At 64.1% G+C, this 172143-nt stretch carries 177 protein-coding genes and 2 pseudogenes; 76 read left to right on the top strand and 103 right to left on the bottom strand.

Features of this window, described 5'->3' with window-relative positions:
* Positions 1 to 110 precede the first annotated feature (110 nt).
* Positions 111 to 755 (top strand): hypothetical protein, encoded by a 645-nt coding sequence (locus B4F51_RS21365; RefSeq protein WP_296228700.1) that lies wholly within the window; start codon positions 111 to 113, stop codon positions 753 to 755.
* 237 nt (positions 756 to 992) lie between these two features.
* Here the strand turns inward: B4F51_RS21365 and B4F51_RS21360 are convergent, their stop codons facing one another.
* Together B4F51_RS21360 and B4F51_RS21355 are read right to left on the bottom strand one after the other, a co-directional pair.
* Positions 993 to 1316, bottom strand: coding sequence for a hypothetical protein (locus tag B4F51_RS21360; protein WP_296228699.1), 324 nt, complete (start codon positions 1314 to 1316; stop codon positions 993 to 995).
* A 25-nt stretch (positions 1317 to 1341) separates the two neighbouring features.
* Positions 1342 to 2343, bottom strand: coding sequence for a LysR family transcriptional regulator (locus tag B4F51_RS21355; protein WP_296228698.1), 1002 nt, complete (start codon positions 2341 to 2343; stop codon positions 1342 to 1344).
* A gap of 196 nt (positions 2344 to 2539) precedes the next feature.
* Between B4F51_RS21355 and B4F51_RS21350 the strand changes: the two genes are divergently transcribed.
* The 3 genes from B4F51_RS21350 to mmsB all read left to right on the top strand — a co-directional run bounded on the left by B4F51_RS21350 (position 2540) and on the right by mmsB (position 6279).
* The gene (locus B4F51_RS21350) at positions 2540 to 3721 is read left to right on the top strand and encodes an ABC transporter substrate-binding protein (RefSeq protein WP_296228702.1); all 1182 of its coding nucleotides are present in this window, start codon (positions 2540 to 2542) and stop codon (positions 3719 to 3721) included.
* A 106-nt stretch (positions 3722 to 3827) separates the two neighbouring features.
* Positions 3828 to 5327: a CoA-acylating methylmalonate-semialdehyde dehydrogenase gene (locus B4F51_RS21345; RefSeq protein ID WP_296228697.1), complete on the top strand. Its 1500-nt coding sequence runs from the start codon at positions 3828 to 3830 to the stop codon at positions 5325 to 5327.
* A 40-nt stretch (positions 5328 to 5367) separates the two neighbouring features.
* Positions 5368 to 6279, top strand: coding sequence for a 3-hydroxyisobutyrate dehydrogenase (gene mmsB, locus B4F51_RS21340; RefSeq protein WP_296228696.1), 912 nt, complete (start codon positions 5368 to 5370; stop codon positions 6277 to 6279).
* Here the strand turns inward: mmsB and B4F51_RS24680 are convergent.
* A pseudogene (locus tag B4F51_RS24680) lies at positions 6248 to 6634 on the bottom strand (hypothetical protein); the annotation flags it as partial. The gene mmsB and the pseudogene B4F51_RS24680 overlap by 32 nt on opposite strands.
* 81 nt (positions 6635 to 6715) lie before the next feature.
* Here B4F51_RS24680 and B4F51_RS21330 point away from each other — a divergent pair.
* The gene (locus B4F51_RS21330; protein WP_296228695.1) at positions 6716 to 7633 is read left to right on the top strand and encodes a LysR family transcriptional regulator; all 918 of its coding nucleotides are present in this window, start codon (positions 6716 to 6718) and stop codon (positions 7631 to 7633) included.
* A 10-nt stretch (positions 7634 to 7643) separates the two neighbouring features.
* Here B4F51_RS21330 and B4F51_RS21325 read toward each other — a convergent pair whose 3' ends face one another.
* Entirely contained in the window at positions 7644 to 8552 is a 909-nt protein-coding gene (locus B4F51_RS21325) for an alpha/beta fold hydrolase (protein WP_296228694.1), read from the bottom strand.
* 174 nt (positions 8553 to 8726) lie between these two features.
* Positions 8727 to 9824 (bottom strand): NAD(P)H-dependent flavin oxidoreductase, encoded by a 1098-nt coding sequence (locus B4F51_RS21320; RefSeq protein WP_296228693.1) that lies wholly within the window; start codon positions 9822 to 9824, stop codon positions 8727 to 8729.
* A gap of 148 nt (positions 9825 to 9972) precedes the next feature.
* Between B4F51_RS21320 and B4F51_RS21315 the strand changes: the two genes are divergently transcribed.
* Both B4F51_RS21315 and B4F51_RS21310 read left to right on the top strand, forming a co-directional pair.
* Positions 9973 to 10557: a CGNR zinc finger domain-containing protein gene (locus tag B4F51_RS21315; RefSeq protein ID WP_296228692.1), complete on the top strand. Its 585-nt coding sequence runs from the start codon at positions 9973 to 9975 to the stop codon at positions 10555 to 10557.
* A gap of 117 nt (positions 10558 to 10674) precedes the next feature.
* The gene (locus B4F51_RS21310) at positions 10675 to 11445 is read left to right on the top strand and encodes an SDR family NAD(P)-dependent oxidoreductase (RefSeq protein ID WP_296228691.1); all 771 of its coding nucleotides are present in this window, start codon (positions 10675 to 10677) and stop codon (positions 11443 to 11445) included.
* A gap of 326 nt (positions 11446 to 11771) precedes the next feature.
* Here the strand turns inward: B4F51_RS21310 and B4F51_RS21305 are convergent, their stop codons facing one another.
* From B4F51_RS21305 to B4F51_RS21285, 5 genes are all read right to left on the bottom strand, one after another.
* Entirely contained in the window at positions 11772 to 13208 is a 1437-nt protein-coding gene (locus tag B4F51_RS21305) for a M20/M25/M40 family metallo-hydrolase (RefSeq protein ID WP_296228690.1), read from the bottom strand.
* 144 nt (positions 13209 to 13352) lie between these two features.
* Positions 13353 to 14900: a methyl-accepting chemotaxis protein gene (locus tag B4F51_RS21300; RefSeq protein ID WP_296228689.1), complete on the bottom strand. Its 1548-nt coding sequence runs from the start codon at positions 14898 to 14900 to the stop codon at positions 13353 to 13355.
* Between the two features lie 141 nt (positions 14901 to 15041).
* Positions 15042 to 15539 carry a GNAT family N-acetyltransferase gene (locus B4F51_RS21295; RefSeq protein ID WP_296228688.1) on the bottom strand — a complete coding sequence of 166 codons (498 nt, stop codon included), beginning with the start codon at positions 15537 to 15539 and terminating at the stop codon, positions 15042 to 15044.
* Positions 15536 to 16942 carry an alkaline phosphatase family protein gene (locus B4F51_RS21290; RefSeq protein WP_296228687.1) on the bottom strand — a complete coding sequence of 469 codons (1407 nt, stop codon included), beginning with the start codon at positions 16940 to 16942 and terminating at the stop codon, positions 15536 to 15538. The genes B4F51_RS21295 and B4F51_RS21290 overlap by 4 nt, the downstream gene beginning before the upstream one ends.
* A 113-nt stretch (positions 16943 to 17055) precedes the next feature.
* Positions 17056 to 18330, bottom strand: a complete 1275-nt coding sequence (locus tag B4F51_RS21285) for an MFS transporter (RefSeq protein WP_296228686.1) — start codon at positions 18328 to 18330, stop codon at positions 17056 to 17058.
* Positions 18331 to 18419: 89 nt separating this feature from the next.
* On the opposite strand from B4F51_RS21285, the gene B4F51_RS21280 reads away from it, so the two are divergent.
* The 3 genes from B4F51_RS21280 (at position 18420) to B4F51_RS21270 (ending at position 20998) form a co-directional block, all read left to right on the top strand.
* Positions 18420 to 19382: a GlxA family transcriptional regulator gene (locus B4F51_RS21280; protein ID WP_296228685.1), complete on the top strand. Its 963-nt coding sequence runs from the start codon at positions 18420 to 18422 to the stop codon at positions 19380 to 19382.
* Between the two features lie 68 nt (positions 19383 to 19450).
* On the top strand, positions 19451 to 20116 hold the full coding sequence (locus tag B4F51_RS21275) for a glutathione S-transferase (RefSeq protein WP_296228684.1): 666 nt from the start codon (positions 19451 to 19453) through the stop codon (positions 20114 to 20116).
* Positions 20117 to 20137: 21 nt separating this feature from the next.
* On the top strand, positions 20138 to 20998 hold the full coding sequence (locus B4F51_RS21270) for a class I SAM-dependent methyltransferase (RefSeq protein WP_296228683.1): 861 nt from the start codon (positions 20138 to 20140) through the stop codon (positions 20996 to 20998).
* Between the two features lie 22 nt (positions 20999 to 21020).
* Here the strand turns inward: B4F51_RS21270 and B4F51_RS21265 are convergent, their stop codons facing one another.
* The 7 genes from B4F51_RS21265 to B4F51_RS21235 form a co-directional block, all read right to left on the bottom strand.
* Complete coding sequence (locus B4F51_RS21265; protein WP_296228682.1) at positions 21021 to 21362, bottom strand: hypothetical protein; 342 nt, start codon at positions 21360 to 21362, stop codon at positions 21021 to 21023.
* A gap of 202 nt (positions 21363 to 21564) precedes the next feature.
* Positions 21565 to 21933 (bottom strand): DUF2784 domain-containing protein, encoded by a 369-nt coding sequence (locus tag B4F51_RS21260; RefSeq protein ID WP_296228681.1) that lies wholly within the window; start codon positions 21931 to 21933, stop codon positions 21565 to 21567.
* Between the two features lie 84 nt (positions 21934 to 22017).
* Entirely contained in the window at positions 22018 to 22383 is a 366-nt protein-coding gene (locus tag B4F51_RS21255; protein ID WP_296228680.1) for a response regulator, read from the bottom strand.
* A gap of 20 nt (positions 22384 to 22403) precedes the next feature.
* Positions 22404 to 22937: a hypothetical protein gene (locus tag B4F51_RS21250; protein WP_296228679.1), complete on the bottom strand. Its 534-nt coding sequence runs from the start codon at positions 22935 to 22937 to the stop codon at positions 22404 to 22406.
* 11 nt (positions 22938 to 22948) lie between these two features.
* The gene (locus tag B4F51_RS21245; protein WP_296228678.1) at positions 22949 to 23665 is read right to left on the bottom strand and encodes a methyl-accepting chemotaxis protein; all 717 of its coding nucleotides are present in this window, start codon (positions 23663 to 23665) and stop codon (positions 22949 to 22951) included.
* The gene (locus B4F51_RS21240; RefSeq protein WP_296228677.1) at positions 23665 to 26052 is read right to left on the bottom strand and encodes a HAMP domain-containing protein; all 2388 of its coding nucleotides are present in this window, start codon (positions 26050 to 26052) and stop codon (positions 23665 to 23667) included. Before B4F51_RS21240 ends, B4F51_RS21245 begins: the two co-directional genes overlap by 1 nt.
* A gap of 440 nt (positions 26053 to 26492) precedes the next feature.
* Positions 26493 to 26888 (bottom strand): DUF1801 domain-containing protein, encoded by a 396-nt coding sequence (locus B4F51_RS21235; RefSeq protein ID WP_296228676.1) that lies wholly within the window; start codon positions 26886 to 26888, stop codon positions 26493 to 26495.
* A gap of 214 nt (positions 26889 to 27102) precedes the next feature.
* Here B4F51_RS21235 and B4F51_RS21230 point away from each other — a divergent pair, with 214 nt between their 5' ends.
* Complete coding sequence (locus tag B4F51_RS21230; protein ID WP_296228675.1) at positions 27103 to 27435, top strand: DUF2322 family protein; 333 nt, start codon at positions 27103 to 27105, stop codon at positions 27433 to 27435.
* Positions 27436 to 27450: 15 nt separating this feature from the next.
* On the opposite strand, the gene B4F51_RS21225 is transcribed toward B4F51_RS21230, so the two are convergent.
* A complete protein-coding gene (locus B4F51_RS21225) occupies positions 27451 to 28686 on the bottom strand; it encodes an NADH:flavin oxidoreductase/NADH oxidase family protein (protein WP_296228674.1) in 1236 nt (411 codons plus the stop codon).
* A gap of 76 nt (positions 28687 to 28762) precedes the next feature.
* Here B4F51_RS21225 and B4F51_RS21220 point away from each other — a divergent pair, with 76 nt between their 5' ends.
* From B4F51_RS21220 to B4F51_RS24675, 3 genes are all read left to right on the top strand, one after another.
* Complete coding sequence (locus tag B4F51_RS21220) at positions 28763 to 29206, top strand: MerR family transcriptional regulator (RefSeq protein WP_296228673.1); 444 nt, start codon at positions 28763 to 28765, stop codon at positions 29204 to 29206.
* 81 nt (positions 29207 to 29287) lie between these two features.
* Entirely contained in the window at positions 29288 to 34243 is a 4956-nt protein-coding gene (locus B4F51_RS21215; RefSeq protein WP_296228672.1) for an NAD-glutamate dehydrogenase, read from the top strand.
* 329 nt (positions 34244 to 34572) lie between these two features.
* Positions 34573 to 34806: a hypothetical protein gene (locus B4F51_RS24675; protein WP_414706802.1), complete on the top strand. Its 234-nt coding sequence runs from the start codon at positions 34573 to 34575 to the stop codon at positions 34804 to 34806.
* Positions 34807 to 35197: 391 nt separating this feature from the next.
* On the opposite strand, the gene B4F51_RS21205 is transcribed toward B4F51_RS24675, so the two are convergent.
* The 8 genes from B4F51_RS21205 to kbl form a co-directional block, all read right to left on the bottom strand.
* Positions 35198 to 36196 carry a poly-beta-1,6-N-acetyl-D-glucosamine biosynthesis protein PgaD gene (locus B4F51_RS21205; RefSeq protein WP_296228671.1) on the bottom strand — a complete coding sequence of 333 codons (999 nt, stop codon included), beginning with the start codon at positions 36194 to 36196 and terminating at the stop codon, positions 35198 to 35200.
* The gene (gene pgaC, locus B4F51_RS21200; RefSeq protein ID WP_296228670.1) at positions 36193 to 37470 is read right to left on the bottom strand and encodes a poly-beta-1,6-N-acetyl-D-glucosamine synthase; all 1278 of its coding nucleotides are present in this window, start codon (positions 37468 to 37470) and stop codon (positions 36193 to 36195) included. Before pgaC ends, B4F51_RS21205 begins: the two co-directional genes overlap by 4 nt.
* A gap of 1 nt (position 37471) precedes the next feature.
* Positions 37472 to 39664 carry a poly-beta-1,6-N-acetyl-D-glucosamine N-deacetylase PgaB gene (gene pgaB, locus B4F51_RS21195; RefSeq protein ID WP_296228669.1) on the bottom strand — a complete coding sequence of 731 codons (2193 nt, stop codon included), beginning with the start codon at positions 39662 to 39664 and terminating at the stop codon, positions 37472 to 37474.
* 14 nt (positions 39665 to 39678) lie between these two features.
* Positions 39679 to 42168: a poly-beta-1,6 N-acetyl-D-glucosamine export porin PgaA gene (gene pgaA / locus B4F51_RS21190; protein ID WP_296228668.1), complete on the bottom strand. Its 2490-nt coding sequence runs from the start codon at positions 42166 to 42168 to the stop codon at positions 39679 to 39681.
* Positions 42169 to 42241: 73 nt separating this feature from the next.
* Complete coding sequence (locus B4F51_RS21185; RefSeq protein ID WP_296228667.1) at positions 42242 to 43168, bottom strand: LuxR C-terminal-related transcriptional regulator; 927 nt, start codon at positions 43166 to 43168, stop codon at positions 42242 to 42244.
* A 585-nt stretch (positions 43169 to 43753) separates the two neighbouring features.
* Positions 43754 to 43999, bottom strand: coding sequence for a hypothetical protein (locus B4F51_RS21180; RefSeq protein WP_296228666.1), 246 nt, complete (start codon positions 43997 to 43999; stop codon positions 43754 to 43756).
* 102 nt (positions 44000 to 44101) lie between these two features.
* A complete protein-coding gene (locus tag B4F51_RS21175; RefSeq protein ID WP_296228665.1) occupies positions 44102 to 45100 on the bottom strand; it encodes an NAD-dependent epimerase/dehydratase family protein in 999 nt (332 codons plus the stop codon).
* Entirely contained in the window at positions 45100 to 46317 is a 1218-nt protein-coding gene (gene kbl / locus B4F51_RS21170) for a glycine C-acetyltransferase (RefSeq protein ID WP_296228664.1), read from the bottom strand. The genes B4F51_RS21175 and kbl overlap by 1 nt, the downstream gene beginning before the upstream one ends.
* A gap of 87 nt (positions 46318 to 46404) precedes the next feature.
* On the opposite strand from kbl, the gene B4F51_RS21165 reads away from it, so the two are divergent.
* Positions 46405 to 47001: a helix-turn-helix domain-containing protein gene (locus tag B4F51_RS21165; RefSeq protein ID WP_296228663.1), complete on the top strand. Its 597-nt coding sequence runs from the start codon at positions 46405 to 46407 to the stop codon at positions 46999 to 47001.
* 19 nt (positions 47002 to 47020) lie between these two features.
* Here B4F51_RS21165 and B4F51_RS21160 read toward each other — a convergent pair whose 3' ends face one another.
* Positions 47021 to 48376: an MATE family efflux transporter gene (locus B4F51_RS21160; RefSeq protein WP_296228662.1), complete on the bottom strand. Its 1356-nt coding sequence runs from the start codon at positions 48374 to 48376 to the stop codon at positions 47021 to 47023.
* 360 nt (positions 48377 to 48736) lie between these two features.
* On the opposite strand from B4F51_RS21160, the gene B4F51_RS21155 reads away from it, so the two are divergent.
* A complete protein-coding gene (locus B4F51_RS21155) occupies positions 48737 to 50386 on the top strand; it encodes an APC family permease (protein WP_296228661.1) in 1650 nt (549 codons plus the stop codon).
* A gap of 186 nt (positions 50387 to 50572) precedes the next feature.
* Here the strand turns inward: B4F51_RS21155 and B4F51_RS21150 are convergent, their stop codons facing one another.
* Together B4F51_RS21150 and B4F51_RS21145 are read right to left on the bottom strand one after the other, a co-directional pair.
* The gene (locus tag B4F51_RS21150; protein ID WP_296228660.1) at positions 50573 to 51328 is read right to left on the bottom strand and encodes a Clp protease N-terminal domain-containing protein; all 756 of its coding nucleotides are present in this window, start codon (positions 51326 to 51328) and stop codon (positions 50573 to 50575) included.
* A gap of 382 nt (positions 51329 to 51710) precedes the next feature.
* Complete coding sequence (locus B4F51_RS21145; RefSeq protein ID WP_296228659.1) at positions 51711 to 53429, bottom strand: HAMP domain-containing histidine kinase; 1719 nt, start codon at positions 53427 to 53429, stop codon at positions 51711 to 51713.
* A gap of 989 nt (positions 53430 to 54418) precedes the next feature.
* Between B4F51_RS21145 and B4F51_RS21140 the strand changes: the two genes are divergently transcribed.
* Positions 54419 to 55108: a response regulator transcription factor gene (locus tag B4F51_RS21140; protein ID WP_296228658.1), complete on the top strand. Its 690-nt coding sequence runs from the start codon at positions 54419 to 54421 to the stop codon at positions 55106 to 55108.
* A 130-nt stretch (positions 55109 to 55238) separates the two neighbouring features.
* Here B4F51_RS21140 and B4F51_RS21135 read toward each other — a convergent pair whose 3' ends face one another.
* Together B4F51_RS21135 and B4F51_RS21130 are read right to left on the bottom strand one after the other, a co-directional pair.
* On the bottom strand, positions 55239 to 55631 hold the full coding sequence (locus tag B4F51_RS21135) for a hypothetical protein (protein ID WP_296228657.1): 393 nt from the start codon (positions 55629 to 55631) through the stop codon (positions 55239 to 55241).
* Positions 55632 to 55647: 16 nt separating this feature from the next.
* On the bottom strand, positions 55648 to 57336 hold the full coding sequence (locus tag B4F51_RS21130; RefSeq protein WP_296228656.1) for a S10 family serine carboxypeptidase-like protein: 1689 nt from the start codon (positions 57334 to 57336) through the stop codon (positions 55648 to 55650).
* A gap of 433 nt (positions 57337 to 57769) precedes the next feature.
* Between B4F51_RS21130 and B4F51_RS21125 the strand changes: the two genes are divergently transcribed.
* Complete coding sequence (locus tag B4F51_RS21125) at positions 57770 to 58282, top strand: hypothetical protein (RefSeq protein WP_296228655.1); 513 nt, start codon at positions 57770 to 57772, stop codon at positions 58280 to 58282.
* Between the two features lie 249 nt (positions 58283 to 58531).
* Here the strand turns inward: B4F51_RS21125 and B4F51_RS21120 are convergent, their stop codons facing one another.
* The gene (locus B4F51_RS21120; protein WP_296228654.1) at positions 58532 to 59746 is read right to left on the bottom strand and encodes an aromatic amino acid transaminase; all 1215 of its coding nucleotides are present in this window, start codon (positions 59744 to 59746) and stop codon (positions 58532 to 58534) included.
* 42 nt (positions 59747 to 59788) lie between these two features.
* Entirely contained in the window at positions 59789 to 60715 is a 927-nt protein-coding gene (locus B4F51_RS21115; RefSeq protein WP_296228653.1) for a DMT family transporter, read from the bottom strand.
* Between the two features lie 119 nt (positions 60716 to 60834).
* On the opposite strand from B4F51_RS21115, the gene B4F51_RS21110 reads away from it, so the two are divergent.
* Positions 60835 to 61317 (top strand): Lrp/AsnC family transcriptional regulator, encoded by a 483-nt coding sequence (locus B4F51_RS21110; protein ID WP_296228652.1) that lies wholly within the window; start codon positions 60835 to 60837, stop codon positions 61315 to 61317.
* A gap of 128 nt (positions 61318 to 61445) precedes the next feature.
* On the opposite strand, the gene B4F51_RS21105 is transcribed toward B4F51_RS21110, so the two are convergent.
* Entirely contained in the window at positions 61446 to 62471 is a 1026-nt protein-coding gene (locus B4F51_RS21105) for a MerR family transcriptional regulator (RefSeq protein WP_296228651.1), read from the bottom strand.
* 247 nt (positions 62472 to 62718) lie between these two features.
* On the opposite strand from B4F51_RS21105, the gene B4F51_RS21100 reads away from it, so the two are divergent.
* Positions 62719 to 64503: an EAL domain-containing protein gene (locus tag B4F51_RS21100; RefSeq protein WP_414706804.1), complete on the top strand. Its 1785-nt coding sequence runs from the start codon at positions 62719 to 62721 to the stop codon at positions 64501 to 64503.
* A 10-nt stretch (positions 64504 to 64513) separates the two neighbouring features.
* On the opposite strand, the gene B4F51_RS21095 is transcribed toward B4F51_RS21100, so the two are convergent.
* The 7 genes from B4F51_RS21095 to B4F51_RS21065 all read right to left on the bottom strand — a co-directional run bounded on the left by B4F51_RS21095 (position 64514) and on the right by B4F51_RS21065 (position 72760).
* Positions 64514 to 65311 carry a thioesterase II family protein gene (locus B4F51_RS21095; protein ID WP_296228649.1) on the bottom strand — a complete coding sequence of 266 codons (798 nt, stop codon included), beginning with the start codon at positions 65309 to 65311 and terminating at the stop codon, positions 64514 to 64516.
* A 14-nt stretch (positions 65312 to 65325) separates the two neighbouring features.
* Positions 65326 to 68886, bottom strand: coding sequence for an indolepyruvate ferredoxin oxidoreductase family protein (locus B4F51_RS21090; RefSeq protein ID WP_296228648.1), 3561 nt, complete (start codon positions 68884 to 68886; stop codon positions 65326 to 65328).
* Positions 68887 to 68990: 104 nt separating this feature from the next.
* On the bottom strand, positions 68991 to 69965 hold the full coding sequence (locus B4F51_RS21085) for a 3-oxoacyl-ACP synthase III family protein (protein ID WP_296228647.1): 975 nt from the start codon (positions 69963 to 69965) through the stop codon (positions 68991 to 68993).
* A gap of 38 nt (positions 69966 to 70003) precedes the next feature.
* The gene (locus tag B4F51_RS21080; RefSeq protein WP_296228646.1) at positions 70004 to 71068 is read right to left on the bottom strand and encodes a 3-oxoacyl-ACP synthase III family protein; all 1065 of its coding nucleotides are present in this window, start codon (positions 71066 to 71068) and stop codon (positions 70004 to 70006) included.
* Positions 71069 to 71305 carry an acyl carrier protein gene (locus B4F51_RS21075; RefSeq protein WP_296228645.1) on the bottom strand — a complete coding sequence of 79 codons (237 nt, stop codon included), beginning with the start codon at positions 71303 to 71305 and terminating at the stop codon, positions 71069 to 71071. It abuts the gene before it with no gap.
* Between the two features lie 9 nt (positions 71306 to 71314).
* On the bottom strand, positions 71315 to 72037 hold the full coding sequence (locus B4F51_RS21070) for an HAD family hydrolase (protein WP_296228644.1): 723 nt from the start codon (positions 72035 to 72037) through the stop codon (positions 71315 to 71317).
* A gap of 15 nt (positions 72038 to 72052) precedes the next feature.
* A complete protein-coding gene (locus tag B4F51_RS21065; RefSeq protein ID WP_296228643.1) occupies positions 72053 to 72760 on the bottom strand; it encodes an AfsA-related hotdog domain-containing protein in 708 nt (235 codons plus the stop codon).
* Between the two features lie 501 nt (positions 72761 to 73261).
* Between B4F51_RS21065 and B4F51_RS21060 the strand changes: the two genes are divergently transcribed.
* From B4F51_RS21060 to B4F51_RS21035, 6 genes are all read left to right on the top strand, one after another.
* Complete coding sequence (locus B4F51_RS21060; protein WP_296228642.1) at positions 73262 to 73645, top strand: limonene-1,2-epoxide hydrolase family protein; 384 nt, start codon at positions 73262 to 73264, stop codon at positions 73643 to 73645.
* A gap of 80 nt (positions 73646 to 73725) precedes the next feature.
* Positions 73726 to 74547: a hypothetical protein gene (locus tag B4F51_RS21055; RefSeq protein WP_296228641.1), complete on the top strand. Its 822-nt coding sequence runs from the start codon at positions 73726 to 73728 to the stop codon at positions 74545 to 74547.
* Positions 74548 to 74613: 66 nt separating this feature from the next.
* Positions 74614 to 76161, top strand: coding sequence for an MFS transporter (locus B4F51_RS21050; RefSeq protein WP_296228640.1), 1548 nt, complete (start codon positions 74614 to 74616; stop codon positions 76159 to 76161).
* Positions 76161 to 76994, top strand: a complete 834-nt coding sequence (locus B4F51_RS21045) for an alpha/beta fold hydrolase (RefSeq protein ID WP_296228639.1) — start codon at positions 76161 to 76163, stop codon at positions 76992 to 76994. Before B4F51_RS21050 ends, B4F51_RS21045 begins: the two co-directional genes overlap by 1 nt.
* Before the next feature lie 32 nt (positions 76995 to 77026).
* On the top strand, positions 77027 to 78193 hold the full coding sequence (locus tag B4F51_RS21040; RefSeq protein WP_296228638.1) for an FAD-dependent oxidoreductase: 1167 nt from the start codon (positions 77027 to 77029) through the stop codon (positions 78191 to 78193).
* Between the two features lie 18 nt (positions 78194 to 78211).
* Entirely contained in the window at positions 78212 to 79354 is a 1143-nt protein-coding gene (locus B4F51_RS21035) for an acyltransferase family protein (protein WP_296228637.1), read from the top strand.
* 36 nt (positions 79355 to 79390) lie between these two features.
* On the opposite strand, the gene B4F51_RS21030 is transcribed toward B4F51_RS21035, so the two are convergent.
* On the bottom strand, positions 79391 to 80113 hold the full coding sequence (locus B4F51_RS21030) for an autoinducer binding domain-containing protein (protein WP_296228636.1): 723 nt from the start codon (positions 80111 to 80113) through the stop codon (positions 79391 to 79393).
* Between the two features lie 579 nt (positions 80114 to 80692).
* Between B4F51_RS21030 and B4F51_RS21025 the strand changes: the two genes are divergently transcribed.
* Both B4F51_RS21025 and B4F51_RS21020 read left to right on the top strand, forming a co-directional pair.
* The gene (locus B4F51_RS21025; protein WP_296228635.1) at positions 80693 to 81763 is read left to right on the top strand and encodes a type IV toxin-antitoxin system AbiEi family antitoxin; all 1071 of its coding nucleotides are present in this window, start codon (positions 80693 to 80695) and stop codon (positions 81761 to 81763) included.
* The gene (locus B4F51_RS21020; RefSeq protein ID WP_296228634.1) at positions 81744 to 82622 is read left to right on the top strand and encodes a nucleotidyl transferase AbiEii/AbiGii toxin family protein; all 879 of its coding nucleotides are present in this window, start codon (positions 81744 to 81746) and stop codon (positions 82620 to 82622) included. The genes B4F51_RS21025 and B4F51_RS21020 overlap by 20 nt, the downstream gene beginning before the upstream one ends.
* A gap of 7 nt (positions 82623 to 82629) precedes the next feature.
* Here the strand turns inward: B4F51_RS21020 and B4F51_RS21015 are convergent, their stop codons facing one another.
* Positions 82630 to 83790, bottom strand: a complete 1161-nt coding sequence (locus tag B4F51_RS21015) for an enolase C-terminal domain-like protein (RefSeq protein ID WP_296228633.1) — start codon at positions 83788 to 83790, stop codon at positions 82630 to 82632.
* A gap of 575 nt (positions 83791 to 84365) precedes the next feature.
* Here B4F51_RS21015 and B4F51_RS21010 point away from each other — a divergent pair.
* On the top strand, positions 84366 to 85790 hold the full coding sequence (locus B4F51_RS21010; RefSeq protein ID WP_296228632.1) for a discoidin domain-containing protein: 1425 nt from the start codon (positions 84366 to 84368) through the stop codon (positions 85788 to 85790).
* 72 nt (positions 85791 to 85862) lie between these two features.
* Here the strand turns inward: B4F51_RS21010 and B4F51_RS21005 are convergent, their stop codons facing one another.
* Positions 85863 to 86318 (bottom strand): hypothetical protein, encoded by a 456-nt coding sequence (locus B4F51_RS21005; RefSeq protein WP_296228631.1) that lies wholly within the window; start codon positions 86316 to 86318, stop codon positions 85863 to 85865.
* Positions 86319 to 86525: 207 nt separating this feature from the next.
* Complete coding sequence (locus tag B4F51_RS21000) at positions 86526 to 86720, bottom strand: GGDEF domain-containing protein (RefSeq protein WP_296228630.1); 195 nt, start codon at positions 86718 to 86720, stop codon at positions 86526 to 86528.
* 149 nt (positions 86721 to 86869) lie between these two features.
* On the opposite strand from B4F51_RS21000, the gene B4F51_RS20995 reads away from it, so the two are divergent.
* Positions 86870 to 87244, top strand: a complete 375-nt coding sequence (locus B4F51_RS20995) for a hypothetical protein (RefSeq protein ID WP_296228629.1) — start codon at positions 86870 to 86872, stop codon at positions 87242 to 87244.
* 24 nt (positions 87245 to 87268) lie between these two features.
* The gene (locus B4F51_RS20990) at positions 87269 to 88282 is read left to right on the top strand and encodes a 2-dehydropantoate 2-reductase (RefSeq protein ID WP_296228628.1); all 1014 of its coding nucleotides are present in this window, start codon (positions 87269 to 87271) and stop codon (positions 88280 to 88282) included.
* A gap of 12 nt (positions 88283 to 88294) precedes the next feature.
* Here the strand turns inward: B4F51_RS20990 and B4F51_RS20985 are convergent, their stop codons facing one another.
* From B4F51_RS20985 to B4F51_RS20970, 4 genes are read right to left on the bottom strand one after another with little or no spacing between them, the layout of a single operon-like run.
* Positions 88295 to 88480, bottom strand: a complete 186-nt coding sequence (locus B4F51_RS20985) for a helix-turn-helix domain-containing protein (RefSeq protein WP_296228627.1) — start codon at positions 88478 to 88480, stop codon at positions 88295 to 88297.
* Positions 88481 to 88505: 25 nt separating this feature from the next.
* Entirely contained in the window at positions 88506 to 88748 is a 243-nt protein-coding gene (locus B4F51_RS20980; RefSeq protein WP_296228626.1) for a hypothetical protein, read from the bottom strand.
* Complete coding sequence (locus tag B4F51_RS20975; RefSeq protein WP_296228625.1) at positions 88745 to 89134, bottom strand: 2OG-Fe(II) oxygenase; 390 nt, start codon at positions 89132 to 89134, stop codon at positions 88745 to 88747. The genes B4F51_RS20980 and B4F51_RS20975 overlap by 4 nt, the downstream gene beginning before the upstream one ends.
* A 54-nt stretch (positions 89135 to 89188) precedes the next feature.
* Positions 89189 to 89452, bottom strand: a complete 264-nt coding sequence (locus tag B4F51_RS20970) for a DUF2164 domain-containing protein (protein WP_296228624.1) — start codon at positions 89450 to 89452, stop codon at positions 89189 to 89191.
* Between the two features lie 192 nt (positions 89453 to 89644).
* Here B4F51_RS20970 and B4F51_RS20965 point away from each other — a divergent pair, with 192 nt between their 5' ends.
* A complete protein-coding gene (locus tag B4F51_RS20965) occupies positions 89645 to 90028 on the top strand; it encodes a VOC family protein (RefSeq protein WP_296228623.1) in 384 nt (127 codons plus the stop codon).
* Between the two features lie 3 nt (positions 90029 to 90031).
* On the opposite strand, the gene B4F51_RS20960 is transcribed toward B4F51_RS20965, so the two are convergent.
* The 8 genes from B4F51_RS20960 to B4F51_RS20925 form a co-directional block, all read right to left on the bottom strand.
* Positions 90032 to 90589 carry a dihydrofolate reductase family protein gene (locus tag B4F51_RS20960; protein WP_296228622.1) on the bottom strand — a complete coding sequence of 186 codons (558 nt, stop codon included), beginning with the start codon at positions 90587 to 90589 and terminating at the stop codon, positions 90032 to 90034.
* Positions 90590 to 90659: 70 nt separating this feature from the next.
* Entirely contained in the window at positions 90660 to 91634 is a 975-nt protein-coding gene (locus tag B4F51_RS20955; RefSeq protein WP_296228621.1) for a cysteine synthase A, read from the bottom strand.
* Positions 91635 to 91707: 73 nt separating this feature from the next.
* Entirely contained in the window at positions 91708 to 92880 is a 1173-nt protein-coding gene (locus B4F51_RS20950) for a GGDEF domain-containing protein (protein ID WP_296228620.1), read from the bottom strand.
* A gap of 260 nt (positions 92881 to 93140) precedes the next feature.
* A complete protein-coding gene (locus B4F51_RS20945) occupies positions 93141 to 93434 on the bottom strand; it encodes a GFA family protein (RefSeq protein WP_296228619.1) in 294 nt (97 codons plus the stop codon).
* Positions 93435 to 93510: 76 nt separating this feature from the next.
* The gene (locus B4F51_RS20940; RefSeq protein WP_296228618.1) at positions 93511 to 93861 is read right to left on the bottom strand and encodes a hypothetical protein; all 351 of its coding nucleotides are present in this window, start codon (positions 93859 to 93861) and stop codon (positions 93511 to 93513) included.
* Positions 93862 to 94006: 145 nt separating this feature from the next.
* Positions 94007 to 94570, bottom strand: a complete 564-nt coding sequence (locus B4F51_RS20935) for a TlpA disulfide reductase family protein (protein ID WP_296228617.1) — start codon at positions 94568 to 94570, stop codon at positions 94007 to 94009.
* On the bottom strand, positions 94560 to 95621 hold the full coding sequence (locus B4F51_RS20930; protein WP_296228616.1) for a transporter: 1062 nt from the start codon (positions 95619 to 95621) through the stop codon (positions 94560 to 94562). The genes B4F51_RS20935 and B4F51_RS20930 overlap by 11 nt, the downstream gene beginning before the upstream one ends.
* Before the next feature lie 129 nt (positions 95622 to 95750).
* Positions 95751 to 96116, bottom strand: coding sequence for a DUF2946 family protein (locus B4F51_RS20925; protein ID WP_296228615.1), 366 nt, complete (start codon positions 96114 to 96116; stop codon positions 95751 to 95753).
* A gap of 256 nt (positions 96117 to 96372) precedes the next feature.
* Between B4F51_RS20925 and B4F51_RS20920 the strand changes: the two genes are divergently transcribed.
* Positions 96373 to 96942 carry a chorismate mutase gene (locus B4F51_RS20920; RefSeq protein WP_296228614.1) on the top strand — a complete coding sequence of 190 codons (570 nt, stop codon included), beginning with the start codon at positions 96373 to 96375 and terminating at the stop codon, positions 96940 to 96942.
* A gap of 101 nt (positions 96943 to 97043) precedes the next feature.
* On the opposite strand, the gene B4F51_RS20915 is transcribed toward B4F51_RS20920, so the two are convergent.
* From B4F51_RS20915 to B4F51_RS20905, 3 genes are all read right to left on the bottom strand, one after another.
* On the bottom strand, positions 97044 to 98507 hold the full coding sequence (locus B4F51_RS20915; protein WP_296228613.1) for a DegQ family serine endoprotease: 1464 nt from the start codon (positions 98505 to 98507) through the stop codon (positions 97044 to 97046).
* 147 nt (positions 98508 to 98654) lie between these two features.
* Positions 98655 to 99971: an ATP-binding protein gene (locus B4F51_RS20910; RefSeq protein WP_296228612.1), complete on the bottom strand. Its 1317-nt coding sequence runs from the start codon at positions 99969 to 99971 to the stop codon at positions 98655 to 98657.
* Between the two features lie 3 nt (positions 99972 to 99974).
* Complete coding sequence (locus B4F51_RS20905) at positions 99975 to 100718, bottom strand: response regulator transcription factor (RefSeq protein ID WP_296228611.1); 744 nt, start codon at positions 100716 to 100718, stop codon at positions 99975 to 99977.
* A gap of 766 nt (positions 100719 to 101484) precedes the next feature.
* Between B4F51_RS20905 and B4F51_RS20900 the strand changes: the two genes are divergently transcribed.
* From B4F51_RS20900 to B4F51_RS20875, 6 genes are all read left to right on the top strand, one after another.
* Positions 101485 to 102246, top strand: a complete 762-nt coding sequence (locus B4F51_RS20900) for a hypothetical protein (RefSeq protein ID WP_296228610.1) — start codon at positions 101485 to 101487, stop codon at positions 102244 to 102246.
* Positions 102243 to 102755, top strand: coding sequence for a hypothetical protein (locus tag B4F51_RS20895; protein WP_296228609.1), 513 nt, complete (start codon positions 102243 to 102245; stop codon positions 102753 to 102755). Before B4F51_RS20900 ends, B4F51_RS20895 begins: the two co-directional genes overlap by 4 nt.
* Positions 102756 to 103136: 381 nt before the next feature.
* A complete protein-coding gene (locus tag B4F51_RS20890; protein ID WP_296228608.1) occupies positions 103137 to 103532 on the top strand; it encodes a helix-turn-helix domain-containing protein in 396 nt (131 codons plus the stop codon).
* Position 103533: 1 nt separating this feature from the next.
* Complete coding sequence (locus B4F51_RS20885; RefSeq protein WP_296228607.1) at positions 103534 to 103977, top strand: ImmA/IrrE family metallo-endopeptidase; 444 nt, start codon at positions 103534 to 103536, stop codon at positions 103975 to 103977.
* 183 nt (positions 103978 to 104160) lie between these two features.
* Positions 104161 to 104286, top strand: a complete 126-nt coding sequence (locus tag B4F51_RS20880; RefSeq protein WP_296228606.1) for a hypothetical protein — start codon at positions 104161 to 104163, stop codon at positions 104284 to 104286.
* 85 nt (positions 104287 to 104371) lie between these two features.
* Positions 104372 to 104707 (top strand): FxLYD domain-containing protein, encoded by a 336-nt coding sequence (locus B4F51_RS20875; protein ID WP_296228605.1) that lies wholly within the window; start codon positions 104372 to 104374, stop codon positions 104705 to 104707.
* Here B4F51_RS20875 and B4F51_RS20870 read toward each other — a convergent pair.
* Genes B4F51_RS20870 through B4F51_RS20855 form a run of 4 tightly spaced genes read right to left on the bottom strand, consistent with a single transcriptional unit; the run spans position 104694 to position 106278 of the window.
* Complete coding sequence (locus B4F51_RS20870) at positions 104694 to 105209, bottom strand: DUF2514 family protein (RefSeq protein WP_296228604.1); 516 nt, start codon at positions 105207 to 105209, stop codon at positions 104694 to 104696. The genes B4F51_RS20875 and B4F51_RS20870 overlap by 14 nt on opposite strands.
* Positions 105206 to 105472 (bottom strand): hypothetical protein, encoded by a 267-nt coding sequence (locus B4F51_RS20865; RefSeq protein WP_296228603.1) that lies wholly within the window; start codon positions 105470 to 105472, stop codon positions 105206 to 105208. The genes B4F51_RS20870 and B4F51_RS20865 overlap by 4 nt, the downstream gene beginning before the upstream one ends.
* Positions 105473 to 105474: 2 nt before the next feature.
* On the bottom strand, positions 105475 to 105786 hold the full coding sequence (locus B4F51_RS20860) for a hypothetical protein (RefSeq protein WP_296228602.1): 312 nt from the start codon (positions 105784 to 105786) through the stop codon (positions 105475 to 105477).
* Positions 105787 to 106278 (bottom strand): glycoside hydrolase family protein, encoded by a 492-nt coding sequence (locus B4F51_RS20855; RefSeq protein WP_296228601.1) that lies wholly within the window; start codon positions 106276 to 106278, stop codon positions 105787 to 105789.
* Between the two features lie 168 nt (positions 106279 to 106446).
* Between B4F51_RS20855 and B4F51_RS20850 the strand changes: the two genes are divergently transcribed.
* Positions 106447 to 106716 carry a hypothetical protein gene (locus B4F51_RS20850; protein WP_296228600.1) on the top strand — a complete coding sequence of 90 codons (270 nt, stop codon included), beginning with the start codon at positions 106447 to 106449 and terminating at the stop codon, positions 106714 to 106716.
* On the opposite strand, the gene B4F51_RS20845 is transcribed toward B4F51_RS20850, so the two are convergent.
* The 29 genes from B4F51_RS20845 to B4F51_RS20705 form a co-directional block, all read right to left on the bottom strand.
* A complete protein-coding gene (locus B4F51_RS20845) occupies positions 106717 to 107412 on the bottom strand; it encodes a hypothetical protein (RefSeq protein WP_296228599.1) in 696 nt (231 codons plus the stop codon). It lies immediately after the preceding gene.
* Between the two features lie 286 nt (positions 107413 to 107698).
* Positions 107699 to 110857 (bottom strand): host specificity protein J, encoded by a 3159-nt coding sequence (locus tag B4F51_RS20840; RefSeq protein WP_296228598.1) that lies wholly within the window; start codon positions 110855 to 110857, stop codon positions 107699 to 107701.
* Between the two features lie 75 nt (positions 110858 to 110932).
* On the bottom strand, positions 110933 to 111529 hold the full coding sequence (locus B4F51_RS20835; RefSeq protein WP_296228597.1) for a tail assembly protein: 597 nt from the start codon (positions 111527 to 111529) through the stop codon (positions 110933 to 110935).
* Positions 111530 to 111574: 45 nt separating this feature from the next.
* On the bottom strand, positions 111575 to 112009 hold the full coding sequence (locus B4F51_RS20830) for a hypothetical protein (RefSeq protein WP_296228596.1): 435 nt from the start codon (positions 112007 to 112009) through the stop codon (positions 111575 to 111577).
* A gap of 29 nt (positions 112010 to 112038) precedes the next feature.
* Positions 112039 to 112749, bottom strand: a complete 711-nt coding sequence (locus B4F51_RS20825) for a C40 family peptidase (RefSeq protein ID WP_296228595.1) — start codon at positions 112747 to 112749, stop codon at positions 112039 to 112041.
* A 1-nt stretch (position 112750) separates the two neighbouring features.
* On the bottom strand, positions 112751 to 113452 hold the full coding sequence (locus tag B4F51_RS20820; RefSeq protein ID WP_296228594.1) for a phage minor tail protein L: 702 nt from the start codon (positions 113450 to 113452) through the stop codon (positions 112751 to 112753).
* The gene (locus B4F51_RS20815) at positions 113449 to 114549 is read right to left on the bottom strand and encodes a hypothetical protein (RefSeq protein WP_296228593.1); all 1101 of its coding nucleotides are present in this window, start codon (positions 114547 to 114549) and stop codon (positions 113449 to 113451) included. The genes B4F51_RS20820 and B4F51_RS20815 overlap by 4 nt, the downstream gene beginning before the upstream one ends.
* Positions 114546 to 114887 carry a phage tail protein gene (locus tag B4F51_RS20810; protein ID WP_296228592.1) on the bottom strand — a complete coding sequence of 114 codons (342 nt, stop codon included), beginning with the start codon at positions 114885 to 114887 and terminating at the stop codon, positions 114546 to 114548. Before B4F51_RS20810 ends, B4F51_RS20815 begins: the two co-directional genes overlap by 4 nt.
* Positions 114888 to 114897: 10 nt before the next feature.
* The gene (locus B4F51_RS20805; RefSeq protein WP_296228591.1) at positions 114898 to 117822 is read right to left on the bottom strand and encodes a phage tail tape measure protein; all 2925 of its coding nucleotides are present in this window, start codon (positions 117820 to 117822) and stop codon (positions 114898 to 114900) included.
* 1 nt (position 117823) lies between these two features.
* Positions 117824 to 118108 carry a DUF1799 domain-containing protein gene (locus B4F51_RS20800; RefSeq protein ID WP_296228590.1) on the bottom strand — a complete coding sequence of 95 codons (285 nt, stop codon included), beginning with the start codon at positions 118106 to 118108 and terminating at the stop codon, positions 117824 to 117826.
* 23 nt (positions 118109 to 118131) lie between these two features.
* Positions 118132 to 118446 (bottom strand): phage tail assembly chaperone, encoded by a 315-nt coding sequence (locus B4F51_RS20795; protein WP_296228589.1) that lies wholly within the window; start codon positions 118444 to 118446, stop codon positions 118132 to 118134.
* Between the two features lie 4 nt (positions 118447 to 118450).
* A complete protein-coding gene (locus tag B4F51_RS20790) occupies positions 118451 to 119104 on the bottom strand; it encodes a phage tail protein (protein ID WP_296228588.1) in 654 nt (217 codons plus the stop codon).
* A gap of 66 nt (positions 119105 to 119170) precedes the next feature.
* Positions 119171 to 119524 (bottom strand): DUF3168 domain-containing protein, encoded by a 354-nt coding sequence (locus B4F51_RS20785; protein ID WP_296228587.1) that lies wholly within the window; start codon positions 119522 to 119524, stop codon positions 119171 to 119173.
* Entirely contained in the window at positions 119514 to 120014 is a 501-nt protein-coding gene (locus B4F51_RS20780; RefSeq protein WP_296228586.1) for an HK97 gp10 family phage protein, read from the bottom strand. The genes B4F51_RS20785 and B4F51_RS20780 overlap by 11 nt, the downstream gene beginning before the upstream one ends.
* Positions 120015 to 120016: 2 nt before the next feature.
* Positions 120017 to 120343 (bottom strand): phage head closure protein, encoded by a 327-nt coding sequence (locus tag B4F51_RS20775; protein WP_296228585.1) that lies wholly within the window; start codon positions 120341 to 120343, stop codon positions 120017 to 120019.
* A 3-nt stretch (positions 120344 to 120346) separates the two neighbouring features.
* Positions 120347 to 120901 carry a head-tail connector protein gene (locus B4F51_RS20770; protein WP_296228584.1) on the bottom strand — a complete coding sequence of 185 codons (555 nt, stop codon included), beginning with the start codon at positions 120899 to 120901 and terminating at the stop codon, positions 120347 to 120349.
* A gap of 3 nt (positions 120902 to 120904) precedes the next feature.
* Positions 120905 to 121261, bottom strand: a complete 357-nt coding sequence (locus tag B4F51_RS20765; RefSeq protein ID WP_296228582.1) for a hypothetical protein — start codon at positions 121259 to 121261, stop codon at positions 120905 to 120907.
* Between the two features lie 68 nt (positions 121262 to 121329).
* Positions 121330 to 122586, bottom strand: coding sequence for a phage major capsid protein (locus B4F51_RS20760; RefSeq protein ID WP_296228581.1), 1257 nt, complete (start codon positions 122584 to 122586; stop codon positions 121330 to 121332).
* Between the two features lie 66 nt (positions 122587 to 122652).
* Entirely contained in the window at positions 122653 to 123411 is a 759-nt protein-coding gene (locus B4F51_RS20755; RefSeq protein ID WP_296228580.1) for a head maturation protease, ClpP-related, read from the bottom strand.
* Complete coding sequence (locus B4F51_RS20750) at positions 123377 to 124690, bottom strand: phage portal protein (protein ID WP_296228579.1); 1314 nt, start codon at positions 124688 to 124690, stop codon at positions 123377 to 123379. The genes B4F51_RS20755 and B4F51_RS20750 overlap by 35 nt, the downstream gene beginning before the upstream one ends.
* Positions 124687 to 126342, bottom strand: a complete 1656-nt coding sequence (locus B4F51_RS20745) for a terminase large subunit (protein ID WP_296228578.1) — start codon at positions 126340 to 126342, stop codon at positions 124687 to 124689. The genes B4F51_RS20750 and B4F51_RS20745 overlap by 4 nt, the downstream gene beginning before the upstream one ends.
* Before the next feature lie 53 nt (positions 126343 to 126395).
* Entirely contained in the window at positions 126396 to 126929 is a 534-nt protein-coding gene (locus tag B4F51_RS20740) for a P27 family phage terminase small subunit (protein ID WP_296228577.1), read from the bottom strand.
* A 205-nt stretch (positions 126930 to 127134) separates the two neighbouring features.
* The gene (locus B4F51_RS20735) at positions 127135 to 127527 is read right to left on the bottom strand and encodes an HNH endonuclease (RefSeq protein WP_296228575.1); all 393 of its coding nucleotides are present in this window, start codon (positions 127525 to 127527) and stop codon (positions 127135 to 127137) included.
* 153 nt (positions 127528 to 127680) lie between these two features.
* Positions 127681 to 128103 carry a hypothetical protein gene (locus B4F51_RS20730; protein ID WP_296228574.1) on the bottom strand — a complete coding sequence of 141 codons (423 nt, stop codon included), beginning with the start codon at positions 128101 to 128103 and terminating at the stop codon, positions 127681 to 127683.
* Between the two features lie 297 nt (positions 128104 to 128400).
* On the bottom strand, positions 128401 to 129432 hold the full coding sequence (locus B4F51_RS20725; RefSeq protein WP_296228573.1) for a hypothetical protein: 1032 nt from the start codon (positions 129430 to 129432) through the stop codon (positions 128401 to 128403).
* Between the two features lie 199 nt (positions 129433 to 129631).
* Complete coding sequence (locus tag B4F51_RS20720) at positions 129632 to 129871, bottom strand: hypothetical protein (protein ID WP_296228572.1); 240 nt, start codon at positions 129869 to 129871, stop codon at positions 129632 to 129634.
* A 167-nt stretch (positions 129872 to 130038) separates the two neighbouring features.
* A complete protein-coding gene (locus B4F51_RS20715) occupies positions 130039 to 130422 on the bottom strand; it encodes a hypothetical protein (RefSeq protein ID WP_296228571.1) in 384 nt (127 codons plus the stop codon).
* 11 nt (positions 130423 to 130433) lie between these two features.
* The gene (locus B4F51_RS20710) at positions 130434 to 131072 is read right to left on the bottom strand and encodes a phage regulatory CII family protein (RefSeq protein WP_296228570.1); all 639 of its coding nucleotides are present in this window, start codon (positions 131070 to 131072) and stop codon (positions 130434 to 130436) included.
* Between the two features lie 148 nt (positions 131073 to 131220).
* Positions 131221 to 131391 carry a hypothetical protein gene (locus tag B4F51_RS20705; protein ID WP_296228569.1) on the bottom strand — a complete coding sequence of 57 codons (171 nt, stop codon included), beginning with the start codon at positions 131389 to 131391 and terminating at the stop codon, positions 131221 to 131223.
* A gap of 33 nt (positions 131392 to 131424) precedes the next feature.
* Here B4F51_RS20705 and B4F51_RS20700 point away from each other — a divergent pair, with 33 nt between their 5' ends.
* Positions 131425 to 131661: a hypothetical protein gene (locus tag B4F51_RS20700; protein ID WP_296228568.1), complete on the top strand. Its 237-nt coding sequence runs from the start codon at positions 131425 to 131427 to the stop codon at positions 131659 to 131661.
* Positions 131662 to 131968: 307 nt separating this feature from the next.
* On the opposite strand, the gene B4F51_RS20695 is transcribed toward B4F51_RS20700, so the two are convergent.
* A complete protein-coding gene (locus B4F51_RS20695) occupies positions 131969 to 132259 on the bottom strand; it encodes a hypothetical protein (protein ID WP_296228567.1) in 291 nt (96 codons plus the stop codon).
* Between B4F51_RS20695 and B4F51_RS20690 the strand changes: the two genes are divergently transcribed.
* The 14 genes from B4F51_RS20690 to B4F51_RS20625 all read left to right on the top strand — a co-directional run bounded on the left by B4F51_RS20690 (position 132258) and on the right by B4F51_RS20625 (position 139486).
* Complete coding sequence (locus tag B4F51_RS20690) at positions 132258 to 132737, top strand: hypothetical protein (protein WP_296228565.1); 480 nt, start codon at positions 132258 to 132260, stop codon at positions 132735 to 132737. The two genes, B4F51_RS20695 and B4F51_RS20690, sit on opposite strands and share 2 nt — an antisense overlap.
* Before the next feature lie 75 nt (positions 132738 to 132812).
* Complete coding sequence (locus B4F51_RS20685; protein WP_296228563.1) at positions 132813 to 133202, top strand: hypothetical protein; 390 nt, start codon at positions 132813 to 132815, stop codon at positions 133200 to 133202.
* Between the two features lie 42 nt (positions 133203 to 133244).
* Complete coding sequence (locus B4F51_RS20680; RefSeq protein ID WP_296228562.1) at positions 133245 to 133430, top strand: hypothetical protein; 186 nt, start codon at positions 133245 to 133247, stop codon at positions 133428 to 133430.
* Positions 133431 to 133438: 8 nt separating this feature from the next.
* Positions 133439 to 133891: a hypothetical protein gene (locus tag B4F51_RS20675; protein ID WP_296228560.1), complete on the top strand. Its 453-nt coding sequence runs from the start codon at positions 133439 to 133441 to the stop codon at positions 133889 to 133891.
* A complete protein-coding gene (locus B4F51_RS20670) occupies positions 133888 to 134031 on the top strand; it encodes a hypothetical protein (protein WP_296228558.1) in 144 nt (47 codons plus the stop codon). Before B4F51_RS20675 ends, B4F51_RS20670 begins: the two co-directional genes overlap by 4 nt.
* Positions 134028 to 134243 carry a hypothetical protein gene (locus B4F51_RS20665; protein WP_296228557.1) on the top strand — a complete coding sequence of 72 codons (216 nt, stop codon included), beginning with the start codon at positions 134028 to 134030 and terminating at the stop codon, positions 134241 to 134243. Before B4F51_RS20670 ends, B4F51_RS20665 begins: the two co-directional genes overlap by 4 nt.
* An 18-nt stretch (positions 134244 to 134261) precedes the next feature.
* Complete coding sequence (locus tag B4F51_RS20660; protein ID WP_296228556.1) at positions 134262 to 134813, top strand: deoxynucleotide monophosphate kinase; 552 nt, start codon at positions 134262 to 134264, stop codon at positions 134811 to 134813.
* Positions 134810 to 135049, top strand: coding sequence for a hypothetical protein (locus B4F51_RS20655; RefSeq protein WP_296228555.1), 240 nt, complete (start codon positions 134810 to 134812; stop codon positions 135047 to 135049). Before B4F51_RS20660 ends, B4F51_RS20655 begins: the two co-directional genes overlap by 4 nt.
* 24 nt (positions 135050 to 135073) lie before the next feature.
* Complete coding sequence (locus B4F51_RS20650) at positions 135074 to 135691, top strand: PRTRC system protein E (protein ID WP_296228554.1); 618 nt, start codon at positions 135074 to 135076, stop codon at positions 135689 to 135691.
* A gap of 12 nt (positions 135692 to 135703) precedes the next feature.
* Positions 135704 to 136108 (top strand): PRTRC system protein C, encoded by a 405-nt coding sequence (locus B4F51_RS20645; protein WP_296228553.1) that lies wholly within the window; start codon positions 135704 to 135706, stop codon positions 136106 to 136108.
* Complete coding sequence (locus B4F51_RS20640) at positions 136105 to 137151, top strand: PRTRC system protein F (protein WP_296228552.1); 1047 nt, start codon at positions 136105 to 136107, stop codon at positions 137149 to 137151. The genes B4F51_RS20645 and B4F51_RS20640 overlap by 4 nt, the downstream gene beginning before the upstream one ends.
* Before the next feature lie 7 nt (positions 137152 to 137158).
* Positions 137159 to 137887, top strand: a complete 729-nt coding sequence (locus B4F51_RS20635) for a PRTRC system protein B (protein ID WP_296228551.1) — start codon at positions 137159 to 137161, stop codon at positions 137885 to 137887.
* Positions 137888 to 137936: 49 nt separating this feature from the next.
* Positions 137937 to 138674, top strand: coding sequence for a PRTRC system protein A (locus B4F51_RS20630; protein WP_296228550.1), 738 nt, complete (start codon positions 137937 to 137939; stop codon positions 138672 to 138674).
* Positions 138671 to 139486 (top strand): PRTRC system ThiF family protein, encoded by an 816-nt coding sequence (locus B4F51_RS20625; RefSeq protein ID WP_296228549.1) that lies wholly within the window; start codon positions 138671 to 138673, stop codon positions 139484 to 139486. The genes B4F51_RS20630 and B4F51_RS20625 overlap by 4 nt, the downstream gene beginning before the upstream one ends.
* A 10-nt stretch (positions 139487 to 139496) precedes the next feature.
* Here the strand turns inward: B4F51_RS20625 and B4F51_RS20620 are convergent, their stop codons facing one another.
* The gene (locus B4F51_RS20620) at positions 139497 to 140108 is read right to left on the bottom strand and encodes a hypothetical protein (RefSeq protein WP_296228548.1); all 612 of its coding nucleotides are present in this window, start codon (positions 140106 to 140108) and stop codon (positions 139497 to 139499) included.
* Positions 140109 to 140168: 60 nt separating this feature from the next.
* Here B4F51_RS20620 and B4F51_RS20615 point away from each other — a divergent pair, with 60 nt between their 5' ends.
* Positions 140169 to 140387 carry a helix-turn-helix transcriptional regulator gene (locus tag B4F51_RS20615; protein WP_296228547.1) on the top strand — a complete coding sequence of 73 codons (219 nt, stop codon included), beginning with the start codon at positions 140169 to 140171 and terminating at the stop codon, positions 140385 to 140387.
* Here B4F51_RS20615 and B4F51_RS20610 read toward each other — a convergent pair.
* Entirely contained in the window at positions 140384 to 141664 is a 1281-nt protein-coding gene (locus tag B4F51_RS20610) for a tyrosine-type recombinase/integrase (RefSeq protein WP_296228546.1), read from the bottom strand. The genes B4F51_RS20615 and B4F51_RS20610 overlap by 4 nt on opposite strands.
* 773 nt (positions 141665 to 142437) lie before the next feature.
* On the opposite strand from B4F51_RS20610, the gene B4F51_RS20605 reads away from it, so the two are divergent.
* The 8 genes and pseudogenes from B4F51_RS20605 (at position 142438) to B4F51_RS20575 (ending at position 148594) form a co-directional block, all read left to right on the top strand.
* Positions 142438 to 143604, top strand: a complete 1167-nt coding sequence (locus B4F51_RS20605) for an ABC transporter substrate-binding protein (RefSeq protein WP_296228545.1) — start codon at positions 142438 to 142440, stop codon at positions 143602 to 143604.
* A gap of 97 nt (positions 143605 to 143701) precedes the next feature.
* A complete protein-coding gene (locus B4F51_RS20600) occupies positions 143702 to 144619 on the top strand; it encodes a branched-chain amino acid ABC transporter permease (protein ID WP_296228544.1) in 918 nt (305 codons plus the stop codon).
* Positions 144620 to 144623: 4 nt separating this feature from the next.
* Positions 144624 to 145643: a branched-chain amino acid ABC transporter permease gene (locus tag B4F51_RS20595; protein ID WP_296228543.1), complete on the top strand. Its 1020-nt coding sequence runs from the start codon at positions 144624 to 144626 to the stop codon at positions 145641 to 145643.
* 77 nt (positions 145644 to 145720) lie between these two features.
* Positions 145721 to 146167, top strand: a pseudogene (locus tag B4F51_RS24670) (ATP-binding cassette domain-containing protein); the annotation flags it as partial.
* A 6-nt stretch (positions 146168 to 146173) separates the two neighbouring features.
* On the top strand, positions 146174 to 146440 hold the full coding sequence (locus B4F51_RS24665; RefSeq protein WP_414706803.1) for a hypothetical protein: 267 nt from the start codon (positions 146174 to 146176) through the stop codon (positions 146438 to 146440).
* Between the two features lies 1 nt (position 146441).
* Positions 146442 to 147152, top strand: coding sequence for an ABC transporter ATP-binding protein (locus tag B4F51_RS20585; protein ID WP_296228541.1), 711 nt, complete (start codon positions 146442 to 146444; stop codon positions 147150 to 147152).
* The gene (locus B4F51_RS20580) at positions 147142 to 148026 is read left to right on the top strand and encodes an alpha/beta hydrolase (RefSeq protein WP_296228540.1); all 885 of its coding nucleotides are present in this window, start codon (positions 147142 to 147144) and stop codon (positions 148024 to 148026) included. The genes B4F51_RS20585 and B4F51_RS20580 overlap by 11 nt, the downstream gene beginning before the upstream one ends.
* Positions 148027 to 148063: 37 nt before the next feature.
* Positions 148064 to 148594 carry a MarR family winged helix-turn-helix transcriptional regulator gene (locus B4F51_RS20575; protein ID WP_296228539.1) on the top strand — a complete coding sequence of 177 codons (531 nt, stop codon included), beginning with the start codon at positions 148064 to 148066 and terminating at the stop codon, positions 148592 to 148594.
* A 45-nt stretch (positions 148595 to 148639) separates the two neighbouring features.
* Here the strand turns inward: B4F51_RS20575 and B4F51_RS20570 are convergent, their stop codons facing one another.
* Entirely contained in the window at positions 148640 to 150367 is a 1728-nt protein-coding gene (locus tag B4F51_RS20570; RefSeq protein WP_296228538.1) for a S53 family peptidase, read from the bottom strand.
* 319 nt (positions 150368 to 150686) lie between these two features.
* On the opposite strand from B4F51_RS20570, the gene B4F51_RS20565 reads away from it, so the two are divergent.
* Complete coding sequence (locus tag B4F51_RS20565; RefSeq protein ID WP_296228537.1) at positions 150687 to 151544, top strand: MurR/RpiR family transcriptional regulator; 858 nt, start codon at positions 150687 to 150689, stop codon at positions 151542 to 151544.
* Between the two features lie 22 nt (positions 151545 to 151566).
* Here the strand turns inward: B4F51_RS20565 and B4F51_RS20560 are convergent, their stop codons facing one another.
* Genes B4F51_RS20560 through zwf form a run of 3 tightly spaced genes read right to left on the bottom strand, consistent with a single transcriptional unit; the run spans position 151567 to position 154776 of the window.
* Positions 151567 to 152622, bottom strand: a complete 1056-nt coding sequence (locus B4F51_RS20560; protein WP_296228536.1) for a glucokinase — start codon at positions 152620 to 152622, stop codon at positions 151567 to 151569.
* Positions 152603 to 153307 carry a 6-phosphogluconolactonase gene (gene pgl, locus B4F51_RS20555; RefSeq protein WP_296228535.1) on the bottom strand — a complete coding sequence of 235 codons (705 nt, stop codon included), beginning with the start codon at positions 153305 to 153307 and terminating at the stop codon, positions 152603 to 152605. The genes B4F51_RS20560 and pgl overlap by 20 nt, the downstream gene beginning before the upstream one ends.
* Positions 153307 to 154776, bottom strand: a complete 1470-nt coding sequence (gene zwf, locus B4F51_RS20550) for a glucose-6-phosphate dehydrogenase (RefSeq protein ID WP_296228534.1) — start codon at positions 154774 to 154776, stop codon at positions 153307 to 153309. The genes pgl and zwf overlap by 1 nt, the downstream gene beginning before the upstream one ends.
* A 309-nt stretch (positions 154777 to 155085) precedes the next feature.
* Between zwf and edd the strand changes: the two genes are divergently transcribed.
* Positions 155086 to 156924 carry a phosphogluconate dehydratase gene (gene edd / locus B4F51_RS20545; RefSeq protein WP_296228533.1) on the top strand — a complete coding sequence of 613 codons (1839 nt, stop codon included), beginning with the start codon at positions 155086 to 155088 and terminating at the stop codon, positions 156922 to 156924.
* Between the two features lie 19 nt (positions 156925 to 156943).
* Here the strand turns inward: edd and B4F51_RS20540 are convergent, their stop codons facing one another.
* A complete protein-coding gene (locus tag B4F51_RS20540; RefSeq protein ID WP_296228532.1) occupies positions 156944 to 157399 on the bottom strand; it encodes a universal stress protein in 456 nt (151 codons plus the stop codon).
* Between the two features lie 137 nt (positions 157400 to 157536).
* Here B4F51_RS20540 and B4F51_RS20535 point away from each other — a divergent pair, with 137 nt between their 5' ends.
* From B4F51_RS20535 to B4F51_RS20505, 7 genes are all read left to right on the top strand, one after another.
* On the top strand, positions 157537 to 158004 hold the full coding sequence (locus B4F51_RS20535; protein ID WP_296228531.1) for a DUF3293 domain-containing protein: 468 nt from the start codon (positions 157537 to 157539) through the stop codon (positions 158002 to 158004).
* A gap of 100 nt (positions 158005 to 158104) precedes the next feature.
* A complete protein-coding gene (locus tag B4F51_RS20530; RefSeq protein ID WP_296228530.1) occupies positions 158105 to 158617 on the top strand; it encodes a hypothetical protein in 513 nt (170 codons plus the stop codon).
* Positions 158618 to 158851: 234 nt separating this feature from the next.
* Positions 158852 to 160009 carry a cytochrome c oxidase subunit II gene (locus B4F51_RS20525; protein ID WP_296228529.1) on the top strand — a complete coding sequence of 386 codons (1158 nt, stop codon included), beginning with the start codon at positions 158852 to 158854 and terminating at the stop codon, positions 160007 to 160009.
* Positions 160010 to 160021: 12 nt separating this feature from the next.
* Positions 160022 to 161788 carry a cytochrome c oxidase subunit I gene (gene ctaD, locus B4F51_RS20520; protein ID WP_296228528.1) on the top strand — a complete coding sequence of 589 codons (1767 nt, stop codon included), beginning with the start codon at positions 160022 to 160024 and terminating at the stop codon, positions 161786 to 161788.
* Complete coding sequence (locus tag B4F51_RS20515) at positions 161785 to 162393, top strand: cytochrome c oxidase subunit 3 (RefSeq protein ID WP_296228527.1); 609 nt, start codon at positions 161785 to 161787, stop codon at positions 162391 to 162393. Before ctaD ends, B4F51_RS20515 begins: the two co-directional genes overlap by 4 nt.
* Complete coding sequence (locus tag B4F51_RS20510; RefSeq protein ID WP_296228526.1) at positions 162390 to 163082, top strand: heme-copper oxidase subunit III family protein; 693 nt, start codon at positions 162390 to 162392, stop codon at positions 163080 to 163082. Before B4F51_RS20515 ends, B4F51_RS20510 begins: the two co-directional genes overlap by 4 nt.
* 8 nt (positions 163083 to 163090) lie before the next feature.
* A complete protein-coding gene (locus tag B4F51_RS20505) occupies positions 163091 to 163414 on the top strand; it encodes a cytochrome C oxidase subunit IV family protein (RefSeq protein WP_296228525.1) in 324 nt (107 codons plus the stop codon).
* A 3-nt stretch (positions 163415 to 163417) separates the two neighbouring features.
* Here the strand turns inward: B4F51_RS20505 and B4F51_RS20500 are convergent, their stop codons facing one another.
* Positions 163418 to 164653 carry a cystathionine gamma-synthase family protein gene (locus B4F51_RS20500; RefSeq protein WP_296228524.1) on the bottom strand — a complete coding sequence of 412 codons (1236 nt, stop codon included), beginning with the start codon at positions 164651 to 164653 and terminating at the stop codon, positions 163418 to 163420.
* Positions 164654 to 164958: 305 nt separating this feature from the next.
* Between B4F51_RS20500 and B4F51_RS20495 the strand changes: the two genes are divergently transcribed.
* From B4F51_RS20495 to B4F51_RS20485, 3 genes are read left to right on the top strand one after another with little or no spacing between them, the layout of a single operon-like run.
* Complete coding sequence (locus B4F51_RS20495; RefSeq protein WP_296228523.1) at positions 164959 to 168159, top strand: efflux RND transporter permease subunit; 3201 nt, start codon at positions 164959 to 164961, stop codon at positions 168157 to 168159.
* Positions 168152 to 169426, top strand: a complete 1275-nt coding sequence (locus B4F51_RS20490; protein WP_296228522.1) for an efflux RND transporter periplasmic adaptor subunit — start codon at positions 168152 to 168154, stop codon at positions 169424 to 169426. The genes B4F51_RS20495 and B4F51_RS20490 overlap by 8 nt, the downstream gene beginning before the upstream one ends.
* A complete protein-coding gene (locus B4F51_RS20485) occupies positions 169423 to 170880 on the top strand; it encodes an efflux transporter outer membrane subunit (protein ID WP_296228521.1) in 1458 nt (485 codons plus the stop codon). Before B4F51_RS20490 ends, B4F51_RS20485 begins: the two co-directional genes overlap by 4 nt.
* Here the strand turns inward: B4F51_RS20485 and B4F51_RS20480 are convergent.
* The gene (locus tag B4F51_RS20480) at positions 170877 to 171806 is read right to left on the bottom strand and encodes a hypothetical protein (protein ID WP_296228520.1); all 930 of its coding nucleotides are present in this window, start codon (positions 171804 to 171806) and stop codon (positions 170877 to 170879) included. The two genes, B4F51_RS20485 and B4F51_RS20480, sit on opposite strands and share 4 nt — an antisense overlap.
* Positions 171807 to 172143 lie beyond the last annotated feature (337 nt).

The raw sequence follows: 172143 nt of genomic DNA, 5'->3' as shown, positions 1-172143 counted from the left end.
TTGATTCCTGCAATTGCGGCAATGCTCTTCTGGCTGCAAAGCCTTGCCCTGCAAGGATTGGGAGAATTGTTCAGGGCCGACTCAGCAGCAGCTTGTGATCTCACAGAGGGATGAAAACGTCCTCTACAGCAAGATGCTGGCGGCCTACAAACACCATCAAGAGCCAAAGCAGTTCTAGCCGTGCCCAGATATTGGAGGCCTATCAGCGCCTGCTCGATCAATACTCCGTTGCCTGCCGGAGTTGGGTTCGTGTCGTCTATCCGGCGGGCTTGCAGGACGCCGCGCTTCAACCGCTTCCTGCGCCAACGGCAACCCCCACGCTGGCAGACGTGAACCGGCAGTACCAACGTGCGCTGGAGATGGATGTTGCGGTCTGGAATATCGGAGAGGCGGTCAATTGGGGATGGACATCCAAGATGTCGATACCGAAATACACCGGGCCTCTCCTGTTCATGCCGGTTGCGCCGCCGCTGCCGCCACTGCAAAACGTTGGTGACCCGGCGTACGCACGTTTGGTCGCCATGACCAAGAAGGTGGACGAGACGCAGAAGGCGGCCATCTTGCAGCAGCGAATCGAGACTGGCAAGCAACTGGCTGCCAGTCGCGCCTGGGCTGCTGAGAATGCTTCTGCCCATCGAAACGATTCAATCGATCCGCGGACAGGGCTGTCATATCCGGCGCCCCAACAACCGCAACCGGTTCAGCGTTGGTGCACCCAGTCGGGTGGGGGCGTCGTTGCGCGCGTGCCGTGCTGAACGTTCTCGGCAGTAGTTTGCTGCAATCGACATCCGCAACACGTTCAACGTTCAGAACGCCTCGAAAGACATCGCCCGGCTTGATCAGGATGAACACATAGGGCGTCAGGGCGCGGCGCAGCGCGCGCTGCAACTGCTCAACAAACACATCTACTGGGCAGACACCGCTACATCGGCATGCTCATCGTCCGGCAGGCGGACGATGGCCAAGGAGTCGGTCGTCATCTCGGCCGGCAGCTATCGGCACAAGCGCGCTCGCGCGCTGACTGATTCTGCGCGGGCGGCGGTGCAGATTTCGGATTTGATTGAGGCGGGAGTGTAGGACCGCCCATTGGGGGCTGCAATTTCGCAGGTAGGATGTTTCTTGTACCTTGCAATGTCCACAATGAGCTGTTCCCCGAGCTGCCTGGCGCTCAGCCCCGATCGCATCTTCTTGATCTCAACGACTGCTTCGATCTCCGGCAGAAGAAAATCAACCCTAGATGCTCCGCCTGCATAACTTGGCGTCCACTCCTCGGGGCGAACATCATCAAAAGGGATGCCATTCGTGGGCTTCCTCACGCTCACCCCATCCCTCGGCACGCACTCACACGTGTCGTAACTCGCCAGCCTTGCCCTGCAGCAGGGCCTGGTTGCGTTGTGCCGCGTCGCGCAGGTAATCCCACAGCGTGGTGATGCGCTTGAGCGTGCGCAGCTCTTCGTGGCAATAGATCCAGAAGCTGCGCTTGACCGCCACCTCGTCCACCAGCAGCGGTACGAGCCTCGGGTCTTGCGCGGCCATGAAGCAGGGCAGGATCGCCAGTGCCTCGCCTTGCAGCGCGGCTTGGTATTGCGCAATCACGCTCGTGCTGCGCAGCACGACGTCGCTGCCGGGCACGACGTCCTCCAGATAGCGCAGCTCCTTGCTGAACGTGAGTTCGTCTACGTAGCTGATGAAGCGCCGGCCCTTGAGGTCGCCGGGCCGGCTCACGGCACCATGGGTGGCGAGATACTCCGTCGTTGCGTAAAGCTGTAGCCGGTAGTCGCACAGCTTGCTGCACACGTAGGGGCCGCGCCGCGGGCGTTCGATGGTGATGGCCAGATCTGCCTCGCGCTTAGACAGGCTCACGAAGCGCGGCACGGGCAGGATGTCGAGCTGAATCAACGGATATTGCCGCTGGAAGCGCGACAGCAGCGGCGTGAGGAAGTACGTACCGAACGCCTCGGTCGAGCCGATGCGCACGTGCCCCGACAGCGTCTGCCCCCAACCGGCCACTTGCTCGCAGGCCGATTGCAGCGTGCCCTCCATCTGTTCAGCGTACACCTGGAGCTGCTGGCCTTCCGGCGTGAGCACAAAGCCCGCGTTGCGCGACTTGTCGAAGAGCAGCGTGCCGAGCGCCTGCTCGAGCGCGCGCACGCGGCGCGAGACTGTGGTGTGATCGACCCCAAGGCGCTGCGCCGCCACGCTCACCCGCTGCGTGCGGGCAACTTCGAGGAAGTACCGCAAGTCATCCCAGTCGGGGCGCGCTTCCGGCAAGCCACCGGGAGAGGCAGTGTGTGTGCCGGCCGGCCTCGCCGCATGCGCGGCCACGTTCCTGCGGCTCGCCATGACGTCGCCTCCTTTGTGTGTTTCTGCACATCATAAATGCAGATATTCACCATCTAAAGCAAATTCGCACAAATATACTCGCCCGAAGCCACGCAGAGATGGCAACGCAGGACAAGAAGAAACCTCAAGGAGACGAGCGATGAAGATCAAGCCATGGCTGCTTGCGCTGGGACTCGGCGCGAGCGTTTTCGCCAGCATGCCCGCAAGCTTTGCGCAACTGCCCGACCGGCCGGTGAAGGTCGGCGTGCTGACCGACATGTCGGGCCCGTATTCGGCAATGGGCGGCCCGGGCTCGGTGGCTGCCGCGCAGATGGCTATCGACGACTGCCTGGCGGCCGAGTGCAAGGGCATGAAGATCAGCCTGGTTTCGGCGGACAACCAGAACAAGGCTGACGTGGCCGCCAACAAGGCGCGCGAGTGGTTCGACCGTGACAACGTCGATGCGATTGCCGACCTGACCAACTCCGCCGCGGCCCTGGCCGTGCAGAAGCTGGCCATGGAGAAACAGCGCGTGGTGATGTTCTCTGGCCCGGCAACCACGCGCCTGACCAATGAAGACTGCTCGCCGACGGGCTTCCACTGGATGTTCGACACGTATTCGCAGTCGGCCGCCACGGCCCGCGCGATGGTCCAGGGCGGTGGCAAGTCGTGGTACTTCCTGACCGTCGACTATGCATTCGGCACTTCGCTGGAGAAAGACGCGGCCGACAACGTCAAGGCACTTGGCGGAACGGTCGCCGGCCAGTCGCGCCACCCGCTCAACGCGTCGGATTTCGCATCGTTCCTGCTGCAGGCGCAGGCCTCGAAGGCGCAAGTGGTGGCACTGGCCAACGGCGGGCAGGACACTGTCAACGCGCTCAAGGCCGCGCGCGAGTTCGGCATCATGCAGCGTGGCCAGAAGCTTGCCGCCCTGCTGGTGTTTCTGTCGGACGTGCACGCGCTCGGCCTGGAGACCGCGCAGGGGCTGATGTTCACCGACGGCTTCTATTGGGACTACGACGACGCCTCGCGCGCCTGGTCCACCCGCTTCCAGCAGAAATTCAGGGGCCTGAAGCCGACGATGGTGCAGGCTGGCGTGTATTCGAGCGTGCTGCATTACCTGCGCGCGGTGGCGGCGGCCAAGACCGTCGACGCGAAAACCGTCGCGCAGAAGATGCGTGAGCTGCCGATCCACGATCCGATCATGCGCAACGCCTCGATCCGCCCCGACGGCCGCGTGATTCACGACATGACGCTGTTCCGCGTCAAGTCGCCGGCTGAATCGAAGGGGCCGTGGGACTACTACACCCCCATCGCGACGGTGCCAGCCGCCGAAGCATTCCAGCCGATGTCGAAGTCGAGCTGCCCGCTGGTGAAGACGGCCACCGCGTCGCGCTGATTCAGCACGCGGTAGCGCAATGACGGGTGCCGCTGCGGCGGCACTGCGTTCCCTCTTTTTCCTCAATTTTTTTGTTATCCGATCCGGTTCTCCAGGAGAGCGTTTCATGTCCATTCCGACCCTTCCGCTGCTCATCGACGGCAAGCGGGTTGAATCGAAAACCACGCAATGGCGCGACGTCATCAACCCGGCCACGCAGGAAGTGGTCGCGCGCGTACCGTTTGCGACGGTCGAAGAACTGGGCGCGGCCATCGCCTCGTCCAAGGCTGCATACAAGGCGTGGCGCCACACCTCGCAGGCCGCGCGCATGCGCATCATGCTGCGTTTCCAGCAACTGCTGCGCGAGCACACGACCGAGCTGGCGGAGCTGATCACCCGCGAGCACGGCAAGACGCTGCCCGACGCGGAGGGCGAGGTGGGGCGCGGTCTGGAAGTGGTCGAGCATGCCTGCTCGATCGCCTCGCTGCAGCTTGGCGAGTATGCGCAGAACGCAGCCGGCGGCGTTGATGTCTACACGCTCATCGAGCCGCTTGGCGTGTGCGCTGGCATCACCGCGTTCAACTTCCCTGTGATGCTGCCGTGCTTCATGTTCCCGCTGGCGGTGGCATGCGGCAACACGTTCGTGCTCAAGCCCTCGGAGCAGGATCCGAGCGCATCGCTGCTGCTGGCGGAACTGGCGCTCGAAGCCGGCCTGCCGCCGGGCGTGCTCAACGTCGTGCATGGCGGGCCGGACATCGCCAATGGGCTGTGCGAACACCCGGACATCAAGGCCGTGTCGTTCATCGGCTCGACGCACGTCGGCACGCAGATCTACCGCCGAGCCTCGGAAGCCGGCAAGCGCTGCCAGGCCATGATGGGCGCTAAAAACCATTGCGTGATCCTGCCCGACGCCGATCGCGAACAGGCCATCAACCATCTGCTGGGCGCGGCCTTCGGCGCGGCGGGTCAGCGCTGTATGGCGACGTCTGTTGCGGTGCTGGTGGGCGAGGCGCGCGCATGGGCGCCCGAGATTGTCGAACGCGCGCGCAAGCTCAAGGTGGCCCCCGGCACGGACCGCACCGCCGACCTCGGCCCGGTCGTTTCAAAAAGCGCCCGCTCGCGCATCGAGCGTTTGATCGGCGCTGGCGTGGAAGAAGGCGCCAAGCTGCTGCTCGACGGCCGCGGCCATGCGGTGCCCCAGGCGCCTGAAGGCAACTTCGTCGGGCCGACGGTGTTCGACGGCGTGAGCGCCGACATGTCGATCTACCGTGAAGAAATCTTCGGGCCGGTGCTGTGCATGACGGGCGTCGATACGCTCGACGAGGCCATCGACTTCGTCAACGCCAATCCGAATGGCAACGGCGTCGCGTTGTTCACGCAGGATGGCGGCGCCGCGCGCCAGTTCCAGAACGAGATCGATGTCGGCCAGGTCGGCATCAACCTGCCGATTCCGGTGCCGGTGGCGTGGTTCAGCTTTACCGGCTCACGCGCGTCGAAACTGGGCGATCTTGGCCCCAACGGCAAGCAGGCGATCCTGTTCTGGACGCAGACCAAGACCGTGACCGCACGCTGGCAGGCGCGCGGCACGGGGCCGGCCGGCGTGAACACAACCATCACGCTGAAGTAACGCTGGCACCGCCGGCACGTCACCAACGCAGGAGACAACGATGTCGATACAGCAGATCGCCTTCATCGGGCTGGGCAACATGGGCGGCCCGATGGCGGCCAACCTCGTCAAGGCCGGACACACCGTGCGCGGCTTCGATCTGTCGGAGGCGGCACTGGAGCGACTGGCGGCGCAGGGCGGCCAGGCAGCCGGCTCGATCGCCGACGCCGTGCACGGGGCCGACGTGGTCATCACGATGCTGCCTGCGGGCGAGCATGTGCTGGCGGCTTACAGCGGGGCCGACGGCATCCTCGCACATGCCGCGCCGCACGCCGTGCTGATCGACAGCAGCACGGTGCCGCCGGACGTGCCGCGCCGGCTCGCGACGCTGGCGCGCCCCGGCACCCTGTTGCTCGACGCTCCGGTGTCCGGTGGCACGGCGGGCGCGGCGGCAGGCACGCTCACGTTCATGGTTGGCGGCGAGGCGGCGCTGGTCGAACGCATGCGGCCGCTGTTCGCAACGATGGGACGGGCCATTCATCACGGCGGGCCGCTGGGCGCCGGGCAAACACTCAAGCTGTGCAACAACATGCTGCTGGGCATCCTGATGGCAGGTACGAGCGAAGCGCTGCGGCTGGGCATCGCCAACGGGCTCGACCCAAAGGTGGTCTCGGCCGTCATGCAGCAAAGCTCCGGGCGCAACTGGACGCTTGAGGTCTACAACCCATGCCCCGGCGTGATGGAGACGGCCCCCGCCTCACGCGGCTACACCGGAGGCTTTGCCACCGACCTGATGGCCAAGGACCTGCGCCTGGCAGCCGCTGCCGCAACGGCGAGCGACGTGGCCACCCCGCTGGGCGATCTGGCACGGCGCATCTTCGAAGTGCATCGCGCCAACGGCCACGGGTCGCGGGACTTCTCGAGCGTTTTCGAGGACGCGGTCACACTGGAGCAGGCGCTGGCGGTCCGCTAACCGCAGAGAACGCGTCAACGGCAAAGCCCTGCCAATGACGGTTTTCTCGGACCAGCCTCCGTTGCTCGCGGGTGGAAATACTTGCCCAACGATGCGAGTTCCGTCGGTCGTCTGGATCGATCAGGGCGGCGGTTGGTGTATCGGCCATCGCCATATCGGCACGCCATCGACGCTCTGACAAGAGCTTGCGGATCACAGGCCACGTGACGTAGCTGTTGTCCTGCGCAACTGGATAGCGAATGTCGAAGCGCTTGAGCGTCGTTTGCACGTTGGCGGTCGACTTCTCGAGCAGGTATTCGGGCGTGTGGTCACCCACGACAACGAGCCCCAGGTCCCTGTACCTGTCGTGCCACTGCTATCACGCTCCAGCCATGCGACTGCTGCAATACGGTGTGCAGGTGTGCTTCAATGCGATTCGACCGCAACATCGCTCAACATGAAGCGCTTCGACGACCTGTACCTCTTCACTCGCGTGGTGGAAGCCGGTGGCTTTTCTGCCGCCGAGCGCGCCACGGGCATCCCCAAATCGCGGCTGAGCCGCCGCATTGCCGAGCTGGAATCGCAGCTCGGCACGCGCCTACTGCAACGCTCAAGCCATCGCGTGTCGGTCACACCGGTGGGTGAGGCGGTGTATCGGCATGCGCGTGACATGGCGGATGCCACAGCCGCCATCGAAGCCTTGGTGGGCGCCGCACGCAGCGAGCCCGCAGGTGTGCTGCGCGTGGGCACCTCACCGTTGCTGGCCGAAACGCTGCTGGCCGGATGGCTGGCCGAATTTGCCGATGCCCACCCGAAGCTGCGCATCGAGCTGGACCTCTCCAACACCTATGTCGACCTGATCGAGCAGCGCATCGACGTGGCCATCCGCGCGGCCACGGGGCCGCTGCCCTCGCGCGACGTGGTGGCGCGGCACCTGGCGGTATCGCCGCGCGTGCTGGTGGGCAGCCCGGCGCTGCTCTCACGCGCGGGTGCGCCCGCCACCCCTGCGGACCTCGAAGACCTGCCTTGCCTCGGCCAGGGCACCCTTGCACGCAGCCGCGACTGGGTCTTGCAGGATGCCCGCGGGCATCGGCTCGCCCTGCCCGTTCGCCCGCGCTTTGCCGCCGACAACATCATCGCCCTGCGCGAAGCCGCCGTCGCCGGGCTGGGCCTGGCCGTGCTGCCGCAGCACTGCTGTCACGCGGCGCTGGCCGACGGCCGATTGCGCACCGTGCTGCCGGGCTGGAAGCCCGAGCCGGCCGACCTGCATGCGCTGTATCCATCGCGCGCTGGCGTGCCGCCATCGGTGAAGGCGCTGGTGGCGTTCCTGCGGGAGCGCTTCGCCGAGGAACCCACCATGCGGCCTATCCCCTGAGGCCGGTCGCCTACCTCACCACGCGGCCGAGGAAGTCGAGCATGTGTGCGCCGATCACCTCGTGGTGCGTTTCCAGCGCAAAGTGGCCGCTGTCGACAAAGTGCACCTCGGCCTCCGGAAGGTCCCGCTTGAAGGCCTCGGCGCCGGGCGGAATGAAGATGGCATCGTTGCGGCCCCACACGGCCAGCAGCGGCGGACGATGCGCGCGGAAGTACGCGTGCAGCGCAGGATATAGCGCCACGTTGCTCGCGTAGTCCAGGAACAGATCCATCTGGAGGTCGCGCTGCCCGGGACGGCTCAGGAAGTACTGGTCCAGCAGGTAGCCATCCGGTGCCACGCGCGTTGGGTCAGGCACACCGTTCAGGTATTGCCATTGCGTCATCTCATCGGTGACGAGCATGTGCAGCTCGCGCCGGTGCGCCTCATCCGGATTCGCCCAATAGGCCTTGACCGGTGCCCAGGGCCCTTCGCCCAGACCGTCCTCATAGGCGTTGCCGTTTTGCGTGACGATAGCCGTGATGCGCTCCGGATGCGCCATCGCAAGGCGCCAGCCGACCGGCGCGCCATAGTCGAACACGTAGATCGCGTAGCGCGACAGGCCGATGGCCTGCGTGAAGCCGTCCACCACGCGTGCCAGGTTGTCGAAGGTGTAGCGAAAGCCCTCCGGCACCCGCGTCAGGCCGAAGCCCGGCAAATCCGGCGCCACGACGTGATAGCGCCCGGCCAGTTGAGGAATCAGGTTGCGGAACATGTGCGAAGCGCTCGGAAAACCGTGCAGCAGCAGCACGACGGGCGCATTGGCCGGACCGGCCTCGCGGTAGAAGACGTTGACGCCATCGACGGCAACTGCGCGATGACGCACGGCGGTGGGTGCATAGGCATCGACAACGAGATCGGCGGCTTGGGTGGGGGTGTGCATGGCAAGACTCCTGAAGGGGTTTCCGGGAACTGCACGGAACGCATAGTAACCTCTTAAATATTGTTTTTCAAGTTACATAAAATTTCTCCATCGACGGCATCCTAATCTGTGATGCAAAGCAAAACGGGCACGCCGTGTGGCGTGCCCGCTTGGGGAGCGATGCAGCAAAAAAACTCAGGTGCGGCGGTGCGCGGGCGCGAGCCGTTCAAACACCTGGGCGGCCTGGGTGGCAATACGGCGGGTGATGGCTTCGGCGGAATCCTCGGTCGCCAGTTGGCCGGACTGGCCCGACCACAGGTTGATAAAGTCGCCGGACCCGGCCGGCTCGGTCTTGGCACGCAGCGGGGCCAGCGCGCCACCGGCGGTCGGGAAGGCTGGCGCAAACGGGCTCATCGGGCCAATCTCCCGCATCAGCCGATTGACGATGCCACGCGCGGGGCGGCCAGTAAACAGGTTGGTGAGCGCGGTGTCCGCATCCGTCGCCCGCTTGAGTGCGGCACGATGAATGGCCGAGGTCTTGGCCTCTGGCGACAACATATAGGCCGTGCCGATCTGCACGGCCGAAGCGCCCAGCGCAAACGCTGCCACCACGCCACGCGCATCCGCAATGCCGCCGGCCGCGATAATTGGCACACGGACGGCGTCCGCCACCTGCGGCACCAGCGCAAACGTGCCGACCTGCGATTCGATGGTCTTGGCGAGGAACATGCCCCGATGGCCGCCCGCCTCGTTGCCCATGGCGATGATGGCATCCACGCCGCGCGCCTCCAGCCAGCGTGCTTCTTCCACGGTGGTGGCCGCGGAGATGATCTTGGCACCCGTGGCCTTCACGCGCGCCTGCAGTTCAGGTGTCGGCAAACCAAAGTGGAAGCTCACCACCTCGGGCTTGAGTTCTTCAACGAGCGCGCAGGTGGTCTCGTCAAACGGCGCGCGGTTGACGGCCGGCGCCTGCGTGTTCAGGTCGATGCCGAATTCGGCGTAGTACGGCACCAGATGCGCGCGCCATTTCGCCTCGCGCTCCGGGTCGGGCTGCGGCGGCGTGTGGCAGAAGAAGTTCAGGTTGATGGGGGCACGCACGGCCGCGCGAAACTGCTCGACCTGCTGGCGGATCTGCTCGGCGTTCAACATGGCGCAGGGCAACGAGCCAAGACCACCGCCACGTGCCACGGCAATGGCCAGCTCCACGCCGGCCACGCCTGCCATCGGCCCCAGCACGATGGGCACGTCGATGTGGAACAGCTCCAGCACGCGGGCATCGGGCCATGCGCTCATAATCGTCTCCGGCAAGAAAATGGATGTGCACATGGTAATGCGGGAGCCTTCTTCAAAGATTCTGGCCGCGATACGTTACCGAATGTCGTAACTGGAATAACAAAACAAAACGGTTACAATAAAAGCAACCGAATTCCCGCTCATCACCATGTCCACGCCCGCCGCTGCCCCTACCGATACGCCGCTGCTGATCGCCGATCACCCGGTGCTCGACATGCTCAACACCGTGGCCAACATCAACGGCCAGCCGCACGACTTCTGGCAATCCGATGACGATGTCTCTGCATGGCTCGTGCGCGCCGGTTGGTTGGCCGAACCGCTGGCCGGCCGCTATCCGCCCGGCGTACTGCTGGCGGTGGCTCGACACCTGCGCGAGGTGATTCGAGCATTGGTGGAAGCGCGCAAGGCCGGGCGGCCCGCCAGCGCCGACGCCCTGAACGTGTTCCTGCGACAAGCGCCCAGCCACCCCGTGCTGGTTTGGAATGGCGCCACCCCGCACGTGGAACGCGCGCGCCCGGCCGACTCCGTGGAGCAGTGCCTCGCCCCGCTGGCCGAGGCCGCCGCGCATTTGCTGGCCGAAGGCGACTTCGAGCTCGTACGCGTATGCGAGCACCCGGAATGCACGCTGTGGTTCTACGACCGCACCAAGTCGCACAAGCGGCGCTGGTGCAGCATGGCCATCTGCGGCAACCGGCATAAGGTGGCGGAATACCGCAAGCGTCAGCAGGGCTGAGCGATTCCCGGTCGTTCCAATCCTGGAACGCCGCGTCGCTGCCGGACCCGCTGCGCACTGGCCGCGCGGTTCGTAACCTGTTCTCCCGAAGCATCGGCACCCTTTCAGGAGAACAGCATGTCCCAGATCCAAACCCAACCCACCTCCGCTGCCCGCCTGGCCGGCCGCACGGCCATCGTCACCGGCGGTTCGCGCGGCATCGGCGCAGCAGTCGCGCGCCGCCTGGCGGCTGACGGCGCCCGCGTGGCCGTGGTTTATCGCAACAACAGCAGCGAGGCCGATGCCGTCGTCCAGTCCATTCGCGAGAGCGGCGCAGAAGCGATTGCCGTGCAGGCGGATGTGGCTGACTCAGCCTCCGTCAACGTGATGGTCAGCACCGTGCGCGAGGCCTTCGGCGCCATCGACATCCTCATCAACAACGCGGGCATCCTGGAAGGCCAGCCGGTGGGCAGCATCGACCTGGCGTCATTCGATGCGCAATTCCGCACCAATGCCTTCTCGACAATCCTCGTGTCTCAGGCCGTGCTGCCGCATATGCCGGCACGCGGCGGGCGCATCGTGAATGTTTCGTCAAGCCTGGTGTATCGGCCGCGCGCTGGGCTATCGGTCTATGCCGCGAGCAAGGCCGCGGTCAGCGCCCTGACGCATTCGTTTGCCATCGAACTGGGCCCGCGCAACATCACCGTCAACGCAGTGGCACCGGCCATGACGCGCACCGACATGACCGCGCCGATCTCCGATGAGGTAAAAGCCCGCATGCGCGAATCCACCCCACTGGGCCGCCTGGCCGAACCCGACGACATTGCCGACGCCGTCGCATTCCTGGCTTCCGATGACGCACGCTGGATCACCGGCCGCACACTCATGACCGACGGCGGCTTCATCTAAGAGGCCGTCCACGATCAGCCAAAGCGAGCCATAACGTCAACACGCGCGCCCCGACGGTTTGGCCGTCCCCTGCCCTATGCGGCGCCTTGGATTTTTGTTGCGGGGAGGAAAAAGAGAGCGGGCCTGTCTGAGCGCAGCGAGTTTGCCCGCTCTCCCTCCCCGCGACAAAAATCCAAGGAGGGGGTTGCCGCATCGGGCGCGCCTTTCTTTGCTTACNNCAAGACAAAGAAAGTGAGTCGGCCCCGGCAGGGGACGAAACCGCAGATGCACCATCAACACCAATGCTCAGCAACCGCGCCCGCAAAACACAGGCGCGGCACTCGCACTTACTCAGCCAACTGCTTGACCAAGCGATAGAGGAACTCGCGCCCGTCATACAGCCGCGCAATCTCGATACGCTCATCCAAACCGTGCGTACGCAGATCCGCCGGCTCAGTAAACAACCCCGACACGCCATACATCGGAATGCCCGCGTTGCGCATGAAGCGACTGTCTGTCGCGCCCGTGCTCATGGCAGGGATAACCGGCACGTTCCACATCTGCTGCGTCAGCGCATCCACCGTCTTCACCAGATCACCATTGAGCGGCGAGGCCGGGCTGGCCAGCGGCCTGTTGACATAGCGCACGCTGATCTTGTCGTTGCCGATCACCTGCTTGAGCTGACGGTCGATATCGGCCGGGGCGTCATGCGGCAGAATGCGGCAATTGACGGTGGCCTTGGCCGACTGCGGCAGCGCGTTCTCCGCATGGCCGGCGTTGACCATCGTCGCCACGCACGTGGTCCGCAACTGCGCGTTGTAGAACGGAATGGCCGACAGGCGATCGATGGCGACCTGGTCCGGCTTGCCGGTACCAACCGCGCGCATGTCTTCGGCCAGTTGGCCCGTGGCCAGCGGGGCGCTGCGTGCGAAATAGGTCTGCGTCACGTCAGCCAGCTTGACGGGAAACTGATACGCCCCAAGCCGATCCAGCGCCGCCGACAGCGCATATACCGGGTTCGTCTTGGTCGGGATCGAGCTGTGGCCGCCCACGTCATGCACTTCCAGCTCGTAGGTGGTGTACATCTTCTCGGCCACCTGGATGCGATGCAGCACCGGCTTGCCACCGCGCAACTCACCGCCGCCACCTTCGTTGATGCCGAACTCGGCCTTCACCAGCTCGGGCTTGTTGTTGACGATCCAGTAGGCACCGTTGCTCGGCACGTCGCCGCGCTCTTCATCGGTGGTCAGCGCCAGGATGATGTCGCGCGAGGGCTTGAAGCCTTCCTGCTTGAGCTGCCCCAGCACCGAGACGAACGCAGAGGCCATCGCCTTGTCATCAATTGAGCCGCGCGCGGTGAAGTAGCCGTCGGTCTCCTGCAGCTTGAAGGGGTCGGTCTTCCAGTCTTCGCGCTTGGCTTCCACCACGTCGATATGGGCAAGCAGCAGGATCGGCTTCTTCGCGCCCGTGCCCTTGTAGCGCAGCACCAGGTTGCCCTTCTTCGGGAAGGGCTCGATCACCTGCATGTCGGATGCTGCAAAGCCGGCGTCGGCCAGACGCTTTTCCATCGCGCGCGCGGCCTTGGTGGTGTCACCTGCCGAATGCGTCGTGTTGATCTCGACCAGTTCCCTGTAGATGTCGTGGTAGCGCTGCTGCTCGGGCGTGAGTGTGGCGGGCGCTGGCTTGCTGGCAGGGATGGTCTGAGCGATGGCCCCGGCACTGCACGCCAGCACGGCGGCAGACACAAGGGCGCGAACAGGAACACGACGACACTGGAAACGCATGACACCTCCGAATAATCGTTATGAGCGCACCGCATAAAGCAAGCGGGCCAGCCCAAAGGCTGACCCCGCAGTGTAGCCTCGCCTCGGCAGCTTCGTTGCCTGGGCAAGCCATCGGTTACCGATACGTATTACATGGGGTACGTATTACATGGCCACGCGGAACACCGCCACCGCGCGGCGCAGTTCGTCGGCCTGTTCCTCCAGCGCCTGCGCAGCGGCAGCAGCCTGCTCCACCAACGCAGCGTTCTGCTGTGTCACGTCGTCCATCTGCGTGACAGCTTCGTTGATCTGCTCAATGCCGGTACTCTGCTCGGCCGAGCCCGCGCTGATCTCGCCCATGATGTCGGTCACGCGCTTCACGGCAATAACGATCTCTTCCATCGTCTTGCCGGCGCGCGCCACCAGCGTCGAACCCGATTCCACGCGCGTGGCGGAATCCTCGATCAGCGACTTGATCTCCTTGGCCGCACCGGCGCTGCGTTGCGCCAGCGTACGCACCTCACCGGCCACCACCGCAAAACCGCGGCCCTGCTCGCCGGCACGCGCGGCTTCCACCGCCGCGTTCAGCGCCAGGATGTTGGTCTGGAAGGCAATGCCTTCGATCACCGAGATGATGTCGGTGATCTTGCGCGACGACTCGCTGATCTCGCCCATGGTCGTCACCACGTCCTGCACCACGGCGCCGCCCTGCACGGCGATCTCGGAAGCGCTCACCGCCAGCGTGCTGGCCTGGCGCGCGTTGTCGGCATTCTGCTTCACGATACTGGTCAGCTCTTCCATACTGGAAGCGGTTTCTTCCAGCGAGCTGGCCTGCTCTTCCGTACGCTGTGACAAGTTGGTGTTGCCCGCCGCGATCTGCTGCGTGGCCGAGGCAATCGACTCGCTGCCACGGCGCACCGTGACCACGGTTTCCTTGAGCTTGGCCTGCATCTGCTGCAGGCCTTCCATCAGCACGCCCATCTCGTCACGCGAGTGGATACGCACGTCGGTCGTCAGGTTGCCGGCGGCAATCTCACGGAAGTGCACCAGCATGTCTTCCAGCGGGCGCGAGATGGCGCGTGAGAGCACGAGGTAGCAAGCGGCGGCCAGCGCAATGCCCAACCCGATCACGATCACGAATGCCCACACCAGTTTGATAAAGAAGGACTGCGCTCCAGCGTAAGCGGCGGACGACACCTCGGTCTGAATGGCGTTCAAGCGTTCAAGTTTGGCCAGATACGGCGCGGACAGAACGTAGAGCCTTTCCATCACCAGTGCCTTGGCGGTCTCGGTGTCGCGGCGCTTGAAGGCATCGAAAGTCGGCTCAATGCCTTCCTTCATAAACGCGTCGAGCGCGGTCTTGGCTTCGCCGGCCGCGCGCTCTTCTTCGGCGGTGGAGAACGGCAAGTCGTTGTAGTCCTTCCAGGCAGCCAAGCCTTCCTTGTAGCGGTCTTCGGCAGCTTTCAGCAGCGTTGTAAGCTTGGCTTCGTCCGTTTCGAAAATGGCACGATCCAGTGCCGTCCGGGTCTGCCCCACACGGGAAATCGCCTTGCCCAGCGCACGCGCCGAGGCCAGTTGGTTGCTGTAGGTTTCCTTGAGTGCCGCGTTGGATTTCAGGTTGCCGTAAAGCCCCAGCGCGCCGATGCCCGCCAGAAATACAGCCAGAACAAACAGCACCAGCGCCAGCCGGGCCTTGATGGAAAGCGTCTTCATATCTGCCGTTGTTTGCTTGGGGGTGAAGCGTTGCGGAATGCCTCGGCGACCCCGACTTCAATCAAACTAACGACAGATACTCAGAATTCTTTAATCGATTTCTACGGGTTTGTACTGAGCAAACTGCAAGTACATTCCGGCTCAGGCCTGCATCCGCACCATCAACGCGTTATCTAGTGCCACACCGCGCACGTTGACGATCTGGCGCGCCATCACAGCAAACCCGTTGCGGGCGAAGAAGGGCTCGGCGTTCAGGCTGACATGGGCTTGCACACGCGGTAGACCGCGTTGCGCGGCCAGCCCCAGGATGTAATTCATCAGCCGCTGACCGACACCCTGTCGGGCGTATGCCGCCGCCACGAAAAAGTGGTCGATCTCTCCATTCACCTGCAGGTCGGCATAGCCCACGGGCTGCCCGTCGATCTCGGCCACGAAGGGCTGATTGCGACGGATGCGCTCGGCCCATTGCACGGCGTCGTAGTCGGCGGGTGCCCAGGCATCGAGCTGCTCGGGGCGATAGCGTGCGGCGGCAATCTCGTGCACGGCGGAATGAAAGACGGCGTGCAAGGCTGGCTCATCGCCAGGGCGGAAAGGTCGGATCACCAAGGGGTGGTGCTGAAGCGGTGCGTTCACGGTCATTGCCCCGCGTACGGCAGATCCATGGAAGCTAGCACGTCCTTGATGTGTTGCGCCGCCTGCTGTGCGTTCTGCGCGGCGGGCACGGCCGGCTGCTGGTCGGTCGAGAGGTTGCGCACGTGGTCATCGATGGTAATGCCCGTGCCCAGCGGCGCAAGCATGGCGGCCGATTCGTGCATGGCCCACTGGAAATCGTTGAGCGGCGCGTTGCGTGCGGCTTGCAAGCCGGATGGGTCGGCTGTCATGACGCGGGCGGTGACAGGATCACGGTTGTCATCGGGCGCATTCAGCTCCAGCACCTGGGCAAGATCCGGCGCGCCGGCATCGCGGGCGGTGAGCGGCGTCTGAATGCCGTAGCGCATGCGCAGCGTCTTGATGATGGCGGTGTGGTCGTAAGGTTGCGCAACGGTCGAGCGGAAGATCGTGCCCTTGGGAATCCATGGCGAGACCACCACCGCCGGCACGCGTACCCCCAGCCGGTCGAACGCGAAGAGCTGCCCCGGCTGCGGTGGGCTGGGCGGCACCACGGCCTGCGGCGGCACGTGGTCATAACAGCCGCCGTGTTCGTCGAAGACGATGACGAGCATCGTCTGGTGCCACTGCGGCGAGTTGCGCAGCGCGTTGTACACCCGCGCGACCAGCGCATCGCCGTAGCCGACATCGTGCGGCGGGTGCATGTCGTTGGGCCAGTCGATGTCGGCAAAGTAGCGCGGCTCGATAAAGCTGTACGACGACAACTTACCGTTGGCCGCATCGTCCAGAAAATCGTCGAACAGGTGAAAGTGATCCAGATGCAGCCACAGCCGCGTGAGCGTGAGCGACTGCGCGAAATCGTGATAGTAGACAGCCCAGTCGTCGGGCGCCACGCCGTCGAGCGCGTTGAACAGCGTCGGCATCAGATACGGAAAGTGCACCGGCGAATTGTTCGGATACCCATGCGCGGTGCCGGTATGCACGAAGAAGCGGTTGGGCCAGGTCTGGCACGGCGCCGAGGCAAACCAGGCATCGCACACGGCGTAGTTGCGCGCCAGCGTGGACAGCGCCGGTACCTGGTCCGGCGTGAAGCAATGCATGATGTTGCGCGGGTCACCGCCGTTCTTGGCGTAGTTGGTGGTGAAACCCTGCATGGTGGGCGTCTGCCCCAGCGGCATCTGCGCGCCGAAGAGCTGCTGGTTGATGTCGGTGTACAGCTCGCCCGGGTCGGGGTTGGGCAGCGTCATCACGTTGGGCGGCGCGGGGGTGCTCCACACGCGGATGGGCTCGCCGCTGCCGTCGGGGTTGGTCTCGGTGCCGGAGAGGCCGTCGAACTCGGCGCTCTTCGGGTAAAGCGTGCCGAACAGGTTGTCGAACGACCGGTTCTCCAGCATCAGCACGACCACGTGCTGGATGACATTCAGGCCTGCCATGGTGGCCCCCTCGTCTTCGTTGTGTGGCGGCCGCGCGCTTTCGATGACTTTCGATGATGGCGGCCTGCGGCTCACTATAGGAAGAAACGAAGCGGATTGGCGCCGCGCTCAGGCTATCGATGGTCCGCCGGCAGCACCCGCCACGCGATCAATGCACTGCCCGCCGCCGCCAGCCACACCACCGGCCACGACGACCACGCCAGCACCTGCGGCAGGCACAGCGAGGTGAGCCCCAGCGCCGCAAAGGCCCCAGTGTTGCCCAAGCCCAGCGCAGTACCGGCACGCTGCGCACCCGCCATCGTCGCCAGTTCGGTATAGCCCACACCGTGCCAAGCCGACACGCAGATACCGCCCACCACGATGGCCGCCACCAGCGCGGCGCGCATGATCGACAGATCGATGGGCAGCGCAGCCGTCATCCACGCCACGCCAGCCAGCACGACGAACAGCGCGGCGCTGAGTCGGGCGCAGGCCAGCAGATAGGCGCGGCGATTGCCGTGGCGATCCGTCCAGCGGCCGCTCCACACGCGCATGACGGCCGCGCCGCCCTGCACCGCCGCCATGGTCAGGCTGAGCGTCAACACATTGGCGTGCGCAAAATCGCGCAGGAACACGGTGGCGAAAGCAACGACCGCCCCCTGCGGCACACACAGCAGACCGATGGCCAATGCCATGCGCCACAGCATCACATCACGCAGGGGGCCAGGACCGTCAGGGACTGATACCTTGGCGGGGGCGCCGGCCACGACATCCGGTGCCTCATGCACCCACAGCCACGTCAGCGCGGCCGTCAGCGCGCAGGCAGCGGCCAGCACGCCATACACCACGGCAAACCCGGCGTGCGCGGCCAGGCTCGGCAGCACCAGCGCGCCGATGCCACCGCCCAGCGGCACGGCGGTCTGGCGGATGCTCATGGCCAACCCGCGCTCGCCTTCACGAAACCAGCCCATCACCGCACGGCCGCTCGATCCGTTCACGCTACCGCCCAGCAGACCAACGCTCAACATGCCCGCCACCAGCCACGCCAGCGGCGGCACGCTGCCGTGTAGTGGTGCGACGCAACAGGCCATCACGAGCAGCGCCAGCGCTGTAGCCCCAAGGCCCGCCAGCAGCACGGTGCGATCGCCCCAGCGGTCGGTCAGCAGACCCCACGGCAGTTCGCTCACGGCAATGCCCAGCCCCATCGCGCCAAGCGCCATGCCAAGCTCGGCATTGCCCAGGTGATAGGCCGAGCGGATGAACACCGCCGTGGTCGGAATGCCTGAAAACGCAGCCGAAAAGCTGGCATTGGCCGCCACGCCCACGCCCAGCACCTTCCAGCGGTGATGGCGCGCAAGGTGTGTGGAAGCTGCCGGCGAATGCACCACATTCGGCACTGCAGTCGTCATGATCGTCTCTCCAGGAATGCGTTTGACAGGCGCAGTCTGGCGGAGCAAGATCAGGCCTAAATGACGTTATTCCCTCATTTCAAGACATCATGCGTAGAATCGGCTTTTTGGTGTTTCCGGGCTGCAGCTTGCTGGATTTCACCGGCCCGCTGACGGCCTTCGACGTCGCCAACCGGCTGGCGCCGCAACCGGCCTACCGCATCGACGTACTGTCGGAAGGCGGTACGCAGGTGCAGAGCGCGCCCGGCCTGGTCATGCAGACGCAGGGCCTGGACGATCCGGCCTTTGACACGCTCGTCATCTCGGGTGGCAACGGCCCGCGCGAGGATGCCTTCTCCCCCAGGTTGATTGCCTTCGTGCAGGAGGCGGCACAGCATTCGCGGCGCATGACCAGCGTGTGCTCCGGAGCGTTTGCACTGGCGGCGGCGGGGCTGCTGGACGGCCGCCGCGCCACCACGCACTGGCGCATGGCCGCGTTGCTGCAGCGGCGCTATCCGCAAGTGCACGTGCAGAGCGACCACATCTTCATCCACGATGGGCCGGTGTGGACGTCGGCCGGCATCTCGTCAGGCATTGATCTGGCGCTGGCGCTGATCGAAGAGGATCTGGGCGTCGACGTATCCCGTGCCGTGGCGCGCGAGCTGGTGGTGTATCACCGGCGACCGGGCGGGCAGTCGCAGTTCTCGGCGCTGCTGGAGTTGGACCCCGCATCGAGCCGCATCGCGCGTGCGTTGAGCTATGCGCGCGATCACCTGCACGAGACACTGGACGTGGACCGCCTGGCCGAAGTCGCGCACCTGAGCCGCCGCCAATTCGATCGCGCTTTCGCGGCCGAGACCGGCCAGACGCCCGCCAAGGCTGTCGAAAAGCTGCGCGCGGAGGCCGCCCGCCCCCGCGTGGAAGCCGGTGATGAATCCCTGGAACAGGTGGCCCGCGCGGTGGGCTTTACCGACCCCGAACGCATGCGGCGTGCGTTCATCCGCGTGTTCGGGCAGCCGCCGCAGTCGGTACGGCGCTCGGGTCGGTCAGGGCGGGCACAGTTGGCAGCGTGAGACGCGCGCATGCGGCAAACCCGCTACCCTAGCGGTCCAGATTCAAGATCCACGCCTCTTGCCCGCACATGTCCACCGATACCGCCCTGCCCCTGCTCTATAGCTACCGCCGCTGCCCGTACGCGATGCGTGCCCGTCTGGCGATGCTGCAGGCCAATCGGCGCTTCCGGACGTTCGAAATCGTCATGCGCGACAAGCCGGCCGAACTGCTGGCGCTGTCGCCCAAGGGCACCGTGCCCGTCCTGCATCTGCCCGATGGCGGTGTGCTCGAAGAAAGCTGGGACATCATGCGCTGGGCGCTCGAATCGCCCGACACGCAAGGCTGGTGGAGCCGCGCCCAAACGGACGCCAACCTGCACCTGGTGCGCACCAACGACGGCGACTTCAAGCGCCACCTGGATCGCTACAAATACCCGGACCGCTACCCGAAAGACGGACAACCACGCGAGGCCGTGCGCGCGCAGGCGGTCGCCACGTTGCTGACGCCGCTGGAGGCAAGACTGCAAGGTCAGCACTATCTTGGAGGCGCGGCCCCATGCGCCACCGATCTGGCGATCTTCCCGTTCGTGCGCCAGTTTGCAGCGGTGGAGCCGGACTGGTTTGCAAGCCAGACATTGCCCGCCGTACAAAACTGGCTGGCAGGCTGGCTGAGCAGCCGCCTGTTTGAAGTCTGCATGACGAAACAGCCCGTGCAGGCCGTTGCGGTGTTTCCCGAGTTTCAGCCCGTTGTCTAACTAAAGGAGATGTTCACGGCCATGAATGAGACACAGGATGTGGCACCAGACAGCACAGCAGCACGGGTCGCCTTGTGGCGCGCGCTGCATGTCCAGATCGACGCGCCCCCGCATGTACTGGAAGACGAAGTCGGCCTGAAGCTGCTGGCGCCCGAAACAGGCTGGCAACAGCGCGGTGACATGGACCCGCAGTTCACGCGACCCTTCCGCGCCTCCATCGTGGCCCGTGCGCGCTTTATCGAGGACCTGGTGATCGAGCAGGCAGCTCGGGGGTTAAGCCAATATGTCATCCTCGGCGCTGGGCTGGACAGCTTTGCGCAACGCAGGCCGGACATTGCCGCCAGCCTCAAGATCTTCGAAGTCGATCAACCCAATCCGCAGGCATGGAAGCGCCAGCGTCTGGTCGAATCGGGCTTGGGCATCCCGGACTGGCTGCGCTTCGTGCCGGTCGATTTCGAGGCGGGTGGGTCCTGGCAGGCGGGTCTTGCCGCGGCCGGTTTTGATCGCAGCAAGCCGGCCATCGTGGTCTCAACCGGCGTCAGCATGTATCTCACCAAGGCAGCGAACGAGGCCACGCTGCGCGAGGTGGCCGCGCTCGCGCCAGGATCGATGCTCGCCATGACGTTCCTGCTGCCGCTGGAGATGGCGGACCCCGAGGTACGCCCCGGGCTGGAGATGGCCGAAAAGGGTGCACGCGCGAGCGGCACGCCCTTCATCAGCTTCTTCACGCCACCGGAAATCCAGGCGCTGGCGCGGCAAACCGGCTTTCGCGAAGCCCAGCATGTCTCGGCAGCGGAGTTGACCGAGCGCTACTTTGCAGGCCGGGCCGATGGCCTTCGCCCGCCGAGCAACGCGGAGGAGCTGCTGGTCGCGACGGCATAGCGCTCAGTGGGTGCGTGGCAGATCACCGTTCACGCACCGGCCCAGGCAGCGCCTTCAGGCCGATCCACAGCACACCGATCACCACGTTGACGGGCACGCTCAGCGCGCTGGGCACATAGAACAACGCAGAGAGGCCGGGGGTCTTGAGCCCCAGCTCGGCCACCCCGCCCAAAGCGTAGAAAAACAGCCCGCACCAGAGCCATCGTCGCATGTAGGGCAGCAACCAATGCGCGTGTGCCTGGTTGAAACGCCAGGCCGCGGAGCGCTCGAACAGATTGCCGTGGCTGGCATCCTTGAACAGCCAGCCGAAGAAGAAGTAGCGGTACAGCAGGGTGCGAAAGGGGAGCAAAGCGAGCTCTTGCATGATGACTCCTTCAGCCGCGCAAGCCCGGTTCCTGGCTGGCCCGAACGCGTTGTCGTCTCATGCTGTGCCGCAAGCGTCACCGGGGCGCCGCACCGGCCCGATGTCATCCAGCGTATCAAGGAATCGGCATGTTGAAAGCCAATTCGATAGGCCAGCGGACCTTGCCCCAACGGGGTGCGACGCGCGCCCACCCCGTGCCCGGTCATCCGCGCGGCGGAATGCGCCGCCATGTGACGACCACGGCCATCAGGAACGCTACATAGCTGACGGCGAACACCCAAGGCGGCAGATCGTAGTAGAGCCAGGCGCTCACCCAGTGCTGAACAAAACCGCGTGAACCGGCCGCCCCCGTGCGCAGCCGGTCCTCCAGCACGGTGAGCGGGCACGGTATATCGACAACGGCCAATGTCGCGACGACGCCGATCGCCACCAGATGCATCAGCCGGAACACGCGGTTGCGCGCCCAACCGCGCTTGAACGCCGCGCCTATCCAGATCGCGATCAACCCGGCGACGATGAACAAGACAAGCAGCGCATGCAGCACGAGCACCGCGTCAGCCAACCCCGTCATGGTGTCCGGGCCTCCTTGCGTTCAGCAGCGCAAGTTTGGCTCCAAAACCGGGGCGTCGTCACGCCCCCTTTTTGTTGGGTCTGCTCAGCTTGCCAGCTTCTTGAACGTCTCCAGCACCGCGTCGCCCTTGAACGGCTTGACGATCCAGCCTTTCACGCCTGCAGCCTTGCCGCGATCCTTCATGGCGGGGCTGCTTTCAGTCGTGAGCATGATGACGTTGACGGTCTTGTTGCCCAGCTCGCCGCGCACCTTCTCGACCATGGTCAGGCCGTCCATGTTGGGCATGTTCACGTCGCTGATGACGAGCTTGATGCCGGGGTTGGCCTTGATCTTTGCCAGGCCGTCCTTGCCGTCCACGGCCGTATCGACGGCCAGGCCGTTCTTCTTCAGGAATCCGGCCACCTCGTCGCGCACGGTGCTCGAATCATCGACAACCAAGATCTTGGTCATGAGTCTGTCCTCGTTGTTCGTCAAAACAGTTCCAATTCGCCGCTGGATTCCACCTCGTCGCTCACGTCGGCGACGAAGTCCAGCGGCGCATCGGCACAAACACACACGGTTGCGGCCACCCGCACCGCATCGTTGATCGTGACCGCGTAGGCGGCCAGATACGTGGGCTTGAGTGCATCCAGGTACGGCAGGCAGCGTGCGCTCACCACATAGGGCGTCGACATGCCCAGGTCGGGACACACCTGCAGCAGCTCCTGGTTCACCGCCCCACAGCACAGGTTGCCGAGCTCAAGACAGGCCTCTTCGAATGAGCGGCCTGAGCCTTCGCCCGTGTAGTACGCCTGCGTGTCGGCTCCGTCGTCAAAACGCAGCACCAGCAGCAGACGGAAGGCGATGGAGGAAATGGTCAGGATCAGGGCCTGATCGCCCTTGATGGCATCGCCCTGACCTGCCGTGACGATGTTGCAGGTGTCCTCTGCATGCAGCGCGAGCCGGGAGCGCGCGGCCTTGCGGAAAATGCGGTCGAAGCTGTCTTGCGCGTTGCTGCTGATCACTTCTGCCCTGCCTAATGAAGCTGAGATTGAAACCGGCTGGCCAGCGCCTCGACGCTTGACAGCGACGCGGTGATCATCTTGCCGCCGGCCTGGATGTCCTGGAACGTGGCGGTGGTGGTCAGATCGTTGAGGTGCAGGCTGTTGCGGTAGCTCTTGGAGAGTTCTTCCGAACGGGCCGCAAGCGAGCGCACCTCGCTGGCGACCACGGCAAACCCGCGCCCGGCCTGGCCCGCGCGTGCCGCTTCAATGGATGCGTTGAGCGAGACGATCACCACATGCCGCACGATCGACTGCAACTCCTGATTCTTGGCATGCATGTCGTGGTTCTGCTCCATGAGCGAGATCATCTGCTCGTGCCAGCGCTCGAAGGTCAGTGCCAGGCCGCGCAGGCGTGCCGCTTCTTCGGCAATCTGGCGAGCGCGGTTTGCCCACTGGTCCTTGTCGTCAGTGGCCGTCTTCAGCTCGCTACGCAGTTGCTCGGTGGCTTCCGACTGTTTGGCAGCAGTGTCCTGCATCTGCGCGATGGTGGCTTCCAGCGTCTGCACTTCCCGCCTGCCCGCCTCCACCAACGATGCCTGCTTCGCAAGGTCAGCCGACAGCCCGACGATACGACGCTCGGCATCATCCAGTGCATGCACTACCGTATTCACCCGGCGCTGTTGAGCCATCCACGCCAGCACGCCAAACACCAATCCGCCCGCCAGCACGGCCAGAACAATCGACCCCATCACGACGCTTCCTTATCCATGTCCATGTGCGCTTCCGGCTGGCCGCCAAGCGCAGCGCTCACGCTGTCCACCGCGAAACGCTCGGGCAGGCAGACCACGGTCTGGAACTGGCGGAACGCGGCTCCGTTGAGGTCGTCGGTAAAGCGCAGTTCGATGCGGCCTTGTTCGCGCTTGAGGAATTCCACCACCGCATCCATGCCGACACCGCGCCCGGACACCTCCGTAACGGTCTCGGCGGTCGAGAAGCCGGGGCGGAAGATGAACTGCGCGATGTCTTCGTCGCTCGGGCGTTCATCGGCGCCAATCCAGCCGCGCTCGACGGCAATGCCGCGGATGCGATCGAGCGCCAGGCCGCGGCCGTCATCGCACAGCGTGATCTGCAGCATGCCCTGGTCGACACCGACTTCGATGTCGATCGCGCCTGCGGCCGGCTTGCCCTGCGCGGTGCGCGCGTCGGCCGTTTCAATGCCGTGGTCGATGGCGTTGCGCAGCAGGTGCATGAACACGTTCTGCAGAATCTCGCGCGCTTCGGTGCGCACGCGGTAGCCGTTGTCGTCGATGCGCACGGCTGCGGGCGCCTTGCCCAGCTCCTTCGCCAGCGACGGCAGCGATTGCAGCGCACCGGAAAGCAATTCACCCACGCTCTCGCTGCCAAGCAGGCGCAGCAACTGATAGACGGAATCCCGCATCGACACCAGTTCGTACAGGCTGCCGGGGTTGGCCGACTCCAGCAGGCGCAGGCTTTCCTGGATGCGTGCCATGGCATCGGGCGTGGTCTGCCCGATGCCGCCCATGCCGCCCTCGGCACCCTTGCGACCGAGGCTGACCTCGTTGATGCGGGCGTAGTTCTCGATGGCCTCGCGCACGCGGGTCAGTTCGGCCATCAGCCAGTCCTGGTCCCAGGTGTGCTCGGTGCCGGGCTCGCGCAGCGCGTGGTAAGTCTGCTCGGTCTCGTGCACGACGTTGGTCAGGTACTGCAGGTTGTACGTGCGCGCATTGCCCTTGATGGTGTGCATGTTGCGGAACAGCGCTGCGATGGCCGCGCTGTCGGCTTGCGAATACTGGCGGATGATGCGCTCGTTCTCGTGCACGAAGCCGGTCGAGCTATCGATGAAGTGCTGGAACTTCTCCTGGCTCACCGCCAGGATCTCGCCGATGATATCCAGGTTGCGGCGCTGCTCGCTGGCCTCCGCCGCAAGCTTGCGCAGCTCGGTCACGTCGCGCACGCACAGCATCAGGCGCAGGACGGTGTCGCTCTCATCGGTGATGGCCGACCACGACAGATCCAGCGTCTTCACGCGGCCGTCCGGCATGCGCTTCTCGACTTCGCTTGCCAGCAGGTGCTGGTTGAAGGCGAAGTTGATGATGTCCTGCCCCAGGCAGGCATCGACCGCCGCTTCCACTTGCGACAGCGCATCGGCACCCAGGTTGGTGTCGGCAAACACCAGTTCCATCAGGCTGCGGCCAGCGATGTCCTGCGTCTCGAAAATCGATTCGAGATAGATCGAATACTCCTCATGCACGCGGCTGCCGTCCACCACGGTCAGGATGCCCTGCTGCATGTTCTGCAACATGGCTTGGATGTCGGCAGTCTTCTGCTTGAGCAGCGCGGCGTTCTCCTGGATCTTTTCGATCATCTGGTTGAACGCGACCACCGAGCGACCGATCTCATCCATGCGGCCCACCGGCACGCGGCGCGTGAAGTCCTGGCTGGCGGCAATCTCGCTCATCTCGGCCTGCATGCGCGTGAGCGGCCGGGTGATCTGGCGATACAGCAGCATGCCGATCGCGGTCAGCAGCACGATGGCCACGCCGCTCACCCCGCCGATGGCGGTGGCCGTGGTGGCGAGCTTGCCGTTGAGCACCGTGATGGCGTCGTCCTTCTCGCGGTTCTTTTCGATGCGCAGCGTCTCGACGATCTTTTCCAGCACATCGCGATAACTGGCCACATTGGCAAACAGGAAGGCTTGGGCAAGCTCGCTCTTGCCTGCCAGCTTCATGTCGATGGTTTGTGCAATCGCATCGAAGTAGTTGTCGACGCTCTCCTTGGCCTGCGCAACGAGCCCTTCCTGCGCATGGCTGTTGGCACGCTTGGCCTGCAGCGCCAGAGCGGCCTGCAGGTTGGCTTCCTTGGTCTTCAGGTCGTCCTTGGCCTGCGTGACGATGTTGCCGTCGGGTGCATAGACCAGCACCATCGTCGCCAACTGCACGTCCTTGACGAGCGAAACCAGGTCAGCAGACGCGAGGGCACTCGGCACAACGCCTTCGGTCACCTGCCGGACCTCCGACGCACTGCTGCGGGTCTGGTAGACCGCATAGCCACCAATGGCCGCCAGCGCCACGAACATCAGCACCACCAGCAATGTAATGCGATGACGAATCGTCATTTGAAATTCTCTCGGTCAAATTGCCGCCCCCTTCAAAAGAGGGGTATTCATCCATATCTGCCTTGCACATCGGAGGCGCAATTATTGAAGGCGAAAGATGACCAATCGATGACTATCCCTTTGAAAATTCCGGCATTGCAATATTGAGTCGCCACATGCAAGCACAAAGCCGCACACGCGCGCACCAACTGGGTTCGCGGCCAAACGTGTGCGCACCCTTCTCAAGTGGGGAATCGCTTCAGGATGGCTCAAGTTTTTTTCTGGCGTGCCGTTAAATAAATGTCCGCTCTTTTATATTGATTTTGCGGATCATTATTTTTTCCGCAATTCAAATTGCGGAAAAAGATCATTTCCCAGTTTCCTGGCGCCCGACTAACGTGGCATTGGCCTGAATAGGCCGGGTCTCGCCCATAAAAGAAAGGCGAACCGGCCTTGCCCGATCAGCGGTGCACCGAAGCCTTGTTCAACTTGGCAGCGGCTTGAATCAGCGCCTTGAGCGCCTTCTCGTTCAGCTTGCCTCCCTCGCGGATGTCGATGGCGCGCCGGGTGTTGCCTTCAAGGCTGGAGTTGAACAGCCCGGATGGGTCCGGCAGCGAGGCCCCTTTGGCGAACGTCAACTTGACCGTTTGCTTGTAGGTCTCTCCGGTGCAGAGGATGCCACCCAGTGACCAGACGGGGACGCTCCATTTCCATTCTTCGACCACGTCGGGCTCCGCCTCCCGGATCAGCACACGAATCCGTGCAAGCATGGCGCCGCGCCAGTCGCCGAGTTCTTTGATTCTGGCGTCGATCTGTTCGGACGCGGAGACTTCGCCTTCGGATGGGGTCTTCCTCATGTCACCTCTCTCGCTGAGTTGGGGATCGCACGCCTGGTGGTGTTTGGTGTTGCGGCGGGTTGCAGCAGCGTTTCGATGTCTGCTCGCGCATTGTAGGCAGGTGTGCAACCGTTCAACAGGGGCGCCAGAAACCCAGGCCGCGCCTGAACGGATACCATACGGCCGCACATGGCCCCACACCCCGGCGCCCTGACCCATCAACGGAGTAACTTCAGTGATTCAACCGCGCAACATCTTCAAGGACAACCTCGCTCAACTACCTGCCATTGACAGCATCGAGCGCATCGATCTGGTCGACGGCAACGGCGGCGTGGTGGCAGACATCGAGAACAAACCGGGCAAGCAGGGTTCGCTGGCGGTGTATCACTACCTGCAGCAAGCGTTCGGCCAGCTTGACGCCAAGGCGGCCGAGCACGGTCTGGCGGTGTTTGCGGAACATACGGCCGATGCGCGCAACCGCCCGGGCGCGCACCCGAACGTCGACCGCCTGCTTGCCATCGCGGCTGGTGGCGAGGCGCTGCGCATCAACGTGATCCCCAAGGCCTGAGCGGCCACGGCGCTACTAGCGTGGCATGCGTTCAGCCATCCATTTTCGGTAACGCCGCGTCTGGCAAGACGTGACCCACTGCTGCAAAAGCAATGCCCTGAGCGGGGAGACGCGCGGGTCCGCACCGCGCCCTTCGCTCAGCCGCTTGAGCTGAAATTTGACGACCGCCATGTTGGCCAGCGAGCCCAGCACCTTGTTCTTCCAAGTGATCGGACGCAGCGCCGGGGCGTTGTTCTTGCCGGCGTGCCAGTCGCGCGGCAGGTTCGGATCGATGGAGAGCGCGGTGGCAATGCCGACCATGGCGATACCGCTGTCGACCACCTGCTCCGCCACGGCCCGGCGCCGAATGCCGCCCGTCACCATCAGCGGCATGCGCGCGACGGCCGCGATGTCGCGCGCGAACTCCAGAAAGTAAGCCTCCCGGGCCAGCGTACGTCCATCGCGCGCCTGCCCCTGCATCGCCGGGGCTTCATAGCTCCCGCCTGACAGCTCCACCAGATCCGCGCCCAGCGGATTGAGCATCTCCACCACGCGCTTTGCATCGTCTGGGCTGAAGCCGCCGCGCTGGAAGTCGGCCGAGTTCAGCTTGACGGCCACTGCAAACCCGGGCGACACCGCGCTTCGCACGGACCGCACGATGTCGAGCAGCAAGCGCGCGCGGTTCTCGATCGGCCCGCCCCACTGGTCCTGACGCTTGTTCGTGATCGGCGACAGGAACTGGCTCAACAGGTAACCGTGCGCTGCGTGAATCTCCACGCCGGTGAAGCCACTCCGCTCAGCCAGCACCGCCGCCCGCGTAAAGCGCTGCTGCACCTCGGCGATGTCGCTGTGCGTCATTTCCTTCGGCACCGGAAACTGCTTGGACAGCGCACCCAGATCCATCGGCACGGCGGACGGCGCCAGCGTGGTCTGGCCCAATGCCGCTTGCATCTGGCGCCCAGGGTGGTTGATCTGCATCCAGGCTTGGGCGCCGTGGGCCCGCGCAATCTGCGCCCAGCGTCGGAAGCGGTCCAGATGTGTGTCGTCTTCCAGCACCACGCCATTCGGCCCGGTCATGGCGCGGCGGTCCACCATCACGTTGCCCGTCAGGATCAGGCCGGCCTTGCCTTTGGCCCAGGCGTCATACAGGCGCAGGAGCGCGTCGGACGGTGCGTGGTCCGCATCGGCCATGTTCTCTTCCATGGCGGCTTTGGCCAGACGGCTGGGGATCACCGCGCCGTTGGGCAGGACAAGGGGCGAAAACAGCTTCATAAGGGGCTTCCTGGTTTGACGCACCCTTACCCTAAGCTTAAAGTCAACTTTAATGTCAAGACCCGAAAGCACTCACATGAAGATTGGAGAACTCGCGCAGCGAAGCGGCGTGGCCGCCTCACGCATCCGGTTTTACGAGGCCAACGGGCTGCTCCAGCCCGCGCAGCGGCAAGCCAATGGCTACCGCGAATACACGGCGGACACACTGACCCGGCTGGAGATCATCCTGTGCGCGCAGGGTGCCGGATTCTCGCTGGAGGAAATCCGCGCCATGCTGCCGCCGGATCTCGACAAGTGGCCGCATGACGAACTCCTCCTGGCGCTGCGCCGCAAGATCGGCGAGATCGAATTGCTGGAACAGCGGCTCGCGCAGAGCAAGCACCACCTGATCGTGCTCGTGGGCGAGATCGAGAACCGCGTTGAGGGTGAAGACTGCACGGACAGGACCAAGCGCTTGCTGGGCAAGGTGCATCAGGCTGCAGAGGAACAGCCTGTGCGGCGCGCAAGAATGCGCGCTTAGCCATCCCGCCCAAGGCGCCCCCGATTGTCAGCCAAGGGCACGCGGCGTAGCATGGGGAGGCCCTTTTTCGGGAGGCACGCCATGTCTGCCCAACACGAAGAAAAGGTCCGCCAGCACATGGCGGACGCGGTGGCCCTCGCACGCGGACGTGCGCCCGATATTGCCGCGCTGTTCGAGCTGTACCTGCGGCATTACTACGGGCTGGCCGACCCCGAAGATGTCATCTCGCGCAGCGTGGCCGATCTGTACGGCGCTGCGATGGCGCACTGGCAGCTTGGGGCGAAGTTCGTGCCCGGGCAACCGCGCGTGCGCATCTACAACCCGAGCCTTGAACAGCACGGCTGGTACTGCGGCCACACGGTGGTCGAGATCGTCAACGACGACATGCCGTTCCTGTTCGACTCCGTGACCATGGAGATCAACCGGCAGGGGCTCGCGCTGCATTCGGCATTTCATCCGGTCTATCGCATGCAGCGCGATACAACCGGCACGCGCGTGGCCGTGGAAGCCGGTGGCGGCATGCCGGCGCTCACGGGCGAGCTTGCACATGAAGGGCCGGACGCGCACGCCGAGGCAAACAACGGGACCAACGGCAAGACCAACGGAGACGCGCGCTACGAGTCGTATATCCACATCGAGGTCGATCGCTTCTCCGAACCGCAGCGCATGCAGGCCCTGCACGACGGGCTGGTGCGTGTGCTGGGCGACGTGCGCGCGGCGGTGGAAGACTGGAAGCCGATGCAGGCCATGGTTCAGACCGCCATCGATTCACTCAGCACGCGCGCCGCGCAATCCTCTGCCGGCGAAGCCGAGCGCGCAGAGATTGCCGAAACACAAGCCTTTCTGGCCTGGATGCTGGAGCGGCATTTCACATTCCTTGGCTATCGCGACTACGCCCTCGTCATCCAGGACGATGGTCACTTCCTGCAGGGCATGCCGGGTACCGGGCTGGGCGTGCTGCGCGAGGCGAGGCGCGACCCGACCACCCCCGACATCTCCAAGCTCGCCCCGGGTGCCGCTCAGATCATCGACGCGCCGGAACCGATCTTCCTGACCAAGGCCAACTCGCGCGCAACCGTGCACCGCCCAGGCTACCTAGACTACGTCGGGATCAAGCTGTTCGATGCCGAGGGCCGCGTGTGCGGCCAGCGACGTTTCCTGGGTCTGTACACGTCCAACGTCTACATGGTGCCGACCGAGGACATTCCGCTGGTGCGGCGCAAGGTCGCCAGCGTGATCCAGCGCACGGGCTTCCTGCCCAACGGGCACTTGGCCAAGACGCTGGAAACCATCCTCGAACAATACCCGCGCGACGAACTCTTCCAGATCGACAATGCGTCGCTGCACGACATCGCGCTGGGCATCCTGCGGCTGCAGGAACGGCAACGCACGCGGCTGTTCGTGCGCCGCGACCCCTTTGATCGCTTCGTGTCGTGTCTTGTGTTCGTGCCGCGCGAGAAATTCAACACCGACCTGCGCGTGCGCATCCAAGGGCTGTTGCAAACCGCGTACAACGGTACCTCCGTCGAGTTCACGCCGCTGCTGTCGGAATCGATGCTGGCGCGCATCCACATTACCGTGCGCACGCAGTCGGGCAACGTGCCCGAGGTGGATGTGGCCGAACTGGAAGAACGCATCGTGCTGGCCGCGCGGCGCTGGCAGGACGACCTGGCCGATGCGCTGCTTGAACGCGGCGGCGAAGAACACGGCAACCGCCTGCTGCGCCGCTACGGAGATGCCTTCCCCGCCGGCTTCCGGGAAGACTACGCGGCGCGCCTGGCCGTGCGCGACATCGAACTGATGGAGCCGCTGCTTGCACCGGAAACCGCTGCCGATGGTGCACTCACGATGCAGCTCTATCGGCCGCTCGAAGCCCCCCCCGGCGCACTGCGCTTCAAGATCTACCGCGCCGGTCAGCCGACCTCGCTCTCGCGCAGCCTGCCGATGCTTGAACATCTTGGCGTGCGTGTCAACGAAGAGCGGCCCTACTGCATCGAGCCGGCCGACGCCGCACCGATCTGGATGCACGACTTCGGCATGGTCACGATAGACGGCAGCGACGTCGATCTCGACGAGGCCCGCGGGCGCTTCGAAGACGCCTTCGCAAGCATCTGGAACGGCGAACTGGAGAACGATGATCTCAACCGGCTGGTGCTGCTGGCGGGGCTGACCTGGCGCGAGGTGCGCATCCTGCGCGCGTATGCACGCTACATTCGCCAGATCGGTTCGACGTTCAGCAACGCGTATATGGAAAGCGCACTGACCGGCAATCCGTCGATCGCGCGGGCACTGGTGCATCTGTTCCTGGTGCGCTTCGACCCGGCGCTCGACGCTGCGGAGCGCACGCACAGCAGCGACACGCTGCGCGCACAGATTGCCGATGCGCTGGAAGAGGTGCCGAACCTGGACGAAGACCGCATCCTGCGCCAATTCCTCGGCGTGATCGAAGCCACCCTGCGCACCAACTACTTCCAGAGCGCGGAGAAGAGACAAGAAGAAAGACAGGAGCAGGGGCAATCCAGGCCGTACCTGTCGTTCAAGTTCGACCCCAGCCGCGTACCGGGCCTGCCCGAGCCCAAGCCGATGTTCGAGATCTGGGTGTACTCGTCGCGCGTGGAGGGCGTGCATCTGCGCGGCGGCAAAGTGGCGCGCGGCGGGCTGCGCTGGTCCGACCGGCGCGAGGATTTCCGCACCGAGGTGCTCGGGCTGGTCAAGGCGCAGATGGTCAAGAACACCGTCATCGTGCCGGTCGGCTCCAAGGGCGGCTTCATCGTCAAGCAGCCTCCCGCGGCGGGCGACCGCGATGCGGTTCTGGCCGAAGGCGTGGCTTGCTACCAGACCTTCCTGCGTGGCCTGCTGGACCTGACCGACAACTACGTCGACGGCCGCCTGGTGCCACCGCGCGATGTGGTGCGCTACGACGGTGACGACCCCTACCTGGTAGTAGCCGCCGACAAGGGCACGGCCACGTTCTCGGATTACGCCAACGCCATCTCGGCCGAATACGGCTTCTGGTTGGGTGACGCCTTCGCCTCGGGTGGTTCGGTCGGCTACGACCACAAGAAGATGGCCATCACCGCGCGCGGTGCATGGGAATCGGTCAAGCGGCATTTCAGCGAGATGGGCGTCGATACGCAGTCGCAAGACTTCACCGTGGTCGGCGTCGGCGACATGTCGGGCGATGTGTTCGGCAACGGCATGCTGCTCTCGCGCCATATCCGCCTGCTGGCGGCGTTCGACCATCGACATGTCTTTCTCGACCCGTCGCCAGATGCCGCCACGAGTTTTGCCGAGCGCGAGCGCCTGTTCAATCTGCCGCGTTCAAGCTGGGCGGATTACGATCGCGCGCTGATCAGCCCGGGCGGCGGGGTGTTCCCACGCACGGCCAAGGCGATCGCGCTCTCGCCCGAAGTGCGCGCCATGCTGGCCGTCACCGTCAGCGAGATGGCGCCAAACGATCTGCTGCACGCCATCCTCAAGGCGCCGGTGGACTTGCTCTACAACGGCGGCATCGGCACCTACATCAAGGCCAGTACCGAAACGCACGCCCAGGTGGGCGACCGCGCCAACGATGGGCTGCGTGTGAACGGCGACGAGCTGCGCTGCAAGGTCGTGGCCGAGGGCGGCAACCTGGGCTGCACGCAGCTCGGCCGCATCGAATATGCGCAGCACGGCGGACGCATCAATACCGATGCCATCGACAATTCGGCCGGCGTCGATTGCTCGGACCACGAGGTCAACATCAAGATCCTGCTGGGGCTGGTGGTGGCTGACGGCGAGATGACGCTCAAGCAGCGCAACACGCTGCTCGCGGAGATGACGGACGAGGTGGGCGAGCTGGTCCTGCTCGACAACTACTTCCAGACGCAGGCGCTCTCGCTCGCGCGCACGCGCACAGCCCAGTGGCTCGACCCCGAGGCACGGCTGATGCGGCACCTGGAGCGCGCCGGGCACCTGAACCGGCTCATCGAATTCCTGCCCGCCGATGATGAAGTCGACATCCGGCGCGCGGCCGGCGGGGGCCTGACCACGCCCGAGCGCGCGGTGCTGATGGCCTACAGCAAGATGTGGCTGTACGACGCGTTGCTGGGCAGCGACCTGCCCGACCAGCCGTTTGTGGCCGATGGCCTGCCCGCATATTTTCCGCGGCCGCTGCAGGCACGTTGCGGCGCGGCGGTACCGCGGCACCCGCTGCGGCGCGAGATCCTGGCGACGATGCACGCCAACGCGCTCGTCAACCGCGCGGGGGTGACGTTCGTGAACCGGCTGGCCGAGGAAACCGGCGCGGAACCAATCGCCGTGGTGTGGGCCAGCCTGGTCGCGCGCGCCGTCTACCGGCTCGACGGCCTCTGGCAGGAAGTCGACGTGCTGGATGCACGGGTGCCGCACGAAACGCAGGCCGCCCTATTCGGCGCGCTCGCTCAATTGCATGAGCGCGCCACGCTCTGGTTCCTGCGCCGGCGGGTGTCCGATGTGCCGGCCACGGTCGAGCGCTTCCGTACGGCGGTCGACGCGCTCAGCGCCGAAGTCGACGGTCTGCAGACGGAAGAATCGGCGCATGCGGCTGCGCAACAGCAGCAGGCGTTCGTCGCTGCGGGTGTGCCCGAAGCCCTGGCGCGTACGGCAGCGGGTGTGCCGGCACGGGTGTCGCTGCTCGACATTGCCGAAGTCGCCACCGCGAGCGGTTGCGACGCTCGGCTTGCCGCACGGGTGTACTTTGCGCTCGACCAACCGCTGAGCTACGGCTGGCTGCTAACCGGCATCCTCGGCTTGCCGACGCAAACCCATTGGCAGATGCTGGCACGCGCGTCCCTGCTCGAAGAACTGACGCAATTGCGCCGCAGGCTCACCAGCTCGGTGCTGCACGATGCGACAGCCAGCGCCAGCGCCGAGGCTTTGGTCGAAACCTGGCGTGCCGCACGGCAGGAAGCGCTGGCGCGCTACCACCGCGTGATTGCCGACCAGGTGGCCGCCGGGTCGGCGGATCTGGCGATGCTGTCGGTGGGGCTCAACGCGTTGTCGGAAGTGGATTCTTGAAGAAAGACGAGCCCCTGCGCAGCATCGACACCGGCTGAGCAGCCGCTCCGGCCCCAAGGCTGACTCTGGCGCGTCAGGATGGCCGCAACTGGTGCGATACCCGCACCCCGGAAATTCAAACCTGCCAGACATGGGCGGTCAAAAGCGATGGGATAAGGATGGCGACTGCGCTCGAACCACAATCGTGGCGAGTGCGGCATACGCCAGCGCCGCTGCCGTTACCTGTTCCGACTTGGTCTCCGGCACGCCGTCCTCACAAATTCAGGACACGCCGCAAGACACGCAGGCGCCGGTGCGCGAGAGCGCTCCGGCCGAAGGCAAACCACCTAGTGAAGATCCGCCGCCGTGCGGCGCCCGCTTGTGCGGACATGCCCGGAAGCCTTGAGAAACACGTACCCCTGGAGCGTGACCCGTGCGTAACAACGGTCGGGACCCTGGCACTCCAACGTCACGAGCTGTCGCTCGATCAGCGCCTCGACATCGGCTCGGTCCAGTTCAGCGGACTCGGCACCATCGTTGACCAGGAGCAGGACGGCAAATTCATGGGGACTCAGCACAGTTGACTCCAGCTTGTTTGGTTGCCACGAACAGAATGTCCGCGACGGTGGGCTTGGTTCACTGACAACTTGAGAACTGCAAGGGCTGGCGGACAACCGAGAGAGCGCCGTGCCTGCTTGCAGGAAAAGAAAGCATAGGCGTGCGTGCCCAACCAATCAAGGCGACGATCGCAAGACCGCGCATGCATCGATTGTGCAGCGCATGATGCGTGCCTCGGGGCGCAGCGCGACACACGTTTGCTGTGCGGGCCTGAGCACGGGCGGCAACGATTGCAATGGCGATGAGCCTGCGTCCTAGTGCTTTCGAGCTAGCGCTTTTGCCTGTTGCGGTAGCGTCGACATAAAAAAGTCCCGGCGATTCTCATCACCGGGGCGTGCGGGCTCAGTACCCGCGCCCTTAACGCGCTGACTCGTCGTCGGCGACGATATTGGCGCGACGTCCAAACCCGTGCAGCGGATCGATGCGCTCCACGCGCTCCAACTCTGCATATGGATCGACCAACTGCGCATGCGTACCGAAAGCATGCAGGCTGCGGCGGCGCTCCGTCGCCCGATCTGCCATCTGTACGGCAGCGCGGCCATGTACCACTGCGTTCACGCTGCCATAGTGGCGCGCCATACCTGGGCGCATCGCAAACGACGGCACCGGTTCCTCTTCCGGTTCCACCCAATCGTTGCGTCCAAGCCGAGCGCGGTAGCCGAAGCGGTGAAAGCCTGCGGCGTCGGCCGTTACCGTATCGACGGCCCGTGCCACCTCACGCGGCTGCGGCGCAGATCCATCGCGATGCACCAGCGACGGCTCGGCGCGATCCGCGCGCTCGACAACGATGACTTCGCTGGCTGTCAGTACCGGTTCCTCCGGGTCGTATTCCGGGCTGCGCATCATTGGCGCGAGCGGCACGCCCGTACCGACAGGCGCCGGGCGTCCAGTCCATTCCTGCCAGGAGCGCACGTGCGTGATGTCGCCGTCGTCATCATGGTCGACCACCAGCAGACGCGTGTTGCGCGGACGCTGCCAGGCGCGCTGCTGCGCTTCCAATGCAGCGCGAGAAGCCGTGACGGACGCAACCGATGTGGGGTTGGCCACGCGCGCGCGCGCCATCTTGCGGCGAATGGCGCGGTCCAGGCGCGACAGAACCATCCACACCACCAGCACCCCGCCCATGCCGGCGATGATGTCGCCGTACAGGCGCAGTTGTTCGAATGGCAGGCCGCTCGGGCCCACGCTGCTGACGGAGTAGCCCACGTACAGCCCCAGCAGCGCCCAGATCGAGATCACGAGAATCGGCCGGAAGATGCGGAACCACAACACGTGATGCACCGTGCCGACGATCCCCTTGTCCGAGAACGACTGTCGGATCGAGTTGCGCGAAACGTCAATGACAAGCATGGTCATGGCGAATTCCCCTGTTGTTGTACGCCCCGGTCGGGGCTGGTCCAGCGGGCACGTGCACGCTCGCGCTGGAAGGCGACGGCCGGAAAGCCGACCACCGTGGTGATGAGGTTGAGAATCCAGAACGCCACCGGATACCAGACGGTATCGATGAAGTAGCGCAGGATGCCATCGTCGTAGCGGCGATCGATATAGCAGCCGATGCCCAGTTGCAGCACGCAGGTAATAAACAGCAGCGTGCCGTGCCAGCGCGGGAAGGCCTCGAAACGCCACTCGGGCGGCATGTCGATAAAGAAGCCCAGCACCGACCACGTGATGACGAACAGCATGTTGTACGCCCACACGACCGACAGCGCGTACTCAATGAAGATCGGCCACATCATCGATTGCCGCAAAGAGAGCATGGCCGGCGCGTACTTGATGAGCGCCTGGATGCCGCCCTTGGCCCAGCGCAGCCGTTGCTTGTACAGGCCGCGAAAGGTCTCGGGCATCAGGATCCACGACAGCGCCCGCGGCTCGTAGCGGATGATCCAGCCGCCCACCTGCAGCTTCCAACTGATGTCGATGTCTTCGGTGAGCATGTCGTTGCTCCAATAACCCACCTCTTCCAGCGCGTGCTTGCGGAACATCACCACCACGCCCGACACCGTCAGCAGACGCCCGTAGATCTGCTGCGTGCGCTTGATGAGCCCCACGATCGACGAGAACTCGCCCACCTGCATGCGCCCCAGCAGCGTGGAACGCGTGCGGATACGCGGGTTGCCCGTGACCGCTCCCATGACCGGGTTCTCCAGCAGGTGGCGGATCATCCAGGCAATGGCATCCACGTCGAGGATGGAATCGCCGTCGATGCACATCAGGTACTCGGCGTCCGTCACCTGCGCGGCGGTGGTCAGCCCGATCGCCTTGCCCTGGTTGGACGACTGGTGGATCACCACGAGCTGCGGGTATTGCGCGGCCAGTTCGTTCAGGCGCTCGCCGGTTCGGTCGGAACTGCCGTCGTTCACGGCGATGATGTCGTAGTTCGGATACCGCATGCGGGCAAGGTGGCTGATCACCTCGCGCACGTTGGCCTCTTCGTTGTAGCAAGGCACGATGATGGAGACCTTGGGGTACGACTTCACGCCCAGCAGCGCCAGCGGGTGCCGCACACCCTGCGTGCCGCGCTCGAGCAGGAAGAAATGCAGCAGCCCCCCGATCATCCAGAAATACGACATGAAGAACGGGTAGTAGAAGACGAAACCGGAGATCCAGCGTTTGGCGAACAGCGGGTCCATGTCAGCCTCCCGCCTTGTTGGTCGCTGCCGGATTGGCCGCCTCGGTCGCAACCGCCTTCGGGTCCTTCGCAGCGCTCGGCGGCTGGCCCTGGCGAAGTTGAGGTGCCGCGCTGTTGAGCTTTTCAACGCTGGGCGTTGTGCTGCGCGTCTCGATGTAGTTCTTGAGCGACATCACATCGCGCAGCACCTCCGTGTCGGGCCGCCCGGCCAGGAAGTCGTCCGGGTAGTAGCCGTAGTTGAGGGCCCCAGCGGTGCGCAGGCGACGCATCTGGTCACGCAGCTCGGCCGTCGGGATCGGCTTGCTCTGGTTACGCCAGTCCACGGCTTGCAACTCGAAGATGGTCTTCTTCAAGCCGTCCTTGTGCTTGCTCACGGCCGCCGTCAGCTTCTTCATCCAGTCCTTCGGGTCTTTGGCCTCTTCCATGTAGGGCATGGCCTCAAGCGCGACGTAGTCGTACGCCTCCAGGAAGTCGTCGAAATTCTGCGCGGTCCACGCCTCGGATTTCGGGTCAAGAACAGGGTTGGCGAAGATGTTGCGCGCGGTCAGCATGTCGCGGCCGTTCTGGTAGCCCTGCGCCACGGCGGTCAGCTCGTGCGTGAGGGCGATCAGGGCGGCGGTCTTGGCGCGCGTCCACTTCTGCATCAACTCGGGCGACTGGCGGATCTGGTTGATGTCGCCCGGCAGGCCCATGCCCGCATAGGCCTTGAGTGCGGCGGGGCTGGCGTCTTCATAGTCGTCGAGCACACCGTCATCGTGGAAGAGGATGCCGTCGATGATGGAATTCTTTGCCAGGTCTTCGTAGATATCTCGGATCACCTGGCGTGCCTGTGGGTCGAACGGTGACAACCGCGGCGGCTTGGCCGTGCCCGGCTTCTGCGGCGCGCCCGGCACCGCCTGCACCAGGTGCGTGGCGGCCGGATTGTTGGCGGGTAGCTTGAACGACAGCATCGGCAACCATGCGTACACCTCCACCTTGGCGCGCGTCTTCAACTGCCACGACACGCGCGAGAAGAGGTCAGCCCGCATGGGCATGTGCCGGTTCGGAAAGTACACAGACTCCACCGCCCCATTGCCCTTCGGGTCGGCAAAGGCCTGCAGATAGACGACGCGGGGGGCGAGATCTTTGATGCGGTCGATCAGCTTGCCGAGGTTGGCCTCCTGCTGCTTCGGGTCGGGGTCGTAGATGTAGTCCATGTCGACCTGCACGACGCGCTGCACCGGGTTGATCTGGCCGTGGTGCGTGACGGGCTCGCGCAGCGAGCGCTCCAGACTGCCGGTCTCGGTGTCGTAACCCATCAGGCTGCGGCGGATGGCGGTGAGCGGAACGTCGGGCGTGTTCGGACCTGGCTCCAGCGTGAGCATGTACTTCAGGCCCACGTTGGCAGCCTCCTGGTCCAGCATCAGGTTGTGCGCGCCATACGGCCACACCACGGTCTGCACCTTGGCGCCGACGTTCTTCTGGATGATGTCGATACTGCGCTGCAGATCATCGCGCACGCGCTTGCGGAACTCGTCGTCGGTTTCGTAACGGCCCAGCTTGGGCAGGTATAGGTGCGTGCTGGCGGCAGGCATCTCGTTGCCCTGCGGATTGCCGAGCGCCCCATGGTGCATGTCGTGCGTGTGCGTGGCGAACTCCGCCAGGCCCGAAGCCTGCATCTCGCGGATCTGCTGCCAATTCATGAAGAAGTCGCGATCGACGATCTGCTTGTCCGACAGCTTGACCTTCGAGCCCTGCGGCGCGTTGGTCCACTCGGTCACCAGCCCGAACACAGCAGGGAATCGGAACTGCTTGAGCAGCGGAAAGACCTTCGTGTAGTGGCTCTCGTAGCCATCGTCAAAGGTCAGCAGCACCGGCCGCTTGGGCAACGGCTTGCCGCCGTTGCGCGCTTCGCCGATCTGCGCCAGCGTGACGGGGTGGTAGCCGTTCGCCTGCAGCCAACTGAACATGTTGGTGAGCGCCTTGGAGTCGATGGCGAAGGCGTCCGGCAGTGTCTCGAAGCTGGCGCGCAGGTTGTCGCGGATGTCGTGGAAACACAGCACACGGAAAGTCTTGCCGTCATCCGGGTCGGGCTTGGGCAGGAAGTCCACCTGTACGGCTGCAGCCGGACGAACGGCGGCAACCAGCGCCAATGCCGTGATCAAGAACATCCAACTGAAGAATCGTCGCAATGACGGTTGTCGGGGAGCTTTCATGGGCCGCATGGGAATCAAAGGGGAACGTTGAGGTTCAGGTAGATGAACTTGCGGTTTTCGGGCTGGCCGTCGTAGCGATGGCGGCCAAACCCGATGCCGTACGAGATCTGCGCCTTGCGGCTGACCTGCCAGACGTGCTCCAGCCGTGCCTCGACCATGGGGCTCGAACCGAAAGACTGCTCGTTGTACATCCCGCCGGTCAGGTACACGCGCTGCGTGAACGACTTGTCGGCGTAGCGCCAGGGTGTCCATGACCAGATGGCGGTGGCGGTGCCGCTGTAGTCGCGCGACGGGCTGAAGTAATTCAGGTTCGTCATCGTGGCGCTGCTCGTGTCGGCGCCGAACAGCACGCCCAGCGTGTGCCGCGGCGAGGTAAACAACTGCTGGTAATAATTGGCCGCCCAGCGCTGACGCAGGTTGCTGTCGGAATAGCGCGAGACGCCGTACGTCAACGAGGCATAGCGCGTTTCATCCCACGTGTAGCGCACGTTGCCGGACAGCGTCTTGCCCGTCACGCCCACCTGGTAGGCCTTGTACGGCACCTCCAGATCATCAGTGGTGGCCATGCCCGAGACCTTCCAGTGGTCGCTCGGCATCCAGGTGGCATCGACTGTGCCGCCGGTCTTGCCCGCCGAACCAACCGACTGGTGCACTTCGCCGTTGACCTCGACGCCGGTGTCGAACCACTGCACGCCTGCGCCATTGCGCACGCGGCTCTGCGATGTGCCGTCAAAAACAGCGCGCCCTGCGAAGTTGTGGAAGAACAAGCGGTAGTGGTCGGCAAACGGGCTGCTGTACGCCTTTGTATCCACGCCAAACTCGTTGTTGGCGAACACCGAATTGCCCTTGTCGGCCATCGACTGAATGATGAGCTGCGGGCTCTGATAGACATCCAGATCCTTGTTCAGCGCGTGGATCGAGCCGTTCTCGGGAAACCGCTCACCCAGGCCGTTGGCAACGTCCTTGGCGGTCTTCAGGTCGTCCACCGCCAGCGATGCGCGCCCGTAGCCCGACACCACGCTCAGATCGTCCGGGTGCTCGGCCAGCGCGGTCTTGTACATCTCGCGCGAGCGGTAGGGCTCGGCCTGCACCATCGCGCCGTCGGCACGCGCGCTCACCAGCGAGGCGGCGAACGGTGCCTCGTGCCGCCACTTGTCCAGCTCGGCAATGCCCTGGTGCACGTGCCCCGTCAGGATCGTGTACTGCGCTTCCATCCGTTTGACACGCGTGTAGTCGGGGTTGGGCGTGCCGGCTTCCGGCGCCAGGCGTACGTATTCCGGGTTGTCGGCCTTCATCTTGTCGATCAGCGCGCGGGCCTCTTCAAAACGGCCGGTATCGAGCAAGGCGTAGAAGAGGCCTTCCTGCACATCGCCGGTCTCGATCTCACCCGGGCCGGCATCTTTCAGGGCTTGCGAGTAGGCGGCGGCGGCGCGGTCGGGCGTATCCAGAAACGCATATGCGTCGCCTGCGGCCACGCGCGTGTAGGCAGGCACCTTGCCCGCTTGCGACATCGCCTCGTAGCGCTTGACGGCATCCTTCATGCGCCCGCGCGAAGCCAGCGCCACCACCTCGTCGGCCACGATCTCCTGACGGAAGGCGGCGTTCTCTGGCGTGTCCGGCACCTTCTTGATCAGTGTCTCGATCTCGGCTACGGCCTGGTCGATGATGACGAAGCGCTCCGGGCCGTAGATCGACTTCATCTGCTGGCGGCCCCAGCGGATGCGCTGTGCCGCGGCGGCATGATCGACGTGCCACGACTCGGCCTCGGTAAACCAGTCCGGATGCTCACGCAGATGCTCCTGCGCCAGCGAGGCGGCCCCTTCGCGTGCCTCGCGCAGGACTTCGTCGTGGAACGCGGCACGGTCGCTCGGCATCGGACCGGTGGGGGCGTTTTGCGGCAGGTTGCCCGCCGTGCTGGCGGCCGCGGCATTGGCAGCTTCGGGTGAAACCTGCAACGGCTCAAGCGTGCCCGGGCCTTGAGCGCTCGGGCCGGCAGGTGCCGCAGGTCCAATCGCAGGCGCAGGCGCAGGCGGCGCAGCGTCGGGCGACGTGACGCCTGGCGGCAGGATGACCGTGGGCGACGGTGGGACAGAGGGCTGATCAGGCAGCGCAGGCTGGGCAGGCGGTGGGGCTTCGGCGCCCAACATGGGCGCAGGTGCCGGAGGGGCGGGTTGCTGCGCAATCAGCAACGCATTGGCGGGTGACGCCGGCAGGCCATCGCCACCGCCGATGGCCGTGGCGGGGGCGGACGAGCCGGCGGATAGCGCTGGTGCAACCGCGTCCACTTGCAGTTGTGCGTCGATCAGGCGGCGCGTGGCAGCGTTGGCGGCGTCGTTGGATGCGGCGACCGCAAGCATGGGCGCGCTGCCGACCACCACGACGGTAGCGGCCGCGATCGCGCAGCGGCGCGGGTGCCATTGGGGGTGCCGCTTGTCGGACCCTACGCCGGCCGCGCAGGTGCGACCAGCGGGCTGGCTCCGGAAGGTTGGCTCGTAGGCTGTCATTGTTGTGGCGTCCAGTGAGCGGCACGTGCATCGGCACAGCAGCCGCATTGGGTGGGGAGCAACCTGGGCGTGATCAGCTCAGGCGAGCCGTGCCGTTGGCGATGCGCACGGGCGAGCACATCGGTTTGACCGGAGACAGGCCGCCAAAGGCGCGTGTCATGGCGGCCCAGCGCGATTCGGCACCCGCTTCTGTTCTCACTTCGGCACCACGACCTGGACCGGGCGGCCGGGAAGATGCCATCACCGCATCAACGGCTGGCGCGGCAACACGCGGCACGCTCGTCACCGTCTGGACAAACGGGGCCTCGTCTTGCGATGCATTGGCAAGCGCTGCACCCATGCCCGGCATCTCCAGCGGAATGCCCAGGCGCATGGCGGCGTACACCGCCTCGCTCTTGTTGCGCACGTTCAAGCGCCGATACAGGGTGCAGGCGTGCGTCTTGACGGTGGCTTCCGAAATGCCCAGCAGGCGGCCAACGCCCTTGACCGAATGCCCGCGCGAAAGCAGCACGAGCACCTCGTACTGGCGCAGCGATACATTCAGCCGCTGCGCCGATTCCGACGCATCGAGCGCAAGCATTGGCGCTGCCGCGGAAGCTGCACGCGGCATCAGCGCCGGATACGATTGGCCGCCGGCCAGCACCAGCCGCAGCGTGGCCAGCAGCACTTCGGGCGATTGCGATTTGGCGACATAGGCGTCCACCCCGCACGTCATGGCAACGTGGGCCTCTTCGGCCGACAGGCGAGCGGCAAGCAACACCACGTGACTGGGCTCGCTGCGGGCGATGACTTCGCGCAGTTGGACTACGTCAACCGGTGTGTCGGCCTCACCCAGGCCGATGACCAACAGACCGGCCAGTTCGTCGACGGGTTGCAGTTCACCCGGCTCTCCCGCGGACGGTGCGGGAGCGACGACCTCCAAACCCAGGGTGGGATGCGCGAGCAATTGCGCAAGTCCGGCTCGCAATAACGGATGGTTCTCCAGCAGGACTGCTTTCATGGTTTCCTCGTTTTCTGGTGAAGCGATTCCGGTCACACGCGCAAAAGCCCGAGCAATGCCAGCCGTGGCAGGCATGCACGCATTACACGTATGACCGTCGAAACCCCGGGACCGTCTGAGAGAAGCGCCTTGTCGCTGGCCTGAGGGGCCGGCTTTGAAGAGGCGGGATGCAAATGCCGTTGGTACCGCTCCGGATTCGCTTATTGGAAGAACGTTGTTTGTGTGTGGCGCAAGCGTCTTGCCCACGCTGAGTGACCGCAGGACATGGAGCAAGCATCGGGCCAGGACCGTGCAATGCAACATCTGCTTACACTCCTGGCACAAGACCGGAGAGCGCGAAAGCAGTGGATAGCCCGTACAGCAAAGGCTTGCCAGCCGACGGCGTCGCTTGCCGCACTGCCGCATGCGCACGCCATTTCGGTCACAAAACGGTCACGACCACGCGACAGGTGACGAACACGTGCTCATGCCCTCGGCCGTCGGCTGAACGTTTTTACAACCTGATTTAAAACTTACCGAGCGTGAAGGGGCGGCACCACTCGGCATGCAACGCCGGCGTCGCGGAGGTGACCGATGCGAGACCTGTCAGGACTTGCGACGCATCGCAAACAGAAAGAGGCTATCGATCGCCCCCACCATGAAGATGAGCCCTGCGGCCGCGTGCAGCATCCAGGCGCCATCGGCAAACGGCAGGGGGATCGACGTGTGCGCAATGGCGGTCACCACGCCCGCCACCACCGACATGCGTGTCACCGGCACCCACCATGCGCGCGGGGCAGATGGCGGATCGTCGCGATGGCGCGGTGCCGGATCGGGAGTCGGACGGGACATGCAGCGGAAGCAGAAAGTGGCGGGCATGTTGCATTGTTGGACACAACCGATCCGACCGAAACCGGAAACAGCCCGGCACATTCACCCTATTTCTGCGGGTGCTCAACTGGCGCCGGCGCCGTGAGGCTCCCCTTGCGTTGCCAGGTGCGCGAGGTTCTTCAGCATGTCGGTGGTGATCTCGGCCAGCCCGTACTCGGGCTGCCACCCCCAGTCGCGCCGGGCAACCGAATCGTCGATGGAGTTGGGCCAGCTCGCCGCGATCGCCTGGCGGAAATCCGGCTCGTACGCCACCTCGAACGCCGGACAATGCCGGCGGATTTCAGCCGCAAGTTCTGCCGGCGTAAAGCTCACGCCCGCCAGGTTGTAGCTGCCGCGCTCGGTGATGCGCTCGGCCGGGGCTTCCATCAACTCGATGGTGGCGCGCACGGCATCGGGCATGTACATCATGGGCAGCGCCTCATCGCTGTTCAGGAAGCACGTGTAGCGCTCGCGCTTGACGGCCGAGTAAAAGATGTCGATGGCGTAGTCCGTGGTGCCGCCGCCCGGCGCCGTCTTGTACGAAATCAGCCCCGGATAACGCAAGCTGCGCACGTCAATGCCGTGATGCTCGAAGTACCAGCGGCACCAACCCTCGCCCGCCAGCTTGGAGATGCCGTAGACAGTCTTGGGCTCCATGATCGTGCTCTGCGGCGTGGCGTCGCGCGGCGTGGTGGGGCCGAAGGCGGCAATCGAACTGGGCCAGAAGATGCGCTCAAGGTGGTAGTTGCGCGCGGCCTCCAGCACGTTCAGCAAGCCGTTCATGTTGAGCTGCCAGCCCCAGGTGGGCGACTGCTCGGCGGCAGCGGAAAGCGCTGCCGCCAGGTGGTAGATCTGCGTGATGCCGTGGCGTTCGATCACCTCGCGCAGTTGCCCGCGATCGGTCACGTCGAGCATCTCGTGGCGGATCTGCGGATGACGGCCCTTGGGCACCATATCGCTGGTGACGACATTGCCGGTGCCATAGCGCTCGGCCAGCGCCACGGCCAGCTCGGTGCCCAACTGCCCATTGGCGCCGATGATGAGGATGCGCGGTGCGCTGCTGGCGCCTGGTCCGGTGCTCATCAGATGATCCCCAGTTCCTTGCCTGCCGTCTCGAACGCCTTGAGTGCTGCATCGAGTTGCGCACGCTCATGCACCGCGCTGATCTGCACGCGGATGCGCGCCTGCCCCTTGGGCACCACCGGATAGAAGAAGCCGATCACGTACACGCCCAGCTCCAGCAAGCGTTTGGACAGGTCCTGCGCCTTCTGCGCGTCGTACACCATGATCGGCACGATGGGGTGGTCGCCCGGTTTGATTTCAAAACCGAGTTCGACGATCTTTCGGCGGAAATACAGCGCGCTGTCTTCCAGCTTGTCGCGCAAAGCGGTACCGGCCTCCAGCAGATCGAGCACCTTGATCGACGCCCCGACGATGCACGGCGCCACCGTGTTCGAGAACAGATACGGGCGTGAGCGCTGACGCAGCAGCGCTACCACTTCCTTGCGCGCGCTGGTGAAGCCGCCCGACGCGCCGCCCAAGCCCTTGCCCAGCGTGCCGGTGATGATGTCGATCTTGCCGAACACACCGCGATGCTCGTGCGAGCCGCGCCCGCGCTTGCCCAGGAAACCCGTGGCGTGGCAGTCATCGATACCCAGCAGCGCGCCGAATTCGTCGCAGATGGCGCGGATCTCATCGAGCCGCGCGATGGTGCCGTCCATCGAGAACACGCCATCGGTGAAGACGAGCTTGAAGCGCGCGCCATCTGCATCGGCGGCCTTCAATTGCGCGCGCAGGTCTTCCAGATCGTTGTGCTTATAGCGGAAGCGCTTGGCCTTGCACAGGCGAATGCCGTCGATGATGGACGCGTGGTTCAGTTCATCGCTGATGACGGCATCCTCGGCCCCAAGCAGCGTCTCGAATAACCCACCGTTGGCATCGAACGCCGAGCCGTAGAGAATCGTGTCTTCCGTACCGAGGAACTTCGCCAGCCGCGCCTCCAGCGTCTTGTGCAGATCCTGCGTGCCACAAATAAAGCGCACCGAGCTCAAACCAAAGCCGTGCGAATCCAGCGCCTCATGCGCGGCCTTCAGCACCTCGGGGTGCGACGACAAACCCAGGTAGTTGTTGGCACAGAGGTTGATGACCTCCTTACCGTCTGCCGTGCGGATCACGCTGCCCTGCGGCGAGGTGATGATGCGCTCGGTCTTGTACAGACCGGCCGCTTCGATGGCTTCCAGTTCGTGGCGGATGGCCGCGTAGAAGGCGTCAATCGAAGCGTTGGCTTGCGTTGTCCCCATGGTGCTCCTCCTGTAGACTGCGTTGATCGATATATCGCACAAGTTCTATATATCGAATAATTCGTTCAATTTACAAGACACCCACCGATGGCACAAGCCCCCGCCACCGATCCGCTCACCGACGGCCCGCCGGCTGTTGGCGCCAAGCTGCAAGTGCTGCGTCAGGCACGCAAGCTATCGCTCGACGAGCTGTCGCGCCGCGCTGGCGTTTCCAAGTCGATGCTCTCGCAAGTCGAGCGCAACCTCGCCAACCCGACCGTGGCCGTGTTGTGGCGCCTGGCCACGGCACTGGGCGTGGGGCTGGCGGACTTCCTGTCGCCCGAAGGCGCGGCCGATGCAGCGCCGGCCGTAACCGTCATTCCTGCTCACTCCATCCCAGTCATCAAAAGCCCGGATGGCAAGTGCGAATTGAAGATTCTCGGCCCGGTTGACCTGGCGGCGCGGTTTGAATGGTATGAACTGGCGATCCAGCCGGGCGGTGTGCTGGCGTCGGAACCGCACGAGCTGGGCGCCAAGGAACACTTGTCGGTGCTCAGCGGCACGGTCACCGTGCAGTCAGGCCCGAGCGAGAAGAAGGTGCGGCATGGGGAATCGGCGCGCTATCCGGTGGACGTGCAGCACGCGATCTCGAATGCGGGCAAGACGGTGGCGACGGCGTTGCTGGTGGTGGAGTATGCGCAGTAACGGCGACGTTTGAGGTCGCCTAGGTCGCCCGCAACTGCGGCACCCGCCACACCCTCGGCAGCAGGGCCCCAAGCATCACCCCGCGCAGCGCCATAAAGCCCAGCATCGACAGCCACAGCCCGTGGTTGCCCCACAGCGGCTGCAGCGTGACGGACAGCCCCCAGAACGCGGCAGCGGCCACCGCCATCGTCACCAGCAGTTCACGCGTGCGCGTGGCGCCGATGAACATGCCGTCAAACTGGAAGCCCCACACCGACACCACCGGCAGCAGCGCTGCCCACACCAGGTAGTGGCGTGCGGCCTCGCGCACGGCGGCTTGGTCGGTCAGCCAGCCGATGATGGCTGAACCCGCCAGCGCATAGACCGCCGCAAACAGCCCCGCCCCCAGCACCGACCAGAACGTCGACACGCGGATCGCCATGCGCAGCGCGTGGCGGTCACGCGCGCCCAGGGCGGCGCCCACCAAGGCCTCGGCGGCATGCGCGAAGCCGTCCAGCCCGTAGGCCATGAAGGTCAGGAAGTTGAGTAGCAACGCGTTGGCAGCCAGCACCACGTCGCCCTGCCGCGCGCCGGAATGCGCAAACCAGCCGAATGCCGCCAGCAGGCACAGCGTGCGCAGGAAGATGTCGGTGTTCAGGCCCATCAGCCGGCGCCAGGCATTGCGATCGAGCAGTTCAGCGCGCGTGAGCGACGGCAGATCGAGTGGCCTTTGCAGCCACAGCAGTAGCATGCCCAGCGCAAAACCTGCCATATCGGCCAACGCCGTGGCCGCGCCGATACCGCTCACGCTCATGCCGGCGCCCAGCACCAGACCCAGCACCGCCGCCATATTCACCACGTTGATGAACACCTGCAGCAGCAGCGCCCGCCGCACCTGCTGACGCCCGAGCAATGTGCCGAGCACCACGTAGTTGGCCAGCGCAAACGGTGCCGACCAGATGCGCGCGTGGCAATACACCTCGGCCATGCGCGTGACGGATTCGCTCGCCCCCAGCAGCGCCAGCGTGATGCGGATGGCCGGCCCCTGCAGCACCAGCAGCATCGCTCCGATGGCAAACGCCAACAGCAGCGCGCGCACCACACTCGCCCGCAGCGCCCGTGCATCGCCTGCGCCGTGCGCCTGCGACACCAGCCCCGTGGTGCCCATGCGCAAGAAGCCAAAGCCCCAGAACACGAAGTTGAAGAACACCCCGCCCAGCGCTACCCCACCGATGTATTCCGGCCCCGGCAAGTGCCCCGCCACGGTTGTATCGACCGCCGACAGGATCGGCTGCGTCAGGTTGGCCAACACGATGGGAAACGCCAGCATCAGCACGCGCCGGTGCCACTGCGCGGGCGAGGCGGGTGCAACCAATGTGACGGATGAGGACTCCATGGGGGATAAAACCGGGAGAAACGGTAAAAAAGGAGGTGCAACCGCTGACGATTTCGCTATCATTGCGCCCCATTGCGAGTTCCGGCAATCGGGCGGCAAGTGCGGCACCCCGCACAACGTCGCCGGTGACTATACGCGAATCCCCCCCGGAGGCCAGGCACCGCGCCGCGCCCTTCATCGCGACCGGACTGGTGCGGCTGATGCCACGCGTCGGCCCGCACACGCATGTCCTGCGCCGGTGACACCCACCGCACAGGACGGTGGGCGATGCTAAAGCGGCGTCGCCTCGGTAGAACTAAGCGGATTGGTCAACACACCGCGATGCCCTGTCGAGCCCGACTCGCCGGGGCGGAGACTCCCTTGGAAAAAAACGTACAACGCAACCTTGGCGCCTGGCCCCTGATGCTGACCGGCCTGGGCTCGATCATCGGTTCGGGCTGGCTGTTCGGCGCGGGTCATGCCGCACAGGTGGCAGGCCCCGCCGCCATCTTCACCTGGGTCATCGGCGCCATCGTTATCCTCGCCATCGCGCTAACGTATGCGGAGCTGGGCGCGATGTTCCCGGAATCGGGCGGCATGGTGCGCTATGCGCGCTATTCGCACGGTTCGCTGGTAGGCTTCGTGGCTGCCTGGGCCAACTGGATCGCCATCGTCACCGTCATCCCGATTGAGGCCGAGGCTTCCATCCAGTACATGAGCAGTTGGCCGTGGCCGTGGGCGCAGGCACTGTTCCAGCATGGCGAACTGACGCCGGTGGGGCTGGTGCTTTCCGCCGTACTGGTGATCGTGTACTTCCTGCTGAACTACTGGGGCGTAAAGGTGTTTGCCAAGGCCAACAACGCCATTACGATCTTCAAGTTCATCATTCCGGTGGCGACGGCCGTGGCGCTGATTGGCGCGGGCTTCCACCCGGGCAACTTCGGCATGACTGAAAGCGCAAATGGGGCGGGACAAGGTTTTGCGCCGTACGGCTGGTCTGCGGTGCTGACCGCCATTGCCACCAGCGGCATCGTGTTCGCGTTCAACGGCTTCCAGAGCCCGATCAACCTGGCGGGTGAGGCGCGCAACCCGGGCCGCAACGTGCCCATCGCGGTGATCGGCTCGATCCTGCTGGCGGCAGTGATTTATGTGGCGCTACAGATCGCCTTCCTGGGCGCGGTGCCGCCGGAATTGCTCGTCCACGGCTGGCACGGCATCGACTTCCACTCCCCGTTTGCTCAACTGGCGATTGCGCTGAACCTGAACTGGCTGGCGATCGTGCTGTACATCGACGCCTTCGTCAGCCCCTCGGGCACCGGCAGCACGTACATGGCCACGACCACGCGCATGATCTACGCGATGGAGCGCAACAACACCCTGCCGGCCATCTTCGGCCGCGTGCATCCGGTGTTCGGCGTGTCGCGTCCAGCCATGTGGTTCAACCTGGGCGTGTCGTTCATCTTCCTGTTCTTCTTCCGTGGCTGGGGCGAACTGGCGGCAGTCATTTCGGTGGCGACGGTCATCTCGTACCTGACGGGGCCGATCAGCGTGATGTCGCTGCGCCGCAGCTCGCCGAATCTGCGCCGTCCGCTGCGCCTGGCCGGTCTGTCGCTCGTCGCGCCGTTTGCATTCGTGTGCGCATCGCTGATCCTGTACTGGGCCAAGTGGCCGCTCACCGGCGAGATCATCGTGCTGATGCTCGTGGCCCTGCCCGTGTACTTCTACTACCAGGCCAAGGCCGGCTGGCCCGACTTCAAGCGCGAGCTCAAGGGCGCCTGGTGGATGATCGCCTACCTGCCCGTCATCGCCGCACTGTCGTACTGCGGCAGCAAGGAGTTCGGTGGCCACGGCTACATCGCCTATGGCTGGGACATGGGGATCGTGGCCGCCGTCTCACTGGTCTTCTACCACTGGGGCGTGGCCAGCGGCTGGCACACGCGCTATCTGGACGAAGTGGACGGCATGCACGACGACATCATCGAAAAGCAACGCGGCGAACGTGCGCCGCGCGGTGTCCCGCAAGGCGCCTGACGCGCAACGCATCACCAAAGAAAACGCCCGACCGGATTTGCCGGCGGGCGTCTTTTGTCGTGCAAGCGGATCAGGCATACGCGGCATCGCACGCTGGGCTGTGCCCGCCGCCCGTCTCCTCTCCCAACACGAGGCACCCGCGACAAGGCACCTCGCCTCTTCCCGATTGCCTTGTCCCTGGGCTCATCAATGGTCAGTCGGTGCTGTTTTGCTGTGGCGCGGTCGTACCGCGTGCAAGCGATTCTTCCTCGGATCGCCGTCTTCTTCGTGTTGGTCGTGTCCTTGCGTCGCGAGGTCGCTTGGATCAAGCGAACAATCGACAAGGTTGCTCGCATCCAGCTTCTGCAGGATCGCGGGAATAGGTGGTAACGGGCAATCGCCAGAAGCGTCAGGATGCCTGCAGGCGAATGCGCCCGTTACCTTCGGGGCCTGACCAGGATCACACCTTTCCGTGGGGTGCAGCGTCAACTCGGTAGCGCCGTCGTCAGCGGCCTCTGCACGTTCCGGCGATTGCGCCATCAGTGCTGGTATGACATCGACAAAATCGGCGGCACGCACCTTGGCAAACTGGTTCGATATGTCCAGCATCGTGCGCCGTAGCTCGGGGGTTTCGAGCAGCGCTACCAGCAGATAGGCGCCACGGACATGGTTATCGGCAAACGCGAGTGTGGCAACACCCCAGGCACGCTCAATGGCTCTTTCAATCTGAAACGAAAAGTTATTGATAGATGCGGCCCCAGTGGGCAGCGCAGCTAACGCGCGGCTTAGGTCGGCATCCAGTGCAGACCGATCAACGCTTGCGTGACGCAGTATCCGCTGGATGTCGCCATCAGGTGTACGCAGCAACTCATGCAACCAATGCGGGATATCAAAATAGGGGTTTCCTTGCGACCTGCAAAAGGTGAGCGCGCTTGCCATTCCATCAAACAGCGTTTGATTCATTCTGCACAGTAGCGCGTAACGCGATGTCATCATTCAAAGCATTGAAAAAAATGTTATTTCCAGAAAATTGAAATTAATAGCATTAATTGCAGCAAAAAATTCCCCCTCATTAAGTCATCCAACTTATAAATTGTGGAAAAACGACATCCGTCATATGTCAAAACACCTGAAATGGATCACAAAACTTATCACAATCCAAGTTAATCAATCTCCGCGGATTAACTGTCTTTTGCAATCATCGACCTTCCGCTGGGAACCTCTATTGCCAGCAGCCAAACGTCCAACATGATTCTGGGAGCTTGCCTTGAGTCAGCCCGGCACGCCTACTGACAACGCCCACGTCGGCAGCACAGTTCTATCCGGCAAGGAATTGGCGGACACGTCAAAGCGACTTTGAAGCGGGGAACCAAATGGTAAAAGTGCTCCCCCGCCCAACCTCTGATTGGCATGTGATGTCGCCACGCATGCGCCGGACCACGCTGCGCACGAACACCAGCCCCAAACCGGACCCCTTGACGCGCGGCTGCCCCGGTGCCGAGAACCGCCGAAAACGCCGGAACAGGTGTTGCATGTCATGGCCACGAATGCCATAGCCGGCGTCCTGAACTTCCAGCATGATGGTTTTGCCTTCACGGGAGATGCGGCAATGCACCTTGCTACCGTCAGGGCTGTACTTGACGGCATTGTCCAGAAGATTCACAACCGCGCGCACCAACAACCCGCGTTCGCCGCGTACAACAAGCGGCCCTTCGTCGGCGTTGACGATCACCGTGGTGCGCCGCGCCAGTGCGGCAACGGCAACGGAATCGCAGGCATCCAGTACGACCCCGTGCAAGTCGATAGACCGGAACGATTTCTGCCGGCTGGACTGCAACTGGCCCAGCGCAATGAACTCCTCCACCATCGATAGCGTACGCATCGCATACGCCTCGATCTTTCCGAAAATCTCAGGACTCTTGTTGTACGTGCCATTAGTGCGCGACATCTCCAGCAATGCAAGGATCGCGGATTGCGGCGACTGAATATCGTGTGACACCGCAGCCAACTGCAACGCCGAAGGCAGGCCTTCGTCTGACATGGATAACAGCGCATCCACCAGCCCTTGCAGCGGAGACACATAGTGCGTTCCGAAATACACCATCGCCCCAGCGATCAGCATCAGGATGATGCCGCAGCATCCGCCCGTCTGTAGCAACCTGTTCCGCTTCTTCAAGCGCGAGTCTTTGAGCTTCTCCTGCCCCTTGGCAAGCATGTGATCGCGCAATGCCACGATGGGCGCCATTGCAGGTACATATTGGTCCGCGAACGTTGCAGGGGTCAGGTCCCGGCCCGTCTCATTCCGAATCTTGTGTTCGCCCATACTGAAATGAATAATGCGATAGGCGTGATCAAAATAAACACCCCGAATCTCTCCGACGATATCCCGAAAAGTGAAGTCACCCTGATTGATCTCCAGGCTTCCAAATAGTTGCTCGCGTAATTGATCGATTCGTCCTTCCGTCCGATGAATCGAATTCTGATCCTTTGGGCTTATGGTTCCTTCCGTAGCGAACGTGGCCGTCAGCAACGAACCGAGTCGACCCGCATACTCGCGTAGCTCGGCGGCTTGCCGGGCCTGCCGAGCATCGCCTGAGGCTGCAGACTCGTATTGCTCGAGAATCAACGCGGCGCGGTTCAAAATGAAGTTAAAGCTGATTGCGACACCGATCATCTCCGCAATACCGTCGGAGATTTCGTGCGCACTCAACGTGCCGGTGGGCCGGGCGTGCAGTTGGTCGATCGTCGCACGCGCGGCGATCAGTTGCTGCTTCACGCGAAGCACGGCAGCTTGCGCCTGGCTGCAATGCGGCGGATTCCGCTGACCAAAGCGCTGTGCCAGCGCGTCCAACGCGGCATCTGAACTGTGTCGCGCCCGCGTTAGCGCCTCAAGGCGTGCCGCACGCTCGCTCTCCGGCACCCTGCCAAGAAGCGCGTTTGCCGGACCGCGCTCCGCAGAAACGGCGTAGTAGGCAAGCAGTGCATCATTGACGAGTTGCAGCGCGCTTTGTGCTTCGATTGCTTTTTTATAAGCCGCATAGTCAATGGCAAGAAGTCGCCCCATTGGCAAGCAGATCAATATGAATGCGACCAAACAAGCAAGCCAATAGGCCCCTCGTAGCGCCAGTATTTTTCCTGTCGCCACATTTGCCAATACCCTAAATATTCGAAACCCCATCTCCGCCCCACACATCTGCCGCCGGCCGTTGTTTATCACCTCATCAACTTGGCCTTCTTATTTATAAATTCTCTTAATCTAAGAAAAAACTTAAATACAGCAATCACATCAGATAAAAAAATCAACAACCATCAATACCAACGCAAGCTCACCAGAAAACAACGTCCATCAAGACATTCCACTGATTGATCAAGGTCCGGATAGAGTGAAGTCCAGATCATGAACAAATGCAAACAAATGCAAAGACGGGACGATGCGCATGATTTCATTACACGGTAACTGCACAAAATTGAGGCTCAAATTCCCCATTTTTGGGCAACCCTGAGCACAGCGCTGTAAAACATCTCATTTGCACAAAGAAAAGAGCTCTATGCGCTACTTTCTACCGAAATCTGGAGAGCACGGTTATCGCGATAAACCACGAACCACTGGCAAAACACGACCTGAACAGCGCGACAATGTAAAGATTCTTAATGATTCTCAATGGCCAACAGGGAACGACGTCATGATGACTCTGGCATCTTGCAAAAAATCCTCACCCGCTTGTCATCCACACCTGTAGAAACGTCAGCACCCCAGAACGCATCGATTAGGGGTCGCATTTTTGAGGCCTTGCAATCACTCGGCACGACGCCTACGAGCTGCCACGACACGCTTGCGCAAACGATTGCTTAAAGCAAATTCGGTGCCTGCGTTGGATAGGCTAAAGTTGGAAGCGTTGAGCTTCGTGCCAAGAAAGCCAGGGGATGGGCGTCTGTTGACTGTCCTGCGTACCCCAACGCTTACGGGTGATCTTCGTTTTGGCAGTGAGGATGATTTGAACATGCATACCGGCGGCGGGTACGGCATGCCTTCACAAGCAGAAAACCATCAGCATGAAAATCGCGATCCTCGAAGACAACCCCCCTCAACTTGCGATGCTCGTCTCCTGGCTGCAGGAAGCCGGTCATGAAGTCACAGGTTTCAGCAACGGGCGCGAATACATGAAGAGCCTGCAAAGCGAAACCTACGATTTGCTGCTGCTTGACTGGGAAATTCCAGACTACGCCGGCATCGACGTGCTCGCATGGCTCAGGTTGCGGCAGTATCGCAATACGCCGGCCATCATGCTCACGCACAAAACGAGCGAGGAAGACGTCGTCACCGCCCTCAAGATCGGGGCCGACGACGTGATTAGGAAACCCGCCCAACGCAACGAAGTGCTGGCTCGCATCGCGGCGGTCACACGACGCTCCCTGACCACCGAACGCCGCATGCTGGAAATCGGCAAGTTTCGCCTGGATCGCGTCACTAGCCGTGCGTGGCATGACGAACTAGAGGTGCATCTGACGGCGACCCAATTCGCCTTGGCCGTGCAATTCTTTGAAAATTTCGGGCAAGTCATTTCGCGCGAACGACTGTATGCGGCGATCTGGGGACGATCTCACGCGATTGAGTCTCGCACCCTCGATGCGCATATCAGCAACCTGCGCGCCAAGCTCGGACTGCGCGCAGAAAACGGGCTTCGCATTTCCATGTTGTACAACCACGGATACCGGCTCGAATCCACGTTTCTGAATGTGTGACCGTCGCATCAACATCACTGCATTCACAAACCGACCACGGTCTTGATAACCGGCCCGGGCGACATTGCCACTGAGATCGAACAGATTGCCCGCCACATGCGGCGGGCAATCTGCGATGCGCTACCCAACGTTATTTCGCTTTGGTTGTGTTCTGCATGCGCATGATTCGTTGCGGCGTTCGATCGGACATGAAACGCAGCACGTCATCCAGCCTGACGTATCCGCTTCCGGTGCGGTCAATTTCTGCGAAATGGTCACTGACGAACCCCCAACCGGCGTCCTTCGCCTGCTGGCGCGACAACAATCCGTTTGGGTTCCCACCGGTGGCAGCGGTAAAGCGCTGCGTGATCTGATTCTCCACGTCCTGCGTCACGGATTGCTCCGTTGGCATGGGTGGCGGAGTCCACCCTGCGGGCGGCGGCGGTGGTTTGGGCAGGTCATCGTACGCAAAAGCCGCGCTGATACCCGATGCCAGGGCAACCACGGCAGCCATGCGAGACACAACGATATACGCGATTTTCATAGTTATCCTCGCCCCTTTATTGCAGTACAGAACCGTCCGCGGCGCGCGCCGGGGATTGGTAGAAATCATTGATCGCCTGCTTCAATGGCCCGCGTGACGATTCCGTGTTGTAGGTCATGTGCCCGCCCTCGAACCATTTGATCGGAATACGCTTATCCAGGTTTGCTTCCGCCAAATCAAGCTCGGTCTGGAACCCCGGTGTCGCAAGATCCTCATAGCCATGAAGAACCAGGATCTTGGCTCCCGGATCAGCAATTAGCACTGCTTGAATATCGGTGATGCTTTGAGGATTGGAGGACTGACCGCGATCCCGCCACCAGTGCCATTTTTTAATCGTCTCGTTGTTCAGATGCTGGTAGTTCGATGCGCTCCTGTAGTTCAAAAAATCCGGCATATATGTCTTCATTTGATTCAAAAAGGCGTTGTCGATGTATTCATCTGCCCGAAACGAACTTCCTGAAGGCACCTTCATGCGCCCGTCAAAACGGCCAAGTTGATATCCGGAAATCAACTCACGCTCAAAATCCCTTGGACTCAAATTAAAGGATTTCTTCCATCTTGCTACAGGAATACCCGTGTAGTCCTGCAACTCGCTCAGAAGCGCTTGGCCATTGGGGCTCGACGCGAAGGCGGCCGGCTCTATATTGGGGTCTGGTCTGCCACGCAGCGCTTCATTGAATTTTTGCGCATGCAAACGTAGCTCGGCGAGATATTGCTCCTGTGTTTTCGCGCCTCGCTTTGTCGACTTTTTATGGAAATCCGCCGTCATTGCGTAGGACGGAAGGTGCCCCGCACAGCTCTCATACGACATTTCACAATTGGTGTTGTAGTTGACAAGCGGTGAGTTAAGGATGAACCCTGCCAGCACCTTGGCGGGCTTGCCCGACGGATCAGGCGCGTAACCGCTTGTGCCCGCCTGCTCAAGCAGGTTGGCGACGATGGGCGTGCGAATGCCACCATAGGATTCGCCGTACAGATACTTCGGTGAGCTCTGGCGGTTGTACTTGTTGATATAGCTCGTGATGAAATCCGCAACCACCCGGGCGTCGGCATCCGTCCCCCACAAATCGGCGTTCTTTTTTGGGGCGATTGCGGTGGAATATCCCGTTCCCGGCGGATCGACAAACACAATATCCGACTGATCGAGCAGCGAGATCGCATTCTCTTCAAACGGCAAGCTATCGGGCTGCTTTGTTTCATCGACAATGTTCGGAGCGTCGGTTTTCAGGCGCTTGGGCCCCCAGGAGCCCATGTGCAGCCAGATCGAAGCCGAGCCAGGGCCGCCGTTCCACAAAAATGTGACGGGACGCTGTTCTTTAGGCAGCCCATCTCGGGTATAGGCCGTATAGAACACCGCCGCTTCCGGCGTTTTCGCAGCCCCAGTTCCGCTATAGGCAATCAGGTGTCCGGCACGGGCAACGTACGGCAGCTCCTTGCCGTTCATCGTGATCGTGTGTCGCTTGACCGAAGTCTCTTCGTTGACCTTGGAGAGTTCAATCGAACCGTCCAGCGTCGTATCGTAGATGTTGGCATCCTCCAGCACTTTGTCGGCCGGTGCGACTCTTGCGAACATGTCCTGCTCTGATTCCACGGTCGCCGGTGGCGATACAGATGTGTCGGCGGTCGAAGAAGGTGGATCATCACCGCCACCACACGCAACCAGTGCGGCGGCGGCAACGGCTGCGATTGCGATCCAAGCTGGCATTCGCCTAGTCTTCATTTGTAATCTCCATAGCTATCCTGAGCCCGCATATCGACTCAGTCCTCCTCATCCCAAAACACCCGATTTGGCCCCATCGGATGGCTTCATCGCATGTCGCTTTCAACGGAGTGGAGGAAGCATTGCCAACCCCCAATGCCTCTCGAAGTTCTAATGAAAGAAATCCCATCTTTCGTTCTTAGCCACACGCAAACGCATCAAAACTGATCAGGAGGCGCGAGTTGCTACATCTTTACTAACTTTTGCAAACAACCAGAATCGCCGACACATTGGCCGAGCTCCGGGATCCCCCGTTTGACGGCGCGCGGATGTCGTGCTTCATCAAGCGAGCTTGGACAGCATGAGAAGCGCCCGACGTGCCCCACGCCTCGCTCACCCGCTACACAGCCCGGGCTCACGCAAACAGGTGCGGTCGGGATTGGAAACTCCGTACCCAATAGGCCCAAAGAGAACCGAGGGCGCCAAACGTCGCTTTCTCGCCTACGAACACCTCGTCTCGCTGGAAGTCGACACGGAACAACGGGAGCGCCTGTACCGCGACCTGCAAGACGCCCGCGTCAAACAAGCGACCTGGCCCTGCACAGTCATGGATGCGAGCATCCACCTCGAACGCGACGAGCGCGGCGGCACCGCTCACCTGAACCTGCGCGCCAGCCCCAAGGGCGTCCGCGTCATGCGCAAGCGCCTGACCGACAGCGGTGACGTCGTCAGTCAGGGCACCCATGTGGACGACCTGGGCCAGCCGATCGACGAAGTCGGTAAGCGCCTGGAGATGCGGCAGAACTACCGCACGAGCCTGCTCGAACTGGAAGCGGCCACCGGCCGGAACGCGCACCTGATGGACCGCGTCAACCGCGAAGTGCTGTCGATCATGTGGGCGCTGATTGCACGGCTGCGGCGCAAATGGCGGGCGGGCAAGGCGGCCGACTGATCATCGGCCAACCGGGCCACCCAGGTCCGATCGCTCCAGCGGCGTAGTAAAGCGTGAGGTAGACGGCATTCAGCACACCAGCGCGTGCCGGACTGCTGGCGATGATGCTGACCTGGTTAGCCACCTGTGCGGCAAAGCACCCGGCATCGAATGTGGCTAAAGCGATTGCCGTCAAAGCGGGGGGCCAAGCGCCATCGCGAACGCGGAGAGCGATGCTGCGGTTAGCCCAACAAGGATCCCGCGTTCCTACTACGTCATATCCGCCACCGTACGCACGGCGTCGGAAGCCACCGCAACCAGCGCGCCGGCCACATGGCCGATCTGCTCCGATGCCAGCCCCGCGATATTGATGCGGCCGCCCTGCGTGCCATAAATGGCGTGGTCCGCGCGCAAGCGCTCCATGGCGCTGACGTCCAGCGGCAGCACAGAGAACATGCCCTTGTGCCGCGTCAGATTCCGCAGCTCGGAAGGCGCCCCCAGGCTGGACAATGCATCGTCGAGCCGAATCCGGTTGCCGACGATGCGCCCGCGCATGTGCTCCAGCTCTTCGCGCCAGCGCGCCGTCAGTGCCGCATCGGCAAGAATGGTGGCCACGATGGCAGCGCCATGGTCCGGTGGCATGGAGTAGTTGCTGCGCGTGATGCGCTCCAGGATGCCGCCAACCGGCCGCAGGACTGCCGCGCTCTTGCCGATCACAAGCGCCGCGCCAGTGCGCTCGCAATAGAGCCCCATGCTTTTCGAGCAGCTTGCGGCCACCAGCACCGTGTCGAGTGCATCGACGAGCAGCCGCAACCCCTGGGTATCCGCCTCCAGGCCGTCGGCGAGCCCCAGATAGGCCATGTCGACCAGCGGCACCAAGCCTTGTTTCGCGCAGAGTTCCGCCACAACGCGCCAGACCCCGATCTCCATGTCGATACCGGTTGGGTTGTGGCAGCAGCCATGCAGCAGCACGATGTCGCCCGCGCTGGCGGCGGCCAGATCTGCGAGGACGGCGTTTGCGTCGAGCAGCCCGTCCGGCGCGTGCCAGCGGTAGCGCTCAACCACGAGCCCGGCGGCCCGCATGATGGGCACGTGGTTGACGTAGCCCGGGTCGGACACCCAGACGCGCGCGCCGGGCGAAGCCACTGCAATGAAGTCGGCCAGGAGGCGCAGCGCGCCGGTCCCGCCCACGGTCTGCATGGTGTGCTGACGAGCCAGACGCCCGGCATCCTGGCCTAACAGCAAGGCGGCCAGATGGGCGTTGAATTCGGCATTGCCGGCCAATCCTCGATAGGCCTTGGAGCCGCCGGCGGCAGCCAGGCGTTCCTCCGCGGCCTGCACGGCAGCCATGACTGGGGTCCGCCCGGTTTCATCGCGATAGACGCCCACCACGAGGTCGACCTTGGTGGGCCGGGGATCGGCGCGGAATGCGGCGGTCAGCCCCCACAAGGGGTCCGGAGCGACGGTTTCAAGGGTAGCGAGCATGCGCGTGTTCTCCTGAAATGCGATGCGATGCGGTGCGATGGATTAGGCGCGGTTTGCCAGGATCACGCCTGCGGTGATGGCGACAATGCCGCCCACGACCGTCAGGGTCAGCGATTCGCCGAGCAGCGGCACAGCCCCGAGGCAGGCCAGCGCCGGCGCCAGCGAGCCGATGGCGGAACAGCGCGGCGTATCCAGGTGACGGATGGCGAGCGCATAGGACAGGCTGGCCGTCACGCCAACGCCCAGGCCCTGGGCCAGCAGGAACGGCATGGCGCTGGCCAGCGTAAAGTGCCCGAGGTGGCTGTCGACCACGCCCAGGGCCACCAGCAGCGCCAGCAGCAAAAACGAAGGCACGCTCAGCAGCAGCGCGCAGCCGATGGCGTCGAGCCCGGCGCGACGCAGCCCCAACGTGTAGCAGCCCCAGAAGAGGCTGGCGAGCAGGAGCAACGCGGCCCCGCCCAGGAACGCACCATGCGACGCATGCGATTGCGACAGCAGCAACAGCACCACACCACCCAGGATGATCGCGATGGCACGCCCGCGCGCCGCGGCTATGCGCTGGCCGTCCATCGCATAGGCGAGCAGCGCGACGGACAGCGGCGCGGTGCCCGCGATCAGCGCGGCCACGTGCGCCGCCGATGTCACCTTGCCGCCGGCGGAAGCAATGAAGAAGAACGGCAGACCGCCGCCCGCCAGCACCATCAGCGCGCTGAGCGGCTTGGCGCGCAGCAGCATCGGCAGGCGGGACGGCAGAAACGGCAGCAGCAACAAGGTCGGCAGGCCGAAGCGGATCAGCGCCACGTCGGCCGGCGCAAGGGGTGAGGCGCCAATCGCGCGGATCGACAGGGCAAACCCGGCCCAGATCAGCACCGTCACCACCATCGCCGCATACCCGATCAGCGGGTTCGTCTGGGCGGCTTCCCGCGCCACCGCATTGCCCGCGCCCGCCGTCAATGTCGAACTGCTCATTCCGCCTCATCCCCATTCAAGAATGGAGACAGAATGCCTCAGCATGTGAAGTAGTATCTTGTTATTTCAGCCAATTCTGGATTCCGCTTTGGCAGAACCTGCCACTTTAGGAGAATCGCGTGGACAAGAAAGACCGGCAGATCATTGCCGCGCTCCAGCAAGAAGGCCGGCTGACCAACCAGGAGTTGTCTGAGCGGGTCAACCTGTCGCCCTCGCCCTGCCTGCGGCGGCTGCGGCTGCTGGAGGATGCAGGCGTCATTCGCGGCTACACGGCCATCGTCGACGAAGAGGCGTATGGCCTGCCGGTCACCGCGTTCGTCCACATCCGCTTGCAGCAGCACACGCGGGAGGTGGTCGCGACGTTTGAGAACCGGATTCGGGACATCGACGCGATCCTCGACTGCTACGTGCTGACCGGCGAAGCGGATTACCTGCTGCGCGTGCTGGTGGAAAGCCTGCAGGACTACGAGCATTTCGTGCGCAACCAACTGCACGCGATTCCAGGGATCGCCGCCATCGACACGAGCTTCGCCTATGGCGTGGTCAAGCGCTCAACGGTGTTTCCGGCGCGGGACGAAAACCGGACTCGCCGCGTGCGCTGAGCGCAGGGGTGGTCAGCCTGCAATCATGGGCGCTCCGATTGCACGGCCGCGGCGCACGTGGTGCAGACGCAAGGCGGCCAACCGAGCCTCCCAGGCGCCTGCCCGAACGGCAGGCGCCTTTTCCCTGCTTACGCCGGCTGCAGGCCCGCCATGGATTCACGCACATAGGCGATCAGGTCAGGGCCCATCCATGGGCTGGAGGACAGCTCCGGTTCGCGCTCCATCGCCAGACGAACCTTGGCCTGTGTCTGCGGATCGTCGCCAACACCGGAGCGGAACAGCTCGATCCATAGCTGGGCCAGTTTCTGCATTTCCGGTGCATCCGGCGCCGTGCCCTTGCTCATATGCTGGCGCACATCCGCGATGAGGCCCGGCCACTCGTTGCCGCGCTTGCTGAAGTTCTCGCGCATGTACTGCAGCTCCTGCGGCGACAGGTACTTCGCATAGATCGTCAGCTTGGTCTCGTTGATCGCCTCCATGATGAAGGCGAGCATCTCCAGGCTGATGCCGGTGCGCTCCTGCAACGCGGGCTCGTTGATGTGCATCTTGTGCAGCTTGCCCGTGAGCACCGGATCGAGCGCAGTGTCCTGCGCGAGCAGTGCTACCCAGCGCTTGGCCAGCGCCTGCGCCTCGGCGCTGCGCGAGGGCAGCTTGCGCGCCATCGCCTCGCGCACCGTCGCCACCAGTGCCGCCCACTTCTCGCCGCGCAACACATCCGCATCCAGACGTTCTGCCCGTGCGCGCTCTTCCTGCGAAAGATATTTGTCGTACATGGTCATCCATTCCAAGGTTGTGAGCCATTCGGCAAGCTCGGGCTCTTCCTGGCGCACTAGCTGGTCGTGCAGCCGCGACAGCCGATCGCGCAGCACGCTGGCCTGCGTGATCTGCTGATCGAGCATCGCGATCTGCCGCTCCACGATCGTGGTCAGGGGGACATCCGGATTTGCCAGGAAAGCCCCGATGTCAGCCAGCGACATGCCGAAACGCCGCAACGCCTGAACCTGGTGCAGCCGGGCGATGTCAGCCTTGTCGTACAGCCGGTAGCCGCTGTCGGAGCGGGCCGAAGGCGTGAGCAGGCCGATGCTGTCGTAGTGATGCAGCATGCGGACCGTCAGGCCGCAGCGTTTGGCGAGATCGCCCACTTTCAACAACATGACTGGCTCCTGTTTCTGTCTTCTGGCTTGGTCACAGGCTAGGACCTCACACAATGTGAGGGTCAAGCGCGATGTGAATGGATGGCGCCCCATGAGAACGCAGGCGCGCACAGCATTCTGAACCACGCCCCTCTGTGGTGGGGGCTGCGGCCCGCCAACCCGCGCGGCGCCGTGCGTCATAAAAAATTCATTCAATTCTGTGTTCATGGCTCCGTTTAGCGGAATGTCCGCTTCTGCGCCCAACGCCATGACCTTCTCGCCGCTTCCCCTGCCGCCGGGCATTACGCCCGAGATGCTGCGCACGGTGTTTCAACCGATCTTCCGACTGTCCACGACCGAGGTGTTCGGTTACGAGGCATTGCTGCGCGGGCCGGTGGGCTCGGCCATGGAATCGCCCGCCGCGCTGTTTGCGGCCGCATCGGACGCGGAAGGTGCGATTGCCCTGGAGACGACCGCCGCGCGCCTGGCCATCGACAGCTTCTCGGCCATGCGCCTGCCGGGCAAGCTGTTCCTGAACTTCAGCGCCTTCGGCGTACGCCAACTGCTGCAGGACCACGCCCGCCTTCTGCGCGCCATTGCCGACCACGACCTGCACCCCTCGCGCATCGTCATTGAACTGACCGAGCAGACGCCCATCGACGATCTCGCGAGCTTTGCCGAAGCGCTTTCCGTGGCGCGCGACTTCGGCATGCAATGCGCGCTGGACGACTTCGGCACCGGCAACGCCAACCTGAACCTGCTGATTGAGCTGGCGCCGGATTTCATCAAGCTGGACAAATACTTCCTGCGCGATATCGCCAAACATCCAGCCAAGCTGGATATCGCGCGCTCGCTGCAGCAAACGCTCAAGGGCAGTGCGACGAGCATCATTGCCGAAGGGCTGGAAACAGAAGACGAACTGGGTGTAGTGCGCGACCTGGGCATCCGATTCGGGCAAGGCTTCTTCCTGGCCCGCCCGCAGGACAAGCCGGCGGGCGATATGTCGAGCCACGCGGCGCGCGTGCTGCAGTCATCGCAGATTGCGGTGTTTCCGCAGGCCGTACGCGTCGGCTGGCGTGCCATCAGGGCCAGCAAGCTGCTGCGCGTGGCGCCCACGCTGCCCCTGCGCTGCAGCAACGATGACGTACTGCACCTGTTCAACCGCCATCCAGATCTGCACGCGGTGGCCTTGCTGGATGAAGGCGAACGGCCGCTGGCGCTCATCGCGCGCCGCGCCTTTATCGATCGCTATGCGATGCCGTATCACCGCGAGCTGTACGGCAAGAAACCGGCCCTGACGTTTGCCAACCGGCAGCCGGTGCTGGTGGAAAAATCCGCTTCGCTCGAAGACATGTCGGCGCTACTGATGAGCGAAGACCAACGCTACCTGACCGACGGTTTCGTCATCACCGAGCACGGCCGCTACCTGGGCCTGGGCACGGGCGAAGAACTCGTGCGCACCGTCACCGAGATCCGCATCGAGGCCGCCCGCTATGCCAACCCGCTCACCTTCCTGCCCGGCAACATCCCGCTGAACCTGCACATTGAGCGGCTGCTGGAGGCACGCGCCGAGTTCCACGCCTGCTATGTCGACCTCAACCACTTCAAGCCCTTCAACGACCAGTACGGCTACTGGCAAGGCGATGAGATGCTGAAGATGGCCGCCGCCGTTCTGGCCGCTGCATGCGAGCCCACGCGCGACTTTCTCGGCCACGTGGGCGGGGACGATTTCCTGATCCTGTTCCAGAGCGCCGACTGGCAAGCGCGTATCGAGCAGGCCATGGACACGTTCAATGCCAACGCACTGGCGATGTACACCCTGGCCGATCGCGCGGCCGGCGGCATCCATGCGGAAGACCGCAAGGGCCTGCCGGCGTTCTTCCGCTTCGTGACGATGGCAGTCGGCGCGCTGCGCGTGCTGCCGGGCGCCGCGCGCAGCAGCGACGACATCGGCACCGCCGCCGCGCTGGCCAAGCGCCGCGCCAAGCAGAGCGACAGCGGCTTTTATCTGGAAGCGATGCGACCCGCGCAAACGCTACCGGTCACCGCATGAGCGCGTTGCCCTAAAGCGCCTCGGCCGGATCGCGCCGACGGCGGGCCGGGCGATGGGCCAGTGGTGGGAGGTCAGCGGCGAGGTGCGCATGCAGCGCCTCCAACCCTTCCGACTCGAAGAAGTGGTGGCCGGGCAGCGTACGCAGCACGCTCGGGCCGCTCGTGACCTCGCCCCACGCAGTGAAGTCGGGCTCATCCAGCAACGGATCGTCGTTGCCCCGAAAACCGAACAGCGGCAGCGCGAGCCGTGGCTCGTCACGATAGTCGTAGATCTCGGACAGACGCAGGTCAGCCCGCAACGTGGGCAGGATGTATGACAGCGTGCGCGTATCCGTCAGCACAGACTCGGGCATGCCACCCAGGCCGCGCAGGCGTTCGATAAAGGGCGCCTGCTCCAGTTCGCAGATCGGCGGACGACCCAGCGGCCGATGCGGCGCGCGGTGCCCCGAGATGGCCAACGCCACCGGCAGCGGACCACCACGCGCATGCAGCGTACGCGCCAGCTCGAACGCCACCAGCGCGCCCAGACTGTGCCCATAGAACGCAAACGGCAACGCATCCGCCTGCGCACCGGCCACTTCATCGGCCATGCCGGGCAGCAGTTGATCGAGATGGCTGGCACGCGCCACGCCCGCCGGCAGAAAGCGATGCGGCAACTGGATGGCCCGCACCTCGAAGCCAGGCAGCCCTGCTGGCCACTTGGCAAAGTTGCCCGCGCTGCCACCTGCGTGGTGGAAGCAATACAGCCGCAGGCGCGGCGCGGTCACGGGCGTGCGCCCGACCGGAACGATGTAACGCAATGAAGCCATGACAATGGCCCTCCTTACCACGACACCTCGTGCGGCAGGCCGTACGGGCCCGCCCCCGAAAAGGCCGGCCACGCCGGCGCCTGCGCTTCCTGCGGTTCGCCATGACCGGTCAACTGCTCCAGCAACGCACGCTGACGGCTGCGCGCGGTATCAACGCTGGCTGCCTTCACATGGCCGTAACCGCGAATCTGCCTGGGCAGGTTGGCAAGCTGCAGCACCGTGTCGTAAGTCAGCGCACTGAGCTTGTCGAGTGCGATACCGATGGCCTGCTGATACTCGACGATCAGCGCGCGCTCCTGCCGGCGCTCATGGGTGTAGCCAAACGGATCGAAACGCGTGCCCCGCAACCACTTCAGCCGTGCCAACACCGCAAACAGGCGCCGCGTGCCGGGTCCGAACACGCGCTTGCGCGGCCGGCCGCCCTCGAATGCGGAGAAGACGGGTGGCGCCAGGTGAAAGCGCAGTGTGACGTCGCCCTCGAAGGTTTCGGCCAGCGCGCGGCGGAAAGCCTCGCCTGTGAATAGCCGGGCGACTTCGTACTCATCCTTGTAGGCCATCAGCTTGAACAGGTTGTGCGCCACGGCCATCGCCAATGTCTGCTTGCCGGTCGCTGCGCGCTCGGCCTGCCGCACATGCTCGACAAAATTCACGTAACGCCGTGCATACGCTTCGTTCTGATAGCCGGCCAGGAAATCGCGGCGATGCGCCAGCACATCATCCAGGCTCGCGGGCTTCTGCAGCTTGATGCTGGATTCCGCCAACGGCTTGCCCGCCCCGATGCCTGCATTGAATGCCACATACCGGCCCCACTGGAACGCGCGCTGGTTGGCCTCCACGGCCACGCCGTTCAACGCGATGGCGCGCAGGATCGACGCCTCCGCCAGCGGCAACAGCCCACGCTGGAACGCATAGCCGAGCATCAGCAGGTTGGTGTACAGCGCATCGCCCAGGTGGTGCTGTGCAAAGGCACTGGCATCGACCCAATCCAGCTTGGCCTCAGCCGTCTCACCCAGCAGGCGACGCAGTTGCTCGGAGGGGAACTGCCAGTCCACCTGGCGGATGGCGTGACCGGGCGGGGTCTCCTCCGTGTTCAGCACGATCTGCGTGTGCCCGGGCTTGATCTTGTCCACCGCATCGCGCGCGGCGGCGGTGAGGATGTCATAACCGAGCACCACGTCGGCCCGGCCGGTGGGGATGCGTTGGGAGTGCAACGCGTCCTGCCGCTGCGCAATGCGTACGTGCGACATCACGGCGCCGTTCTTCTGCGACATGCCCGTCATGTCCAGCACCGATGCGCCCTTGCCTTCCAGATGCGCCGCCATGCCGAGAATGCTGCCAACAGTAACGACGCCCGTGCCGCCAATGCCGCAGATGAGCACGTTGAACGGTGCATCGAGCGACGCGCGCTGCGGCGTCGGCAGGGCTGGCAGGTTGTCGGGCAGGGCTGCTTTCTGCTGCCTGCGGCCGCTGCCGCGCAGGCGACCACCTTCCACTGTCACAAAGCTCGGGCAGAAGCCTTGAACGCAAGACGTGTCCTGATTGCATGACCCTTGATGCACGGCGCGCTTGCGGCCGAACTCGGTTTCCAGCGGCACGATGGATGAGCAGTTCGACTGCGTTGCACAGTCTCCGCAGCCCTCGCACACCAGCGGGTTGATGAAGAGATGCTTGGCGGGAGCCTGCGTGGCCTGCTTCTTCTTACGGCGGCGCTTCTCTGCCGCACACACCTGCTCATAGATCAGCACGGTCGTGCCTGGCACTTCACGCAATTCGCGCTGCACGGCATCGAGCGCGTCGCGCGAATGGATGGTGACGCCATCGGGCAACCCAGCGCGACCGTTGTGGCGCGACGGGTCTTCCGATACCAGCGCGATGCGCGCCACGCCCTCCGAAGCCAACTGCCGCGCAATGGACGGCACGGTAGCGATGCCGTCCACCGGTTGGCCGCCCGTCATGGCCACCGCATCGTTGTAGAGCAGCTTGTAGGTGATGTTCACCTTGGCGGCAATCGCCGCGCGGATGGCCAGATAGCCCGAGTGGAAATACGTGCCGTCGCCCAGGTTGGCAAACACATGCGGCACCTGCGAGAACGGCGCCTGGCCGATCCAGGTCGCGCCTTCGCCACCCATCTGCGTGAACGTCTTGTTGTACTCAGGGTAAATGGCCGTGGCCATGATGTGGCAACCAATGCCGCCCAGCGCCAGGCTGCCTTCTGGCACCTTGGTGGACGTGCTGTGGGGGCAGCCCGAGCAGTAGTAGGCCGAGCGACCCGGGGCCGGCTCCGCGCGGTCGAGAAAGGCCTGCCGGTCACGCAGCCACGCGGCGGTCTTGGCAATGCGGCCCTGCGGATGAAACGGTGCCAGCCGGTCGGCAATCACCATGGCGATCTGCGCGACCGAAAGATCCGTCTTGGCCGAAAACACGCCGTTGCCTGTCGGCCCCGCCAGCTCGCCCACACCGTCGGACTTGCCGACGATACGCGGGCGCGCGTTGTCCGGCAGGTCGTACAGGAACTGGCGCAACTGCGATTCCACCACCGGCCGCTTCTCCTCGATGACGAGAATCTCGTCCAGCCCGATGGCGAAATCACAGATGCCTTGCGGCTCCAGCGGCCACGGCATTGCTACCTTGTACAGCCGCAGACTGGCTATTTCCGGCGCATCCTCGTCAATCTCCAATAGCGCGAGCGCTTCGAGCACATCGCGGTAGCTCTTGCCGGAGGCGACGATGCCAAGGCGTGCAGTGGGGACGTCGTGCGTGGTGCGGTTGAGCCGGTTGGCGCGCGCATAGGCCAACACCGCCGGCAGCTTGTGGTCCTGCATCAGCGCTTCCTGCTTGCGCGCGGTCAGGCCCAGCGGGTCGGACGAGAGGCGGCAGTTCAGCCCGCCCTCGGGCAGCACGTGGTCCGCCGGCAGACGGATCTGCACCGCGAACGGGTCCGCATCAATGCCGGCAGACGACTCCACGGTATCGGCCAGCGCCTTGAAGCCGACAGCGCAGCCCGAATAGCGCGACATGGCCCAGCCATGCAGGCCCAGCTCGATGTACTCCTGCACATCGGCCGGATACAGTACGGGGATCATCGCCGAGCAGAACAGGTGGTCGCTCTGGTGGGGCAGTGTTGACGAATAGGCACCGTGGTCGTCGCCCGCCACCAGCAGCACGCCGCCGCGCGCGCTGGTGCCGGCGTGGTTCATGTGCTTGAGCACGTCGGCCGAGCGGTCCACACCTGGGCCCTTGGCATACCAGAGTGCGAACACGCCGTCGTGCTTCGATTCGCCCAGCAGGTGCACCTGCTGCGTGCCCCACACGGCGGTGGCCGCCAGGTCTTCGTTCACGCCGGGCTGGAAGCGGATGTCGTGCGCGGCCAGCGCGTCGCTCGCCTTCCACAGCGCCTGATCCAGCCCGCCCAGGGGTGAGCCGCGGTAGCCCGACACGAAACCCGCCGTATTGAGCCCGGCGGCACGGTCGCGCACGTGCTGCACCACCATCAGGCGTACCAGTGCATCGATGCCGCTCAGGAACACGCGTCCGCTGGTGGCCGTGTATTTGTCTGCTGCCGTGATGGATTGCACGCGAACCTCGCGAAAGGTGGGGCGATATCAAAACGCAGCGCGAGCGAGGCCAGCCCCGCCGCGCAGCGGGCATCGGAACCGGTTGGGTTGGATGGGTAAAGCGATTACCAGTCGATCAGGCAGGCGCTCCACGACAGCCCCGCGCCAAAGCCGATCAGCACGACCTTGTCGCCGCGCGTCACGCGGCCCTGCCGGACCGCGTCGCCCAGTGCCAGCGGGATGCTGGAGGCGCCGGTATTGCCGGTATCCGCCAGGCTCACGAAGAAGCGCTCGGGCGGGATGCCCATCTTGGCGCGCACCGATTCCAGCATGTGCGCGTTAGCTTGGTGGAAGACGAACAGGTCGATCTCTTCCCGCGCGAGGCCGTTCTTCTCCAGCAGCGCGTCGATCACCTCCGGCACCTTGGTCAGCACGAAGTTGAAGACGCCCGGCCCGTTCATACGGAAGTCCGGCTGGTAAGCGCCACCGCTCTTCAGGCCGCGCAAGCCGGAGGTATGCGCGGTGATGGCCTCGGCGCCGGTGCCGTCGGTACCGAACTCGAAGTCGCGCACGCCGATGCCGTGTTCTGCCCGGCGAATGAACGACGCCGTGGCCGCGTCGCCCATGATGGTCTTGAGACTGCGGTCTTCCGGCGCCACCAGCTTGGTGTAGGTGTCGGCCGTGATGAGCAGCACGCCCTTGGCGCGACCGCTGTCGACCAGGCCCTCGGCCAGCATCAGGCAAGACACATAGCCCGAGCAGCCCTGGTTCACGTCGAGCGCGCCGCTGCGCGTGGGCAGGCCCAGCGCATGCTGCACGAGGCAGGCACTCGTCGGAATCAGGAACTTGGGCGTCTGGCTGCAGAACAGGATGAAGTCCACCTCTTCCGGCGCGATGTCGTGCTCGGCAAGAAGACGGCGCCCGGCGGCAATGGCCAGCTCAAGGCTGTACTCATCGTCGGCGGAGATATGCCGAAGGTGGATGCCGGTTTTGCCCGCGATTTTGTCGATGGGCCAGTCCGGGTTCAGCTCGGCAATGGATTGATTGCTGAGCGTCGCATCCGGCAGCGCATAGCTGATCGATTGAATCTGTACCGCCATGAGAAGACTCCGCGTGATTGCGTGGTTGCGCGATGACGTTATTGCCGGTGATACACCAAGGGGACCATGATGGGATCGGCCTGCCGCAGCAGTGCCCCGCCCCACGAGAAGCCCACGCCAAAACCGACCATGCCGAGCGTCTCGTGCGCCGGCCGTGGCGCGTCAGGATCGTGCTCGGTCACCATCATCAGCGGGATGGAAGGCGGGCTGGTGTTGCCAAAGCGATCGATGTTGCTGGGCATCTTCTCGGGTGCGATACCGATCTTCTTCGAGAAGTAGTCGAGCATGAACTTGTTGGCCTGGTGGAAAAGCCAGCGGTCCACGCTCTGCACCGGCCAACCGGAAATCGTGGAGAGCTGCTGCACCAGTTCCGGCACGTGGTTGAGCGTGAGACCGAACACGGCGGAGCCGTCCATATACAGCTCTTCCTGCGAGCGCAGCACCTTGTCTTGCGGATGCGGGCGGCGCTCGGCCGATTCCGCCGTGCGTGGCTGACGGAAGCCACCGGCTTCGATGATGAGCGAATCGCTGCCCGCGCCATTGGTGCCAGCAAAGAAGACGCTCTCGGCCGCGTCGTCCGAATACTCGATGGCCGTGGCCGTGCCCGCATCGCCAAACAGGATGTTGGCCGGAATGTCGTGCGGCGAGATCAGCTTGCTGGGCGTATCGCCCACCAGCAGCAGCACGCGCCGCATCCCCTCTTTCGCCAGCAACCCGAAGGCGACCATCAGCCCATACACGTAGCCCGAGCAGCCGAGCGTGATGTCGAACGCCGCGCAGTGAAACGACAGCCCCAGCCGCCGCTGCAGCACGCAACTGGTGGCCGGCACCACGTAGTCAGGCGTTTGCGAGAGGAAGATCAGCGCGTCGACGGAATCCTTCTCCCAGCCGACGGATTCCAGCAGACGCTCGGCCGCCACGTAGCACAGGTCGGATGCGCACATGCCGTCGGGGGCCACATGCCGGGCCCGGATGCCGCACAGCTTGGCCGTGCGGCCAATCTCCACCGGATCGCCGGCGATGTCCTCGTTGCGCCGCACGTGCTCCGGCACCGCGGCGGACACCCCGGCAATACGCGCATTGTGAAAGCGCCGGTAGCCCATTCAAGCCTCGACGCTTTGGCCGTGAACCAGCGTGCGCAGCTCGCCGAACGTGGTCAGCTCCTGCAGCGCCATGGGGTCGACCACCTTCTGGTAGTGCGTGTCGATCAACGCGATGGTGCTGAGAAACGCCAGCGAATCCCACACGGCCTCTTCGACCATGTTGAAGTCATCGGTGATCCGCTCCGGCGACACTTCGAGCAGGGCCGCGAAATCTTCAATGAATTTGCGATCGTCCATCGGTTCACCTCAATCATCAGGAAACAGCGGGGAAATGCGCCAGTCATGCTGGCGTGCGTGGTCCAGCAGTGCTGCATTGGAGCCGACCGCCACCGGGTGGTCGGCCAGGGAAAGCATGGGGATATCGCTGTCGTGGTCACCGTAAGCAAAGCCGCCGCGCATCGACAGGCCGTGCGCCTGCAGAAACTGGCGCAACGCGATGGCCTTGCCCTCGCCAATGGTGGGCTCGCCCAGCATGGCGCCGGTGTAGCGGCCGTCGCGCTGCTCCAGACGCGCGCACACGACGTGGTCAATGCCCAGGTCTGCCGCGATGGGTGCGATGGCCTCGGCAAATGATCCGCTCACGACAATGGCGATGGCCCCTTCGCGCTGGTGCGCCTTGAACTGCGCGACCACCGCCTCGTGATAAAGCACCGGGCGGTTGGCCTCGAACCATAGCCACGCGGCGCGCGCCATGCCATCCACCGAAATGCCCGCGAGCTGCCGGTAGAAATAGCGATTCTGTGCGACGCGATTCGGATTCCGCTCCACAAACCAGGTCAGGTTGGCGCGCACGTCGCGAATGCGGCGCTCGGCCTGATCGAGCGAGGCCGCCACGCTGCGGTGGTACTGCTCCAGCACAGCGATCATGCTCTTGGGGCGGATCAGCGTCTCATCCAGGTCGAACACCGTGCAGATGCGTGCGGCCTTGGCCACTGGCGCGGCGCTGTCGGGGGCGATGGCGGCAGTCATGACGGCGCCGCCCCTTCAGTTATGCAGCGACTTGAGTGCCGAGCTCTCAAGCGCCGACACGAATTTGCGGTCGAGCACCGTGAAGGTGAGCGTGAGCTGCGCAATCAGCTTGTCCTGCTGGCGGAAGTCGATCCGCACGGCCATCTTGCCGTCGCCGGTCGGCCGCAGATTGCGCTCGAGCACGCGGTACTCCAGATCGACCCGGAACGGATAGGCAAACGCCCTGAAATCCACGTTGATGTTCTCGGCCAGGTACATCTTGGCCGCCGTGGAGTGGAACTTCTGCGTGACGGCATTGCCCATCTGCCGCGCCGCCTCCAGCAGCACCATGAACTGCACGTGCTTTCCGGTCACGTGGTCGCTCAGGTCGGCGCACTCATCGTCGATCAGCAGCACGCTGGCGTAGGTGTCTTCGCCCGTTGCCTGCGGATCGGAAATCAACGTGTTGGAACGCTTGATCTTGTGCGTGAGCGTGCCGTCGCAGCGCTGGTGGTTGTCAAAGTAGCTGCTGAGCGAGATCTGCCCCGCATGGCTGCTTTGCGCCACCAGCTCGCGCAGCACATCGACCTGCGATTCAGAGATGCCCTGCTCCAGCGAGATGGCAGCCGGTTCGAGCCGTCCGCCACGAACACGCGCAACAAGCTCGTCGAACGTGAGAATGCTTTGCGCGTTGGACAACTCCTGAAACTTGTTGCCGACCACGCGAATAAGGTTTTCAGTCATAGGGGCCCGTCGTGTGCAGTTCTGGTGGTTGAAGTGCCAATCTATTTTAAAAATCACTTAAATCTAGATTTTCACCTGCTTTATATCGATCCGCTTTTCCAACAAGTGCGTCATTGCATTTGCATATGCGGAAACGCTCGGAATCCGCACTTTTGTGCTATGCCGCAAACTGAGTCGTATAAACGGTTCGTTCGTCTGCCGGACGCATCCTACCGTTTGCTGCAATGCGGTCAACTGCAAAAAAATACAGTAGACGTGTCACCGCTTTTCACACAGCATCCGCGCTTAATCACGGCGTCGCCATGCCTTGCACCAAACAGGGTATCGATGATGCTGCCGCACCGTTCTGATTTGCAGAATGGTGCACGCACGTGATTTAAAAGACCGCCGTCGGATTGCGAGCAATCGGATGCGACGGATTGATGAAACTGCGCGCCGGTGCGCGGCCTCCGTCCCAACATGGATGCCCGTCTGCCGGCTCACCCAACCCGAGGCAGCAAGATGGCTCAACAAGACTCCAAGACCCTGGCCAACCAGTTCATCCGCGCGCTGGAAACGCGCGATCTCGACGCCGTGTCGGACCTGCTGGCCGACAACGTCGTCTTTGAAGACGTGCCGCTGGCCGACACGGTGCACCGCGGCAAGGACAAGGCTATCGAGAAGGTGGCCGAGTTCTTCGGCAAGTCGTCTTCGTATGTCTGGAAGAAGCACCGCGTGGTGTCGGAAAACGGCACGGTGTTCGTCGAGCGCACCAGCGACATCGTCTTCGGTGACAAAAAGGTGACGCTGCCGATGGTCGTCATCCTCGAGTTCAACGAGGCCGGCAAGCTGACCCTGTTCAAAGACTACTTCGACCTGCAGACGCTGCAGAGCCAACTGGCCTGACGCAGGCGCACCGCCAACGCACGCCAACCCACGCGGATGGCGGTGCGCTCCCGTCAATCCACCCTGTGAGGAGATGACCGATGAGCACGTCGTATCGCTCCGAAATCCACCGCTTTGGCGCACCCGCCGAAACCCGTGACATGCAGATCGATGAAGCCGTGGCGCTGGTGCGCGACGGCGACGCGATCGCCGTCCTGCTGGACGTGGTCAAGCCCGAACAGCTCGACGCCTGGTGGGCCGACCCGTCCTACCCCGAGGTGATTCCGCACCGCTCGCTCTCCGGCGTGGCCAACACTGGCGTGGCGGTCGGTCCGATGCAGTTCCTGGAAAACGAGAAGCTCGTGGTTGGGCTGGCGGACTACTTTGCCTATGCCGGCCGTTTCAACGGGCAGTTGCGCAACACGGCCTTTGCGCGCCTGATCAACGAGGCGTTAGGCATCGACACCGTGCAGGTGGGCAGGTGGGCGGAGTTTCCGCTGACCTCCAAACGCGAGTTCCAGCCCAAGAAAGAAGGCATCTACAGCGTGCCGCCGCATTGCGACGCCATCCACTTCTCGCGCGACCCAGGCAACTGGCCCATTGGCGAGCACTACTCCGAGCTGAGAAACCAGATCTCGGTGTTCCTCTCGGTGGCCGATTCTGATGAAGGTACGGGCCTCGTGTTCTGGGACCACCGCCCGCAAAACTTCGCCGAGCTGAACACGCTGATGGGCGAGTTCTTCGCCAACCAGACCATTCCCGAGCTCGAAGGCGTGCCCAAGCTGGTGGTGCGCGGCAAGCCCGGCCAGTTGCACGTGCTCAACACGCGCGTGATGCACGCCGTGGAGCAGTGCCAGGCGGTGCGCCGCACGATCGGCGCGTTTTTGGTGCGCCATGAAGACAGCTGGCGCATGTTCCACTGAACCCGCCCCGCGCACACATGACCGGCAGGAGCCCGCGCGGCGCCTGCCGGTTCAAGAGGCAAACCCATGAAGAAATGGATCGTGCTGTTCTCGATCGGCATCTACCTGCTGCTGATCAACCTGGACCTGACCATCGTCAATCTGGCGCTGGCCGAGTTCTCAAAGCATTTCAACGCCACCATCGAGCAGATCCAGCTCGTGATCGTCAGCTACCTGGCGGCTGCGGCGGCGTTCTTCTGCCTTTCTGGCGTGCTGGCAGACCGCTACGGCAAGAAGCGCGTCTTCATGGCCGGCGGGCTGCTGTTCGTGCTGGCGTCGCTGTACATCGGAGCGTTTGCGCACAGCATCGAGGCCATCATCGCGGCGCGCTTCATCCAGGGCATCGGCTTTTCGGCCACGCTGGGGTTGGCGCTCATCCTGATCGGCAAGGCGTTCCCGCCTGAACAGAAAGGCTTGGCAACGGGCGTGGCCGTCACCATCACCGGCATCGGCCTGGCGGCGGGGCCGCCGCTAGGCGGGTTCATCCTGCAGGCGTTCGGGTGGGAGATGATCTTTCTCATCAATGTGCCGCTGGGGTTGCTGTCGCTGGTGCTCACGGCCGCGTTCGTCGACAGGGACGACCCGAACGAGCTGAGTGCCCGCGCGCTCGACGTGGTGGGTGTGCCGCTGTATCTGCTGGGGCTCGGCTGCCTGATCGTGCTGTCCAACGCGCTGGCCACGCTCACGTGGTCGCAAATCGGCGTACTGATGGCAGTAGGCGCTGTGTCCACTGTGTTGTTCGTGCGTCGCAGCCTGCGTGTGGAGGCGCCGCTCATCAACCTGTCGCTGCTGAAGAACGGCACCTACCTGACGGTGGTGGGCATCCGCATCATCTTCAACTTCGTGATGGCAAGCTTCCTGTTCGTGCTGCCGCTGTTCATGCAGAACATCCTGAACTACTCGAAGGTGCGTGCAGGGTTGTGGGTGCTGTGCATGACGGCGTGCATCTTTGTGGTCGGGCCCATCACCGGCAAGGTCATCGACCGCCATGGCTACAAGCTGCCGACGCTCACGGGCATGGCGCTGCTGCTGGTGAGCTGCGCGGCTTTCCTCACGTTGAGCGTTGATCTGTCGATCGTGCTGTTCGTGATCGGGTTGGTGAGCTTCGGATTGTCCAACGGAGCGCTCACCACGGCCACCATTAACGGTGCCACCTCGCAGGTGTCGCCCAAGCACACCGGCACGGCCATCGGCCTGTTCTTCACGCTGTCGATGGTGGGGGCGATGTTTGGCGTGGCGGTGTCGGGGCTGATCCTCAGCAAGGTGGGAGAGTTCGAGCTGGCGCACCGCATCGCCAGCGCCGCCGCAACGTTCACGCCGGAGCAGTTGCAGACCCTGCATAGCCTGGTCAACGCCAGTCAGAACCTGGTCAACGTGGCTGGCATGTTTGCCGATCACCCGATCGATGCGGTGCGCGCGCTGGTCAACGCCAGCTACGTGCCCGCCATGCGCGCAGTGATGGCGTTCAACGCCCTGCTGGCCGCCACGGGCATCGGCCTGTCGGTCACGCTGTTCAAGCGCGGGCGCGCCCGCCCCACTGAATCCCGCAACGAACACCTCGAAGGAGCCGTGTAATGCAATCCAGATTCCTGAACTTCGATTTCGGCAAGGTCCATTACCTGCAGGGCGGCAAGGCCAACGCGCCAGCCATCGTCTGCCTGCACGGCACGGCGTCCACCGCCGCGTCTTACGCCGATCTGGAACCGCTGCTGGGCGACCAGTTCAACCTGATCGCACTGGATTTTCCCGGCCATGGCCAGTCGGACCACATTGACGTCGCACGCTTCGGCTTTCAGTACAGCATGATCGGGCTGCGTACTCTGTTCGAAGAGTTCCGCCATCGACTATCGTTGCGCGAGATCATTGCGGTGGGCAACAGCGTAGGCGCCAACATCGCCACGCAATCGCTGTTCAAGGACCCGGACCTGCTCGGCCTCGTCTCGATTGCCGGCGTGCATGCCGTCAGCCGCGAAGATGCGTTCTCCAACTTCCGCCCCGAAGCGCCCAAGGAGCTGGCCTTCAAGAACCAGCTCATCGGCGACGAGGCTGAGGCGCTCACACGCGCCTATCTCGATGTCTCGCAGGCTGGCACCGAGGTCTACAAGCGCATGCTGGCCGACATCAAGGAATCCGACGGCAACTTCCGCGAGCAATTCGCCATCCACTTGAAGACGCAAGGCTGGCTGGACGAACTGGCCATCTTGTCGGGCAGCAAGGTGCCGTTCCTGTACATCGGCGGCAAGAACGACGCCTTCATCGATAACGCCTACTACGACAAGCTGCAGGCCCGGGTGCCGCGCATCCCACCCGCCAACGTGCACATCCTCGACCACGTCGGCCACGTGCCACACCTCGAAGCGCCCGAGATCTGCGGCAGGTTGATCCTCGATTTCGCCAAGACGCTCTAAGCACACAGCGCGACACACTCAAGGAATCGATCATGAGCCTACTGATTGTCGGATGCGGCCCCGTGGGCATGACGCTGGCGGGCCTGCTCGCACAACATGGCGAGCCGGTGCAGATCATTGACAAGCGGCTGGAACTGTCGACGCTGCCGCGCGGCATTGCCGTCAACCAGGCGAGCCTGGCGGTGTTCGACCAGCTCGGCATCGGCGCGCAGTTGGATGCGCTGGGCCTGCGCGTGCCGCGCATGAACCTGTACCGGCGCAAGACATACTTTGCCGATATCAACTTCAGCCAGCTCGACATCGCGCGCCCGCACTTTTTTCACCTCACGCAGGACGTGATCGAGCGCGCGCTGTACCGGCGCATTACCGATCTGGGCGTCCCTGTCCGCCAGGGGCTGGAGTTGCAGGCGCTGGAGGAGACGCCCACCGGCGTGATCGCAACCTGTGTTCACATCGACGGCCGGGAAGAACGCATTCTTGCCGACCACGTCATCGCCTGCGACGGCGGCAACAGCACGGCACGCCGCCTGCTCGACATCCCCGTCGACCAATCGATCTACGCAGGCTACTTTGTCGTGGCCGACGTGGCTTTCGATGCATTGCCGCTTGCCAATGAGGAGATGCACTGTTTCTGCGGCGTCGACGGCTACCTCATGATCGTGCCGATCCCGGGCGGCTACTACCGCGTGATCGCCTCCTTCCCCGGGGAAGATCCGCAGAGCGGGTTCGATGCCGCCTTCATTGAACGCATCCTCCGCGAGATGACGCCCATCGAGGCCACCGTGCGGCACCTGCACTGGATCACGCACAGCGCATTCGGCCACCGCATCGCCAGCCGCGCGCGCGTGGGGCGCGTGTTCTTTGCCGGCGATGCATGGCACCAGTTCAGCCCCATCGGGGGCACCAACATGAATCTCGGTATCGAAGACGCGGCGGTGCTGGCGCGCGCCATCCTCGCCCGCGATCTGGACGCCTACGAGCTGCCGCGCCTGGAGGCCGTGGCGCGCAACCTGGCGGTGACGCGCTACCTGAGCCGGCTGCTGGTGCGCTCGCCGGACCTGGCGACCACGGCCCGGCCGTTCCGGGCGCCCTCGCTCAAGCACCTGCTGCACCATGAGCTGCCGCGCTTCTTGACCGGCCTGCGCACGGGCATGCCGGCCACCGAAGCGCGACACGAAACCGAGGCCGTCACGGCCTGACCCGCACAGGAGACCCTCATGGTGCCCACGCTCCGCACGCCTGCGGCCAGCCGGCTGCCGTCGCTCACCGGGCTGCGCTTCCTGGCGGCCATGCTGGTCTTCCTGTATCACGGGTCGCTCACGAAGATCGTGGTGTTCAACCCGTTTGCCGATGCGCAGTGGGCCAACGCCTACAACCACCTGTTCAACGTGGGCGGGCGGGTGGGCGTGTCGTTCTTCTTCGTGCTGAGCGGCTTTGTTCTGACGTGGTCGGCGCGCACGACCGACACGGTGCCAGCCTTCCTCAAGCGGCGTCTGCTCAAGATCTACCCCAACCACGTGCTCACGTGGGCGGTGGCGATGATCCTGCTGGTCGCACCCGGGACACCGCCGGCGGTATGGCTGCCCAACCTGTTTCTCGTGCACGCATGGGTGCCGGAAGATGCCGTGCTACGCGGCGTCAACGCGGTGTCGTGGTCGCTGTGCAGCGAACTGCTGTTCTATCTGCTGTTTCCACTGATCCTGCCGGTGGTGCGGCGCATTCCCGCATCACGGTTGTGGCTGTGGGCTGCAGCCACGGTGGCGGGGCTCCTGGCCGCGCAGGGGCTCATCACGCTGCTCACGCCGGCCTCGCCCGTCGCACCCGGCTGGCCACTGCCGGAGCTGCGCTTCTGGCTGGCGTATTTCTTTCCGCCGCTGCGGCTGTTCGAGTTCGTGCTCGGCATGCTGATGGCGCGCATCCTGATGACGGGGCAGTGGATGCGGCTTGGCTTGCTGCCCGCCTTCCTGTTCATGGCAGCCGGCTACGCAGCGGCGCGCGTGGTGCCGTTCCAGTACAGCCTGAACGCGGTGATCATCGTGCCGATCGCGCTGCTCATCACCGCCGTGGCGGCCACCGATGTGGCAGACACGCCCACCCTGCTCGCCTCCCGCACGATGGTGTGGCTGGGCGAGGTGTCGTTCGCGTTCTACATGGTGCATCTGGAAGTGCTGTACGGCGCGCGGACCCTGCTGCACGGGCAGGCATTTGCAACGCCGGTGGCACTGGGCGTGATCGTGGCGGAGTTCGGTGCCGCGCTGCTGCTGGCGTGGGCGCTGTATGCGCTGGTCGAGCGGCCCATCATGCGGCGCTGGGCCGGCAGCGCACGGCCGCATGTCGGCCACATGCGGCCCGCACGGTAGCTGCGCCTGTTCGACATCGGATCAACGTTGGATCGACTAGCTCCCCGTGGCCGGAATCAACCCCAGCAACGCCGCCTTGACCACGGCATGCGTCTTGTTGGCGGCATTGAGCTTGGTGATGGCGTTCTGGATATGAAAGCTCACGTTGCGCTCGGTCATCTCCAGGATGGCCGCCACCTCGGCCACGGTCTTGCCTTCGGCTGTCCAGTGCAGGATCTGGCGCTCGACGTCCTTCAGGCGCGCGGCGGCATCGGGCAGCACCTTGCTCGCCATCAGGTTGCTGATGGTGGCGTGCGCCAATTGCCCCAGCCAGATCATCTCGGGCTCGATGGCGGCCAGTTCTTCTTCGGTGATGGGCTCGGCGCTGCGTGCCAAGCTGAACGTGCCGAAGATGCCGCGATGATCACGCATGGTCTGCGACCACCCGTGGCTGAGCCCGTGCTCGCGCGCATCCACCCAGAACGGCTCGTTCGGATCGCTGATACCCGGCCACAACATGGGCTTTACACAGCGCTGGCCGAACTGCAGCACCGGGTCGATGGCGGCATAGCCCAGCGTGGCGTACCTCTCGCGCCAGCGCTCCGGGTAGTTGCTCCATGCCACGGTATTGAAGCGGGTGATTGGGATCGCCGCGCGCAGGGCGTAGGCGTAGTAGTCGAAGCCCAGCAGGCTGACGGCTGTGTGCAGGCTGCGAAATGCAGCATCGGCGTCATCCAGCGTATTCAGTTCGCGCAGCAACTCCGCGCGCCACGACGTCATCCGGTTTTCCGTAAATAGAATGCGAGCGCCCATCCAAGCGTTCTCCCAAATATGCTCATTGCAGCAGCCACGTGCGCCGGATAATCCCGTGGCACATCACTGGTCCCGTTTGCTGACGTTCTGAACATGGCCGCGTGCCAACACGGCATGCGGCTCCCCCCGCTCAGGCTTGTGGCCGCCAACCCGCGTCAGGCAAGGGGTGCCGGTGATCTGATCATCGCCTTGCGCCTCACTGAAGACACGAAGCGGCGTGTTGGAACTATACAAAATCTACAGCGGTTTGCGCGCCGCAGCATGCCAATTTGGGGTAGTGCTTTTTCTCGAATGCGGCGTTGGGTAAAGGCAGGAATAAATCGGCTGATAATCACCTGCGTTTGCGCAAAGACGCGTCGATTGTATGGAATCTCGAAACAAGGATGCACGATGGGTGCAACGGACTCCCGAAGCTCGCATGTTCATCATTTCCTGTTGTTCACGTAACGTGAACAACAAAAATCATTGAACAACACTGGTATGGCGTTCATAATTACCGCACGTTCACGCTTCGTGAACACACAAGAAGAATGAACAAGCGCACTTATGGCTACACGACATGAACTTCTCCACCGAGAACGCGAGGTAGTCGATGCAGCGCTCAACGCGCTGGCCGAGACCACCGGCATCACCAGCCGCGTCGAGACAACCGAGCCGCGCACCGACGGGCGAGCGCGGCGTGCCGACGCCATCGTCGACCTGACCGCCGGCGGCCGGAAGCATCGCTACCTTGTCGAATGCAAACGCACGGTAGACCGAGCAGCCACACTGGCGCTCGTGCATGCGCAACTGGCCGAGCAAGCCGGAGCCGGCTTGCTGGTCACGCAGCATCTCAGCCCACAACTGGCCGAGCACAGCCGGCAGCTCGGACTGCAGTTCATCGATACCGCAGGCAATGCCTATCTGTGCGCTGACGGTCTGTATGTCTTTGTGAACGGGCGCAAGCCAAGCGGCCTCCAACCGCGCACCGTCCAACGCAGCGCCGGCAATGCCACCGCACTGCGCATGACGTTCGCACTGCTTTCGGCACCCGCACTGCTGCAGGCGTCCTATCGGGATATTGCACAAGCCGCAGGCATCGCGCTCGGCTCGGTCGGGGCCGTATTTGCCGACCTGGCCGCGCGCGGCCTGCTGATCGAATCGCCCAAAGGGCGGCGCTGGGCCGCGCCGGAACGCGTGCTCGACGAGTGGGTCGCCAGCTACCCGACCGTGCTCCGCCCCAAGCTGCACGCACGCCGGTTCCGGGCGCGCGACCCGGCATGGTGGGAACACGCCCGCCTGGATGGGTTGCATGCAAGCTGGGGCGGAGAAGTGGCCGCTGCACGCATGACCGGCTACCTCAAGCCCGCCACGCAGACCCTCTATGTCGAACCGGACGCCATGCGCGACACGTTGCGCGAACTGGCCAGCACCCATCAACTCCAGGCGCAAGCAAACGGCCCCATCGAGCTGCTGGAGCGGTTCTGGCAACTCCCCCCCGACACACCTGCAGAGAGCGCCATCGCCCCGCCCATCCTCGTCTATGCGGACCTCATCGCCAGCATGAACCCGCGCAACCTGGAGGCCGCCAGCCTCATCCGCAAGGAGGACATCGCCCGTGCATTCGATCCGCGCTGACCGCCCGCTGGACCCCACCGTACTGGCCGCGCTCGGGGCCGTCCACAACGTCGCCGCTCCGCAGCAATGGCCGCTCTTCGTCATCGGCGCCACCGCGCGCGATATCCTGCTCTCGCATGTGTTCGGCATCTCGACCGGGCGAGCGACGCTCGATGTGGATTTCGCCATCGCCCTGCAGGACTGGGCGCAATTCGAAACTGTCCGGCAGCGCCTGCTAGCCACCGAGGGCTTCAGCGCAAGCTCCGACGGCGGACACCGGTTGTACTACCGAGCAACGGGCAACGGCTTTGCCACGCCGATCGACCTGATCCCATTTGGCGGCGTAGAAGGGCCTCCCGCCACGATCAAGTGGCCGCCCGACATGGCTGTGATGCTGAACGTCGCGGGCTATGCCGATGCCTGGCAGGCTGCCGTGGAGGTCGAGGTTTCGCCCAACCTGCGGGTGCGCGTGGCCTCGTTGGCTGGCCTTGCCGTCCTCAAGCTGATCGCCTGGAGGGCGCGCGGCCTGGAGCACGCCAAGGATGCCGAAGACCTGCAGTTCCTCCTGCGTCACTACGCACACGCCGGCAATCTGCATCGGCTCTATGAAGCCGAGATCAATCTACTCGAAGCGGCGGACTACAACCTCGATCTGGCCGGCATGGCACTGTTGGGCAAGGACGTAGCTGCCGTAGCCGGCGCCGAGGCCTACGCGCAGTGCATCGCCATCCTCGACAATCCAACACTGCGCGACCGACTGGCCTTGCACATGGCGAGCTCGCAGCCGGGTGCTCAAGATGCGATGGCATCCGCCGAGCATCATCTGCAATGGTTTCGGCGCGGGCTTGACCTGCGTGCCATCACCTCACCGTCCGTCTGAGGCCCGCTCACCCAAGAGCCTGCCGGAACACGCGCCACGCCTCCGCATGCGTCTCGAAGCCGATGCCCGGCGCGTGGGGCAACGCCGCATAGCCGGCATCGGCGCGCGCGCCATCGGCCAGGCCGCGAAATGGTGCGAAAGCAAACGGGCTGACCTCTGCACCGCCCAGCCCGAGCGCCGCTGTCACATGCAGCGCAAAGAGGTGCCCGCCATGCGGCCAGAACGCGTGGCGCGGCCAGCCGTTGGCGGTCATGGTTTCGATAATGCGCAGGTAGCCCGGTATGCCGTAGCAATGCACTGGATCGAACACCAGCACGTCGCGTTGCCGGCGCAGGCCGCCGTACTGGTCGAGCAGGCGCGCCTCGGCCTGTGAGAAGAGCGCCTCGCCCGCGGCAATCGGCGGCGCATACACCTCGGCCACGCGCACATGCGTGGCGAAGTCCAGCGGATCGCACAGGTCTTCGAACCACCAGAGCCCCCAAGGCGCCAGCACCGACGCCGCCTGCAACGCAGTGCTCGCGTCGTACAGATTCATGGCATCGACGGCGAGGTGCGCGGTGTCGGACAACCGTGCGGCGGCCGCCTCGATGCGCCGGCAATCCGCATCCAGCCCCGCGCCGCCGATCTTGATCTTGGCGTGCGTGAAACCGAGGTCTGCACAGCGGCACATCTCATCGGACAAGCGCGCGAGATCGTCATGCGGATAGCGATAACCGCCGCCCGCGTAGACGCGCACGCGTGGCTGCACGGTCGTTCCCAATCGCTGCGCCATGAAGGCGTGCAGCGGCAGGCCGGCGATCTTTGCGGCGGCATCCCAGACCGCCATGTCCAATGTACCGACAGCGATGCAGCGCTCGCCGTGGCCGCCTGGTTTCTCGCCGGCCATCATCGTGTGCCATGCACGGAAGGGGTCGAGGTTGATGCCCGCATCATCGGCCAGGCTGCCGGGCGCCGCTGCCAGCAGGCGCGGTGCAAAGCGCTCGCGAATCAGCCCACCCTGCGCAAAGCGGCCGACCGACGCGTAGCCGTAACCAACCACTGGCTTGCCGTCGCGCAGCACATCGGTCGTGACGGCCACAAGGCTTGTCGTCAGTCCGCCTGACGGGATGAACGGATCGTCATAGCGGGAAACCGGGATGGCCTGCTCGCGGATGTCGGTGATATGCATGTCGGCTCTCGCTGCTCCAGCGGTGTGGCGTGACGTTCCGCGCATTGTCGCAACTCCGTGCGCAATGCGTGCGCGGGTGACGACACGAAGGCGCAATCCATAGCAAGCCGCGCACCTCAACTAAGCGACAAATCGCCGCGGTAAAAATGACAATCCGAAGCGGCCGCGTGCAGCGCAATCGACGTTGCGGCAATCGCGCGTGTCACTTTTACACGCGCATGTGGCGGCGGGCGCCCGTGTCGAAAACTGAAAGCCGATTTGGCGGCAAAAGCGCCGGCTTCTCACGCTACCGAATTGCGCGCGAAGCCCGTACAGTCTCGCCCGCGACTCGCCTTTTCGATGTAGTCGAAGCCCCGACAACAAGCACGACGGTACGAAGCAACAGGGTTTTTTGGCGCGTCTTCATCGCCTCGTCACTCCTCCCGGTTTGTGGCGCTCCTTTCACTCGCTGGCGGCATCCCGCCCCGAGATGGCGGAGCTTTGCCTGAACACCGGCGATGTGACGGAGGACGAGGTCTGTTGACCTACTGCAGCGGCCATCCGCCATTGACCCAACTTGCTTAGGAAGCACCCTCATGCGCACCCAACTGCTCTCTCTGTCTCTCGCTGTCGGCACAACGTTTGCCCTGTTCTCGGCCGCAACCCAGGCCAACTGCGTGGTTAACCCGCCCACGCAATCCAACAGCACCTTCCCGGCCAGCCTGACCGGCAAGCTCGCATACCACAGCTACGTGAACTACGGCGACGGCACCAGCCAGATCTTCATCTACGACTTCGCTGCGCGCACGCTCAAGCAGGTGTCGCAACCTGCCTGGGGCATCCAGGACCCGATGAACGCGGTGTTCAGCCCCGACGGCAAGTGGCTGGCCTTCATGGGCATCACCAACAATGCGTGGAACGTGTTCTTCTGGCAGGTCGGCACGAACAACCTGCCGATCAACCTGACCAACAGCACCGGCCAGACGCGCAATGAAGACCCGAAGTTCAGCGCCGACGGCAAATCGTTGTTCTTCAAGCAGAACGGCGACGTCATGCAGGCTGCACTGTCGTACACGAGTTCTGGCCCGGTGTTCACGTCCACCGTCAACCTGACGCGCACGGCACCGACCCTTGAAGACTCGATGCCCTTCCCGACACCCGACAGCACCGCGGTGTACTACGCCACCGGCACGGGCGCCAACATGGGTCTGTACAAGCAGACCATCGGCAGCACGAGCAAGGTGGCATTCGACACGCCGGCGGGCCTGGCGACGTACTACCCGATCGTACGCGCAGACGGCACCGTCTTCTACGCCCGCTGGCATGACGCCACCAGCCAGGCTGACCAGATCTACATCAAGATCAACCCGGGCGATACGCCCAACCAGCTCTCGCTCAACGACTGCAACAGCAACAACTCTGACCCCTCCCCCGTAAATGGCACGAACTATGTGTTCTTCTCGTCCACCACGGCCGGCGGCTATCAGCTCTACCTGGGTGACGCGAGCACGGGTCAACGCTGGAGCCTCTCGCAGTTTGGCGTGAACTCGGACACAACCAAGGCCAAGCTCGGCTCGAACTACTACGCGGGGGGCGCCACGGCAACGGTCGCCGCACAGCAGACGGTGCTGCTCTCGCAGGGCAAGCCGGCCTATGCGTCGTCCAGCTACAACAGCAGCCTCGGCCCCGCCAACGCGTTTGACGGCAACACCACCACGCGCTGGGATTCAATCGAAGGCAGCGCCGCCGGCACGCAGTGGCTGATGGTGGACCTGGGCACCACCCGCACCATCAACGGCATCGACCTGTACTGGGATGCCGGCGCCAAGGTCTACTCGATCCAGACGTCGAAGGATGGTGTGAACTGGACCAACATCTATTCGACATCCAACGGCATGGCGTACGGCCACGCAGTGCTTTCGAACCTTTCTGGCAGCGGCCGCTACGTGCGCATGTACGGTACGCAGCGCGCCACGCAGTGGGGCTACTCGCTGGACGAAATGCAGGTGTGGGGCTACTGACGGCTCAGGCGACCACCGCGCCATGACATCTCGCACCTCGGCGGCCAATGCGCCGAGGTGCCAACACCGTGCTCAGACTGGCACCAGCGCCACGCCGATTGCCGGCGAAATCTGCGCGTACTGTCCCTTGTTTGCGGCGGCCGCTTCCGTCAGGGCCTTGTGCCCTTCCGCGCTGTACGCCACGGCAATCGCAAACTTGCCGGCCAGCGGGCCGTGCGCATAGTTCTTCAGCTTCTCCACATCGGTCAGCAAACGCGCGGCGATGGCCTTGCCGGCGTTGGTCGGGCTCTCGATCTTGAACTCGATCGCGTAGAACGGTTCCTGTTGAGGCGGACGGACGATGAAGTCCACTGTGCGCTTGGTGCCGTCGCCGTACGGTACCTCACGCGCAAAGCTGATGTTGTTCTGCTGCATCGCCAATGCAAACTCAACCTGCAACCAGATTTCCCACAGCGCGCCCGAGGCCGTCGCTGCGGCCATGCGCGCGGCATTGGCGCGAAAGAAGCCTTCAATGAACTGAACAATCATGACCCTTCTCCAGTAAGTACACCGCTTGAACGTAGAATCACGGCAGCCGATGCCGTGCAGGCAGTGTCGGGTTGGAGAAGGTGTGCGTCGATGTGGCATTCGCCATGGCACAACGACATGGACCAGCCACATGACAACGCCCCGGTGGCCATGCCAACCGGGGCGTTGTCGATTGCGGTCAACCCGCCGTCAATCAGACTGCGGCGCTCAGGCGCCTTGCACAGACGGTACCGGCGCCGCCGGCCCGGCATGCGGCGCGCGGCCAGTCAACAACATGGCGACCATGCGATTGCGTCCGGCCACCTTGGCGGCGTAAAGCGCGCGATCTGCGGTCTCGGTCAGCCACGACACATGTGCACCGGCTTGCCGATCAAACGTGGCCACGCCCACGCTGACCGTCACGTGCTGCGCTGCCGTTTGCGTACTCGTCTGGCAAGCTGGGCGACTGGTATCCGGACCTGCTCGACGAGAAGACGGGGCGCCTGATCGACACGGCCAATCGCCCCAAGCCCGGCTGCCAAAGCGGCTGGCATACGCAGCACCAGCGCCTGGTGGCCGCGCTGGCACAACAAAAGCAGCGCGCCGCCGTCATCGTGCAGGGCGACTCTCACGCCTCGGCCGCCGGGTCGATGTCGCGCTCTGCGGAGCTGGCCCTGGCTCAGCCCGTGCATGCCATCATGACCGGAACGCTGGGCAGCGGCGACCTCGCTTTCCCCTCGGCGTTCCGCCGCGTCGAAACCACGCCCGCGTTGTCCGTCGCCTTGCAGGAAGCGCTGCGCCCAGCGGAGAAAAACGGCTTTACCATCATCGATGTGACGCCCGAGAAGATGACCTTCTCGCTCTTCATGTGGCGCCCGCCCGAACCCGTGGACGCCATCGATACACTCCAGCCGGCACTGGTGTACGAGGTGCCGCGCCTGGCCTGATGGGCCTTCATGACAAGGAGCCGCATGGCAAAGATCTGCATCGTTGGGGCCGGCTCGATCGGCTGCTATCTGGGCGGTCGCCTGCTGGCGGCCGGCGCCGATGTGACGCTGGTTGGCCGCGCGCGCATCGGCAGCGAACTGAGCACGCATGGCCTGACGTTGACGGATTACCGCAGCGGCCAGTGGCACGTTGCTGCGGCGGATGTGCGGTACGTCACCGAGCCGGACGCTGCGGCCACGGCCGATCTGGTGCTGGTGACGGTCAAATCCGCCGCCACACCGTCGGTGGCGGCGGAACTCAAGCCCGCGCTGCGCCCTGGCGCGGTGGTCATCAGCTTCCAGAACGGCCTGTCCAACGCGGAAGTCCTGCGCGCCGCCCTGCCGCAGCAAACCGTGCTGGCGGGCATGGTGCCGTTCAACGTGATGCAGCCGGGGCCGGGCGCCTTCCATCAAGGCACGGCGGGCGAACTGGAGGTGGCCGCGTCGCCGGCACTGCGGCCGTTTCTCGACGACTTCCGCCACGCGGGGCTGCCACTTGTCGAGCGCGCTGACATGGTGTCAGTGCAGTGGGCCAAGCTGCTACTCAACCTGAACAACGCCATCAACGCGCTGGCCAACCGGCCGCTCAAGGAAGAACTGTCGCAGCGGGCCTACCGACGCTGCCTGGCGCTGGCGCAAACCGAAGCACTGCGGCTGCTGGCGCACGCGGGCATCCGGCCGGCCAAGCTCACGCCCGTGCCGCCTGCGTGGATTCCGCGCCTGCTCACCGCGCCCGACGCGGTGTTCGCACGGCTGGGCGGCAAGATGCTCGCCATGGATCCGCTCGCGCGTTCATCCATGTCCGACGACCTCGCCGCTGGCCGCTCCACTGAAGTCGATTGGATCAACGGTGAGATCGTGCGCCTGGCCGTTCGGCTCGGGCAGCGCGCCCCCGTCAATGCACAACTGTGCACGCTGGTGCATGCAGCAGAGACGGCGGCCCAGCGCCCGAGCTGGCCGGGCGACGATCTGCTCGCGGCGCTGCGCGCGGCAGCCTGACCACGCCACGCGTCAGCTCACGCTCAACAGCAGCGGCACGTCGTGGATTTCGATATGCCCGTAGCGCAAGCGGATCGCGCCCAGCTTCACGAGTGCCTGCAGTTCCTTGCTGAGCGTCTGTCGGCTGATGCCCAGCATCATGACCAGCGCGTCCTGCGAGGTGGAGATGGTGGCGCGGCCTTCAGCGGATTGCGACACATCAGATCGTCGAAGCGTGCAACGCTCACGCCCAGCACTTCGGCCGCTTCCAGCGCGATCGCTCAGTGGCCGCCGGCTGCAGATCAAGCGTCGACAGCCCACCGAACCAGTTGCCGGGCTCGACCAGCGTGAGAATCGCCTCGTCGCCCTCGGCATTGAAGATCGACAGCTTGAGCACGCCGCTGGGCACGGCAGCTTCCAGCAAGGCCTCGGCCACGCGCGGCGGCAGACTCTGGAACCAGGGGGTGGTCGCAAACGGGGCCGTCACGAATTTGCTCCGCCTCGGCTGCGCCGCGCTAGCACCCAGCCCAGCGAAAACACATACCGGCTGCCGCCCACCACGCGCGTCACGCTGTGTTCGCACGCATCGGGACGGAACAGCTTGATACGCCGGGTCTGGAAGATCGGGTTGGCACAGACGAACTCACCGCCCGCACGCGGGGCCTTCAGCACGACGTTGAGCCGGTAGTGCCGTCCATCGGAGACGGGGTCCGTATGCGGCGGAATCTCCGAGCCCTCCGGATAGCGGATCAGGTAGCTGTCGAACGGAATGGGCCACGGCGCGGTAGCCAGCAGCATCTTGTCGTAGCCGGTGCCCTGGCGGCCGCGTTGCCAGCGGAAGGCGGTTTGCAAGAACCAGCGCAAGGAAGACATGGGATCTGCAGACGGTTGAACCCGCGCATGTTAACTGGGAACCACCAGCGAGGACTACCGCCGCTTGCCGACCTTCGACCAATACGTGAACGGCTCTTCGTGGCATTCGTAATCAAGTTCGGCCACGCGCGTATGCAGGCGCTCCTGTGCCTCATGCACCGCAAGGTTGTAGACCACCGGGCCGATCTCTTCGAGGAAGAAGTTCAGCAGCGCGCCGGCCTGGATGTTGCCGATGCGCTCCTCCATGTGCTCGGTGAAATAACGCTGGAGGGATTGAATCGCTTCGTCGCGAGTGTCGCGGTCGAGTTCGATGGGCATGCGGGCTCCCGGCCAAGGCAGAAAGAGAGGTGATCGTTCCTCAGCATAGCGGAGGCCGCTGCCCACCCGCCGGCCTCGCCCCGGGCGGTGGCATGGTTTTCTTGCATGCGGAAGCACGTGGCCTATCGTGTATCGAGAAGGGTAGCGGCGGGCATGCATGTGCCGCTGTCACCTCACCCCCGGAGGCACGGCATGCGCATCGAACTGAACCACACCATCGTCTGGTGCCGCGACAAGCAGAGGTCCACCAGCTTCCTGCGCGAAATCCTTGACCTGCCCGAACCGATCCCATTCGGGCAGATGCTGGTCGTGCCGCTGTCCAACAACGTCTCACTCGACTTCTTCGACAGCGACGGGCCGATCGCCAAACAGCACTACGCCTTCCTCATCAGCGAGGCGGCATTCGAGCGTGCCCTGCAGCGCATCCAGGTCAAGGAGATTCCCTATTGGTCCGACCCCGCCAGGAAGCACCCTGGGCAGATGTATGAGTACAACGGTGGCCGCGGCCTGTACTTCGATGACCCCGACGGGCACTTCCTGGAGATCATGACGCGGCCGTATGACCTGGGGTCGTGAACGCTACCCGCGCACCACCTCGTAGCGCATCTCCACGAAGGTGTTCTTGTACGGCAGCGCCGAGACCAGCTTCAGCGGCGGCTGCACAATCCGGCGTGGCAGCAGCGGCAGCCCGGTGCCCAGCGTCACCGGCATCACCTGCACGATCAGTTCATCGAGCAACCCGTGATCAAGGAACTGCCCGGCCAGCTCGCCACCGCCGACGATCCAGACGTTGCGGCCATCCGCCGCCGCTCGCATCTCCCGATGGACCGGCTCGACATCGCCTTGCACGAAGCGCACATCTGCACCTTCGACCACCGGTAACGTGCGCGACGTAAAGATCCATGCTGGCTGCGTGTAGGGCCAGGGCTGAGCCTGCGCAGAGCCCGGGCGAACCAGTTCGCGCAGCAGCCATTCATACGTGGACGCGCCCATCGCCAGCGCGCCCACCTCGCGGATGAATCCGTCGTAGCTCGTACCCTCCAGCGAGCCGAACTGCATTAGCCAGTCGAGTGAACGATCTGGCGTGGCGATGAACCCGTCGAGGCTGGCTGCAGCGTAATACTGGGTCTTGGACATGGCGTGCGTTCTTGTTGGTTTTGGGAACGGGATGCTACGCGCCGCGCATTGCAAAAGCCTTGTGCGGCGTTCATCCGTCCCGCAATCCCTTCTGCGCCAGCCACGCCGCATTGAACAGCCGCGCAAAGTACAGCGTGCCGCGATCGCACAGCAGCGTGACGATGGTGTGTCCCGGGCCCATCTCGCGCGCAAGCTGCACGGCAGCGCCCACGTTGATGCCGGTCGAGCCGCCGACGAACAGCCCCTCCTTGCGCAGCAGGTGGTAGACCATCGTCACGCAGGTCTGGTCGTCGATGCGGATGGCGTCGTCGATGGGCGTGCCCTCCAGGTTGGCCGTCACGCGGGTGGACCCGATGCCCTCGGTGATGGAGCTTCCCTCGGCCTGGATGGTGCCCGTCTTCACGAAGCTGTAGAGGCCGCTGCCGTGCGGATCGGCCAGCACCGTCTTCACAGCAGGGCTTTGCTCCTTCAGGTAACGCGCCACGCCGGCCAGCGTGCCGCCGGTGCCGGTCGCGCAGACGAAGGCGTCCACCTTGCCCGCCGTGTCGCGCCAGATTTCCGGGCCGGTGGTCTCGTAATGCGCCTGGCGGTTGACGAGGTTATCGAACTGGTTGGCCCAGATGGCATTGTCGAGTTCCTGCGCAAGGCGCCCGGCAATCTTCTGGTAGTTGTTCGGGTCTTTGTAGGGCACCGCTGGCACGGGGCGCACCTCCGCGCCCAGCACGCGCAGCAGGTCCATCTTCTCGGGCGATTGCGTTTCGGGGATGACGATCACGCAGCGGTAACCGCGCGCCGCGCAAATGTGCGCCAAGCCGATGCCAGTGTTGCCGGCCGTGCCTTCGACCACGGTGCCGCCCGGCTTGAGCGTACCGCGCCGTTCAGCGTCTTCGATGATGTAGCGCGCGGCGCGGTCCTTGACCGAGCCACCGGGGTTCAGGAACTCAGCCTTGCCAAGGATCTCGCAGCCGGTCTCGTCACTCAGTTTGTCCAGGCGGATCAGCGGTGTGTTGCCGACCGTGCCGACAAATCCATGGTGGATGGACATGACGCCTCCTTCTGTACGGTATGCGAAGCACACCTACAGCATAGGCGGAGGAAACCTGAAACCCCGGGCAACCCTACGCAACAGCGGCCACACCGGTAGCGTGGGCCGCACAAATCCGATTACGCCCCTTGTGCTTGGCGTCGTAGAGCGCACGGTCTGCGCGTAGGCTCAGCCGGTCGAACAGCTCGCCGGCCTGCCAGGCAGCCACACCGCCGCTGACGCTATAGCGGCACACCTGTGCGCCAATCGGCACGATTTGCGTGTAGGCCGCCTTGCGCAACCGCTCCGCCAGAAGCATGGCCTTGTCGAGCGTGGTCTCGGGCAGCAGCAGCGCAAATTCCTCGCCGCCGATACGCCCCAACACATCGGTGGGCCGCAACTGCGCCTGGGCCATCTGCACGAACGCGCGCAGCACGGCATCGCCGGCGGCATGACCCAGCGTGTCATTGATGCGTTTGAAATGGTCCAGATCCAGAATCAGCAGTGACAGCGGCCGGGCCTGCATCTGCAGCCGATCGACGTAGCGGCACGCCAGCGCTTCGAAGCCCTGGCGCGAAAACGCGCCGGTCAGGAAATCGTGGTCGGCGGCATCACGCGCGTCGGCCAGCAATTCGCCGTGCACCATCAGCATGGCCGACATCGACAGGATCGGCATGAGCGCCGCCGCCACGACCAGCAGCAACACGCTGCCGGCCGTGGCAAACATGGTCGGGCTGGAAGCCGTATCCAGTGTCAGGAAGTAGATGCCGCGCGCAAGCTGACAGGCACCGAAGGTCAAGGCAATCGCGGCTGTCACCCGATACGGATACGTCGGCCGCCCAGCCGGTGGATACCGCACCAGCATCCCGGCCAATGCCGTGCAGAATGCAGCCGAGAACAGCGTGGTTGAAAACACCCGCATGGGGATGCTGTCAACGACGTAGCGCCAGTAGATGACGGCAACCCCGACCGCCGCCACGCCCGCCAGCAAGATGGGCCAGTGCGGGCGCCGCCCCAGAAAGCGCGCGCAGCCCGCGTAGTACGCGGCGCCGCCCAGCGCAAGCAAGATATTGGCCGCGACAACAGACAAGCCGTCAGGAATCTTCCCGCGCAGCAGAAGCATCGGCAACGCCAGAACCACTGCCAGATTGGCGCCAAACCACTCGATCATGCCGGGCTTGCCCGCGCGCAGCAGGGAGCCCAGCAGCACCAGAAGCACGAAGCTCGTCAGCGCCGATGTGGCAATGGCGACGCCTGGATCCAGCATGGGCACCCTCCCGCAGGGTCTTTTGTGGCGGAGGATTCTACGTGAGGGGGCACTCCGCGGGCATCACCGTGTGGTGGGGCAGGGACCGGCGCAAACTTGTCTGCTTGCCGTACTCAAGCGGGGCGAGCACGCGCATCAATTCGAACTGAGTGCACTTGTGCTCGGGAAATCAGCACCACCACGACCCCGTAGCGCTGACCGACCGATCGCGCGATGGCCATATCACCGTTCATACGCACGCGGTGGCACCGAACATCGGGCTATACCTGCTCGTAGGATGGCCCGTCCCACCCATCCACCACGCGGCGCCGGTAGAACGGATGCATGGTCGGCGCCAATGCGTCGGGCAGCGTGTTATGCGCGGCGCGTGCAAACAGGCTGTTGGGGATCACCGTCATGTCGAGGCGGTTGTTGCCGAACAGCGTCTCGCCGCAATGGCGACAGAAGTGGCGCTTGAGCTGGCGTGTGGAGTGTTGAAAGGCGGCGGGTGCGCCGGCAATGCGCAATCGCACACGGCCGCAGATGCATTGCAGGGTATCGGGGATGGCTGTCAAACCAGAACTCCCGAGCGGGAATGCTGGCGCGCATTCTACTGGCGCCCGCTCTGGCCTGCCTGAGCAGCCTCGGCGCCTAGAACAGGGCCATCTGCCGCATCCCAAACCCAATCGCCTCTTCCACCCGCACGCGCGCGTGCGATAGCGATCCTTCGATGCCTGAGAGCGTACCGGCCAGCCAGCGATAGACGAGCGGCATCTGGCCGCGCGGGCTCAGGTGGATTTCACCGAGCTTCTTGCCACGCTTGTCACGGTAATAGTGGGAGCGGTAGCCGCGTTCCCAATGCGTGATCGGGCCGCGCCATTGGCGCAGGCGGCGGGGTTTGGTGGAGGGCGTCTCGGCTGGCGCTGCCGACACCGATTCCTCCCAGCCGAATGCGGGTTTGGCGAACAGCGGCAAACCTTCCAGATCGGGGTCGAAACTCATCGTCGTGCGCTCAGCTCACCGCGCCGCCGCTAGCTTTGCAGACACACACGGCGCGTAGCCCGCATGATACCTGGGTTTGTAGCGAACAGCACGCGCAAATCCAACGCCGGCGCCGCCCAGGCCGTCGCCCCTGCCCCGCCCGCTTTCAGCGCAACAATGGGGTGACAACGCGCTCCAGACGCTCGGCGGTCCAGGCGGGTTCGCGCGAGTCCCACCCGTTATCGGCCAGCAAGCCGTTGCGGTCGATCGTGAAGTTGACCGGAATCCGCCAGATGCGACCGTAGCCGCCCGCATAAGCGCTGCCGAGCAGCCCCACGGGAAAGCTCAGTCCGGCCGTCATCTCGCGCACTGCGGGCAGCGATGCGGGCTCGTCGAGGCTGAAGCCAAGCACGCGCAGCCCCTGGTGCGCATGCTTGGCGGCGTACTCCGACAGCAACGGCAGTTCTTGGTGGCACGGCCCGCACCACGTCGCCCAGAACGTGAGAATGACCACGTGGCCGCGCAAGGCTTCGGTGGCAATGCTGCGCCCGTCCAGGGTTTGCAGGACGAGGGACGGCGCGGGGCGCCCCACGTCAAGACTGGCTGCATGCGCGCCCGGATGCCGGCCGGCCAGCCCGGCGCCCACGGCCAACGTGCCGGCCGTGCGCAGCCACACGCGGCGCGACATGGTGTGCGATGCAAGCGCACTCAATTCCAAGTCAGAACGCATAGCTGGCTCCGAGGGTGCCCGACCAGCGCGGGAAGAGTTGGTAGCCCTGCAGATTGCTGTACAGCGCCTTCTGCAAGAACGCATAGACCTGCATGTTGTGCGTGACGCTCACGGTGATGCCCGGCGACAGATACACCACCGTGCCGGCCGTGTTGGCGGTATCGGCCAGCGCGCCCTTGTCGGCATTCTTGCGTGTCACGTTGAACTGCAATTGCGGCACGACATGCGGGTTGGCCTCGTAACGCAGGCCGAAGCTCGCGGTAGCAAGGTTGCCGGGCCGAAAATCCGCGCCGGCATCGCGCAGGTTTTGATGCACGGCCGCCTGGAATTGACCGTTGATGAAGGCATCGAAATCCTGGCTGACGGGCTGGTAGTAATACGCGCCCAGGATCAGGTCGGTGCTGCCGGTACCGGGCTGCAGGCTGGTATCGAGCGCCTGCCCGCCCGCTGCATTCGGGCCGCTGTTGAAGAACACCGGATTGCGCCCGACCGTGATGCCGGTCAGCACGTTCTGCCCGCCGTAGCGGCCGGTCGGCAGCTTGACGCCCACTTGTATGCCCAGGTTGTGCGTCGGCAGAAAGCCCTGATAGCTGCCGATCAGCTTGATGTCTCCCAGCCCGCTTGCGGTTGCACCGCTGATGTTGTCCGGCGTGAGCTGGTCTGACGTGGCAGCACCATAGGTCGTGTGCCCGCGGTCGACGTAAGGCACGATCGCGCTGAAGTTCCAACTGCTGTTGGGGCTGTAGTAGAAGCCGAGGTTGATGTACCGGTTGATGGTCTGGCGCTCGACCTCCTGGTTGCCGCCCGCGTCGTTGATGGCGGCCGCCTGGGCCGGCGTAACCGAGGCGGTGCCGCTGCGCAACTGGTTCTGCGGCAGGTAGGTGTAATCCAGGCTGATGCGCCAGCCCGGGCTGGCGGAATAGCCCATCGCGGCGTCGGTGCTGAGCGAACAGCCGCAAGTGGCGCAAGCCTGCGCCAGGGCGGGCGTAAGCGTGCCGGCGGCGCAGACAAGCAGCACGGCGCGCCGGATCGTATTGGATGGCGTTGTCACGGGATTCCTCACTCTGATGCGCTCGCGCGCCTGGGCCGAGCCTTGGGCGCGCAGCAATATGTCATTGAACTCGGCACAAGCCGATGCCGGCGCGAATGCGGCGTGCACTCACTGCCCGGACAGGCGTGGTCAGGTGAGGAAGGGGGAATCTCGCGGCCGGGCCGCATGGCGCGCTTTGCTTGCGGCCAAGCGCCCAGGTGCCGCCGTCCATGCGCTCACATAAACGGGGGCGAATACCGCCAGTGGTGGGACGATGGTCGGCGCCAGCACGTGCTGCGCCAGGAGATCGCAATAGGCGCACGCCGCGTGATGATCGGCCGGCAACTGCGTGCCGGCGGCAGGCTGCGCCTCGCACATCGGCATGGCCTGCTCGAACGGCGTGCGCAACGCATGCGGCGCAAGCGCCTGGCTGATCATCGGCGCAACCAGCAAAAGCACCATCGCCACCAGGCCGAGCCAGGCGGTCAGTCTTGTGCGGGTGCGGGCGACATGCATGGTGCGTTGTGGGGTTGGCGGGTCGTGATCCCATCAGGACAACGGCCTCTCCAACACTGTGTGTGACGAGACTGTCACTGAAAACCGCCCTTGCGCAACACATTCGGGATGCGTCGTATTAGATCGCAAAAAGGCGTCCAACTCCAGAACGAAGGCGCTGCGGTTTGATGCAAATTCAACACCGCTTGCTTCGGTATCATTGGCGCTCTTTGCAGCGTCATGAAGCGACTCCAGGCAAGCAACCGGCGCCCACAACATGAAGAACACCCTCAAGACCGCCGTACTCGCCTGCAGCCTGTGGCTCATGACCGGCTGCGCTACCCAGGCAGGGGTGCAGGAAAGCGCCTTCGCACCGCTGGTCCGTCACCTGGCGGAGCGTCTCGTCACCGCCGACCACGTGGCGCTGGCCAAGTGGGACACCGGCCAGCCAGTCTACGACCCGGAAAGGGAGGCGAAAGTCATCGCCAATGTCTCGGCCGTGGCGCCCAGCCACGGGCTGGCGGCGGCGGACGTGGCGAGCGTCTTCGCAGACCAGATCGAGGCGAACAAGGAAGTCCAGTACGCCCTGCTCAATGATTGGCGCAGGGCTGGCGCCCCGCCCACCGTGTCACGGGCGAGCCTGCCAGAGGTGATCCGCCCCCGGTTGGACACGCTGCAGACGTCGATCTTGCAGGCCCTGCGCAACGCGGCCCCGGCACGCCGCCAGGCGGACTGTCCGACGCAAATCGCGCGCGAAGTGGGGCGCGTGGCTCGGGAGCAGTCGCTGGACAGCCTGCATCGCATTGCGCTGGATCGGGCGACCGCGCGGCTTTGCTTCAAGCCCTGAGAAGACGGCCCTGCTGCGCATGAAAAAACGGCGCGTCCCTCATCGGGCACGCGCCGCAACATGCAGGCACCGGAAAACAGCGCAACCGGGTTCAGTCAGCGTCAGCCAAGGTCCACCGGCACGAATATCTTCGTGTCGTCACGCTGCACCAGCAGCGCGACATGCTTGCCGGCGCGGTCCACCAGCGAGCGCAGCTCCTGCACCGACGACACCGGCGTGCCGTTGAGCGACAGGATCACGTCACCCGGCTGGATGCCGACCTTGGCCGACGGGCCGCTCACATCCATCACCACCAGACCGCCGGGCAAGCCGCTCTGGCGCTTTTCTTCCGGCTGCAGCGGACGCACCGCGAGGCCCAGGCGGCCCTGATCGGGCGCGGCCTTCTCATTGGACGCCACCTTCACGTCCTTGGCCGCGCCAACGGTGACCGACAGCGTGGTCGGCTTGCCCTGACGGATGATCTGCAGCGGCACGGTGGTGCCCGGCTTGATCTCGGCCACCTGCTCGGGCAGATCCCCCGAGCGGTCGATGCGCGCACCCCCGATCTGCAGGATCACGTCGCCGGGCTGCAAGCCGGCCTTGGCGGCGGGGCCGTCTTTCTCGACCGAGTTGACCAGCGCGCCCTCCGGCTTGGGCAGCTTGAAGGAATCGGCCAGCGACTGGTCGACCTCCTGCACTGCGATACCCAGGCGTCCGCGCGTCACCTTGCCGGTGGCCACGAGCTGCTGCTCCACCTTCATCGCCACGTCGATCGGAATGGCGAACGACAGGCCCTGATAGCCGCCGGTCTGGCTGTAGATCTGCGAGTTGATGCCGATCACCTCACCGCGCTGGTTGAACAGCGGGCCGCCCGAGTTGCCGGGGTTCACAGCCACATCGGTCTGGATGAAGGGCACGTACGTATCGTCCGGCAGCGAGCGCGACTTGGCGCTCACGATGCCCGCCGTGACAGTGTTCTCGAAGCCGTACGGCGAGCCGATGGCCAGCACGGGCTCGCCCACCTTGGTGCCGGCCGGGGTGCCGATCTGCACCACCGGCAGGTTCTTGGCCGAAATGCGCAGCACGGCCACGTCGGATTGCTTGTCCACCCCCAGCACCTTGGCCTTGAACTCGCGACGGTCGGTCAGCTTGACGTTGACCTCTTGCGCGCCATCGACCACGTGCGCGTTGGTCAGGATCAGCCCATCGGCCGAAACGATAAAACCCGAGCCCAGCCCGCGCACGATCTGGTCACCGCGCTGTTGCGGCATCTGCGGCATGAAGCGCTTGAAGAACTCGGCAAACGGGTCATCCGGGCTCATGCCGGGCGGCAGGCCCTGCATGCCGGTGTGTTGCGCGTGCGCGGTGGTGCTGATGTTGACCACCGCCGGGCCGTAGCGCTCGACGATGCCGGAAAAGTCCATCGGCACGGCCAAGGCCACGGGGGCTGCTGCAGGTGCAGTCATGGGCGCCGGCGCGGCCACCGCATGCGAAATCCCATCTTTCTGCAGATAGGCATAGCCGCCTGCAACGGCAATCACGGCCGCCAGGCCGGCCGCGCTGCGTGTCAGGGTTTGACGCGTCATTGTCGTGTCCTCTCATGCTTGGCACGTGGGCCACGGCCGGCAAGGTCGCCTGCCGTGCCCATCGGTTGCAGGCATCGTAGGCGGGCAGACTTAATCGAGACTTAAATGCGCTGGCGTCACATGCAACAAACTGTTTCTGCGAGGTGGCTAGACACTGGCACGGAACGGAAACCGCAACACCACCCGCAATCCGCCGCCTTCGCGCTCCTCCAACGCCAGCGCGGCATCATGCGCCTGCGCGATCTCACTCACGATCGCGAGCCCTAAACCGCTGCCACCGCTGGGGGCCCGGGCAGGGCGGTAGAAACGGTCGAGCACACGCTCACGCTCTTCGGCGGGAATGCCGGGGCCGTTGTCTTCCACCACGAGCTGCGCGCCGCCGTCGGGCGCGTGTCCTGTCGACACATCGACACGGGCACCGCGCGGGCAATAGTTGAGCGCGTTGTCGACGAGGTTGACGAGCAGCACGCGCAACGCATCGGCGTTACCGATGACGGATGCCGGCTGCGATTCCATGGCGATGCCGAGATCGATGCCCTTATGCACGGCCGCCGGCGCCAGTTCGGCAACCACTTCGGCGGCCACTGCGTCGAGTGCAACCGGCACGCGCCGCGTATCGGCAGCGCCCGGCTCCTGCCGCGCGAGGGTCAGCAACTGGCCGACGAGGCGAATCATGCGCTCCACACCACGATGCAGGTCAGCATGCGCGGCGCGGCGTTCGTCTTCGTCCTGCGCACGGTCGGCCACCTGCAACTGCAGCTTGAGCGCTGTCAGCGGCGTACGCAGCGCGTGCGCGGCATCGGCCACAAAGGCACGCTGATGTGCGAGTGCCGTGCCAAGACGTGCCAGCAGATCGTTCAACGCATTGGTCAACGGGCGGATCTCATCGGGCAAGCCCTGCGTGGGCAGCGGCGAGAGCGCTGCCGCATCGCGCGCCTGCACCTGCCTGGCCACCGAGCCCAGCGGTGCCAGCCCGCGCCCCACCGCCAGCCATACGATCCAGCCCAGCAGCGGCAACAGGATCAGCAGCGGTGCCACCGTGCGCAACGCCATGCGCGCGGCCACCTCGTGTCGCGCGCTGTACGGCTGCGCGATCTGAACGACGGCAGGCCCGAAGGCGACGCTGTACACGCGCCACTGCCCTTCTGGCGTGTTCACATCCGAAAAGCCCAGCTCCGCGCGCTCGGGCAGGTCAGGACGCGCATGCGAGAGATACAGGCTGCGGCCAGAACCGTCCCAGATGCGGATCACTACGTCGTCGTCGCGCCCGATGGCGGCCAGCGCGGGCGGCGGCGGGTCGATCCACTGGCTGGGCAACGCGGCGGCCATCTGCTGCATCTGGTAGTCGAACAGCGCATTGGCTTCTTGCCGAGCCTGCGCATAGATCAGGCCAGTGGCAATGACGATGGCCGCCAGCAGGCCGCCGGCCAGCCACCACAGCAGGGTTTTGCGAATCGATTGCATGGGTTATTGGTGGCCTGTGCCGTCGGCAGGTTCCGCGGGCGACGTTGACGCCTCACGCGGGATTACGTACCCCACGCCGCGGATGTTCTGGATGAAATGGCTGCCGAGCTTCTTGCGCAGCGCGTGGATGTAGACCTCCACGGTGTTGCTGCCGACCTCTTCGTCCCAGCCGTAGAGGTTGTCCTGCAACTGCGCGATCGACCACACCTTGCCCGGCCGCGCGAGCAGCGCATGCAGCACGGCAAACTCGCGCCCCGACAGCTTGATGGGCATACCCGCGCGCAGCACCTCGCGCGTGACGGGGTTGAGCAGCACGTCGCCGTGGCGCATGAGCGGATCAGCCCGGCCGCCCTGGCGGCGCAGCAGCGCATGCATGCGCGCAGCCAGCTCCTGCAGATCGAACGGCTTGACGAGGTAGTCGTCGGCCCCGGCGTTGAGACCGGCCACGCGGTCGGCCACCGCATCGCGCGCGGTCAGGATCAGGATGGGGATGGGGATGCCGCGCTGACGCACCTCACGCACCACATCCAGCCCGTCGCGCTTGGGCAGGCCGAGATCGAGCAGCATCAGGTCGAACATGGAGGCGCCGGATTCGGCGCCGGCAGCACCGGGGGCGCCGGGTGTGGTGACGGCCTGCACGGCGGCATCGCCGTCGCGCACCCAATCGATGGCGAATCCGTCGTGGCGCAAGCCCTTGCGCACGCTATCGCCGATCATGTCGTCGTCTTCCACGAGGAGCACGCGCATCAATGTTTACCTGGTGTTTTTATGGAACCTACGCTGGAGCCTACGCTTTGACGTACGCCTATGCCACATCGTCCTCCCGACGCGCAACCATCATAACTGCGTCAGTATGCGGGCCAGGCAGGAGCGGTCTTAAAATCCGCTGCGCCCCCACCGGCGCGTGCCGGTTCGATCCCGGCCTCGGGCACCAATTCGAGAGCGCTTGCTAACGTTGTTCCGCAAACCGTTGGTGAGTTCCGCAGAAACGTCAATCGGTGCCTGGCTCACGCTCGTAGGCATCGCACGGATAGCTGCTGTTCTGCAGCCCGCGATCGCATCCAGCTACCACGTTAAAGAAGAGCCCGTTTGCGTGTCCTTCGAGCTTCCGTATGACGTGCGAGCACGTCGGGCACGTCCGTTCCCTGCGATGGATGTCACTCCACTCGAAAGACTCGGTGATTCCTGGGCATGGTGGCGATTTCATACTGTGTATTTATACAGCACCACCAGTGTAATCAACCTCACGCTCGTCTATCATGGCCCCATCACACGGAAGCACGCTCATTCTTGTGGTTGGTTTCGCCAATAACGCCCATTTGCTATCGTGACAAACATGGCGGCAACGTCACCTCACGATCAACTTGTCAATACTTGACAAGTTGATCTACTTGACAATTCATTGGTTTACCGATGAACATGCCCCACCGTAACCGGTTACGGTTGGCGTCCAGGTTCCTTGTTTCGGGCGCCAAGCGTTGACAGAAGAATTCTAAGAAAGCACGGATACTCGATGAGCATCAAGCCCGAGACCATTGGCTCCGACATTGAGAAGGACGTTGACGAGGTGGTTGTTCCCGCCCAACTCCTCCACTACGACGATGCGAGGGTCATCGATCTATTTCACAAGATCGATAAGCTCGAACAGGCTGATCACGACAGCGCGGCTCGCATGCGCGGCTACGTACACCACATGTGCGGGAACATTGATCAAGCGCTGGAATCGATTGGGCTGAAGAAGGGGGAGCCTGCGGACAACGCCGAGCAGGCTCTGCACGCGTGCGCCTTTTTGTCCAATTTGGGCTATGCATCGGATGCCCAATTGCACTACAGCACGGCCGCCCACCCGCAAACTGGGAAGTTCACCCAAGCTCTTCCACTCGGGCTCGCAACCGGATCATTCCAGACGATGCACGAGTTTGTCGCACTCGCTCGCAAGATGAACCTGAGTAACTTGGATCGGGTGCCTGTCGACTCACTTGAAGATGCTGCGAGAATTCTGCGAAACGCCGAAATCGACGACGCTCTTCTGGGCAAATTGATGAGTATCGTAGGCACTGTTTTGCGTGAACATGGCTTGATGTTCCACGGATCAGTTGGACTCGAGGTTTTCGACGTTCCGGACGAAGCAACGACAGTCCGCCTCCGATATGACGTGAATGCTTCAACATCCGAAGCACTTGGCCTTGAGATGGCTTTTGTCGATAAGCTTACCGAGGACAATATCTTCTTGCCCCCGGAAGTGACCTTCTCCATCCAAGGGATTCACGCATGAGCGTGACTTCCTTGGATTTGATGCCCGTCGTCAACAAGGCACACCAAACAGCAGCCTGCGAAGCCGAATGGCGAGGCGTGTGCGCACGCGCCTACTACGCGATCTTTGACGACATCAAGACTTTCCACTGCAGCCTACCCTCTCCTGGCAATGCTCCAGGACACCTTACGGGCATGCACGAAGTTCTTCATGGGCAACTTCAGAATCCCGGCGTGAAGTCCGAAGATCCGCGACACGTCCTCTCGCGCAAGATTGGCATCATTGCCAAAAACATGCACTTGAATCGCATCAAAGCGGATTACAAGCGCGACGAAACAATGACCCTGCAGGATGCCAACACGAGCGTCCAGCAAGCAAATACGATTCTGGGCCTGCTTGCGGGTGGTCAGCCGCCACTGCCACCGCCCAAGCATGTTGTGTCTAGCAAGGGCAGCCAGTCACCTGACACCAAAATGCTTGACGGGGTCCCAAGGATCGGCGGCAAGCCCTCCCTCAAGGTCGTGAAGTAAGCAGATTGGCACCTACGGGTGCCATTTTTGCAGGTCGACCACTATCACATCCGCTCAAAGCACCTCACCTACAAGCTTCAGCGCGTCATAGGCGCGTTCGCAGGTGAGGCCGGCGATTTTGAGTTTATCGGCATATTCGCCAAGCACATCAACAAGCGGGCCTACTGCCGCCCGCGCAGCCCCCCCCCCCACGTAGTAACGATACGATGGGAATCGCAACAACAGGGCCCACCAAGCATCCCTTCCCGCCAATCCATGGGGGCCGAGCTAACCATCAACTAGCGCAGCCCAAACTTTCAACCTAATAGGTACAATTTCTGTTGCAAATCAGGATTGACTCGCGTAGACTCCAGTACATTAATTGGGTTGAAGGGGTAAATCATGGCACTTACTGAATTCGGAAAGACCGTTCGGAAGGCCCGAATCGATACGGGCCAGACCTTGCTGTCCATGGCCCAGGAGCTGGGCGTCACGGCATCGTTTCTGAGCGCAATGGAAACGGGGCGCAAGAAGATCAGTGCCGAGTGGGTTACGCGGATCACGGGATTTTTTGATCTCCACGGAGCGCCAATCCCAAACCTCGACACTTTGGCCGCAGCCTCAAACGAGGTGGTACCAGTGGACGGCCTGCCGCTCCAACACCAGCTCCTTGTTGCTGGCTTTGCAAAATCCCCATATAGCGCTGAGGAGTTGAAGGAGATAGCGGCCTTCTTGGAGCGCGTTAATTCCCGCAAAAACGACAAGGTGAAGCATGCGGTACCGGTTGAAGGGGAATAAGGTGCATCACCTTAACGAAAGCGACATCCAAGAAACGGCTCGCCGCTTTTGCCGATACTTGGGAATCAATAACTTAACGCCCGGGAATTTTGCTCAATTTCTGGAGCAGCTATCACGCTACAAGATATGCATTGACCCCGTGGATGACGGTGAGTGGCCCTGGTTCGTTGAAGCCACGTGTGACCCTCGGGAATTTCACATCATGTTGCCGAATAGCACATATGAAGAGGCTTGCCGAGGTGACCACGCTGCCATTTCAACGCTATTCCATGAAATTGGTCACATCATTCTCGGCCACCGCGCCCTACTCCACAAAGCTGGAAGCGCCCCACCAACACGGGAAGAGGATGCAGAGTGGCAAGCAGATGAATTCGCAGCTTGTGTCGCACGCCGAATGAAAATTGTCCCGTGGCAATTGAGTTTTGACTTCGGCGGTGACAAATGAAAAGACCCCAAGCGTTGCAGCGCCTGAGGTCTTGGGAAAATGTGAAGCTCAAAGGACTCCATGAGCCACACATCTTGATGCCGTGTAGCAACGGGATAGTAGGCTTTGAACAAGTCAACTGTCAACGTCAAGTTTCATGTTGGGGTTCGCACGTTGGATGCAAGAAACATCCAAGGAGTGAACATGCAACAAAACGCAGACGAGCAGGTCATCTATCGTATGACCATCACCGTCAAGGGCAAAGTGATCCGCCGCCCTAACGGTCAGCCGTTCCGGATTGTGCTGCGCAACAAGCAGCCGAAGCAGTAAGAGAGGTGACGCTCTGGGCTCCTAGCTCAGAGCGTTCTTTATTGCCAATCACAGATCCGCCCACCCGTTTCATCGGAGTGAAGACATGCGTTATCCACTTGCAATCGTCGCAGTTGCGGCGGCAGCCGCTTCCGTCTGCAACGCTCACGCACAGGTTGCCAACCTCCCCATTTCCGACTTGGCATTGGTTATGACACCGGCTGGCCTACCTGCGGTTCAAGGAGTCATGCTCAACGATTCTGGGCAAAAGACGCGCCAAATTTTCGTTACCTTTGCCCTCCTCGATGCTGCCGGCACGCAGTTGGGGATCACTATGGCAAATACAACGGGACTTGAACCCGGGCAATCCTGGCGCTTCCAGGCTATGTCACCGTATCGGGACGTGACCACTGCAAAGGTGATCGAAGTCAAGGCGTACTAGCAGCTAAGGCATCATAACTGCGCTCGCAGGCGAGCCCGGCAACCTTGAGGTTGTCAGCATATTCGCCAAGCTCTCCCGCAGCGCCGTCAGTCCGGCGGAGCACGTCGACGAGCACATCGAGGGGGTCTCCACCAGGCTGACCCGAGCTTGCGCCGGCAGCGGCGGAATCGCTGGCGGCGCGACTTGCGGCGACGAGTTGATCAACTCGTGCGCGCAGGCGCTCAGCAGCAGCACCAGCAGCGCGAGCATCAGCACGGGCGACAGCAGCTTGTTTTGTGGCTTCATTGGCAATCTCCGATATTTGCTGGGCACGGCGCTGCTCCTCGATGCGCGCATCGTCCACAGCTTTTATCTGCACGCGTGCCGCATCGAGCGCTGCGGCTGTGCGCTCGGCCTGGTACGCCCTTGCATCGACTCGATGCTGCTGGAAGCGCCCTGCTCCGTACGACAGGCCCAGGGCCAGCAACACGGCCAGCCACACGCGGGGATCGAGTAACGTCATGTCGTGCTCCTGCTTTTGAAGCGGCAGCGCAGTTCGAGTCGCCAGAACCCCCATAGCACGCCCATGGCCACCGCCACATTCAGCGCGACCTCGGGCACGCTGTGGCATGCCCCCGGTGCGACCATGTTGCCCAGCGCCGCTGCGTTGACCAGCGCCAGCACCACCGCGCCGCCCGTGCGCGTGGGGACCTTGTGCGTGAGCACAGCCCACAGCGACCCCGCGAAAATGACGGCGTTGGCCGCCACGTTGATGGATGCGAGCATGCTCACTCCTTCGCGCCAATCACGCGCCGGCGCACATCGTTGAGAATTTCCGGGATCTGCTGCATGGCGTTGTTCACGATCGCCAGACCGAAGACGGCTGCCGAAGCGACGGCCAGCATGTGCGTGTAAGAGCCCGGCACCAGAGCGAAGCGCTCGACGGCCGCGCCGCCGGCCAGGCAACCAATGCCGAGGCTGCTGACGAACGACAGCATCCGCTGCCACCAGCTGCCGGGCAGAAACCGCAGGGCGATCACAGAGCCAAGCGCGGCCGCACCGCCCACTTTTGCGGCCACCACGATTTCCTGTTCCGTCATTTACGCCGCCCCCTCGTTGCCGCCGCACATTAGGTAGCGCGCGCGCAGTTGTTCGAATGTGTGTTCGTGCTGGCCGTAGCCCGCCCCCGGCAGGCTGGCCCAGATATTTCGGCACTTGCCGATCGCGTCGCGCAGGCGGCCTGCCTGAATATCGGCCAATGCGCCGCGCTCGCGAATCTGCTGCAGGGCGATCGCGTCTTGCGATGCAGGGCTGAAATCCGGCAGCTTGAGCAAGCGCCTGTAGGGGTCGTACCACCGGGCCAGCAGCTGATAGCGCCCGGCTGCCGTGGACTTGATCCCCAGCCGCGGGAGATCCACCAGCACGCGCGGGTGATCGGCATAGCTGTTGAACAAGCGGCCTCCCACCAGGACGTCATACCCGTGGTCGCGCGTTGACTGTCGCCCGTCGTCAGTGCCCTCGCTGAATCCGAGCATGTCGAGAAAGGCGGCCACGTTCTGTCCACCCAGCAGAGCCGGGTCTGTAAATGGCATGGTTGCTCCGAGGAAAGAAAAACCCGCCGATTGGCGGGTGTGGAGAGGCAAGAAAGACGGCACAAAACGTTGCAAATGGCCGTGTTTTGTTTGCGGTGTACGACCTAGAATCCAGCCGCGCCCTCTAACTGGAAGGGCAACAGCAAAAACAACATTGAAGGGGGTCCCATGCAAGCTCTCCGCATTGCAGCTCTATCGGCGCTCACGGCCGTGGCGGGCTGCGCAACACTTGGCAACAACGAAGAGCCGATCGCCTGGCGCATGGAGCGCGCGGAGCACGCAGCGCGTGTCCGTGTATTCGAGTGTCGTGACGCGGTGGCTCGAGGCGATCGCTCCGACTGCAAGCCGGAGATTGCCGCGCTCGCGAAGGTTGAAGCCGCGCGCCGTTACACCACGTACTCAGACGTCAGCAACATCGGCAGCATGCATATCGAGTAGTCAGATATTCGACACGTCGATGAGCAGCACTTGCCGCGAGCGCTGATCTACAAATAGATCGCCGCCGCCATTCCCGCCAACTGCGTTCACGAGAATTTGCGTCCAGCGCATCCGGACGCCATTGGGCAATGCGCGCAACCCCTCTCCGCACGAGATTGCGAATTCGGATACCCAATAATAGGTATCCATCCGCTCCATGGATAAAACCACTGCATACGTACCCGGTGGGAGGCCCGTATAGTCGTTGTAATCAGTCAGCGTGTAGGGCTGCCCACCCACCAACGTAAATGCCCCGACAGGGTTGAAATATTTGTAGTTCGAATCAAAGGTGCAAACACCGTCGCCGCGAAACACTTGGAGGCCGATGCCGTGCGGGACGGCAGGGACCTGGTCGAAGATGTAGTAAGTAAGAGCCGTGCCGTCCCAATCCGTCGTGGTATTCACGCAAAGACGGAACGTCCAAGTGGCTCCGTTTTGCCGAACATCCCCCAGTGCAACTGCATAGTTGGCTCGCACAGCAATGATCGGCGCCACACCATTCGCACTAACCTCCGCCATCCTGAATGCACCGAGATACCCATCAGGGGTCGGCGCGGACGGCATCACCTGACCCGTGGCGACAAGGCCCAGATTGACGTAGTTCTCGTCGATCTGAAGGACACCACCTGTATTGAAAGCCTGAAATCCTGCCGGCATTAGTACACCCCCACATACACGGTTACGGACTGCGCTCCGCCCCCAGCGGCGAACGACCAACTGACGGTCGTCCCTGAGATTGAAATCTGGGGCAATGTCACCGCCCCTCCCGCCACGTGCCAGCCGGTTTGCACCACATAGAACGGTGTGCCTCGAGACAATCCAGGAAGGTTGATCGAGCCCGAACCGGTGCCAGTGTTAAGAACGCCGACGATGGCACCCATCCGATCAGTGAGCCGAACGATCGGACGCCCCGACGCGTCATATACCTCGAGACCTACAGGCATCACCAGCTCCCCAAGCGCACACGTAGCACGCCGTTCGCGTCAAACACCTGCACCACCTGGTCGGTGATGCGGAGGCACCCACCGCCCGCCACACCATTGAGTTCCAGCGTTCCATTCTTGTCGAGCACCCAGCGCGGCCGACCGTTGGCGCCCAGCGCGTTGGACTGGATCACGTTGCCAATCTTGGCGTTGGTGATCGCGCCGTCCTGAATAAACGCCGAGTCCATGAACACCTGGCCGCCCTGGATCAGGAACGGCGTGAGCACGCTGTTCCCGTTCGGATGGATGACGCCAAAACGGTCGGCCGCGATAAGCACCTGGCTTTCGATGACGCCCTGATTGTTCTCAACGCCAATCCCGATGCCGGCCAGGTACGTCCGGCCATTGGCAGCAATCTGCGTCTTGATGGTGTACATCGCGGCCAGCTTGCCGTTCTGATCTGCAACGGCCTGCTGCGCGACCTGCACGGCCGCCGAGTTTTGCGCGACGGTGGCCTGCATGGTGTCGACGCGCTGCGCCACCGCCCGGCCCGCCTCCTCGAGGACAGATTGCGTCGACACGATGCCGGCGAAAACGTGATCGTCGCCCGCATAATCGTTGTCGCTGCCGGCCATTGGCGGTTCGATGCTGTCAATCGCAGACAGCAGGTCCGCCCCGAGCTGCGTCTTGCCGATCTGGCCGTTGAGATAGTCCAGGATGTCGGAGGCCTGCGAGCTGCTCGAGCCCGGCACGCCAAGGCCGCTGGGATACCACGCACCGATATTCCCCGACTTGTCGACCAGGCGCGCCCAGAAGAAAAACTGAGCGCCGGCCGCCAAGCCCATCATCGTGTGCGTGTTCGCGGGGAACGCGAAATCCCCCAGCTTGATGGCGTCGTCGCGACTGGACGTCTTGCTGTACCAGATCTCGGTGCGCTCAACATCCAGCGGCCCGGTGGGAAATGCCCAGTCGAGCCGGATGCCGAACACGATAGCCGTGGCCAGCAGCGTGCCCACGACCGGCGGCGGGCTGGTCTTGCCCTGCAGCCGGGTCTCAGCTGAGTAAGCAGGCGCCGAGGCCACGTCGACCGCATTGATGGCCCGCACGCGTGCGACGTACGTGCCGGCGCAAATGCTGCGCACCTCGATACTTTGTGAGCCCGTTCGGCCGACACTGACCCATTCGCCATTGTCGCGGCGCCAGTCAACCGCGTAAGCGACCGCTTTGTCGGCCGGCCGCCACTCGATCACCATCGTCGTGACTGCGATCCCTTGATCGACAGCGCTATAGGTGCTTAGCGTTACGTCCGTGGGCGGCGGCTGAACGGAAGGCGGAATCACCGAGATCGGGCGCGCATCGATCCGCGTCCCGTGATCAATGGCCGCATATTTCGACGGATTCTGCTGAAGCGCCGAAATCTCGAACGTAATGCCATCCTCCTCCGTGATGTCCACAACGCGGAAGAGCTGCGTTTTGAGCTCGGCGCTCTCAATGGACCACACGGCCTCGGGCTGCACGTCGTGCGACCAGTCAGCCGAGACTGTGACGGCATTGCCCTCGACCCGGTTGATCGTGCGGCGCTGCGCGGCCCCGTCGACCATATTCACGACCAACGTGTCCCCCACTTGGGCTACTGCCGGCCTGTCAAGCGTGACCGTGCGCCCGGCCGCCGCGCGCACGCGACCGCCATTCGAGCGGCCCGCCCGCGCAGGATCGGCCACCTCGATAATCGAACCGGGCATCACCACGGCGGCGTCGAGGCCAACTTTGAAAGAGACGGTTTCAGTCTCCAGACGACTCGTTAGCAGCAGCCATTGGCCCACTCGCTGCGCCTGCCCCTGCGATGTGCACCCGAAGGCCGATATCTCGGTTTGCTGGATGCCGTAGCGGGCGATGCCATCGGGGTCCTGCACCGGCTCAACCTTGGCGACGTAACGGTCCGCCGGGTCGTTCCAAGACACCAGCGCTACAGTCTTGCGGGCCCGCCTGGAGCTGCCGGCATAGGTGAACTTGCCATCGACCACGTTGCCCGCATGAAACAGGTAGGACGCCGTTGTGGGCATGTCTGCCGCCGCAACAACGTTGCCCGCCGCCCAGAACGCCATGCCGCGGAACACGCTCGCCAGATCCTGCAACACCGGGTAAGCATCGTTGCGCTGTTGCAGGTAGCAATTGCAGGTGAAGCGCGGTTCCTGCCCACCGCGGCCGTCAGGCACCGGCTCGTCGCAATACTGGCCGATCTGGTAGAGCGACCATTTGTCGATCATGCCGGCGTTGACGCGGTCGCCCAGGCCGTAGCGGACGTGCAGCACCAGATCGTAAAAAATCCACGCCGGGTTATTGCTGTACGCGACCTTGAAAGTCCCGTCCCACAGCCCCGAGTAGGTGCGTGCCACCGGGTCGTAGTTGCTCGGTATGCGGATGATGCGGCCGCGCAGGTGAAACGCCCGCGTCGGGATATTGTTGAATTGGCGCGCATCGACACGAAGGCCGATCAGCGCAGAGTTGGGATAACGCAGCTTGGCGTCGATCACCTCGGCAAACGACTCGACGCGCGTTGTATCGGCAATCGTGCCGCTGTTGGCGTTTGGCGTCAGGCGGCTCACGCGCACGGTCCAGCCGTTGACCGCCGGCGGAAGGTCAATCCGGTGCGTGCGCGCGTATTTGTTCGTCTTTTTGCCATCGAAGGCACTGGACATTACGCGCTGAAACGCCCCGCCATCCGTCGACAGATCGATCGCGTATTCGACGCGGTAACCGTTGATATTGCCGTTGCTCGTGTCCGCCTTGGACAGGCCGAGCACGGAGAGCTGCACGCGTACGGCCGAAATCTGGGTGTTGGCGATCGCACGCGTCCACGGCGTGGTGTAGGTCAGTTCGACGCCAACCGTTGTTTCGTTATCGACCGATGGAAACCCCGGGATGTGGTCTTGATCCTGCGTGCCGGATCGGTAGTCAACGGCGACGTTCTGGAAATTGAGCGAACCGTCTGCGTTGGCCAGCGGCGTGCCATCTAGGTAGATGCTCTGCAATCCATTGACCAGCCCGGCAATTTCCCCTTCCGACACCAGATCCAAAATGCGCGCGTAGGCGATCGAGTGCAGGCTGTCTGGCGACTCGATCGGCGTGCTGCCGCCACCGCCGCCTTTGCCGCCGCCGTAGCCAATGATGTTGTTCAATTCTGGCCGCCCAAATGAAAAAGCCCCGCGACATGCGGGGCCGAGAATTTGATGTGGGGTTGTGGGGCCGGGCGCTTAGACCTGGTCCTCCGCGTAAATGCCGCCGGAGATGACGGCCGAACCAACCAGCATTTCGCCGTAAAGCAGCGGCACTGGGTTCCCCTGGGCGCTGGTGTTGACTGCACCGTTGAAGTTGTATGAGGCGCCGTTCTGCGGCGCATCCCTGGCCGACAGCCCTTGTGGCTGCGGCGACAGCATCTGCACGACACCGCCGAACATCATTGCCGCGCCCATCTGCATCAGCGGCGTACCGGCGCCGCCGCCATAGACGCTGATAACGGCGCCGACCACCACCAACACGGCGCCAAGAATGGTCTGCAGGATGCCGCCCCGCTTGCTCCCCATCAGCACAGGTGCAATGCGGATCTCGTCGCGCCCGGGCGGCAATTCCAGCTCTTCCTTGGCGAGGTTGCGCTTGCCCACGAAGACGGCGTAGGTGACTCCCCTGTCGCGACTGGTGAGGAGTTCGCGCTTGAAGCCAGCGAGCAGCACGCACAGCGCTTGGATGGCTTCGGCCGGGCTGGCGACAGCCAATTCAAAACGGCGGCCGAAGCGCGCGCCCAGCTTGCCGTACAGGCGCACGGTTCTCAATTTTTCCGATGTTGCGCACATAAAACAAAACCCGCCGAAGCGGGTCCCTTTTGTCGTTGATACTGTCTAGCGCTGCGTGGTCGCTTCCAGCGCAACGCCGTCGCCCGGCCTGTTGACCATGCGGTAATAACGTTCCTGCCCAACGGCAAACTCAGCGGACAGCTCGCGCAGCTCGCCGCCGTGCATTGCGCAGAAGCCCCTCCCCTTCGGGAAGCCCGCGCCGAGCACGTACTCGCCAGGCGGCAGGAAGAAGCGCGCCGTCTCGCCTGCCTCAAATGACCCCGCGAGCTTGCCGTCCACATAGAACCCAAGCAAACAGCCTCTGCCGGCGAAACCGTCGTCGCGCGTTACCGTGACGCGCCCGCCCGGTTGTTCGCTCGACGCTTGGTAGGCAAACAAGCGGTCCTGCGGCACTGTAGCCGCCTCGCGCGGCGACACAGAGGACGTTGCGCACGCCGCAACCAACGGCACCACACACGCGACAGCGAAGGATCGAAGCATTCAGGGCTCCCAAGACTTGGAAGCCGCGATCATAACGCCGACTGGTGGCGCAACACGCAGCGCGTGATCTCCTGCCAATAGCCGCCGTACACGTCGCGGGAAGACAGCCGCCCGTGCACGTGGTGCAGCATGTGCCCATCGCCAAGGTAGATGCCGGCATGATTCGGCACCGGCGCCCTTAGCTGCATCAGGATGACGTCCCCCGGCTTGTCGGGCACGTCTTGCGAGACCACGCGGAACCCCGCCTCGGTGTAATGCTGCATGTAGAGGTCGCCACCCTCCGCCCACCAGTTGTCGTGCCGCTCAAAATCCGGCAGGTACACGCCGCGCTCGCGGGCGTACCAGTCGACCACCAGCGAGTAGCAGTCGAGAATGCCGTGCGCAAATTGGCGCCCCACAAGCGGTGCCTGATAGCCGCACGGCTCAATGCTGCGCACGTCGTCGGCCGGCCAAGCGATGATGTGCCACGGCACGCCGGAAGCCTCGCACGCGACTCGGTCGGCTTGGCTGGGTTCTGCGCTGGCGTTCGGGTGGCTGTGCACGACGGCCATCACCTCGCCCAGGTCTTCGGCGGCTGCATAGTCTTCGGCCGGCATCTCGAAATGCTCAGTACCGACAGCCACATTGCGGCATGGCACATAGCGCTCGCGCCCCTTGGTCACAATGACCAGGCCGCACGCCTCGCGCGGGAAATCGCGCGCGGCGTGGTGGCGCGCGTCTTCTAACGTTTTCTGCTGCATATCAAGTCCGCACCAGGTCTGCTGCTGGAAATGCCCCAAACGGCAGCGGGCTGTTGGCGCCGAAGCGGCATTTGCACGACGACAGCCGACCACCGCACTTATCGAGTGACGGGTCGGCGACCGGCTTGTCATCCCGGTCAAACATGGCCGCGCCTGTATAGCCGCATTGCGGGCCCCGATAGCCGCCGATCATGAGCCACATGCACACGTTGGCGACGATCTGCCGACGCGGCAACTGCACGCCATTGAAGTCGAGTGCGCTAGAGAGCTCGAACTCGACGGTTTCGTTGGTTTCGGCGGCTTTTTGCTCGACGAACCACTCTTCGAGCGGCAACTCTTCGGAGGGGTCCGCCTCGGGGTTCCCATCGGGGAAATTGCGCGCATCGAGGAAGCGCCCCAGCGTGCGCCGGCGTCGCAGCTTCGCGCCGACGAGGTCGTTGGCGTACAGGCACACCGCCGAGATCGAGCCATCCACGTTGCCAACGGTCAGGCGCGGTGCGGGCTGTTGCCCCTGGCCGGAACGAGCGAAGCCCTTCCCCTCGATCGGCCACGGGCTGTATTCGTTGCCCTGCCACCAGATGGAACCGACTTGCGTGTAGCCGTGGAAGCGCAGCATGTCGGCGCCGATTTCTGTCGCATCAAGCTCAAACAGCTCGACGAGCGCGCTGGGCTCCAGGCGCTGGATGTCAGCTGTGATTTTCATGGCATCCGCGACTCCAACTGTGCGATACGCTGATATGCGGCCTGCAGCATCGCGTCCAGCTCTTGAATCGCCGCGCCGAGGCGGGGAACCATCTTCGAATAGTCGACCGCTTGGGGAAGAATCGCCTGTTCGACGCCGACGACGTCGTCTGGCTGGACATCGTGCGGGTCGGCTCCCTCTCGCAAGATCGGATATTCCTGAACGGCGTCCTTGCTGCCGCTCACAACGAAAGCCATCTCTTCCTGCACTTCATGGGCGATGCAGTAGTCGACGATCTTGCCCGGATCGGCCTTGAACTCACCAGCGTAAAACCCAATGCGTCTGAGCGACTCAAGTGCCCCGTTGATCGGAGCGTAGTTTTGCTTCAGGCGATAGTCAGACGTCGTGTAGAAGGTGGTGGCCGTGTCGCTTGTGCCGATTGAGCCAACGGTGGCCCCACCGGAATTACTGAACACAATGACGCTGGTTGCCCCGGCATAACCGTTCTTGAACCACAGGGGCCATTGCGAATTTGCGTAGCCGCTGAGTTGTAAGTTGGCCGCCCCAAGGACAAAGTTTGCTGCCAGTAGAGATAGCGTCCCTTTGCCCGGCGTCGAAGTGCTGCCGCCCGACGCTATGAGCCGGACGTCGCAATCGACGGGCCCGCCGGAGCTATGAAAGTCAACGAACGGTGTATTGGCGGCGGCCTGATTTCCCAGCTCGATACCCCCGTTCGCCTGGGACAAAGCGAGACCGCTTTGCATGACCACGCCCCCGGTAAACGTGCCGCCTGTCGTTTGGACGGGATTTGGCAGGTTCCCGGCATCCCAGATGGCTTTCCCAGCGACCGTGGGTCTGACAGAGAAACTGACTGGCCCGGTAAAGTCGGTGCCGGTGGTCTGCGCGGGCGACGGAAGATTCCCCGAGTCCCAGGGCACTTCGCCACTGAAGGTGACAGGCCCAGTGAAAGCGCCGCCTGCAAGGTCGACCTTTCCATTCACGGCCGTTTGGATGGCCGTCATGTTGGAGTTGATCTTGCTGTTTGCTCCGCGCTGGGTGTCCCCGTCTTTACCCAGCGGAGCCGTACCCAAGTTGATCTGTTCGAGCTGGAGGCTCATGGTGCGAAACTCTCAACGAAGGTTGCAGAAAGTGAATACACACCGGCGGCCTCGACTGCTGGTGTGTATTCGCCAATTCGATAGCGTCCCTGCACCCCAAGCGGAGGCGTCCACAGGAACGATTTGGCGCCGGCATGCCGATCAATGAAGGCTTGGATTTCTCGGATGCGTGCCGCGCCACCGACAAATTTGAGTGGCCAGGAGCTGGTGCGATTGTTGATGCCGTCTGGCGCTACCTGCTGGTAGCCATCGCCAAACTGCGCTGACCGCGTGCGCAGCTTGACGCTGCCCTGTGCGCTGCTGCCGACGGCGCGCCAGGTGAAGGTTTCAAGTGCCATGGGATTCCTGTCAGTTGCGACGGCCGGACAACACGCCGCCCTGCAACGTTGCACGCTGCAGCCTGTCGTCGATCCGCCGGTCGACTTCCTTGAAGATCAAATCGATCTGCGTTCGGCCGTCCTGGTCGGTGGACTGCTGCACCTCCGGTTGGCTGGGCGCGCCGATTACGTTCACCACCACCCCACCCCCGCCCAGCGCGTGGTTTGGCACGATCGATCCAGAGCCGCTGGGCCGAAATAGCTCCGGCCCTTGCTCGCCCACCAGGTACAAGCCGCCAGCGGACACCGGTCCGCCTGCAGCTCGCGCACCGTCGACGAACAAGCCGCCTCCGTAAGAAGGAGCCGGTATGCTGCCTCCGTAGAGCATGTCGCCAGTCACCGGCACGGTGCCGCTACCGGCCGCCGCCGTAGCGGCACCGTCGAATGCGCCAGCGCCGTCGGCCATACCCGCGCCAGCAAACATGCTGCCGACGAAGCTGATTCCCATCTGCGCCAGGCCCGAAATTGCGGCCCGCGCCTGGATGCGCGCAAGATCGGCGATAACGCTCTGCGCGAAGCTCTTGAAATCCAGCTTGCCCGTTGTGGCGAACTTGGCGACGGCGTCTTCCATTGACTGAAACGCGTTGGAGAACAGCCGCTCAGCGGAAGCCGCCACATTGGCTGCCGCGTCCCGGTAGTCCGCCAGCGCCGACAGCGCTCCGAATTTCCAGTCGGATTGCTTGGCGGCCAGTTGGTCGTAATACGCACCCAACTGACCCAGCGCGGCCCGCTCGCTGTCGTTGATCTTGGCGAGCTCCTCGTTGTAGAGGTCAGAGCCGACGAGCCCGCGCTTGGTCATCGACTTGTTCCAGTCGGTGCGCATGCGCTCGAATTCGCGGTAGATCGACTTGGCGGCGTTGACCTGCTCGTTGGCGCGCTTGCCCAGGCCAAAGGCGTCGAGCTGGCGGCCGAACTGATCGCTGCGCGCCTGCGCGGCATCCGCAATGCGAACGTCCATGCCATCTGCCTGCTGGCGTGCGTCTTCGAGCAGCTTCTTTTGCTTTTCCAGCTCGGCCGTTTCGTCCTTGCGCTTCTGAATCGCCTGTTCCGCAGCAATATTCAGGTCGAACTGCGCCCGAATCTGGTCCTGGTGCGCCAGCAGGCTTTTCTGGTCCGCCGTGAGCGTCTTCTTGCCCTTGATGTCGGCGATCTGCTGCTCGAACTCGGCGCGTGCTTTCTGGCCGGCGGTGAGCTGATCCTCGACGGCCTGCTGCGCGGCCAGGGCGGCGCCGGTCTTGCGCAGGTTTTCCAACATGCGCGCGCCAGCGTCTTCGGTTGCCGCCTTCGGCGCCTTGTCCTTGTACTTCTCGTTGATGGCGGCAACGCCCTTGGCGTATTCCTCCGCTGACAGCCCTGCCTTTTCCGCGTCAGACTTGAATTTCTTCAGATCGTCATCGCGGATCTGCTGGCGCGACCGGACGCTCTTCATCAGTGCGTCGATCGAAGCGCGAGCGCCGATCTTGTCGTCTTCGGCGCGCTGCTTCGCGGCCTTGTCGGCAGATTGCTTCGCGTCGGCGACGACCGCATCGTTGTACTGCTGCAGGCGAGCGCGATTGGCGTTCAACGCTGCTTCGAGCTGGACGGTGTTGTAACCCTTGGCGCGCGCCTCGGACAGCTCCTTTTCCTGCTGCGCCATGGCGCGATACAGGCCATTGAGCTTGTCGCCCGCAGTCTCGGCGCGGCCGATGCCGGCAATGGCGTCCCAGGCCTTTTTTGCCGTCTCGGTCAGCCCGATCCAGGCGAGCTCCATGTAACCGACGTTGCGGCGCACCTCAAGCGCGCGATCGCGCAGTGCGTCCGCGAACGTCTTTTGCGCAAGCGCCGCCGCCTCGTCGACCTGGCCGGCGCGCTCCAAGGCGGCGATCTGCTCATAAACCGCGCCGGTCAGGTAGTGGAATTGCTCGTTCAGCTTGACCGAGGCCTTGGCGGGCTCTTCGGCGAGCTCAACGAAATCCTTGATGGTTTCGTCGATCGACTGCCCGGTCGCCTTTTCCATGGCAATGGCAGCTGACGAGACTTCGACCATCTGTTCACTGGCGACCCGCCCGGTCGCCGTGATGCGCGTGAGCACATCGGCGGCCTGGTGCTGGGTGCCGATGACGCGCGAGACCGACTCGGCCATGGCCGCCATCTGCCCGCTCGACACGCCGGCATAGTGGCCGGTCATAATCAGCGCGTTGGTGTAACCGCGGGCCTCCTGGGCGCCCGTCATCCATGCATAGGCGAGAGCACCAGCCGCGGCAGCGGCGACCGTCGTCGGCGTGATCAGGCTGGCAACGTAGGACGCAACGCCTTTGAGTGCCGGCCCGACACCGCCAAACATGTCCTTGAGCTGGCCGCCTTGCTGCGTGAGCACCAGCATCGGGCTCTGGCCGCCGGCGAGCTGCGTGACGATATCGGTGATCTGCGGCGAGACCATGCGCATGGCCGCCGCCGTCTGGCGCGCCGACATGCCGAGGTTCTGCTGCGCTGTGTCGCTCGCCTTGCTGGCGACTTCCACGGCACGCAGGCGCTCGATGTACTGCTGCGCCGCTGCCGTCACGCCGAGCTGCTCGGCGCGCAGCGCCGCGTATTCAGCGGCCGTCTTCCCCGCTCGATCCGCCTGACGCTCCAGGCCGCGCAAGAAGCGCGTCGCAGCGGCGTCCATATTGCCCGCAGCTACGGTGGCGGCTTGGCCGATCGTTTCCACACCGGCCGCCGCTTTCCCCCCCTCCTTTGCCACCGAGGCTGCGGCCTGACTGATCGTCTCGATGCCTTGCGCAGCGCGCCGCCCTTCGGTGGCGACGGTGTTGGCGAGACCGGTTACTGCACTGCGGGCCTCGGACACGCCGGCGCGCACGCCGGACACGTCCGCGCCCACCTCCAGCGTCGCTTTACCGACGACGGACTCTGCCATGTCATTCCCCGTTCATTTCCGCCAGCGCGGCGTGTTCCATGATGCGAATGCCCGCGAAAACCTCGGCGTGCTGGTCGGCAGCGACCTGCAGAAGCTGAAGCACGACCGGAATCGCCGCGTAATCCAGCCCGATGGGACCACGCGCCCCGATCCGCCACTGCGTACCGAGATGCGCAAACACCTCGACCGTCGTGGCGTTATCCGGCCACACGGCAACGGGCTCGGGCTCCAGGTCTTCCGGCGTCAAACCGAAGGCGGCAAGCTGATCTGCATCGTGCGACCGCATGTACAGTCGGCGCGCCGCCTCGATCAGTTTCCCCGGCGCTGCCCCATCAGCTCCGCTGCGTATGCGTCAAAGATGGCGCGCGGCGCGCCGGGGTAGTTCTGCACGACCTGATTGAGCGCCTCGCGCGAGAACTCCGCGTCAACGTCCTCCCAGCCCGCGATGATTTCGAGCAGCACAGAGGCGTCGTCTTCGCCCTCGCCGGCGGGACGCCGCAGGTATTCGAGCGCGTCGTCGCGGGTCTTGTGCTTGAAGGTCAGCTTCAGCTTCTCGACGCGGCCGCCGGCCACCGGAATATCGACCGTTGTGGTGAACGTCGGATTCGGGGTGATCTGGAACATCGGTTTAGGCTCCTGCGTAGCGGGTGACTTCGCCGGTCAGCGACAGGGTCACGTTGATAGCCATGGCTTCGTTCTTCGTGGTGGTCGGCACCTTGGAGGACGAGACGTAGGCGCGGAAATAGATCTTGGATCCGCCGGGCAGCGTCATCTCAATCACTCGCGGCTCACGGTCGGCATCGGCCGCCTCGATGAGTTCGTAGTGCGGCAACGTCGGGTCGTCCGCAAGCGTCAGAGCGTACGAGCGCGCGCTGCGGATGGTCGGGATCTGCTTTTCGTCGCTCGTGTCTTCGAGGAACGAATAGTTGTAGAACTGCTGATCCCCACCCGACGCAGCAGATTGCAGCACCTGAGTGATCTGCTGGAAGGTCAGCACCTGGCGCACGCTGCCAGCGCCCGTTCCCGCGGGGTAGTCGTTCGTGTTGGCCGTGTCGAATTTCTCGAGTGCGAAAGCGTCTGCAGTCGACGTGTCGATACGGGATACGCGGCCATCGAGGCGCCCCCAGCCCGAAGCGATTTCGACAATTGCAGCATCGGGCAACCCGTGCGCGACGCTGCTGAGCTGCGGCGGCTTAGCATTGGTGATGGCCGCAAATGGAACCAACGCGCCGTACGTGGCGGCGATGGCGAATTTCGTGCCATTGGGAAGGCGAACTGCCATGGTGGTGATCTCCACAAAAGAAAAAGCCCGCGTTATGCGGGCGGAAACATGCGGGCGCGGCGGGCGCTACCGCGAAAACCAGATCGAAAAATCCTGCGTGGCGCCGCGCAGCTTGGTGATGGGCTCCAGCGTTGCAGCGAGCTCGCCGAGCGGCGTGGCCTGCAGCACATCGTCCAGCTCGAGCGTGTCTGCGATGGCGCGCATCAGCGTGCTCGCCTCATCGCGGGTCTTCGCCCACACGTTGAACTGAAACCGACCGTTGCGTTTGTCGGGCAGCCCTTCGAGGAAGGTGAACGGCCGGCCGCCGATCTGCGAATAGGTCGCATATGGCAGCGGCGTATCGGCCGGCGCCTCGTCGGGGAAAAGACGGTCTTCGACCATCGGTGCAACCGCACGCTGGATTTCCGCCTCAACTGTCATAGGGCACCTCTGCGGCAACGGCGTTGCCAAAATCGTCGATCACGGAGCGCCGCAACGCCTGCGCCATCTTTTCGATGGCTCGCTGGCGCATCGCTTCCAGGGCGGCGGGCGCCTGATCATAGGCGCGCCGGATAAATGAATGCGGCGGCACCCATTGAATGCGCTCCTTGCGCCCAGCTACCTTGCGCACAAGCCAGTGGCCGTTTTCGATCAGGTGGCCGTGCGGCGCCTTCTTGGCATTCCAGGAAACGCGGTAGACCGCCTCGGCAGCGGTCGATTTCTCCTCTGCATAGGCCCGGTAGATCGCCGCGCGCAGCTGACCGGGTCGCACGCCCTTTTTCTCAGTGCCGCGGTAAACCGGCGCAAGGTTGCGTGCTTCGTCGTAGAACACCAGTGCGCCGGCGTGTGCCACGGACCTCACCACGTGTTCCTCCACATCGTCTGCAAGATGCTCAAGCCCTGCCAGCACATCACCGTGCAACTCGAACATGATTACCCCTCACTGGCACCGAGCGAAACCACTAGGTCGACGTGCTCGCGATTGATCTCATCCGGCAGGACGGCTTGGATGTCCGCGGCGCTTCCGCGATAGATCACCCGCCAAGCAGCTGTCACGTCTGCCCGGTACCGGATCCGCAAGCTTAGCTGCCTGGTGGCGGTCTCGCGACCGGCGGCGATCACTTCGCGGCCCGACTGCCCAAGCGGTCGAGCCCACGGCCGTGCGACTGTCTCCCAGGTATCGGTTGGCTGCCCCGATGGCGTCCGCCCCTTCACACGCCGCTGCAGCTCGATACGCCGACTATTGCGTCCGAAATCCATTCGTCAGATCTCCACTAGGCGAAACGGGTCGAGCAAGCGGCCAACGAACGGGCCCGGCACCGCGAACGTCTGGCCGTAGGTCACGCTTTGCCGAATCTGCGACAGCGTGCCCAGCTGCAAAAGCATCCACTGCACTACGGAACGCGGCACCACCGCCGGCTCCGCCCATGCACCGCACTCGAACGTGACACGCACCGACGTGGCGTCCTTCGGCAGATCTCCGCGCAGCACCAAGATGCCGGCGTCACGGACGCTGCACCGATCAAGCGGAAATTGCTGTTCCTCACCGTTGCCGTCGCGATACTCGACTTTCGTCACACCGGTAACGTCATTCCACAAGCGCAGCTGAGCGGAGAGGCGCTCGGCGCGCACCATGCAGGTCTGTGGCAGCAGCGGCCGGATCAGCTCGTTCTCGGCCATTTGGCGCACGGCCTCGATCGCGGCAAGCAACAGCGCTTCGCCGCCGGAATCCAGCTCGCCGTCCTCGATACGCAGGTGCGTCTTCGCCGTGGCGAGGCTGATTGCTTCCTCGGCAGGCGGCTGGATCACGATGCGCATGGCTTACTTGAGCGACAGTGCGTAAGCAACAGAGGCCGGGTGCGCGCACAGCTCACCAGCGGCAGTAGCGAGCGTGTCGTCGTCGACTTCGACCACGTCGTTCGGCACGCCAAAGCGCCCCTCCACCAGTACGCGGGCACGAACCCGTTTCTGCGTCGTCTGCTGCCGAGTGGCCGGCTTCGTGCTGCCAGGACCTTCGCGCTGCACTGGCTCTTTGCTTGCGTCGCCGGTACCGGGCTGACCCGCTTTGTCGTTCGCCTCCTCCTGCTTGCCCGATTGCTCTTGCAGCGTTCCTGCTGCACCCGCCCCACCCGATTGGGCCGAGAGTGCCGCGGTCGCAGCAGCTTGGTTTTTTGCCATGTTCGAATTCCTTGTTCTCGGTTGGCGCGGTCACCTGGACCGCACCGCGCTTTCGGATGGCCGCGCTGTTACGCGGCCGGGTTCTGGAAGGTCTTCACCGCGCCACCACCATCGACCAGATTGCCGCCCTGACGGTTGAATGCGACGAAGCCGATCTGGCCGTATTCGATGTACTTGGAGTCGGCCATGCGGAACATGGTCAGGTCCATCACTTCGCGGATCATGTACTTCGAGTAGTCGCCGAAGGCGATCGACTTGGCGTTCGCTTCCATCGTCGGCATAGCCTGATCCACGGTCAGGGGACGGTTGAGGAGGCGATCCGGCGCGCCGCCCGGATTGCCCTGCTCGTACCCGGGCACGAAAATCGGGCGACCGCTCGTGTCCTTGATCTTGCGCACCGCCTTGATGGTCTGGTCGTGCATCAACCAGCCCGCCTTCGGATTCGCGCGGTAGATCGGATCGACACTGTGCTCGAGGTCGACCAGGTCGTCGTAGAGGACGCTGGTCACCTGGCCGGCCGCTCCGACCTTGCCAACGGGCGAGGCAGTCACGATGCCCATCGGCTGGGTCACACCGTCGCCGATGACGTAGTGCTTGCTGGTGATCCGGCCCAGGCGCATCGCGAGCAGGCTACGGATGTAGAGCTCGATGTCGAACATGCTGTCCTGGATCAGCTCGAACGGAACGGCGATCGACTTCGAGCTGTACTTGAACACCTTCAGAACGGTGTTACCGAACGTGGTGTCTTGCTTGTTCACCTGGGCGTTCTGGCCGACGATCTCGCCTTCCTCAGATGTGGCGTCGGCCGTCGGGAAATTCATGTCGGCGCCGGTCGACGTCTGGATCACGGTAGCGAGGTTGCGCAGCCCACCAAAGGCGCGCATGGCCTCGGTCAACTGGCGGTAATACTCCTGCGCCACGGTGTAGCCGCCTTCGGCCGGGTTCGTCGTCGACATGGCCGCTTGAATGTCGGGGCTGCGGCGGGCGCGCACGCGCCGCACGTCCTCTTGCTCCATGGCTGCATAGCCGCCGGTCAGGTATGCGCGCAGGGCGCGCGATTCCTCACTGTGGGCGCCCGGGGTACGCACTGCCGCGTCGATGAGGCCGTCCGGGCGGCCGTTTGCGGCTTCTTCGCCCAGGCGGGCCAGGTAGTCTTCGTGGCGCTTGATCTCGGCATTGACGTTGTCGAGATCGCGCATGCCATCGTCGTACACCTTTTGCTGCTCGGGGCCCCACTTGTCGCCTTGATGGTTCTCCATCAGGCTGTTGATGTTCTTCGCGATGGCGTCACGGCGCTCCCGCAACGCTTGGATGCTTTTGGACATGAAATCTCCGGAGGTAGAAAAGAAAAAAGCCGCCCAATGGGCGGCCCAGGCCGACGCGGGAGCGCGTCAGGTTCGTTGTGCCAGGTCGAGCCGGCGGCGCATGGCCGAGAAATCCGGCGCCTGTGCGCGCGTCGTCGGCGCGTGCGCGTTCACTGGCGCAGAAGGCTCATTGCTGGGGGGCTTCGGAGCGTTTGAGTAGGCCTGCAAATTCCAGGCGGAGGCCTTCGCAGACGGCTGCGCCGTAGCATCGGCCTTTCGGTCAGCGAAGCCTTTTTCGACGGCCTCGTCGGCGCCGAACCACGTTTCCGCCGCCATCCAAGCAGAAATGTCGTCGACGGACTGGCCGCTGCGCTGCCCGTAGGTCCTGACAAGCGTTGCATCGATCTTGTCGAGCAAGTCGGCTTCGGACCGGAGGTCGTCAGCATTGCCCCACAGCGCCGTCCAGGCCTTGTGGATCATCAGAAATCCGCCGTCCGAGATCTCAATCTCGTCGGCAGCCATGATCAGGAAGCTCGCCGCGCTGGCGGCCAGGCCGTCCACGTGCGCGATCACCTTGGCTGAGTGCCCACGCAACGCCGTTTCCATGGCGCGCGCAGCGAACACATCTCCGCCCGGAGAATTGACGCGCAGGTGGATCACGTCCGCCGTAATGCCGGCGAGCTCCTTGACGAACGTAGTGGCCGATACACCGCCCCACCAGTCGTCGGAAACGATGTAGTCATACAGGTACACCGTCACCTCGTTATCGCCGCTGGCGACGACGTTGAATACGCGCGCGGCGGCGCAGTTGTCACTCAGCAGCTGGAGGATTTTGTTTTGGCGCATCGCCCTTTCCTTCGTTGAAAATGTCGCCCGCCTTCGGAGCCGGCAGGTTGAAGCGCCGACGAACTTCTGTTCGCGTCATCCAACCGGGCTCTCCGGCGCGCCCGTATGCGATACGCGCCCCTTCGAGACGCGATTTCAGGTCGCCGCGCTCGAGCGTCTCGGTGTCGAACTCGACGAATACACTACGGTTGCCACGGTAAATCTTGCGGTTGAGCTCCTGCTCGATCTTCACAAGGTGGCGCTGCATCGTGTATTTGACGAAGCCGATGCCCATTTGCTCGACGCCGCTCCCCCAACCGGAAGTTTTGTCGGTGTAGCCGATCATGTACGGCGGCACGCCGAAAATCCGTGCGGTGTCTTCCACCGAAAGCTGAAGCATTTCCAGCAGTTGGGCATCCTCGGGAGTGATGCTGATCTGCTTGATGTCCATGCCGCCGGTGAGCACCACGGGCGCGCCGTTCTTGCCGGCCGGCCCGCTGTAACGTTGCAGCCATTGCTCGCGCAGCTTGTCGATGTCGCCGCCGTCGAGCTTCTTGGACTCTTTGTCCTGGGTGAGGACAAGGTCCGGGCGCATGTTGTCGAGCATGGATTCGGCCTGCTCTCCACCGACGTTTGCCAACGACACGGAGCGCCGCAAAACATGCCGGATCTGCGACATGCCGCGTCGGCCGTCGAATCCTGGGCCAGGCACATGAATCATGTCGTCCTGATCGACCACCTCGACGCTGCCATCCTCATCCCAGAGGTAATAGAGGAGCCGCTCCCTGTCAGTGCTCGGCTGGGGGTCAACCTGCAGCGCGTGATACGGCTTGAGCGAAACAACGTTCGGTGAATATCGGCTCGGGCGACCAATGCGCATGAACATGTCGCCGTGCAGCAGGAGCGATTGCGCACCGAATTCCCACCCGACCGGCGCAGCCCAGCGCGGGTGCATTTCCTCATTCAGCAGCCACCAGAGATCCGGCCGATGCGCTTCCCCAATGCCGTCGACCAGCTTGTAGGTCTCCAGCGTGAGCGATGCTAGCGCGCCGCCGATGAGCGATACGCATGCATACACCGCACCGATGCTCATGGCCGTACGTTCGGAAACTGGGCGGCCTGCACCGCCCACACCACCCGTGAGCCAGCCATAAGCTTCGGTGCCGGAGCGGATATCCGACACCGGCACCGGCTTTGCCTGGGCCTGGGCGCGGTCCGCCTGGCGCTGCGCACGCCAGGCATTCAGCACGACCGACCCCGGCTGGCGCACTCGCGCTTCGTTGTACCAACTTTGTGTCATAGCACGATGATTCCGGATTCGGGTTGCTGGGGCTCGATGGCAACGGCGCGACTCAAACCGATGACCGTGGCCACGGCTGGGTCAATCCGTCCGCGCCCCTTCGAACGCTTCTTGTCTGGCCGGAAATTGCCATTCGTATCGAACAGCAAGGCCACGTTAAGCGTCGCCCAGCGCAACACAGGGTTGCCGCCGTGGCGCAACTGCTTGTTGTAGATGAGCTCCTCGAACCGGCGAGCGCCCGGGTACATACCCTGCGTGTTCTGCGGCACCTTGACCATCACCAGCCCCTCTTCGAGTAGCTCGTTCACCAGGTGAGCGGCGTTCCATTCGTCGTAGCCGATCTCGACCACGTCGAACATGCGCCGCGCTTCGAGGATCCGCGCCTTCACCGGCCGGTAGTCAACGATCACACCCTCGGTCGCCTCGAGCCAACCGTCACGGACCCACCGGGAATAGCGCGCACGCTCGTCCTTCTGGTCTGACTGCTGGTCGACGCGCTCCTGCGGACACCACGTCCAGACAAGCACGTGCCACTCGCCATCGGGATCGTCGTCTGCTGGTGGGAACACCAGCGAGAACGCGGTCAAATCCTGCGTCGCCGAAAGATCGAGACCGCCATAGCACTTGCGCCCGGCCAGCGTCGAGATATCAAACGGCTTGGCGCCCTTGTCCCATGCCTGCGGGCTGATCCAGCCGTCGGCCGAGTTGACCCAGACGTTGAGGTCTTTGGTGAGAAAGTTGACTAGCGCGCTCGGCAGGAACGCGGCCTTGCGCGCCATATCGCGCATGTACTCGATGCGCTTTGAGCTGCAGAGGCCCGGATTCGCCTTGATCCATACGCGCTCGTCGAATGGATCGTCGTCGACGTCAATTGTGTAGACGTAGCCGAAATACGAGTCGTCGGTGCGCTCGCCGCGAAGCACCTCGATGAGGTATCTGCGCTGATCAACGCAAATGCCGTCGAGAATGAAGCCCGCCGTGGTGATTGCTGATAGCAGCGGCTGATCGCGCGCACCGAGCGCGGTCTCCATAACGTCCCAGACATCCGGTGTCTTCTGTGCGTGCAGTTCGTCGAACAGAATCGCGTACGGGTTTAGACCGTCGAGCGATTCGGCGTTGGCTGGCAGCGGCTTGAACACCGCGCTGTCGAACGTAATCTGTTCGAGGTTGCGGCCCTCATGGATCTTGAACGAGCGCTTCACACCTGCCGAGCGCTTGGCCCATCGACGGAAATTGTCGAATGCCGGCTTGAACACCGACATGGCCTGGTCGCGGGTGGTGGCCACCGCGTATACCTCGGCGCCAATTTCCCCGTCCATCATGAACAGGTATGCGCCCTGCGGACCCTTCCATGTTGACTTGCCGTTCTTGCGCGCGACTTCTTCGTAGCCGCGCGTAAAGCGGCGCAGGCCCGCGGCGGTTTTCCAACCGTAGAGGACTGCCGTCCAGAATTTCTGCCAGGGGTCCAGCAGGATCGGCTCGCGCGCCAACGGCCCCTTAATGTGAACGAAGAATCGTTCGATGAACTGGATGACGTGCCAGGCCGCGGCCGTGTCGAATTGCAGGCCGCGCTTCGCGCCGTCGATTAGGTCGCGGTAATGTCGCTCGACGGCGAGGTAAACGTACTCGCAAACAACAATTTCGCCGCGCAAGACTGGTAGGCCGTACGCCCGGTCCCACTCTTGCAGCGATTCGGGCGGCGGTGTCAGGCGTTCAACTTGCTTCCTTGTGCGGCGCGCGCGATCACGGCGCTCCGTTCGGCGCGTGCGTGATCCAGAAGATCCCCGAACAGATCGTCCTGCATCCCCTCGTCGCCCAGCTTCGCCCGCGCCATCACCGACGACGGCAGTGTTAGGCAGCTCTCCGGCAACCATTTCAGCAGTTCCCCTTTGAGGTTGCGCGTGGCGAAATAGAGCTGATGCGGCTGGCTGTGGCCGTTCGGCGTTGTCACCATAAACGAGCCGTTATTGCCGGCCTCGAAGTTCTGCAGCTCGTGCTCAGCACGCACCCAGCGAATGAAGGTCTTGCAAACAACCGTGATGGCGATGCCGGCGGTCAGGTGCGGCAGGCCTTCCTCACGAAGGCTCTGGCAGATGTAGTCCCACACCTTGCGCTCGGTCGGCGAGAGCTTCGCGCCCGGCGGCGGCGGAGGTGATCGAACTGCCTTTCCACTGCCATCGGCAGACGGAAACGGCTCGTCGGGCGCGTTGGCGCCCAGCAGCTTGTCTAGCGGGTTCATAGAGCGTTCCTTTCGACGAATGGGCCGAAAATCGTGGCAGGCATTGAGATAGGCGCTCTCACGGCCTGCCAGTGAGACCCCCCCCTATTCCAAAATCGACCGTCTACAAAGCGAGCCTGGACGGACGGTCCCGGGCACCTCGGCCTCCAGACTTTCGATACCCCCCACCCCTCGGCGGCGGCGCACCAACCGTGCGCCGCCGCGCTCAGCGCCGCGATCGCGGCAGCAGGAAGGCACCGGCGACCCATCGGGCAGTCGGCGCACTGGATGTGTTCTTGGGCTTTGGCTTGCGCCGCTCGCGCAGCGTCTTCGCCTTGTGGCAATCCTTGTTGATTGCCTGCAGGTTGTCGTCGTCGTCCGATCCACCCTGCGCCTTCGGGACAATGTGGTCGACCTCGGTAGCAAGGCGAACGCGGCCAAGGCGGGCACAGTCCGCGCACTCGCACAGACCGCCGGCCCGCTCGAGGATGCGGTCGCGCTTACGTTCCCACGCCGCGTCGTATCCGCGGGCGTGACGCGAACCGCGCTCACTGTCGGCGCGCCAACCACCTGCCGGGCGCCGATGCTTATCGCAGTAACCCGGCTGCGGGATCGTCACACCGCAACCGGCTTGACGGCAGATTGAGGACGGGCGTGCAGGCATGGCGGGCGCAGAAATGAAAAAAGCCCGACCGGCGAGGGTCAGGCTTTGCGTTTGGTAGGGACGTGCGTCGTCCCACGGGGCGGAATATAGGCTCGCGATTCGATGATGTCAACACTCGACCTCAACTTCGACACCACGCCGATGAAGGATCGGACGCAGCGCAGCCTTCGCCTGTGCGTACACCTCGTGCTGGCGAACCGGTGCACGCGGGTTCCGCCACACCTCGGGGCCACGACGATTGCGCATCTGCACGCGGATGGCGAGCTGGTAATCGCCGGACAGCTCGTCAACGCAGGCGTCGAGCTGCTTCATTTGCCATGCACAAACGCTGTCCTCGAGGATGGCATCGGTGCTTTCCCATTGCCGTGAGCTGTCAGATGCGGCGCACGTCTTGTCGACTGATGAGAAGCCGCGCGTTGTGCTGTACGTGCACTCCCACACAAACCAGTCGTAGAGCAGATCGTCGAGTGCGTCGTACGGGTAGCCCTGCAACGCGGATGCACGCGGCGGTGCCGGATTAGCGGTGTACATGCCCTTTCCCCCTGTGAAGGCCAACCATGGATTTGATCTCGCTGAGCCCGCGCTCAGCTGCTGCTAGCGACGGTGGCGCCCCGACGTGCGCGGCACCCGGGATCGGCGGCAAGTGCTCCTCCGATGCCACGGCCCAGAGCTGAGCCCATCGGTCGTGAACGTCTGCCCACGGCTGAGCGAGCGTCGCTGCGCCGGCACGGACAGCGGCCCAGAACACCGCGCGCGAACTCCAGGTGTCCGAACCGGAGGCTCGACGCGGCATCTGCTCAACGGCTTCGGCGAATGCTTGCTCCGGTGTCATTGCGTGCCTCGCGGCTTGACCAGCTTCCGCAGACGCTCGACCGCCAGAGAACCAACCGGAGCCGCGCTCGTTCCAACTGGCCCCTCGCGCTGCCGCTCCACCAGCGATGCCACCGCGCTCGCCTGCTTGCGACGCTCAGCCACTCGGTCGGCGTGCTCGGGCAGCCAGCCCGCTCTGCTCGCGCGGCCGACAACGCTCTCGAAGAACAACCACGGGCGCACGATCTGCCCGGTATCCATCGCACCGTCCCACTCGTCGAGCACCCGCTGACGCATCCCGTGCGGGAGCACAGAAAGCTGGTGCGCCACCGCCGTACGCTCATGCAACGGAATGCGTCGCGGCCACGCCAGCAGGGGCGACCACGCTGGCTCCGCGTCATGTTGACCTTCTGCAAGCTGGCCCGCAGGGCCATCCCCTACCACGTCAGCGTCGCGCTCGCGTTGCTCTGAGTGCTGGTGCCGTTGCCGCGCGTCGCCCTCATGCATCACTGCATCGACCGGAGGGCGTGGGGCGATTTCTCGCTCTTCCTCCTCCGCCGAATTGGAAAAGGAAGGTGAGGAAGGATTAGAGGTTTTACCGGGGTTCGGATGTGTGTCGGCTTTTCGCGAACTGCGCTCTGTGGACAACCGCCGCTCACCCGCGCCAGTGCTGGGGCGCTTCGGCTTTTTCTCCCCTCTCGCACCCCCTTCGGCTTTTTTTTGGACACACGAATCCGTCTTGGCCATCAGCATGCGAAATTGAAGGGAGAGCCCCACGCTGATGCGGCGCACGAGGCCGCATTTTTCGAGCTGCTCGACCCGCCGGCGCAGCTGCATTTCGGAAGGCCGATAGCAGCGCACACCTGGGCGCCCGGGCACCTCGCAGTCTTCGCGCAGCGCCTGCCACGAAATGGCCTTGTGCGGACCGCCGACGATGCCGGTGCGGAAATCCATACAACGGCGTAGCGCCAGGTAGAGATCGCGCGCGAGGTGGTCGACGGCGCGCAGCGCTTGCCATTCGGCGTTGCTGGTGAGAAATCCGGCGCTCATGCGATCCCCCTGTAGCGGATGCGGTCAGCCTTGAATACGAGCGGTGAGAACGCATTCCGGAAGCCCGCGCGCCAAGCGAGCGCATGGTCAGAGTTGAGTGTGTACGGGCACTCGTCCTCCGCCACGCCAGAGAGCCGCGCGGCACGCCCCTCCTCGACGACCGTCGAGCGTGGTGCAATTGCGTAATCCATAGAAAACCTCACTTCGGGCCGCTACCGGCCTCGCAAAGCACGTCGAACACCGCTAGGAATTCCGGCGATGTATCGGCGCTGACATGGTTGCGGTACGCGGCACGATCGGCCGCAATCGGAATAGCGCGCCAATGCCTGGCGCACACCACGGCCAGCGATGAAGATTCACCGGCCGCATTGAAGGAAAAGAACACCTCGCCAAGCGACCACCGACACGCAGTCAGAAGGTGCTCGGCGAACTGGATCAAGGTGGATTCGCCTCGGTGGCGCACAACGAGACGAATGTGGTGCCACGCGCAGCACTGTTGCTTCGGCCTGTCGCACGCCAATCCAACACTCACGCGCCCTGGCTTGCAGCAGATGAGATCGGGGCCAAACCGTATGCCCAGCGTGTTCGCGCCAACTTGGCGTTGCGTCATGCAGCGCCCTGCCCAGGCCGCCAGCCCGCGGGCTGATCCAGGCGCCAGCGCGCGCCGCGAAGCGACATGCGCACTTCGGCCAAACAGAACAGGTTGTCGGTGTAGCCGTGCAAGTCACCTTCGCCACGAAGACACGGCCCGCTGATCTGCAGCGCCTGGTAGTGCCGAATGCAGCCACCACACGTGACGATGCGCGGGTTGTGTGCCATCAGCCAAGCCATGACGCGCTTGACGGCACCGCCGGTTAGCCCAAACAAGCGGCCGATCTGCGTTTCGCTGAATCGCTCGCCGGGATATTCTTCGAGATGCAGCTCGATTTTCTTGCGCACATGCCGCTCTTTGCGAGCTTGAGCGGCGAGGGTCGATTTGGTGGTTGCCATCCGCCCCCCCCTTAGCGCTTGCGCGCCTGCGCCTCGGCCTGCACGCGAATCTCCGCATGCCAGCTCGCCAACGCGGCCTGCGCTCGGAAGAACACGGCCTCGATCTCGTCGAGCTCACGCTCGTCGATGACGCCATCCGCAGCAGCCTTCGCAACCGCCTCGGCCACCGCGCCGACCTTTGCCATCACCTGGCAGACGGTGCGCGCCGGGTTCGGGTCATTCGGGTCAACCTCGGGCACCTCGACGGCCACACGCCCGTGGCGCCAGCAAACCGCATCTAGTGGCTGCAGCGCGCTCTCGACACGGGCCTCCTCGCAGAGCTCCAGCACGAGCGAAAAATCCTCAAGCGTAATGTGGTGCGTGTCGATGCCCGGGCGCAGTTTGTTGCGGAGCACGTTGGGAGAAATGCGCTTACCAAGGCGCGCGCTCAATGCATTTGCGAGGCCATCGATACCGCCGGGAAATTTGCGCGCTGCGTTGTACAGCGCTTCGTGCTGGCTTGTGTCGGAATACAAGTAGGTCAACGCACCCCCCCTTACTTTTTGCTTACAGCGCGCGCTCACTGCCGTGCGAATATCGACGAGTTCCACCTCGTCAACCCACACAACAGGAGCAACGCGTGAACAATGAACAAGCCCGCGCAGTGGCATTCGATATCCTCAAGAGGCTGATCGAACACCAACCCAATCTGATCAACATGGGCCCAAACAGGGCCGACAGGAGCACGGGCCAAGATGCGGCGCAGTTCTGCGCATCGTTTGTCAACACGTTTGCCGCAGAACTGATCAAGCAGCAGAGCTAGGAGCTCGCCCGCAGTGCCAGCAGCTCGCTGGTCAGCGTGGCCCTCGTTTTTTTCACCAGATGCAACAGATCACGCTCCGCCAGCGAGCAAAGCACCGTTGCAATGAGATCGGCATCGGCGCGTGAGAGCTTTTCATTGCTCTCGCGCGGAGTTCTTTCATCAGACATATCACCCTCCCCTCCCACACAACAGGAGTACGCGTGGAAGAAAAAATTAGAGAACTGCAGGCTCAAGTGGCCGCACTTCAGATGTTTGCGATTGCATTGATCGACGCCTTGCCTGACGGCGTTGCCGGCAAGGCCGGGCAAGAGTTTTCGAGCCTTACGCAGATGACGCTGCGCGACCTCAACGAAGCCGGCAAGGAAGACGAGGCTGCACACTTCGCAGACGCGGTCGAGTACATCAACTCTCGTTCGCCCGTCCATTTGGCCCTGTGAGGCCCCGCCGAATAGCCTCAAGAAGCCCTCCCGGACAGCCACGCTCCCGCCAGTAGCCAGAGAGCTCTGCGGAAGCGTGGAACAGCCCGCTGAATCCCCACGATTTGCAGAGCGCGGTAACGTGCTCGCTGAACTCGTCATCGAAGTGCTCGCGTAAATCCAAGGCCGGCGTTATCAGCCACAGCACCCACAGCGCATAAAGTCTTTTCACGGTAAACCTCCAGAAATTCGACCGTTTTCCTGCGGCGCGTCGGCCACTACGATTCAACTCATTGACCGGGCGCGTTCGGCGGCGGGTCATGTCCGGCTAGTGCGCGGCGGCATCGCTAAGTGCGTGGTTGCCGGCAAGCACTATTGACAGCTGTGCACCGAGGTACAGGCGCGCAGCAGCAGCTACAACACGATCTTCAAGACGTGGCGGCAGGACAGCCGGCCACTGGGAGAGCGCTTGAGTCGTGACGCCGATTGCGCGAGCTGCGGCAACCGGCGTGCCTCCAAGGATTCGGATCGCGTGCGATTTCTGCATGCGGCGGATTAAAGCATTCTTTCGAACAACCATCAACCATTCTTTATCGCTGCGTAAGTATGCTTTACTCATGAAAGGAACGTACGGCGATCGCCTTCAGCACGCCCTCACCATTGCGAAGCGAACTCGACAAGAGCTCGCTGCGGCCCTGCACATCTCCGAGCAGGCGATTGGGCAGGTGCTGCTAGGCAATACGAAGGCTTTGGTCGCCGAGAACTCCGCACGCGCGGCACGATTCCTTGGTGTGGATCATTTCTGGCTCGCCACTGGCGAAGGTGAGCCCGTGGCGAGCACCAGCGCACCGACCACGTCATGGCCGTTTTCACGCGTCAACTTGGTTCGCGTGACGCAATTGCCCGCAGAAGAGTTGGCGTTTGTAGAGGCGAAGCTTGAATCGGAGATCGAGCGTGCAGAGGAGCGTTCTGCCGCTGCCGGCGCCAAACCAAGCGCAGCAGCATTCCCGGACGCGGGCACTGCTCCGACCGATGCCTATCTGGTGAACAAGTGGGAAACGCCTCCCGCAAAACGCCGTAAGAAAAGCGCCGCCTGACCGCAACACCCGCTTCGTGCGGGTTTTCTTTTGTCTCCGGTCCGCCCAAAGAATGGGACGTTTTGGCCTCTGCGCGTGGACGCCTGCGATCTGGAAGTCTTGCCGCGCCTTGCCCAGAGCCAAATCGCACGCAGAATGGGCAACGTCATCAGCTTCCCGGTGGACCGCCGACAGAGAGTCGCGCGCACCGCAACAGACCACAGTTCCTTACAGACAGCTTATCGGCGCGACCTGCAGAGGGCTCTCGAAATCATCACCTCCCACGTCCAGTCCGGTGACTACGACGGCATCGTCGCAGTGCTACATCCGAAAAGCACCTCAGCCGCACCGGTGATCGCAGTGGGCGGGCAATACAGGCACGATCTTCGGGAAGCAGCCAACGCTAGTCGCTTTGCCCTGCTGTCTTTGCAGCGCCACCTCAAGGAACTACCGCCGGACGCACAAAGCGGTTCCTTCAGCGACTAAACGCACGCGTAAATAAAGCATGCTTGATTCTTAACATAAAGCATGCTTTACTTCGTCCTGTTCAAGCACAGGAGAAATGTCATGCGCCTAATCCGCCAGCTTCCGGGTTTCGTGAAGTACACCGCCGCGATCATCGTCGCTCTCGCATTTCACACGTTCGCACTGCACCTCGATGAAGAGGCGCAACTTGGAGGGCGCGCGCGCATCGCAAATCCTCGTGGCGTATGAGGTCGGCTATGGCAAAAAAGCATCTCACCCACGAAGAGATCAACGCGCTGCCGCTGGTCGACCAGGCGCTCTATTTGGAAGAGCGCCGCCATCGCAACCGACTGGATGAAATCAAGCGGATGCGCAAAGCCATGGAGGCAATCGAGTCAGACCGCGCAGCGCTCAACGCCGAAGGCCTCCATCTCACCGCAGACTCCATGACCCCCGTCTACGGCGATTCGATGCAGTTGCGCCTCTCATCGCTGTACGACGCGGTCGAAGTGCAAGCCTGCCTCGCCCTACTGAAATGCGGCTTCACCGTGGACTATCGCGATGATGACGGCAGCGGCCGCTATGCCTACAGCACCCCAATCCTTAAGAAAGGGCGGCTAAGGGTACGCCTTCTTTCCATTGCACTCAGTGCGCTAGCGCAAGCCGAGCGTGAACTCGCAGAGCACCTTCAATCGGAGGCCGCACTGTGATTGCCACAGGTCGCCCCTCCATCGCCACGCGCCTTGCCCACGGCCCGCTCTCCAATCGTCCGGCGCTGGCGCTCACCCTGATCGTGCTGCTCTTCGGCCTGGCCGGAGCTGTCGCCCCGGACATCGCCAGCCTGCCATGAGCCGCGCGCGCTTTTCCCGTGCTGACCTCATCGCCGAATTCCACCGCGTGCGCGGCTCCGGCCGCGCCGAGGATCAGGTCGACATCCCGGCCATTCGGCGTCAGCTCGCACGGTCACTGCGCGCCTTCCGGCGGACGCAACGCACCGCACCCCGCCGCCGCATTTCCCCCGCCGTTGACCTGAAAAAGCTACAGGCCAACGACCTCGACTGACCCAACTGGAGCACCGACATGCTGATCGGACTTGCCGGCAACGCCGGCGTTGGCAAAGACACGGCCGCAGGTTACCTGCGCGCCGCCCACGGGTTCCGGCAGATCGCGTTTGCCGACCCAATCCGCGCGATGTTGCTGGCAGCGCTGCCGCTAGAGCCGAAGGATTTCGAACACGGCCGCAAAGAAGAAATTTTGCCGGGCATCGGCAAGTCGCCGCGTCAACTCATGCAACTGCTGGGCACTGAGTGGGGCCGCTATCTTGTGCACCCCGAGATTTGGGTGCGCCTGGCCGAAGACAAGGTACTGGCCGAGCACGTCGCACTCGGGCGCGCCCTGGTGGTCTCGGATGTACGCGAGGAAAACGAAGCCGCGATGATCCGCAAGCACCGTGGCGTGGTCGTCCACCTTCGTCGCAACGCTGCGCTCTGTGTTGTCAGCCATAGCACCGAGTCGGGGATTGCGGTGTGCCCCGGCGACTGGGAAATCCAAAACGACCGTCGCCCCGAAGACTTGTTCGACGAGCTCGACCGCCTTGTCGAAGACCAGCATTTCGTGCGGGTGCAGGGATGAGCGCCAACACCACGTCGCTCGAGCAGCGCGTCTCTGCGCTCGAGGCTGAACTTGCTATCTGGCGTGCCGCCGCGGTTGCAGAGGACGACTACGCCAACTCGCGCGCACCAGCCGGAAGCCTCGCCGAGATGGCGCTTTTCCAACGTCTGCAATCCGCCATCCAACAGCGCGCGCCGCTGCGCTTGGCCGCCATTGCAACGGCCAATGCCCGCCCAAGCCTGCGCGCTGCCGCCTGAAATCCCACATCACCAGGAGAACCCATGTTCACTGAAATCCATGCGCTTGCACGCGCTGCATCCCTGCTCATTTCGGTTGCCGCCGAGGGCGACGACCTGCGCGTGACAATCAACGCAGCGCCAACCAGCAAGAACAGCTCCGCCATGCATCCGCTGGTGCTGGTGGGCACGCCGGAAGAGCTCGACGCGGGCTTTGCGCAGGCCATCGAGATCTTCGAGCCGTCTGCGCTGCCACTGCTGGAACAGGCTCAAGCTGCCGCAAACGCCAATGGCAACAAGGGCAAGGGCACCGCCAAGGAAGCCACAAAGCCCAGTACCAAGACAGACACGCCAGCCGCTGGAACACCACCCAAGCGGGGCCCAGGTCGGCCACCCAAGAGCGCCAGCTCGAATGCGGCCGAGAAAGCGGATACCGGCGCTGCAGCCCATGGCGGCAACACCGATGCGGACGAGGACACGGGCGCGCCCGCAGTGGACCCGCGCCAGATGTCACTTGTCGAGCCCGCAGGCGATAGCAACCGGACCGGCACTGAACAAGCTCATGCAGCGCAAACGCCGCAGGCAGAGCAGCCGACGGATGCGGCGCCCAATGCGCCGGCCAGCACCGACCCGCGCGACGTCGGCATCGACATGCCGATCTGAACGGAGCCACTCATGCAAACAACCCAACTCACCCGTGAATTCCGATACAACGGCGTCCGCCTGGCCGACCCGTCGCCCAATTTCACGCTCGAGCAGGTGCGCGATTTCTACGCCAACACCTACGCGGGAATTCTCAACGCTGATATTGAAGGCCCCGCCGTTGAAGGCGCCCAGCAGGTGTACACGTTCCGCCGCGCCGTCGGCACCAAGGGCAACGACCTGGCCACGCTGCGCCAGCTGATCGCGGACGACGCCGTCGGCGGCGCACCGCGCGTCAAGCTGATCCCCACCAGCCAGCTCAACCACCCCGTAGCCAAACTCTTGCGGCAGACCACGCAGCGCTATCGTTACGGCAACAACCGCACGCGCAGCGCCTCACTCGTGCCGCCGTCAACCGCCCTGCAGGTGCTGGCATGAGCGCCCTGTCCCTGCCGCGTCTGAATGGCATTCCGCTCAGTCACGTATGCAAAGGCGGCGGCCAGGCATGGCACGCCCCCGCGCTCCTGGCCCTGCTGGATGCCGGCGCCCTGACGCTCGAAGACGCGCAGCCGAAGCCCAATAGCGCCGCTGCCTTGCTCAAGCGCACCCTGCAACGGCACTGGAACGAAATTACCGCCGGCGAGCGCCTGCTCGTATGGAACCTGCATGCGCGCTCTATGTACAGCGATTGGCTCCGTCAGCCTGAACAACCGCAGCGCCTCTGGCTGTTCATCGGCGATGAGAGCGATCAGCCCCACGCCGTGCCGCAGTTGTACATTGGCCACGCGTTCGAGCGACTTGAATCCGTGCGCCAAGGCCTTGGCCAAACGGTGCTGGCCGTGCTGTACGACGCGCTGAGCCATCTGCCTAACGTGCTGACGCCACAGGAGTCGTTCTATCACGCCAGTTGGGTCCACTGGCACGGCACGGACGACGAAGAGGAAGCGATCGAGTGGATGTTCGGCGAAGGGGAATACAAGACCCGCGAGGAAGCCGCCGAGGCCTACGAGGGCCCCACACGCCTGGACTTCTTCGAACGCGTGCCCGAATGGGCCGTCCACCCCGAGCGCGTGCTAACGGATCGCCAGGTGCGCATTGCCGCGCGCAAAGACGCACTGGCCGCGCAGGTTGTTGGCGCCGTGGACGACATCTGGCGCCACGCGCTCGCAACCGACGCCGCCGGTGGCTACGCCGACTGCAGCACACGCGACGCCGAGGGCGACTCGATCTGTTGGACTGCCGTTCTCATCTGGCACCCGGACGATCTGACGCTCCGCTTGGCCGACGATTTCCTGCAGCAGGTGTGTCAAGCCGAATACACCGATGCGGCAACGGTCAAGGCTCTCCCGATCGACAGCCACGATGCCGCCCAGTGGCTGCAGCAGATGCGCGCAAACGGCCAGCTCGCACGCCGCGTCGAAACCCTGCTAGATCTGCTTGCAGCGCAAAACCCGCTGCGCCAGCAGATCCGCGTGCAGTGAGGCCAGCATGGGCCAAGTTACCATTTCCGCCGACCCCAGCAACAGCGAGCTCAAGCTGCGACACGCCGTGCTGCTGTACGACAACGCGTCGCCCGACGGCACGGTTTACGCCACCACGCACGACGTCGAATTGCTGCCGACCGGCGCGCAGTTGCTGCCCGGCCGCGCGCTTGACCTGAGCGAACTCAGCCAGTTTGTCGAGGCCGCGCAGGCGCAGACAGCGTATCGCGGTTTTATCGATTCGCGCTTGCTTTACGTCGCCCCCAACACGATGGCCTGGTGGTGCCCGGCTGCTTGCCGCACTACGTGGTTCCGCTCCGACCAGCCGATCGGCGAACGGCATGGCGTGACGCCACACCCGGCGCTGGTGTTCATCGCGCGCGAGCACATTTGGTTTGTGTTCGCGCTGGCCGAGAACGAGCGCCCCGAGCCACGCACGGCCCTGCGTGTCGCGCCGTATTTCAACGTATGGAAGACCGGCCAGGTGTGCACGGGCAACGTATCGCTGCCCGACATACCAACGCCGGACGCGCTGCGCACCTACGAAGAAGCATTCTTCCGCAGCCGCTTCACGCACCCAAATCACCCGCGCATCACCCGATACAAGGGCGGTGGCCGCGCGCTTTGGGCGCACCTGCTCGAGCACCCTGAAATTACCGAATTCCCGACAACTGCCCTGCTCCCGCAAAAGGAAACGCTGGAGCAGGCCATCAAGCGCATTTCTTCCGGAGCCTGATATGCAAGCCATCATCGAACAATTCCACGCCACGTCGCAGGAAGGCCTCATGCGCATTGCTGGCGCCCTGGACGATTTCGCGAAGGCAGCCGCCGACAAGGTCACCAAGGCGCTGCGCAATCCGATCGCCGCCGACCAGGCCGACGAGAAATACGAGCTCGACTCGAAACTGTGGGACAGCGCGCCGACGGTGGCGGTGCCGAAGTTCGCCGCCTTCAAGGAGCTCGAAGAGGTAGGCCACCGGTTCCTGGCCACGGCCGAAGGCCTGTTCGTGGAAGTCCGCCGCCCGTGGCTGCATGTCATTCAGCCTGTTGCGCCACTCAATGGGCAGACCGTCCGGCCGCCATACGGCTCCGTGCAGCCCAAGGTGAAGCTGGCATTCGAACGCCTCGGCACCACGTTCCCCTTGGTGCGCCAATTCATCGAAGCCGCACAGTCCGCCTCCCCCAACGAGCATGCCGCGTGGGTGATCTGGGACAGCCGCACCGGAGACCTGCAGTATCGCGAACTGAATATCACCAATGCCTCACCCGACGCAGTTTCCTACGATCGACCAGTGCTGGAAGCGCACGAATCGCTGGTGCTCGACCTGCACAGCCACGGCGTAACGGCAGCCTTTTTCAGCGACACCGACAACCAGGACGATGCTGGTGAGGTGAAGATTTCCTGCGTGGTCGGCGACTTGGCCGACGGAAAAGCGCCAACGATTCGATTCCGCCTGTGCGCACTCGGGATGTTCCTCCCCCTCAACGTGCCCGTATCGGCAGTGATCGGAGACGGCGCATGACGACGGCTGTCCATATCACCCCGCCGCGCATGCTGTCCGAGCGCGTTGCCATCGTGCTGATCGGCTGCGGCGGCAACGGCTCGCAAATGCTCACAGGCCTAGCCAGGCTCGACCACGCCATCCGCGCACTCGGCCACCCGGGCCTCGACGTGGAGGTGTTCGACCCCGACATCGTGAGCGAGGCGAATATCGGCCGGCAGTTGTTCAGCCCGGCCGACGTCGGCCAATTCAAGGCGTGCGTGCACACCCAGCGCATCAACCATTTCTTTGGGCTCGACTGGCGCGCGCAACCGCGCAAGTTCGAGCGCAGCAATGGCGCCCGCCCGGCAGCGCGGCCGGCCATTTTCATCGTTTGCGTTGACAGCAAGGCGGCGCGCAAATCGATTGACGCTGGCCTAACTAGCCGCGTGAACACCTACCTGCTCGACCTGGGCAACCGCGCCAGTGACGGCCAGGTGCTATTCGGCCAATCGCCGCGCACTGTAATCGAGGATGAGGAAGGCAACGAGGTTCACAACGCCCGATTCAATCCTGTCGGCAGCGTGCCGCTGCCGTATCCGTATGACGTGCTGCCCGAGCTCGTCGACACCAGCGAGCCGGAAGACGACACACCGTCGTGCGGCCTGGCCGAGGCGCTCGCGCGCCAGGAGCTATTCGTCAATCAATCCGTCGTCACGCCGGCGCTGGCCATTCTGTGGGAGTTTTTCCGCCACGGCCGCCTGACCTGGCATGGGGCGTTCGTCAACCTCAAGACGGGAAGCATGCGGCCGGTGGCAGTGCGCGCAGACCTGACCGGAGACAATGATGAATAGCGCAAGCAGCTCAGGCCCAGATGGCTCCGCGAGCGGCCTGATCGCACTCTTTGCAAGCCGTATCGATGAGTCGAGATGCCTCACCCGTAATGGCGGCCAGTGTAATAGCACGCGTCTTTCTAGTTTCCGACATGTCGAGCCCGCCGGACGAATAATGCGTCAGCAGCCTGCGCGCAACAACGAGGCGGTCCTGCGCGCTAGCAATGGCGGATGCGCAGTTGCCGAGCGGAATCAATGGCTCAATTTCTGCCATGCTGAAAGTAATCAAACCGCTCAGGTGCTCTTGCCATTCCTCGAACGCGGACGGGGCGCAGTCCATCTGACTCGCTTCGCGCATTTTTGTGTGCAGCCCCCGAACATCAACTGCCACAATCGAAAGCCTAAACGACAACGATGCCGCCGCCAGAGCCGCGCGCTCCCAGCCCTCCTTCTTTCGTCGGCGCGCATCTCTGTTGGCGAGAAGGAGCGCGACAACCGCAGCGCCAACCGTCCCGAGAGCGGTCAGTACATCCCAGAAATCCTTCTGTGGACCGAAGTGCCAAACGGTAGCGACCGCGAGGCCAGACACAAGCCCGGCGAGCAGCGCAGCAACCCACTCCTCGTGTCGTTCAAAGAACGGCATTCCTCCCCCTTGATGTGGCCGCCGGTACGGCTACAAAACGCCCCACGCAGCTATTAAGCGATGAAGCCGATTATCTACCTCGATCTCCAGTCGGTCGCCGCAGCGGTCTCATTATCCGAGACGAGCGTGCAGCAACTAGTTCGCGAGGAGTCATTTCCAAAGCCGCGGAAAATCTCCGCCCGCCGTGTCGCTTGGCTGTTACGCGAAGTACAGGAATGGGCGGAAGCGCAGCCGATTTCGGATCTACCACCACCGCCCAACACTGGCCGGCGCACCTAGGACTTTGGCATGGCCGCGCACCGCTCCAGGTGCTCGGCCAATCGCGCCAACCACTCGCGCCGCTCGCGGTCGTAGGTGTGGCGGTTATAGATTCCTTCCACACCTGGCAGCATGTGCCCAAGAATCGATTCACCAACCTCCATCGGGCAGCCCAGCGCAGCAAGCATCGTCCTCGCTGTTCTACGCAGATCGTGCGGTGCCCACTGTGTCACCGGTAACCTCGGCCGACGCGCGTTCGGCCGCTCTTCGCAATAAGGCATGTGGTACCACACCAGTCTGCCGACCGTTTTCTGCGAAACCACGGCCCCTGTTTTGGAGGGGAACAGATAGCCCTCACGATCCGCTAAGGCAAGGCGACGGCGCACGATAGCCTCAGCACGGTCAACAAGGGGCACGCGCAAATCCGTCGCCCCTTCCCGCTTCGCATTCTTGGTTTTGGCATGCGGCACAGTCCACCAGAGCCCATCGGGCTCCTCGGTAATTTCCGACGCCCGCATCTCGACAATTTCGCCGCCACGCGCACCAGTCCACAGATAAAGCGCACACACATCGGCAATCAGCGTCGAGAAATTTGGGAGCCAACGAATCAGCTCGCCAGCCTCCGCATCCGATAGAACCCGCTTCACCTTGCCGATCGGCTTCCCGTTAATCGACTTGCCGACGCTACGCAAGCGGCCGCGCATGATTTCACGCCACCAGTTCGGCACAGTCTCGCCCAGCCGGCCGGAGTCGTGACCGTAACTCCAGGCGGCCCCAAGCTCTCTACGCAGTTTGCCCGCTTGCACAGGGATATGTGCGTATGAATTGAGAAGATCGAACGCCACGGCGCGCGTCACCTGTTCAGGCAAAAGATCTGCAATTGGGTCCAGCATCGTCTTGAACATGCGGCGAATCTCGCGCGCGCCCTTCAACGCGCGGTTTCTCTCGATGTGGCCCGTCACGTAGTCATCGCACATCGCGCGCACCGTGTATGGCTCTGCGCCGACCACACCCCTCCCGCCGACAGCCGCGCGCATGGCTCGCTTTTCAATAGCGACATCACGGCCAGCGTCGCGCGCCTGGCGTAGCTTTTCCCACTCGACAATCGCCGCTGCTACCGACATGGCTGGCCACGCGCCGATTTTGATTTGTCGCATTCGGCTATCGATAGGCGACTTGAAACGGTAGGTCCAAGTGCGCCGAGTGGCGCCGCACTCAAGTCGCAGGCCGGGATGCCCGTCAACGGTCAGGTGTTCGCCGGGCTTCAGCAGTTTTGCAGCGCGCGCATCGAAGAGCATTACGTAGGTTTTTCAGCGTGGGTTGTGCCTCTAGGCACGCCAAAAGAGGCGGCGTAGGAAAAGCACAATGATAAGCGAAAAACCTACGCCGATACGCCAAGTGTAGGCGAGTGCTGGCGGGTGTAGACGGCAACAAAGAGGCAGGTCAAATATCCTAGAAATGCAAGCAGCATAAGGCTTCGCATGCAATACCGCGCGCGGAGCAAGCAGTGGCAATATGGATAGAGAAATGCGGAACACTGCTCCACGAGCAGTACGCGCATGACAGAAAAGAATGAGCCGGGGGAGACTCATTGTAAGACCGTCATCAGGATTGCCCGATGAAAGCCCGCCCCCTCTGGTTTACCCGTTCATCCGAAAGAGACACGCTGCGCACACCCAGACCACGGAGCGTTTGCCGTGTCGCAGCAACAGCATTCGCCTCCCGTGCAAACCCAATCGCCATGCGCTCTTGCGGCCACCTAGCGCATGGGTGGCAGGGCGTGCAGGCCTGTCATCGCACATCGGCCGGGGCCGTGAAAACCCCAAGTCGGCCGCCATTGACACCTCAAATAGTTCATACCTAAATTAATCATACTCAAACCATTCGCAGTCGGCGCCACATTGCCGGGCCCTGCGTAGCCTGACGCGGCCGTACCCGGACGCGTCGCCCAGACCCGCACACCAGGCGGAGGGCATGCGGCCAGCCGCCCCTGCTTCATCTCGCGGCGCACGCAAGAGCCGCACCTCTGCCGCACCCCGAGCAGCATCCACCCCAACACCGAGGAGACCCCATGTTCAAGCCACTCGTTCTTGCCACGGCGCTGTCCACACTGGCCGCGGGCGCCATGGCCGCCGACAGCATCAAGGTCGGCATGATGACCACGCTGTCGGGCCCTGGCGCGAGCCTGGGCATCGACATCCGAGATGGCTTCAACCTGGCGCTCAAGCGGCTCGACAAGAAACTGGGCGGCCTGCCCGCCGACGTGCTGATCGCCGACGACGCGCAAAACCCCGAGACAGGCAAGCAGATTGCCGAGCGCTTCATCAAGAAGGATAAGGTCGACATCGGCACCGGCATCGTCTTCTCCAACATCATGCTGGCGGTGGGGCCGGCGTTCTTCAACGCGCAGACTTTCTACGTCTCGGCCAACGCGGGGCCGAGCCAGTACGCGGGTGCGCAGTGCAATCCGTACTTCTTCAACGTGGCGTGGCAGAACGACAACCTGCACGAGGCAATGGGCAAGTACATGCAGGACAAGGGCATCAAGAAGGCCGTGCTGCTGGCGCCCAACTACCCGGGCGGCAAGGACGCGCTGGCGGGCGTGAAGCATTACTACAAGGGCGCGGTGGCCGACGAGATCATGACCAAGCTGGGCCAGCTCGACTACGCCGCTGAGATCGCGCAGATCCGCGCGGCCAATGCCGATGCGCTGTACGTATTCCTGCCCGGCGCGATGGGCGTGAACTTCATCAAGCAATATGCGCAGTCCGGCCTGCTCAAGAAGACGCCACTGTACGCGCCCGGCTTCTCCGCCGACGAGGATGTCGTGAAGGCCGTGGGGCCGGCCATGGAGGGCATCTACAACACCTCGCACTGGTATCGCGAGATGGACAACCCCACCAACAAGCAGTTCGTTGCCGACTTCCAGAAGGAATACGGCCGCCTGCCGACGCTGTATGCATCGCAGGGCTATGACGCAGCCTTGCTGATCGACGCGGCCGTCAAGCAGGTGGGCGGCAAGCTCGACAACAAGGCTGCATTGCGCAAAGCCCTGGAAACCGTGAAGGCGCCAACCACGCGCGGCGCATACCGCTTCGGCCCCAATCACTACCCTGAACAGGCCTACTACCTGCGCGAGGTCGTGAAGAACGCCGACGGCAGTGTCAGCAACAAGGTCATCGGCAAGGTTGCCGACAAGCTGGCCGACGCTTACGTGGGCGACTGCAAGATGCAGTAGGCGGGCACAGAACCGTTCTTTGCCAACGCCGCTTCGCACCACGCGGGGCGGCCCTTCCGGATGGCTTCACGCCTCTGCGCTTCCCTGCGGTTTCGTCATGCTGGCACTGATCCTTGAACAATTCCTCAACGGGCTGCAGTACGGGCTGATGCTCTTCCTGCTGGCGGCCGGGCTGACGCTCGTGTTCGGCATCATGGACCTCATCAACCTGGCCCACGGCTCGCTGTACATGATTGGCGCCTTCCTGGCGGCGGCGTTCTACCAACTCGTGCACAACTTCTTCGGTGCGCTGCTGCTGGCGATCGTGGCGACGGCGCTGTTGGGCGCGGTGCTGGAGAAGGTGCTCTACCAGCGGCTGCAGCGCATGCCGCATCTGTCGCAAGTGCTCGCCACGTTCGCGCTGATCCTGATTGCCAATGAGGCCACGAAGATCCTCTTCGGCGCGCAGCCGCTGATGATCGGCATGCCGGACAGCCTGTCGGGCTCGGTCAATCTGCTGGGCGACGATCTGCAGTACCCGCTCTATCGGCTGGTGATCATTGCCGTGGGCGTAGCGGTGGCGGTGGGGCTTTACGTGCTGGTCAACAAGACGCGGCTCGGCATGTGGATCCGGGCGGGCGCCTCCAACCCGACCATGGCGGCCACCATGGGCATCCGCATCCAGCCGCTGTTCACGTTTGTCTTTGCGCTGGGCGCGGCGTTGTGCGCGCTGGCGGGGGCGCTGCTCGGACCGCTGCTGTCGGTGTCGATCGGCATGGGTGAATCGATCCTGATCCCGGCCTTCGAGGTGATCGTGATCGGCGGCATCGGGTCGATGCGCGGCGCACTGGTGGGCGCCCTGCTGGTGGGCATGATCGACACGCTGGGCCGGCTGGTGATGACCACGCTGCTCAAGGCACTTGCCGTGTCGGAGGCGGCCACGCTGGGCGCCACGCTGGCCTCCATGCTGGTCAGCCTGCTGATGGTCGGCATCCTGTTCTTCCGGCCCAAGGGCCTCTTTCCGGCGCGGGGGTAAGGGCATGTCGCAACAACCGTCTCTGCTGAACCTGCGGCCCGTCGATACACCGTTGACGGCCGGCCTGCCCGGTGGCTGGACTGCGCTGGCCGTGGTGGTCGTCCTGGCACTGTACCCGCTGCTGATGCACGGCATCGGCGCGGATTTCTACATCTCGCTGGGCGCGCGCATCCTGATCCTGGCGCTGGCCGCCAGTGCGCTCAATCTGGCGCTTGGGTATGGCGGCATGATCAGCCTCGGGCATGCGGCATTCCTCGGCACCGGCGCCTACACCGTGTCCTTTCTGATGAACCAGGGCGTGCAGGCGGCCTGGCTGGCGGTGCCGGCCGGCGTGGCAGTGGCGGCGCTGGCGGCCTTCCTGATCGGGGCGGCCAGCCTGCGCACCAGCGGTGTCTACTTCATCATGATCACGCTGGCCTTTGCGCAGTTGCTGTACCTGCTGGCGGTGTCGCTGCCGGTGCTGGGCGGTGACGACGGCCTGCAGTTGACCGCCCGCCTGAGCTTGCCCGGCCTGTCGCTGGGCGACGACGTGGCCTTCTACTACTTCGTGCTCTTCATTGCGGGCTTGGCCTTCGCCCTGCTCTACCGCCTGGTTGCCTCGCGCTTCGGCCGCGCGCTGGTTGCCATCCGCGAGAACGAGCGGCGCATGGCGGCCATCGGCTACCCCGTCTACCGGCTCAAGCTGATGGCCTTCACCTTGTCGGGTGGGCTGGCGGGGCTGGCCGGTGCGCTGCTGGCCAACCTGAGCATGGGCGTCACGCCGCATACGCTCACGTGGCACCAGTCAGGCTTGCTGATGGTCATGGTAATCCTGGGCGGCTCGGGCTACTTCTGGGGCGGCATTGCCGGCGCGTCGATCTTCCTGCTGCTGGAGGAGGTCATCTCCTCGCGCACCGAACACTGGAATCTCGTGCTCGGCGCGCTGCTGCTGTTGATCGTAATGGTGGCGCCCAACGGCGTAATGAGCCTGCGCGGCCGGGTGGCCACCGCACTGCGCCGTGGAGATGCCGGAGGTGCGCAATGAGCCCAACCATGAACCCGATCCTGCAGGTCGACCATCTGTTCAAGCGCTTTGGCGGGCTGGCCGCCACCAACGACTGCAACCTGGAAATTGCCGCCGGCGAGGTCCATGCGCTGATCGGACCGAACGGCGCCGGCAAGACGACGCTGCTGGCACAACTTTCTGGGGAACTGGCGCCCGACGGCGGCCGCATCCTGTTTCGCGGCAACGACATCACGCGCCAGCGCGTGCATCAGCGTGTGGCGGCGGGCATCGCGCGCTCGTACCAGATTACAACGCTGTTTGCCCGCCTGACGGTGCGTGAGAACCTCGCGCTTGCCGCGCAGGCGCGCACCGGGCACTCCTTCGATGTGCTGGGCGTGGTGGCCGGCGAATCCGAGCTGGACGCCGCCGCGCAGGAGATCGCCCACGTCGTCGGCCTGAGCGATGGGCTGAACCGCGTCGTCGGCACGCTCTCGCACGGCAAGCAACGCGCGCTGGAACTGGCCATGGCGCTGGCCTGCAAGCCCGCCGTGCTGCTGCTGGACGAGCCGATGGCCGGCACCGACCCGGAGGAGTCGCAGCGCATGGCCGACCTGATCCAGGCATTGCGCGGCACGTACACCATCGTGCTGGTCGAGCACGACATGGATGCGGTGTTTCGCCTGGCCGACCGGATCTCGGTCCTCGTAGCCGGCCACGTCATTGCCGCGGGCGCGCCGGCGGACATCCGCGCCAACCCCGCCGTCATCCAGGCCTACCTCGGTGACGAAAGCGACGACGGCGACGAAGCCTGGGCCACCAACGAGATGGTGATCTGAGATGAGCGCCCTGCTTTCGTTTGAACACGTGGAATCCGGCTACGGCCAAAGCCAGGTGCTGTTCGGCATGGATTTCGAGTTGCGTGCCGGCCAGGTGACCACCCTGCTCGGCCGCAACGGCATGGGCAAGACCACCACGCTCAAGGTGCTGTTCAACCTGCTGCCGACCTGGCGTGGCGAGATCCGCTTTCGTGGCGAGCGCATCAACGGCCGCTCCACCGAACGCATCGCGCAGATGGGCATTGCGCTGGTGCCCGAAGGCCGGCAGATCTTTCCGAACCTGACCGTGCGCGAAAACCTTGCTGCGTTTGCCGGCAACCGCAGCGGCAGCGCAGACCCGTGGGACCTCGACCGCATCCACGCCCTGTTTCCGCGCCTGAAAGAGCGCAGCGACAACATGGGCAACGAGTTATCCGGCGGCGAGCAGCAGATGCTGGCGATCGGCCGCGCGCTGATGACCAATCCGCATCTGCTGATCCTGGACGAGGCGACCGAGGGCATCTCGCCACTGATCCGCCGCGAAATCTGGAACGTGCTGGCCCGCCTCAAGACCGCCGGTCAGACCATCCTGGTGATCGACAAATACCTGAAGGAAATTCAGCGCGTGGCTGATCACCACATCTTCATTGAAAAAGGCCACGTGCCGTGGACGGGTGACAATGCCCGGCTGGCTGCGCAGCCCGACCTGTGGGAGCGCTATCTTGGCGTCTGAACCGATGCATGCGCCAGTGGTGGACCTGGCGCGCGAATACGATGTCTCGGCCTTCGTGCCAGCCTTTGCGTCGACCCTGTCGTCGTGGAGCGAGCGCTCGCGCACGCTGCGCGACGGGTCCAACAAGCTGCCCGGTCACTACAACCTCGTCTACGGGCCGGGAGAAGCGGAACAGCTCGACCTCTTCTGCGCCGCGCCGGCCCCGCACAAGGCGCCCTTGCTGGTCTTCCTGCACGGCGGCTTCTGGCGGCGCCTGCACAAGGACGACTTCACCTGGGTCGCGCCCGCATACGTGCAGCGCGGCGTGTCGGTGGCGATCGTCAACTACGGCCTGGCGCCAGCCACGACACTCGAGACCATCGTCGACCAGACGCGCAGGGCCATCGCGTGGCTGCATCAACAAGCTGACACGTATGGCATCGACCGCCGCCGCATCGTCGTGTCGGGCCACTCGGCGGGCGGGCACCTGACCTGCATGGTCATTGCGACCGACTGGCCCGCGTTGGATACTGGCCTGCCGGCACGGCTGTTGGCCGGCGGCATCGCATTGTCGCCACTAATCGATCTTGCCCCGCTGGCACAGGTGCCGGTCTTGCACAACGATCTGCATTTCACGCCGGAACGCATCGCAACCTTGAGCCCGATCCACCAGACGCCGGTAGCAAATACGCCGCTGATCGGCGCCGTGGGCGGACGGGAAAGCAGCGAGTTCAAGCGTCAACTGAAACTGCTTGCCGATGCCTGGCCCGATGGCTGGCGCGGCGCGATCGACCTGCCGGAGGACGATCACCTGAGCCTGTGCGAAGCCTTCGCGCAACCGCAGTCGCCGCTGTTCGAGGCGTCGCTGGAATTGATCGATGTCTGTCGGGCGTAAGACGGTGCCGGCCCGCACGCACACAGTGGCAGAACCCATGAACCCTCCACGCACCCCGGGCAAACGCAAGGCGGCATCGCCGCACAGCGGCACCGTTCGCCCAGAGCAGGAAGGCGCATCCGCCGGCAACCACGCAGCGCTGCGCCTGTGGCTGCGGCTGCTGACCTGCCACAGCCTGGTCGAAACGCAGTTGCGCAACCAGCTACGCACCCGCTTCGAGACCACCCTGCCGCGCTTCGACCTGATGGCGCAACTCGAACGCCATCCGGAAGGGCTGAAGATGCGCGACCTGTCGCGGCTGCTGATGGTGTCCGGCGGCAATGTGACCGGCATCACCGATCGCCTGGTCGAAGAAGGCCTGATCGAGCGCCGTGACGCCCCCCGCGACCGGCGGGCCTACACCGTCTGCCTGACGGACAAGGGCAAGGCTCAGTTTGCGGAGATGGCGGCGCTTCACGAGCAGTGGGTCATCGCCCTGTTCGACGGCCTGAGCGGTGAAGAACAGGGCCAGCTTGCCAACCTGCTCGGCAAGCTCAAGCGCCACCTGGGTGAATCGTCTGGACGCTAGCGGCCGCCCCTTGCCGGCCGCCTGCCAACAACACTCGCATAACGATCAGAACCCGCCTGACTTGATGAGCTGGTTCAACGCGCCGATGTTCAGGCTGCCCCAACCGGTCGGATAATCCCAGCCCTGAGCGGCGTTGTAGCCATAGCCCTGGTAACCGTTATTGCCCGACACCACATCGTATTGCAGCAGCGAAACGTTGGCCGGAATCGCGTTGTACAGCCGTTGCGCCGGGAAGCCCAGATTGCTGCCGTTAGCCGTCAGGATGCGCGCCCAGAAGCCGACAAAGATTGGCGACGAGAGGCTGGTGCCACCAATCTGCTGCAGTTGCCCGTAGTTATAGATGTAGGCACCGGTGCTTTGCGCCGCGTCGAACGACACGTCAGGCAGCAGGCGTGCATTGCCGCCTTGCCAGGCAGGCGCTGGCAGGATCTGGCTGACGCCGCCGCCAGTCGACCACAGCTTGCCGTTGCCGTCCAGACCTTCGTTCCACACGGTCTCGCTGGCAAAGCTCGAACCGCTGGTGTAGAGCGTCGTGCCGCCAATGGCCAGCACGTGCGGTGACGATGCCGGCCACGACACGCTGTAGTTGCCGCCGTCCGGATAGCCGCGGTTGTTGCACTCGTAGACGCCCTCATCGCCCGACGAGACCGAGAAGGTCTGCCCCTGCGCGGCGGCCGTGGTGAAGATGGCCTCTTCCGCGTCGAGCGTGCCGTCGGCATTGGCGTCGTTCTCGCACCAGCCGAGCGACACGTTGATGACCTTGGCGGTGTTGTCCGTCACGGCCTTGTTGAAGGCCTTGGTCAGGCCCGTATTGCCCGGCGCGTTCAAGTCGGCCATGTAGAAGGCCAGCTTGCCGACCGCGCCGCCAGCGGCGCCCACGATGGACTGGCTGTCGAGGTTCCACTCGCCCTGGCCCTCCTGGTCGTCGGTGTAGTTGCCGCTGGTGCCGTTGGTCTTGATGGCTTGCGTGGCAACGGTGGCATAGCCGTTGCTGTTGGTGAAGGTGCGCAGGTCGCGCAGCGTTTGCGACACGCCGCCGATGGTGATGATGCCGACGGTGGTGCCGGTGGCCTTGGGCACGCCGGTCGCGCCGTACAGCGCCGGGAATTCCGACGGATAGTGGCCGGTGGCCGTACCGTCGGCCAGCGTGCGAGCCTCGACCACATCCCCCACGTGCAGCAGCGGACGGGCGCGCGTCACGTTCTGCAAGCCCAGCACTGACCCGACAGTCCCACCCAACGCGCGCGGCACCTGGGCACGGGCACTGTTGGCAAAGCCAGTGCGGCCGGCAAACTGGTAGTGCACCAGCGGCGTGTTGAAGGCGGTCTTGACCGTGCCCGCCGTGCCGCGTGCCGACACCAGCAAGCGGTTGGGCGCAACGTCGATGTCGATAAAGCCGTTCTGGCGCAGGTAGCTCACCACGGCATCGACCTGGGCCTGGGTGGGCGCGTGCTCGGCCAGGAACTGCTCGTTCGTAAGGTACTTGCGATAGTGCGGGCTGCGCGGGTCGTTGACGTCGTGCGCGAGCGCCTTGAGCTTGGCCTCGTTACGCGGCTTGAGGCTGAGCAGCACGTCGGTGGTCTGGCCAGGCGCAAGCTCGTTGGCGGCGCCACGCGCCATGAGCTGTGGGCCGGTGACGAAAGCCTTGGTGTGGGTGTCGACCCAGTCGGTGGCGGCATGCACGGACCCGGCCGCCAGCACCAGCGGCCATGCGCGGGCCAGGTGACGGCTCAACGTAGAAAGGTGCTGCATGGGGGTGGCAGTACGAAGCATCGGATGTCCCTTTAAGGAGTACGACGTTGTGAAACCACGACGCTTGTGGCGCCGGGGGCGTCGTTCAACGTATCCACGACGCTGCCCCTGCAACAGTGCAAAAACGTACAGTTGCAGCCGGGGTCGGCTGTGCCTAGGGCATGTCATCCGAGTTTGCGCAAGGCGGGCAACCACAAAGGCTGCGCTCAGCACGACCGGCAATTCGCTGGGCTTGCGCTAGCCGCAACCGATGGCACCGCCAGACTTCGGCAGAGGCGGTTGCGCGGGGCCTCGCGAGCCTTTATCGTGACGCGATCAGCCACCCGACACCCGCGCGCAGATGAGCGCCCAGACACCCACACCGCAGGCCACTTTCTCTGCCCCCGCCGATGCCTCGACCGACCTGCGCGAGCGCATCCGCGCGGCACGCCCATCGCTCTCTCCGGCCGAGCGGCAGGTGGCCGACTGGGTGCTGCGCCAGCCCGGCACCGTGCTGAGCCTGCCGGTGGCGGCCATCGCACGCGAAGCGGGCGTCAGCCAGCCAACCGTGATCCGCTTCTGCCGATCGATGGGCTGCCATGGCCTGTCGGATTTCAAGCTGCGGCTGGCGCAAGGCAATGTCGCGCAGGATGGCGCACGCGGTGCGGTACCCGCACGCACCGCAGCACCTTCGGGCACGCGCGTGCTGCAGAACACCATCGACGCGCTCGCCACGCTGCGGGACCGGCTCGACCCACGCGCGCTCGAAGCCGCTGTGGCGCTGGTGGATGCCGCACACCGCATCGACCTGTACGGTTTCGGCAGCTCCGGCGTGGTGGCGGCGGACGCGCAGACCAAGTTCTTCCGCTACGGCATTCCCGCCAATGCGTACAGCGATCCGTATCTCGTTTCGATGTCGTTGAACGTGCTGCAGGCAGGCGACGTGGTGATCGCCATTTCCAAATCGGGCGCGCTGCCCGAACTGCAGACGGCGGTGGAGCGCGTGCGCGAGCTGGGCGTGCGCGTCATTGCCGTGACCGCACCCGGCAGCGCACTGGCCAAGCTGGCCGACGTGGTGCTGCCGGCCGATGTGGACGATGCCGTGGCCGACCGCTCCATGGTGGCGCGGTTGCTGCACCTGGCGTTGCTCGATGCGCTGGTGCTGGAAGTGGCGCTGCGCAAGGGCAGCGCCATCGGGCGAACCGACCAGCCCGAATAGCGTGCGCGCGTAAAGCGCGCAGTCAATGCCCCTGCGCCACTGCGTGATCCATCGCGGCGCACAGGCCGACGAGCGCAGGGTACGGCGAGTGGATCACGTACACCGGCATGGCCGCCACGTAAGCCGAGAATCGGCCCTTGTCTTCAAAGCGCCGGCGGAACGGCGAGTTGGCGAACGTGGACCCGAGGCGCGGCACGATGCCACCGCCGATGTACACGCCGCCGCGCGCCCCCAACGTCACCGCCAGATTGGCCGCGATGGTGCCGAGGAAAGCGCAGAACGTATCGACCGCATAGCGACAGCGCGCGTGATCGCCCAGGTTGTCTTCCATCTCGCCGAGTGCGATGGCGGTGATGTCGGCGGCGCGGCGCACGGCGGGGCCCTGCTGCCACAGGTCGAAGCACGCGCCCAGCGCTTCGTAAATCAGCTCCAGCCCCATGCCCGAGATCAGGCGCTCGGCCGACACATGGCCGAAACGCGCACGCGCGAACTCCCAGATGGCAACCTCTTCATCGTTCATGGGCGGAAAGGCGACGTGGCCGCCCTCGCCCGCCACGGCGATGAAGCGGCCATCCGGCGTCGGCAGCAGCGAAGCCACGCCCAGTCCCGTGCCTGCGCCGAGCAGCGCGCGTGGCGCATCGGCCAGGCTGGCGCCACCGCCCACCTGTTCCAGTTCGTCCGCGGGCAGATAGGGCAGCGCATGCGCCAGCGCGGCAAAGTCATTGAGCACGACGAAGGTGTCGAAGCCCAACGACCGCCGCATCGCCTCGATGGAGAACGCCCAATCGCGGTTGGTCATGCGGATCTGGTCGCCCAGCACCGGGTTGGCGATGCCGATGGCCGCGTGGCGTACGCCGGCCGCCAAAATCTCGGGCGGCAACGCGGCCAGATACGCGCGCATTGCCGCTTCGAGCGAAGGGTAGTCGTCGCCGGCCAGCACGCCGATGTGGGCCAGGCGCATGGGCGCCATCTCCAGCGCGAATCGCACATTGGTGCCCCCCACGTCGGCCACCAGGCGCGGGTAGGCCGTCACATCGGCCGCGGTGCCCGCGCTCACCTCATGCAGTCCAATAGACATCGAGCGGCACCTCCCGCTGATGAATGACGTAACTCACCGGCAGCGCGCGCTGCGCCCCGCCTTGCTCCGCCTTGTCGAACACCGAGCGCTTGACCGGCCCCGTGATCGACAGGAAAAGCCGCCGCGCCGCGCACAGCGCGGACAGGTTCAAGCTGATGCGTCGATGCGGCGCCGTGCCTGGACGCACCGGCAGATAGCCCGGCGCTTGCGTGCGGTCGATGCCGGCATCGAGCTCAGCCGCGTCGGGAAACAGCGATGCCGTATGCCCATCGTCCCCCATACCGAGGATGACTACATCCGGCTGCTGGAATGGATCGTTGGCGGTGGCCACGCAGGCATCCACGTCCACGGAACTGCCATGCACATGCGGCGGCAACACCAGCGGGAAGAAGCGCGCTTCGGCGGCAGCGTCCTGCAGCAAATGCTCGCGCACAAGACGCGCATTGCTATCGGCATGCTCGGGCGGCACGGCGCGCTCGTCGACCAGCGTGATCGACACATTGGCCCAGCGCAGCGGCAGTACGCGCAATGCGGCAAACAGCGCGATAGGTGAACGCCCACCCGATACGGCCAGGCACGCGCTGCCCTGCTCGTTGATCACGTGCGTGAGCGTGCCGGCGATGGACTCGGCCAGCGCCTGAACCTGTGCGGCGGCATCCGGGGCGGCGTGCCAACACATTGCCATCACATCTCCTCGTGCCACGCCGCGCCATCGCGCGAGAGCAGTGCGCTCGATGCGGCGGGGCCCCAGCTACCGGCCGTGTAGCCCTTGGGCGGCGTGCGGGCTTCGTTCCATGCTTCGATGATGGGCTCGACCCAGCGCCATGCCTCGGCTTGCTCGTCGCGGCGCACGAACAGGCCCAGCTTGCCGTTGACGGCGTCCATCAGCAGACGCTCATACGCGCCGGCGTGGCGCACGCCGCCGTGGTCGGTAAAGTCCAGGTCCAGCGTGGACGGTTGCAGACCCAGCGCCGCGCCCGGCGTCTTGGTCAGGAACTGCAGGCGGATGCTTTCTTCCGGCTGCAGGCGAATCACCAGCCGGTTTTCCGGAAACTGGATCAGTGGCTTGGGAAACAGTGCGTGCGGCACGTCATGAAAGCGCACCACGATCTCCGCCAGACGCTGCGGCATGCGCTTGCCGGTGCGCAGGTAGAACGGCACGCCGGCCCAGCGCCAGTTGGCAATCTCGGCCTTGATGGCTACAAACGTTTCGGTGCGACTGTCCGCCGGAATGCCCTGCTCGTGCAGATAACCCTGCACCGGCTGCCCAGCGATGGCGCCTTCCAGGTACTGGCCGCGCACGGTCTTCTCGGGCACCTCCTGCAGCGGGATCGGCTTGAGCGCTTTCAGGATCTTCAGCTTCTCGTCACGGATGGCGTCCTGCGACAGACTCGACGGCGGCTCCATGGCCACGATGCACAGCAGTTGCAGCAAGTGGTTCTGCACCATGTCGCGCAGCGCGCCGACGCCGTCGTAGAAGTCACCGCGCTTTTCCACGCCAAGCTGCTCGGCGATGGTGATCTGCACGTCCTTGATCCACTCGCGGCGCCACAGCGGCTCGAACAGCGCGTTGCCGAAGCGGATCGCCATCAGGTTCTGCACCGACTCTTTCCCGAGGTAGTGGTCAATCCGATAGATCTGCTCTTCGGCAAAGAACTCGGCCACGGCGGAATTGATGCCCTCGTTCGACGCGAGGTCGGTGCCCAGCGGCTTTTCCAGCACCAGCCGCACGTTGGACGTGTTCAGGCCGACGCGCGCAAGCTGCGCGCAGATGTTCACGAAGATGCCCGGAGCGGTGGCGAGATAGCACACTGTGATGGGCGCGCGATCCTCACCCAGCGAGGCGGCCAAGCCATCGAAGTGTTCCGGCTTGCGGGCGTCAACCTGCTGATAAACGATGCGCCGCGCGAACGATGCCCAGGCGTCGTCGGACACCGGCGCGCCGGAATACAGCCGCATGGTTGGCCGTACGTCGCGTTCCAGCATAGCGAGGTAACCCGAGGTTTCCAGCGGCTGGGTGCCGATGGCAAAGATCCGCCCGCGCTGATGCAGATCACCGCCCTGGTGCGCATCGAACAAGGCCGGGATCAGCTTGCGGCGGGCAAGATCGCCCGTACCGCCAAACAACACCATGTCGAATGCGGGCACCGACATCGTCATCTCCTGTGTGTGAGCCATCGATTAGGCTAGCCTAGCTGACTAGCAAGACAACCTGCTCTTTAGTCTCATTTTGTAGTATTACTACATCACGAGCAAGGCATTCGTGAAACTGCCAAAGCAGTGATCTTCTGACGGTAATTTGGTGCTTATCCAGGCCGTTGGCTCACCTTCAGGCACGCAAATCGCGTGCTCACCGTCTGTGACGGGGTCGGCCCTGTGGAAAACCCTGACCCACGACCGGCCCGTTTGTAGGAAAATTACAGCGTTCCGTCCTCACCTCGGACCCCACTCTGGAGAATCCGCATGGCACAGCATCGCCTGCACCACGCATTGGCCGACGTCACCCAACGCATCATCGATCGCAGCCGCGGCCCCCGCCAGGCCTATCTGGACGTCACCCGCAAGAACGCGGGCCGCAAGGTCGAGCGCTCGCTGCTGTCGTGCACGAACCTCGCCCACGGCTTTGCGGCCATGCCGGGCGAGGCGAAGATTCGCCTGAAGGCGCTGGAGCGGCCGAACATCGGCATCGTCTCGGCGTATAACGACATGCTCTCGGCGCACCAGCCGCTGGAAGCGTTTCCGGCGTGGATCAAGGAAACCGCGCTGGAAGCCGGTGGCACCGCGCAGTTTGCCGGCGGCGTGCCAGCCATGTGCGATGGCGTGACGCAGGGGCAGGACGGCATGGAATTGTCCCTTTTTTCGCGCGACACGATTGCGCTGTCTACCGCCGTGGCGCTGTCGCACCAGATGTTCGACGCGGCGCTGTACCTGGGCGTGTGCGACAAGATCGTGCCGGGGCTGGTGATCGGCGCGCTGTCGTTCGGGCACCTGCCGGCCGTGTTCGTGCCCGGCGGCCCGATGACCACCGGCATGAGCAATGACGAGAAGGCCCGCACGCGCCAACTCTACGCCGAGGGCAAGCTCTCGCGCGCTGACCTGCTGGAAGCCGAATCCAAGTCGTATCACGGCGCCGGCACCTGCACGTTCTACGGCACGGCCAACTCAAACCAGATGCTGATGGAGATCATGGGCCTGCACCTGCCGGGCACCGCCTTCATCAACCCGAACACGCCGATGCGCGAGGCGCTCACGCGCGAATCCGCCCGCCAGGTGCTCAAGCTCGTCTACGGCGGCGAACAATTCACACCGATTGCCGACGTGCTGGACGAGCGCGCCTTCGTCAACGGCATCGTCGGCCTGCTGGCCACAGGGGGCTCGACCAACCATACGCTGCACCTGGTTGCCATGGCACGCGCGGCGGGCATCCTGCTCACGTGGGACGACTTCAACGACCTGTCGGGCGTGATTCCGCTGCTGGCGCGCGTGTACCCGAACGGCAAAGCCGACGTGAACGAGTTCCAGGCAGCGGGCGGTTTGTCGATCGTCATTCGCGAGCTGCTCGATGCCGGGCTGCTGCATGACGACGTGACCACCGTCATGGGTAAGGGGCTGCGCCGCCATGCGCAGGAACCTTTCCTGGAAGACGGCAAGTTGGTCTGGCGCGATGGCGCGGCGGCTTCGCTCGATACCAGCATCGTGCGCGGCGTGGCCGAGCCGTTCTCGCCGGACGGCGGCCTGCGCGTGCTGGACGGCAACCTCGGGCGTTCGGTCATCAAGGTATCGGCGGTCAAGCCGGAGCATCGTTTTGTCGAGGCACCGGCGCGTGTGTTCCTTGCGCAGGATGATCTGATCCACGCCTTCAAGGCCGGCGAACTGGAGCGTGACTTCGTGGCCGTGCTGCCCTATCAGGGCCCGGCGGCCAACGGCATGCCGGAGCTGCACAAGCTCACGCCTACGTTGTCGGTATTGCAGGAGCGCGGCTTCAAGGTGGCGCTGGTGACGGACGGCCGCATGTCGGGCGCATCCGGCAAGGTGCCGGCGGCCATCCACGTCACGCCGGAAGCGCTCCACGGCGGGCCGCTGGCGCGCGTGCGCGATGGCGATGTCGTGGTGCTCGATGCTGAGGCCGGCACGCTGTCGGTGCGCGTGCCGGAGGCGGAATGGAATGCCCGCAAAGTCAGCACGCCCGAGCTGGCGCACTACCACGCGGGTGTCGGGCGGGATCTGTTCTCGGGCTTCCGCCGCAATGTGTCGGCGGCGGAAGAAGGCGCCTGCACGTTGTTTGTGTCAGCAGGCGCTTAAACCCGACCGCTGTGCGCGCTCAGTCCTTGGCTGGGCCGCGCACCAGCAGCACCGGCGTGGTCGCCAGGCGGATGAACTTTTCCGCCACGCTGCCCAGCATGGCATGCGCCAGGCCGCGGCGGCCGTGCGTGCCGATCACCACCACCTCGGCGCCCCATTTGGCGGCGTCGCGCTGCAGGGCTGCGGCCACATCCTCGCCGATACCGTCGGTTTCCACCAAGGCGGTTTCCTGCGGGACGCCGTCCTTCGTCAGCGCGGCTTCGGTCTCGGCCAGTAGTTGCGTGCCGGCCTGGATGAAGGATTTGCGCAGTTCGCTCGGGTCGTAATAGCCGACGTCGAACAGCATGGCGGGGCTGTCCACGATGTAGACGGCACGCACGGTGCCGCCCGATGACTTGGCCAGACGCACGGCTTCAGCCAGAGCCAGCTTGCTGGTTTCGCTGCCGTCCACGGCCACCAGAATCTTCTTGTACATAACGAGAGCCTCGCAGGGGTTGTTGTTGGCGTGCTGCGGCGGCAGGTTCTTGCCGGCGCACACGCATACTATTCTGTGACATCCACGGCCCTTTTACGTTGCGCCAAATCAGATGGCCGCGACCATGCGACGCAACAATGCACCGTCACCCGCCCGCCCTGACGCCTGAGTTGATAGCCGCTTACCGCCGCGCGCGGTATCGCGTCGACACGCCGCAAGGCGACGTCCTGCTGCGCGTGGATGCCGCCAACCCGGCCTTAGCCGCACTGCTCGCGCAGGCCGATGCGCCATGGGCCGTGTTCGTAACGGCGTATCAGCCGTTTTCGCGCGCGGTGAGCGTGGAAGAAAACGCCGCGCGCCAGGCCGAGCTGCTTGCCTGGGCCATAGCACGCGGCATGCCGTGGCTGGCCGGTGAAGGCGGCCCGCCGGAAAACAGGACTGCGGGCACGTCGAATGCGTGGGCACCCGAACCCAGCCTGCTGCTGTTTATCGATGACCCGGCCATCGCCGACACCCTGATGCTGGCCTTCGAACAGAACGCAGTCGTGCTGTGCGATGCGCAGGGTTTTTGTACCTTGCGTTGGCATCCGTATCTGCCAGACTGAGTTACGCAAGATCGCACTCAGGCGCGTGGCGCTCAGAAGCACTGCGAGTGGCGCTTCCGATGCTTGGGTGCCGATGTCGATACATGAGCAGGAGGTTCATATGGAACTGCATATGCAATCGCACCATTGGGAGCGCCGCATGCCCGACTGGCTGGCCGCGAGTGTGGCCGGCATCGTGGGCGGCGCGCTGGTCATCGTGCTGGAGTTCTTCTGGTCGACCATGGTGCTCAATGAAAGCCCATGGCGCCCGACCCACAAGATCGCAGCCATGGTGATGGGCCCGGGCGCGCTCGAACAAGTGTCGCTGTTCAGCTACGGCATCGTGGCCACTGCGCTGGTGCTGCACTTCGTGCTGGGCGCCGTCATGGGGATGATCCTGGGTGCCGTCATCGCGCCCTTCCACTTCGACTCAAGCGTCGGCATGGAAGCCGCCATTGGCGTAGCCTTCGGGATCGTGGCGTATGTGTGGAACTTCTACGTCATGACGGTGGTGTTCCCGTGGTTTGCCTCTGAGCGCGGCGCCGGACCACTGCTGGCGAACCTGCTGTTCGGCGTGGTGGCCGCCATCACATACGGCATGCTGGAGCGGCGCAGCCAGGAAACGATGCACTGATGCGCCGTTTTTTTCCTGCGACGCCGCATGACACCCGGCGCCATCAGGAGACGGCCGCCTTAGGCAACACATGCCGAAGGCGGCTGTTTTGCATTGCGGCGCAGCATGCAAACGGCGCATCGGCGCGATCCGCGCGCGGGGCGCGCCTCGTCCTTCCGTTGCCTTGCACGATCCGAGAGCGCGACCTAGCCTAGCTTTAGCGTGTGGAGGAGCGTTTCCTCGGCGGAGGTGCCCATGGCCCTTGCGATTGCGCTTGTGCTGATCGTCGTGCTGGCGGTGGGGTTTCACTTTGCCAGCCCGTGGTGGATCACGCCGATCGCCTCCGACTGGGTACGCATGGACGACACGCTGACGATCACCATCGTCATCACCGGCGCGCTGTTCATCGTCATCAACCTCTTCGTCGTCGCTGCCCTCCTGTGCTATCGCCATCGCGATGACCGGCCCAACCAGCGCGCCGCCTACGAGCCGCACAACAAGCGCCTGGAATGGTGGCTGATCGGCATCACCTCGGTGGGCGTGGCGGCGCTGCTGGCGCCCGGCCTCTTCGTCTATGCCGACTACGTACGGCCACCGCCCAATGCGCTGCAGATGGAGGTGCTCGGCCAGCAGTGGCAGTGGCGCTTCCGCTTTCCCGGCCCCAGCGGCAAGCTCGGCACGACCGACGTGCGCTACATCACCAACGATAATCCGTTCGGCATCAACCCGGCCGATCCGAACGGGCGCGATAACGTCCTGATCGAAACGCCTGAGCTGCACCTGCCGCTCAATCGGCCGATCCGCGTATTGGCGCGCTCGCGCGATGTGCTGCACGACTTCTACGTGCCGCCGTTTCGCGCGCGCATGAACATGGTGCCGGGCATGGTCACCAGCTTCTGGTTCACGCCCACCAAGGCGGGGCGTTACGACATCCTGTGCGCGCAGCTTTGCGGCATTGGCCACTCCAACATGCGCGGTGTGGTGGTGGTGGAAGACGAGGCTGCGTTTGCGCGCTGGCTGGCGCAGCAGACCACCTTCGAGCAAAGCCAGCGAGCACAAGGGCAGACCGCACCGGCAGCGGCCGGCGGCCGCGCGCAGGCGCTGGCCGATCAGGGTAAGACGCTTGCCCAGGCGAAAGGCTGCGTCGCCTGCCACTCGGTCAATGGCAGCCCCGGCGTCGGCCCGACATGGAAGGGCTTGTACGGCTCCACGCAGACCATGGCCGACGGCTCGACCGCGTTGGCCGATGAAGCCTATCTGCGCGCTTTCATCCGTGATCCGAAAGCGCGCGTGGTCAAGGGCTTCGCGCCGATCATGCCGAACTTCGACCTGAGCGAGCAGGAACTCGCAGCACTGGTGGCGTACATCAAAGCGCAAAGTGGTGACGCTGCGGCGACCGCTGCAAAACCGTAGCGAGGAGAAACCATGCCCTACGCGCACGCCGACCACGGCCAGGACCACGAACCCAAGAGTTTCTGGACCCGCTACGTCTGGAGCCAAGACCACAAGGTCATCGCGGTGCAGTATTCGCTCACGGCCATCGCCATCGGGCTGGTGGGGCTCGTGCTATCGAACCTGATGCGGCTGCAGTTGGGCTTTCCCGGCAAGTTCGCCTTTATCGACGCCAACCACTACTACCAGTTCGTCACCATGCACGGAATGATCATGGTGATCTACCTGCTTACGGCGCTGTTCCTGGGCGGCTTCGGCAACTACCTGATCCCGCTGATGCTGGGCGCGCGCGACATGGTGTTTCCGTTTCTGAACATGCTCAGCTACTGGGTCTACCTGCTGGCCGTGCTGGTGCTGGTGGCGAGCTTTTTCGTGCCGGGCGGGCCGACCGGCGCGGGCTGGACGCTGTATCCGCCGCAGGCCATCCTGCCGGGCACGCCGGGCACGGAGTGGGGCATTGTGCTGATGCTGGTGTCACTGGCGATCTTTATCGTGGCGGCCACCATGGGCGGCTTGAACTATGTGACCACCACGCTGCAGGCGCGCACGCGCGGCATGACGCTCATGCGCATGCCGCTCACGGTGTGGGGCATCTTTACAGCGACCATCCTGGCGCTGCTGGCGTTTCCCGCGCTATTTGTGTCGGCCATCATGATGCTGCTCGACAAGACGCTGGGCACCAGCTTCTTTGTGCCGGCGGTGGTGTCGATGGGGCAGCATCTGCCGCACGCCGGCGGCAGCCCGCTGCTGTTCCAGCACCTGTTCTGGTTCTTCGGGCATCCGGAGGTGTACATCGTCGCGCTGCCGGCCTTCGGCATCGTGTCAGACCTCATCAGCACGCACGCGCGCAAGAACATCTTCGGCTACCGGATGATGGTGTGGGCCATCCTCATCATCGGTGTGTTGTCGTTCGTCGTCTGGGCGCACCACATGTTCGTGTCGGGCATGAACCCGTACTTCGGTTTCTTCTTTGCCACCACCACGCTCATCATCGCCATCCCGACCGCGCTCAAGGTCTACAACTGGGTGCTCACGCTGTGGCGCGGCGACATCCACCTGACCGTGCCGATGCTGTTTGCCATCGGGTTCATCAGCACGTTTGTGATCGGCGGTCTGACCGGGCTTTTTCTCGGCAATGTGAGCGTGGACATTCCGCTATCCAACACGTACTTCGTGGTCGCGCACTTCCACATGGTGATGGGCGTGTCGCCGATCCTGGTGGTGTTCGGCGGGCTCTATCACTGGTATCCCAAGGTGACGGGCCGCATGCTGAACGACACGCTGGGCCGTGCGCATTTCTGGATCACCTTCATCGGCACGTACCTGATCTACTTCCCGATGCACTACCTGGGCGTGCTGGGCATGCCGCGCCGGTATTACGCATATGAGGGTTACAGCTTCATCCCGCCCTCCGCGCAGACGCTGAATGCGTTCATCACCGTCATCGCCATCATCGTGGGCGTGGCGCAGTTGCTGTTCCTCTTCAACCTGGCGTGGAGCCTCGTGCGCGGCAAGAAGGCCGGCAGCAACCCGTGGCACGCCACGACACTCGAATGGCAGACCCCGCAGACGCCGCCCGTGCACGGCAACTGGGGGCCGACGCTGCCGGTGGTCTATCGTTGGGCCTATGAGTACAGCCCGCCCGATCGCGCCGACGACTTCGTGCCGCAGAATGAGCCGCCGTCTGGCACGCCCGAGACAGGGGCTGACACCCTCCACGCCGGCGGGGTACGCGCATGACCACCCTGCCCCGCCATTTCGTTCCCGATGCGCCGCCCGTGCTGCCCAACGCCGGGCGCATCGGACTGCGCGTCTTCATGGCCGTGGCGACGGCGCTGTTCTCGCTGCTGATCCTGGCCTATGCGATGCGCATGCGGGAGACAGACTGGATGCCAGTCCCGCACCCGACACTGCTGTGGTGGAACACCGGCGTGCTGATGCTGGCGAGCGTGGCGATGGAGACTGCACGGCGGGCAGACGCGCGCCGCACGCCATGGTTGCTGGCAGGCGGCGCCCTCGCAGCGCTGTTCGTGATCGGCCAATGGACGGCGTGGCAGCAACTGTCGGCCAGCGGACAAGGCGTCGCCATCAATCCGTCGAACAGTTTCCTGTATGTCTTCACCGGCCTGCACGCGCTGCACGTGATCGGCGGCCTGGCCGCCTGGGCAGTGACGATGGCGCGCCTGCGCAGCCACCCTGGCAGCGCCCACCATGCCGTAACGCTGTGCGCGACGTACTGGCACTTCCTGCTGGCCGTGTGGCTTGTGCTGCTGGCGGTGATGTGGTGGATCACCCCCGCGTTCGTTTCCGCCATCTGCGGGCCGTTGTATGGAGCCACGCCATGAGCACGCCCACCTTGCCCACTGACTCCACCGAAGCCCTACCCCAAGGCTGGCACGGCATCGTCAACGACTGGTCGGCCGACCGCGAAGCCTTCCAGGTGCCGTGGGGCAAGGCCATGATGTGGATCTTCCTGCTGTCGGACACCTTCATCTTCAGCAGCTTCCTGATCGGCTACATGACGGTGCGCATGTCCACCACGGCGCCCTGGCCCAACACCGCCGAGGTGTTCGGCATGAAGATCGGCGGCGTTGATGTGCCGTTGCTGCTGATCGCCATCATGACCTTCGTGCTCATCAGCAGCAGCGGCACCATGGCGATGGCCGTCAACTTCGGCTACCGGCGCAACGCCAAACGCGCCGCCACACTCATGCTGGCTACCGCACTGCTGGGCGCGACCTTCGTCTCCTTGCAGGCGTTTGAGTGGACCAAGCTGATCGTGTTCGAAGGCGTGCGCCCGTGGGGCAACCCGCTGGGCGCGGCGCAGTTTGGCGCGTGCTTCTTCATGATCACGGGCTTCCACGGCTTTCACGTGACGTGCGGCGTGATCTACCTGCTGCTGATCGCGCGCAAGATCCTGCAGCCGGGCTTTACCGAACACGGCAACTTCCAGATCGTCGAGATCGCGGGCCTGTACTGGCACTTCGTCGATCTCGTCTGGGTGTTCATCTTTGCGTTGTTCTACTTGTGGTGAGGCATGCCATGGACCAGACCGAATCCACGCATGGACAACAACACCCCATCGGCATCTATCTGAAGATCTGGGGCCTGCTGTTCGTGCTCAGCACGCTGTCGTATCTGGTGGACTACTTCCGGGTGCAGGGCCTGATGCGCTGGACGCTGATCATCGTGCTGATGATCGCCAAGGCAGGCCTGATCGTATCAGTGTTCATGCACATGATGTGGGAGCGGCTGGCGCTGGTATACGCCATCCTGATGCCGCCCCTGGTCTTGCTGGTGCTGATGGTGCTGATGGCGGCGGAAGCCAATCACACCTTCGGCATGCGTGAGCTGTTCTTCCGCTGACCGTCAGGCGACGGCAATAGCGTCCAGCGCCTGCGTAAAGTCCGCCAGCAGATCAGCTTCATCCTCAATGCCGACCGACACACGCACCAGCGAATCGGCAATGCCCATGGAGGCGCGGCGCTCGGCGCCCATTTCCCAATAGATGGTCGGCGCGACTGGAATCACCAGCGTGCGCGTGTCGCCCAGGTGGGTGGCGCGCACGGCGTAGCGCAGGCGGTTGAGCATGTCGACGTAATCCGCTCCGTCTACCAGTTCGAAGCTCAGCAGGCCACCGTAATGGCGGAACAGCTCGGTGGCACGGGCGTGCTCGGGATGCTCCGGGAGGCCGGGGTAGTACACGCGTGCCACCTTGGGGTGCGCGGCCAGCGTGCGGGCCAGCGCCAGCGCGTTGCTGCAGGTGCGGTCGATGCGCAGGGCCATCGTTTCGGCACCCACGGCAATGCGATGCGCGGCGTCGGCAATCAAGGTCGCGCCCTGGTCGCGCAGGCCCTTCTTGCGGATCTGCAGAATGCCCTGCATTTCCGGCTTGGCCTTGCGGTATGCCGGGTAGATGTTCGGATACGTCGTCCAGTCGAACAGGCCGGTATCCACCACCGCACCGCCCAGCGCGTTACCGTGCCCGCCGATGTACTTGGACAACGAATGCACCACCAGGCTCGCCTGCGCATCGCGCCCGCGGAACAGCCATGGCGAGGTCATCGTGCTGTCGACCACGTACAGCAGGCCACGCGCCTTGCAAAGGGCGCCGATGCCCTTGAGGTCTGCCACCTGCGTGCGCGGGTTGGCGATGGTTTCCACAAAGACGAGGCGCGTGTTCGGCTGCACCGCATCGGCCACCGCCTGGGCAGACGTGGCATCGACGAACGTCACTTCCACGCCCAGGTTGCGCAACGTCTCGAACACGCTGTTGGTGTTGCCGAACAGGAAGGCACTGGAGACCACGTGATCACCCGCGCGCAACATCGTCGAAAACACCGCCATGATGCCGGCCATGCCCGTGGCAAAACACGAAGTCGCCAGGCCGTCTTCCATCATCGTGATCTTGGCTTCGAGCGCAGCGGTGGTCGGGTTGCCTTGGCGCGCATAGGTGTAGCCGGGCTTGCCCTGGAACACCTCGATCAGCTCGCGCGTATCGCCGTAGCCGTAGGTGGTGGAGGTATGCAGCGGCTTATGGACGGCGTAGTGCTCGACGCCGGCTTCGCGGTCGGCGTGCAGGAGGGCGGTGGTGAGTCCAGTCATGGCGGGCGGGGCGTGAAGGAGTGCAGGAAATGCGGGAAAGCTTGGCATTATCGCGCGATTTGGGGCGCGCTTGCGGCAAGGCGGCGCGTAATGGCGAGCATCGCGCTCAAAGCCCGGTCATACTGGCCGTGGCGCTCCTTGCCGGACGCCACTCTTCAGTTGCCCCGGCAACCGCCGTTATGCAATGTAATAAAGCCTGATCATAGGAACATTCTGATCGCCCCCCCCCGGCGATAGAATGGCTGGTCGCCGCCGTTCGAGCGGTCTTCGCCCCCGTCAACGCTTCGCGGTTCTGAAACGCCTCCATGTGGATTGTCCAACTCGCGCTGCGAAGGCCGCTGACCTTCATCGTCCTGGCGCTGCTGATCCTGCTGGCCACGCCGTTTACGCTTATGCGTACGCCAACGGACATCTTCCCGGAAATCGACATTCCGGTCGTCAGCATCATCTGGAACTACAACGGCCTGCCCGCCAAGGAGATGGCCGACCGCATCGTCTCCGTCACGGAGCGCAGCCTGACGACCACCGTCAACGACATCGAGCACATCGAGTCGCAGTCGCTGGGCGGCATCTCGATCGTCAAGGTCTTCTTCCAGCCCAACGCCAACATCCAGACGGCACTGGCACAGATCGTGTCGGTGTCTCAGGCACAGGTGCGGCAACTGCCGCCGGGGACGACACCGCCGCTGATCATCAAGTATTCCGCTTCGAGCATCCCGATCCTGCAACTCGGGCTGTCGAGCAACACGTTGTCGGAGCAGGAGCTCAATGACGCGACGCTGAACTTCCTGCGCCCACGCCTGATTACCGTGCCGGGCATCGCCGTGCCGTTTCCATATGGCGGCAAGAGCCGCCAGATCACGGTGGACCTCGACACGCAGAAGCTGCTGGCGCAGGGTCTGACACCGGTGGACATCGTCAACGCGGTGGGCGCGCAAAACCTGATCCTGCCGGCCGGCACGCAAAAGATCGACGCCACCGAATACGGCGTCACGCTCAACGGCACGCCGGGCAGCATCGCCGCGCTCAACGCCATTCCGGTCAAGACCAGCAACGGCGCCACGCTCTACCTGGGCGATGTGGCCAACGTGCGCGACGGCTTTTCGCCGCAAACCAACGTGGTGCGCCAGGACGGCCAGCGCGGCGTGCTGCTGTCGATCCTGAAAAACGGCGGTGCATCGACGCTGGACATCGTCAGCAACATCTACAAGCTGCTGCCCACGGCCGCTGCCGCGCTGCCGCAAGACATCAAGATCACGCCGCTGTTCGACCAGTCGTTGTTCGTCAAGGCGGCCATCGAGGGGGTGATCCGCGAGGCGATCATCGCCGCGTGCCTGACCGCCGCCATGATCCTGCTGTTTTTGGGCAATTGGCGCAGCACAGCAATCATTGCCGTGTCGATTCCGCTGTCGATCCTGTCGTCGATCATCGCGCTGCACCTGCTGGGCGAAACCATCAACCTGATGACGCTCGGCGGCCTGGCGCTCGCCGTGGGGATTCTGGTGGATGACGCCACCGTCACCATCGAGAACATCGAGCGTCATCTGCACGAGGGCAAGGAGCCGGTGACGGCCATCCTGGACGGCGCGGCAGAGATTGCCGTTCCGGCCTTCGTCTCCACGCTATGCATCTGCATCGTGTTCGTGCCGATGTTCTTCCTCACGGGCGTGGCACGCTATCTGTTCGTGCCCATGGCCGAAGCGGTGATCTTTGCCATGCTGGCGTCGTACGTGCTCTCGCGCACGCTGGTGCCCACGCTGGTGATGATGCTCATGACCGGCCACACCGAAGACGCAAAGAAGCCCGGCCCGATGCGCCGCATCTACGAGGCGTTCAACACACGGTTCGAGCACATGCGCGGCAACTACGCGGCCATTCTGGGCGGGCTGCTGGAGCGCCGCCGCGTGTTTGCGCTGTCGTTCCTAGGCTTCTGCGTGGCGTCGTGCGCGCTCTACCTGGCGCTGGGCCGCGATTTCTTCCCCGATGTGGATGCCGGGCAGATCCGCCTGCACATGCGCGCGCCGTCCGGCCTGCGCATCGAGGAGACCGCGCGCCTGGCCGATGAGGTGGAAGGCGCCATCCGCGAGATCATTCCCAGGAAGGAACTCTCCACCATCCTCGACAACCTGGGCGTGCCGAACTCTGGCATCAACCTGTCGTACAGCAACGCCGGCACGATCGGCACGCTGGACGGCGAAATCCTGATCGCCCTGCGCGAGGGGGAACGCAAGCCCAGCGCCGATTACGTGCGCCGCCTGCGCGAAGAACTGCCCAAGCGCTTTCCGGGCGTGGAATTTGCGTTTCAGCCGGCAGACATCGTCAGCCAGATCCTGAACTTCGGGTTGCCTTCCGCGATTGACGTGCAGTTCTCGGGCGCGGATGTGGCGACCAACAAGCAACTCGCGGGCATTCTGGCCAACCGCATCAAACAGATTCCGGGCGCGGTGGATACGCACGTGCACCAGCGCTTCGACCAGCCAACGCTCGCTCTGAACATGGACCGCACGCGCATCCAGCAGGTCGGCCTGGAAGGTCGCGACGTGGCGCAGAACCTGCTCGTGTCGCTCAGTTCCAGCTTCCAGACTGCGCCCACGTTCTGGCTGAACCCGATCAACGGCGTGGTGTACCAAGTGGCAGTGACGAGCCCGCAGTACCGTGTCGATTCGCTCGACGCGTTGCTGCGCACGCCGGTGGCTGGCGCACGTGGTGGCGCGGCGCAGGCAGGCGGTCCGCAACTGCTGGGCAACCTGGTGCAGGTGAGCCCCGGCGTGCAACCGCAGGTGGTCTCGCACTACAACATCACGCCGGTGGTGGATGTGTACGCCTCGGTGCAGGGGCGCGACCTGGGCGCCGTCGCCAAGGAAGTCCAGAAGGCCGTCGATGACATCCGTCCCAAGCTGCCGCGCGGCGCGCAGGTGACGATTCGCGGCCAGGTGCAGACCATGGAATCGTCGTTCGTGGGCCTGGGCGTGGGGCTGGTGATGGCCATCGTGCTGGTGTACCTGCTGATCGTCGTGAACTTCCAGTCGTGGATCGACCCGCTCATCATCGTGACGGCCCTGCCGGCGGCGCTGGCGGGCATTGCGTGGATGCTCTTCGTGACGGCGACCACGCTTTCGGTGCCGTCCTTGACCGGCGCGATCATGACGATGGGCGTTGCGACAGCCAACTCGATCCTGCTGATCTCGTTTGCGCGTGAGCGCTTGGCTGAGGGCATCGCACCAGTGCAGGCCGCGCTGGAAGCCGGCGCCACACGCCTGCGCCCGGTGCTGATGACGGCTCTGGCGATGATCATCGGCATGGTGCCAATGGCGCTGGGCCTGGGCGAAGGCGCCGAGCAAAACGCGCCGCTTGGCCGTGCGGTGATCGGCGGTCTGCTGTTCGCCACGGTTTCGACTCTTTTCTTTGTTCCGGTGGTGTTTGCCAGCGTGCACAACAGATTGCAGCGGCGCGCCGCCCGGCGTGGTACTGGACCAGCATTACGGGGAAGCGAAGGACATGTCTGAGCAAACATCCGGTGCCCATTCAGGGCACATGGCGGACGGCCCGCCGCATCATGTCGTGACGGTCGATCCGATTGAGCCGGTGGACCGTGGCCACGCCATGCGGCGTGCCCGCTGGGTCGTCATCGCCATGGCCGTGGTGCTGGCGCTGGGCGCCGCGCGCACACTGGTCAGCCGCCACTACAACGCGCACGCGCTGGAGCAGCAGGTCAGCGCGCAGAGCAGCCGCTACGTCAACACCATCGCGCCCAAACCCGCCAGCGCCAGCCGCGAACTGACGCTGCCCGGCACGCTGCAGGGCTTTGTGGAGTCGCCGATCTACGCACGCACCAACGGCTACGTGCTGCGCTGGTTCAAGGACATCGGCGTGCATGTTGAGAAAGGCGAAGCGCTGGCTCTGCTCGACACGCCGGAAGTCGATCAGGAACTGAACCAGGCCCAGGCTGCGCGCAATCAGGCCGCCGCACGCCGTGCATTGGCACAAACGTCGATGCAGCGCTGGCAGAACCTGCGCCAGAAAGACGCCGTCTCGCAACAGGAATTGGACGAGCGCACCAGTGCCGCCAACCAGGCCCAGGCGGACCTGGCCGCCGCCGAGGCCAACGTGCGCCGCCTGCAGGAGCTGCAAGGCTTCCGCCGCGTGGTGGCGCCGTTTGCAGGCGTGGTCACCAAGCGCAATGTCGACGTCGGCACGCTGGTCAACGCCGGCAACGCGGGCGCCAACCGCGAGCTGTTTGCGCTCGCACAGACCGATCCGCTGCGCATCTACCTGTACGTGCCGCAAGCGTATTCGCAGCAGGTGAAGGTGGGCCAGGACGTGGCCGTCACGCTGGCCGAACTGCCGGGGCAAACCTTCCACGGCACCATCGCGCGCGCGTCCGGCGCCATCGATACGACCACGCGCACCATGCAGGTGGAAGTGCAACTGCCCAACAAAGATGGCCGCCTGATGCCGGGTGCGTACGTGCAGGTGGCCATTGCCGGCAAGGCAGCGAAGGGTGACGACGCACAGGCCGCCTTCATCGTGCCGACCAACGCGTTGCTCTTCCGCAAGGAAGGCCCGCGCGTTGCCGTGGCCGAGAACGGCCATGTCGACCTGCGCCCCGTCGCCATCGGCCGGGACTTCGGCCGCACGGTGGAAGTCGTCTCCGGCTTGAACGCCAGCGATGCGCTGATCCTGAACCCGGCCGACTCCATCGCGCAGGGCGAGGCGGTCACGGTCGTGGCACCCGCGTCGGCTCCGGCGGCTTCCGCGCCGCACGCGTCATGAGCCGGCTGCAAGCGACCGCGCTGGCGGCGTCCGTGGCCGTGGCGCTCGCGGGCTGCTCGCTGGCGCCGACGTATGAACGCCCCGCCATGGACCTCCCCGCGCACTGGCAGGCCGAGGCACCCTGGCGCGCCGCGCAACCCGCGGACGATGCGCCCAAGGGCCCCTGGTGGCAACGCTTCAATGATCCGCAGCTCGACAAGCTGGTCGAGCAGGCACTGCGCGAGAACCAGTCGCTCAAGGTCGCGCTGACCAACCTGGAGCAGGCGCAGGCACTCACGCGTGTGGCACGCGCGAGCCTGCTGCCAACCGTCACCGCCAGCAGCAACGATGCGCGCCTGCGCACGTCGGCAGACCGGCCGCTCTCGTCATACAGCAGCCCGACCATGTCGACCGTGCAGAACGACTTCGTGCTGCGCGCCGACGTCAGCTATGAAGCCGACCTGTTCGGCCGCGTGCGCAACACCGTCGCCAACGCCAGCGCCAGCGAACAACAGGCTGCCGCCAACCTCGAGAACTTCCGGCTGCTGCTGGCCGCGCAGGTGGCCACCACCTGGTACAACCTGCGCGAGACCGATGCGGAGATCGCTGTTGTGCAGGAAGGCCTGGCCCTGCAGCACAAGGCGCTCGATTTCGTGCGCTCGCGCCATCAGGACGGTGTGGCCTCGGGGCTGGACCTCGCGCAGCAGCAGGCGCTGGTCGACAGCACCGCCACGCAGGCCGAGCTGCTGGTCAAGCAACGCGCGCAGTACGAGCATGCGTTGGCCACCTTGGTTGGTACACCCGCCCCCGCCTTCCATCTCGACCCTGTGCCGCTGACCGGCGCGCCGCCCGCGATTCCGGTGGCGCTACCGTCCGACGTGATCGAACGCCGCCCCGACGTGGCCGCCGCCGAGCGCGGCGCGGCCGCTGCCAACGCACAGGTCGGTGCGGCGCGCGCCGCCTTCTTCCCGAGCGTCTTGCTGGGCGGTGGCGCCGGCTGGGAAAGCCGCGATTTCGCCCTGCTGTTTTCGGCGCCAACGTTGCTGTGGTCGTTCGGCACGCAGATCGCTCAGACAGTGTTCGACGCAGGCCGCACGCGGGCGCGGGTGGACTTTGCCAACGCGGGCTACCAGGGCGCCATCGCCAACTATCGGCAGACGGTGCTGGGCGCGTTGCAGGAAGTGGAAGACGGATTGGCTGGGCTGCAATCGCTGAACCGCGCCGCAAGCCAAGCACGCGCGGCCGTGGACAGCGCCCGCAAGGTCTACGACATTGCCAGCGTGCGTTACGAGGGCGGGCTTGCAACCTCGCTGGACGTGATCACCGCGCAGCAGTCGCTGTTGAACAACCAGCGCACGGCCGTGCAGATCCTGGGGCAGCAACTGACGACCAGCGTGTTCCTGGTCAAAGCCATGGGCGGAGACTGGAGCCGCCCCGGGAACCAACCCGCCACGCTGCCGACCGCCAGTCGCTAAGCGACGCGGCGCAGGAAGCGTGCGCCGGCAGCAAGGCCGGCCAGCCAGCAGAGCAACAACACCAGCACAATCACGATCGCGAGACGTTCGATGGTGGCGCCAGGCAGCCAACGCGCCAGTGCGATCACCACCGCCGCCAGAAGCGCCGTTGCCACCACGCTCACCAGCAACGCACCCACAGCGGATGCAAGCGTGCGCAGCAACGGCGGGTGAACATGCGCCGGCGGGCACAGCTCGGCCATGCGGGCACGCACATAGGCAGCCGTGCGCTCGCTATCGGTGGTATCGGCGTAATCGCGCACGATCTGCATCCAGGTTTGCGTATCGAGCACGCCGGAACTCAGCTCCTGCGCCACGCGGCGCAACGCGGCCCGCTCGCGCGCATGGTCGGTGGCATCGGTTGGCGTTTCGTTCGGATCGGGCCGATCGAACACAGCCGGCGCGGCCGCCGGATCGCTAAAACGAACCTGGTGCCGATAGGTGACCCGCACGCGGCGCGAGCGCACGATGTACGCCATCGTCACGAAGGGCGTCAGCACCTGTAGCGCAAACAACAACACGACCGGCAGTTTTCCGGCCGCGTGGCTGGATGCTTGCGCCAGCCACTCCAGGATCAATGACCCGATGTAAAACGCGATCGGCAACTGGAACAGGCAGTACGCGAACCAGAGCACCGGAAACCAGCGCACGCGCAAGAACGCCAACGCCACCAGCACCAGCGGGCAGACCAGCCACGGCAGCACCAGCAGTGGGTGCACCCATTCGCCGCCCGTCACCCGCAGCATGAACGCCGCAGTCATCCCGAGCACCATCGCCAACACCGGCAGCGTCGTCAGCCACAACAGCGTGATCAGCCAGCCCCGCACGCCGTACAGCGCGTGCGCGCGGGCTCGCGCCACCGAGATTGCAATCCAACTTCCCTGCATGAGGTTCCCCCGTCTGGGTCTGCAATGCGTTGTTCGACTGCCGTCAGCCTGCAGTGTCCGGTGTTTGGGCGATTGTGTCATTGGGCGAGAAGCGGACGCTCCCCACGGTCGAGGGGCAATGTTTTCAATGTTGTAAATAGTCGGTCCTGAACAACCCTCCCAGTCCTTTCAGGATAAGGCTTTGCGACCCAAAGGGCGTTGCCGCAGTTGCAGGAATCCCGCATATTGATGCGGCAATCCTGCAAATTCCGACGAGGCTTGGATGGGTCCGAAGGCGCCAGTCAGCGAGGGAGATGTAATGGCCCAGCGAAACCTGCACAGGTTAAGCGGCTAAAGC

Origin of the sequence: Ralstonia sp. UBA689, from assembly GCF_002298975.1 — a bacterium.
Lineage (GTDB): Bacteria > Pseudomonadota > Gammaproteobacteria > Burkholderiales > Burkholderiaceae > Ralstonia.
This window is presented reverse-complemented; position numbering and strand designations above follow the sequence as displayed.

Excerpts from the sequence above, each read along its gene's own strand:
- B4F51_RS20785 (WP_296228587.1), bottom strand. The coding sequence starts at position 119,524 with ATGACAGTTGAGGCGGAAATCCAGCGTGCGGTTGCACCGATGGTCGAA.
- B4F51_RS20730 (WP_296228574.1), bottom strand. The coding sequence starts at position 128,103 with ATGTACACCGCTAATCCGGCACCGCCGCGTGCATCCGCGTTGCAGGGC.
- B4F51_RS21330 (WP_296228695.1), top strand. The coding sequence starts at position 6,716 with ATGAAGCGCTTCGACGACCTGTACCTCTTCACTCGCGTGGTGGAAGCC.
- B4F51_RS20960 (WP_296228622.1), bottom strand. The coding sequence starts at position 90,589 with ATGTCCAAGACCCAGTATTACGCTGCAGCCAGCCTCGACGGGTTCATC.
- B4F51_RS21365 (WP_296228700.1), top strand. The coding sequence starts at position 111 with ATGAAAACGTCCTCTACAGCAAGATGCTGGCGGCCTACAAACACCATC.
- B4F51_RS20710 (WP_296228570.1), bottom strand. The coding sequence starts at position 131,072 with ATGCCACTGCGCGGGCTTGTTCATTGTTCACGCGTTGCTCCTGTTGTG.
- B4F51_RS21290 (WP_296228687.1), bottom strand. The coding sequence starts at position 16,942 with ATGGCAGGCCTGAATGTCATCCAGCACGTGGTCGTGCTGATGCTGGAG.
- B4F51_RS20510 (WP_296228526.1), top strand. The coding sequence starts at position 162,390 with ATGAGCACGCCCACCTTGCCCACTGACTCCACCGAAGCCCTACCCCAA.
- pgaA (WP_296228668.1), bottom strand. The coding sequence starts at position 42,168 with ATGACAGCCTACGAGCCAACCTTCCGGAGCCAGCCCGCTGGTCGCACC.
- B4F51_RS21295 (WP_296228688.1), bottom strand. The coding sequence starts at position 15,539 with ATGACCGTGAACGCACCGCTTCAGCACCACCCCTTGGTGATCCGACCT.
- B4F51_RS21050 (WP_296228640.1), top strand. The coding sequence starts at position 74,614 with ATGAAGAAATGGATCGTGCTGTTCTCGATCGGCATCTACCTGCTGCTG.
- B4F51_RS20675 (WP_296228560.1), top strand. The coding sequence starts at position 133,439 with ATGGCAAAAAAGCATCTCACCCACGAAGAGATCAACGCGCTGCCGCTG.
- B4F51_RS21350 (WP_296228702.1), top strand. The coding sequence starts at position 2,540 with ATGCCCGCAAGCTTTGCGCAACTGCCCGACCGGCCGGTGAAGGTCGGC.
- B4F51_RS20645 (WP_296228553.1), top strand. The coding sequence starts at position 135,704 with ATGCAAACAACCCAACTCACCCGTGAATTCCGATACAACGGCGTCCGC.
- B4F51_RS21355 (WP_296228698.1), bottom strand. The coding sequence starts at position 2,343 with ATGGCGAGCCGCAGGAACGTGGCCGCGCATGCGGCGAGGCCGGCCGGC.
- B4F51_RS21240 (WP_296228677.1), bottom strand. The coding sequence starts at position 26,052 with ATGACGATTCGTCATCGCATTACATTGCTGGTGGTGCTGATGTTCGTG.
- B4F51_RS20540 (WP_296228532.1), bottom strand. The coding sequence starts at position 157,399 with ATGTACAAGAAGATTCTGGTGGCCGTGGACGGCAGCGAAACCAGCAAG.
- B4F51_RS20970 (WP_296228624.1), bottom strand. The coding sequence starts at position 89,452 with ATGCCCATCGAACTCGACCGCGACACTCGCGACGAAGCGATTCAATCC.
- B4F51_RS20715 (WP_296228571.1), bottom strand. The coding sequence starts at position 130,422 with ATGGCAACCACCAAATCGACCCTCGCCGCTCAAGCTCGCAAAGAGCGG.
- B4F51_RS20920 (WP_296228614.1), top strand. The coding sequence starts at position 96,373 with ATGAAGAACACCCTCAAGACCGCCGTACTCGCCTGCAGCCTGTGGCTC.
- B4F51_RS20820 (WP_296228594.1), bottom strand. The coding sequence starts at position 113,452 with ATGAAAATCACAGCTGACATCCAGCGCCTGGAGCCCAGCGCGCTCGTC.
- B4F51_RS20750 (WP_296228579.1), bottom strand. The coding sequence starts at position 124,690 with ATGACACAAAGTTGGTACAACGAAGCGCGAGTGCGCCAGCCGGGGTCG.
- B4F51_RS21130 (WP_296228656.1), bottom strand. The coding sequence starts at position 57,336 with ATGCCAGCTTGGATCGCAATCGCAGCCGTTGCCGCCGCCGCACTGGTT.
- B4F51_RS20835 (WP_296228597.1), bottom strand. The coding sequence starts at position 111,529 with ATGTGCGCAACATCGGAAAAATTGAGAACCGTGCGCCTGTACGGCAAG.
- B4F51_RS20775 (WP_296228585.1), bottom strand. The coding sequence starts at position 120,343 with ATGGATTTCGGACGCAATAGTCGGCGTATCGAGCTGCAGCGGCGTGTG.
- B4F51_RS20530 (WP_296228530.1), top strand. The coding sequence starts at position 158,105 with ATGGAACTGCATATGCAATCGCACCATTGGGAGCGCCGCATGCCCGAC.
- B4F51_RS20795 (WP_296228589.1), bottom strand. The coding sequence starts at position 118,446 with ATGTTCCAGATCACCCCGAATCCGACGTTCACCACAACGGTCGATATT.
- B4F51_RS20525 (WP_296228529.1), top strand. The coding sequence starts at position 158,852 with ATGGCCCTTGCGATTGCGCTTGTGCTGATCGTCGTGCTGGCGGTGGGG.
- B4F51_RS20860 (WP_296228602.1), bottom strand. The coding sequence starts at position 105,786 with ATGACGGAACAGGAAATCGTGGTGGCCGCAAAAGTGGGCGGTGCGGCC.
- B4F51_RS20680 (WP_296228562.1), top strand. The coding sequence starts at position 133,245 with ATGCTTTACTTCGTCCTGTTCAAGCACAGGAGAAATGTCATGCGCCTA.
- zwf (WP_296228534.1), bottom strand. The coding sequence starts at position 154,776 with ATGTCGGTGCCCGCATTCGACATGGTGTTGTTTGGCGGTACGGGCGAT.
- B4F51_RS21035 (WP_296228637.1), top strand. The coding sequence starts at position 78,212 with ATGGTGCCCACGCTCCGCACGCCTGCGGCCAGCCGGCTGCCGTCGCTC.
- B4F51_RS21140 (WP_296228658.1), top strand. The coding sequence starts at position 54,419 with ATGAAAATCGCGATCCTCGAAGACAACCCCCCTCAACTTGCGATGCTC.
- B4F51_RS20760 (WP_296228581.1), bottom strand. The coding sequence starts at position 122,586 with ATGTCCAAAAGCATCCAAGCGTTGCGGGAGCGCCGTGACGCCATCGCG.
- B4F51_RS21135 (WP_296228657.1), bottom strand. The coding sequence starts at position 55,631 with ATGAAAATCGCGTATATCGTTGTGTCTCGCATGGCTGCCGTGGTTGCC.
- B4F51_RS20695 (WP_296228567.1), bottom strand. The coding sequence starts at position 132,259 with ATGAGTAAAGCATACTTACGCAGCGATAAAGAATGGTTGATGGTTGTT.
- B4F51_RS21075 (WP_296228645.1), bottom strand. The coding sequence starts at position 71,305 with ATGGACGATCGCAAATTCATTGAAGATTTCGCGGCCCTGCTCGAAGTG.
- B4F51_RS20935 (WP_296228617.1), bottom strand. The coding sequence starts at position 94,570 with ATGCGTTCTGACTTGGAATTGAGTGCGCTTGCATCGCACACCATGTCG.
- B4F51_RS20895 (WP_296228609.1), top strand. The coding sequence starts at position 102,243 with ATGAGCGTGACTTCCTTGGATTTGATGCCCGTCGTCAACAAGGCACAC.
- ctaD (WP_296228528.1), top strand. The coding sequence starts at position 160,022 with ATGCCCTACGCGCACGCCGACCACGGCCAGGACCACGAACCCAAGAGT.
- B4F51_RS21070 (WP_296228644.1), bottom strand. The coding sequence starts at position 72,037 with ATGACTGCCGCCATCGCCCCCGACAGCGCCGCGCCAGTGGCCAAGGCC.
- B4F51_RS20485 (WP_296228521.1), top strand. The coding sequence starts at position 169,423 with ATGAGCCGGCTGCAAGCGACCGCGCTGGCGGCGTCCGTGGCCGTGGCG.
- B4F51_RS20635 (WP_296228551.1), top strand. The coding sequence starts at position 137,159 with ATGGGCCAAGTTACCATTTCCGCCGACCCCAGCAACAGCGAGCTCAAG.
- B4F51_RS20810 (WP_296228592.1), bottom strand. The coding sequence starts at position 114,887 with ATGGCACTTGAAACCTTCACCTGGCGCGCCGTCGGCAGCAGCGCACAG.
- B4F51_RS20825 (WP_296228595.1), bottom strand. The coding sequence starts at position 112,749 with ATGCAGCAGAAAACGTTAGAAGACGCGCGCCACCACGCCGCGCGCGAT.
- B4F51_RS21015 (WP_296228633.1), bottom strand. The coding sequence starts at position 83,790 with ATGCATATCACCGACATCCGCGAGCAGGCCATCCCGGTTTCCCGCTAT.
- B4F51_RS21010 (WP_296228632.1), top strand. The coding sequence starts at position 84,366 with ATGCGCACCCAACTGCTCTCTCTGTCTCTCGCTGTCGGCACAACGTTT.
- B4F51_RS21315 (WP_296228692.1), top strand. The coding sequence starts at position 9,973 with ATGTCCACGCCCGCCGCTGCCCCTACCGATACGCCGCTGCTGATCGCC.
- B4F51_RS21265 (WP_296228682.1), bottom strand. The coding sequence starts at position 21,362 with ATGCAAGAGCTCGCTTTGCTCCCCTTTCGCACCCTGCTGTACCGCTAC.
- kbl (WP_296228664.1), bottom strand. The coding sequence starts at position 46,317 with ATGGGGACAACGCAAGCCAACGCTTCGATTGACGCCTTCTACGCGGCC.
- B4F51_RS20575 (WP_296228539.1), top strand. The coding sequence starts at position 148,064 with ATGAACCCTCCACGCACCCCGGGCAAACGCAAGGCGGCATCGCCGCAC.
- B4F51_RS20600 (WP_296228544.1), top strand. The coding sequence starts at position 143,702 with ATGCTGGCACTGATCCTTGAACAATTCCTCAACGGGCTGCAGTACGGG.
- B4F51_RS20910 (WP_296228612.1), bottom strand. The coding sequence starts at position 99,971 with ATGCAATCGATTCGCAAAACCCTGCTGTGGTGGCTGGCCGGCGGCCTG.
- B4F51_RS20900 (WP_296228610.1), top strand. The coding sequence starts at position 101,485 with ATGAGCATCAAGCCCGAGACCATTGGCTCCGACATTGAGAAGGACGTT.
- B4F51_RS21150 (WP_296228660.1), bottom strand. The coding sequence starts at position 51,328 with ATGAATCAAACGCTGTTTGATGGAATGGCAAGCGCGCTCACCTTTTGC.
- B4F51_RS21120 (WP_296228654.1), bottom strand. The coding sequence starts at position 59,746 with ATGCTCGCTACCCTTGAAACCGTCGCTCCGGACCCCTTGTGGGGGCTG.
- B4F51_RS21225 (WP_296228674.1), bottom strand. The coding sequence starts at position 28,686 with ATGAAGCTGTTTTCGCCCCTTGTCCTGCCCAACGGCGCGGTGATCCCC.
- B4F51_RS20975 (WP_296228625.1), bottom strand. The coding sequence starts at position 89,134 with ATGTCTTCCTTGCGCTGGTTCTTGCAAACCGCCTTCCGCTGGCAACGC.
- B4F51_RS20655 (WP_296228555.1), top strand. The coding sequence starts at position 134,810 with ATGAGCGCCAACACCACGTCGCTCGAGCAGCGCGTCTCTGCGCTCGAG.
- B4F51_RS20865 (WP_296228603.1), bottom strand. The coding sequence starts at position 105,472 with ATGCTCGCATCCATCAACGTGGCGGCCAACGCCGTCATTTTCGCGGGG.
- B4F51_RS21040 (WP_296228638.1), top strand. The coding sequence starts at position 77,027 with ATGAGCCTACTGATTGTCGGATGCGGCCCCGTGGGCATGACGCTGGCG.
- B4F51_RS20665 (WP_296228557.1), top strand. The coding sequence starts at position 134,028 with ATGAGCCGCGCGCGCTTTTCCCGTGCTGACCTCATCGCCGAATTCCAC.
- B4F51_RS20965 (WP_296228623.1), top strand. The coding sequence starts at position 89,645 with ATGCGCATCGAACTGAACCACACCATCGTCTGGTGCCGCGACAAGCAG.
- B4F51_RS20880 (WP_296228606.1), top strand. The coding sequence starts at position 104,161 with ATGCAACAAAACGCAGACGAGCAGGTCATCTATCGTATGACCATCACC.
- B4F51_RS21270 (WP_296228683.1), top strand. The coding sequence starts at position 20,138 with ATGAATGAGACACAGGATGTGGCACCAGACAGCACAGCAGCACGGGTC.
- B4F51_RS20815 (WP_296228593.1), bottom strand. The coding sequence starts at position 114,549 with ATGAGCCTCCAGCTCGAACAGATCAACTTGGGTACGGCTCCGCTGGGT.
- B4F51_RS20615 (WP_296228547.1), top strand. The coding sequence starts at position 140,169 with ATGAAGCCGATTATCTACCTCGATCTCCAGTCGGTCGCCGCAGCGGTC.
- B4F51_RS20875 (WP_296228605.1), top strand. The coding sequence starts at position 104,372 with ATGCGTTATCCACTTGCAATCGTCGCAGTTGCGGCGGCAGCCGCTTCC.
- B4F51_RS20595 (WP_296228543.1), top strand. The coding sequence starts at position 144,624 with ATGTCGCAACAACCGTCTCTGCTGAACCTGCGGCCCGTCGATACACCG.
- B4F51_RS21305 (WP_296228690.1), bottom strand. The coding sequence starts at position 13,208 with ATGCGTTTCCAGTGTCGTCGTGTTCCTGTTCGCGCCCTTGTGTCTGCC.
- B4F51_RS20490 (WP_296228522.1), top strand. The coding sequence starts at position 168,152 with ATGTCTGAGCAAACATCCGGTGCCCATTCAGGGCACATGGCGGACGGC.
- B4F51_RS20855 (WP_296228601.1), bottom strand. The coding sequence starts at position 106,278 with ATGCCATTTACAGACCCGGCTCTGCTGGGTGGACAGAACGTGGCCGCC.
- B4F51_RS20890 (WP_296228608.1), top strand. The coding sequence starts at position 103,137 with ATGGCACTTACTGAATTCGGAAAGACCGTTCGGAAGGCCCGAATCGAT.
- B4F51_RS21095 (WP_296228649.1), bottom strand. The coding sequence starts at position 65,311 with ATGGCTTCATTGCGTTACATCGTTCCGGTCGGGCGCACGCCCGTGACC.
- B4F51_RS21260 (WP_296228681.1), bottom strand. The coding sequence starts at position 21,933 with ATGACGGGGTTGGCTGACGCGGTGCTCGTGCTGCATGCGCTGCTTGTC.
- B4F51_RS20925 (WP_296228615.1), bottom strand. The coding sequence starts at position 96,116 with ATGCATGTCGCCCGCACCCGCACAAGACTGACCGCCTGGCTCGGCCTG.
- edd (WP_296228533.1), top strand. The coding sequence starts at position 155,086 with ATGGCACAGCATCGCCTGCACCACGCATTGGCCGACGTCACCCAACGC.
- B4F51_RS21215 (WP_296228672.1), top strand. The coding sequence starts at position 29,288 with ATGTCTGCCCAACACGAAGAAAAGGTCCGCCAGCACATGGCGGACGCG.
- B4F51_RS21345 (WP_296228697.1), top strand. The coding sequence starts at position 3,828 with ATGTCCATTCCGACCCTTCCGCTGCTCATCGACGGCAAGCGGGTTGAA.
- B4F51_RS20770 (WP_296228584.1), bottom strand. The coding sequence starts at position 120,901 with ATGCGCATCGTGATCCAGCCGCCTGCCGAGGAAGCAATCAGCCTCGCC.
- B4F51_RS21080 (WP_296228646.1), bottom strand. The coding sequence starts at position 71,068 with ATGGGCTACCGGCGCTTTCACAATGCGCGTATTGCCGGGGTGTCCGCC.
- B4F51_RS21175 (WP_296228665.1), bottom strand. The coding sequence starts at position 45,100 with ATGAGCACCGGACCAGGCGCCAGCAGCGCACCGCGCATCCTCATCATC.
- B4F51_RS20500 (WP_296228524.1), bottom strand. The coding sequence starts at position 164,653 with ATGACTGGACTCACCACCGCCCTCCTGCACGCCGACCGCGAAGCCGGC.
- B4F51_RS21065 (WP_296228643.1), bottom strand. The coding sequence starts at position 72,760 with ATGACTGAAAACCTTATTCGCGTGGTCGGCAACAAGTTTCAGGAGTTG.
- B4F51_RS21205 (WP_296228671.1), bottom strand. The coding sequence starts at position 36,196 with ATGACCATGCTTGTCATTGACGTTTCGCGCAACTCGATCCGACAGTCG.
- B4F51_RS20505 (WP_296228525.1), top strand. The coding sequence starts at position 163,091 with ATGGACCAGACCGAATCCACGCATGGACAACAACACCCCATCGGCATC.
- B4F51_RS20585 (WP_296228541.1), top strand. The coding sequence starts at position 146,442 with ATGAGCGCCCTGCTTTCGTTTGAACACGTGGAATCCGGCTACGGCCAA.
- B4F51_RS20690 (WP_296228565.1), top strand. The coding sequence starts at position 132,258 with ATGAAAGGAACGTACGGCGATCGCCTTCAGCACGCCCTCACCATTGCG.
- B4F51_RS20870 (WP_296228604.1), bottom strand. The coding sequence starts at position 105,209 with ATGACGTTACTCGATCCCCGCGTGTGGCTGGCCGTGTTGCTGGCCCTG.
- B4F51_RS20565 (WP_296228537.1), top strand. The coding sequence starts at position 150,687 with ATGAGCGCCCAGACACCCACACCGCAGGCCACTTTCTCTGCCCCCGCC.
- B4F51_RS20610 (WP_296228546.1), bottom strand. The coding sequence starts at position 141,664 with ATGCTCTTCGATGCGCGCGCTGCAAAACTGCTGAAGCCCGGCGAACAC.
- B4F51_RS21115 (WP_296228653.1), bottom strand. The coding sequence starts at position 60,715 with ATGAGCAGTTCGACATTGACGGCGGGCGCGGGCAATGCGGTGGCGCGG.
- B4F51_RS21235 (WP_296228676.1), bottom strand. The coding sequence starts at position 26,888 with ATGAGGAAGACCCCATCCGAAGGCGAAGTCTCCGCGTCCGAACAGATC.
- B4F51_RS20780 (WP_296228586.1), bottom strand. The coding sequence starts at position 120,014 with ATGTTCGAGTTGCACGGTGATGTGCTGGCAGGGCTTGAGCATCTTGCA.
- B4F51_RS20955 (WP_296228621.1), bottom strand. The coding sequence starts at position 91,634 with ATGTCCATCCACCATGGATTTGTCGGCACGGTCGGCAACACACCGCTG.
- B4F51_RS20620 (WP_296228548.1), bottom strand. The coding sequence starts at position 140,108 with ATGCCGTTCTTTGAACGACACGAGGAGTGGGTTGCTGCGCTGCTCGCC.
- mmsB (WP_296228696.1), top strand. The coding sequence starts at position 5,368 with ATGTCGATACAGCAGATCGCCTTCATCGGGCTGGGCAACATGGGCGGC.
- B4F51_RS20830 (WP_296228596.1), bottom strand. The coding sequence starts at position 112,009 with ATGCTTCGATCCTTCGCTGTCGCGTGTGTGGTGCCGTTGGTTGCGGCG.
- B4F51_RS20950 (WP_296228620.1), bottom strand. The coding sequence starts at position 92,880 with ATGCTGGATCCAGGCGTCGCCATTGCCACATCGGCGCTGACGAGCTTC.
- B4F51_RS20915 (WP_296228613.1), bottom strand. The coding sequence starts at position 98,507 with ATGACGCGTCAAACCCTGACACGCAGCGCGGCCGGCCTGGCGGCCGTG.
- B4F51_RS20650 (WP_296228554.1), top strand. The coding sequence starts at position 135,074 with ATGTTCACTGAAATCCATGCGCTTGCACGCGCTGCATCCCTGCTCATT.
- B4F51_RS20740 (WP_296228577.1), bottom strand. The coding sequence starts at position 126,929 with ATGAACCCGCTAGACAAGCTGCTGGGCGCCAACGCGCCCGACGAGCCG.
- B4F51_RS21310 (WP_296228691.1), top strand. The coding sequence starts at position 10,675 with ATGTCCCAGATCCAAACCCAACCCACCTCCGCTGCCCGCCTGGCCGGC.
- B4F51_RS21045 (WP_296228639.1), top strand. The coding sequence starts at position 76,161 with ATGCAATCCAGATTCCTGAACTTCGATTTCGGCAAGGTCCATTACCTG.
- B4F51_RS20805 (WP_296228591.1), bottom strand. The coding sequence starts at position 117,822 with ATGGCAGAGTCCGTCGTCGGTAAAGCGACGCTGGAGGTGGGCGCGGAC.
- B4F51_RS21300 (WP_296228689.1), bottom strand. The coding sequence starts at position 14,900 with ATGAAGACGCTTTCCATCAAGGCCCGGCTGGCGCTGGTGCTGTTTGTT.
- B4F51_RS21255 (WP_296228680.1), bottom strand. The coding sequence starts at position 22,383 with ATGACCAAGATCTTGGTTGTCGATGATTCGAGCACCGTGCGCGACGAG.
- B4F51_RS21145 (WP_296228659.1), bottom strand. The coding sequence starts at position 53,429 with ATGGGGCGACTTCTTGCCATTGACTATGCGGCTTATAAAAAAGCAATC.
- B4F51_RS20630 (WP_296228550.1), top strand. The coding sequence starts at position 137,937 with ATGCGCATTGCTGGCGCCCTGGACGATTTCGCGAAGGCAGCCGCCGAC.
- B4F51_RS20515 (WP_296228527.1), top strand. The coding sequence starts at position 161,785 with ATGACCACCCTGCCCCGCCATTTCGTTCCCGATGCGCCGCCCGTGCTG.
- B4F51_RS20790 (WP_296228588.1), bottom strand. The coding sequence starts at position 119,104 with ATGGCAGTTCGCCTTCCCAATGGCACGAAATTCGCCATCGCCGCCACG.
- B4F51_RS21025 (WP_296228635.1), top strand. The coding sequence starts at position 80,693 with ATGGCTACACGACATGAACTTCTCCACCGAGAACGCGAGGTAGTCGAT.
- B4F51_RS21030 (WP_296228636.1), bottom strand. The coding sequence starts at position 80,113 with ATGACGTCGTGGCGCGCGGAGTTGCTGCGCGAACTGAATACGCTGGAT.
- B4F51_RS21245 (WP_296228678.1), bottom strand. The coding sequence starts at position 23,665 with ATGGGGTCGATTGTTCTGGCCGTGCTGGCGGGCGGATTGGTGTTTGGC.
- B4F51_RS20495 (WP_296228523.1), top strand. The coding sequence starts at position 164,959 with ATGTGGATTGTCCAACTCGCGCTGCGAAGGCCGCTGACCTTCATCGTC.
- B4F51_RS21105 (WP_296228651.1), bottom strand. The coding sequence starts at position 62,471 with ATGTTGTTGAAAGTGGGCGATCTCGCCAAACGCTGCGGCCTGACGGTC.
- pgaC (WP_296228670.1), bottom strand. The coding sequence starts at position 37,470 with ATGGACCCGCTGTTCGCCAAACGCTGGATCTCCGGTTTCGTCTTCTAC.
- B4F51_RS20605 (WP_296228545.1), top strand. The coding sequence starts at position 142,438 with ATGTTCAAGCCACTCGTTCTTGCCACGGCGCTGTCCACACTGGCCGCG.
- B4F51_RS21160 (WP_296228662.1), bottom strand. The coding sequence starts at position 48,376 with ATGGAGTCCTCATCCGTCACATTGGTTGCACCCGCCTCGCCCGCGCAG.
- B4F51_RS20640 (WP_296228552.1), top strand. The coding sequence starts at position 136,105 with ATGAGCGCCCTGTCCCTGCCGCGTCTGAATGGCATTCCGCTCAGTCAC.
- B4F51_RS21060 (WP_296228642.1), top strand. The coding sequence starts at position 73,262 with ATGGCTCAACAAGACTCCAAGACCCTGGCCAACCAGTTCATCCGCGCG.
- B4F51_RS20625 (WP_296228549.1), top strand. The coding sequence starts at position 138,671 with ATGACGACGGCTGTCCATATCACCCCGCCGCGCATGCTGTCCGAGCGC.
- B4F51_RS21005 (WP_296228631.1), bottom strand. The coding sequence starts at position 86,318 with ATGATTGTTCAGTTCATTGAAGGCTTCTTTCGCGCCAATGCCGCGCGC.
- B4F51_RS21220 (WP_296228673.1), top strand. The coding sequence starts at position 28,763 with ATGAAGATTGGAGAACTCGCGCAGCGAAGCGGCGTGGCCGCCTCACGC.
- B4F51_RS20480 (WP_296228520.1), bottom strand. The coding sequence starts at position 171,806 with ATGCAGGGAAGTTGGATTGCAATCTCGGTGGCGCGAGCCCGCGCGCAC.
- pgl (WP_296228535.1), bottom strand. The coding sequence starts at position 153,307 with ATGGCAATGTGTTGGCACGCCGCCCCGGATGCCGCCGCACAGGTTCAG.
- B4F51_RS21100 (WP_414706804.1), top strand. The coding sequence starts at position 62,719 with ATGACCTTCTCGCCGCTTCCCCTGCCGCCGGGCATTACGCCCGAGATG.
- B4F51_RS21280 (WP_296228685.1), top strand. The coding sequence starts at position 18,420 with ATGCGTAGAATCGGCTTTTTGGTGTTTCCGGGCTGCAGCTTGCTGGAT.
- B4F51_RS20660 (WP_296228556.1), top strand. The coding sequence starts at position 134,262 with ATGCTGATCGGACTTGCCGGCAACGCCGGCGTTGGCAAAGACACGGCC.
- B4F51_RS21325 (WP_296228694.1), bottom strand. The coding sequence starts at position 8,552 with ATGCACACCCCCACCCAAGCCGCCGATCTCGTTGTCGATGCCTATGCA.
- B4F51_RS20845 (WP_296228599.1), bottom strand. The coding sequence starts at position 107,412 with ATGCCGGCAGGATTTCAGGCTTTCAATACAGGTGGTGTCCTTCAGATC.
- pgaB (WP_296228669.1), bottom strand. The coding sequence starts at position 39,664 with ATGAAAGCTCCCCGACAACCGTCATTGCGACGATTCTTCAGTTGGATG.
- B4F51_RS20535 (WP_296228531.1), top strand. The coding sequence starts at position 157,537 with ATGCACCGTCACCCGCCCGCCCTGACGCCTGAGTTGATAGCCGCTTAC.
- B4F51_RS20800 (WP_296228590.1), bottom strand. The coding sequence starts at position 118,108 with ATGCGGTCGCACGATGCAGATCAGCTTGCCGCCTTCGGTTTGACGCCG.
- B4F51_RS21165 (WP_296228663.1), top strand. The coding sequence starts at position 46,405 with ATGGCACAAGCCCCCGCCACCGATCCGCTCACCGACGGCCCGCCGGCT.
- B4F51_RS20725 (WP_296228573.1), bottom strand. The coding sequence starts at position 129,432 with ATGAGCGCCGGATTTCTCACCAGCAACGCCGAATGGCAAGCGCTGCGC.
- B4F51_RS20755 (WP_296228580.1), bottom strand. The coding sequence starts at position 123,411 with ATGCGCCAAAACAAAATCCTCCAGCTGCTGAGTGACAACTGCGCCGCC.
- B4F51_RS21285 (WP_296228686.1), bottom strand. The coding sequence starts at position 18,330 with ATGACGACTGCAGTGCCGAATGTGGTGCATTCGCCGGCAGCTTCCACA.
- B4F51_RS20850 (WP_296228600.1), top strand. The coding sequence starts at position 106,447 with ATGCAAGCTCTCCGCATTGCAGCTCTATCGGCGCTCACGGCCGTGGCG.
- B4F51_RS20570 (WP_296228538.1), bottom strand. The coding sequence starts at position 150,367 with ATGCTTCGTACTGCCACCCCCATGCAGCACCTTTCTACGTTGAGCCGT.
- B4F51_RS21275 (WP_296228684.1), top strand. The coding sequence starts at position 19,451 with ATGTCCACCGATACCGCCCTGCCCCTGCTCTATAGCTACCGCCGCTGC.
- B4F51_RS21085 (WP_296228647.1), bottom strand. The coding sequence starts at position 69,965 with ATGGCGGTACAGATTCAATCGATCAGCTATGCGCTGCCGGATGCGACG.
- B4F51_RS21185 (WP_296228667.1), bottom strand. The coding sequence starts at position 43,168 with ATGAAAGCAGTCCTGCTGGAGAACCATCCGTTATTGCGAGCCGGACTT.
- B4F51_RS21055 (WP_296228641.1), top strand. The coding sequence starts at position 73,726 with ATGAGCACGTCGTATCGCTCCGAAATCCACCGCTTTGGCGCACCCGCC.
- B4F51_RS20560 (WP_296228536.1), bottom strand. The coding sequence starts at position 152,622 with ATGTCTATTGGACTGCATGAGGTGAGCGCGGGCACCGCGGCCGATGTG.
- B4F51_RS24665 (WP_414706803.1), top strand. The coding sequence starts at position 146,174 with ATGGCCGGCACCGACCCGGAGGAGTCGCAGCGCATGGCCGACCTGATC.
- B4F51_RS20765 (WP_296228582.1), bottom strand. The coding sequence starts at position 121,261 with ATGGCAAAAAACCAAGCTGCTGCGACCGCGGCACTCTCGGCCCAATCG.
- B4F51_RS20905 (WP_296228611.1), bottom strand. The coding sequence starts at position 100,718 with ATGCGCGTGCTCCTCGTGGAAGACGACGACATGATCGGCGATAGCGTG.
- B4F51_RS21180 (WP_296228666.1), bottom strand. The coding sequence starts at position 43,999 with ATGTCCCGTCCGACTCCCGATCCGGCACCGCGCCATCGCGACGATCCG.
- B4F51_RS20940 (WP_296228618.1), bottom strand. The coding sequence starts at position 93,861 with ATGAGTTTCGACCCCGATCTGGAAGGTTTGCCGCTGTTCGCCAAACCC.
- B4F51_RS20705 (WP_296228569.1), bottom strand. The coding sequence starts at position 131,391 with ATGTCTGATGAAAGAACTCCGCGCGAGAGCAATGAAAAGCTCTCACGC.
- B4F51_RS21320 (WP_296228693.1), bottom strand. The coding sequence starts at position 9,824 with ATGAGCGCATGGCCCGATGCCCGCGTGCTGGAGCTGTTCCACATCGAC.
- B4F51_RS20990 (WP_296228628.1), top strand. The coding sequence starts at position 87,269 with ATGGCAAAGATCTGCATCGTTGGGGCCGGCTCGATCGGCTGCTATCTG.